Raw genomic sequence first — 230686 nt, forward strand, 5'->3', positions numbered from 1 at the left:
GTCAACAGTGGAAAACAAAAAATCCTGAACATCCTTGGGTGAAAGAATTGGCTGCATCAGCCGATACGGATAAACTACCCATCTTGATAGGGGACCAAATCCCCAATCTCCAATTTCCCATGAACGACGGGTCTAAAAGCATGTTTAAAGAAGTGGTTGATGGCAAAAAACTACTCCTTTTGGATGTTTGGGCCTCTTGGTGCGCTCCATGTCGACTTGAAAATCGCAATGTACTGGTACCCCTTTGGGAAAAATACCATGAAGACGGATTTCAGATTTTGGCCTATGGTCTGGAGAGCAGCCAACAAGCTTGGGAAAATGCCATAGACAAAGACGGAGCCTACAGATGGCTGCATGCCTCCCACGTGGAAGGGGACCAAAACCCATTGATGGATTCCCTCCGGATCATGACCATTCCGGCAAACTTTTTATTGGATGCCAATGGCATGGTATTGGCCAAAAACTTGCATGGGGACGATTTGGTTCACCTTGTTGATGACTATATGGCAAGACACTAAAAAATCCCCGAGGGGGGATTTTAGTCTACCAACAAAACCACAGGTTTGGTTGTTCTCCGGTTCATGTATACTATTATTTGTCTTCCTGAATCAATATAACCTCTTCGGGAATGGACAAAAACAAAATGCAGCCCTTTTTTGACTTGACAGCGTGTTTGCCTGTGGGTGGGGTATAGAGATAATCCCCTTGTGAAAGGGTTTCATGATGAATTTCACAACTTCCTTCCAGCACCAAGATTTCTTCCCCTGCTGGGTGCACATGATAAGGGTAGGAAGCCCCAGCCTCAAATTTCAATAAAATGGCTGTTGAGCGGTCTGTGGCCTTGTCAAAATGAAGGGATTTCACAAAAACACCGTGATAGTGGATTTCCTTTTCGATGAGAGGTTGCCAGGATATCTGCTCACTTTTGGTTATGTAGTCTCTAATGTTCATTGCTATGGATTTTACATTATGGGACAAATTTCGATAGTGCAGTTTGGTTAGAAAATGGAAAATCCTGTGTTTTGGATGTACAATTTATGTTTGGATGTTTTTTACATAATCAGTAGGGGACATCCCTGTGTGGTTCTTAAAGAATTTTGAAAAATAGTAAGGATCCTGAAACCCCAAGACAAATGCCACCTCCTTCATACGTTTGTCCTCGTACTGTAAAATCCGCTGGGCTTCGGAGATTAAAAGCCCATAGATAACGTTTTGTGCCGTTTTGCCCGCATGTTGTTTGGCCAATTCGTTGAGCTTTAGCTCGGTGGTCTGTAGTTGTGCCGCTATTTCTTTTAATGAATGGTTTTTGTTGAAGTTGTTGCGAACGAACTCCAAAAACCTCAGGAACAAGGCATCGGGTTTCCAGATTTCTCCACCGTTGGCAATTTTGGAACGATTGGTTTCAAAAAGCAGCAATTCTATCCGGGAATGAATCGATTCTAGGTATTGAAATGGTTTTTCAACAAGTTCCTGCTCAATTTTATGAAGTTCCCGTTCCATATCGGAAGGGTTGACAATGGAGATGATTTCATTATAGTCAAAATGACAAAACAGACTGTTCTGAAAAATCAGCTCGATATCCTTTTCCGTTTTGCACATATAGTCCAAAGTAAAACTGAGCACATAACCTTTGGCATTCTTAGTGCTCTTAAAACGGTGATACTGTCCGGAGGTGATGGTCAGAACTTGGTTTTTGGAAACCGTAAGGATTTTATCGTCCACTTCAATAACGATCTTTCCATGGTTGCACCATATGAATAGATATTTTTTGACCCGTTTCGGGTCAAAATCGATAACGGTTTCCAATCGCTGCAGTGCAACCATATAGAGAATTATATAGTTTGGAGTGGTTATTCCTCAAACTTATCAAATCAGCCCAATGTTTGGGCAATTCTCATGGATTATTTCACAGCAAATATTTTTGACCGCTAAAAATGAACAGACCATGGGAAGTAAAATTCTTAAAATACCTATCTGGCAAGTCTAGTTCATAGAATGGATTCCGAACATATTACCCTCGGTGTCGATGGCCAAAACAATAAAGCCATATTCACCTATGGAGGTCTTTGGTTTGAAGATGGAGCCGCCGGCTGCCTCGACCCTAGAGGCTTCCATGCCACAATCCTTACTCATAAAATAGACAAGGGTACTGTTGTTCCCTGGTGTCACGCCTTGCATTTTCACCAATGCCCCGGAGGCCCGGTTTTCTGAATGCATATCGCTCGGGAAGAAGTACATTTCCATATCCGCTGCGGATTCCGGCATGGGCAATTCTTTGAACTCATACTCAAAAACAGCTTCGTAGAACTTTTTGGCGCGGTTGATGTCATCTACATAAATTTCAAACCAAACCACGGGATTTTCATTTTTCATGGGTATAGAATTTAAGGGTTTTATTGATATTGTATACTTTGTTTCATGGTCAATCGGTTGTTGGATATAGATTATCACGGTTAGTCCATGATCAGTTCAACCTTAAGGTTTAGACTGGTCAGGAAATGCAAGATTTCCTTCAGCATGATGTTGCCGTCCATACTTTCTACCCGAAGGATGCGATCACAGTCTTCAAGGTCGAAATTGGCACTCACATTTTTAAAATTCTCATGCAGGGCATTGACCGTGCGATTCGCTGTGGATTCATCCTCCACATTTGTCTTGAAGATTTCTATCAGGTTAGGTTTGCTCGTATTTGAATTGTCTTGGACCATATGTGTGATACATTGCTGTTATTCCTCCAACAGATTTCGCCTCTTCTGGATGAACATTAAATAACTGATAGGCAAGGTATTGGTGTTTGTTGAATCTTTGACTGTGCCATTGCGACATTCCAAGGGGTTGATTGCGACACCTGCATTTCATATCTTTTCACTCTTTAATTTGGAATAGATGAAACATGTGTCCATATTGGTGCCCCAAGGCACCATCAGCGTGGTAAATGTTGCGGGAACATACCAAATGCTGTCCTGGGTAAACGAATTTTTGGAGCAATCGGGGAGTGAACATTTGTTCGATATCCATTTGGTTGGGTTGGACGATAGGGCAGGGACACACAAAGGTTTGTTCTCGGTTCACCATCAACTGACCATCGATGAAGTCCCAAAGACTGATTTGATCATTATTCCGGCCATCCACGAAAGCTATGCACAATCCTTGGAAGATAACCGGCCTTTTATTCCTTGGCTCCATGATCGTTACAACGAAGGAGCGGAAATAGCCAGTCTATGTATATCTTCTTTTTTCTTGGCCTCCACGGGACTATTGGATGGAAAACCATGTTCTACCCATTGGCAGTCGGCCCCCATGTTTAGGGAACTCTTCCCGGATGTGATCCTGACTGATGAGCGTATTGTAACCGACGCAGGGGGTATCTATACTAGCGGGGGAGCCTATGCATTCACCAATCTCATTATTTATTTGATCGAGAAGTTCGCAGGAAGGGAAGTTGCGATTTTGGCCGCCAAAGGTTTCATGATCGATATTGATCGTAACAGTCAATCCCCGTTCATGATTTTTAAGGGGCAAAAGGAGCATCAGGATGAATCCGTTCTAAAGGCCCAGGAATTGATCGAGCAAAACTACACGGACAAAATATCGGTGGAGGAGTTGAGCAACGCAGTGGCCCTGAACCGTAGGACTTTTGAACGTAGATTTAAAAAGGCTACTTCCAATACGGTGTTGGAATATCATCAACGAGTAAAGATAGAAGCGGCCAAAAAGGAATTTGAAAAAGGACGAAAGACGGTGAACGAAGTTATGTTCGATGCCGGTTATTCCGATCCCAAGGCCTTTAGGGAGGTCTTTAAAAAGTATACCGAAATGACGCCTTTTGATTACATGGTGAAATACAAGAGGGATGCCTATGGAGCATAATCAGGTAAGTGTGTGGTGCCATCTCAGAAAAGCAAAGCCCCTAATTTAGGGGCTTCATTATTTTATAGCTTTTGTACTAATGGGCAGCTGAAGCGGCCTTTAAATTGCCAGCGCCTTTCTTGATAAGTAAAACGAAGGGTATACAGAGAAGGAATAGCACACCGAGCCCAATAAAGATATCCATGTAAGAAAGTACCGTGGCCTGCTTGCCCACCGAAAGTTCAAGCATTTGGTAGGCCTTGTCCAGGGCTTCGTTGGCAGCAAATCCCTTGCTGATGAACATTTGTTGCAGGGCATGCACGCGTTGCTGCACCTGGGTGTCGATAGCACTGAGGTTGGGAATCAAATCTACACGGTGTTGCTGATGGAACCGTGCAATCATGGTGGTAATGATGGCAATTCCGAAAGATCCTCCCAATTGTCGTGTCATTCCTGTAAAAGCGGCACCGTCACCAATATCTTTTCCCATGAGTGTGGATAGCGATAAGGTAGTAATGGGCACGAACAACAAACCTAACCCGATACCACGGGCTACCAAGGGCCAAAAGAAATGTTCAACACCTGTGTCCGGCGTCATCACCAAATACATCCATAAACTGTACACAAAGAAGATGGCAAAACCAGCGGTCACCATATATTTCTGAGGTACCCCAGCCTGTATGGCCCTTCCGATTATGGGCATCATCAATCCTGTGGTGATGGAACTTGGAATCAGCAGTAACCCGGCATCCGTTGCGGTAAAGCCGAGTACCGATTGCGTGTAGATTGGGATGATAAAAGTGGACCCGTACAGACCAAATCCTAGAATGAAAGTCATGATGGTACCAATACGCAGGTTGCTGTCTTTCAATACACCGAGATTTACAATGGGGTGTTCGTAGGTCAGCTCCCTCCAGATAAACAGGATAAAGCCAAATACCGAGACCGCACTTAAAGTAGTGATGAGTGAATCGGCAAACCAGTCATCCTGTTGGCCATGTTCCAACACAAATTGCAAAGAACCAATAAAAACCGTCAGCAAAAAGATACCGATCCAATCCACTTGATTGGCTTTGAGCTTGTCGCCATATTTGGGACTTTTCACGAACATCACCGTCAAAAAGGCAGCTATGATCCCAATGGGAATGTTGATGTAAAAGATGTAGGGCCATGAGAAATTGTCCACAATGTATCCTCCCAATGGAGGCCCCAAAGTGGGTCCCACGATCACGCCCATACCGTAAATAGCCTGGGCCATTCCACGTTTGGCCATGGGATAACTTTCGGTAATGATGGTTTGTGCCGTTACCAACAAGGCACCACCACCTAAACCTTGTATAAACCTGAAGGCAACTAATTCCCAAATATTATCGGCATTTCCACATAAAAAGGAAGCCACGGTAAAGATGATAATGGAAGTGGCAAAATACCTTTGTCGGCCAAATTGCTTGGACAACCAACTGGTCATGGGGATAATGATCACGTTGGCAATGGCGTAGGCAGTGATTACCCAGGCCACATCCGTTAGTGTGGCCCCCAAGCTACCTTTCATGTCGTTGAGCGCCACGTTTACGATGGTGGTGTCCACAATTTCCAACAAGGCACATAAAATGGCCGTGATGGTAATGATGACCCTCCTAAAACCGTATTCTACTAAACTATCTTGGTCGCTCATGCGATTACTTTAAATGCACATCTACTTCAACGTTCATCCCTGCGCGTAGTTTGTGCAAGGCCTGTGCGTCGTTGTTATCTGTAAAATCAATTTTTACGGGAAGACGTTGAATGGTCTTCACAAAGTTTCCAGTGGCATTGTCCGGCGGCAATAGTGAAAAACGTGCACCAGTGGCAGGGGAGAAAGTGGTAACGATTCCTTCAAAGGACTCACTGGGGTAGGCATCTGCCTTAATGGTCACTTTTTGCCCCGGTTGCATTTTGGACAATTGGGTCTCCTTAAAATTGGCAACCACCCAAGTTTCATCCGTATTGACGATGTAGAACAACGATTGGCCGGGCTGGACAAATTGCCCCTCCTGAAGATCCACATTGGAGAGCTGGCCGTCAATGGCAGCCGTTACAATGGTATAGTCCACATTAAGTTGTGCAGCGTCCAATTTAGCCTGTGCGCTTTGTACGTTGGCTTCGGCAACCGAAACTTGTTTCTTTGAAATTTCCGTCTGCGAAGTGGCCGCATTCCGTTGGCTAGTGGTGGCTTGTTTCTGATTTTCCAACGCGCGCAAATTGTTTTCAGCTTCCTGTTTGGCGGCAAGGGCCTGTTCGTATTGCTGTGTGGTGATGGAATGGTTGGCGTACAGGTTCTCGTAACGTTTAAAGTCGTTTTCGGCTCTCCATAATTTGGTTTTGGCGCTTTCAAGGGTTTGGGTGGCCGAACCTACCTGGGCAGAAACCGCGGCTGCATTGGCTTGGTAAGAACCGATACTGGCCTGTGAAACGACCAATCCACTTTCGGCAGCGGCCAGTTGTGCTTTGGCCTGTTCCAATTCTACCAAATAGTCACGGTTGTCGATGATGAAAAGTGTATCTCCCTTTTTAACGATTTGATTATCCTTTACATTGACCATGCTCACGTAGCCGCCAACATGGGGAATCACGGGGCTCATATGGGCCTCCACTTGGGCATCGTCCGTATCCTCATGGGCCAAGGAATGGACAAATTTGTATACGCCGTACGTGCCACCCATCAAAATAAGGGCAGTGGTGATCACGACAAATCTTTTATTGGTTTTTTTCTTGGGTTCCATTTTATCTGACATGGGATTAGTTTTGTAATGTGTTCGTTAATTGTCCTTTTGCCGTTAACAACTCATAATAACTTTGGGTGATGTTGGCTTCGGCATATGCCAATTGGATGCGGGCCTGCAATTGCTGCACATCGGCGTCCAATAGGTCGTTGGTGTCGGCAAGACCATTATCATATTTATCCTTTACAATTCGGTAGTTTTCTTCGGCCTGCTCTTCGGATTTTAGGTACATGTTATGGGTTTTTAGCGCCAGTTCGTATTCCTGGTTGGCATTCTCCACCTGAACCTTGACTTTATCCGTAAAGGCATCTAGATTATAGCGAAGTTCCTCGGCTTTGTACTTTGCCAATTTGATATCGCTTTTGGCTTTAAACAGGTCCGAAAGATTATATGATACTCCCACGCCAACATTCATGGCATTGGTCACTGTGATGGCATTTTGAAGGTCCAGGGCTATGTATCCGCCGGATAGGGACAACGAGGGGTAGTATTTGCTTTGGGCCACTTTTACCTGGTCATCTGCGGCTTCTTTTTGATACTTTAACGCCTCTAGATCAAAACGGTCGGTCCCAATTGAAACAGTGGGGGAACTTACCAGCCCAAACTCGGTGGTTGCTGTTTCAATGTTCGTTTCTTCCGGCAATTTTAATAAAGTGGCCAGTTCGTAATTTAAGATACTGGCATTCTTTTTGGCTTCCTCCAAGGATACTTCCACATTGCTTTCCTGCAGTTGTGCCTTCAGGAGGTCGTTTCGAGCTAAAAGCCCATTTTGTTCCATAGCGGAAAAATCCTTGACTCGTTGTTGGGCACTTTTCAGGTTTTCCTCGATAAGGGTCACCGCTTGTCGCGATTTGTACAGGTTGATGTATTTCTGGATCACATTCAACGCAATGGTCTCATTATCGTTCTTGGCATTGAATGAGGCCGCTTGGTACAAATGCTCGGACGATTTAACGGTGTTCTTCAGCTTAAACCCAGAAAACAAGGGCATACTAGCACTCGCCTGTCCCAACAAAAGTTGGTTGACCTTGGGGGAAGAACCACTGTCTCCCTCGCCATCACTGGAACCTGTGGCCAATTTTAGGTTGACATCGGCATTGGTCAGGTACATATACTGCCCGGATAGTTTCAAGTCGGGATATTGCAGGTTTTTGGTAACGTTCAATTCGCTTTCGGCGACATTCAGCCTAGCTTCCGACGCCTTGGCCCCATCACTGTTTTGCAATGCCAGTTCCACGGCTTCTTGCAAGGTGAGTTGTTGGGTGTTTTGGGCTTGTGCATACACTATCGACATGAAGCACAATAGCACAAGGAGGGATACTTTATTTTTCATTTAGCAGCAATGATTTTATGGTTTGTTGAATGTGCTGGGTGAGGGAGGTGAGCATGTAGTTTTCAAAAGCCTCATCAGAATCCAACTCAAGGAGTTTTTTATAAAAGGGTTTGTTGTTGTAGACCTGAAAGTAGGTTCCAATGACCGTGGCCCCTAAAAGTTTGGTATGGACATCAGTCTTGAATACGCCTTTGTTCTGTCCATCTTTCACGAAAGCCTCGATTATGCCAAGGCTATCCCGTTTTTGTTCCACATAGGCATCAAAGTCGATTTGTCTACAAGTGTTCGTGTACTCGTAATTGATGATTTTATGCGTGCGACGGTTTCGGTGGATGCGGTTGACCATCAAGGAAACCAGTGCGTCCAGCTTTTCGACATGGGGCAGATTCTGGACCATTACGGTTTCCAGTTCCATTTTGAAGTCTGCTACGCGATACAACAAAAGGGCCTCGAGCAACTTTTCCTTGGAGCCAAAATAATAGGAGATCATGGCCACGTTTACGTCTGCCTCCTTGGCAATATGCCGAACCGAGGTGCCATCAAAACCTATTTCGGCAAAGAGCTTTTCGGCCACTTTTAGGATTTGAATCTGTTTCTCATTAAAGTCCATAAGTAATGGTCTAAGCTTAAAAACGGGACAAAACTAAACAATTGTTTAAATTAAACGTTTGTTTAAATTTAAAAACTTTAAAAGTTTAACACTACAGCGTTGTAGTATTAAGAGGGAATAGGGGAATTTGAACTGTAAATGTGGGGGAGGATGGGATGTGTATTAATTGAGATAATGAACAAGGCTGTAGGATTTTTGCCCAAGCAGCTTCAATGGATAGGGCAAAGGACAAACAGTTTACCATTACTTCAAGAACTTACATGCTCAAGCAGTCAGCGGTTTCGTAAATGAACAGTAGCAAATTGTATCCGCTTACTTGTGCCACCAAACATAAATCTGGCAAAAAGCAGAAACTTTCGTTTTGGCACATTCTCTGCGGGAATGGTTGCAATAGTTTTTACATCTGTCCGATCCTTTGGTAGATTTCCTTTTTGGAATTCTCAAATATTTCCCCACCAAACTCTTCATTGTCCAATGAGATTATGGAAACGTCCTTTATTCCCATGATCCCGAAAACGAATTTCAAGTAGGTCGTTTGGAAATTCATATGTTCGTTTTTTTCGTTTTCTCCATAACCCGTGTCACCACGACTTGACAGAATGAACATTTTTTTATTTTCAAGGATTCCAACATAATCTCCATCTGGCTTGCCCGAACGGAATTTCCAAGTTTCGTTTATTCTCATAAGTTGGTCAATGTATGATTTTAGTCCGCTCGGAATTGACCAATTGTACATTGGTGTCCCCAAAACATAAATATTATGTTCCTTGAACTCTTTGACCAATTCATTGCTAAACGCGACACCCGATTGGTTTTCTTTTGGTATAGGCAAAGGAGGCGATTTTGTGCTTCAAACGTATTAGGCCGTAATGATTTTGAAGTGGGCTACGACCCTTTGTTTGACCACTGCGCCTATTTCTATAAAAATGGTTATATGCTGTTCTTGTTCTTTAATATTTTGACAATTCGGCTATAAATGATCTCCGCTAAATTCCAGTCATACCCATCAAAATTAGTGGTATTATCGAATTGGATAACAACCATGTCCGTGTCCTTGTGGTATTTTGCAATGCTCTGGTAGCCGGGGAGTAGCCCTGTATGTTCATAAACATAAATTGAAGAATAAATGTCCCGTTCCCCTTCATTAAACACCGAACCATCGTTTAACGCCCGCAAGAATATACCCACATCTTCTGCGGTAGCCAACATTAAGCCTGTGTTTTCATACTTGAAATCGGTTTCAAGACCAACATAATAACCACTCATTACATCGTCCATGTTCACTTCATTAAGTGAACCGAAAGTGTGTTTCAGCCCAAGTGGGATCAATATTTTCTCCTTGATATATTGCTGGTGTGGATAGCCCAATGTTTTATCGATAAGGTCCTCTATCAACATATAATTGGTATTTGAATAACCATAATCTTCACCTGGTTCAAAGACGGCAGGCAGATCCAGGGCGTATTCAAGCGTTTCTTGTCTGTTTTTGGGAGGTTTTGTCCAATAATCAGGATGGTCTACAAAATTGGGAATGCCACTCTTGTGCTGTACCATCATTCTCAAGGTTATCTTGTCTGAATTTTCAATTCTTCCCGCAAGTTCCGGAAAGTATTCGGCAAGTGTTTTATCCAATGACAAACGTCCTTCTTTAACCAATTTTGTGGTAGCAACAGCGATATACAGCTTTGTGATACTTGCAATTTTGAACAGGGCTTGCGGGTAGGCAGGTATTTTCTTTTTTCGGTCATGCCAGCCTGCGGCATAAAACTCGGGTGGTTTTCCCGCTTCGTCCACATAAACGATCATCCCATCAAATCCATAATCAACTCCTTCATTGAGCTGCTCTTGGACCGTATCCGGCAACGGCATTATCCATGCTCTTACCAAAATCCATGGGACGAAATATAAGGAGCTTATGCTTGCCATAATAAATATGATCCTAAGTATTCGTTTTGTCTGTTTCATTTTCATAATGTCATTCTAATTATGTACGATACGCACTATCAAAATTGTGCATAACGTTCTAGTGTAAACGGCAATTTTAATGCTGTTTATACATTGTTGGCGGTAGTTTTATTTTACTTCTTCTATTGGAGTAATGGTATATCCTAGCTTCTCTAATTGGTTTATTAATCCGCATTCATACATTAAATGACTTAATCCAACAGCAATAAAGCAGTTATTTGATTCCAGTTTTTCCCTAATAACACTCATCCATCTATTGTTTCTGTCGGTCAACATAAGAGAGTTTCTGCAGGGCTCATTGTTTTTCAAGTCTATTTCCATATTGGAATACCAATCAATTTCTTCGCAGTAATTTGAATTTCCGGTACTAATTTTATCAATAATATTGGCAAGTCTCCTTTTATGGTTTCTTGGTGGCATTTCCTCAACATCCTTATTAATTAGCACTATTTGCTCTTCGATTGTTTCAAGCCCATAGAGTTCTATATGTTGTTCAGTTGCCCTGGAGCCTATATAGTCATCCAATGAAAGAGAGGTATCGCTGACGCCTTTGTTTAAGCATACCTGTTGTTTGAAATGTCTGTTTAGAAAAACATACATCTCGGTTGGCGACATCTTGTTGTAATCAGTAGGACTTGTAGCGAAAAGGTTTTTAATGAAACCCAGGTCATTTTTGCTTAAATATTTGCTCCAATTGGTTTTTGTTGTCCTTTGATTAATAATATCCTGAGCAGTTCTTCCTGGAATGTCCAGGTTTTCTTTTATCAATAGATCGCAGGACTCCAAAGCTTCGTTAGCGTTAGCCAGGGAGTCAAAAAATGATTTCCCAAAAGCGTGATGGGTTCCGAAAAGGAATGATGTCTTATTGGAGTTCTGGCCAGTTATTTTGAATAGGACTGTTTTAACTCTTTGATTATCACTCCCATTTTGACCTATTAGATAAGTTGAGGCCAATACTATAAATAGTACTACAATGATTTTTCTGGTTGTCATTTTTTTAATTACAGCCAACGGTCTCGGCTATGATTCCTCTTAGAAATCAGCCGTTGATTAATACTTTTATTTTGGTGTGGCACAAATCCACAATGAATTATGGGCAGTGTTGTAAATCGTTTTATTTTTCGACAACGAACTTCCTGACCATTTTCAAATCCATATCCGCTACTTTAGATTCCATAATGTAAAAGTCCTGTCCGGTTTCAATTATTTCGGAAATTAGAGTGAATTCCCCAATTGGAAAATTATTGGGGTTTTCAAGTATATCTTTTAAAGTGAGTTCAAGAGTACAATTATCGACCCATTTAACGTTTAATTCCACTTTCACTCCAAGGTCAGGCACATACTCAATTTGGGTTAAATCATTTCTTGAAATGTAATTTATTCCTGTTTTGGGGTCTTCCATGGTGAAAGACCCAGTTTTGAATTTATCACAATCCAAGTTCTGACCTGCTACCGAAATGTAGCCCGCGAGAAATACAGATAAGAAAATATATTTCATTTTAATGGTTTACAGCGACCCGAATAACCGTCAGTCATGGGTTAAATTAGCGATTAATTGCGGTTATACATTGTTGTACTTTCGTTATTTGTCATTTTACGCTTGGTTTAGTGGCTTCAATTATTTTATCGATGATTATGTCAGTTTCTTGACAGCGTTCCATAACTTGTTGATAGTACCAAAGATTATTATCTAAATAATTTTCGAACGTGATTTCTTGAAACAAAGGGTAGTAATCTGGTTTTACCTTAGAAATTCCAGCCCAAGGATAAGTACTTGCCATATCCATTTGTTTAAAGGATATTTTAGGCAACAGATAGGGTATCAGCTCGTTATTTGACCAATTATCCAATTTTGTCAATCTTGTTTTTCTAATTTCAGATAGCGTGTTCCATTTATATAGTAAGTCCGTTATTTTTTGATCTTTTAAAAGGTTTAACTTACCACTCTGTATAATATTTTCAATTGTATTATCGGCAAAAGCTATTTCGCTATATCCGAAAGAAACATAAAATATACTGTCTAAATTATGTTTGTACAGTTCTTCCTTTGAAGCTCCGATTAATTGCATTAAAGTTTCTTGTGCATTCATTTGATTATTGACTTCAACTAAAAAATCTTTCAAGATCTTTTTATTTTCTTTGAAGTCTTTGTGAAGTTTAGCAATTACCTCCTTTTCTTCCTTTTGTTCAATCCGGTTTTGATTCCAGTTGTTGACTTGAAGTGCCAATAGAATACCAATCATAACTAGGATGATTTCACCAAAAGCATATTTCAGGTACTTTCCGGTTTTGCCCTCTGAAAGCAGATCTAGTCTAATTTTTCTAAAGAATTTTATCATTGGTCAATGGTCGGTTATAATAAAGCACAAGGGTCTCGGTTATTGCTTTTGTACTTGCTATGGACTGTTTTTTATTTACCATCCGAAAGCAACAATTTGATCACTTTCATTGAATTGCAGGTCAAAACATGGGGTTAAATCAACAACTTTTCCATCTTTCGATTCCAAAACAATATCGTAGCTCATATCTCCATATTCTAAAATATGGTTCAGTCGATATCCCAAAAACTCTTTCTGCATGTCCTTCATCCACATTTTGAATCTTCGTTCTCTTTCTTTACTGGCGACATGTTTGTTGACGAAATCATCAATGTTCTCATCTTCGGTCAAAATTAGTTTTACAAACTGATGTATGATTTCAAGTTGTTTATTTGCAATATCGGTACTTGCATGTTTTATACTATTCATTTTGGGTACAATGGGTGTGTAGTCTTCACTAAAAAGGATTTGTTCTATTTCCCATGCTACAATTTGAGTGTCGTATCTTAATTCGTTGGTCATATATATGATTACCGTATTTTCTGCAGGTAGCTGCATGAAATCTGCATAAAAAACACCATTTGAGCCGTTGTGCGCAATCATTTTCGTATTTCTATCACTATTCATTATGGTCCATCCATATGCATAGTGTGAATCTCCTGATTCATTTTCTTTTACGTGTGGAAAAGTGAGTTGCTCAAATGATTTTTTGGAAATAATTTTATTTTCTTTTAAAGCAAGGTACCATTTATAAAGATCAGAAGGATTGGAAAGTATTCCCCCGTTTCCTTTTAAATGCCACGAGATTTGATTTGAATCTGCTTGCCATTTCATAAGGTGAGTTCCCCAATCTTCCCCACATTTATAACCGTGGGCCATTTGAGTGGTATCCCATTTGGGGGAAAGGTAACCTGTATGTTTCATCCCTGCTTTTTGAAAAAGATTTTCCTGCAAATAGGTTTCATAATCTGTTTGCGCAACTTTTTCAATTATCATAGCTAAAATACTGTAACCCACATTGGAATAACTAAATTGTTTTCCTGGTTTAAAATCTAATGGTGAATTATAGACTTCGCTTAAAAACTTCTCTTTTGAGATGGGAACGAAATCCACTCCGTAACCCAGATTTCCCACTATTCCTGATGTGTGGGTCAGTAGTTGATGAATCGTAATATTTTGTTTGTTTTTCGGCACATTTTCAAAAAATTTGGAAATAGAATCGTTTACCGATAATTTATCTTCTTCCTGTAATTTTAGAATAGCGGTTGCTGTAAACTGTTTTGTCAATGAACCTATTGTGAAAATGGTTTCTTCAGTTACAGGGAGTTTCTCAGTTTTGTTTCTTAGTCCAACGCCACCAGAGTAGAGTATCTCCCCATCTTTGGCGACTAAAACACTTGCTGAAAGTCCGTTTTTATTACACTCGACAATGTATGATTCAAGTCTGTTTTTCAAAGAGTTCTCTGTGCCGATTGAGTTGGTTTTGTTTTTGCAGGAAACACAAAGAGTTAGAATGATTACTACGATTGAAATGTATCTTTTCATGGGCAGTTTATACTGTGTTGTTTAAATGGTCTCGCATAACCGTCAGTTACGGTTTATTAGCGTTTATTTTCGGTTTAGCACAGACGTTAGCAATTCCGGGTGGATTCGGACGTAGTCGAATCCGCCGTAATTGCGGTTATACATTGTTGGCAAATCGTTTTTTAATCAATTCGTTTCTATTCCGATGTTTTTAAACAATTCTTTTGTTTCTTTAATATCAGATTCATTTTTCATTTCCATTAAGTCTCTCAATTTCCCGTTTTTCAATTTCAAGCTAAACCTTTTTCGACCAAAAACTTGCTTTTCGGTTAGTGAGCTTATGTCAGATAAATTCAGTTTTTCAGATGCAGTTTTTTTTAGTAATTGATAAATCAATATCACGATTGAAAATATTCCAAGAATTATCCATATAAATCCCATCCATTCCAATTGTTTTTTATCCAAAACAAATACAGGAAAAAGGACAGAGTTAATTAAGGTAAAAATCAATGATATATTCATTAATAAATACTGCGTTTTTAGTCCGTCTTTAATTTCAATTGATTTCTCGTTTTCGTTAAATTTAATTTTCATCGTTCAGTTTTGTCAAATGTTTGCCAACGTTCTGGCTATGATTTCGTTGTGGCTGGCGGCCGGTGAGCGACGGCGCGGGCCGGTGCTATTTTCCAGCGAGCCAGAGCCGCATTACGAAAGCATTCATTTCGATTATTTGTTTTCTTAAAAGTAGGGAATTTAGTTCAAGGCAGGAGGGGACAATGAATTATAGCCATTGTTGTAGCAAGTTTTTTCTTTTACTTTTTCCGTTATAAATTCAGCATATCTATTCAATTCAGATTCCTCAAGGTCAATAATTCCGAGAATATCTTTAGCAAATTTATTGGTTTCTGTTTTTGTCCCATTCAGCAATTGCCTGAAAAGAACTCAAGTCCATATGCTCAAGTCGATGCGTAATGGCTTTTCCGACGTGATTTTCAAGTTTAAATTCAAATTTTGGCATTCCGTTGTTTTTAATTTTTGGCATTTTTTCAGCAAGTGGATAGAGGTCGGCTTGAATTTTTTCTATAAGTGGTTGACGACTATTTTTTAATGTGTTAAAAATGCATTTTCATGCCTTGGTGTGTGGCCTTGAACCCAAGGGATTCATAAAAACTAATGGCATCGGGACGTTTTTTGTCAGTGGTCAACTGCAATAAATGGGCGTTACGTTCCTTTGCTCTCTGTATGGCCCATATAAATATGGTTTTTCCAATGCCAAGCCCTCGATGATCCTTACGTACACGAACTCCTTCAATTTGTGCTCGAATACCTCCTTGGTATGTTAAATATGGAATAAATGTCATTTGAAAAACAGCAATGATTTGTCCAGCTTCGTTTTCAACCAAAGTCAGTTCTTGGTTTTTGTCAGAATCAATTTGCTCAAAGGCGTCATAATAGGATTTGGGCAACGGAATGGTATAGTTTTCCCGTTTACTGCCCAAGGGGTCGTCCGCTATCATTTCAACAATGGCAGGCACGTCCTTGGCTCTTGCTTTTTTGAACTTCATAACTACAACAGGTGTTAGTCTTTGTTAATGTACTTCTTTATGCTTTCTTTTACGCACCTAAAATCAATCCAATAAATATTACCGTCATTTTCATCTCCTCTATGGAAAAACAAATACTTACCATCGGGCGACACACTTGCGGCCATTTCCGTTTGATCTGTATTTATTTTCGCCCCCAGATTATGAGGCTCTGTCCATACACCATTTTTATTAAAGCTGATATATAAATCACTTTCTCCATATCCTAAATTGCTCTTGAAATCATAAATCATGTAGCTTTCGTCCGGAGCAATGTATGAATGGGCTATCCATTTCCCAGAAGTATTAATTTCCTTTCCCATTCTTTTAATGCTTTTATATTGACCATCTTCCTTGACCGAGTTATAAATGACCCAATCTTCCGGTTTGTCTCCTTTATTTCCTGTAGTGAAGTATAAATTACCATTTTCTGAGGATGTCAGGTACATTGTTATGGGCCTATCCACAAATGGCTTCTCCAATGGTATTGGTGTACTCCAACCATTTGCTTCTTTTTTACTATACCATTGGTGTAATCCTGTTGACCCAATAGTGTCGTTCAGTGGTCTTATACTCCCAAAATATAGCCTATCTCCTTTGGGGCTGACATGAGGTTCGAAGTCCCATCCCTCAGTTGCCGTAAAGAATGCAGATTCTGGGTTTGACCATTTACCATCAATCAAATGCATCGTATAAATTTTATTATCCTCTCCCAATTTTCTTCGCGTAAAAAATATTTCATCCATTTCTGGACTGAATGTTATTGCGAACTCATAGCCATCAGTCGAAATAACCCCTTTCCCAAAAACCAATGGGGTATCCGAAGGAAGGTTGGCATCTAACAGCGCTAAATTGGATTGCGTTTCTTTGGTACAAGAAAAATAAAGAAAGATCAATAATAGTAATGGAATGTTAACCCTTTTCATTTTTTTAATTACTATTTAATTTTTAAGAACACAACATTTTTCGCCCTACTGCTGGATACCTCAAACCCTATGACGTCATTAAACGAGTTTCTTACGAAAACCACTTTTAGAAAAGATCCTTTATTGCCGATGAAATAGTCATTTTTAATAGCTTTTAATTTGAAATCACCCAGTCTTGTGTGTTTTGCTACCAACTTATTTTCTTTAATATAAAACGAGTAATAGGCATTTAATTCGGAACTGTAATATCTCCCAGTGAATTCTTCAAGTGTAGTTGCATTGTAATTTGCTGGGCTATATTTTTCAGAGTAAATCCGATAACCATCATCTAGTGTGATAATCATCTGGTTGTTTACAAAAGAGATACCAACATAGTTATCAATATTCATTTCAAAGGAATGTTCGCCAACGGGAACCAAAGCAGTATTGCCATTCTTTGTGATGAATCGTAACGTATCATTTTCTACTTTTATTTCTCTCGAATATCGATCACCTTCATCCCAATAATGGCCCTCATAAAGCATTAATTCAGCAGGTATTTTTGATATTGGTTTTTGATGTGTCAATTTCTTCACGGATGGGTTTTTGGTCGTTTCATCGGTAGTATATTGTTCTAAATAAATATCCATGATATCATAAACCATTTTAGCACCATTGATTTCGCCATTCGTATTTGTGAAAATCACACTGAAGTTCAATTCTGGAAAAGTTGCCAAATAGGCTTGGTAACTAGCATCTTGGCCACTGTGTTCTATACGTTTGAACCCCTTATAGGTATTGATGAACAAACCATTTGCATAACCATAGGTTTCTCCATTATTCAAATGCTGTAAGGTTTGCATTTTATTAAAGATAACTTCACTACCTACTTTTTTTGTGTCATAATTAATGGCCCATTTACTCAAATCTGTAATTGTCGTGTTAAGATTGGTAGCTCCAACACTGAAGTTATTAAATAAATCTTCAACATAAATTGAATCGACTTTATGATAGGAAAGACTCTTGTTTTTAATAACCTGTCCTTTTTGATCTACAAATTTAGAATCATACATCTGTAGAGGTTCAAAAATGCGCTTATGCGTAAATTCTGCAAAGGACATCTTCGATATTCTAGCTACGATCTCTGCCAATAGTGCATAGTTGGCATTGCTATACATATGTTTTTCGTTGGGTTTGAAATTTAAGGTCTCTTGATTAAAAATAATCTCCAAGACCTGTTCATTGGTAATGACATCATCTAGCGTCCAGCCGGAGAGGCGTAATAGGTTATACTTATCTTTCAGTCCACTTGTGTGATTTAGCAAATGGCTAATGGTTATTTTATGCTCAAATTTGTACATCTCAGGAAGATAGATTCTAATATCATTCTCCAAAGACAGTTTGCCTTCATCTTCTAGTAAAAGAATTGCAAATGCGGTAAACTGTTTTGAAACTGAAGCCACATGAAAAGAAGTCGCTTTATGAATAGGTATCCCATAGTCAAGATTGGCCAATCCAAAGTACTTTTCATATATCAATTGATTGTTCTTTATAAGACCAATAGCAACGCCAGGTTCCTTCTCACTATAATTACTTAAAAGGCTATCGATTTTATTTGCTATGTGATGGATGTTGATTTGTCCATCACTGTTTTGAGCAGATGTAGTTCCAACGTATAAAACAAGTAGTATAACTGCTATAAATTTAAAAGTTGTTCTCACTTTCTTTTTTATTAAAAAACAAACCATTGCAACCCAATGGTTCATAGTTATTTTAAATATTTTTCTATTATGTAGATACTTTGTTGTTATCACTTGAGCCATAAAAATGGACTATCACCAATAAAATAAAGCCCAGTCCAAATCCGACAATGCCTATATTTAGATTTAAAATTGTTTTTTCGCTTCCATCCAAATACTTCATGGAACCACCATACAAGTCCTGTAATAAATAAGCTATTAAAAATCCACCAATAACAAGCAGACTTAACAGCGTACTTAACTTGAATTCTTTTTTGACCCAGACCAACCATAGACACAGAATGCCAATAGCAGTATTGGTGCTCAGTTGCCATACTTCATGAATTCTGACATGAGGTGTCCAATTGGGATTAAACATATGGGTATTGCTGATTTCTAAAAGAGGAACTGCCCCGGCGTATAAGAGAATGACCAGGGATATCATTATTTTTTTAAGCATCATTTTAATTGCTTTTTTAGGTCTACTTCCAAATTCCGCTTGCTGCAGTTTCTAAAGCAAAACTTTCAAAATCTCTAGCAGGTCTACCTAATACTTTGGCAACATCATCAGAGATTTCTTGGTTGTCTGAATTTCCTAACACTTCTTGGAATAAATAACCAAATAACCATACATGCGAGTCTGGTAGTCCGGCCTTTCTCATTCCGTCCTTAAATTCGTCAATGGAAATAGGCACAAATTGAATCTGTTTATTGGAAGCCTCTGCCATAAGATCAACGACTTCTTTGAAGGTTCTTTTTTGAGGACCAGTAACGGTTATGGTTTGTCCATTATAAGTATCATCTACTATAACTTTAGAAACTACATCTGCGATATCGTCAACATCTACAAATGGAATTTTAGCCTCGGGCATAGGTAGCGCTACAGTGCCATTGAGTATAAACTCTAAAAAGGCACCTTCACTGAAATTTTGATTAAACCAAGAAGCTCTTACCAATGTGTAGTTTAGGCCTGAATTTGCTACGATGCCTTCACAAGCTTCGGCTTCAGTTTCACCTTTTCCGGAGAGCAATACCACTTTTTCTAATCCTGCCGCCAAAGCTTTTTCTGTGAGTGTTGTTATGGCATCTCTTGAGCCTGGAACAGCCAAATCAGGATAATAGACGATATATGCCCTATCCATGTCTTTTAAAGCAATATCGTAGGTACTAGGATTTTCCCAATCAAAAGCGGGGTTTGTTTTTCTGCCAACAATCCGCACGTTGTATCCAGATTGTGTTAAACTTTCTGCTACGCGGCGTCCGGTTTTTCCAGTTCCTCCGATGACCAAAATGTTTTCTGTTTTCATGTTTGTTCGTTTAAAGATTGATATTAACTATGTTCCAAAAAGTGAAGCCTTTTGAGTTTAATTTTTATAAATTTCTGTTGTGTTCCTTTTACCAAAAACGGAGGTGTACCAATACAAGGTTGCTGTTGTGACAATTTCTATTCCAATGAGCCAAAAACCTATTGTAGTGAAGAAACTGTGATACGTTCCTCCGTTGGGTACAATCAAAATGGGTACTGTAATTAATGCATCCAAAATTGTTGCGATTGAAAAGAAGGCTAATCCTATCCAATAACCTTTGGTGGTGCTATTTTTTCGGTAATATAGTTTTGACCCAAACCAAACTGGGGGTAGTATACCTATGGATAGGATAATATTGGCTTGTAACTCTGGATCTTTTAAAATTTGGATATAAGAGGATAACGTATACAGGCTCACCCCGATAATCCAGATAATTGTGCCAATACCAACGACTCTTAATTGTTTCATGATTGTTCGTTTTTTGATTTATGATTTTTGTTGTTCAAGACTTGAAATGCATTCTCTTTGGGATTTTTTATGGCGCTTCTGAATGCATGTACTTTAATTGGTTCGTTATTTGCGTCAATTGTTCATCCGCATCTGTTGAACCAACTAAAAGCCCAAGAAAATTATGTTTACAAGCGTTACTCCTGTTGTCATCATTATACCGATTTAATAGTATGACGATACAAAGGTGCTTAAGGACCAAATGAGATTTTTGACACTTGAAGTCAACATTTTGACATTTTACGCCAAAAAGAAATTTTAAATGCTTTTTCGGAATTCTGAAGGGGTAAGGTCAGTCCATTTTTTAAATGCACGATTAAAAGCGCTTTGCTCGGAAAATCCTGTTAAAAAAGCTATTTCACCTATACTCTCAGTGTTTTTACGTAGCATTTCTTTCGCGATGCTTTCTTGAGTTTTTTTGACCAGATCACGATAGGTAACACCAGCTTCAGAGAGTCTTCGTGTTAGTGTTCTATTGCTCATGGCCATAAGATCACTAATATGATGAATACTTGGAATCCCTGTTGGAAGAGCATCCGTTATGAGTACCTCAACATTATGAACGAACTTGTTCTCTGGAATTTTTATACCTTTTGTTTTCTCCTCAACTTGTTGAAGTAGATAATTGTTGATACTGGCATCGGCCTTGGCTGTACGTAAATTAAGATCTTCTGTTTTATAGCTTATCGAGTACCGTGATTGTTCAAAAAAGATAGGACACTTAAAAGCATTTTTATGGCTAGTAAGATCTTTCGGCTTTTTATGTTTGAAACTTACCTGAATGGGAGAAATCTCTTTTTCGGACATGGCTTGCAATACGACCACTGTTGCAGATAAACTGGCCTCGGTTGATAATTCCATACCTCTTCTATAAGTTTCCCTGTTGAGGATAATATGAGATACAGCTCCTTCTTTTTGGATTTGCCATAAAAATGTATTGGATAATAGTTTGAAGTAGCGTTTGCTACGTTCAAAAATCTCACCTATTCTAGAACAAGTGCGCCAAGAAAGTCCTAAAACACCATAATCTTCGATTATCATTTTTTGGCCTACTCTTACCGCAAAACCACGTCCAAGTTTATCAGCTAGTAATTCATGTAAGGATAAAAACTCTTCTGCAGAAACGACTTGCAAATCATCTAGAGCGTTAATTGGTGTTGATAAATCCATAAAATCTTTTTCGGACATACCTTCCGCTATGGCACAATTAAGCATTTTTATATATAGATTTACGGAGAAGTATTTCATGGATCAATAATGCTAAGATATTTGAGTGTAATTTTTACAAATCACTGTGATTGTTGTGAGGCGTTTTTTATTCATCCAATACGTCAAATCTGTCTCCATGTGTTGTCGGTTCCGAAATTACGATGAATTCCAAATTCTCTGATTGGTCATTCCGAATTCGATGTTTTGTTTTAGGCAGAATATGGATTCCGTTTCCAGTTTCCACTTCTATTATTTCATTTTCCATTTCGAAAGTTGCTTTTCCGCTTAAAATTCTGAAAAATTGTTGGGAGTTACTATGATAGTGCTTTTCTCTTGAGTTTATCGCGGCATCATTTCCTCAATTACGCTTAAACTTTTAGATTTCACCAAATGCCATCCACTACAATTCTCCCCCAATGATAATACTCACCATTTTCTTTGGATTTTTTCATTTGCTTGAAGTTTTTAAAATGACATACAACTTGTATTTAAAAACCTAAAATACACTTCGATACACCCAAAATAGGAATAAAACGGGGTTAACTCAAATCTGAAAGGGATGACCAAGTCAACAGGGGAGTAAGCCAAATTAAAAAAGCCCCTAAAAAAGGGGCTTTTCAATTGCTTTTGCGGAGGAAGAGGGATTCGAACCCCCGGAGGTGTGACCCTCAACAGTTTTCAAGACTGCCGCATTCGACCACTCTGCCATTCCTCCTAAGCGGGTGCAAATATATAAAGCTTTTTGTTATCCCAAAAGCAGTTTTTATAAAAAGAAAATCCGGTAAGCCTTAAGGCCTTACCGGATTGTATCTTTGATTAGGCTTATTCTAGTCGAAACCAAATTCCAAACCGATGGAAATTATATCCCAAGAACCTCCATTTTCTGAGATTCCACGGTAAGCCAATACCAGATCAACTTTATCACTTAACGAATAGGCTGCTCTTGGAGAGTAGTAGAACCCCCCATCATTACCATCGTTCACACCCAAGGCATAGCCGAGGTCCAGCCCAAGGGAAAATTCATCGGAAACATGGAAACGTCCAGCTCCACCGATTGGAATAAATTGAATATCATCAATTTCAATGGTACCAATACCCGTATCTATGTTATCTCCAAAAGAATGGGAATAACCAACCGTTGGTCCCGCTTGGAACTGGTCGGAAAGGTCAAATAGATACCCAAGATCCACTGCAATGGAAAAAGTCGCTAAATCCCCGGCATCCCCAATGGGAAGACCGGCATGGATTCCAGCTTTGAAATCTCCTTGCGCCTGGGCAAAGGATAATCCAAAAAATACGGCTAATGTGAATAATGTGATTTTTTTCATGTGATTGATTTTTGATTCAACCAAAAATAGTAAAATTATGATTATGATAATTTAATAACTATTTTTTTGATGAATATTCAATTAATATCTTTCAAAATCACATAAAATTGATAATTTAAAAACTTGTCAAAGTTTCCAAATTTCAAAGTGCGAGTTCAAGACATTGGTCATACTTTTGTTTTATGCTAGAATGGTACCATTATTTGCTCCTGGTTGCAGTAGGTTTTGCGGTGGGATTTATCAACACAGTGGCTGGTGGTGGCTCGTTGCTTTCACTACCTACGCTCATTTTTTTGGGACTTCCAGCTGCAGTGGCCAATGGAACCAATAGGGTGGCCATTGTCATCCAAACGGCCATGGCCACGGCCGGCTTTAAGAGCAAGGGCATTTCCACCTTTCCCTTTAATGTGTATTTGGGGATTTCTGCCTTTTTGGGGTCTATTCTTGGGGCTTGGATAGCGGTGGATATCAATGGGGAAACCTTTAATCGGATATTGGCGATGGTCATGTTGGCTGTGGTGCTCATCATCATTTTTAAGCCCAAGATGAGATTGGAGGATATGCAGGAACGCCTCACCGGGAAATATTTATGGATCAGCCTGATTGTTTTTTTTGGTTTTGGTATCTATGGAGGTTTTATCAATGCTGGCCTTGGATTTTTGATGATGCTGTTCACACATTACGTCAACCGGATGAACCTGGTAAGGTCCAATGCCACCAAGGTCACCGTAGTATTTATTTATATGTTGGCGGCATTGGCCGTATTTGCATTTCACGATAAGGTCAATTGGAAAATCGGTTTAATTTTGGCCATAGGCAATGGATCGGGTGCATGGGTGGCCAGTCGCTTCTCGGTAAAACGAGGAGATGGGTTCATCAAGACTTTTCTCGTTGTTGCCGTAGTGATTATGGCCATAAAGCTGTGGTTTTTTTAAGTTGAATTAAAATAGGAAAATAAAAGAATGCCAGGATTTGAACTTTTTGGGGATAAGGAACGGAAAGAAGTACAGGATGTATTGGATTCAGGGGTGTTGATGCGCTACGGATTCGATGGTATGCGCAACGGACATTGGAAGGCCAAGGAATTGGAGGCCGCCCTTGCCAAGCGTATGCAGGCCCAACATGTGCATTTGGTGAGCAGTGGTACCGCAGCTTTAACAGTGGCCTTGGCCAGCGCGGGAATTGGAGCAGGGGATGAGGTCATCATGCCCACTTTTACCTTTGTGGCCAGTTTCGAGTCTATTTTGGCGTTGGGAGCTGTCCCTGTGCTTGTGGATATTGATGATACCCTGACCCTTGATCCCGTTGCTGTGGAAAAAGCCATCGGTCCACGAACCAAAGTGATTATGCCCGTACATATGTGCGGTTCCATGGCCAATTTGAAAGCATTGAAGGAGATTTGTGATAGACACGACCTACTACTTTTGGAAGACGCTTGTCAGGCCATCGGGGGAAGCTATCAAGGGAAACCTTTGGGAAGCTATGGCGACCTCGGCTGTTTTTCTTTCGATTATGTGAAGACCATTACCTGTGGCGAGGGAGGTGCGATTATCACCAATAATGAAACGTATTACGAAAATGCCCATAAATATTCCGATCACGGCCATGACCATATAGGTAATGACAGGGGAGCGGAACAACATCCTTTCTTGGGGTACAATTTTAGGATATCTGAAATGAATGCAGCGGTGGGCTTGGCACAACTTTACCGTTTGGAGGAGTTTCTTTCCATCCAAAAAGGGAACTATACCATTTTGCGGGAAGCTTTGGCCCAAATTCCAGAAGTGGTTTTCAGGTCTGTTCCAGAAGGAGGGGAGGAGAACTATTCGTTCCTCAGTTTCTTTCTTCCAACGGAAGAATTGGCAAAAAAGGCACACAAAGCCCTCGGGGAAAATGGGGTGGATGGTTGCTTTTATTGGTACACCAACAATTGGCACTATTATAAAAAATGGGATCACTTGACCCAACTCAAATCTTTGGGCAGTTTACCAGAAGAGGTGAAAAAGGCACTTCCTTATTATAGCAATAGTGATTTTTCCGCCTCTGATCATTGGATGGGAAGGACCATCTCCTGTCTGATTAAATTAAGCTGGTCTGAAAAAGAAATGGAGGAGAGAGCTTTGAAAATGGTTTCTGTAGTTCAAGACACACTTTTCAATTGACAATAAGCGATTAACAATTTTCAATTTGGGTTGGTTTTGTCATGCTGAACAAAGTGAAGCATCCCAATGAATCCCTATTTTTAATCAAACGGAATTGCCTGTCATGCTGAGCGGAGCATCTCATCAATAATTCACATATTCCACAATTTCCAGACCATATCCCACCATACCCACACGGCGGGTGTGCGCAGAGTTGCTCAACAGACGAATCTTGGAAATGTTCAGGTCATGCAGTATCTGTGCCCCGATACCAAAATCCTTGCTGTCCATCTCAATTTTTGGTGCATTGGTTACACCCTCGGCCTGTAGTTTTTTAAATTCGGACAACCTATTCAACAGGTTCATGGATTGATTCCCTTGGTTGATAAAGATCATCGCACTTTTTTCCTCATTATTTAAAGCGTGGAACATGCGTTGCAAGGCTTCATCGGGATTGTTGGTCAACGTACCCAATATGTCGTTGTTGACCAAGGTTGAATTGATACGGGTCAAAACGGGCTCCCCACTTTTCCAGTTACCCTTTAAAAGGGCAATGTGAACCTGATCATTGGTGGTTTGTTGGTAGGCCCTTAATCTGAACTCGCCAAATCTGGTTTGGATGGTAAAGGTTTCCTTTAACTCAATAAGGCTATCGTGCTCCATGCGATAGGCAATCAAATCCTCGATGGAGATGATTTTTAGGTCAAATTTTTTGGCTACCTCCATCAATTGGGGCAAACGGGCCATGGTACCGTCTTCGTTCAAAATTTCCACCAAAATCCCAGCAGGCTCCAAACCGGCCAATCTGGCCAGGTCAATGGCGGCTTCGGTATGGCCTGTTCTTCGCAAAACACCGCCGTTCTTGGCGCGTAAGGGAAAAATATGTCCTGGTTTTCCCAGTTCATGGGGCTTGGTTTCCTTGTTCACCAAGGCTTGAATGGTCTTGGCCCGGTCATGTACCGAAATCCCGGTAGTACAACCATATCCCAATAAATCTACGGACACGGTAAACTGGGTCTGGTGCAGAACCGTATTGTTCTGGACCATCATGTTCAAACCGAGCTCTTCGCACCTGTCTTCTGTCAATGGGGCACATATAAGTCCACGGCCATGCATGGCCATAAAATTGATCATTTCTGGGGTGACCTTTTCTGCAGCGGCAATAAAGTCCCCTTCATTTTCCCGGTTTTCATCATCCACCACAATAATGACCTTGCCCTCACGAATATCGGCAATGGCTTCCTCTATGGCATTCAGTTGTATTTTTTTGTCTTTGATGGGCATCATTCCTCAGAATCTTTTTTCTTCCTTTTAAATATTGATGTTAAACGGTCTAAAATACTTCCAAACCCGAACAGTCCTTTATCGGCAGTGGCCCTTTTGGTCAACGATATGCCCAAGGGCATCATGATCAACGTGGAAAGCCAAGCGCCAAGGGCAGGGTGTATGTTCCCTTCCTTGGCATAATTGCCCGCAAAAACACCAATAAAATAATAGGTCAAAAATAAGACAATGGCTATTACCATAGGCAATCCAAGTCCGCCTTTTCGGATAATGGCCCCCAAAGGCGCTCCAACAAAGAACAGGATGATACAGGATAGTGCCAAGGCATATTTTTGGTGAAGGGACAATATATGGCTATTGTAGAATTTATATCTGGTCTGGAGTTCATCCTTTTTGGCAATTACGGTGCTTAGGATACCCGACACGTCATTTTTTGCTTTTTTGATTACCTGCAACTGTTCAAAAGTTTGCATGCTATTCAATAAATCATCGATGGTTCTGATGGAATCCTTTTTCACTTTTTTGTCCTTGCCCGAAATGATGAGTTCTGGTTCTGACTTTTCTTCAACACTGTCCTTTTTGACAATCACTGGGAAGGCTCCCATACGGTTCACAATGTTCTTGGAAAACGCTTCTACTTTTTCCAGGTTGTTCTCGCGCAGTGAGTCGATATCCTTGATCAACCGGCTCACATTCTTCATTTTGTTGGTGGTAATGTTCTGATCTTCTTCCAGATCTTGATCGTTTAGTTCGGAAATATCGATGTTGATGGTATACGTTTCGAAATCCGACTTGGCAAAGGGTTGTTTCCGACGTTCCTTGGCATCTTTCGGAGTCAGTTCTTCATAGTAATTCCCATCTTTGAGCACCAATTGGATAATGTCGGACTCTTCGCTGCTGATCAACTCCCCAGATTTGGCCTTGATTACTGTGGTATTGATATTTTGATTGTTTTTTTTGTGGATGATGACATTCTCCAAAAAACGATCCTGTTCCCCATGTTTTCGGTCCACTTTAATGTTCATACCTTGCCCAGTACCCTCAAAATCACTGAAAACCCCTTCGGTAATTGCGGCAGCAGGTTTTACCTTGGCAATGTTTCGCCTAAGGTTGAACATTTTCTGCTCCGATTTGGGAATCACATTGTTCGCGAAGAAAAAAGTGACCACGCCCAAAAAGAGCACAAATACGATAAGGCTACGCATGCCTCTCTGCAGTGAAATCCCCGAAGCCTTCATAGCGGCAAACTCGTAGTTTTCGGCAAAAGTTCCGAAAGTGAGGATGGAAGAAAGCAAAACCGTCAACGGTAATACCTTATCAATCAAGGTAGGTATAAAATAAAAAATGAACTTGGCGATGATTACAATACCCAGACCTTTCCCGGCCAAATCATCGATGAACAGCCATATTCCCTGAAAAATGAATATGACGATCAAGATGAAAAAGGAACTTAAGAAATTATAAAGGAATCTCCTTAATATATACTGGTCTAGTATTTTCAATGCCTAGTTTCTTGTAATATAATACCCTTTATCCTCGTATTTTTTCTCGTTAAAGGTAAACAGAGTGCTTGAAAGTGGTTGATTGGTTTTGAAAGAATTAACGGTAATGGTGGTCTTGGTGCCATTGTTGCCCGTTTGGATCAATTTGTAGATGTGTTTGGTTTCTGTATCGATACCGAGCAAAACGGATTTGATCTCTGAATTGGAATCGATGGGGGTGAGCTTCACATATTGGATTTTTCTGCCCCCCACATTTTGGAGGATGTCCCATTTGTAGTTGTGGCCTGTTTTGTAAAAAGTCAACATTTTTGAAGGGCTCACGTTGTCCTCTTCCTCGTTCACATCCTCGATGGTCACTTCCTCATTTTCAGGCACAATGGTGTACACTTTTTTACCATCATACAATTGTTCAGCGCCAAGGTAATTCAACACATATTTTTCCCCGCTCAAGGTTACATTGCCGTTGGTTTCCTGTTTTAGGTTGGCCTCGGTGTTTTCCAATGAGGACTGGAATTCAATATAAATATTGTCGTAGGACTTCACTTTGTTGTATACATCATCCAAAAGTGCCTTAGCCTTATCGGCATTCTGTCCGTATGAAAAAAGTCCGACGGTGGATAATGCGATAAAAAGAATATATTTTTTGATCATGGTCTTATTTTGTTTCATTTTCCAAATGTTGTTCCAAAGAATAAATGTCCGGGATCAATACCTGTCTTGCCTTGCTCCCTTCAAAGGGGCCCACAATTCCAGCGGCTTCCAACTGGTCGATGATCCTACCGGCCCTATTATAGCCTAATTTCAATTTGCGTTGGATCAGGGAGGCGGAACCTTGCTGTGCCGTTACAATGACTTCTGCGGCCTCGCGGAACATGGCATCCCTTTCCGAAATATCATAATCAATACTTGTGCCAGAATCTTCCCCAACATATTCGGGCAACATGTGGGCTTCGGGATACGCACGTTGCGACCCGATATAATCTGTAATCTTGGCCACTTCGGGGGTATCTACAAAGGCACACTGCAAACGTGTCATATCATTGCCCTGGGTGTACAACATATCTCCGCGCCCGATGAGCTGATCGGCTCCCTGGGCATCCAAAATGGTACGGGAATCAATTTTAGAGGTCACCCTAAAGGCAATTCGGGCAGGGAAGTTGGCCTTGATGATACCTGTGATCACATTGACCGAAGGTCGTTGTGTGGCAATGATCAAGTGGATGCCGATGGCCCTGGCCAACTGTGCCAATCTGGCAATGGGTGTTTCCACCTCCTTACCAGCTGTCATGATAAGGTCTGCAAACTCGTCAATGACCAAAACAATGTAAGGCAGGAATTTGTGTCCGTCGTTGGGATTCAATTTCCTGGCTTTGAACTTGGCATTATATTCTTTGATATTTCGTACCATGGCCACTTTCAGAAGCTCATAGCGATTGTCCATTTCAATACAGAGCGAGTTCAGGGTGTTGATTACCTTGGTAGTGTCGGTGATGATGGCCTCATCCGAATCCGGAAGTTTGGCCAAGAAATGGCGTTCAATCTTATTGTATAGCGTCAGTTCCACTTTCTTGGGGTCCACAAAGATGAACTTCACCTCTGCAGGGTGCTTTTTATAGAGCAAAGAAGTGATGACGGCGTTAAGACCAACGGATTTACCCTGACCAGTGGCCCCAGCCATGAGCAAGTGCGGCATTTTGGCCAGATCTACCACAAAGGTCTCGTTGCTGATGGTCTTGCCAAAGGCAACTGGAAGTTCCATTTCAGCTTTTTGAAATTTGTTGGAGGCAATCACGGACCGCATGGAAACGACGGTAGCGTTTTTATTTGGCACCTCGATACCCACCGTTCCTTTTCCGGGAATAGGGGCAATGATACGGATGCCCAATGCCGCCAACGAAAGGGCAATATCATCCTCCAGGTTTTTGATCTTGGAAATTCGGATACCTGCTTCAGGAACAATTTCGTAAAGGGTCACCGTCGGGCCAATGGTCGCCTTGATCTGGGCGATGCCAATTTTATAGTTTTTGAGGGTGCTGACGATACGGTTCTTGTTTTCCTCCAGTTCTTCTTGGTTGATGGTAATGCCTCCTGAGGCACCATGTGCATCCAACAAATCGATAGGAGGGAACTTGTAATTACCTAGCTCCAATTTGGGGTCGAACTCACCAAAATCCTTTACCAGTTTGGCGGCCTTTACCTCACTTTCCTCTTCTTCCTTCGTTTCTTCAACGGTCAAATCGATGTCTGATTCCTCTTCCTCTTCGGGCAGGTTTACATCCAAGCCAGCCTCACTTTTAAGCGGGGGAATGTCTTTTTTGTGGGTATAGGTATCGATTTTTTCCTGGGCTTTGTCATTCAAATTGAGCTCAATGCCGCTCTCTTCATCTTCTTCATTATCAACGTGATTGGCTATAGGCTCTTCAAAATCTGATTTAATCTTTTGTTTTTGGGAACGGAAGAAGTTGGCAAAGCCCTCTGGGGTGAAATTGAACAGGCGTACCAAAATGACCATCAACACAAAAATCAAGATGAGGAACACCCCGATCTTGCCAGTATAATCCTGAAGAAAATCATTGACCTCGTATCCGATCAATCCTCCTAAAAGGGGAAGGTCCGCAGCAAAAAAGCCCAAGGCAACCGAAATCCAAATAATCCCTGTAAGTCCCCAGACCCATTTTCCAACAAGTCCTTTGCCATCGAGTCCCAAGAAGAGATACAATCCTGTGATGGCCAAAAGGAAAGGGAAGGCAAACGATGCCAATCCAAACCCTTGATACATGAAAAAATGGCTGACACTGGCCCCGAATTTGTTCAAAAGGTTGCTGGCCTGTGCATTGCGGTTGGCAAATTCAGACAGCATGCTCTGGTCTTCCTGCCATGTAAAATAAAAGGACATGAAAGAGAAAAAAAGTGCGATGCTGAGAACGATCAAAAGACTACCAAAGATGATCTTGTTCTGCTTTGAGGGCTTAAAAGACACCTTCTTTTTGGCAGTAGTAGATTTTGATTTTGATTTTGTTCTTTTTTTTGCCATTAATCCTGTTTAATGCGGGGCTAAGTTACAAATTTACGATGCTACAATTGTCCTTGGATGCTGCTACATGAATTTGGGTACATAAATGATGAGCCCAATGATGCTTGCAATGATGGACACTATCATAACGGCCCCGGCAGAAATATCTTTTATAAATCCGATTTTAGGGTCTTTTTCGGGTTGAATGTAGTCGGATACCTTTTCAATGGCCGTGTTCAATGCCTCAATGCCCATGACCATGCCAATGGCGAGCAACTGAAATATCCATTCCGTATTTGAAATCTTAAAATAGAATCCTGCGACGGTCATGATAACAGCAATACAAAACTGGATCTGTATGCTGCTTTCGGTACGCAACAGCAGGAACATGCCCTTTAGGGCATATCCCACACCGCGAATTCTATTCATGAAGAGAGATTCCTTAGGCATTCTTCAGTGCGTCGAGTGCTGCTTGGTAATTGGGTTCGTCTGCAGTTTCGGCCACTTGTTCCGTATACACGACTTTTCCATTTTTGTCCAGCACCACTACGCAGCGGGACAACAAATTTTTGAATACGCTATCGGAAAATGTCAAACCGTAATCGTTACCGAATTTCCCTGTTTTGAAATCCGACAACATGACCACATTTTCAATCCCTTCGGCGCCACAAAATCTTTTTTGTGCAAAGGGAAGGTCTTTGGAAATACAAAGCACCTTGGTGTTTTCCAATTCGGATGCATCTTTGTTGAAATGACGAACCGATTGGGCACAAGTTCCCGTATCGACACTCGGGAAAATGTTCAAAACCAGTTTTTGTCCTTTAAAATCCGCTAGGGAAGCTTCGGATAGGTCTAATTTTGTCAAGGTGAAATCAGGTGCTATTGAACCAATTTCAGGGAGATTCCCAATAGTATTGGCGGGACTTCCGCCCAATGTGATTGAAGCCATTATAAAAGATTTTTATTTTGGTGTGAAGGTAAAAAGATTAATGCTGAAAGGGGCAACCCCTTCGCATGATTTTAGAAAAAATTAAAGAATGAAAGCCTTGTTACGAAACGCTGGTCGTAAGCTGCTTGATCTTTATTTTGAAAGCCGCGAACAATAGGGTCATGATGGGGCTCAACCAATTGAAAACGGCAAAAATGCCATATTCCGCAACGCTGACACCCAAAACCCCACTGTGATAAGCGCCACAAGTGTTCCAGGGCACCAAAACCGATGTCACGGTACCGGAATCTTCCAAAGAACGGCTAAGGTTCTCAGGGGCCAATCCACGTTCCTTATATGCTTTGGAAAACATTTTACCAGGAACCACAATGGCCAAATATTGGTCGGATGCCGTAACATTGAGGGCCAAACAGCTTCCAACGGTGCTCGCAAACAGGCCAAAAGTAGTCTTGGCCATTTTTAACAAGGATTCGGTGATGCGTTCCAAGGCCCCGATACCGTCCATGATGCCTCCAAAAACCATGGCGCACACAATGAGCCAAATGGTCCCTAGCATTCCTGACATGCCTCCTGAAGAAAATAGGTCGTTCAACGCGGGGTCATCCGTGGCAATATTGGTATCAACGGTGATGGCATTCAAAATGCCTTTATAAGCGGTTTCGAAAGTCAATTGGGTACTTCCGCCAATCTGGGCCACAATACCCGGTTGAAAGATAAGAGCAAAAAGTCCACCCAAGAGTGTACCGATCAACAAGGCCATCAAAGGAGGAGCCTTTTTCACAATCAAGATGATTACGGCGATAGGTACCAAAAACAGCCATCCATTAATGTTGAAGGTTTTGCTGATGTTCGTTAAAATGGAACCGGTATCCGCAACCCCAGAAGTATCAATGGTAAAGCCCATGATGATGAAGAATACCAAGGTAATGATGATGGTAGGGGTAGTGGTCAAGGTCATATAGCGAATGTGGGAGAACAAATCCCCTCCGGCCATGGCAGGGGCCAAATTGGTGGTGTCGCTCAAGGGAGACATCTTGTCTCCAAAATAAGCTCCGGAAAGCACGGCTCCAGCCGTCATTCCTAAAGGAATACCCAAGGCATCCCCAATACCCACCAAGGCAATACCTACCGTGGCAGAAGTGGTCCAACTACTTCCTGTGGCCACCGAAATAATGGAACAAATGATCACACAGGCCGCTAAAAATATGGTTGGGTTCAAAATCTGAAGTCCGTAATAGATCATGGCAGGAATGATACCACTCACCAACCAAGTTCCGGAAAGTGCTCCAACCATGAGAAGGATAAGCAGGGCTCCCGTGGTGGACCGCACATTTTCGGCGACTTCGTCGATCATTTGTTGATAGGAGACCTTGTTAAAGAAACCGACAATGGCCGCTACAGCACCTCCCATTAATAGGATAAACTGATTGGAGCCACTCAGGGCATCATCCCCAAAGACAAAAACATTGTAAGCCAACATGCCCACCAAGGCAAATACGGGGATGAGCGCTTCGGTAATGCTTAGATTCTTGTTCTCAACAATATGTTCGTCTTCCCTAAAATGTGGTTTTTCCTCTGGATTAGCCATGTGGTCTGAGTTTGTTAAGAGGTAATATTACAACTTTGCCCCTTGTTCTGCAAACGGGATCGTGATACGATTACACCAAAGCGGTATCTGGCGAAAGGATTCCCAAAGTTTCCATACAGTTGCGCATGGAAAGATAGGTTTTGTGGATATCGTTGTCCAGGCCGATAGAAAAACGGATAAGTCCTTGGGAAAGACCCAATTGCTTTTGTTCTTCTTCGGGGATTTCCGAAGAGGTAGATGTTCCCGAAGCACTGAAAAGTGTTTTATAAAAACCCAGACTTACCGCTAAATACCCCAGTTTTTCTTTTTGCATGAGTTCCATCAAGGCATTGGCTTGGTCCAACGAGCCAACATCCAGCGTCAACATGCCGCCAAAGCCGTATTCGTGGTTCATTTGTGTTTTCATCAATTCATGGCCGGGATGACTTTCCAGTCCGGGGTACACCACTTTTAAACCGTCCCTTTCGAATTGTTTCGCCAAATAGTGGGCATTTTCACTGTGTTTTTTGATGCGGATATGTAGGGTACGCATATTTTTTAGGATGGATGCCGCCCGAAGACTGTCCAAAGTACTTCCAAACAACATACCTGCACCATTATTCACATCCTTTAGGCCAAGACAAAAATCTTTTGTGCCGCATACGGCCCCGGCCACACAGTCGCTGCTTCCATTGATGAACTTGGTAAGACTGTGCACCACAATATCCGCACCCAACTGGGCCGCGCCAATGTTCAAAGGGGAAAAGGTATTATCCACTACCAAGGGGATGTTATGTTTTTTGGCCAATTTGGACAGGGAAGCAATGTCGGCCACTTCCAACAACGGATTACTGATGGCTTCACAATAGATCATTTTGGTTTTTGGAGTGATGGCGTTGGCAACGACATCCAAATCCGTAATGTCCAAAAATGAGGTGGTTATGTTGAACTTTTTCAAGAAATTCTTCAAGAAGGCATAAGTACCCCCGTATATGGTTCTGCTGCATACAATATGGTCTCCGCTATCACACAATTGCATGATCACGGCGCTGATAGCGCCCATGCCACTGGCAAATACATTGGCAGACTCGGTGCCTTCCAATTGGGCCATGGCCTCTCCCAAATATAGATTGGAAGGGGAGGAGTGCCTGCTGTACAGGTAGCATCCTTCTGTATTTCCCTCAAAGGTGTCGAACATCGTCTTCGCGGTCAAGAAGGTATAGGTGGATGAATCTGATATGGAAGGATTTACCCCGCCAAATTCACCAAAATATTGTAGGTCTTGAATACGTTCTGCAGCTTTATAGTCCATGATATACGATTTTTTGTAAATCTATTCAGATATAGAGTAAAAGTCAATTATTAATCCTCTTTATAGGAAATAGAACTATTATTTTATAAATAATAGAATATTGTTCTAATTTTGATGTTATATATTGGTTTCAATAGAAAAATCTTCATGATGGAATTGGATGCTTTGGACAAACAATTGGTGGCTTTGCTGCAGGAGGACTGCAAAAAGACCACAAAACAATATGCAGATGCACTGCAATTATCCAAAACCGCAGTGTACGAACGGATTCGTCGCTTGGAGAGAACCGGTGTCATTACCGGTTATGTTGCGCTGTTGGACAAGTCCAAGGTCAATCGGGACTTTACCGTGTTGTGCCATATTCGATTGGTACAGCATACCAAGGAGAACGTTTTACGCTTTGAACGCGAGATTCTAAAGCTGGAAGAAGTGTCGGAATGTTTCCACGTGGGTGGTGATTACGACTATATTCTGAAAATCAATGTGGAGGACATGAAGAGTTATCGCGAGTTCATGATCACCAAACTCACGGCCATCAATAATATTGGTAACACCCAGAGTTCCTTTGTGATCAATGAAGTGAAAAACACTCCTTCCGTTCATATTTAACAGGGGATTATGTATTTGTCATATCAGCGAAATTGATGTATTTCAGAATCAATTGATGGGACGATCCCGAAAAACATTCGTATTTTTACAACTGTTTTTTATGAACAGATCAGTTACAAAAATATCCTTACAAATCATTCAATATGAATCAATATGATGTAGCTATCATCGGCTCCGGACCTGGAGGCTATGTAGCGGCCATTCGATGTGCCCAATTGGGAATGAAAACTGCGATAATCGAAAAATACGCCACTTTGGGCGGAACATGTCTCAACGTGGGTTGTATTCCATCCAAAGCCCTTTTGGACTCATCCCACCATTACGAGGATGCCGTAAAACATTTTGAGGAGCACGGAATCGATATTCCTGGTGAGATCAAGGTGAATTTGGCACAAATGATTGCCCGCAAACAAGGAGTGGTGGATCAGACCACCAAGGGTATCGACTTTTTGATGGACAAGAACAAAATCGATGTATATCATGGCGTTGGTAGCTTTAAAGATGCCACGCACATCAACATAGCCAAAGAGGACGGGCAAGAGACCATTGAGGCGAAGCACATCATCATTGCCACGGGATCAAAACCATCTACCCTTCCTTTTATTAAAATTGATAAGGAACGGATCATCACTTCTACGGAGGCCTTGAAACTAAAAGAAGTACCCAAGCACCTGATCGTAATCGGGGGCGGGGTCATTGGTCTGGAGTTGGGCCAGGTGTACAAACGCCTTGGTGCCGAAGTTACGGTGGTTGAATACATGGACCGTATCATTCCCGGAATGGACGGTGCGCTTTCCAAAGAGCTTACCAAGGTGATGAAGAAGCAAAAGGTGCAGTTCAACCTTTCGCACAAAGTGAAATCAGTGGAGCGTAAAGGAGATGAGGTCATCGTAAAAGCTGATGATAAAAAAGGCAATGAAGTGACCATGACCGGTGATTATTGCTTGGTTTGTGTGGGAAGAAGACCTTACACGGATGGATTGAACCTTGAAGCGGCCGGTGTAAAAATGGACGACAGGGGTAGAGTGGAAGTGAACGCTCACTTGCAGACCAACGTTTCCAACATTTACGCTATTGGTGATGTAATCAAAGGTGCCATGTTGGCTCATAAAGCGGAAGAAGAAGGAACCTTGGTCGCCGAACTGTTGGCAGGTCAAAAACCACATATCGATTATAACCTGATTCCTGGAGTGGTCTATACTTGGCCGGAAGTTGCCGCCGTGGGTAAAACCGAAGAGCAATTGAAGGAAGAAGGAGTAGAGTACAAAGTGGGTCAATTCCCTATGCGTGCCTTGGGTAGATCCCGGGCCAGTATGGATTTGGATGGCTTCGTGAAAATCTTGGCGGACAAAAAGACCGATGAAGTATTGGGAGTCCACATGATCGGTGCTCGTTGTGCGGATTTGATCACTGAAGGTGTTACCGCCATGGAGTTTAGGGCTTCAGCCGAGGATATTTCACGGATGAGCCATGCCCACCCAACGTTTGCAGAAGCTGTAAAAGAAGCAGCATTGGCAGCAACGGATGATAGGGCGTTGCATATCTAAGATTTAAAAGAAATGAAATAATACGAAGCATTCAGTTTTCGGACTGGATGCTTTTTTTGTGGAATCTATCCGCGGACGGTACGCAAAAACCTTCTCAATACAAGCCTTCCCCTGATGGAAAGTTCGCGGATAACAGGGACGGAGGCTTCCTTGAAATCCATGAGTTGGGATACTGCAGTAGCAAACCCCAAACTGATCTGTGATTTGATTTTTGCTTCGTATTGGTTGTATTTCAATGCCAAAAAGGTACAGACCGTCATAAAGGCCAATGCTCCAGGGATAGCCACCTGAGGGGCCAGGGAATGGTTAAAGAAACGGTAAAGGCCCAAACCTGTGAAACTTCCATACAGGATGATAAAGTGGATCACGTAGATGGAAAGGGTACTGGCGCCAATATTCAAAACGGTTTTGTTGGTCATGAATTGGCGAAGTACCATAAACACCGCAAATACGATGAATACGTTCCCTAAACGAATGAAGAGATAATTGTTGGCCAAAATCATTTTGAACAATTCCAATCCTGTTGCATTGTAAAGGCCATCGAACATTCTGGAGGATTGGTAGATCAACAGATAACCTACTGTTATTGCTATGGAGATGGCGGCAGGAAACAAATATTTGGATTCCCTATATCTTGTGAACAAAACCGAGATAAAGGCTCCTAAGGCCGTATACCCAAACCAAGGAATGATGGTGAACACCGATCCATTGGCTTTGGTGAAATAGTTGGCGACCAAATCAGGTAAGAACGAGAACGTCCATTGTTTATAGATGGGCTCAAAAAGAAAAAGCAATAGGGTAATCCCTATCAGTACCGACGAAAAAACATACTTTTTTTTGTTGATAGTGAGCAGATATACACCAATGACGCCCAATATGGAAAGGCCGATGCAATGGAGCACATCAACTAAATAAAAGGAATTGTACAATTGCCCTTTGAACAAACCAAAAAGGTTCAATCGGAGCAAATACCCAATGAGCAATAGTTGTAAACCACGGCGCACACCTTTGGCAACCCTAGGGTTGTCCATGCCTTTTTGGGGTACCCTGATGAGCAAAAAAGTAAAAATAAAACCGGAAACGGTAAAGAAGACCGGAGCGGTTATTCCCCTGAAATACAGCCAAATATTGTATACGGGATTTGTAGTATCCCTAAAAATAGGGTCAAGTAGTCCATCGATGAAATGCCCTTGCAGCATCATCAAAATGGCCCATGCGCGCATGGCATCAATAAAAAATAACCTGTTGTTCTTGGCTGTCATTCGGTCAACTGTTACCCTATATACTTGTTTAGCAGTAGGTTTGGATGCTTCGCGGGTCAAAAATATGCAAAATACTCGCTTCTGATCCGCAATTGGGGTATTTTAGCGAAACAATCAACGATTTTCGGGTATGGCTGCAATATTGGCATTTGCTGGAAGCAATTCTTCCACTTCTATTAATTTTAGATTGGTAAAACTTACCATTTCCTTGGTGCAAGAACATGAGGTTCAGGTATTAAACATGGCCAATTACCCTTTTCCCATGTTCAGTGAGGACTTGGAAAAACAAAAAGGATATTCCAATGCATTGGTAGAATTGAAGAACGATATCCAAAAATGTGAAGGCCTGATTCTGTCCGTCAATGAACACAATGGGAATCCCTCGGCGTATTTTAAAAATGTATTGGATTGGTTGTCTCGCTTGGATCGGAATTTTTTGGAAGGCACCAAGGTTTTACTCATGTCCACCTCCGGAGGAAAAAGAGGTGCCAAAGGTTCACTGACCGTGATTGAAAATCTATTGCCACGTTTCGGCGGGGAAGTGATCACGACTTTTTCACTACCTTCTTTTTATGAGAATTTTTCAGATGATGGTATTTTGGATGCCACTTTAAAATCTGAACACCAAGCCGCATTGGAGACTTTTTTGGAATCCTTAAAATAGCTCGCCTTGCGGACCCATCGCGCTTTTCAGGTCAAATCTATTTCCGGGACCAAAAATGCTTTGCTGCAATGGTCCAAACCCTTTGAGCAGGTGGTTTGGTTGGACAGTAATGGGCATCACGATCAATATTCCTCTTTTGAAGCTTGTCTGGCCATTGGAGAGGAACGAAAGTGTACAACATTTGATATGGTCAGTTCTTATCTGGACACAACCAAGGATTGGCTATTTGGTTATTTTTCCTATGACCTGAAGAATGAATTGGAGGATTTGGCCTCTGAAAATGCGGATGGCCTGGGTTTTCCATCACTATATTTTTTCCAGCCCCAAAAAATCATCATTTTGAAGGATGATGAGCTTCATTTTAAATACTTGGACGATTACAGCAATGAAATTGAATCGGATTCTGAGCAAATTGTTGCTTCCATTCATTCAGATCAGTCTTCAAAACCCGATGGCCCGCCTGTGAAAATTAAAATGCGAATTCACAAAGACGCTTATTTTGATAAAGCGAACCGGTTTTTGGAGCACATCCACAGAGGGGACATTTATGAGGCCAATTTTTGTCAGGAATTTTATGCGGAAAATATTACCATCGACCCCATAATGGTCTATCAAAAACTAAACACCATCTCCGAGCCGCCGTTCGCAGTTTTCATGAAGTTAAAAGAACGGTATTTGATGTGCGCCTCCCCGGAACGTTATCTCAAAAAAATGGGGCAAAAGGTCATTTCCCAACCCATAAAGGGAACCGCTCCTCGCGGAAAGACCAAAACAGAAGACCTGAAACTTAAAAACGACTTGGCGCTGGATGAAAAAGAAAGGGCGGAAAACATCATGATTGCCGATTTGGTCCGTAATGATCTCTCCAAAAGTGCCATAAAGGGAAGTGTACAGGTGGAAGAACTCTGCAAAGTGTACGCTTACAAACAAGTGCATCAGATGATCTCAACCATCGTTTCAATGGTTTCCATGGATAAAAACCCAGTGGAATTGATCCAGGAAACCTTTCCCATGGGCAGTATGACAGGGGCGCCAAAGATATCTGCCATGCAGATCATCGAAAATTTGGAAGAGACAAAACGTGGACTCTACAGTGGGGCCGTAGGCTATTTTGCTCCCAATGGTGATTTTGATTTCAACGTGGTCATCCGAAGCATTTTGTACAATGAAGCGAACAAATATGTTTCCTTTTCCGTGGGCAGTGCCATCACCTCAAAATCGGAATCCGAAAAGGAATACCAAGAATGTTTGTTGAAAGCCAAGGCCATGCGCAAAGTATTGGAAAAAGGCTGAGGTTTATTCGTAATTTTGCGACATGTTGTCCAAATTCAAAAACCAAATCGATGCCAAATTCCCTTTCCTAAAAGGAAAAAAGCTGTTGCTGGCCTGTAGTGGCGGGGTGGACAGTGTGGTGTTGGCGCATTTGTGTAAGTCAGCAGGTTTGGACATCGCGTTGGTCCATTGCAATTTTAAATTGCGTGGAGCCGATAGCGATGGGGATGAGGTATTTGTACGAAACTTGGCTGAGACATTGGATGTGGAGGTACTGGTGGAAGCATTCAACACCTTGGAATATGTAAAGGATTATCGGGGGTCGATGCAGATGGCGGCCAGGGAGTTGCGTTATCAATGGTTTAACGACCTTTTGAGGGGAAAGGACTTTGCTTATTTGCTGACGGCCCATCACCTGGATGATGACTTGGAGACTTTTCTCATCAATCTTTCCCGGGGTACCGGTTTGGAAGGACTTTTGGGGATTCCGGAGCAGAACGAAAAAGTAGTGCGGCCTTTGTTGATTTTCACTCGAGAAGAGATTGCTGCCTATGCTGAAGAACAAAACATTCAATGGCGGGAAGATAGCAGTAATTCGGAATCCAAATACCTTCGGAATAAAATCAGGCATGGGATTGTTCCCAAGTTGAAGGAATTGCATCCAACATTTGTCCAGAATTTTATCCAGACCCAATCGTATCTGCATCAGACCAGTGACTTGGTCAACAATCATTTGGAAGAGGTCAAAAACAGATTGTTCCAAAAAGTTGATGGTACAATCAAGGTCAATGTGGCCGATTTGCAAAAGATACAGCCCTTGGAAGCCTATCTCTACGGTTTGTTCCATGGGTTCGGCTTTTCCGATTGGGAAGCGGTCCATGGACTATTGACCTCCATGAGCGGCAAGGAAGTGCTTTCCAATACCCATAGATTGGTCAAAGATCGCGATTGTTTGATTCTTTCCGAATTAAAAACTAGGGTAAATGACCATTTCCCTGTCTTTGATAAGGACACCATGCTCGAACAACCCATTAAATTGACCATGGAAAAGATGGACAGTGTGACGAAACCATTAACCAATGCCATATTTTTGGATAAGGATAAGTTAAACTTCCCCTTGGTGTTAAGAAATTGGGAGAAAGGCGACTATTTTTATCCCTTCGGGATGAAAGGCAAGAAAAAGTTGTCCAAGTTTTTCAAGGATGAGAAGATAGATGTCGTTTCCAAGGAAAAGCAATGGTTGTTGTGCTCGGACAATGAAATTGTTTGGGTAGTGGGCAAAAGGGCCGATGAACGATTTAGGGTTGATGATTCGACCCGACAAATAGTAAAGATTACATGGATTTCATGAGAGTATTGAAAGTTTTTTTAGGTTTATTCTTCATCAATCTAACCCTGTTTGCACAAACGGATGCCAATCCCGCAGTTTGGAGCCATGAAGTACACAAATTATCGGACACAGAATACGAATTGGTCTTTAAAGGCAAGATCATGGACGGTTGGCATGTATATTCGCAGTATACCGCCGAAGGTGGTTCCTTGCCTAGCGAATTCACCTTTGAAAAAGCGGGCGAGGACTATGAACTGGTAGGCAGCACTGAGGAAAGTGAAACGATAAAGGAGTATAGTGACGTGTTCGAGGTGGAAGAGACCTTCTTTAAAAAAGAGGCCATATTCACCCAAAAAATAAAGCTCCTAAAACCGGATGTGAGGCAGATTTCCGTCAATTTGTTTTATCAGATTTGCAAGGAAGTCTGTATTCCAAAAGATGAGGTTTTTGAGATTTCGTTGGATGGAAGTGCCTTTGTAGGCGACACCAAAACCTTAGATGACCGAAGTGTGGCCCTTGGCGAATCGCTCAAACTGGATTTGAAGAACAAAGAACTGCTCAATCAGGGTGGTTTGGTGGATTCTGAAGGCAAATCAAACCTTTGGATGATTTTCGGGCTTGGCTTTTTGGGAGGTTTGATTGCCTTGTTGACCCCTTGTGTATTCCCGATGATTCCATTGACGGTATCGTTTTTCACCAAACAGTCGCAGAACAAATCCAAGGGAATCGGTAATGCGGTTTTGTATGGATTTTTTATCGTTTTGATTTATTTCTTGCTGAGTTTGCCCTTTCACCTATTCAATTCGGTGGACTCGCAGATTTTGAACACCATCGCCACCAACATTTGGCTCAACGTGTTCTTCTTTGTCATTTTTGTGTTCTTTGCCTTTTCATTCTTTGGGTATTACGAACTCACCCTGCCAAGTTCCTGGGCCAATAAGATGGATTCCGCTTCATCCAAAGTAGGAGGGGGATTGGGCATCTTTTTTATGGCGTTGACCTTGGCTATTGTATCGTTTTCCTGCACGGGCCCCATTTTGGGGGGGCTTTTGGGCAGTACCACTTTGGCCGAAGGTAATGTGGCCACCAACTTGACCATGGGTATGGTCGGATTCGGGTTGGCCTTGGCCTTGCCTTTTGCACTGTTTGCCATGTTCCCTGCCTGGTTGCATTCCTTGCCAAAATCAGGCGGTTGGATGACCACCGTGAAAGTGGTGTTGGGCTTTTTGGAACTGGCCTTGGCCTTCAAATTTTTGTCCAATGCGGATTTGGTAGGCAATTGGGGCGTCTTCAAAAGGGAGATCTTTATTGGGGTTTGGGTAGTGTTGTTTATTTTGATGACCCTTTATCTCTTTGGGGTGTTCCGCTTCCCACATGATGGTCCCAGAAAAAACCTTTCACCTGCAAGAAAGATGGTAGGGCTTTTAAGTTTTGCCTTCTCTGTCTATTTGGTTCTTGGGCTGTTCCATGTCACCGATTTGAAATTGTTGAGCGGGTTCCCTCCACCAAGTTTTTACAGCGTGGTGGAAACCGAGAGCGATTGCCCGTTGGGATTGGATTGTTTCAAGGATTTTGAGGAAGGTGTAGCTTATGCCAAAGAGGTGAACAAGCCCATTCTACTCGATTTTACTGGTTGGGCCTGCGTCAATTGCAGAAAGATGGAAGAGAATGTTTGGAGCGATGCCAGCGTGTATCCCATCCTTAAGGATGAATACGTATTGATCTCGCTTTATGTAGATGATAGAAAGGAGCTTCCCGAAGGGGAAAAATTCGATTTCAAATTTGATTCCGGACGAATCAAATCCATTGAGAACATTGGGCAAAAATGGGGTACTTTCCAGACGGTGAATTTCAACGCCGCATCACAACCTTATTACGTGTTGATGACCCCAGATCTGGAAATCCTGAACGATGCGGTGCAATACGTGGATGTGGAAACCTATCAAAAATGGTTGAAATCCGGTTTGGAAAAGCATCAACTCTCCATTAACAAATAATGAATATTTTTCACGGGAGTTGGAAATTAGTTATACCTTAGAGTGACTAATTGACGTAACCACAACTTCGTGAAAAAGATTAAAAAAGTACTTCTGATCCTTGCGGGACTACTTCTGCTTTTGGTGATTGCCATTGCCATTTTTATTAATTCCCTTAAACCTGATTATAGCGGCAAAAAAACATTGGACGGCATTGAAGGTGAAGTCAATGTGTATTTCGACCCTTATGGAATCCCCCATATTTATGCAGAAAATGAAGTAGATGCACTAAAGGCATTGGGTTATGTGCATGCGCAGGACAGGCTTTGGCAAATGGAACTGTTGCGAAGGGTGGCCAAGGGTAGGATTGCAGAGGTTTTCGGAAAGGATTTTGTAAAGACGGATAAATTTTTTCTTTCCCTGGGCATTGATGACCAGTCTGCACAAACGGTTGCCAACTTGGACAAGAATAGTGAGACAGCAATAATGGCCCAAGCCTATCTGGATGGCATCAACGACTTTATCAAAAATGGCCCGACCCCTATAGAATTTTATCTGACAGGCATTGATAAGGAACCTTTTTCCATAGAAGATGTATACAATGCTGTAGGATATATGGCCTTTAGTTTTGCGATGGCCCACAAAACAGACCCTTTGCTCACCAGTATGCGGGATAAGTTGGGGGACGAATATATGAAAGACCTTGCCATCGATTCCGACACTTCGACCGTGTGGATAAAAAATTATCATGGGATAAAGACCGATTCCTTGGGAACCGATATCACAGCAAGTGTTACGGCGGCACTGGAGAATCTGCCTGTTCCTCTTTTTGAAGGAAGCAACAGTTGGGTAGTTTCCCCCGAGAAGACCAAGAATGGTAAGGTTATTTTTGCCAACGACCCGCATATCGGGTTTGCCCAACCTTCGGTTTGGTATGAAGCCCATGTGGTTACCCCGACCTACGAAAAGTATGGCTATCATTTGGCAGGGGTTCCCTTTCCTTTGTTAGGCCACGATAGAAATCTGGCCTATGGGTTGACCATGTTCGAGAACGATGATATCGATTTCTACTACGAAGAGGCCAATCCAGCAGATTCAACCCAATACAAAACAGTAGAGGGCTGGAAGCCATTCGAATATGTCACGAAGACCATCAAGGTAAAAGATGGGGAGGATGTCTCCTTTACCTTTAAAAAATCGCAACATGGGCCTATCATGAATGATATTGCCGACCAAATTTCAGGGGAACGGCCCATTGCCATGTCGTGGATATATACCAAGCCCAAGAACGAAGTTTTGGATGCCTTGTACGGGTTGAGCCATGCCACCAATTTGGAGGAATTCCAGAGTGCCCTTCCCAAGATTCATGCTCCCGGGCTCAATGTAATGTATGGTGATGCCAAAGGCAATGTGGGTTGGTGGGCCACCGCCAAATTATACCAGATGCCGGATAGTGTCTCCACCAAATTTATTTTGGATGGTACTTCGGGCAAGGATGAACCCATACGCTACCTCGACTTTTCAGAAAACCCAAGTGCCGTGAATCCGCCTTGGCATTATGTCTATTCCGCGAACAACCAACCTGATTCCATCGCAGGAATGTTGTATCCTGGTTATTATTTGCCAGAGAACAGGGCCAAAAGGATTGTACAGTTGTTGGATGCCAAAGATGATTGGGATAAGGAATCCTTTTCCGAAATGATCTTGGACGTTACCTCACCCGTAAATACCGATCTGGTAACCGAGTTGATCAAGCTGTTCGATGTATCCCATTTGTCCACGGAACAATTGGTTCTGGTCGATTCCCTTAAAAATTGGAATGGGGAGTACACCTTGAACAGTACAAGCCCTACGTTGTTTCATCGCTGTGAGTATTTTATGGTAAAAAATACGATGGAGGACGAATTGGGCACCGAGATGTTCAACGAGTTTTTGGGCACCCACCTTTTTAAACGGCAGATTGCTTGGGGAGCCAAAATGGAAAATGGAAAATGGTGGGACAACGTAAATACTAAAGATGTAGTGGAAACCCGAAAGGATATCGTCATGAAGTCCTTTGCGGATGCTTGGCAATCCTTGGTAAAAGATTTGGGACCAGATCCAAGCCAATGGACCTGGGACAAAGTACATACCTTGGAACACCAGCATCCTTTTGGAAAAGTGGAGTCGTTACGAAAATATTTCAATGTGGGCCCATTTCCTGTGGAAGGCACCCGCGAAGTCATCAACAACCTCTCCTTTCCGTATGATAGCACAGGCTATTACAAAGTAAGTTCAGGGCCATCCACACGCCGAATCGTGGATTTTTCAGATGTGGAAAACAGCATCAGCATTTTGCCCACGGGCCAATCGGGAAATCCGTTCAGCAAGCATTACAAAGATCAAGCTGAAATGTATGTGCAGGGTAAGTTCCGAAAGATGATGATGAACAAACAGGAAATTCAGGAAACGGCGGAATCCGTACTTACCTTTACCAAAAAGTAATCCCTCCACAAATTCGGAAAGCACTTGTGTCAATCCAAAATGGGGCATTCGTCAATCTGACCACCTAAACCAATCTGTAAAAGTTAATTTTTGGGGACGCAATCTTCAAGAATTTTCTGAATGCTTATAAAAGTGTATGGCAGTGCCGTTTTTGGCATTGAGGCGACCACTATTGTGGTAGAGGTCAACATAGATAAAGGGGTAGGGTATCATCTGGTCGGACTTCCGGACAACGCCATCAAAGAGAGTAATTTCCGCATAGCGGCAGCCTTGCAGAACAATGGGTACCGAATTCCCGGCAAAAAGATTACCATCAATATGGCGCCAGCCGATTTGAGAAAAGAAGGTTCTGCATATGACCTTACCTTGGCCTTGGGCATATTGGCCGCTTCAGAACAGATAAAGTCCGAGGACATACACAATTATCTCATTATGGGGGAACTTTCGCTGGATGGCAGTTTGCAGTCCATTAAGGGAGCGTTGCCCATTGCCATAAAGGCAGAGCATGAAGGATTCAAGGGATTCATCCTTCCAAAAGAAAATGCCAAAGAAGCGGCCATTGTGGACGGACTGCAAGTGTATGGTGTGGAAAACATCAAAGAAGTCATTGCCTTTTTTGATCAAGGTATTCCCTTGGAAGAAACCATCGTGAATACGCGCCAAGAATTTTATGATCACTTGGATTTACCCGAATTCGATTTTGCCGATGTAAAGGGGCAGGAAAGTATTAAACGCTGTATGGAGATTGCAGCGGCCGGAGGTCACAATATCATTTTGATAGGTCCACCGGGGGCGGGAAAGACCATGTTGGCCAAACGATTGCCTTCCATTTTACCTCCCATGACCTTGCATGAAGCTTTGGAAACCACCAAAATCCATAGTGTGGTGGGCAAGGTGAAGAACAAGGGATTGATGAGCCAAAGACCGTTCCGAAGTCCACACCATACCATCAGTAGCGCTGCCTTGGTAGGAGGGGGCGGCTATCCACAACCTGGTGAGATTTCCCTTTCACACAACGGTGTATTGTTTTTGGATGAACTCCCCGAATTTGAACGCAGGGTTTTGGAGGTGATGCGCCAACCCATGGAAGACCGGGAGGTGACCATTGCAAGGGCGCAATATACGGTGACCTATCCGAGCAGTTTCATGTTGGTGGCCAGTATGAATCCCAGTCCGGGAGGATATTTTAATGATCCAGATGCTCCGGTCACTTCTTCACCGGCCGAGATGCAACGGTATTTGGGGAAGATATCCGGGCCTTTGTTGGATCGTATCGACATCCATATTGAAGTGACCCCGGTTCCCTTTGAAAAACTATCCGATGATAGGAAAGGGGAAAGCAGTGTGGCAATTCGAAAGCGGGTAGAAGCCGCTCGGGATCTTCAGACCAAAAGGTTCGAAGACATCAAGGACCTGCATTACAATGCCCAGATGAATACCAAGCACATCAGGGAATTCTGTAAGCTGGATGCATCCTCAAAGGCGCTTTTAAAAAGTGCGATGCAACGCTTGAACCTTTCCGCAAGGGCCTATGATCGAATATTAAAGGTGGCCCGAACCATTGCCGATCTGGAAGGTCAAGGGCATTTAAATGAAAATCATATCTCCGAAGCCATCCAATACCGGAGCTTGGACAGGGAAGGTTGGCTGGGTTAAAGGCTCAATTGAATTTTTTGATCATTTGATATGAAAACTCGACCATCTCCCTGTAATTTTCCTTGCTGATTTTTTCATCAATGCCATGAAAACGGGAAAAACTCTCTGGACTGATGCGGATGGGATAAAAACGGTACACATCGTCAGAAACCCCATAAAAATAGCGGGCATCGGTGCCACCGCCAATCAAACCGGGCACGACTACCACATCTGGAAATACGGAACGAATGGTTTTTTCCAACGTTTTGAATGCTTCGGAATCTATTCCTGACACTGGTGAGGGATCTACGGCAAATCCTGCCAGTTCCACTTTTACTTTGTCCCCAACGGTTTTCTCAATATGTTCCTTCACAGAAGCTATGGTTTCCCCGGGCAAAATTCTAAAATTGATGGTGGCCTTGCCCACCGTCGGGATCACATTGTCCTTTACGCCTCCTTCCACAATGGTGGGGGCCGTTGTGGTATGCGCATTCAAAGCCTTTAGGACCGGTCCTTTAAAAAGCCAGGGATTGGCAAACGCCATTTTTTTGAAAAAAGGCATTTCGGCTCCCATATATTCAAATTGGTAATCAATGGGCTTGACCAGTTTATAGGGCAGTTGATTGTTCTCCAAATCCACGATGGCCTGTGCCAACATCCCCAAAGTGTTGTCCTTTGGAGGGGAGGAACTGTGACCACCCTTGGTTTCCACGATCAGGTTAAAGGAAGCATACCCTTTTTCCGCCAAATTCAGCATGGCAATGGTCTTATCGAACCCAGGGACCATGTTCTCGGCCAAAAGTCCACCTTCGTCCAAAGTCATGGCCGCATGGATTCCTTTTTCCTTAAGATAGGCGGCAATCTTTTGTGCTCCGTTAGAGCCACCAAGTTCCTCATCATGTCCGAAGGCCAAATAAATGGTCTGGGAAGGGGTGAAGGATTCCTTTAGCAATGTTTCAATGGATTCCATCAAGGCCATCAAGGAACTTTTATCATCCAAAGTGCCCCTGCCAATGATATGGGTATCGGTGATTTTCCCGGCAAATGGTGGGGCCTCCCAATCGGAAAGGGTTGGCTGGTCCACGGGGACCACATCTTGGTGGGACATGAGGATGATGGGCTTTTTTGATGTATCCGAACCTTCCCATTTAAAAAGTAAGCTGTAATCACTGATTTTTTCTAATGTAAGTTTTTCATGGATTAATGGATAGGTCTCCTGCAAAAACTGGTGGAAACCATTGAATGCCGTGGAATCGGGAATAGCATCTTCACTATAAGAAATGGTTTCGAACTGCACAGCTTTGGATAGATGCTGATATGCATTTGCAGGAAACTCCATTTTTTGCAAGGGGTCAGGTGCGACTTGTTTGGAGGTAAGGGAAAGGGTGTTAAAAGTTAAGACGGCGGCCAATACGATGATAAGGCTTAGGAGCACGAAAAGGAATTTTTTCATTCTTGAGATGGTTTAGTTGGATTCAAATTGAAAAGTGTGTCGAATTCTTCTGAAGATGATACACTTGGCGACAAATTAGATAAAAAAGTCAAACGGAAGCCCATATCTAGGTTTGTTTTTGAAAACCCCAAAATTTTAAGGCTTTCCTGTTCAAATTGGTAATTGAAACCCCTTTAAGGCTTACAAGTGTAAAAAATACGTTAAATGATTACACTGATCTGGTATTGAGATTGTTATGATATACATTTGCCGCTCTTTTTTGAAATTTTATTGGAATGCAATGTGTGGAATTGAACCCAGTGGGCAACTTTGACCCATGGGAACAGGAGAAGATCGATGAGTTGCTGCATCAAGAAATAACAGAGTCTTTAAGCAATAGACTGGTGTTTGAAAATGAAAGTGTTAAACTATGGGATCTGTATCTAGCTCCGGGAGAGCGGATTCCTTTTAGAAGACACAATACCAACTATGGTTGGGTATGCCCAACAGGAGGTTTGGTGATAACTCGCTATGGGAACGGGAAAATTGATATGTTCAAACTGAATCCAGGCGATACCGAATACTTTGAAAACAGGGGCAAAGACTATGTCAACGATTTGGAAAACATAGGGGAAGACCCGGTTAGTATCAGTATTTTGGAGTACAAGGAAACCAAAAAGAACAACAAGGTAGAATTCTGCAATTAGATGGCCTTGATGTTCGCTTTGAGTCCTGAGATGATGCCCAATATGTTCTGAACGGTTTCCTCTAAATAGTATTTGATGGCCAAATGGGGGATCCGGATCGTGGTGAACCCATTTTTGAACGAATGCATGGCATCTTCTAGGTCGTTGATGGCCTGTTCATGGGTAATCATGTTATAATCCTTGTCTATCTCAATATTGAGCTTTACACGGGAAATGGCGATGTCAACGGATCGTTTGCCGTCCCACCATTCCAACATGGGATGGGCTCCGGCTTCCTTCAAGGCGTAAAAGAGGTGGATGGCCTCCAATGGAGTGTTGTTATCTAGAATTACTTTTTTAATGAGCCGTGAATGACGGTCGCACAAGTGGATTCCCAAAGACTCCATAGAAGTCTTGTACTGATGGGAATCAATACTCTTATCACAATCCTTACATGTCATAAGTATTTGCCAAGTTTAAGGTCAAAGTTCGATTTGGGACTATTATAACTTCGCCATTTTTAAAATCGTATAAAAAGTCGATGTAAAACACCCCACTTTTAGACGAAATGCATTTTTTTGGATGAAATACATGGTTTGTCCTAATATCCTGTTAAATTCAACACCCTAAACCAACCCATTTATGTTGAAAAAAATAGGACCCGGGGTGCTGGTCGCAGCAGCCTTTGTAGGACCGGGAACCATAGCCATGTGTACGTTGGCCGGAGCACGATTCGGATACGCCCTGATCTGGGCCCTGTTGATATCCATTATTGCTACGATTGTACTACAGGGAATGGCAGGAAGAATAGGATTGGTGACCCAGAAAGGCTTGGTCGATGTGGTCCGAGAACAATTGCGGACACCATGGGTCCGTAATGCTGTCCTTGCCGTGGTATTGGGAGCCATTTTGATAGGTAATGCGGCATATGAAGGAGGAAACATTGGAGGGGCCACATTGGGTCTGGAACAGATTTTCCCCAACCCCCAAATGAGGCCTTTTTTTCCTGCCCTGATTGGTATTGCCATTTTCTGCTTGCTGTGGTTCAGCAATTATAAAGTATTGGAAAGAATTTTTGTGGGCTTGGTTGCTTTAATGGGAGTGAGCTTCATCATTTGTGCTTTGATGACCAAACCTTCCCTATCCCGTATTTTGGAAGGGATGTTTGTACCGTCATTCCCGCAAGACAGCCTGTTGACCGTGGTGGCCTTGGTAGGCACTACCGTGGTACCCTATAACTTGTTCTTGCATGCATCCTTAGTGCGTGAAAAATGGAAGTCACAAAGTGATCTGAAAGTCGTGAAATGGGACACCATCATTTCCATCGCTTTAGGTGGATTGGTGTCCATGGCCATTTTGATCACCGCTTCCGCCGCCCCAATTTCCGACATGAACAATGCCATGGATATGGCTAAAGGATTGGAGCCCCTTTTCGGTAAAATGGCACTCTATTTCATGGCCATCGGGCTTTTGGCGGCTGGAGTAACCTCTGCCATTACGGCTCCTTTGGCGGCCGCTTATGTGGCCAGTAGTTGTTTTGGATGGGAAGGGGGCATGCAGGATAAAAGATTCAAATTCACTTGGGCATTTGTCTTACTCTGTGGGATAATATTTTTGTCTTTTGACATCAAGCCCATCCAAGTCATCCAATTTGCTCAGGTGGCCAATGGTGTTTTGTTGCCGGTAATGGCACTTTTGTTATTGTGGGTAGTGAACAAAAAAGCGGTTATGGGAGAAAACAGAAACACCCTTTTACAGAATGTTTTGGGAATGGCCATAGTGGCTTTTGCCATCTTCTTGGGAACGAAAAGTATCTTAAAAGTCATGGGGACCCTTTAGATGAAACAATTTGCGATCGATATCAACTGTGATGTAGGGGAAGGAATCGGCAATGAAACCGAAATTTTTCCCTATATCAGTTCGTGTAATATTGCCTGTGGTGGTCATGCAGGAAACGAGGAGAGCATGTCCGAAGTGGTGGATTTAGCTCTTCAACATCGTGTTAAGATAGGAGCACATCCATCATATCCCGATAAAGAGAATTTTGGTAGGGAAGTCATGGATATTCCAAATGAGGTGCTGATACAAAGTATCAGAGATCAGCTCCAAACATTCGAAGGCATTCTGGGCCGAAAAAAAGCCATCCTTCACCATATAAAGGCACATGGGGCATTGTACAATCAAACCGCGAAAGATGGGGAGTTGGCAAAAATGTATTTGGAAGCCATTTCAGCATATAGGCAAAATGCAATTCTGTATGTGCCATGTGGTTCCTTGGTTGCGAATATGGCTGCGGAAATGGGTTTTAAGATATGGTATGAGGCTTTTGCCGATAGAAATTATAATGAAGACCTAAGTCTAGTGTCCAGAAAAAATAAAGATGCATTGATTCAAGAGCCGAAAGAAGTTCTGCTTCATGTGCTACCTGTTATAAAAGATGCAAAAGTGAAGACGGTTTCCGGCGAATTCCATAAAATTGAAGCGAACACCCTTTGCGTGCATGGCGATACCGCTTCGGCATTGGAAATATTAATGTATCTTTCACGGGAATTACCCAAACATCAGGTGCAAATACAAAAGTGAAAAGTTACCCCATCAGCATCAAACCCTTTGGAGAGCGGGCCGTTTTAGTAGAATGGCCCAGTGAGGTAAAAGAGTCTATCTTGGCCGATATCCTCGATTTTATGGAAGCCTTCAAGGCGCTCAAAATTCCAGGTTGGGAAATGTCCGTAGCCTATAATTCCTTGACCATGGTCTATAACAACGACCATCTGGATTTTGAGGAAACCCAAAAAATGATTCTGGACTGCCATGCCGAACAGGCTAAAAGCACTTCTAGTAGGGTACAACACCTTTGGACCATCCCGGTTTGTTACGATTTGGAATTTGGAATAGACATACAAGAAGTTTCCAAAACCTTAAACTTGTCCGTTGAGGAACTCATCCAACAACATACGTCTCACCAATATGTGGTATATGGCATAGGTTTTTTACCCGGGTTTATGTATTTGGGAGGTCTTCCAAAGTCTCTGGAAATCCCCAGACGATCGGAACCACGTTTGCAAGTTGCCAAGGGCTCGGTTGGTTTGGCAGGGAAACAAACGGGCATTTATCCCCAGGAATCCCCAGGGGGGTGGAATATCATCGGCAACTGCCCCGTTCCTTTGTTCAACCCCAGTTTAAAGGAACCTTGTTTTGTAAAAGTGGGGGACAAGATCCAATTCCATAAAATATCCAAAGCCGAATACGAACTCCATAAAATAGAGGCCGAAGTAGGTATTTATAAACCCGAAAAAGTGGTGCTACATGCTTAAGGTGCTCAAATCAGGATTTTTTGCGACCATTCAAGACCTTGGCAGATATGGTTATCGTGATATCGGTGTGCCCGTTTCTGGTGCCATGGATGTGGATTCTGTAAAAAAGGCCAATCTTTTGTTGGGGAACGACCCCAATGCAGCGGTTATGGAAATCACCATGACCGGGCCTACCTTGCAATTTGATGAGCCTACTTTTATCTGTCTTTCCGGAGCCCATATCTCTGCGACCTTGAATAACAAACCCATTGAAAACTATCAGGTAGTACAGGTGTCCAAAGGTGATATTTTGTCCTATGGAAAATTAGAGAACGGTTTTCGGGCGTATTTGGCCATCAAGAGCGGTTTTCAGACCGAGAAAGTCTTAGGTAGCCGTTCCCAGTTTGTGCCCGTGACCAAAACAAAAAGACTCAAGGATGGGGATGAAGTCCTATTCACCAAGAACATTTCTTTTAAACCCCTTATTTCCGAAGTAAAAATTGATGATCATTTTCTAAAGGATTATCTGGAAGTGTACAAAGGACCGGAATTTGAACTACTATCAGACGCCCAACTATCCGCAATATTCACCAAAACCTTCACGATATCCAAAGAAAACAACAGAATGGCCTATCAGTTATCCGAACTGATCGAGGGACATGCCCATTCCATGCTGACGTCCGGAACCTTGCCTGGAACCATACAATTGACACCGGCAGGACGTTTGATCATTCTGATGAAGGATGGCCAGACCACGGGAGGCTACCCCAGAATACTGCAACTTTCCGAAGAATCCATTTGTACTTTGGCCCAAAAGAAACACGGGGACAAGTTCACCTTTAAATTACTTTAGTTGTTTTTTCTGCTGGAATCCAACATATTTTTTTGTAACATTGAAGCATGAAAAGAAATAACCTGGTCAACGGCGTGGTCATCATTATTCCAAATCTGGAATGATACAGACTTGCTATTGACAAAAAAGGGCCTGTATCCATTTAGATACAGGCCCTTTTTCTTTATAAAGAAAATAATTGAATATTGGATTTTGAATTGATGTAAATAACTGAAAAACAGAGTTTTGTATATTTTATGTTTCAAATGGATTTAAATAGGCCGAAACTGTTAAAAATCTAAGGCTTTTTAAACATCTATCTTTGATTGACTGTATAAATTCAGCGGAATTCTGTATTTGAATGAAATTTGACAATGGAACTGAACAAGTTTAGTAAAAGTGTGACCCAAGACCCAACGCTACCGGCCGCCCAGGCCATGTTGCACGCGTTAGGGCTCAATGATGATGATCTAAAAAAACCATTTATTGGAATAGCCAGTACAGGTTATGAGGGAAACCCCTGTAACATGCACCTGAACGGATTGGCCAAGGAGGTTAAAAAAGGAGTGGAGTCTTCCAATATGGTGGGACTCATCTTTAATACCATTGGCGTGAGTGACGGGATTTCCAACGGAACCCCGGGAATGCGATACTCCTTGGCATCCAGGGATATTATCGCTGATTCCATCGAAACCGTGATGCAGGCCATGTACTATGATGGCTTGGTGACCGTGGTGGGCTGTGACAAGAATATGCCTGGTGCCCTTATGGCCCAATTAAGGCTCAACAGACCTTCTATTTTGGTATACGGTGGCACCATAGCCCCAGGTTGCCATAACAATAAGAAATTGGATATCATTTCCGCCTTTGAGGCCTACGGTCAAAAAGTGGCGGGAACCATTGATGAGACCGAATTCAAGGCGGTGATCCACAAGGCATGTCCCGGTGCGGGAGCTTGTGGAGGAATGTATACGGCCAATACCATGGCTTCTGCCATTGAGGCGATGGGAATGTCATTGCCCTTTAATTCATCCATTCCAGCGGTGAATTCTGCTAAAGGTGCTGATTGCGAATCTGCCGGGGAAGCCATTCTGAACCTATTGGAAATGGATTTAAAACCCAAGGACATCGTGACCAAAAAAGCGTTGGAAAATGCCTTTAGGTTGGTAACGGTTTTGGGAGGCTCTACAAACGCCGTATTGCATTTTATGGCCATTGCCCATGCCGCGGAAGTAGATTTTACTTTGGAAGACATTACACGTATTAGCGAATCGACACCATTGTTGGCCGATTTAAAGCCCAGTGGAAAATATTTGATGGAAGACCTTCATAAAATTGGAGGAGTGCCAGCCGTCTTGAAATACATGTTGAAGAAAGGCATGCTCCACGGAGATTGTATGACGGTTACCGGTAGAACTCTCGCAGAAAACCTATTGGATGTTCCCGATTTGGAAGAAGGCCAGGACATTATCAAGCCTTTGGAACAGCCTATCAAGGAAACAGGGCATATCCGGATTCTGTATGGCAATTTGGCAACCGAAGGTGCCGTAGCCAAGATTACGGGCAAGGAAGGATTGAGTTTCACGGGAACTGCAAGAGTTTTCAACGGTGAAATTGAAGTGAACGAAGGTATCCATACTGGAAAGGTCAAAAAAGGCGATGTGGTGGTCATTCGATATGAAGGACCCAAAGGTGCTCCCGGCATGCCCGAAATGTTAAAGCCTACATCGGCCATCATGGGTGCCGGATTGGGTAAAGATGTCGCCCTGATTACGGATGGACGATTCTCAGGCGGATCACACGGTTTCGTGGTAGGTCACGTTTCCCCAGAAGCTCAAGTGGGTGGTGGTATCGCCTTGGTGAAAGATGGTGATGAGATTACCATCGATGCGGTCAAGAACACCATCAACATCAATATTTCTGATGAAGAATTGGAACAGCGAAGAAAGGCTTGGGTGCAACCGGAGTTAAAGGTGAAATCGGGCAGTTTGTACAAATACGCCAAAATGGTTTCTTCGGCATCCAAAGGTTGTGTAACCGATACGTTCTAACCATTCAAATTGAATAAAAAGTAAAAGGGGATTTCCCCGAAAAATATAAGCTTATGGAAACATTGAAAGCGGAAAAGAAGGAGAAAAAGCAGGAAACCACCATGCGCATCACGGGTGCAGAGGCCCTCATCCATTGTTTGTTGGCCGAAGGGGTGGATTTGATCTATGGTTATCCCGGTGGGGCCATTATGCCTGTTTATGATGAATTGTATAAGTTTCAGGACAAGCTGACGCACATTCTTACCCGACATGAGCAAGGCGCCGCGCACGCTGCACAGGGCTATGCCAGGGTTACGGGTAAAGTAGGTGTGGCGATGGCCACTTCCGGGCCTGGAGCCACCAATTTGGTGACAGGGATTGCGGATGCTCAAATTGATTCAACCCCAATAGTATGCATCACTGGTCAGGTGACCAGAAGTCTTTTAGGGTCCGATGCGTTCCAAGAAACGGATATTGTGGGTATTTCCACCCCAGTGACCAAATGGAACTATCAGATTACCCGAGTTGAAGAAATCCCAGAGATCATGGCCAAGGCATTTTACATTGCAAGATCGGGAAGACCAGGTCCGGTTTTGGTAGATATCACCAAAAATGCCCAGTTTGATGAACTGGATTTCAAATACGAAAAATGCACCGGGGTTAGAAGTTACAAGCCGGTTCCGGAACCCGATTCTTCAGCCATTGAAAAAGCTGCTGAACTCATCAACAATGCGAAAAGACCTTACATTATTTTTGGTCAAGGGGTGATTTTGGGTGAAGCCGAGGCCGAATTGAAGGCCTTGGTTGAAAAAGGAGGAATTCCCGCTGCTTGGACTATTTTGGGTCTTTCCGCTATGGAAACGGACCATCCCTTGAACGTGGGAATGGTGGGGATGCACGGTAATTACGGACCCAATGTTTTGACCAACGAATGTGATGTGCTCATCGCTATCGGAATGCGATTTGACGATCGAGTTACAGGTAATTTGGCGACTTATGCTAAACAAGCAAAAATCATTCATTTTGAAATTGATCCCGCTGAGGTCAACAAGAATGTTAAGGTCGATGTTGCGGTTTTGGGCAACGCCAAGGAAACCTTGGGCATGTTATTGCCGTTGATCAATAAGAGCGAGCACAAGGAGTGGCTTGCTGAATTTGATAAAAAACATCAAATTGAATTTGAGACCGTTATCCAAAAAGATATCCACCCCACCAAGGAAGGATTGACCATGGGTGAGGTCATGGAACAAATCAACATGGCCACAGGCAACAATGCTGTAATTGTTTCCGATGTAGGCCAACACCAAATGATTGCCTGCAGATATGCCAAGTTCACACAATCCAAGAGTAACATCACTTCTGGTGGATTGGGGACCATGGGCTTCGGTCTTCCTGCAGCTATTGGGGCCAAAATGGGCGCCATGGACCGCGAAGTGGTTGCCATTATCGGGGATGGAGGGTACCAAATGACCATTCAAGAATTGGGTGTGATTTTCCAACACAACGTACCGGTTAAAATCGTGGTGCTCAACAACGATCACTTGGGAATGGTGCGCCAGTGGCAGGAACTGTTCTTCGAAAGTAGATATGCGTCCACCGTAATGACCAATCCTGATTTTGTAAAGATCGCAGAAGGATATCACATCAAATCCAGAAGGGTGGTAAAACGATCCGAATTGAAGGATGCAGTAGAAGAAATGATAGCTTCCAAAGACCCTTACTTTTTGGAGGTCAAAGTGGAAAAAGAGGACAATGTATTCCCTATGATTCCCACAGGTGCCTCAGTAGCAGACATCAGATTAAAGTAAATACAAGCAATAAGAAGATTTTGTCGAATTGCTTTAGTAATCTGCCGAAAAGGCGAATTCTATTATCGCAGTTTGATTAAGATACAATATAAACACTATGGAAAAACAATGGTATACCATATCGGTGTATTCCGAAAATAATGTGGGATTACTGAACAGAATATCAGGCATATTCCTAAAGAGACACATCAATATAGAAGGTTTAAATGTCTCTAAATCAGAAATAGAACATGTGTCAAAATTTACGATTGTCGTAAACACCACAGAGGATTGGACGCGTAAGATCGTTCAGCAAATTGAGAAACAGGTAGAAGTGATCAAAGCGTTCTATCATACCGATGACGATATTATTTATCAGGAATCTGCCTTGTTCAAGATTGCATCCCATTTGCTGTTCGATGAACGTCAGATCCAGAACATCATCAAAGAAAGCAACTCCCAAATTGTGACGGTGAGCCGTGAGTTCTTCGTGCTGGCCAAAACGGGACGCAGACACGAAATCGATGAGATGCACGATGCCCTGGAGCCTTACGGAATCATGCAGTTTGTCCGTTCGGGCCGTATCGCGGTGACCAAAGCGGCCATGCCGATTTCCGAACTATTGACAGAATTTCAAGAAAACTAAATAGCATAAAATCAAATAACAAAAATGGCAAATTACTTTAACACACTATCGCTTCGTGAGCAATTGACCCAACTGGGAAAATGTAGGTTTATGGACCCCAGCGAATTTGCTGATGGTGTTTCGGCTTTAAAAGGAAAGAAAATTGTGATCATAGGTTGTGGGGCCCAAGGGTTGAACCAAGGTCTCAACATGCGTGATTCCGGGTTGGATGTATCCTATACCCTCAGGGAAGCTGCTATAAAGGAAAAAAGGCAGTCGTATAAAAATGCAACAGAGAACAACTTTGTTGTGGGTACCTATGAGGAATTGATCCCAACGGCCGATTTGGTCATCAACCTTACTCCGGATAAGCAACACACCAAAGTGGTAGGTGCCGTAATGCCATTGATGAAAAAAGGATCGACCTTGTCCTATTCCCACGGATTCAACATTGTGGAAGAAGGCATGCAGGTGCGTGAAGATATTACCGTGATCATGGTGGCACCAAAAAGTCCGGGTTCCGAGGTTCGGGAGGAATACAAAAGAGGTTTCGGTGTACCTACCTTGATCGCCGTGCATCCTGAAAACGATCCAGAAGGAAAAGGGTTGGAGCAGGCCAAGGCCTATGCTGCCGCTACTGGTGGAGACAAGGCTGGGGTTTTGGAATCTTCCTTCGTGGCCGAAGTAAAATCGGATCTGATGGGTGAGCAGACCATTCTTTGTGGTTTGTTGCAGACCGGTTCCATTCTTTCCTTCAACAAAATGGTGGAAAAAGGAATAGATAAGGGATATGCTTCCAAGTTGATCCAGTACGGATGGGAAACCATTACCGAAGGTTTAAAGCAAGGGGGTATCACCAATATGATGGACCGTTTGTCCAACCCTGCCAAGATCAAGGCTTTTGATTTGGCCGAAGAATTGAAGGTGATCATGCGTCCGTTGTTCCAAAAACACATGGATGATATCATGAGCGGGCATTTCTCCAAAACCATGATGGAAGATTGGGCCAACGGCGATAAAAACCTTTTGGATTGGAGAGCCGAAACCGGAGAAACAGCCTTCGAAAAAACGCCTGCCGGAGATGTATCCATTTCTGAACAGGAATATTACGACAATGGTGTGTTGATGGTGGCCATGGTAAAATCCGGTGTGGAATTGGCTTTTGAGACCATGACCGAATCCGGAATCATCGGTGAGTCTGCCTACTACGAATCTTTGCATGAAACGCCGCTGATTGCCAATACCATCGCCAGAAAGAAATTGTTCGAGATGAACCGTGTTATTTCCGATACCGCTGAGTATGGTTGTTATTTGTTCGACCATGCCTGTAAACCACTTTTGACCGACTTCATGAAGAAAATTGATACCGATGTGATCGGAAAACATTTCGGTGAAGGCAAGGACAATGGCGTGGACAATATTAAATTGATCAAGGTCAACAAAGCTATCAGAACACACAATGTTGAAGTTGTGGGTGCCAGATTGCGTGCATCCATGACCGCAATGAAGCCAATATAATCCAAGCAAGCATATTGGCCCCATGAACAACGAAACCGTGGAGACATACTTTCCGCAATTGGCGGACATTCAACAAGCAGCAGAGACCATCTCCCAAGTAGTGGAGCAAACCCCTTTGCAGCAAAGTATCCGCTATTCCAAAAAATATGGGGCCAATATTCTTTTAAAGCGCGAAGACCTTCAGCGGGTCCGCAGCTATAAGATCAGAGGCGCTTTTAATAAAATCGCATCCCTTTCCAAAACCCAGTTAGAGCGAGGTGTGGTCTGTGCCAGTGCCGGCAACCATGCACAAGGTGTTGCTTTTGCCTGTAGCCATTTGGAGGTGAAGGGGACCATTTTTATGCCCGTAGTTACCCCAAAACAGAAAATAGACCAGACCAAAATGTTCGGTGGGGAATGGGTGGAAGTGATTTTGGAAGGTGATACGTTCGACGATGCCAATAAAGCGGCCCAATTGTACTGCAATCAATACAGCAAAACCTTTGTGCATCCTTTTGATGATGAGAAAATCATTGAAGGACAGGGTACCGTAGGATTGGAAATTCTACAACAATCGCAAGAACCCATTGATTATCTTTTTGTGCCAGTAGGAGGAGGTGGCCTGGCTTCCGGGTTGTGTGGCGCTTTCAAGGCCTTGTCACCATCCACAAAAATCATAGGGGTGGAGCCCTTGGGAGCTCCTTCCATGAAAAGTTCGATAGAAACGGGAGGGTTGACCGAACTGAAAGAAATCGATAAGTTTATCGATGGGGCAGCAGTACAGAAAGTGGGGAGGTTAACGCATCCTATTTGTAGTGATTGTTTAAGTGAAATGGTTTTGGTGGCAGAAGGCAAAGTATGCCAAACCATTTTGGATTTGTACAATCGTGATGCCATTGTGGTGGAACCTGCAGGTGCTTTAACCATTGCGGTGTTGGATGATTTTGCCGAGGAAATCAAAGGGAAAAATGTGGTCTGCATTGTGAGCGGTAGCAACAACGATATTACCAGAACGGCCGAAATCAAGGAGCGTGCTTTGCTCTTTGCCAACTTGAAACATTATTTCATCGTTCGCTTTCCACAAAGACCAGGCGCGCTTAAAGAATTTGTGGCTGAGATCTTGGGTCCCAACGACGATATCACCCATTTTGAATACTCCAAAAAGTCGAGCAGGGAAAATGCTCCGGCAGTCGTGGGGATTGAACTAAAATCTTCGGACGATCTGGAGCCCTTGATCCAACGGATGAAAACCAGACATTTTTTTGGGGACTACTTGAACGATAAGCCCGATCTTTTTCAGTATTTGGTCTGATTTTCACAACGATCCGGTATCTTGTTTTCTAAATCGATTTCGTTGTAAAACCAATGGAAATGAGCTGTTTTCCTTCAGTTTTTATGTTAGCTTTGTGAAGGATGGGCGACCATTTTCATGAACACTAATTCTATAAACAACAACACTATGTCAACAACTAAAAACGTGATTCCTGAAGCTTTTCAGATTACGGAAGAAATACACCAAAAAACCTATTTGGTAAATGGTGAACTTCGAAAATGGGACGGGGCAACCAGTCAGGTAATCTCTACCATTTCATCCACCAAAGAATATGCTCCTACACCTTTGGGAAGCATTCCCGACATGGGGGAGCCTGAGGCCATGGAGGCTTTGGATGCCGCATTGGCCGCTTATGACAGGGGGCAGGGCGTATGGCCCACTATGAAAGTCAAAGATCGCATCATGTGCATGGAGGCCTTTGTGAAGAAAATGGAGAAAAAGCGTGAGGAAGTAGTGAAACTCCTCATGTGGGAAATCGGTAAATCCAAACCGGACTCTTATAAGGAATTTGATCGTACCGTTGAGTATATTTATGACACTATTGAGGAGTACAAGCAATTGGATCGTGGTTGTGCCAAATTCGATAAGCACGATGGCGTTTACGCTCACATCCGAAGGGGTCCTTTGGGAGTAGTGCTGTGCTTGGGTCCTTACAACTATCCATTGAACGAGACCTTCGCTTTGTTGATTCCCGCCATCATCATGGGGAATACCACCATATTTAAGCCAGCAAAGCATGGCGTATTGCTCATCACACCTCTTTTGGAGGCTTTTCAGAGCAGTTTCCCGAAAGGAGTGGTCAATATTCTATTTGGTCGTGGAAGGGCCGTAGCAGCGCCAATAATGAAAACGGGCAAGGTAGATGTGTTGGCGTTGATCGGCAATAGTAAATCGGCAAATGCATTGCAGGACCAACACCCAAAAAGCAATAGGCTCAGATTAGTGTTGGGATTGGAAGCCAAAAACCCCGCCATCGTATTGCCGGATGCAGATTTGGACCTCACCATCAATGAGTGTATCACCGGAACCTTGTCTTTTAATGGACAGCGTTGTACTGCCCTTAAAGTGGTGTATGTGCATGAAGATATCAAGGATGAATTTTTAAAACGATTCTCGGAAAGGGTGGATGCCCTGAAATTTGGTAACCCATGGGATGATGGTGTCAACTTGACTCCGCTGCCAGAGCCAGATAAGCCGGCATATATCCAAGAATTGTTGGACGATGCGAAAGCGAAAGGTGCCAAAGTGCTGAACAAAAAAGGAGGGAAGCATTTCGATAATTACATATGGCCGGCTGTGGTATATCCCGTGACCAAGGACATGCGGGTATACGAAGAGGAGCAGTTCGGTCCGATAATTCCCGTGCTTTCTTTCAAGGACATTGAAGAGCCATTGGATGACATGGCAGAATCCAACTATGGTCAACAAGTCAGCTTGTTCGGGAAGGATGTGTATACACTTTCCCCATTGATCGATGCCTTGGCCAACTTGGTATGCAGGGTAAACCTGAACAGTTCCTGTCAACGTGGACCGGACGTGTATCCGTTCACCGGAAGAAAGGACTCTGCGCAATCCACATTGAGTGTGCATGATGCACTAAGGTCATTCTCCATTCGAACATTTGTGGCATTCAAGGATAATGAACTGAACAACCAAACCATTGAACAATTGTTGGAGGCGAAGGTGAGTAACTTCTTGAGTACTGATTATATTTTGTAAATACGATTAAGCTATAAATAAAAAAGCCCCGATTTGTCGGGGCTTTTTTTGGTCTTTCTGTTGGGTCGATTAAATATTTTTAGCCAACCAATCTCCCACTTCACTGGTTTTATAGGCTTTTCCACCATCGGCCAAATCCTCGGTAACAACACCTTCGGCCAATGACTTGTTGACCACCTCGCGGATTGCTTCGGCTTCATCCTTCAATCCAAACGCAGTCTCGAACATCATCGCCGCAGAAAGCACAGTCGCCAAGGGATTTGCGATGTCTTTTCCAGCGGCCTGTGGATAAGATCCGTGGATGGGCTCGAACAAGGATGTCTTTTCACCCAAAGAAGCGGATGGCATCAATCCCATGGAACCGGAAATAACAGAAGCCTCATCGGTCAAGATGTCGCCAAAAAGGTTTTCGGTGATCAAAACATCATAGGAACTTGGCCATTGCACCAATCGCATGGCAACGGCATCCACAAATTCATAGGAAACCTGGACTTCAGGATATTCCTTTTCCAATTTTTGCACCGTTTCCCTCCACAAACGGGAAGTTTCCAACACGTTTGCTTTATCCACACAACATAGTTTTTTGGAACGTTGCATGGCCATTTCAAAACCTTTGCGTGCTAAACGCTCTACTTCTTCACGGGTGTAGGTGCAGGTATCGTATGCGGTATTGTCATTATCTTCTCGACCTCTTTTTCCAAAGTAAATACCTCCGGTCAATTCGCGCAAAAACACCAAATCAGTACCCTCGATACGTTCCTTTTTCAATGGCGACTTATCAATCAAGGATGGAAAGGTGAAGGTGGGTCGCACATTGGCGAAAAGTCCTAATTTCTGGCGCATTTTCAACAAGCCTTGTTCGGGCCTTACTTTGGCGGATGGGTCGTTGTCGAACCGCGGGTGGCCAATAGCACCAAAAAGCACTGCATCGGCAGCTACGCAAATATTATGGGTGCTATCTGGGTAGGGTTCTCCAACGGCATCAATGGCCGCCGCCCCAGTTAAGGCAGGGGTCCACTCGATTTCATGTCCGAATTTTTTAGCTACGGCATCTGATACTTTTACGGCTTGGTCAATTACTTCCGGGCCAATTCCATCCCCGGCCAAAAGGGCTATGTTTAGTTTCATTTGTTCAATTATCGGTTTTCAATAAACAATTATCAATATTCTTAAACAAGGTTGAGCATTTTTTCGGTGGCCTTAATTGCCGATACCGTTTGGTCGGAATCCAATCCACGGGTCGTAAAATCTTTGTCCTTGGTCTGCCAAGTGATTATGGTTTCGCAAAGGGCATCGGAAGTACTGCCAGGGGGAATCCGAACGGCATAGTCCACCAACTTGGGCAATTCCCTGTTTTCTTTTTTGTAGACTTTTTTCAAAGCGTTGATGAAGGCATCAAACTGTCCATCACCTTGGGAACTTTCCTCGTACACTTTTCCTTCAATCTCGATGGAAAGGGTAGTGGAGGGTTTCAATCCCTTGGAGTGGGTGAGCACGTACGATTTCACGAATACCTTTTGTTGGTGTAGGTTGCTGTCCAGAACATCGGAAATGATATAGGGAAGGTCGTCTTTGGTGACGCGTTCTTTCTTGTCCCCAAGTTCGATGATGCGTTCGGTGACCTTTTTCAGTTCGTCATCGTTCAAGGTCAATCCAAGTTCCTGTAAATTCTTTTGTATGTTCGCTTTCCCAGAGGTTTTGCCTAAGGCATATTTACGCTTCCTGCCGAAACGTTCAGGCAATAAATCATTAAAGTAAAGATTCTTTTTGCTGTCTCCATCTGCGTGTATGCCAGCAGTTTGAGTAAAAACATTGTCACCCACAATCGGTTTATTGTCAGGAATGCCAAAACCGGTAAACGCGGATACCAATTTACTCACTTTGTAAAGTGAGGATTCTTTTACTCCAATGGTGATTTCAGGTAAAAAATCATTCACTACAGCAACCACACTTGCCAATGGAGCGTTTCCTGCACGTTCCCCCATTCCATTTACGGTAAGGTGTAAACCATTAGCTCCCGATTTTAAGGCTTCCATAACATTGGCCACACTCAGGTCGTAATCATTATGTCCGTGAAAATCAAAATGGGTGTTTGGATAGCGTTCAATGATTTCCTTGAAAAATGCCCCTGTTTCTGCCGGTGTCAACACACCAAGGGTATCGGGCAACAAAACACGTTTAATCGGTTGCTTCGTCAAAAAATCAAGGAATTGCATCACGTACTCCTTGGAGTTGCGCATGCCATTGCTCCAATCTTCTAAATACACATTAGTATCGATGCCCAATGCTTTTCCTTTAGAAATGACTTCCGCTATTTCGTTGAAATGTTGTTCCGGAGTTTTTTTGAGCTGGTGGGTTAAGTGGTTCAGGGATCCCTTGGTCAACAAGTTCTGTACCTTGGCGCCTGCTTCCTGCATCCACTTTAAAGACACACCACCATCCACAAACGTCAATACTTCCACTTTGGACAACAATCCTTCAGATTTGGCCCACTCCGTGATGCTCTGTACCGCTTTCATTTCTCCTTCAGATACGCGTGCAGAAGCTACTTCGATACGGTCAACCTTGAGTTCTTCCAAAAGGAGTTTGGCCAAGGTGAGCTTTTCCGAAGCGGAAAAGGATACCCCAGAGGTTTGTTCACCATCCCGAAGGGTGGTGTCCATGATTTCAACGGTGCGTGTTTTCATTCTCGTGCCTTGTTCTGAAGGTCAGATTAAAGTGGTGTGTTCTCGGCAAAGGTTTGGATACCTTCCTTGATGTTCAAAAGGTAATCGATGTCGTCGAACCCATTGAGCATATTGCCTTTTTTGTAATCGTTAATGTCGAAGCTTTCCTTTTCTCCAGTAGCCAAAATGGTAATGGTCTGTTCGGGCAGGTTCACTTCCAATTCGGTTTTGGGGTCCGCTTCGATGGCCTTGAAGATTTTGTCCAAAAATTCAGGACTTACCTGTACGGGCAATACCCCGATGTTCAAACAGTTATTCCTGAAGATATCGGCAAAAAAGCTGGAAACCACACATCGGAATCCGTAATCGTATACTGCCCAAGCGGCATGCTCGCGTGAAGACCCGGAACCGAAGTTTTTACCACCTACTAGAATTTTTCCACCGTAAATGGGGTTGTTCAATACAAAATGCTCCTTAGGAGAGCCATCGGAGTTGTAGCGCCAATCGCGAAACAGGTTGTCGCCAAAACCTTTTCTTTCCGTTGCTTTTAGGAAACGGGCCGGGATAATCTGATCGGTATCCACATTTTCTATCGGCATGGGTACCGCTGAACTTTTTAATATGCTGAATTTATCGTATGCCATTTTTCTTTCAATTATCAGTTATCAATTCTTCAATTAACAATTAGCAATGACCAATTATCAACTTCAAATGATCAAATTGTAAAATGTTAATTGATTATTGTTGATTGTACATTGTTTATTGTTACGCGTATACTTCTTCCATGAGTTCCCTTGGGTCGGTGACTTTTCCGGTTACAGCAGCAGCAGCAGCAACCAATGGACTGGCCAACAAAGTTCTAGCACCTGGTCCTTGTCTTCCCTCAAAGTTTCGGTTGGATGTACTCACCGCGTATTTTCCGGCAGGGATTTTATCGTCGTTCATGGCCAAACAGGCAGAACAACCCGGTTCACGTAGTTCAAAACCAGCATCTTGCAAAATATCCAAAATACCTTCTTCCTTGATGGCTTCTTCAACTTGATGTGATCCTGGAACCAACCAAGCCGTTACGTTATCCGCTTTTTTCCTTCCTTTTACTATGGAGGCAAAAGCCCTGAAATCTTCGATCCTACCATTGGTGCAACTTCCCAAAAATACAAAGTCGATAGGTTTGCCGATCATGGCATCCCCTTCATGGAATGCCATATATTCCAATGATTTTTTATAGGTGGCCACGCCGCCTTCAACGGCTTCAGCCAATGGAATGTCATTTTTGATGCCCATACCCATACCAGGGTTGGTACCATAGGTGATCATGGGTTCAATTTCGCTGGCAGCGAAGGTCAATTCCTTGTCAAATACAGCATCGCTGTCGGAGTATAGGGTTTTCCAGTATTCCATGGCCTTGTCCCAATCGGCACCTTTTGGGGTGTATTCACGGTCTTTGATGTAGTCAAAGGTTTTCTCATCCGGAGCGATCATACCGCCACGGGCACCCATTTCGATACTAAGATTACAAACCGTCATTCTACCTTCCATGGACATGTTCTTGAACACATCACCTGCATACTCCACAAAATAACCTGTTGCCCCAGAAGTGGTCAACTTGGAAATGATGAACAATGCTACATCTTTCGGGGTTACGGCCTTGTTCAGGCTCCCGTTGATGCTGATGCGCATTTTCTTGGGTTTTGGTTGCATGATGCATTGGGTAGACAATACCATTTCCACCTCGCTGGTCCCAATCCCAAAAGCGATTGCACCAAATGCACCGTGTGTTGAAGTGTGGGAATCTCCACATACAATCGTTGCTCCCGGAACGGTGATGCCATTCTCTGGACCGATCACGTGTACAATACCATTTTTCTTATGTCCAAGACCCCAATAAGGGATATTGTGTGCCGTTGCATTCTCCTCCAAAGCCTTCAATTGGTTGGCGGACAATGGATCTTGAACGGGCAAATGTTGGTTTCTGGTTGGCGTGTTGTGATCCGCAGTGGCAAAAGTGCGCTCTGGGTACAATACTTTAATGCCTCGGTTCTTCAACCCGAGAAAAGCCACGGGACTGGTAACCTCGTGGACCAAATGCCTGTCAATGAACAGTACATCCGGACCATTATCAATATGCTGAACTACATGGGAATCCCATACTTTATCAAAAAGTGTTTTGCTCATGGTAACAATCAAATTATGTAAGCTTACAAAGTTAAAATTTGAATGAAAATGTGTTTAACGGAACAGGGTAAAATTACGATGTTCAACATCAAATTTAAAGGACATTACCATAATCCAACAAATTAACCATGGAATGAAAGAATAACATAAAGTTTAAAATAACCCATTGAATTTTAAAAGCATAGGAAGTTTTTAACAAAGCTCTAACGCGGGAGTAGCCATAAGCTTTATACATTGGGAGGAAATATCAAAAAACTAGGAACAACTAAATCAAAAACGAACAATGATGAAAAATTACAACACACTGAAGACAACTCTTCTGGTCGTCTCGCTTTTGCTGTGCAAAACGACTTCAGCTCAATTCGATTTTTTACCACAAAGCAGTCAAAAAGCCCAAGTATCCCAAAGAATAGGAAATACTGATTTGACCCTGGAATACTCCCGACCCAGTGTGAATGGCAGAAAAGTATGGGGATCGCTTGTTCCCTTTGGAATGAACAATTTGGGTTTTGGAACGGCTACCGAATCTCCTTGGAGAGCCGGAGCCAATGAAAACACCATATTCAAAACCACGCACGATGTCAGTATTGAAGGCAAGAACCTTCCGGCTGGGGAATATGGTTTGCATATGATTGTTTATGAGGATGATAGAGCTACTATCATCTTTTCTAAAAACCATGGTGCTTGGGGAAGTTTCTTCTACGATCCTACAGAAGATGCCCTGCGTGTAGATGTCAAGACGCAGGAAATCCCATTTGTGGAACAGTTGACCTATTCATTTGATGATGTGCTGCCGAACTCCACCGTAGCTTCCTTAAAATGGGAGAAAAAACAGATTCCGTTCAGGATTGAAACTGATGTGGTCAACAATGTTTTGGCAGAAATCAGGCAACAATTACAGACTTCACCAGGATTCAATCGTGCGAGTTGGGAACAAGCGGCCAACTATTCGCTCAATAATGGAGGTGATTTAGATGAAGCTCTTGGATGGATCAACGCTGCCATTGAAGGACAGTTCTTTAGTGAAAAGAATTTCAGCAATCTGAGTATAAAATCCCGGATTTTGGAAAAACAGGGGAAATCCATGGAAGCAAAGGCAATCATGGATGAGGCCTTGCCCCTTGGAACTGTTTTTGAAGTGCATGCCTACGGGAGACAACTTATAGCCCAAGGCAGGAAGGATGCAGCACTTGAAGTTTTTAAATGGAATGCCAAAAAGCACAAGGGAACCTGGCCTGTGGACTTTGGGTTGGCAAGAGGGTATTCAGCGGTTGGTAATTATAAAACGGCTTTAAAGCATTTGAAAATTGCAGAAGGAAGGGCACCGGATCAGGCCAATCGGAATGCGATTGCTTCCTATCTTCCAAAACTGGAACAAGGCGAGGATATCAATTGAATTTAAAGGAAAGAAGGGAAGCCCAGTGAATCTGGGCTTTTTCAACTAATATAATTCCAGATGGTCTTGTTGGCCATCATCTTGGTAAATGCCCGAAGGACGGGAGCATTTTCCTCTTTTTCCAATCTGGGGTCGTTTTTCAGCAATTGCATGGCATGATACCGAGCGGTCTGTAAAATTTGGTTGTCCTTTACAATGTCGGCAATCTTCAAGGCCAACAATCCACTTTGTTGGGTACCCATCAAATCACCTGGTCCACGTAGTTTTAGGTCCACCTCGGCAATTTCAAACCCATCGTTGGTACTGGTCATCGTCTGCAAACGGGTTTTGGCATCTTCTGACAATTTGTGGCCCGTCATCAAAATACAAAAACTCTGCTCGGCACCGCGGCCTACACGTCCACGAAGCTGGTGCAATTGGGAAAGCCCAAAACGTTCGGCACTTTCAATGATCATTACCGAGGCATTGGGGACGTTCACCCCAACCTCTATTACCGTTGTGGCCACCATAATTTGGGTTTCACCTTTTACGAAGCGTTCCATTTCATAATCCTTGTCCGCTGGTTTCATCTGGCCGTGCACAATGGAAATCTGATACTCCGGTTGTGGAAAATCCCTGGCGATGCTCTCATATCCGTCCATCAAATCTTTGTAATCCATGGCTTCCGATTCTTGGATTAACGGATACACAATATACACCTGTCTTCCTTTTTTGATTTCATCCTTGAGAAACCCAAAAACTTTTAATCGATTGTTATCAAAGCGATGGACCGTGGTCACAGGCTTACGACCAGGTGGAAGCTCGTCGATCAGGGAAACATCCAAATCCCCATACAGACTCATGGCCAGTGTTCTTGGAATCGGTGTTGCCGTCATCACCAAAATGTGGGGAGGAGTATCATTTTTATGCCATAGCTTCGACCTTTGAGCCACACCAAACCGATGTTGTTCATCCACAATGGCCAACCCTAGGTTTTTGAACTGGACCTTATCCTCCAAAACGGCATGGGTACCCACTAAAATGTTCAGGTTCCCGTTTTCCAATTGGTTGTGCAATAAGGTCCGTTCCGATTTTTTAGTGGAACCCGTCAACAAGGCAATCTTGATATCCATATTCACCAAAAGTTCCTTGAGTCCATTGTAATGTTGGGTGGCCAAGATTTCCGTGGGTGCCATCAAGCAGGCTTGGAATCCGTTATCGATGGCCAAAAGCATACACATCAAGGCCACGATGGTCTTCCCGGACCCCACATCGCCCTGCAACAAGCGGTTCATCTGTGCATTGCTGCCCAAATCGTTTCGAATTTCCTTGATGACACGTTTTTGGGCTTCGGTAAGTTCAAACGGAAGGTGGTTTTCAAAAAACGTGGTGAAATTTTCGCCCACATTTTCAAAAGGGAGACCCTTGATCTTTTGTTTGCGCAGCATTTTCTTTGAAATCAATTGCATCTGCACAAAAAACAACTCCTCAAATTTTAATCGGAACTGTGCTCGCGCCAATAGCTCTTGATTTTTAGGAAAATGGATGTTCAACAAGGCTTCCGTTTTGGAAATCAACCGAAGTTCATCCAAAATATTGGGGGACAAGGACTCTGGGAACAATCCTCTCGACTCCAAAAAGAGTTGTTGCACCATTTTGGAAACGACCCGATTGGTGATGCCCTTCGCACTCAATTTTTCTGTGGAAGGGTAGATGGGCTGCATGGCAATTTTCAATCCTTGTTGATGCTGAACCAAGAGTTCCATTTCGGGGTGGGGCATGGAAAAAGTACTTCCGTATTGGGAAACCCGACCGAACACCACGTAAGGTTCATTGATTTTTATGCTATCCTTGATCCATTTGTGCCCGCGGAACCAAACCAGTTCCATTTGCCCCGTATCGTCCACAAAAGTGGCCACCAAACGTTTGCCCCGTTTTTGTTCCACCATTTTTAGATGGATGATCTTTCCAACCACCTGCACATCGGCACCGCTGGGCTGCAATTGGTTGATCTTGTAATAACTGGTGCGGTCCAAATAGCGATTGGGGAAGAGATGGAGCAGGTCCCGATAGGTTTCTATACCCAGTTCGGCCTTTAGGATATCGGCCCGGTTGGGACCGACTCCTTTGAGATAGGCAATGGGAGTTTGTAGAAAATTGGGATTCATCGAACTAAAATATGTAATTTGGAAGGACTTTTGATGGGATGATCGTATGAAGCTGAACCCGATTCTTATTTTTCTCCTATTTGTGCACCTCTTGAACGCCCAGGTTCAGGACAAGGTGGATTTTATCCATGCAGAAGTTTTTGTGGAGCCTATATTGGAAGATAAAATGATTCAAGGCTCGGTCATCTATGAATTTAAGGTTCTTGATAATGTTAACACCGTCTTTTTGGATGCACATGACATGGATTTTTCTACTGTGCTTCTCGATGGCAGAGATGTTCCTTTTGAGAACACAAATAAAAAAATCGTCCTGAAAAATAGTTTTAAAAAGGGAAGTACTCATTTAGTTAAATTGAGTTATAAGACAATTCCCAAGCAAACAGTATATTTCATTCAAGGAAAAAATATAGAGTCACCAACAATACCAATAATATCAAGTTTTCTTTCTGCTAAAGAAGCTGTTTTGGAGGGAGACTGGACAATAATTGATCAAGTTTGGACCCAAGGGCAAGGAAAATATACCAGTCATTGGTTGCCCAGTTTAGATGATATGACGGACAAAATTGAGTTTGATATTAGAATCATTGCTGATATGGGCTTTTCGGTTATTTCTAATGGGAAATTGAAATCAGTTGACTCGATAGCTGAATATTCAAGACAATGGAAGTTTGACATGCAAAAACCCATGAGCGGTTATCTAGTCGGTTTTGCCATTGGGGATTTTGATAAAAAAGAGCTCAAATCTTCATCCGGAGTGCCCATTGAACTGTATTACGAACCCAAGGACAGCTTAAAAGTAGAGCCCACCTATCGCTACACCAAACATATTTTTGATTTTTTGGAGAAGGAAATCGGGGTTCCTTATCCTTGGCAGAATTACAAACAAGTCCCTGTTCAGGATTTTCTGTATGCGGGTATGGAAAACACTACCTGCACCATTTTTTCCAACCAATATGTAATTGATTCAACAGCCTTTGTGGATAAAAACTACGTGAATGTGAATGCCCATGAACTGGCCCATCAATGGTTTGGGGACCTTGTTACCGAAACCAGCAGCGAGCACCATTGGTTGCATGAAGGTTTTGCCACGTTTTATGCCTATTTGGCGGAAAAGGACATTTTCGGAGATGATTATTTTTATTGGCATTTGTTGGAAACCGCCAACGCCTTGGAGAATTTTTCGGAGGATGATCAAGGAGAAGCTTTAAGGAATTCAGGCGCCGGAAGTTTGACCTTTTATGAGAAGGGAGCTTGGGCCTTGGTGATGCTTCAGGATATGTTGGGAGAAGTCAACTTTAAGAAAGGAATCCAGAATTACCTGAAAAAACACGCTTACCAAAATGTGACCATTCCCGATTTTATGGCCGAGATGGAGACTGTTTCCGGCATGGGACTTTCCGATTTTGAATCCACTTGGTTACACGATTCTGATTTTCCGTTTGAAAGTGTGCAAACCTTTTTGATGGAGAAAAATGCTTCCATCAAACGGTATTTTGAGATTAAAAACGAAATAGATAACAGTCCTACCGAAACTGAAACGATATTGACAAACGCTTGGGACTCCTTCACTTCATCCCAACTGAAACAAAACCTTATTTTGGATTATGGCAAGAACCTGTCGCCAGTATTTTTGGATAAGGTATTGAAGGAAGGTGATTTAAAAGTGCGGCAAGCTGTCATTTTATCGCTGGACAAAATCCCTAAAGAATTGCAAAGTTCAGCAGAAAAATTGTTGACCGATGCGAGCTACACCACGGTAGAATCAGCCTTGTACAAACTTTGGTCTGATTTTCCCGAGGGCAGGGGCCGTTATCTTGATAAAACGCAGTCTGTCATTGGGTTTCCCAACAAAAATATTCGATTGTTATGGTTAACGTTGGCCCTCGTGACCCCTGAATACCGTTCCGATTTAAAACCAGCCTATTTAGAGGAGTTGAGCAATTATACCGGGGCGGAATATCATTTTGAAACACGGTTAATGGCTTTTGAATATTTAAAGAGTATTGGCGGGTTCAATGATGAGTCGCTCAAAAATTTAATCGAGGCCTGTAGCCACCATGTTTGGCATTTTAAAAAATCGGCACGTAATATTTTGAATGAAATTTTAAAGCAAGAAGGCGGTTTGGCAAGGGTAAAGTCCATATATCCTTTGCTAAATCAAGAAGAAAAGCAATATTTGGACAAAACTTTGGGTGAATGAGGGCATTGGTCATTTCTGGTGGGGGCAGTAAAGGAGCTTTTGCAGGCGGGGTGGCCCAATTTCTGATCCAGGAGGCCAAACACAAGTATGATCTTTTTGTGGGTACCTCAACAGGAAGTCTTTTGATTTCCCATCTGGCACTGAACAAACTGGATAAGATCAAGGAAATTTATTCCTCGGTAGACCAGGACAGCATTTTTAACAATTGCCCCTTCATCATCAAGAAAAAGCATGGGGTCGAGATTATTGCCATCAACCACTGGAACGTGGTCAAAAACTTCATCCGAGGTAAAAAGACCTTCGGGGAAAGCGAGAATCTTAGAAAATTGATACGGGATTCCATCACCATGGAAGAATTTGAAGAATTGAAGGAAGGAGACATGGATGTAGTGGTCACGGTTTCCAACCTTTCCCTGAACCAGGTAGAGTATAAGTCCATCAACGATTGCACCTATGATGAGTTTTGCGATTGGATTTGGATTTCCTCCAATTACACACCCTTTATGAGCTTGGTCAAAAAAGATGGTTGCGAATATGCCGATGGGGGATTAGGTAGCTTGGTACCGATTGAGGAAGCTCTACAACGAGGTGCTACTGAAGTCGATGTAGTGGTGCTCCACACCGAAGTGAACCATTTGAACCGTATGTCCACCAAAAACCCTTTCGACTTGATCACCACCATCTTCAGTTTTATGTTGGACAGGATTGAAAATCAAAATGTCCGTATCGGGAAATTGGTGGCCAACCAAAAGGATGCCATCATCAATTTTTATTACACACCCACTGTATTGACGACCAATTCATTGATTTTCAATAAGGAACGAATGACCATGTGGTGGAAACGTGGTTATCTATATGCCAAAAATAAGAACGAGGAAACCAGCCCCATCAATCCTGAAGTACAGGAATAAACTAGTCCCAAAGTTCGCTCACCTCTTTTTTTACAAACGCCAATGCGGTCTGCGAAGGGGATTGTTTTTCCATGGTTTGGTTCAGGATATCTTCCCTCAACTTGTCAGGGGAATCGGTTTGGCTCATCCCGGCACTACGGATAATCTGGATGGTGGCATTTTTAGCCGTTTTGATGATGTTCCAGCATTCATCCGTCATATAGATCTGTTGGGACAGGTTGTGCTCAAATTCCGTTTCTATCTGTTTGATGAGCAGGTTTTCATAGTCGCTCTTGCTTTTGGTTTTCGGTGCGACCCTTACCACTAGACTGTTCAAGGCAATACGTTCCAGGAAAAGGGCCATACGCTCATAGGCTTGCAAACGAACGGGCAGCGTTTCCTTTTGGGAATCCTTGTGCAATAGAAAACGACGTCTGCCATCTTCATTACGGGTATGCAGTCTAAAAAAGTAAAAGGCAACCGCTCCGGTTACCACCGCAGGCATTAAATAGGCAAATAGCTGAAGGATTTGATCTCCATTCATAGGATAGTTTGGTTTTTGTTTTGATTTTACACTACCAAGAACGAACCAAAATCCTAAAAAGTATGTTTCACGGAGATGTTAATGTTATCGGGTCGCTTTGGCACTTTCCTTGGCCGTGGCATAAAAACCTTTGTAATCGGGCTGCAATTTTATATTGATACCTTCCTTAAAATTGCCATCCTTGGCAGAGATGCCGATGCGGTTTGCAGGAATCTCCAATATTCCGACCAGTTCTTTGGCCACGGCGGCAGCTTGATCAAAGGTAGGTCCGAATTCTCCTGTCATGTTCAACCCTTCCACTTCGGTTTTAAAATTGGGATTGGCCTTGATCACTTTCGCCACATTGGCCAACCAGGCTTTTCCTTCCTCGGTCAATTCAGAAGAGGTATCCGAACCAAAAAGGTTGTTCAAGCTGCTGGAAATGGAAATGGTTCCCTCGGCAACGCCCACATTGGCATTTTCGCCCAAGGTTTGTTTGATCCGCGTCAAAGAAACAATGGCGGTGGAATCGTTGGCAGAGATCATATCGTTGATGCCGCTCAACTGCTTTTCCTTTCTGGCCAGTGCAGCCATGGCTTTGTTCACGTTATCAGAATTCTGTTTCGAAAGTTCCGAGAAATTGCTCAAATTGCTCAATAGGGTGGCGTTGGCATCCCGAAGCCCTGCATTTTCCGTGTCCAAGGTTTCAGCCTTGGCATTGGCGGAAGATATTTCACGTTTGGCTTTGGCCAGTTCCTGTTCCACATCTGAAATCTTGGTTTTTAAGCTTTCAATTTCAGCAATGAGTTCGCTTTTCTTTTGTGCACTGGCAGTACCTGCAAGGACTAGGAACAATATAAAGGGTAAATATCTTTTCATAAGTAGTATTTGTTCGTTAAAAATATTAGGGGCTAAATTATAATGTTTTTTCCAAAGATGGTTGTCCACCCAAGTGAACGCAATCATAAAGTTTTTGCATAGAGTCAAAATCCACTTTCTCTTTTTGGTACTTGTAGACCGAACGCAAATTACTGCTAAGATAGTCATCATCCACATTCACTTGTATATCTTCCATATGAAATTGGCATGGATGCTCATACCCTGCGGCATGGGTAATCTCCAAAAATTCTTTACGGAAAGTCTTGAAATATTGTGCCAGCCTATCGGATTTCAAGGGAACGTTGATACCGTTCTGCAGCCACTTGTTCTGTGTAGCTACTCCAGAGGGGCATCTGTTCGTATGGCATACCTGGGCCTGTATACAACCGATGCTCATCATGGCCTCCCTGGCCACGTTGATACAATCCGCACCCATGGCAAAGGCCATGGCCGCTTTTGCGGGAAAACCTAATTTGCCACTTCCGATGAAGACAATACGTTCCGTTAATCCCCGATCTAAGAAGAGCTTGTATACTGACGAGAATCCATAGGTCCACGGAAGGGATACGTGGTCCGCAAAACTGGGTGGTGCCGCACCAGTGCCCCCTTCACCGCCATCAATGGTGATAAAATCCGGGCCCTTGCCTGTTTTGATCATTAAATCGGCCAGTTCCTCCCATTGATCTACCTTGCCAACTGCTCCCTTGATTCCTACGGGAAGCCCGGTTTCGTGCGCAATAGATTCGATGAGTTCCATGAGTTCAGGAATATTTTTGAAAGCTTTGTGAGTAGGAGGGGAGATGACATCCTTTCCTACTTCCACACCTCGTATCTCTGCCAGTTCATGGGTAATCTTTGACCCAGGGAGCACACCACCTTTACCAGGTTTGGCTCCTTGCGACAATTTGATTTCCACCGCTTTGATGCAGGGATTTTCATCCACCAAAATCTTCAATTTTTCCATGGAGAGATTTCCATCCTTGCTGCGTACACCAAAATATCCGGTCCCAAAATGAAAAATAACATCACCGCCTTGCTTGTGATAGGGCGACAGTCCGCCTTCACCCGTGTTGTGGTAGGCGTGGCATTTTTCCACCCCTTTGTTCAACGATTCAATGGCCGCAGCGGACAAGGACCCAAAACTCATGGCCGAAACATTGATCACCGAGGCAGGACGATAGGGCTTCTTCCGTTTGTTGTAAGCACCCATCACCTTGGCGCAAGGGATAAAATAAGGATCTTTGATGTTGGGATGGTTTTCGGGAACCTGATACCCGATCATCGCGTTTTTTACAAAAATGTGCTGGTGCTTGTAAATGTCACGATCGGTCCCGAATCCCTCATAGTTGTTTTCCTTTTTGGCAGAAGCGTAGATCCAACTTCGTTCAATTCGGTTAAAAGGAAGTTCCTCTCGGTTATTGGCCACAAAATACTGGCGCATTTCCGGGCCGATGCTTTCCAGCCAGTACCGCAAATGTCCCACAATGGGAAAATTATGACTGATGGTGTGCGCTTTTTGAAAAAAGATATCTCGGATGGCAACGATCAAAAGAAAGATGAGAATCCAGGTCCACCAAGGGATATCGCCCAAGAAATCAAGAAATGCTTCCATATTTTTAGTTTCAGGTGTGCTTACAAATATCAAACCCCGATGTCCAAATTCCAAATTATGGAGGACATCGGGGATTGATTTATAGGATTAGCAAAGATTATTTGCTTCTATCCAAATAATCCAAAGCAATTTCGGTCATGGCTTTTACACCGAGTAAGAGCCCGCTATCATCAATTTTGAAATCGGGGGTATGATGTGGAAAATACTCATCTGGCCCAGATTTAGGATCTTTTCCTCCCAAGATGAAAAAGAACCCAGGTATTTTTTCCTGATAGAATGAAAAATCCTCGGCTCCGGTGATGGCCTTGATCAAATGGACGTTTTCCGCCCCGGCCACTTGTTGCAGGCTTGGTAGGGATTTTTCGGTCAGGTCCACATCGTTGTAGGTGATCGGCACGCCTTTGGCGATTTCCACAGTTGCTTCGGCCCGGTAGGCTTTGGCAATGTCTGCTGCCATTTCCTTCATTCGATCATTCACCTGTTTTTGCATGTCATAGTCCAACGTTCGGATGGTCCCAATAAGTTCGGCACTTTCGGGGATGATATTGTTTCGGACACCACCACTGATCTTACCCACGGTAATGACGGCAGCTTCTTTGGTCAATTCCAACTCACGACTGATGATGGACTGGTAGCCATCCACAATTTTGGAAGCCACATAAATAGGGTCGATTCCACCCCAAGGAGCGGAACCATGGGTTTGTTTTCCTTTGATGGTCACTACAAAGCGCTGTGCAGCGGCCAAGGCGCCCCCTGGTTTATAGGCAATTTGCCCCACAGGAAGATAGGAACCGATATGTAGTCCGTAAATGGCATCCACTTTCGGGTTGTCCAGTACACCTTCTTTTACCATCAGCTCGGCACCACCTTCTTCCCCTGGAGGCGCACCTTCCTCAGCAGGTTGGAAGATGAACTTCACTGTCCCTCGTATTTTATCCGTGTTCTTGGCAAGCACTTCGGCCACCCCCATCAAAATGGCAATATGGGTGTCGTGTCCACAGGCATGCATTACCCCAACTTCCTGACCCAAGTATTCCGATGTAACATTGGACTTGAAGGGGAGGTCGTTACGCTCGGTAACGGGTAAAGCATCGATATCGGCACGAAGGGCGACCACTTTTCCTGGTTTCTTACCTTTCAACAACCCGACCACACCGGTATGGGCAACGCCGGTCTGGACCTCAATCCCAAGGGATTTTAAATGTTCTGCAATTTTCTCTGCTGTTTTAAATTCCCTGTTACTAAGTTCAGGATGTTCATGTATGTCACGTCTCCATTCAATCACTTTGGATTCAACGGCGGCAATGTCTTTTTCCAACCCGTGCTGGGCATAAATCGATAAGCTTGCAGAAAACAGAGCAAGCGTTAAAACGTACTTCATCATGTTGGTTATAATTTAATAGGACGGTATCCTTGGTTTTGCAATTGGATGTTGGCAGTCATAGCGGACAGGGCAATCTTTACCCCTGAAATCAAATCTTCCTTGGGGAAATTTCTTGCCATAGAGGACTGACCACAGTATATGATTTCCACTCCGGCATCTAGCAGGGCTTGGACCATGCCTGAATTTGGATTGGGCACTCCAAAACGGGTCTTGTAGGCTTCATCATGGGTAATGTCCTTGGAAGCCGCATTGTGCACGATGACGGCCACTTTAAGTTGTGAAACAGGAATGCCAGCTTGTGCATGTAAGTTAAGGAAACGGGCGGCCGTCTCCAGCTTTTTGTTGAGCTCGGTATGCGATTCTGGGCTGTCCATTACATCAAAAACAACCTTGAACTCCTGGGACATATCCGTTTTAAAATCGGGGTTTTCAATTTTGAAAACAGGGCCGTAATCGGCAATAACGGGACCCGTACTTTTTTCTTGTGAAATTCCTAAAAAACAAAAAAGAAATAAGAGGAATAGAGGAGAATGGTGAAAATTCATCAGCGATATAAGTTGAGGGCTTAAATATATTTAAAAATGTATTGATTTCCGATGCCAGTGTTTATAAAAATTGAAACTATGATTTTAGCAGGTCTCCATTATTGGCTAATTTCACCCCTACTTTTTAAAGAGCAGACCTTTTGAGTACTTTTTTGGATGAATTGAACGATGCGCAACGTGCCCCTGTACTGCACAAGGATGGTCCATTGATGGTAATTGCCGGAGCGGGCTCGGGCAAGACCCGGGTACTGACCTACCGTATTGCCCATTTGATGGAACAGGGAGTGGACTCCTTTAACATTCTGGCCCTGACCTTTACCAACAAGGCGGCGCGTGAAATGAAGAAGCGGATTGCCACGATTGTTGGGAACTCGGAAGCCAAAAACCTTTGGATGGGGACCTTTCACTCCGTATTTGCGAAATTGCTCCGTTTTGATGGGGACAAACTTGGTTTCCCTAGCAACTTCACCATTTACGACACCCAGGATTCCCAACGATTGATCGCTTCGATCATCAAGGAGATGGGGCTCGACAAGGACATCTACAAATACAAACAGATCCAGAGCCGTATCTCATCTTATAAAAACAGCTTGATCACGGTAAAGGCATACTTCCAGAATCCGGAATTGGTGGAGGCGGATGCTATGGCAAAGCGACCCCGAATGGGCGAGATCTATCAAAATTATGTGGACCGCTGTTTTAAGGCAGGTGCCATGGATTTTGATGATCTGTTATTGCGTACCAATGAACTTTTGACGCGTTTCCCAGAGGTTTTGATGAAGTATCAGGATAGATTCCGATACATTTTGGTGGATGAGTACCAAGATACCAACCATTCCCAGTATTTGATTGTAAAGGCGTTGAGCGACCGTTATCAGAACATCTGTGTTGTAGGGGACGATGCCCAGAGTATCTATTCCTTCCGTGGGGCGAACATCAGCAATATCCTCAATTTTCAAAGGGATTATGATGATGTGGCCGTGTATCGTTTGGAGCAGAACTATCGTTCGACCAAGAATATCGTGAACGCCGCAAATTCCATCATCGCTAACAATAAAAACCAGCTAGAGAAAAACGTCTGGACCTCCAATGACGATGGGGGTTTGATCAAAATACACCGCAGCCCGACCGATGCAGAGGAAGGCAGGTATGTGGCAGGTTCCATTTTTGAGAACAAGATGCAACACCAAATGCAGAATGGGGATTTTGCAGTCTTATACCGTACCAATTCCCAGTCCAGGGCCATTGAGGACGCTCTGCGCAAACGCGATATTCCCTATCGTATCTATGGCGGACTTTCCTTCTATCAAAGAAAGGAAATCAAGGATGTATTGGCCTATTTAAGAATGGTCATCAACCCAAAAGATGAGGAGGCGCTGAAGCGTATCATCAATTTTCCGGCACGGGGGATCGGGCAGAGCACTATTGACAAGTTGATTGTGGCCGCCAACCATTACGGTCGTTCCATTTTTGAGGTGATGGAACATCTGGACAAGCTCAACTTGAACATCAATGCAGGCACCAAACGAAAGTTGGAAGATTTTGTGACCATGATCAAGAGTTTCCAGATCATGAACGAAGGTTCCGATGCTTTCACGCTAGCGGAACATGTGGCCAAAAAGACCGGATTGTTGCTCGAGTTCAAAAAAGATGGTACCCCCGAAGGGATTGCCCGTATGGAGAACATCGAGGAACTTTTAAACGGAATCAAGGATTTTGTGGAAGGTCAGAAAGAATTGGCCGATGCCACAGGAAGTCTTACCGAGTTTTTGGAAGATGTGGCCTTGGCCACCGATATGGACAAAGAGGTAGGGGATGATGACCGTGTGGCCCTCATGACCATTCACCTGGCCAAGGGACTGGAGTTTCCATTCGTGTATGTAGTGGGCATGGAAGAAGATCTCTTTCCATCAGCCATGAGCATGAATACCCGCAGCGAACTGGAAGAAGAGCGCAGGTTGTTCTATGTAGCTTTGACCCGGGCAGAAAAGCAGGCCTATCTCACCTATACCCAAAATCGATATCGATGGGGAAAACTTATTGATGCCGAGCCTAGTAGATTTTTGGAGGAGATTGATGAAAAGTACGTGGACAACCTAGTGCCCGTCAATGACGGGTATCGATACAAGTCCATGATCAATGCCGATATCTTTGGAGAGGTGGACAAGAGCAAGCTACGCCAAATTAAACCCATTAATGGGACTCCCCCAAGTGTTCAAGGTCCCAATGAGAACCAGCTCAGAAAGCTGAGAAAGTTAAAACCAGATTTAGGTTCCCCTGTGGAAAACACCAATACAGTAGACCCAGGCTTGGTGGTGGGTGCCCTGGTAAACCATACCCGGTTTGGTAGGGGAAAGGTGCTCAGCATTGAAGGTGCCGGAAACGATAGAAAGGCAGAAATCCATTTTGATAATGGAGGCATCAAAAAACTGCTCCTGCGTTTCGCCAAATTGGAAGTGCTGGATAACGCATAAAATAAATATCAGGGTATTTCTACGTTTTTCTGTTGATCAACGCTCGGTTGTGTTGTCAATGTCCCAAAATGGTATTCGTTCTATCAGGAGGTGATAAAAATTGTTTAAATTCAAAGCTACTTTGTATTTAAACCAACTGACCAACCTCATGAAAAAACTGTTTGCCCAACCCTTATTTCTTTCCGTAGCCCTTTTGTTATTGCTTCTTTTCGGGATTTCCGGATATTATTTTGAAATCGGATATCCCGCTTGGGTCACCATGTTGATAGGGCTGCTCATTGGAACACTGCTCTTGTTCCTATTAAGGATTATTTTTTCCAAACTAATACCCTTTCTAGGGAAGATTCCAGCTTCGGTCTATGCTACACTTTTAACCGGCTTTGTAGCCCTGTACCTTATGCGGATGTATGCCTTTCGGTGGCCTGCTTCTTTATTTTATGCCCTTGCTGTTTTCGGATTGATCTGTTGCGGGTTGTTGATCTGGGGAATATGGAAAATCCTTGCGAAGACCAGTGTCAAGTGGGGTGCCGTAATGATAATTGGGGCTTTGGTTTTAGCTGCGGTCGGTGCATATGGCTTTTCAACGTTGGATGGGGATCCTTTCAGTAAAGAAACCGAAGGGCAAGAATCCGAAGTAGCAGTGACCACGTTGGCCGAAAAGGGATTGGACAATCCTTCCTCTACAGGTGCTTATGAGGTAGAAACCTTTACTTACGGCAGTGGAACGGACCAAAAACGGCCCGAATATGCCGAAGGGGTAAAAATAAAGACACCTTCTGTGGATGCTTCTTTGTTGCTTCCGGATTGGAAGGGGAAAAAGAAAAAGTGGCGCGAAAAGTTCTGGGGATTTGGGGTAAAAGAATTCCCTCTGAATGGAAGGGTTTACATGCCCATGGGTGAAGGACCCTTCCCTTTGGTACTGGTGGTGCATGGCAACCACAGCATGATCGATTATTCCGATGCAGGGTACGCTTATTTGGGTGAACTTTTGGCAAGTAGGGGTGCCATTGTGGTTTCTGTGGATGAAAACTTTGTCAACGCACACTGGTCAGGGGATTTTAGGGGAAAGGAAATGCCGGTACGTGGCTGGTTGTTGCTCAAACATTTGGAGCAGTGGGAACAATGGAACAAGGGAGGCAATGCCGAGCTGAAGGGTAAAGTAGATATGGACAACATTGTTTTGATCGGTCATTCCCGAGGTGGAGAAGCGGTTTCCATTGCTGCGGCTTTCAATAAACTGAGCCGATTTCCGGACGATGCCAAGGAAGAGTTTGATTTCGGTTTCGGGATAAAAGGGGTGGTCACCATTGCCCCTACGGATTACCGATATGATAGGGAAATGGACTTGGAGAACATCAACTATCTGTCCCTTCAAGGGGCTTGGGATTCCGATGAAACCAGTTTTTGGGGTATGCGACCCTACCATCGATTAAAATTCTCGGAAGGATTTAATGGCTTCAAAGCAGGTCTGTATATGAACCACGCCAATCATGGCCAGTTCAATTCCACATGGGGTCGATCTGACTTTGGGGCTCCCATGGAATGGTTGTTGAATTTGAAACCTTTGGTTACAGGCAAGGAACAACGGCAAGTGGCCAAGGTGTATGCAAGTGCCTTTGTAGAAGCTGTTTTGAAGGGGAACAAAGCCTATGTCCCCATTTTCAAGAATTCGGAACTGGCAAGGGAATGGTTGCCCAAAGAAGATTATTTATCCCAATATGAGGATACTTCCAAAAAGATATTGGTGGATTTTGAAGAGGATATGGATGTAGCCTCATCCAAAGATGGAATTCAGATCCAAGCTAAAAATTTCAAGGTTTGGAGAGAAGAGCAATTAAAGTCTCGGGATGGTGGAAGTCAGCAAAATAATGCTCTGGTGTTGGGTTGGCGTTATGGGAAGAAGTCCATTGCCGATTCCATAGCGAGCTACACTATCATTCTACCGGATTCGCTCAAGAATTTTGAGACTGCTGACACCCTGGCGCTTTCTTTGGCATTGGGCAATTTTGCCGAATTGAAGAACAAATCTGATAAGGAGAAAAAGGAAGAGGCTCCTGACCATGGTTTTAATTTTAGTGTTGTGCTTATTGATAGTTTGGAAAGGACTGCTACCGTAGATTTAGGTGCGACGAACAATCTGCCCAAAACCATTAAATCCAAGTTTACCAAGTTCAAGTTTTTGGACAAGGAGATGATAGGGCAGGATTCGGAAATCCAATTAAAAAGCTGTTACCTGCCCCTTTCATTGTTTAAGGCGCAGAATGACAGTCTTCATTTGGACAAGCTAAAGAGTATTAAACTTGTGTTTGATAAGGATTCGTTGGGGATTGTTGTTCTGGACGATTTGGGTTTTTATCTGAAACCGTAATATAAATTTGGTATTGGCCCAAATTCAGCGATGCTCTTTTTCCGGAACGTATTTTTTACCGTCGAATGCAAGGATGTTTTCAACATTGGAAGTATCCAACTGGTCATGGAACATAATCCTTAAACCGTTCATCTCTATTTTGAAATGGGAAGGTGGTCCCATTTTGGAAGAGTCTAACAAACTATTGATGGCAATGGAAGATTCATTGTTAGGGAATGCGGGGGTCTCTTCAAGATAGCCGTTCTTGAGGCGATAGGCATTCAAGCGATAAAACCTGTTTTGATAGATGCTATCATTTCCTTAGAGGAGGTAAATGGTTTCGCCATCGTAAGTTTCTATTTGGTTGATTTCACTGTAAATTATGGATGTGCATTATTCCGATTGGAACATATATCAATTGAATTGCCCCCGTTTGCTTAGATGTCATCTTATTCTTTAGTAACTTGGCTTGTTGGAAAGTATTTATCTATCCTTTGATCAAGAAGATGGCAGAGTTAATTAAACTTTATGAAGAGAACCCGAATCCCCGGCAGGTGGAGAAGGTGGTGAACGTGCTCAGAAAGGGTGGATTGGTTATTTACCCTACGGACACCGTATACGGTTTGGGGTGTGATATTACCAATACCAAGGCATTGGAACGTTTGGCCAGAATTAAGGGGGTTAAGTTGGAAAAGGCGAACTGGTCCTTTGTTTGCGCAGATTTGAGTAATTTATCGGATTATGTTCGGCAAATAGATTCATCCACTTTCAAGATATTGAAACGTACCCTTCCAGGCCCCTATACCTTTATCTTGCCGGGAAACAATAACCTTCCAAAGGATTTCAAGAAAAAGAAAACGGTGGGTATTAGGGTGCCCGACAACAATATTGCCAGAGCCTTGGTGGCAGAATTGGGCAACCCAATTGTTTCCACTTCCATTCGTGATGACGATGATATCCTGGAATACACCACGGACCCAGAACTCATTTATGAAAAATGGCAGAACTTGGTCGACGTGGTCATCGATGGGGGATATGGCGATAATGTGGCCTCCACGGTCATTGATCTGTCAGAAGGAGAACCTGTTGTGGTGCGGGAAGGAAAGGGGAGTCTTGATATTTTATAAAATAAAAAAAGCGGCCTAAACAGGCCGCTTCTTATTTTTCATTGAACCGATATTCTTATTTACCGGTACCGCCAATGGCAGGATCTTTCATGCCCTCTTCAATCATGTTATAAAACTGATCGATTTTTGGAAGCACCACGATACGGGTCCTTCTGTTTTTGGCCCTGTTGGCAGAAGTGTCGTTGCTCACAAGTGGTACGTAGTAGCTACGTCCGGCAGCGGTCATTCTGGCAGGATCTACACCAAAATCATTTTGTAGGATCCTCACAACAGCTGTTGCTCTTTTAGCACTCAAGTCCCAGTTATCCAAAAGCACTCCGCTTCTGTAAGGTACGTTGTCAGTATGTCCTTCCACCATAAATTCGAAGTCAGGTTTGTTGTTCACCACTTTGGCTACTTTGCCCAACACCTCTTTGGCAGCATTTGTTACGTTGTAGCTTCCACTTCTGAACAACAATTTGTCAGAGATGGAAACGAATACCACACCTTTTTCAACACTTACTTCGATGTCCTCGTCATCCAGGTTTCCAAGCACACCTTTCAAGCTTTGTACCAAAGCAAGGTTAACTGAATCCCTACGGGTAACGGCATCTTGAAGTTTTCTGATGGTAAGGTCTTTTTCACGAAGACTTTCCAAGGATTTTTCAAGGTTTTCAGCACCTTTGGTGGTAAGGGTGGTCAAATTGCCCATGTTGTTGATAAGCTCTTGGTTGTTGGCTTTCAAAAAGGCATTTTGGTCTTCGAGGGTTTTCAATTTGGAATCTGCAGTGGCTTTGTCTTCCAAACAATCGTTCAGTTTAACGGTTGCAGAGTTCAATAAATCTTGGGTTTCTTTTTGTTTGGCCTCCAGTTCTGCATATTTCTTCTGCGATACACAAGACGTTAAAAGAACTGACATTGCCAATGTTCCTAGAAAAACTTTTTTCATAGTTCAGAGTATAATTTAAGGATTGTTAGATTAATCAATGTAAAAAAACTACACCAAAATTATAGAAAAACCAAGGGTCCTATATTTCGGCTTCGTTAATCTTTTACTAAAATGTTAAAATTCTTTATATGATGTACGAAGTAAGACCAAACTATGGATGTCACCGGGTAGTACTTTAATAAAAAATTAGCTTTTTCCCGTTTTTTGTACATTTTGCTAAAGTTAGCATAAAAACTCAAATGTGCCTTGAGAATGGCAAAGCAATGGTCGAATTTCAATTGAAAAACGAAACGGAGTGCCGCAATGCCATCCAATAGCAATCGGATAAGGACAATGGGCCAAGCTTTTTTCCGGGGAAGATTTTTGGTGATGGAAAACAGGGAATTCCTAAAATTGAGGAAGGTTTTCTTGGGATTCATGTTCGATAGGGTGGAACCTCCCAAATGGTACACACTGCTTTGCCCCACATAAAACACCTTATGCCCGGCATTTTTGGCCCGCCAACAGAGATCGATTTCTTCCTGATGGGCAAAATAGTCCTCATCAAAACCGTTCAACGATCGAAACACCTCGCTTTTGATGAACATGCACGCCCCAGTAGCCCAAAATACTTCTTTGATGTCATCGTACTGCCCTTCGTCCTTTTCAATGGATTGAAAAATGCGCCCTCTGCAAAAAGGGTATCCCAACATATCAATAAAACCACCTGCTGCACCGGCATATTCAAAATGGTCCTTTTGTTTCAGGTCCAATATTTTGGGTTGTATGATGGCCGCTTCCGGAATTTCATCAAAGGCCTTGATGATAGGTCCCAGCCAATTTTCAGTCACTTCTACATCGGAGTTCAAAAGGCAGAACAGGTCGGCTTCAATGTGTTTTAATCCATCGTTGTAGCCTTTGGCAAAACCACCGTTGACATCATTTTGCACCACACCAATGGATGGATAGTGTTGTTTTAAAAAATCCAAGGAACCATCGGTGCTGGCATTGTCCACCACATAAATATCCGCTCCTTTGGAATGCTCCATGACCGAAGGGAGGAACCGCTCCAAAAGGGCTTCCCCATTCCAATTGAGTATGACTACGGCGATTTTCAAAACGGAGGCAAATTAACGGCTAAAATCAGGAATATCCTCCAAAAACCTATATTTTTCATGCTCATGATCCATTTCGCAACAATAATGTTCCAAACCGTTGGTCACCAAAAGATAATTGGCCTTCAGTTGGTAATTGTAGCGAGCAATCTGATCAAAGGTACTTTGGTCTATCTTGATTTCGGGTGCCTTGCATTCCACCAAGAGAAAAATGGATCCATCTGGATTGAAAACAACTACATCGTAGCGTTTTTTCAGGGAATTGACCGTTAATTGTTTTTCCACATTGACCATGCTTTTGGGGAAATTCTTAGTGAAAATCAAAAAATGAAGCAGGTGCTGCCGTACCCATTCTTCAGGTTGCAGTACCACAAATTTTTTACGGATACCATCAAAAATGTACTGTCTATTTTGGCTATTTTTGATTCGAAACGAATATTTGGGAAAGTTCAATGGCTGCATTGGACAAAATTGACGATTTTTTTTGGAATGGAAAGAGTAAAGGAAATTGTGGCGGAAATCAATAAGGGAAATCCCAAGCCTATTTATTTTTTAATGGGGGAAGAGCCCTATTACATTGATAAAATCTCCCAATATATTGCTGAAAACGTCCTTACCGAGGATGAAAAGGGGTTTAACCAAATGGTGCTCTATGGAAAGGATACCACTGTGGAAGATGTGGTGGCCAATGCCAAACGCTTTCCTATGATGGCGGAACACCAAGTGGTGATCGTGAAAGAAGCCCAACACCTTTCAAGAACCATAGAGAACCTAATCTCTTATGCTGAAAATCCCCAACCGACAACTATCTTGGTTATTTGCTATAAGTATAAAAAGCTGGACAAAAGGAAAAAGCTGTACAAGGCCATCCAAAAATCCGGGGAACTTTTTGAAAGCAACAAACTGTATGAAAACCAGGTAGCGGATTGGATCCGTAGGACTTTGAGTGGAAAGGGATATAAAATCTCCCCTAAATCCTGTGTGCTTTTGGTGGAGTTTTTGGGCACGGACCTCAGCAAAATAAGTAATGAGTTGGATAAGCTTTCGTTAGTAGTGCCTCAAAGCACTGAAATTACCGCAAGTATTATCGAAGAGCATATCGGAATAAGCAAGGACTTCAACAATTTTGAACTGAAGAAGGCCATTGGTGAACGCGATGTGAAGAAAGCCTCGCGTATTATCGATTACTTTGCGCAAAATCCAAAAGACAATCCTTTTGTGGTTACCATCACCCTATTGAATACTTTTTTTACACAGTTGCTACAATACCATGGATTGAGTGATCACTCCCCGGGCAACGTAGCTAAAGTGTTGGGAGTCAACCCGTATTTTGTAAGCGAGTTTACCGTGGCTGCGAAAAACTATCCCATGAAAAGAGTAAGCGGTATTATTTCCAATCTTAGGGACTTAGACCTTAAAAGCAAAGGGGTAGGGGCCAACAATATGGCTCAAGCTGATCTACTTAAGGAACTATTGGTGCAAATCGTGTGATTATTTTTTGTCCACACTGTATTTGCCGGGACCTAAAAGCATGATTACTACAAAAATAGCCAGATAAAGAAGGGCCATTTCCTTTCTGCCGAAAGGATCCGCTCCATGGATGATAAAACCGGCCACAAACATGGTGATGGCGGTCGGTATAGCTGCCCAACGGGTCTTAAACCCAATAATCATCAAAAGAGGACAGATAAATTCACCCACCACGGCCAAAAATAAGGTTGGTGCTTGGCCTATACCGAAAGGATTGGCAAATTCGGTATTGCCATTGATCAAGTTCATAAGTTTGGGATAACCGTGGGTCAGCATGAACGCGGAAGGAATAATTCTCAACAATGCCAGTCCAAGGTGTATAAGTGTGTTATTTTTCATTCATGGGGGATTTAGTTGACGTGAAAATATTAATAATGTTTCAAAAAATGCAACATTACTTCACGAAAAGAGCTTTTCGATTGATGCATCTCCACAAATTCATCTTAACGGAGGGAAGGATTTTGGGTCTACTTCATGCATGATTTCATAGATTTTCTCAAAAATGTCCTCGGCATTCGGTTTGGAAAAATAATCCCCATCTGTCGCATATGCGGGTCGATGTGCCTTGGAGGTCAACGTTTGGGGAGCGCTGTCCAAATATTTGTAACCTTCTTGTTTTTCCACTATTTCCTGTAACAAGTAAGCCGAACATCCTCCAGGAACATCCTCATCTATTACCAATAGTCTGTTCGTCTTTTGGAGGCTTTTGACCACATCGTGCTCCAAGTCAAAAGGTAACAGCGATTGGGCATCTATAACTTCGGCATCAATGCCTACTTCAAGAAGTTCTTGGGCCACTTTTTCAACAATCCGTAGTGTGGAACCATACGAAAGCAAGGTGATATCGGTACCTTCCTTCAGGGTCTCTACCTTACCAATGGGGGTGCAGAAATCGCCCAGATTGGAAGGTAATTTCTCTTTTAAACGATAACCATTAAGGCTTTCTATGATCAATGCAGGTTCATCGCTCTTCAACAGGGTATTGTAAAAACCGGCTGCCTGTGTCATGTTCCTAGGGGCAAGAATGTACATGCCCCGAAGCAGATGGATCAATCCACCCATGGGAGATCCTGAATGCCAAATGCCTTCCAGTCGATGCCCTCTAGTGCGTACGATCAATGGGGCCTTTTGTTTGCCTACGGTTCGGTACATCAAGGTAGCAAGATCATCGCTCAATGTTTGAATGGCATACAGGATGTAATCCAAATATTGGATCTCTGCAATAGGGCGGAGCCCGCGAAGTGCCATTCCAATCCCTTGGCCAATAATGGTAGTCTCCCGGATACCTGTGTCGGAAACTCTGAATTTGCCGAATTTTTTCTGTAGCCCTTCAAGCCCTTGGTTCACATCCCCGATATTACCAGTATCTTCCCCAAAAACCAAAGCTTCGGGATATTTTTCAAAGAGGGCATCAAAATTGTCCCGAAGGATGATGCGCCCGTCCACTTCTTCGGTATTGTTGGGGTAGGTGGGAGGCACGGCTGCAATATTAGTGGCCTTGTTGCCCAGTTCACTGTACAGGTGAGAACTGTATTTGGGTTCATTGGTGTCCAAAAAGTTGGCAACCCATTGTTGCAATTGGTTCTTTTCCGGGCCGTTTTCCCCCAGTAGATACCGAAGTGCATGTCTGGATTTGGATGCCAAATCCTTTTTCAGGGGCTCTTCAATGGCTATAAGGTCGTTCTTTATTTTGGTGATGAATGCCCTATTCGGACTTTTTGCAGCGACTTGATCCAATAACTGGACCAGTTGTTTTTTGGCTTCCAAGTGGGGTTGAAGGAACTCGGACCACGCTTCCTTTTTGGCCGTGCGGACTTTGTGCTTGATCTCGCGATCTAGCTTTTTCAGGTCCTCTTCGGAACAAATGCCATTTTCCAGAATCCATTCCCTAAATTGTTTGTTGCAATCGTGTTCCCTTTCCCATTCAAGTCTTTCCGCAGATTTATAGCGCTCATGGGAACCGGAGGTGGAGTGTCCTTGCGGCTGGGTAAGTTCCGTCACATGGATCATCACGGGAACATGTTCTTCCCGTGCAATATCTGAAGCATTCTCAAAAGCATGTATCAAAGCGGTATAGTCCCATCCCTTCACTTTCAGGATTTCATATCCCTTGTGTTCCTCATCGCGTTGCAAGCCACTCAACGCTTCGGAGATATTGCCCTTTGTGGTATGATACTCGGAAGGAACGGAAATACCGTAATCATCGTCCCAGATGCAAATAACCATAGGGATCTGCATGACCCCGGCAGCGTTTACGGCTTCAAAAAAATGACCTTCGCTGGTACTTGCGTTACCGATGGTGCCCCAAGCCACTTCATTTCCATTGTTGGAAAAATTGGTCTGGTCTATTTCCTTTACGTTTCGATATATTTTTGAGGCTTGTGCCAAGCCCACTAGGCGTGGCATTTGTCCTGCCGTGCAAGAAATATCCGCACTGCTATTTTTTTGTTTGGTGAGATCTTTCCACGTACCATCCTCGTTCAGACTGTGGGTCACAAAGTGACCTCCCATTTGTCTACCGGCACTCATGGGATCTTTATTGATATCGGTAGTGGCATAAAGTCCATGGAAAAACTCCTTGGGACTCAAATAACCCAAGGCCATCATAAAGGTCTGGTCCCGATAGTAACCACTTCTGAAATCCCCATCTTGGAATGCCCGGGCCATGGCCAGTTGTGGGAGTTCCTTGCCATCGCCAAAAATGCCAAATTTGGCCTTTCCGGAGAGTACTTCGCGCCTGCCCAACAAACTACATTCCCTACTGGTAACGGCTATTTCATAATCCTGAAGGATCTGCGATTTAAAATCGTCAAAGGAAATATCGTTGCTGGTACTCGGGTCGGGTTTCATGGGCTAATGTCGATTTCTGCGAAATTACTAAAATACAATCAAATCAGCAATAACACCACACGTTAATAAAATAACAATTTGATAATGTTACATGGTTTTTAAAACAAATTCATCAAAAAAACATCGTTTTAAAACTTTGGTTTTGTGAAATCATCAAATTAAAACCATTTTCGGGTAAATAGACCAATAAGGGTCTTGGGGCTTATAGTGACAATAAAACGAATGCGTTGGCCATAATCGTCCTGGCCAATTTCCCACCCCCGATTGGAATAGACAGGAAAGTACAGCTCAAAATAATCGGTTACCAAATTTAACCGTATCCCCGAATCATATACAAAACGGGCGTCGCTTCCCTTGCTTTTAAGAAAGCCGATATCCCCATAAGCTTCCACCCACCTCCAGATGTTGGCGCTTGCATTGGTAGTGGCGATCCAATCGTTGGCGAATGGGTTTTCCAATTTGGATTTGAAACCGCCTTCGGCGATAATGATCTGTTGGCTATACAATCCGGAACTTTCCGATCTTCCCAAATAGGCCAGGTCGAACATATAATCCGTGGGTCGGTCCAATGCAAAGCTGAAAAAGTCGGATGCCGTATTGTTCCTTAAAAATTTACCGGCGTAGAAGCGTAGGTTCAACTGTCTGTTGCTCTGAAAGAGTTTTCGATACTCCATTTCAAAGGCCAGCTTGGAAAAATCATTGGAATGTTGGGCATCCAAAGACCAAGAAAGGTAATTCAGGATATTGTTGTCCACGTCCGTGAAACGGGCATTCATCACCCCATAGTTGGGATCTGTGTCAATTTGGTTTTCAAGGGTAGGATCAACGTTTCGGAAGACATTTCGGTAACGGAACATCAAATATTGCCTTCTGTTGGACAATAGATCATTTGGCCGCCAGCCAAAAGTCACGGCGGGGGTTAAGGTAGAGAAACGGGAATTTTCCTGAAAATGCGATGTGGAACCGGAAAAAGAAAAATCAGTAACGTACAATCCCGTTTTCTTATGGTATTTCCGATACCTGAACCCCGCTTTTCCTACCAAGGTGTGCTCCAAAAAGGAGTAGGTTGGTGAAATATCATATAAAAACTGCCGCTCCAAGAACGTTTTGTTGTAGAGTCGCAAACCGGGGGTGATACCATCATAAATATTGAAGTTTACAATGGGCACATAGAAAATTTGATTGTAATAAGGATCTTCGGTGTCCTTGAAAAATTGGAATTTCAGCTTCTTGTTGCTGGATAGAAAACCGTTCAAGGTCTTCCAGTTATCCCGTTGGTTAAATTCCGGTATCTTTTGATCGTAATTGAGCACCATTCGGTCTTCGCCGTTCCTGGGGAGGGTCACGGTCTTGGTGGAATCAATGCCCGTGAACCAGTAGTGCGAAATGACGGAGTCTTTCTGCAGCCCAAAAAGGGATATGGGAACATTGGTGCCCCGTTTGTTCTTTATTGTTAAGGAAATAGAGTCATCGGTCTTTTCAATTTTTTTGATCTTGAAATCAATTTTCTTGTCCGTGGAGACATATTCATCAAAAAACCAATCGATGTCCTTTTTCGCATGCGCCTTGATCGTGCTTTCAAAATCCAGGGCAGAAACATGTTGCCTCAGCTTGAAGTTTTTATAAAAATCGATAATGCTGCTATCCACTTGGTGTTCCCCAAGATAGTTGGAGAGATAGGACATGCCCAATCCGGCCTTGTAACCGTTAGCAATTTTTTCGTTGAACTTGATCAAGGAATCATTACTGGTAGTCAGTGCCTGGTCGATGTTTTTTCGCACTGAAACCATACTGAAAAGGGCATACTGTTCATTAAAGTCCATTTGGGCGAAATGGAAATTCTTAATGCCCCATATTTTAGAGAGCTTACCGGCCAATTTTTGGTCGGGATAATAATCTTCCACATAGTGGATCATAAGGTAATATCCTATGGCATCGTTTACCCATCGCTCTTGGCGTGGATCCAGGTAAAGGGTTTCCTTTAAATAACTGCGAACGGCCGTTTTCAGGAATTTCATTTCAAACTGGAACTGCTCCTCATAGGGCCGTATGAAGGAAGGCAGCTGTCCGATTCCATACAATGGAGATTTGTTGTAATCAAACTCGCTGACCAATAAATTTTCATGCGGGTATTTCCCCAAATTTTCTTCTAAAAAGTCGGCCACCTTGTTGATGGAAATCCCTTGCGATATCTCATCATATTTGTTCGATTCTATATCCGTGGTGACCGTTAGTGCCTTGGTAACGTGCTTTGTGAAAGTTTTTTGGGGCGAAAGGATGATCTCACAGTTTTTTCTTTGGTTTCCAAACAATTGGGTATGCTGTCCCCCTGGGAAATTGGAAACAGTGGAATGCCTGAAATTGGAAGCTAAAAAGAGGTGTTCCGGAAATGTAAAATTGATAGAAGTTTCGGTAACATCGGTGTAAAGGTCATCAAGGCCTTTGTTGTCATAAAGGCGCCAATACCCATCAAAAACAGCAGGGGATAGGTACCAGTCCTTAAGGTTGTATCCGCCACCGTCCACGGCACCATATGCAGTAAACTTCGCATTGGGCAATTTGATCGTGTAGGTCAGGAACAGTTCCACCGATTCCCCAGGGCGCAAGATGTCGTTTAGGGTAATGGCAATTAAATCACGGTTGCCAACCCTTTCCCAATTCAACCCTGTATAGTTCTGGTCCACGATGGACATAATGGTTGTATGCCCCCTTTCACGGTCCTTGGCCAAATGGAGCCCGCGATTAAATTCTTCCGCAAAACGTTTGGCCAAAGCCGTATTCTTGTTGGAATAGGCATGGTTCCAATCGTTGAAATAAAGGGAAGAGAGTCCACTGGTGGAATGGTTCACATAGGTGAACTTCTGCCGGATCCTGATCTGATTACTCGGCCCATCAAGGGTTGCCACGATTTCATTTTTATGCTGCCCCCAAAGTGAGGCGCACAAAAGGGAAAGGAGCAAAGCAAACCGCAAATGGACTCGATGGCTCTTCAACATGGGAAGGATTAAAAGTTCGGACTTAGGGTTCGGCCCTTATAAAAGGCGTCTATGATTTCTACCACTTCATCTTCGGTATCCACCAGTTTAATCAGATCCAAATCCCTAGGACTGATATTCCCGGCCTCAAGCATGGTATTCTTGATCCAATCGATCAAGCCCTTCCAAAAATCCGTGCCCACCAAAATAATGGGAAACGTGTGGATTTTGTGGGTTTGGATCAAGGTAATCGCCTCAAAAAGTTCATCCAAGGTGCCAAAACCTCCCGGCATGACCACAAACCCTTGTGAATATTTCACGAACATGACTTTTCGGACAAAGAAATAGTCGAAGTCCAAGCTTTTGTCATCATCGATGTAGGGATTGTCGTGTTGCTCGAACGGAAGGTCGATGTTCAACCCCACTGATGTTCCTCCTGCGAGATTGGCACCCCGGTTCCCGGCTTCCATGATTCCGGGGCCACCGCCAGTGATGATTCCATACCCGGCTTCGGAAATCCGTTTAGAGATGTTTACCGCCAGGTCATAATACTTGTTGCCCGGTCTTACCCGCGCCGATCCAAATATGGAAACACATGGGCCGATGACGCTCATTTTTTCGAATCCATTTACGAATTCGCCCATAATCTTGAAAATGGCCCAGGAATCATTGGTCTTTATCTCGTTCCAGCCTTTGGAATGCTGCTCTTTTCGCATTTGCATAATGATATCTTTTTAAACTGCCCGTGCAATCTTTTGTTTAGTGTTCTCCAGTTCTTTTTTCAAAAACTTGGCCGTGTAGCTTTTTTTGTCCTTGGCCACTTCCTCTGGAGTGCCTGTGGCCACGACCATACCACCCCCTCGGCCTCCCTCGTATCCAATATCGATGATATGGTCCACCATTTTGATCACATCCATATTGTGTTCGATCACCAAAATGGTGTTGCCTTTGTCCACTAATTGGTCGAGCACTTCCATCAACACCCTGATATCTTCAAAGTGCAGCCCGGTAGTCGGTTCGTCGAGGATGTAAAATGTATTTCCGGTATCGCGCTTGGATAGCTCAGTGGCCAATTTTACCCGTTGCGCCTCGCCCCCGGAAAGGGTAGTGGACTGTTGCCCCAATGATATATAACCCAATCCCACATCTTTTATTGTTTTCAATTTACGGTGGATTTTGGGAATGTTTTCGAAGAAATCGACTGCTTCGTTGATGGTCATTTCCAGCACATCGGCAATGGATTTGCCCTTATATCGGATTTCCAAGGTTTCCCGGTTGAAACGCTTGCCGTTGCAAGTCTCGCATTCTACATACACATCCGGTAAAAAGTTCATCTCGATGACTTTAAGACCGCCTCCTTGGCAGGTTTCGCATCGTCCTCCGGCCACGTTGAAGCTAAACCGTCCCGGTTTATAGCCTCGAATGGTGGCTTCGGTAGTTTTGGCAAATAACGTGCGGATCTCACTAAAAACGCCTGTGTAGGTGGCTGGGTTGGATCGAGGTGTTCTTCCGATAGGGGATTGGTTGATGTCGATGACCTTGTCGATATGTTCCAATCCTTTTATTTTTTTATAAGGCATGGGTTTTTTGACCCCGTTGAAGTAGTGCGCGTTCATGATGGGGTAGAGGGTCTCGTTCACCAAAGTGGATTTGCCACTTCCCGATACACCCGTAACCCCGATAAGTTTTCCTAAAGGGAACTCCACCGTTACATCTTTCAAATTATTGCCTGTACATCCCGAAAGCACAATTTTTTTGCCGGTTCCTTTTCTTCTTTCACTTGGAACAGGGATTTCCAGTTCTCCGGTAATGTATTGCGCGGTCAAGGTATGATGGTCTTTTAATTCTTGCGGACTGCCTTCGGAAATGATTTCTCCACCATGTTTTCCCGCTCTTGGACCTATATCAATGACGTGGTCGGCACGTTCGATCATATCCCGATCGTGTTCCACCACAATTACGGAGTTGCCAATATCTCGAAGCGATTCCAAAGAGTGGATCAAGCGTTCATTGTCTCGCTGATGCAAACCAATACTCGGTTCATCCAAAATATAAAGTACCCCGACCAATTGTGAACCTATCTGGGTCGCTAATCGGATGCGCTGGGCCTCACCCCCGGATAGGGATTTGGAACTTCTGCCCAACGACAGATAATCCAATCCTACATCCAATAGAAACCCAATGCGTGCCTTAATTTCCTTAATGATTTCCTCGGCTATGATTTTTTGATCGCCTTCCAATGTGTCCTCTAATTTTTGGAAGAACTCGGCCAATTCGGTGATGTCCATATGGGCCAACTCGGCAATGTTCTTTTCCCCGATTTTAAAATAAAGGGACTCCTGCCTTAGTCTGGCACCATGGCAGCTTGGACAGTCCACTTTATCCATATAATCCTTGGCCCATCGTTTTATGGAAGTGGAATTGGCTTCTTCAAACTGGGTTCGGATGAAGTTGGAAATGCCCTCGTAATCAATTTTATATTGTCGTTTGACTCCCAAAGATTTGGAGTCGACCTCAAAGCTTTCCTTACCGCCGTTCAAAATAACGTCCATGGCTTCTGCAGGAATCTTTTCAATGGCATCCGAAAGGTCAAAATTATACCGCTGTGCAATGGTTTCGAGCTGCTTGAAGGCCCAAGATTTTTTGTATTCGCCCAATGGGGCCAATCCTCCGGCTTTTATGGATAGTTTTCTGTTGGGAATGATTTTTTGCTCGTTCACTTCGTACACATGCCCCAATCCGCTGCACTCGGGGCACATGCCTTTTGGGGAGTTGAATGAAAAAGTGTTCGGTTCTGGAGTAGGATAGGAGATGCCCGTGGAAGGACACATCAAATCCCTACTGAAATATCGTGGGACGGTTTCCCCTTCCTCCAAAACCATCAATACGTTTTCACCACTGTACATGGCCGTATTGATCGTTTCAGCCAGGCGTTTATGGAAATCCTCGGTATCGGAAACTTTTAAACGGTCGATGACAATTTCAATATCGTGGGTCTTGTAACGGTCCACTTTCATACCCTTGGTGATGTCCATGATCTCACCGTCGACCCTCACTTTCACAAAACCTTGCTTAGCAATTTGCTCAAAAAGCTCGCGATAATGCCCCTTTCTGGATTTGATCACCGGGGCCAATACATTGATTTTCTTATCCAGGTACGAGGAGATGATCAAATCCTTGATCTGCTCATCGCTATAACTTACCATCTTTTCTCCTGTGTTGTAGCTGTACGCGTCCCCAGCACGGGCAAATAACAGACGCAGAAAATCGTATACCTCTGTTATGGTGCCCACAGTGGATCGTGGAGATTTGGAGGTGGTTTTCTGTTCAATGGCAATCACGGGGGAGAGTCCATCGATCTTGTCCACATCGGGTCTTTCCAGTCCACCTAAAAATTGTCGGGCGTAGGCAGAAAAAGTTTCAATGTAGCGTCGTTGGCCTTCTGCATAGATGGTGTCGAACGCCAACGATGATTTTCCACTACCCGAAAGTCCGGTGATCACTACGAGTTTTTCACGCGGAATGGTGACATCGATATTTTTCAGGTTGTGGACCCGGGCCCCCTTGACCTCAATATGTTCTTCGTAGTTGACCATAAATCATAGCAAAGCTTCAAAAGTAGCGATTTGGCACGTAAAAAAGAAGGAGGTTTGCTTTTCGTTATTAGTTTATAGAAAGCGTCTAAATAGCTGCTTTTCCCATCAAATGATTAAACGTACGCCCCCCAGTTCCTGCAATGGATAGGGGAACTTATCGCTGGGACTTCCGATAAACATGAAATTGATGGGGATGTTCCATTCCACTGATAGTTTTTTGATCAATTGTGGTGTGAATTTCCCATGCAATTGGATGTATTCTATCTTGATTTCAGGGTATTCCCTGTCCAGCACATCAAGGTCGGACACAAAACTTTTGGTGGCCTCTTCCCCTTCGGGGAAAACGGACACGATCTTCAGTTTTCGGGTGTGCTCGTTGTTGCGGATGTACAATAACACCTTGTTCAACAAGGCCACATCATCTTTTTTTGTGAAATACACGAATTCCTGGTCGTTGATCCTGTTGATGGTCTGGTTGATGCCTTTGTAAGACCGTACCAGAAAGCGGTTGATGGGGTCCAAAAAATATCGGATCAGGCGCAGAAGCAATTTGAGCAGAGCTGTTCGGTTCAACATTACCATGACCACAGCAATGGTAGGGACAAAATATTCCATGAATACCGCCAGATAATCCGGGTTAAGGATAATGTTCCCTGCTAAAGCCACAATAACCGCTACAATGGCTACCAACAAAGACAACCATCCGGAACGTTCAGGACGTGGCAGATTCTTTCGCCTCACCTTCAACAAAATATTCCCGATACCGAATAAGGCCATTACGGACAAAAAGGCAATGGTGTAAACCCCGGCCAAGGCTTCTAGATTCCCTTCCGTGATCAATAATATGGAGACACACAGCAAGAAAAAGAAAATGGCAATCCGATAGGTGCTTCCTTTTTTGTTTCGTTTTAAAAGAAATGGGGGGAGAATGCGGTCCAAGGTAATCCGTTCCACAAGCCCCGAAACACCCACAAAGGAAGTAAGCACCGCACCACTGAGCACCAACACTGCATCCACGGAAACCAAAGTGGACAACCAGGATCCGCTAACTTGGTTCCCCATTATGGAGAGCAACGCTTCGCGGTTGTGTTCTATCTCAGAAATGGGTAACACCGCCAGGGCCAGGAACGCGATCAATGGGTTGAAAATGGTCACCACGATCCACATATTGCGCAAGGTCTTTGGGAAAACGCCTTTTTTCTGCTCCTCCACAAAGTTAGCAGAACTTTCGAACCCACTGATACCCAACATCGCAGCAGAAAAACCAAAGAATAGGGCCATGGGGAGCGCCCCATGTTTTACGGGCAAGGCATTGTTGTCCGTGAATACTTTTAGGCCGTGTTCAAAAAGGTACATTCCGGCAAATGAGGACAATAAGATCAACGACGACAAGTGGAAGATGAAAATAGCAATGGCTACTTTGGAGGATTCCCCAATCCCGATGATTACCAATCCCATAAAAATGGCCAATAGTCCAATGGTGGCCAAAATAATGGGCAGTTGGGGCACCAAGGTACCCAGATAAGCCATGGCTTCATTGGCGGAAATCACTGCGGTGGCCATATAGGACAACAACGTTAAAGAAGCGGCCAAGGACGCCATTCCTTTGCTTGTGGTGTTCAAGAGGGCGTTGTAGGCGCCACCGTTCATGGGAAGGGCACCTACCACTTCACCATAAATTTTTCTGAACAGAAATAGAACAACCCCTACGATCAATAGGGAAATCCAAGCATATTGACCGGCATGCAACACCGCCAATGCGGATACGTACAGACAAGAAGAACTGATGTCGTTACCACTGATGGATGTAGAGGCCAACTCTCCGAGTTTTACCCTTAATTTTTGTGGTTCCATGTAAGATGGCTTATAAAAGCATGAACGAATGTAGGGTAAAGTTGTAAAAATTCTAAATTTACGGGCGATAAAAACCAGATTTATGAAACTATTGGGCATCGGCTCCCGTATTGACCACCCCGAATATGGTAAAGGCGTGGTAACGAACGTATCATCAAAGCATTATTGGGTCACTTTTTTGGAAAACGGATTGGAGACCATTGATTTGGACTCCGAATTTGAAGTCATCGAAGGGGTAGAAGATGAGGTGGATTCCGTGAGCTTTTTTGATATTGAGCGTTCCTTGGTGCAGATTTTGGAAAAATGGAGCGATACCCACGAAAAAGTGGCGATTGCGGATAAATGGAAAGGCGGTAAACTGATTTTGGACCCCGGGGATGCCACCCAGAACAAGGAAATGCCCATAGAAACTTTTTTTCATAAGATCGTGATGGTGCGCGACCGTATCCGTGTGATGGAACAAAAAATCAACAGCAGCAATAATCTGGACGACCAGGAAAAAATTGACCTACAGCAATACATTACCCGTATTTATGGCAGCTTGACCAGTTTTAATGTACTTTTTAAAAGCAAGAGCGATTATTTTGTGGGGGAGAAAAGTAAGTAGCTAAGCGATTAACCTGTAGTTTGGCATTTGGTCATATGTTCGACCGTTAAGTAAACGACCACTTTTTTTCTTATTTGTGCCGCCCCATTGTTTGAAAAAGAAAGCAACATTTACTTTTTCACATTGGTTTTTTATGTCTTTTACCCATTCAACTTTAATGGGCCTGGGTTTCCTACCGCTTTCGCCTCCAACGATTACCCAGCTAATCTCTTTGAGATTTAAATTAGGAAGAGGTCCAATTAAGGGTTCTAGGGATAGAAATTTAACCTTCGCATTGGTTTTTCTGAGATAATCAATGCGATACTCAACTTCTTGATTTTCAACAGACACTCCCATCCATATATTTGGAGTCCAATTGAGTTTATCATGTAACTCCAACAATCGGTCATGTCTTTTAGTTAAAACTTGAAAAATGTGTTGTTGATTATCGTTCATGACTTCAAAAACCTTTTGGATAAAGAAAAAAGGAACTTCTGGGTGGAACAAATCGCTCATCGAGTTTACAAAAACCATTTTTGGTTTTTTCCATGAGTACGGAGTACTCAATTCCGATTCATGGATCCGCACTTTAAAATTATCCTTATATTTTTCTATTCCCATGGCTTGAAGCCTTTTGGACATTACTTCAGCATAGCAGAACTTACAACCCTGACTGATTTTAGTGCAACCAGTTGTTGGGTTCCATGTCATTTCTGTCCATTCGATACTTGATTGGGCCATATATTAATTATTGTACTTATTTATTATTTGATTTGCAATTTTCACTGCGTTTCTATTGTTTGAAACCATAAAGAAATGAAACATTATGGAATTCGAACTATTCTTCAACATATATGGTTCGGTTACATGTTTAAATAACTCATTTAACCTATTCTTATATATTTCCGCTGATTTCTCAACTGCCTTTTCTGTTTTCGTTGTAACTTTTTCTTCACCAAATAGGGTAATCACTTCACTTTGATTATAGAAATTACTCAAAATATCTGTCCTACTCATACCAAGAAAAGTTTCCAGTTTTTCAATCCAGGCCTCAGAAATTTTACCATCTTTTTTTAGCAGCCTATTAACACCCATTCCGGTCGGAACCAATATCCATGCATCCACATTTGATTCTTTTAAAGAAGTAAGAGAATTCCAATTTAATTGCATGCCACATGGATCAATATAGGCCAAAACTTTACGATTCTTTCCTTTCGAAGATTTTAAAAACTGACCCATGGAATGGATTTTAGCATTACAATCTTCATTAACAACATAAACTTTTTTATTTGTTGAAGAGATTGAACTTTTTAATTCTTGGGCATTATGGGTGTCCTTTTCCACGAAGTAGTATTCATCAAAGGAACGAGGTTCATCTATTTCTAAAATACGCTTTGCAGCGCCAAGAATTACTTTTTTATTCTCATCATTTCCTTTTGTTATGGATCCACTTCCCGCAAAACCATCAAAATAGAGAAGATTCCAGCCAAATCTATCAGCATATTTATTCATTATAGTTAAGTATGCTTTTGCATACTCAACCAATATTTCAATTTTTGCATCAGTCCAATTACCCCCAAATTCATTCATAATTAAATGGTTGTTGTAGTGTTATTTGGGGAATGCTCATTACAATAATAATAAAAATGCCTTTTTTCCTACAAAGAATGATTTGTGTTTTTTAATGCATATGGAATTTCTAAACCGCCTCCTTTTTCTCACTCAAATACTTCCAATAGCGTTTGGGTACATGTTGCGTATGCAATTTGGGGTTGATCCGGGATAGAATGCCCGTACTTTTAAAATAATCGTTCCACAAGGTCTGGTATTCGTATTCCCCATTGACAAAGGCATCGCTTTTATGGATCTTGTTGTGGTGGATGTCCTTTAGGTTGAGGGACACCATTTCCACATGATCCAGATTGTAATAGATGCCATATTTGCGCTTTACATCATAAATCAGCCATTGCTGGTCTGCGTAGCGATCCCGAAAATGCTTGGAAATAAGGGGCAGCACGTCAAAATCAGGTTCAATGTTGGCAAAATAGATGTTGTCCTTGGTCAACTGAAACCGCACAAAAGCTTCCATACGGTGTTTTTCACGCCCCACCTTTCGAGCCAATTGACTGATGTGCAAAACGGTACTATCCGAATAATCCAGATACTTGCCGTTTTGGGTCCGCATCAATTTTTGGATGTAATCAAAAAGCAGCATTTCCACACCTTCGGTCTCGCTCAAAAAAGCAAAGTACACATTGGAAATGGCGTTGTGGCTCTTGTTTCGGATGCCATTCCAAACGCGTTTGGCCTTTTCCACATGGGTAAAAATGGTCTCCGTTTCAGAAAAAAGCCCATTTTGGCAACGGCCATTCTTTTGGATGTCGGCCACAGAAATCTTTTCATCAAAAGCAACAAATACGGCCGTGAGAAAACCGTTGAAGCTGCTGTCGTAAATTAAGGTCGTTGAAGCATTCATAACGCTTGTGTTTTAGTTTTTGATGTCATTTCGAAGGAGTTCGCGACTGAGAAATCTAGATTTCTCACATTCGTTCGAAATGACACAGTTGTTCATTGCTAATTGTTCATTGAGCACTGTCAATTGAACAATGATAATTGCGTACTGTATTGGTTCCGAAACTGGCCGGACGAAGTCTGCAAGATCATCCCCTTGATTTTCTCCGCATCCAGGTCGCGACGCTCCCAATGACGGGAATCGCACACCATAAAATATTGGGCACGGTTGAGGGCCACCCCGATTTTCTTGAGATGGTCCCAGTTCAATCTTCTAAATTTTCGGGCGTCCATGATTTTTTGAACGGATTGCATTCCTATTCCCGGAATACGGGCCAAGAGGCGTTTGTCTGCTGTGTTCACATCCACCGGAAAATGGTGTAGGTTGCGCAATGCCCATGAAAGTTTGGGGTCCACCTCCATGTCCAGGTTGGGATGCTCATGGTTCAAGATTTCGTTTACGGCAAAACCATAAAAGCGCAACAACCAATCGGTCTGGTACAATCGGTTTTCCCGCAACATGGGCACCTGCGAGCCAATGGCTGGCAACCGCGCATCATCCGCAATGGGCACATAACCGGAATAATATACCCGTTTCATTTGATAGGTTTTGTAGTAATAGGTGGCTGAGTACATGATATCCTTGTCCGTTTCCCCAGAAGCCCCCACGATCATTTGCGTGCTTTGTCCGGCCGGGGCATATTTTGGCGTGCTCTTGATGATTTTTCGTTCCGCTTGATACCGAACAATTTCATTTTTCACCTTCAGCATGGGTTTGGTAAAATCTTCGTGCTTTTTGTCGGGGGCCAATAGTTTCAATCCAGATATGGTGGGTACCTCAATGTTCACCGAAAGTCGGTCTGCGTATAATCCGGCTTCGTACATGAGTTCATCACTCGCCCCTGGAATGGATTTTAAATGAATGTACCCATTGAAATTTTCCTCTTCACGCAACTTCTTGGCTACGGCCACCAAGCGCTCCATGGTGTAATCCGCATTTTTAAAAATGCCGGAACTCAAAAACAAACCTTCAATATAATTTCTGCGATAGAAGTTGATGGTCAAATCCACCACTTCCTGAATCTTAAAGGCGGCCCTTTGGATATCATTGCTCTTGCGGGTAACACAATACGCACAGTCATAAATGCAATGGTTGGTCAACAGGATTTTCAACAGGGAAATACAACGTCCATCCTCGGTGTAGCTATGGCAAATGCCCATTTTGGAAGCATTACCCAACCCCTTTGTTTTGTTGGTTCGGTCGCTTCCACTACTGGCGCAGGAAACATCATATTTGGCGGCATCGGCCAGTATGTTCAATTTTTCTCGTACTCTATCAAAGTCCATAACTTGGAAATATTCCAATCAAAAATATGGAAATAATCCAATAAATGGAAATAATCCATAAAAAGTTTTGGAAATAATCCAAATTGTATATATTTGGGTTGTGGAAAATGAACTGACACTAAAACGCTTTACAGATATCCGACGTGAGTTGGGCTATACCCAAACGGAATTTGCCGACTTGTTGGGTGTGAAGAATACCACCGCCGATATTGAACGGGGTAGGACCAAACTTTCCGGAAAAGTGGTCTCCGAACTTTTAAAACAATTCAAGATCAATCCGTTGTGGTTGTTCGGGGAAAGCGACCAAAAACATTTGGATACGTCCAAGACCAGTGTAATCCCTAAAGTGGTGACCATTGACAATTCCGATAATGACAACATGGTCCTCGTGAATGCCAAGGCTGCCGCGGGCTATCCCCAAAACATTTCCGATACCAGTTGGTACCGACAACTTCCTGCTTTTGATTTGCCCATTCCAGAATTCCGTAACGCAACGTATCGGGGATTTCAAGTGGAGGGGGATAGTATGTTGCCTAATTTAAGGCCCAATGATTGGGTGTTGGCCCGTGCCATTGAGCATATTGATCATGTAAGTCCCAACAAAATGTATGTGGTGGTTCTCCAAGATTCCGTTATGGTGAAAAAAATCGAAAGAAAACCCAACTCCAACAACATTACGTTGGTATCCTTGAATGAGATTTATCCGCCTTACGAAATCAAACCTTTCCAAATTCAGGAAATCTGGGAAGTGAGCAGCAAACTCACTTTCAATATTGATGCGACCACTGAAACCGGTTTGTTAAAGCAGTTGCAACAATCTATGGAGGAACTCAAACGACAGATTGCCAAATAAACTCCTTTATTACCCGAAGAATCGAGTTTTGATGGCCTTGGCCAAGGTATTGGCCGCTTCCGGATTGCGCCGAAACCAGAGTTCAGGTTCAAAGATTTCCAATTCCGCCAAGGCCCAATTCCCGTTATTATCCTTAAAAAGATCCACTCTAGCATACACCGGAATTTCCGGAGCGGCATTCACCACTTTTTGGGCAAACGCAATCTGATCTTCTGAAGGGTGGTATTCATGTACACTGCCCCCAAAATCATCCTGCACCCGAAAATCCCCTGGTTTGGCAATTTTAAGCACGGCATGGGTAAATTCCCCATTGAACAACATCATCGAAATTTCCCCTTCGGAAACAATGTTATCCTGAAACTCTTGCAACATCATGGCCTCTTCGGAAATCAATTGTTGAAAGACTGCTTCGTGATTGGAAATATCTTCCTTTTTGATTTTGTAGGTGTGTCGGGCTGCGCCTGAAACACAAGGTTTTACAACGAAAGTATCTTTACTAAATCCAAAACGGTCAATAGCTTCCGTAAAAGCCTCTTTTAAAGTTGCTTGTGTACCTTTTTCCACAAAAAAGGTCTTGGGAATGGTCACGCCTGCATCGGAAAGATCTTTCAGGTAATGCTTGTCAATGTTCCAATCAATCAATTTTTTAGAATTGACGAATTGGGTCTTTTGACTTGCGGATTGGAACCACTTTGAAAATTCTTCATATCGATCAAAATAATCCCATGTAGTTCGGAACAAGGCCAATTTGGTGCTGGACCAGTCAAAATTCACATCGTCCCAAGATTTTCGAATTACTTTCAATCCCTGTTCTTGCAAGGCTTCCAGCACTAATCGGTCTTCGAGGAGTAGGTTTTCCACATAAGGTGTACGTTTTTCTGGGGCCACATACCTGCGATCCGTCAGCACAACAACATCAAACTGCATCTAATAGAAACTAAAATCCAACCGCTTTGTCATCACCTCGCTTGTCTGCCCCACCTTCCAGTTTTCCACCAGGCAGCACTCGGATGGCATCCACTTTTCCGATGATGGGAGTACGTTCCTCGTTGATGATGTATCCCTTGGATTTTAACTCGTTGATCAATTCCTCGGAAAAACCTTCTGGCTCAAAAATGATCATGTCCGGCAACCATTGGTGATGGAACCTGGGCGCATTGACCGCCTCTTGCATGCTCAAATTGAATTCGTACACATTGAGGATGGTCTGGGCCACTGCGGTAATGATCGTGGAACCACCAGGGGTCCCGACAACCATGTACAGTTTGCCATCTTTTTCCACAATTGTGGGGGTCATGCTGCTCAACATCCGCTTTTCGGGAGCGATGCTGTTGGCCTCGGCACCAATCAATCCAAACATGTTGGGCACTCCTGGTTTTGAGCTAAAATCGTCCATTTCGTTGTTCAAAAAGAAGCCGAGCTCATCACAGTACAACTTGGAACCATAACCGCCATTGAGTGTGGTGGTGGCCGAGATGGCGTTGCCTTCACTGTCCACAATGGAGTAGTGGGTGGTTTCGGAACTTTCGATGATTTCCACTTCTCCATGACTTACCTCTGAAGACAGCGTGGCTTTATCAAAAGAGAAATTGGCCATCCGTTCCTTTAAATAATCATCGCTTAGAAGCATATCGTAGGGAATGTCGACAAAGTCGGGGTCTCCCAAAAAGTAATTCCGGTCGGCATAGGCACGACGGGAGGCTTCCGTGAACAATTGAATGGTCTTGGCCGAATTATGTCCAAATTTGGATACTTTGTAAGGCTCCATCATCTTGAAAATCTGGTTGATGGTGACGCCACCACTACTGGGAGGACTCATGGAAATTACGTGAATGTCCTTGTAGTCAAATTCAATGGGATCCCTCCATTTGGCCTCATATTTTGCAAGGTCTTCCTCGGTGATGAACCCTCCTTTTTCCTGTACGAAGGCGGCCAATTTTTGGGCCACTTCACCTTTGTAAAATCCATCACGGCCTTTTTCCATGATGACTTCCAAAGTTTTGGCAAGCTCAGGATATTTAATGGTATCACCCGCCTTGAAGGGTCCAGCAAATTTGGTGCTGTCGTTGTTTGCTTTAACAAAACTTTCCCGATAACCTTCCAGTCGCTTGGCCTGTTTTTCGGTGACCACAACGCCACGTTTGGCCAAGGCGATGATAGGTTTCATGATTTCGGATAATGGAAGTGTGCCAAATTTTTTGTGTACAGCCATCACACCGGCAACCGTTCCGGGTACTCCCGCGGAGGTGCCGCCAGTAGTGCTCATCCCGAGGATTACATTGCCGAGAGAGTCTAAGTACATATCCTTATGGGCCGCAAGAGGAGCTTTTTCACGATAATCGATACCTCCAACTTCGCCATTGTTTTTGCGATAGACCATGAATCCACCGCCACCCAGATTCCCCGCGAAGGGATAGGCAACGGCCAAGGCCAGTTCAGTGGCCACCATGGCATCAAAAACATTCCCTCCCTTTTCCATGATCTCCACCCCAATCTTGGAGGCTTCTTCACGGGCCGAGACCACCATCGCCTTTTCGGCGACTAGTCCTGTGGGGGTGGCAGGTTGTTGTTTGCAGTTGATGAAAAAGATAAGGGGAAGCAGGAGTATCAGTCTTCGCATAAGGAAATAAATTTTTGTCGGGAAAAGGTAATCAATTCTTCAAAAAAAGCGGTGAATTCGTTTTCAAAATCAGCGTAATGCTCTTCAAGGTCCAAAATGGCAAAATTCATCTTGGATTTGTTCTGGGTACGGCGGTTCATGCCATTCAGTACTCGGTCAATACCCGTTAAATTGGCATAGTTGAGCAACCAATTATCAGTAATCATATAAGGCATCATCCGCTTGGTGGCCAAGGGTAGCACTTCGTAATTGTCCTCCAAAAGGTCATAAAAGTTTTCTACATACTCGTCCAAGGGAACCTCGGAATAGTCGGTCCAATTCTTGGCCAGAAAGTGGTCGTAGAAAATATCCACGATCACCCGGCTGTAGTGGCTATAGTTTTTATGAAGTCGCTTACTGCTCTGTCTGGCAATGGGATGCGCATCGGTAAAGGTGTCTATTTCACGGTGGAGCAAAATACCTTTCTGGATTTTCTCCGGGAAATGTTTGTACTTGTTGCCTCGGATATGGTCGGCAAAAAAATTGCCCAAGGTAATTTCCTTGTCATCGAAAGACAAATAGATGTGGGCCAAGAAATTCATCGGGGCAAAAAACTTTTATGTCGAAATTTACAAATTCAAAACATGGGTTACGGCATAGCCATTTATATTTGCACAAACTTTTTTAACAATTATGACACTGATCAAATCAATTTCTGGAATACGAGGAACCATAGGAGGTAAGACCAATGACAACCTGACACCGTTGGATGCCGTTAAGTTTGCAGCCGCTTATGGCTCTTGGTTGAAGGATTATTCCAAAAAAGAGAAATTGACGGTCGTCATTGGACGGGATGCCCGACTTTCGGGTGAAATGATCCAAAATTTGGTGGTTTCTACCTTAGTTGGATTGGGTATCGATGTCATTGATTTGGGATTGTCCACCACCCCGACCGTTGAAATTGCCGTTCCTTTGGAAAAAGCGGATGGGGGTATCATTTTAACGGCCAGTCATAACCCCAAACAATGGAACGCCCTGAAGCTGTTGAACGAGCGCGGCGAGTTCTTGGATGCCGAACAAGGTGCCAAAATTTTGGAATTGGCTGAAAAAGAGGATTTTGAGTTTGCCGAAGTGGATGATTTGGGAGAAATTATCAAGAATGACTCTTATATTGATATCCATATTGATGAAGTATTGGAGTTACCCTTGGTAGATGCTGAAACCATCAAAAAAGCTGGTTTTAAGGTAGTTGTGGACGGAGTGAATTCTACGGGGGGCATTGCCATCCCGAAATTGCTTCAAGAATTGGGTGTGGAAGTGGTGAAATTGTATTGTGAACCCAATGGACATTTTCCACATAACCCAGAACCGTTGAAAGAACATTTGGGGGATATCTGTAAAAAAGTGGTAGAGGAAGAGGCCGATTTTGGAATCGTCGTCGATCCCGATGTAGACCGATTGGCTTTTATCAGTAATGATGGGGAAATGTTCGGGGAGGAATATACGTTGGTGGCCTGTGCCGATTATGTTTTGGGCAAGACCAAAGGAAATACCGTTTCCAATTTATCATCATCAAGGGCCTTGAGGGATATTACCCAAAAACATAGCGGAACGTATGAAGCCGCAGCTGTGGGAGAAGTCAATGTGGTGACCAAAATGAAGGCCAACAATGCCATCATCGGTGGCGAGGGCAATGGTGGAATCATTTATCCTGAAAGCCATTATGGTAGGGATGCTTTGGTGGGCACTGCCTTGTTTTTGATGTTGATGGCAGAAAGGGGAGGAACCGTTGCGGAACTACGGGCTAGCTATCCAAGCTATTTCATGAGTAAAAAGAAAATTGAACTCACCCCCGAATTGAATGTGGATGCCTTGCTAGAAGCCATGCACCATAAATATAAGGATGAGGAAGTTTCAACCATTGATGGGGTAAAAATCGACTTTCCTGAAAATTGGGTGCATTTGAGAAAATCCAATACGGAACCCATTATCCGCATTTACACTGAAGCAAAATCCCAAAAGGAAGCCGATGCCCTTGCGGATAGGATTATTTTGGAAATCAAGGAAGTAGCGGGATTGAGTTAAAGCTTATAAATAATTTCGCACTTGTTGAAATCATTTTCGGAAATGTCGGTGTGTTTATCGGAATCCATCCAGATTTTCCACGTGCCGTTTTCTTTTCGTAAGCCAACATTAAAATGTCCATATCCCCGTATGATGAGTGATGTGTCGCCTTCATTTTGGGAACTCAACTGGTAATAACCTGATTGGATGGCAACATCTTCCGTTTCGTTGATGGCCGTGTTCAGAATAGCAAAGACGATTCCCAATTTATTGCCCTGATCTTTTACAGATGCTAAAAAACCACCAAAATTTTCAAGGTAATCCCCCCCTGTTTCAATCTTATTTTGATTAACGATATGCCGAACAATATCCTTGGTGTGAATGGACTTAATTTTTTGGGAATCCAGTTGATCATATGCCTCCATGAACGGGACCCAAACATCATTTTTGATGGATTCCAAAACATCATCCGAGACTTTTATGGGACTTTCTTGTGCAAGGCAAATACTAAGACAAAAGAAAAACAGCAATACTAAGGAGTGTTTCATGACTTCATGGATTGATAAGCATCAATATTATAAAAGTCTTTGGAACGAACCATTTTGTTTAGGAAAGAATTGGGAGATCAATCCGCCAATCGCTCGATCATATCATTATTGAATACTCTTGGGGCTTTGTCCTTATGTTTCCAGCGTTTGTGTGTCCAGAAATAATACTCTGGTGCTTCTTGGATGGATTCTTCTACTTTTTTCAGGAAGGCCTTGGTAAGGTCAAATTCCTCCAATTCCTTAGGATGTTCTGTCAAAACAGAAAAAGTACCTTGGTAATGCCCCCTTTTCAACTTCGATACCTTCAGGTATACTGCAGGAAGGTCCAATTTTCTACAGAGCATTTCGGCTCCCGTGTGTGCAGGCACATTGATGCCCATGAACGGCGTCCACAACAATGCTTTTTTAACCATGGGAGACTGGTCACTCAAGATACCGTACATACTTAAGATGTCGTCCTTTTTGTTTTTGGCCACCAGTTCACGAGTTTCCTTGGTGGTGATCAACGTGGTACCATACTTTTGTCGGATGTCCCGAATCAATTTGTCGAAGTATTTGTTCCCGATTTTTTGATAGATGCCATATCCTTTAGATTGAATATGCCTGTCCAAGGCTATGGCCCATTCCCAACTGGCATAGTGTGGAAACATGAGCATAATACTTTTGTTCTGTGCTTCCAGTTGATGTAAAACTTCAAGATTGGTAAAGGTGAACCTTTTTTGCAATTCTTTTTCAGAAATACCCATGGTCTTGATCATTTCCATGAACATATCGCACATATGGCGATAGAATTTTTTCTCAATGATAAGTCTTTCTTCTTCTGATTTATTCGGAAAAACAAGGGCCAAGTTATTGCGAACCACTTTTTTACGATACCCCACCACACGGTACAACAATACATAGATGCCGTCCGACAAAAAATAGATGACTTTGAACGGAAGTCGGGACACCAACCAGAGCAGGGGATAAGCAAGGATATAAACTAGCAGTTGCATGCACTTTTCTTGTGTGCAAATATAGCTATATTTGAAACCAAACTTACGCAATGGTCAATTTGCACATAGCCACTATCGCCATCATGGCAGCCAACGTACTCGTATCCCTCAGAGGATTCAGTGATTCGGGATTTTTTGACAGATACAAGTTCCTCATCAATGGAATACAAGCCGGGCAAAAGGAACGCATGGTCACTTCGGGATTTTTGCACGTGGACATTTCCCACCTGTTTTTTAATATGTTCACCCTATACTTTTTTGCCGATGTGGTCATCAGTTGGTTTGGTCCAGTAAAATTCCTGATCATCTATTTCGTGAGCTTGATAGGGGGTAGCCTTTTAGCCCTTTTCTTCCATAAGGACGAACCCTATTACAGTGCCGTGGGGGCCAGTGGTGCCGTTACGGGAATTTTATATGCCGCTATTTTGCTGAACCCGGATATGCAATTGGGAATCATGTTCATTCCGATTCCCTTACCGGCCTATGTTTTGGGAATTGCGTATTTGCTCTATTCCATTTACGGAATGAAAAGCCGATTGGGAAATATTGGTCACACGGCCCACTTTGGCGGCGCCATTGGCGGATTCGCCACTACATTGCTGTTCAAACCGGAATTATTAGTGACAGATACATTGATTGTGGTATTATTGGCGATACCCATCATCATTTTGTTCGTGCTCGAAAAATTGGGTAAGATATAAATGAAAAAGCTCGGGACTTGCCCGAGCTTTTTTGTAAAATATGTTTTCTGTGCTTAGTTGAGCATCTGGGCTACTTTTTCTTCAAGTTCAGGTCCTCTAAGGTCACGAGCTACGATAACGCCTTTTTCATCCAACAAAAAAGCGGCCGGTATAGCGTTGATATTATACATTTGGGCAATCGGGTCGTTGAACCTCTGTAAGTTAGAAATATGGTTCCAGGCCAACCCGTCAGATTCGATGGCATCTTTCCAAGCCTCGGCTTGGGTGTCCAAAGAAACTCCTATGACATTGAAACCTTTATCATGGTATTTGTTGTAAACAGAGACAATATTAGGGTTCTCTTTACGGCAAGGTTGACACCAAGCGGCCCAAAAATCGACCAAGGTCAATTTGGATTTGCCCGTAACGTCGCTTAAGGCCAAAAGATCACCATTAGGAGTTGGGGCGGAAAAATCAGGGGCTACATCACCTACTTCGGTGGATTTCATTTTATCCAACTGCTCTTGAATCTTTTTTCCAGGCTCGGTGGCCTTTATTTCCGGCGTAAGGTTTTCGAATATTTCTTTTACCTCATTCACAGGAAGCGCCTTGGTTGTCAAAAGATTCCCTACGATCAATACGGAAATCAAAGCGTTTGGGTTGTTCTTTGCGTAATTTACATTGAAGTTTTTGGCTTCTTCCTGAAACTCAATGAACTCTTCACGAAGTGCAGTAACGGTGGCCGTATCCTGCTGTTGGGCAGCCGTGCGCATATCATTTTGCATGGACATGGCCCTTTCGGACAATTTTCTGGATTCCGTCAAGAAATCCATGAACATGTCATTTTGTTCGGTTCCCTTTATTTTGGCAAAGCCGATACTATCTTTTTGGAATTCCACTTCAATATCCCCGTTTTCCAAAACTACAGGGACATTACCGCGAACCTGATCTACAAAAATGTAATGCAATTTGGGTTCTGACTGGGTGCCTGCAAATGCGAAGACTCCATTTTCAACGGTGGTGGTGTCCACATCGATCAATTGATTAAGGGAATCTGTGGTCTTCAGGAAGACTTTAAGCCCATTATCCGGTTCACCGGATATGGTTCCACTGACCGTATATCCATCAGATTTTGAACTACATGATGCCAATACTAAAACGCCAAGTACTATGGCAAAGATTTTTTTCATTTCACATTATTTAAGGTGCTAAGGTATTCATTCCTTATGGCATAAAAAAACCCTTGGCCTACTAAGGACCAAGGGTTACCATCTTTTAGATCTTTATTTAGAATTGGTATCTGATGCCCAGGGCAATGTCAAAATCAAAATCATTATCGAAACCGTCATAGCCTATCAGACCTATTTCCGGTCTAAAATCCAACGATATCAACAAGGGGATATCAAAGTTGTATTCCACACCGATATCGCCTGCCGCGAACACGAATAGACCATCATTGTCATCGTTTACGGGTTCTGGGTAATCGAAATCAACACTTCCCAATCCACCACCTACGCCGTAGTACCAGTTAAAGTTTCCGTCCAAAGGACGCACCCATTGGTACACACCGGTCAATTTGAAGGCATCAAAATCGCGGCTATCGCGCCAGCCGAGATCAAACTCGGCACGATTGGAACTCCCTATGGATTTTTGGTATGAAATCTCTGCTCCAAAGCCATCACTGTCTCCCAATCGGAGACCAAGGGCATGTTCTGAAATTTCCTGTGCACTCAGGCTTGCTGTTACAAACAAAAAAAGCGCTGCAAATAATGTGGTAATCTTCATGTGTTTCTCTTTTAAGTTAAAAATTAGAGATAGTTTTGTCATAGATTTACGTTTCAAAAACCATTTTAGTTCCCAAAAAGTATTCCAAATTGAATAAAAATTTGTTAAACCACCTAGCGGAAAGTCTTGCGGGCGAGCTGCTGGTGGATGATCTGAGCAGGGCACTGTACGCCACCGATGCATCGGTATATCGCAAATTACCGTTGGGGGTATGCTATCCCAAGAATAAAGAAGACATCAAGAAACTGATCCACTTTGCCAACGAAAATAAAGTAGGGCTTATTCCAAGGACAGCGGGAACTTCCTTGGCAGGACAATGCGTTGGGGATGGACTGGTAGTGGATGTGAGCCGGGAGTTTACCAATATTCTAAGTCTGGACAAGGATAAAAAGCAAATCACGGTGCAGCCGGGTGTGGTGCGTGATGAGCTGAATCTATATTTAAAACCTTTCGGTTTATTTTTTGGACCTAACACTTCTACCTCGAATAGATGTATGATCGGAGGGATGGTCGGAAACAATTCCTCGGGAACCACTTCCATACAATATGGGGTTACGAGGGACAAGGTGGTTTCCATGAACTGTATTTTGGCAGATGGAAATGAAGCTTTCTTTACATCCATTTCCAAGGAAGAATTTGAACAAAAGAAACAAGGAGATTCACTTGAAGCTAAAATATACACTACACTCTTTGAAGAGCTTTCCAATCCGGAGACCCAGGAAACCATTCGAAAAGAGTTTCCAAAACCTAGTATTCACAGAAGAAACACGGGTTATGCGGTAGACGAGCTGCTCAATAACAACTTGTTCGGGGATTACGAGGCCGATTTTAACCTGTGTAAATTATTATCGGGCAGTGAGGGCACCTTGGCCTTTACTACAGAAATCACCCTACAATTGGATGATTTGCCCCCTGCGTTTTCTGCCATGGTGGCCACCCACTACAAAACGTTGGAGGACTGTTTGAGCGATGTGGCTCCTGTGATGCGGCACAGTCTGCATACTTGCGAGATGATGGACAAGGTAATCTTGGATTGCACCAAAAACAACAGGGCACAGCTGGTCAACCGTTTTTTTGTGGAAGGGGATCCCGCGGGAATTTTGATGCTTGAAGTAAAGGCACATTCCGAAGATGACCTGCAAATACAACTGAAAGGATTGCTAGAGACCATTGAACGTTCTGGTTTGAGCTATGCCAGTCCGGTTTTATATGGAGACGATATCAACAAGGCCGTGGAGTTGCGAAAAGCAGGATTGGGTCTACTCGGCAATATGGTCGGGGACCGGAAGGCCGTGGCCTGTATCGAAGATACCGCAGTGGCCCTGGAAGATTTGAAGGATTTTATCGGAGAGTTCTCCCAGATCATGAAGGAATATGAGCAGGATGCCGTGTACTACGCCCACGCAGGAGCCGGAGAGTTGCATTTAAGGCCCATTCTCAACCTGAAAAAGTCCGAGGATGTGGCATTGTTCCGTTCCATTACCACGGATGTGGCCAAATTGACCAAAAAATACCATGGTAGTTTCAGTGGGGAGCATGGTGATGGTATCGTGAGGGCCGAATTTATTCCCTTGATGATTGGGGACAGCAATTACGAATTGTTGAAACGGGTGAAATCCCTTTTCGACCCGAACCTGATTTTCAATCCGGGTAAAATTGTGGACGCTTTCCCCATGGACGAGTCCCTGAGGTATGAAATCGACCGAGAGGAACCGAAGATCAAGACCTTAATGGACTTTTCGGATAGTGAAGGAATTTTGAGAGCGACCGAAAAGTGCAATGGAAGCGGAGATTGCCGAAAAAGCCATAACATGAGCGGGGGCATGTGTCCGAGTTATCAGGCCACCAAAAATGAAAAGGATACTACTAGGGGAAGGGCCAATACATTGCGTGAGTTTTTAACGAATTCAGAAAAAACCAATCGGTTTGACCATAGTGAGGTGAAGGATGCTTTCGACCTGTGTCTGAGCTGTAAGGCCTGCGCCAGTGAATGTCCCAGCAATGTGGACATCGCTACGTTGAAAGCAGAGTTTCTATATCATTATCAAGAAGCGAACGGATATCCATTGCGCAGCAAATTGTTCGCCTACAATACCCAGTTGAATGCCTTGGGCAGTAAGTTTTCTTCGCTCACCAACGCCATTTATGAATCAAAATCCTTTGGTGGACTTCTAAAAAAGGCTTCAGGAGTGGCTCCGGAGCGCCATTTACCCCGTGTGCACCGTTTCAATTTTGAAAAGCATTTACAAGAGTATCGTGCTAAACGGACAGACCTTTCCAAAAAAAGGGTGGTGCTCTACTTGGACGAGTTCGTCAAATACCTGGATATAGAAGTGGGCAAGGATGCCATAGAATTGCTCTGTAGGTTGGGGTATGATGTACAACTTTTTTATGCGGAAAGTGGAAGGACCTATTTATCCAAAGGCTTTCTGAAACAAGCAAAGAAATTGGTATCCAAGAATATGGAAAAACTAAAGCCATTTCTTGATGATGATGTGGTGATTGTGGGACTGGAGCCTTCCGCCATCCTTTCCTTTAGGGATGAATACCAACGTTTGCATGATGATAAGGAACAGTTGGACAAGCTGACGGGCAAATCTTTCCTGATTGAAGAGTTTTTGGCTTCCGAGATTGCTTCCGGGCACATTACTTCAGATAGTTTTACGGATGAAGAACGAACCATCAAAATACATAATCACTGCCATCAAAAGGCGTTGAGCAACCAAAAAGTGACCTTTGATGTATTGAATCTGCCCAAAAACTACAAAGTTTCCATCATTGCATCAGGTTGTTGCGGAATGGCGGGCTCATTCGGGTACGAAAAGGAACATTATGAAACCAGTATGAAAGTGGGGAATCTAAAATTGTTTCCGGCCATCAACAAGAGTGGGCAAGAAGTGATCATTGCGGCCAATGGAACCAGTTGTAGACATCAGATTAAGGATGGCACCAAAAGGGAAGCCCAACATCCGGTCTCAATCCTGAGAAAGGCCTTGGTCATCTAGACTTTTGGGGTTTACCTTTTCATCTTCCTCATTGAACAAGTCTTCGGTCATGTCCTCGATTTCCACATCTTTGTCGGTAATGGAGGCAATGAGTTCGTTCATGTCCATTTCCTTCAGGTCTTCGTCCACAAAGAAGGGAGAAAGCCTGTCATGGTTGTAGTGGTATATTTTCCAGCGTTTAAAGGAATATTCCAAGGCAGTGAGGTTTTCTACCCAGTCCCCGGAATTTAGATAGATGCAACTACCGTTCTTGCTCTCATACACTTCTTTTTTGGGTTGGTGTATGTGTCCACAGATCACGTAGTCGTATTCATTTTCTATAGCCAGTTCGGCTGCGGTTTTTTCAAAGTTGTTGATGTACTTCACCGCACTTTTCACACTGTTCTTAATGCGCTTGGATAAGGAATATTTTTCTCGGCCCATTTTCACCAAACACCAGTTTACAAAACTGTTGATTACGATGAGCAGGTCATATCCGTATCCACCAAGTTTGGCCAACCATTTGGCATTTTGGATGGAAACATCGAACACATCACCATGAAAGATCCAGGCTTTTTTGCCATCCAGGTTCAACACCAACTTGTTCATGATCTTGAAATTACCCATTGAAGTATCACTGAACTTACGGAGCATTTCGTCGTGATTTCCAGTGATATAGTAGACTTCGGTACCTTTGGAGGCCATGCCAATGATCTTGCGCAACACCTTCAAGTGGGATGGAGGGAAATACCGTTTGCTGAATTGCCAAATATCAATGATATCCCCATTTAAAATCAGCTTTTTGGGCTGTATGCTATTCAGATAGGCAATCAGTTCGTCGGCGTGACAACCGTAAGTCCCAAGGTGGACATCGGAAATTACCGCCAATTCTATCTTCCTTTTTTTCAATCGTATAGGGTTTAATTGCAAAATAAACTGGTAGGAATAAATTGAAAATCAATTTCAAATCATTAATACATGACATTATTGTTAAATAATCATCATCCGCAATCTCAATATGTTACAATAACATTAAGTGGGTGAGGGGTTTTTCAATTCGATTTATAACATCTACCTTTGGGGGTATCTTTTATTTTTATACCGAATGGCAGGAAATTCTTTTGGACAGCTTTTTAGGCTCACCACCTTTGGTGAATCGCACGGGAAAGCCCTAGGGGGCGTCATCGATGGTTGTCCTGCCGGATTGGAACTGGACCTTGAACTGATCCAAAAGGATTTGGACCGAAGAAAACCGGGACAGTCTGCCATTGTTACCCAACGCAAGGAACCGGATACCGTGGAATTTTACTCGGGACTGTTTGAAGGTAAAACTACAGGAACACCGATTGGTTTTGCCATTCATAATACCAATCAGAAATCACACGATTACTCGCATATCAAGGACTCGTATCGGCCATCCCATGCCGATTATGTGTATGATCAAAAGTATGGGTTTCGGGATTATCGCGGAGGCGGGCGTAGTTCTGCCCGTGAAACGGCAAGTAGGGTAGTGGCGGGTGCCATTGCCAAACAGTTTTTGGGTAATGTGAAGATCAACGCCTTTGTTTCCCAAGTAGGGGAACTCAAATTGGATAAACCCTATCAAGAGCTCGATTTCTCCAATATCGAGTCCAATGCGGTCCGTTGCCCGGATACCGAAATGGCCCAAAAGATGGAAGACTACATCAAGGCCATTAAAAAAGAAGGGGATACCATTGGTGGGGTGGTCACCTGTGTGATCCAAAATGTACCAATCGGTCTAGGAGAACCGGTTTTTGATAAGCTCCATGCCCGTTTGGGCGAGGCCATGTTGTCCATCAATGCTGTAAAAGGTTTTGAATATGGCAGTGGCTTTGCCGGGGTGGCCATGAAGGGTAGTCAACACAACGATGCCTACAATTCCGATGGCACCACCCAGACCAACCGAAGTGGGGGAGTTCAGGGAGGAATCAGCAACGGCATGGACATCTACTTCAATGTGGCCTTCAAACCTGTGGCCACCGTTTTGCAGGCATATGACACCATCAACAAGGAAGGTGAAAAAGTGACCACCCAAGGTAAGGGAAGACATGATCCCTGTGTGGTGCCGAGAGCTGTCCCCATCGTGGAGGCCATGGCAGCACTGGTCTTGGCGGACTTTACCCTTTTGGCGCGCACCAATAAAATCTAAGAGGGCGTTAGGTGGTTTCCAAGCAAAAAAGTATCTTACTGCCATTAAAACCATCTTATGAAGAAATTGGAATTGCACTGGCGTATCCTTATTGGTATGGTCATGGGTGTATTGTTTGCGCTATTAATGGTTCAATTTGAATGGGGCCCCAAATTGGTGGCCGATTGGATCAAACCTTTTGGAAACATTTTCATCAATTCTCTAAAACTTATTGCCGTTCCCTTGATTTTGGCGTCCCTTATCAAAGGGGTTTCAGATTTAAAGGACATTTCTAAGCTATCCAAAATGGGGGGTAGGACCATAGGTATTTATATCATTACCACGGTAATTGCCGTATCCATTGGTTTGATGGTGGTGAACGTTGTGAAGCCAGGGAACTCCATCACTGAGGATACCCGAAACGAATTGGTGGAAAATTACAAGGGCGATGCGGATTCCATCAAATCCAAAGCAGATAAACAAAAAGAAGCCGGACCGTTACAGGCATTGGAGGATTTGGTTCCCAGCAATATTTTCAAGGCGGCGAGCGATAACGGCAACATGCTCCAAGTGATTTTCTTCGCCATATTTTTTGGCATCGGACTTATTTTGATACCTGAAGAACAGGCCACACCGGTCAAAAAATTCTTTGATGGGTTCAATGAAGTGATACTAAAGCTCATCGATATTATTATGTTGGCCGCACCCTATGGCGTTTTTGCTTTGTTGGCTGCTTTGGTGGTCGAATCACCAAGTATGGACCTTTTCAAGGCTTTGGCTTGGTATGCTTTCTGTGTGGTCCTTGGTTTGGTACTGATGATCGGTATATACCTTTTGATTGTTTGGATCTTTACCAAGAAAACCCCATCATTTTTCTTAAAAGGCATGTCGCCGGCCCAATTACTGGCTTTCTCGACCAGTTCCAGTGCAGCGACACTGCCCGTGACCATGGAAAGGGTAGAAGAGCATTTGGGAGTAGAGGAAGAAGTGACCAGTTTTGTGCTTCCGATTGGTGCCACAATTAATATGGATGGAACCAGTTTGTACCAAGCGGTTGCAGCGGTCTTTATTGCGCAGGCATTTGGTATGGATTTGAGTCTATCCGCCCAGTTGGGGATTATTGTGACGGCCACTTTGGCCTCCATAGGTAGTGCCGCGGTACCAGGTGCCGGAATGGTTATGTTGGTGATCGTTTTGGCACAAGCGGGGATTCCAGAAGCTGGATTGGCCCTTATTTTTGCTGTGGACAGGCCTTTGGATATGTGCCGTACGGTCGTGAACGTTACGGGAGATGCCACGGTCTCCATGGTAGTGGCCAAATCCGTAGGAAAATTGGGAGAACCCAAGGTGAAACACTGGGACGACAATTACCATAAGAACGAACCGAGCTAAAAACAAGAGCATCATGAACATCTGTTTTTTAATGTACCCATGGGATGAGATCAATCCGGAGAATGATACTTCTTTGGCTTTGATTCATGAATGTGTGAAAAGAAACCATGGGGTGGCCCTTTGTACCCCGGCCAATCTAACGATAAGAAACAGTGTTACCAGTGCCTTTTGTACTGTGATTAATCGGATGGATAAAGTGTCCAGCAGTCAAAAGACCTTTTACAAACAGGCCACAACCCGTGAAGAAATGCTTCCTTTGGCTGGCTTTGATGTCATCTTTATGCGTGCCAATCCTCCGTTGGACCCGTTGATGCTCAATTTTTTGGATTCCGTAAAAGATGATGTGTTCATTGTCAATTCGCTCCAAGGACTTCGCGAAGCAAATAACAAATTATATACGGCCGCTTTTGGGGATTCCCATAGCAATATTATTCCGGCCACCCATGTGTCCAAGAATAAGAAATATTTGATCCAACAGATCAGGAATTCTCCTGCAGATAAGATGATCTTGAAGCCTTTGAACGGGTACGGTGGTTCAGGTGTCATCTTGATCGAGAAGACGGCCATGTCCAACATCAATTCGTTGTTGGACTTTTATGTAACCAACTCAGATGGAACTTCCAACTACGTCATACTTCAAGAATACATTGAAGGTGCGGATCAAGGCGATGTGCGTATTTTGATATTGAATGGTGAACCTATTGGCGCCATGCGGCGCATCCCTGGAAACGATGACCACCGATCTAATGTTTCGGCTGGAGGCTCTGTGGCCAAACATACCATGACAAAACAGGAAAAGGCCCTGTGCAAGCAGATTGGACCTAAACTGGTAAAGGATGGTCTCTATTTTGTGGGTATAGACGTAATCGGCGGCAAGTTGGTAGAAGTGAATGTGATGTCTCCGGGTGGCATTACCTATATGAACAAAGTGTACAAGACCAAGATTCAGACTAAGGTCATCGATTTTATCGAAAGTAAGGTGTTGGACAAGTTAAAGGCATTTGACCGCAGGTCAAGATTGCGTAACGAAGTAGAAAATGCATAGATGTTCCATAGACGAAATACTCCTAAAGATCCAAAATGAGGAAAGTTTTGAAGCGGTAGCCGAAGATTATTCCTTTACCCTCAAAGTTGAGGATTACGTTCCCTATGTGTGCGGTGCCGTTCACGATGGTCACCAGTTTCGAAAATCCCTTTGGGACAATTGTACCCATACCCAATACGAACGTTGGTATGAGGAGGACCCATGTACCAAGGCCATGGTGCAATCCCATCCCATTGTCATTGCAGGTTGTGATAGCCGGTTCGAGTATGATCTTAACCGCCCACCAGAAACGGCCGTTTACAAAGATGCATGGGGCAAGGAGCTTTGGAAAGAACCGCTACTGGAAAAGGAAAAACAGATCAGTCTGAACAAACACCTTAATTTTTATAGAGTGGTGAAGGTCTTGATCGAAAAATTGGAATCCAAATACCCAAAGATCTTGGTTTTTGATATGCACAGTTATAATTGGAAACGATGGGATAGGGAAGTGCCCGTTTGGAATTTGGGTACCATCAACATCAATAATAACCGATTTGGAGCATTGGTAGAGCAGTGGCGGGAAAGATTGGAGAACATGGTTTTGCCCATTGAGATGCAGACTACGGCCAAGATCAATGATACCTTTCAGGGCAATGGATATTTTTTAAAATATATCACCAGGAATTTCGATAATACCTTAGTTTTGGCGACGGAAATTTCCAAGGTTTACTGCGATGAGCATACAGGCATCATCTTTCCGGAAGTGGTGCGTTCGGTAGAGGAGCAGTTTAAGATCATGGTTCCAAAAATGGTACGTGCATTCGAAATAGAAAATGTATGATCGGGGAAAAGGAAAAACAGGAATTGGCCAAGGAATATGCCGATTTGTTCGAAATTGATGCCAATCTAGACCGGTTGGTCAGTAAGATTGAATTGTTGAGTTACATCAACCCCATCAATATTGAAAAGGAGAAGCATCGTTTCTTTGCTTCAAAATATACTGCGGAGCCTGAGTTTAAATATCCCAAGCTAAAGTTTGATCCTTACAAGTTACATCGGTTGTTCTTTTCGCAACGGTTGGAACGCATTGATGATGAACGCATCCGAAAACTGTACCAAGAGGTCATCTATTACTATTCCAACATGGTGCAGTGTATCGAGACCATCGGCAAGGGTAAGAACTTTTATTACAATTCCCTTCGAGTATATGGGACCCCTACGGAAAAGGATGTTCAGAACGCACGGTTCATTCTTCATTTTGCGGACGAACCCGTGGCTTCGGATATGGAAAAAGTGTTTACTGCAGAAGAGGCACAGGCCTATTTTGTGGACTTTGTAAAACAGTACGATTTTCCGTTGAACATTAAGTTTTCCACACACATCGCAGCAGAGGCCATGGTGAGTAACAGCTCCCAATCCCTGTTGATCAAAAAGAACAACAAGTTCAGTAAGAACCAGTTGTTGACGCTTGCCAACCATGAGATCGGGGTGCACTTGGTGACCACTTATAACGGTTTGTTGCAACCTTTGAAGATTTTTTCCAACGGACTGCCCAAAAATGTGGAGACACAGGAAGGTTTGGCCGTGTTCAGTGAATATATGGGTGGAGCCCTTACGTTAAAGCGTTTGAAGGAACTGGCCTATCGTGTTTTGGCAGCGGACAGTTTGATCAAAGGCTATTCTTTTGCCGATACCTTTGATCTGATCCATGGGCAGTACAAGCTGAACCGGGATGAGGCGTTCACCATAACGCTCAGGGCACACCGGGGAGGTGGTTTCACTAAGGACCGATTGTATTTGAGCGGATTGCGCAAGATTTATAAGCGCTATCAAAAAGAGGAGAGCATGGACAACATGCTTACCGGAAAAGTGTCCTTGGATCATGAGGAAACCATCAAATACCTCAGAGGTATGGGATTGGCACAACCCATTACCCATCAAAGCTACTCGTTCAACACCAAATTGAACACCAACAAGACCTTGGATTTTATCCTGAACAATTTAAAATGAGAAAGGGCCGATGATTCGGCCCTTTCTCTTTGCTTTATAGGGAAATATACCTGCCTTTCGGATATTTTACCTGAAAGAAAAGCTTTCTTTCTGGGATTGCTGTGAGGTTAGCTCCAAATTCCAAGTCAACAATCCTTTTTTGTCATCGTAATCCGCATTGTTGGTGACAATATCGTCCACTTTGATTTCCTTGTTTTGGGAAACGGGAATTCGGTCCATGAGTTTTAGGCGGATCGGAACATTTTTGTTGTTCTTGATTTCCAAAGTGTAGGTGCGATCCAAAATCCTATTGCTTCCTGCGAAGGATTTGCTTTTGAAGTCACGTTCCTGTTGCCGAGTGACCGTCACATTATTGTCTATGCCCAAGGAAAGGATCATTTCTTTTTTGGTGGTATAGGGATCGATGACCGTTTTACCGGCATAGGTGCCCTCAAAATAAACGTTGGCTTCCCCAGGCAACAATTGGTGTTTCTCCCAATCGGTGAAACGGGCGGTCAAGAATACATTTTCGTTGAGGATGGGCGCTGCAAAATATTCGTAATCGGCATTCATTTTAAAGGTATTGATCTCTATGGCTGTAATATCCCCGTCGGAATTGATGGTGTAAGCCTTTTTGATGGCAAACTCTGTTTTGGTGGCCCCTTCCATAGTGTGGCTCTTTTTAGTGGTGATCACTACGACCCCATTTACACCCTTGCTACCATAAATGGCTGTTGCATTGGCTCCCTTCACTACTTCTATATCCTGAATCTCGTTTTCGTCCAGATCACCTTCAGAAAATCCATCCACTGGAATACCGTCGATGATGTATAAGGGTTCTTGTACTTCGGTGGGTATGGTAACAGAACCTGTTCTTCTTACTTGTACTCCGGCAACTCTACCCGATAATGCTTTTGATGTACTACCGTAACTCATGACCACCACTTCGTCCAATGTCTGTATATCTTCTTCCAAACTAACATTCATAATAGAGGAGTAGATGGGCAGTTCCTGTTGGTGCATGCCGATATAAGAGTAGACCAACTCTTGGCCCTGTGCCACATCGATGGTATAATTGCCGTCAAAATCGGATTGGGTTCCCTTATTGGTACCTTTAATGATGATGTCGACACCGGGAAGAGGCTGTCCACTTTCGTCGGTAATGGTGCCCACTACTTTTTTGACATTCGGGTTAAAGGCATATCCTTTTTTCTTCACGGAGGGTGCATATCGCTTTTGATAGGAGGATACAAAGTTGAGATACTTGGCCTCCAAGTTGGGCTTGGCAATATTGTAATTGGGGTTGCCTGTGGATAGCACCATATGCACGTTGTTCCAGTCCTGACCTGTTTTTTGGTACACATTGGCCTTATAGGCCAAATTCAAGGGTGCATTCAATCCGGTTGACTTGATATCGTAATTGGGCACCCATCCCGCGTCCCTGACCAAGTAGGTGAGCGTGGCGTTCAAGTTGGTGGCAATAGGGGCGTCAAAAGTGATGGTGATTTCGCCTTGGGGCACTTCCGGGGCGTTGTTCACTTCGGCGAGTTGGTGTTGTAGGTCGCCTACTTCCAATTTTAGTTTGTTGATGGTAAGGTTGGTCTTGAAGATCTCATTTTTGATGGCCGTGGTGCGTTCCCGGTAATAGGCCCCGATCTGTTTCATGCGGTCCAGGTCCAATACTTGTCGGTCCCCATTGACCAATCGGTTGGAGGTGATGACTTTTTCTTCTTCCTCGAGACCGGCAATGGTATTTTTCAACATGGCGATTTCATGTTCCAACCGGATGATTTCGTTTTCCCATTCCTTTACCTTGGGATTGCTTTCGGATTTCTCCAAATAGTTGATGTTGTACACTAGGGAAAGGATGGAAACGGGACCCAATCCTGAAATCTGGATGCTGCTCTCATCAATTTTGTGGGAAAGTCCAGTAAAAACTACCTCATTGGAGCCCTCTTGGAGTGAACAGGTAGCGGTTCGGGTAATTTGGGCACCGCTGAGGTATACCGTAACCTCTTTAATCTTGGAAGGTATTTTTGATTCGTTGGCAAAAAGGAAAAAAGGGGCCAATACAAAGAGAATAGCTGTATTTTTCATAGGATTGGATTTAAATGTTGCTCAAACCTATAACTGGACAGTCACCCAAAAAATCAGGAATAGTGTGAAATGGTCAGGCGGGTTAGGGAAGTGGGAGTTCCGGTGAGTCAGCCCAAAAACTTGGCCTTTAGTTCGGGGGTGGGAATCATGCACGATTCTTGTTTGCCAAACCATTTGTAGCGGTTACGGGCCACAAAATCATAAATGACATCCCTGATGGATTTTGGGATCCATTTAAAAATGGAGGTCAATTTCCACAAGCCACCCAATTCTCCTGCAATTTCCAGTGCGGCATCCGATTTGGTAAAATAGGCTACTCCCGGTTCAATCAGAATAATGGAATCGACCTGATTGGTATCAATATGGCGTTCAGTAATCAATTGCTCTCCCACCTCGCTCTGTATCGCCGCATAGCGAAAGACGTCTTTTTTGTCCCGTTTGATTACAAATTGTACACTGCCATTGCAGAGGTTACAGACCCCGTCGAAGAGGATAATTTTTTTGTTTTCTTCCATATCATTGTTCCCGCGAAAGCGCAGCATCTCATTTTATTGCAAAGATACTGCGCTTTGGATAGAAAGCTATTGAGTGGAAGGAAAGGTTTATTGCTGATGTCCTACTAGGTTCCATATCTCATCGGGAGTATTCTTGCTTAATTCAAGAACATTTTTACCTGAATTGGCCATGGCCTTTCTGATGATGTAATTTCCGGTTCGGTATCCTATGGATTGCCTTCCGTCCGGATGCTCGAACATCCAATGTTGATAGTTGGCATCTATAGGCAGCGCCAGGATTTCCTTCATCCATTGCTCTGCAACTGCGGCTTCTGGTGGGCTGTCCGCTTTCATGGACTGATGGGTATATTCTTCTGAAAACACCACGGCCAGTCCTTCGTTCACCGCGGCAATGGGTATACCGGGACCATACCTGTTATCCTGAATGGCCCAACCTCGGGATAAATGGTGGAACTCATGAAAAATAGTATGCTTCAATGCGGTTTGTGACGCTGCGGTAACACCACCTGGGTATTTCTCCGAAATTTGAATGGCCACGAAGGGAGGGGAATTGGTTTCGGTGCGCCCGGTAACCCCACCAACCACATCAAGGTTCCAATCCACAATTTCAACGGTCACCGTAATGCTGTCCGGAAGTTGGGGGAGTAGTGCCCTGATTTCAACTTCTGAGTTGGTGATGATCTCTTGGATCAACTCTTTCTGTTCTGAGGTGAATGAACTTTCTTCCTCTTTAAAGGTGATAGTGGCACCAAGTGGCTGCGGTTGATTTTTGCAACTGTTGATTAGTAAAAGTGTAGTGAAAAGTAATAGGATTTTGATTGATTTCATTTTGTATATGCTTTCCTTGGAGACTTCCCATAACCGAAAATGTTACAAGGGAACATAGAATATTGGGAAAAAGGACATTTCAAACTAACCAAAAAGGAAAAAGGAAATCTCTCATGAATTTGGTGGACAGAGAAATCAATTCTTCATCTGCTCCCTTTCAAGCTGCTTGTCCCCCCATTCTTTAAGGTGGGTGATAAAAGGAATAAGTTCCTCGCCGACCTCAGTTAGTGAATATTCCACTTTTGGCGGCACTTCGTGGTACACTTTTCGGTTGATCAAATTATCGATTTCCAATTCGCGTAGGGTCTGTGTCAACATTTTAGTTGTAATGTCGGGTAAGGTTCTTCCCAATTCCCCATAACGTAAAATGGAATGTTCATGCAAGTACCATAAAATTCGGCCTTTGTATTTCCCACCTATTCGCCTAAAAGCATAATCAACAGAACAAGTAGCAACTTCTGGACACTCTTTTCTTTTTTTCTGCATTTTAACATATTTTATTTAACTGATAATCAACAATACATACTTTTTAGTAGGTATATTACTAAAAAGTATATACTTGACACAAAGATATATACATTCTAGTTTTGCTCCTCATTAAAAAGCAAATAAAGATGGAATTGAAGTTGAAAAACAAAGTCGCTATTGTCACTGGCTCATCAAAAGGGATAGGGGCAGGAATTGCAAAAGCATTCGCAAAGGAAGGGGCAAAGGTTGTGGTCAATTACGCCTCAAGTAAGGAAAATGCTGATAATGTAGTCCGTGAGATTTCCCAAGATGGAGGTACGGCCATTGCCGTGCAAGCGGACATATCGAAATTTGAGGACATCAAAAGACTCTTTGAAGAGACAAAAAGTACTTTTGGGAAATTGGATGTTTTGGTCAATAACGCTGGGGTTTTCAGAACGGAGCTATTGGATGAAATTACGGAGAGCAGCTTTCACCTACAGGTGAACACACATCTTATGGGGCCTATATTGAGTATTCAAGAGGCAGTAAAAGCCTTCGGGGAAAGTGGTGGGAGTATTATCAACCTCAGTTCTACGGTAAGTCAAAACCCCGTACCAGGTTTTATGGTATATTCCGCAGCTAAAGCCGGTATAGATAATGCCACCAAAGTATTAGCAAAGGAGCTGGGATCTAAAAGAATACGAGTGAACGTTATTGCCCCCGGGATTACGAATACTGAAGGAAACCATGAAATGGGAATTATTGGCGGTGAGGTAGAAAAACAAATGGTTCCCCTTACACCATTGGGGCGTATTGGACAGCCAGAAGATATTGCTAAGGTAGCTGTTTTTCTAGCCTCGGAAGATGCAGGGTGGGTCACTGGAGAGAGAATTACCGTATCCGGTGGTTTGTTATAAGATTGGAAAACCACGGATGTACAAAACATCTGTGGTTTTTCTTTTTCAGAATGACGATTGCTTCAGGTTATTTTAATGCGTAATTGATGTAACCACCGTCGGCCAACAATTCTGTTCCTGTAATAAAACTTGCATTGTCGGAAGCCAGGAACAAGACCGCTTTTGCAATCTCCTCGGGTTTTCCCATTCGTTGCAAAGCTGTGGCTGCGGCAAAAAAGTCTTTGGCGCTGCCTTGTGTCGCCTTGTCAAATCCAGGTGTTTCTGTTGGTCCAGGACTGACAATGTTCACCCTGATCTGTCTTTCTGCCAATTCATTGGCGGCAATTTGGGCAATTTTGTTCAATGCCCCTTTGGTGGCAGAATAGATACTGGCGCCTGAGTTTGTGGCTGTTGCCACGGTTGACGAGGTGAACAGTACGGTTGAACCATCCGCCAAATGTGGAAGCAATTTTTGCAACGTAAAGAATGAACCTTTTACGTTTGTATTGAATTGCGCATCAAAGTCTTCTTCCGTTACTTGCCCGATGGGTGCAAATACTGCTATGCCCGCATTTAGGAAAAGCACGTCTATTTGGTGTCCACTTTCCGCCACTGCTTTTTCCAAAGCTGAAATGCCGGTTAAAGTTGAGGTGTCCGAAACTACGGTTTGTAGTTTTTGACTGTCGATTTCCTCCGCTGCTTTCGTAAGGTTGGCTGAACTTCTGCCCGTGATGAGCACATTCGCACCATTTTCTATAAAGGCTTTTGCTGTAGCCAATCCAATACCGGTACTTCCTCCAGTGATCACTACATTTTTGTCTGTAAAACTCATATTAATGATTATTTGTTTGAGCCGCAAAGGTAGAACCGATAGATTTATTTTAGTAACTTTGTTACAAAAAGTAACTGTAACTCCCGAGTAACGAAGTAACCTATTGGTAACAAGAAGTGGTATGGAATGTAAAGAAGTCCGTGCAGATATGCATAAAAAAGAAATGATGGCCGTTCAAGATGCCATGGATGTGCTGAGTGGCAAATGGAAAATATCCATTATCTCTTCCATCTGTTATTATAACAAGAGGAGATTTTCCGATATTTTGAATGATGTTAAGGGTATCTCCAACAAAATGTTGAGCAAGGAATTAAAAGAACTTGAAATAAACCAGTTGATCAAGCGGATTGTTCTGGATACACAACCCGTTACCGTACAATATCAACTTACAGAGCATGGGAAAACGTTGCAGACCATTATCAATAATTTGACGGACTGGGGTAAAGCGCACCGGAAAAAAATCATTGGACGATAAACACCAAAGGGAGTAATCCTTATGTAGTGTTTTAATACAGTGTTTTTGTTTCAAGAATCAACCTAAAAAAGGTCGGATAATATCACAGCGTATTCAGAAAACTGCCCAGGTCCATATCCTTGTCCAATCCCAGTTTCTTTTTCAATCGGTATTTGGATGCTAATGATAATGGAATAGATGATGGCACCACATGGAGTAGGGATACTTCAAATTTTGTGGATGTAAAAAATGATAAGACCTATACCGTTGGTCAATCGTATACTTTTAAACCCTACAGACCCAATATGGCAATAGACTATGTGGAATACTATGGTACCCTTTTCGATTACAATGGTCTGCTTGGAAATGCCAATTTGGGTTCCCATACCGGGACGGTAAAGTTGGATGATTTGAAGATGAACGATGAGGTGGAATACACCTTGAGTTTCAATGTGGGAATCACGGCACACTTTAAAATGGTACGCATCAAATAAGAATTTATCATGAACTATAATGAAGCAGTCGGCCGCTCAAGTGGGGTTCAACCATTTGATGCCGGCTGTTTTTATTCCCGGAAAGATGGGAATCTGAATCTTTGAACAAATTGGGGCTAACTTTTGCAGCACTTGTATTTATTGGACGCCCATTTCATTTATCTTATACCGTAAACTTTAAAATCATGCCAATGGCCAACCATATGTAGCAAACCAAGGCTGCCCATTTCAATATTTTTTCCAGTAACGGGCTTTTGGGTGCCATTTCCTTATGGTGCTTTACATTTTTCCATTTAAAAAAGCCGAAGTACAGCATCAGACCGGATAGGACAATAAAAGCCAGGTTCAGGAAAAAAGTGTAATTCACGGAAAAGTGTTCTTTTTCTGTAATTCCCTTGTCCGTTCCCTGTGGAATCAGATTGAAGAAATCAAAACCATAATGCAACAAAAGTGATGCGGCCACCAATGAAGTGAGCAGCAAGAAAAGGATAAAAAGAGACATTTTCCAGCCGTAATATTTGGCATTGATGCGCAATACGGGAAAAACGACCAGGTCACTGAAAATAAAGGCCATAACCCCAGCAAAACTTACTCCTTTGCCGTACAGCAAAGCGGCCAGCGGAATGTTGCCCATGGAACCAATGAAGGTTAAAAATGCAGCAACGGGACCAACGATAACATGTTCCAGCAGTGTGAAAAAACCAAACGACTGCTCACCTTGTCCGGTATTGATAAACAGGGTTTGAAAAAAGGAATCGGGTACAAAAGTGGCAACAATGCCCGCAATGGTAAACCCTACCGTAACATCTTTCCATACCATTTTCCATTCCATGCCATATTGCTTGCCCACCTTGGCCCATTGCTCATATGAAGTGATCTTTTCGCTGAACGACACTTTGTCCATATCCTCATCACCCGATGCATCAAGTCTTTTTTTTGCACTTTGGATCAATTTCTTTGGATTGATGATTCGGATGAGTGCCCAGCTGGATAGAATGAGCAAAATTCCGCCCACATATTCCCCGACCACAAACTGCCATCCCAAAAAGATGGAAATGATGATTCCAAGCTCAATGACCAGATTGGTGGATGCCAGTAAAAATGCAATGGAGGAAACAAAACTGGCCCCTTTTTTAAATAATGATTTTGAGGTGGCAAGTGCCGAAAAACTGCAGGAACTGCTTATGAAACCAAAAAAAGTGCCCAGCAAAATGCTTTTCCCCCCTTTGTCTCCTATTACCCGTTGCATCCTTTTTTCGGTGATGAACACTTGGATCATGGAGCTTACCAAATAGCCCAGTGCAAAAGCCCATATGGCCATCCAAAAGAAACCCAAACTCGTATAAGCCGCCTTGCCCCATTCTTGCAAAAATTGATTCATGGATACCTTTGATTTTATCGGTTCAAAAAAAATGTTGTCCCTATTATCGAGTGATTATAAGTTCAAGGATTTTTTTTGCAATTCAAAGGAATGCTGCAGTAATTATGAAGGTTTGTCAACATTAGGACCCTAAAACCGATAAAAAAAGCCGCTAAAAGCGGCTTTTTGTTTTTATGTTATGTGGTGTAAGGTTATACTTCCCAACCTTCTCGATAGGTACGGGTAACAAACTGGTTGGCATCTTCAAAGTTGGTGATCTTCATGTTGTCGCCATCCCAAATCAGTTTTCTTCTTCCATAAAATTCCATCTGACCTTCTGGGTTTTCTTTGCGTAACATATAACTACGGATGGCCAAGTTGCCCATCAAAACCGTTTCTGTCATAGGTCCTGCATAATCGAAAGAGGAGGTAAGCCCTAGGTGTTCCTCACTTCCAAATCCTGCTTTACAGGCATCCACCCATTTGCGCTGGTGCCCGTATTCCGGTTCAGGCATCTCTTCTACTTCGGGACCGAATTCAGTGGTACCATCGTTCAAATATAATTTGGGTGTCAACGGAGAACTGTCATTGATGTTGGTGGAAATGACACCGTTTTCACCATGGATCAATACCCCATTATAACTACCGGGGCCTCCTATATCACTGTCGGCGGGAATAATTTCGGGGTGAGAAGGACGTATACCACCATCGCTCCAAGTCATGATCAATGGAGATCCTGTTTTGTCCGTGGCTTCATAACTTAGGGTGATGAAGGAAGATGCAGGACAACCTTCTGGATGGTAATCCGGGGTCCACATTTGGGAGAACACCGTACCCACACTACATTCAGCAGAAGTAGGATAGCCCAATTTCAAGGTTCGATAAGGAATGTCCACCAAGTGACAACCTACATCTCCCAAGGCACCGGTACCGTAATCCCACCATCCTCTCCAGTTGAACGGGTGAAGGTTGGGCGTATAGGGCTTCATGGGTGCTGGCCCCAACCACAGGTTCCAATCCAGGTCCGCTGGTTTACTAGCCGGGTCTGGCTCGGGCATGGCATATCCTTGTGGCCAAACGGGCCTATTGGTCCAAATTTCCACTTTGGTGATTTTTCCCAATGATCCAGAGTCTACCCATTTTTGGACCATGCCCAGAAGTGGGTTAGATCCCCCTTGGTTCCCCATCTGGGTCACAACTTGTTTGTCTCTTGCCATTTGGGTCAAGATACGTGCTTCACGAATATTGTGGGTCAAAGGTTTTTGCACATATACGTGTTTGCCCAGTCCCATGGCATAGGCAGCAGCTGGACCGTGCACATGATCTGGTGTACTGATGGTGACGGCATCAATGCCTTTCATCTTATCCAGCATTTCACGATAATCATTGAACAGTTTGGCTTTTGGGAAACGTTCCACCGACCTTTTGGCAGAACCGGAAAAATCGACATCGCAAAGCGCCACTACGCGTTCACGGCCGTCCACCGAGGCATTTGCAATATCACTGGCACCTTTACCGCCCGCTCCAATGGCCGCCAAATGCAGGCGGTCACTAGGGGCCAAATAACCAGGGCCACCGAGTACATGGCGTGGCACAATAAAAATGCTAGAGGCCATTGCGGTGTTTTTAATGAAGTTTCGTCTAGTTGTGGAGGATGCTTTTTCTTTCATCTTTTTACGTGATTGTCATAGAAGTTTGGACAACAAGGTAAAAAAATAATAATGAGAATGTTGTTCATTTCACAAGGATAATGTGAAAATTCATGAATGATATGATCCGTTGGTCTTCGATGGGTTATAATTGGCAAAAAAATAGCACTAATCACAGGGAGATTTCGCATGGGTCATCGTACCCCTCATTTTGAAATGACGTTTGGGTTTATTTTTTGGCCTCCACCAGCTCCAATTGGTCCACACTCACATTGGTGGTGAACATACCATAATTGACCACAGCCTTCCCTTTTTCAAGGGTATCTATGCTGCCCACCGCTTTACCGTCCATCAAACGGACGCGGTCGCCAATTTTGAACACGGGACGGGGTTTGTTCTTTTCGGCTTGAACTTCCTTTTTCTTTTTGACGATTTTCTCTACTCGAACCTGTTTGATTTCCTGTTCCAGTTCTTGGGCCACTTGTTTTTGCTGATTCTGCTTTTCCTTGGCTTTTTTGGCCGAGGTCTTTTTGCGTTTACTGTTCTCGGTTTCCACGATTCGCAGCAATTCCGAAATCAGAGGGCGTTTTTTGTGGTCAATGAAATATTGTTCCGCAATCGTATTGACTTTATTGCCCAATTGGATCATCCGTTGGTTGTGGTCGTATAGTTCTTGGTAACTCTCCAATTTGGTCTTTATCTTGGAGTTGAGTTGTTCCAATCGATCTGCCTCTTCCCGGGCCTTGGTTTCCTCTTCCTGGAGTCGGGTTCCCGTTTGCACCATTTTGCTACGTTCTTTTTGCAGTTTGGCAATGGTGGCGTCGAAACGGACCTTACCCCGTTCAATCTTCTTTTTGGCTTTGTTGATTAAAGAGTAGGGGATGCCGTTTTTTTGGGCCACCTCAAATGTAAAGGAGCTCCCCGCTTCACCCAAAACCAATTGAAAAGTGGGTTCCAGGGTTTTGGAATTGAACAGCATATTGGCGTTTGTGGCGTGGGGCAATTCATTTGCCAGTGCCTTCAAATTGGCATAGTGGGTGGTGATGACACCGTAGGCTTCCCGTTCGTAGAAGACTTCCAAAAAAGCTTCGGCCAAGGCGCCTCCCAATTCAGGGTCACTACCCGTACCGAACTCATCGATCAAGAACAAGGTTTCGTTATTGCACTTCTTTAAGAAGTGGTTCATGTTCTTGAGTCGATAACTGTATGTACTTAAATGATTTTCAATGGATTGATTATCTCCAATATCCGTCAGGATTTTATCGAACAAACACACGGAACTACGCTCGTGCACGGGAATCAACATGCCACTTTGAAGCATCACCTGCAATAGGCCAATGGTCTTTAAAGTGATGCTTTTTCCCCCGGCATTAGGCCCGGAAATAACGATGATTCGGTTCTCCGGATGTAGTTTAATGGTCTGCGGCCAGGTCTTTTCCAGCTTTCGCTTGTTGGAAAGATAGAGCAGGGGATGATAGGCCTCTCGGAGATACAATTCCCTAGTCTCGTTGATTTCCGGAAGCACCCCGTTCATCTCATTGGCATATTTGGCCTTGGCAGCGGTGATATCAATATCCGTCAAATATGCCTGATATTCCTTGAGTAAAATGGCAAAGGGTCGGATTTGATCAGTGAGTTGGTTGAGGATACGTTGGATTTCCTCCTTTTCTTCAAATTCGAGGTTGTTGAGTTCCCGGGCATAGGCCAAGGTGGTTTCCGGCACAATGTACACGATGCTTCCTGTTTTGGAAGTGCCCATCACGGTACCCTTTACCTTTTTGCGGTGCATGGCCTTAACAGCCAGAACCCGACGGTTTTCTACCACGGACTCCCGAATCTCATCCAAAAAATCCAAGGATTGGTAACGCCCCAAGGCGGCCCCAAAACTTTGGTTGATCTTGCCCCGAACTTCGTTGATTTGGCTTCGGATGTGTCTTAGTTCGTCAGAAGCGTTGTCCTTGATTTCCCCAAATTTATCAATGACGATATCAATGGCTTCCGGAATCTCGGTGTTGTACTCCAGTACTTCAGACTTTTGGAACAGCAAGGGATAGTACTCCTTGAATTTTTTCAAAAACTTCTGGTGGATGGTGACCGTTTTGCAGATGCTTCCAATTTTTCGAAAACCAGTGATCTCCAGTGTGCTGTTCTCAATCTTTAAAAGCCCCAATTCGGGGTTGATTTGGTCGAATCCGTGATTGGGAATACGGTTGTCGTTGGAAAACGATGCCAAGTATTCGGAAGTTTGGCCCAAACGCTCCAATAAATCCTCCCTGTTTGGGATGGGGACAATATCCAAAGCCTGTTCCTTGCCCAGTTCGGTATTGCACCGGGCGGAAATCTGTTGTAATACCGTCGGAAACTCGAGGTCTTGAAGTGTTTTTGGGTGAATGTTATGCATCTTTTTTCACTAGCAGCGCAAAGATAGGATTTTGTATGAAGTGGTCATGCAAAACGGCAGGCAATGCTTACATTTGAGAATTCCTGTTTCGCTTCTAAAATAAATTATATGAAGAACGACCACACATTGATCTATGTGATTGCCGGTATTATTTTGCTCCACTTTGTGGCGGGGATTGCTTATCTGATCTACAAATTGACCAAAAAGAAGTAATCGGCTATGGACGTGAATATAGAACCTAGCTGGAAAGCACACTTAAAACCAGAGTTCGAAAAACCTTATTTTCAACAATTGGCCCAATTTGTAAAGCAGGAATATCAGCAAAGCACCTGTTACCCAAAGGGTAAGGATATTTTTTCCGCTTTTGATCATTGTCCTTTCCAAGAAACCAAAGTGGTCATCATCGGTCAAGATCCATATCATGGCCCTGGGCAGGCCAACGGCCTTTGTTTTTCGGTGAAGGACGGGATTCCGCACCCACCTTCCTTGGTCAATATTTTCAAGGAAATCAAAACGGATGTTGAAAAGCCCTATCCTGCCAGTGGTAATTTGGAACGTTGGGCCGATCAGGGCGTGCTATTGTTGAATGCCACCCTGACCGTACGGGCCCATCAAGCGGGAAGCCACCAGAACAAAGGCTGGGAAACTTTCACGGATGCTGTGATCAAAACAGTATCTGCCGAGTTGGAAGGGGTTGTTTTTCTTCTATGGGGCGGTTTTGCCAAAAAGAAGGCAGCTTTGATCGATAAATCGAAACACCATATCCTAACTTCAGGGCATCCATCACCCCTAAGTGCCAATAGGGGGCTTTGGTTCGGTAACAATCACTTTAGCAAGACCAATGCTTTATTGAACCGCATGGGGAAACAGCCCATTGACTGGTAGTTGGTTTGGATATTTGGATTGTTGGATTCTTTTGAAAAAGAAAACAAAGTTGGCTGAGCATAGTCGAAGCCACTTTAATCCCAAAGAAATTCTGATGCGTCCTTGATTTGTGCTATCAAATTAAGGTCGAACAGCCTTTTCTGGACTTCGTTCAGGGTTTCCGTGGCCAGTTGTTCTTGGCCCCAAGTAGTTTTCGAAAGCCATTCCTGAATGTCTTCCAATTTCTGTTCATATCGATTGGCCAAGGTTCTATCTATGCTCGGAATCTGTTTGAACTCTTCTGTGTAGGTATTGATGACCTCTAGAATATGTCGCAACAATCCTGAATGGGATTCGAGAAATGCATTGGTGGCGGCAATCACAAAACACGGCCATGGGGTAGGGCAATCGCCCACTCTTTTGAATATACCCTGGTCTACCAAAGGTTTGGTAGTGAAGTGTTCCCACATGAAATAGGCATTGGAACCCGAAGTCAAGTTTTCCACGGCACCATCTAGATTATTGATGATCTCAAACTGGAGTTTTTCAGTGCCCCAGCCTTGGTTTTGCGCATTGATATAGGCCATGAGGTGACTGCCACTCCCCAAGCGGCTTATCGCCACTTTGTCATTCTCAATATCCTTGATCGATTTTCTTGTGCTACTAGCGGCTACATGGATGCCCCAAAGCAAGGGGGAGGCTACAAAGACTTGCGCAATCTTACTGGGATTGCCCTGTGAAATGCTTTTGACCATACCCTCGGTCAAGATAATGGCTAGATCGGTTTCCCCGTTCTGAAGCATTTGGGCCATTTTTCCGGTGCCTTCGGGTACATCGGTCCAATCCAGTTGGATGCCACGGTCTTCAAAGGCGCCATCTTCCATGGCAAGGTGCCAAGGAAGGTTGAAATGTTCGGGAACTCCAATAATTTTTACTTTTTTCATGTAGGTGATACTAGGTGTTGTCTAAAATATGGATTCCAATCGGTATTTTTTATAAAATAACCTTTGAAAAATTATACCAGTTGACTTTGTGCTATTTTTTCCAGAGTGTACTGGATCAATGCATCTATGGACTGCCTACCTTGTTTGGAAAATTCCTTGTTAGGTCGGTTGGCCAATATCACGTTGAGGGAAATAGAGCGGTGTCCAAGCATTTTGGCAAGTCCGTACATGGCGGCTGTCTCCATTTCAAGGTTCGTAATACGTTGGTCTTGATAAGAAAACGATGCCAATTTTTCATTGAAATCGGGAATCTTGGTCTGCAAGCGAAGCGACCTTCCCTGAGGACCATAAAAACCTGAATTTGTTCCTGTTATACCAAATCGTATACGATTTGAAGAGAAAATATCAATCAAATCTGGGTCGGCATCCGCCACATAAGGGTGGATGTTATGCCTGTCCCAACCCAAATAATCATTGAGTGATTTTTCCAACGCATGGTTTCTTACGTGTCCAGACTCATAAAAGTGCAAAAGGCCATCAAATCCAATACCGGAACTGCTCATCAAAAAGGAGTCAACCGGGATATCGGTCTGGATAGATCCCGAAGTACCAATCCGTATAATATTCAATTGCGCTTTTTGGTCTTTTATCTTCCTGGTTTGAAAATCGATGTTGGCCAAGGCGTCCAACTCATTGAAAACAATATCGATATTGTCCGTTCCGATACCTGTGGAAAGCACGGTTATCCGTTTTCCACCATAATGCCCGGTATGGGTCACAAATTCCCTTTTGGTCTTTTGGATTTCGATGGAATCAAAGTGTTGGGACACCTGTGAAACGCGTCCAGGATCACCAACAGTAATGATGATAGGGGAAATATCCTGAGGTAGGAGGTTGAGATGGTAAATGCTGCCATCAGGGTTCAGAATAAGTTCTGAGCTGCCCAAAGAGGCCATTCACTAGAGTTTTAAGATGCGGTTTGTTTCCGTGTTGTATAGGAAGTTATACTTTAAGGAACCACCTAAATACATTTGATTATCACGTATTTGCGAATAGTAATTAGTTTCTTGTTTCAGTACTTCCATGCCCTTTTTTGTCAATTTGACAGGGCTGAAGGAATTGAAAAGAGGCTTCAGGGTAGTAACGATTCTTTCGTATTGTGTATCGCCAAAGCCGTAGTAGCCTTGATGGGTAATCAATTCACCCATCAATTCCGCTTTGGATTTTGGTTTCATTTCTGCGGCCACCTGCAGCACATGGTTTTCCAGGTCGTTTAAACCATTTTTGATGGTCGGGAAGCGTTTCAAATGTGTTTTGAGGGCATCGGATAGGTATTCAAACTGAAAATCGTTGTTGGCAATCTGGTTTTCCAATCGGATGGGGTTGTCACTGCAGTACAGTTGCCAAATATAATCGGCATATTCAATATCGTCTTGGGAAAGAATGGTCCTGTTTTCATAGAGTTGAAGCAATTTTTCATCGCTCAACTCATTAAGGCCATATAATTTCTCAGAATCATCTTCTTTGCCACTGCAAACCAAAGAAATTTCTGCATGTCTCCTGTGGGTCTTCAACCAACTGAGTACGGCAAGCATGTTGATCTGGCAAAAAAGATCGTATTCAAACCATAACACAATATGGTCTTGCTGCTTGTGATTGCAAAGGGAGCGATACTCTTTCAGTGTTTTTTCCACAAACCACGACTTGGTGATCTTGTAGTTTTTGTTTAGGAATTCGAACCGGGTCTTCCAGAATGACTCGCTTCCTACGGCACAAAGGGTCTTGCCTTCGCATAGCATTTCCCGCCAGGTAATAATGTCTCCTTTCACTTCTAGAGACTCTAGTCTAGACGTGAAGCTGTCCCCGTTGGTGATGTGCAACAGTGATTTCATTTTCAGCTTAGTTTTCGTTGGTTAGGAAGAATAAAAGTAAGACTTAAACGATGAACACAAAAATTTTTTCACAAAACATTGATAGTCAATAGTTCTTTTTTAACAAAGGGTAAGAAATGGTAACACCCTGTTCAAAATTCAGATTATCCACCGACCCTTTTTACGGAAAACCCATTTTCCTTTAGAAAGTCCATGATTTTGCCACGGTAATCGCCCTGGATAATGATGGTCTCCTTTTTAAAACTGCCACCCACGCCCAAATATGATTTTAGGTCTTTGGCCAGTTTCTTGAAGTCACTGTCAGCTCCATTGTACCCCTCCAAAATGGTTACTGGTTTCCCCTTTCGCTTTTCATATTTGCAAATAATGGGGTCGTCCTGCAGCCAATAGGAAGGTTTATTGCTTTCCTGTTCGGGGGTTTCCTCGGGCACATGATCTGGGAATAGATTCTTGAGTTGGTCCTTCAAGTCCATATCCTTATTTTTTTATCAAGCCCAGTTCGATCAATCGTTCGTGCAGGTATTCGCCTGCCGTGGTGTCCTCAAACCCTTTGGGGTGTTCGGCATCGATACAGTTTTCCAAACAGTTCAGGGGCATCTCGCTTATGGGGTGCATGAAGAACGGAATGGAATAGCGTGACGTACCCCACAACTCCCTAGGTGGATTCACTACCTGGTGTATGGTCGATTTCAATTTATTGTTGGACAATCGGGAAAGCATGTCTCCCACATTGATCATCAATTGGTCGGGTCTGGCAATGGCATCCACCCATTCCCCTTCGTGGTTCTGTACCTGCAATCCCTTGCCATGGGCGCCCATGAGCAGGGTGATCAGGTTAATATCGCCATGTGCTGCTGCACGAACGGCATTTTTGGGTTCCGTGGTGATGGGAGGGTAGTGGATGGGCCTTAAAATGGAGTTTCCGTTTTTGATGTACTCGTCAAAATAGGTTTCTTCCAGACCCAAATGAATGGCCAGGGCCCTTAACACGTATTTTGCGGTCTTTTCCAGCATTTTATAGGTTTCCTTTCCAACCTTGTTGAAATCTGGAAGTTCATCTACCATCACATTGGCCGGATATTCCTTTTCCAACCGTGGATTGTCCTCCACATATTGGCCGAAATGCCAAAACTCTTTCAGGTCACCTTCCTTTTTGCCCTTGGCATGTTCCTTCCCAAAAGAGGTGTAGCCTCTTTGGCCCCCAATACCCTCTATTTCATATTTGTCCTTCACCTCTTGCGGTAATTGGAAGAACGCTTTGATCTCTGCATAGAGGTTATCCACCAATTCGTCGGACAAAAAATGACCGCTCAGGGCCACGAATCCGATATCCTCGAAAGCGGCACCGATTTCTTTGACAAATTTTTCCTTTCTGGCTGGGTCCCCTGAGACAAAATCCTCAAGGTTTACACTAGGTATGGCACTCATGTCGTCATTTTTGGAATAATGTCAAAAGTAAGGAATAATGCCGAACGTTTTAGAAATTTGAAGGAAGATGGAACCCTTTTTACTACTTTTATCCTGTTGAATTTTTGTCTATGAGATATCATATTGGCGACCTAGAAGAGCAAAGGCTGCTGGATTTGTATACTGGGATGTTAAAGCCTAGGATGATAGAGGAAAAAATGCTGATCCTGCTACGGCAGGGCAAGATTTCCAAGTGGTTCAGTGGTATTGGACAGGAAGCCATTTCGGTTGGGGTCACCCAGGCTTTGAAGGAAAGTGAGTACATTTTGCCCATGCACCGAAATCTGGGTGTCTTCACTTCCCGTAACATTCCCCTAAACCGACTTTTTGCACAATGGCAAGGGAAACAGAGTGGTTTTACCCAGGGTAGGGACCGCAGTTTCCATTTTGGTACCCAGGAATACAAGATTGTGGGGATGATTTCCCATTTAGGTCCCCAGTTGGGGGTGGCCGATGGTATTGCCCTGGCGGACATGCTCCGAAGGAAAAAGCGTGTGACAGCAGTTTTTACCGGTGAAGGCGCTACTAGTGAAGGGGATTTCCACGAAGCCTTGAACGTGGCCTCTGTCTGGAACCTTCCTGTACTATTTTGTATTGAGAACAATGGTTATGGATTGTCAACGCCGACCAATGAACAGTACAATTGCGAAACCTTGGCCGATCGTGCCAAGGGGTATGGTATGGAATCCCGTGTGATCGATGGCAACAACATCTTGGAGGTCTATTCCAAAATCGATGAGCTTTGCAAAGCCATACGAAGGAGGCCGAGACCTGTTTTGGTGGAATTCAAGACGTTTCGCATGCGCGGCCACGAAGAAGCCAGTGGTACCAAATACGTTCCGGAAAAGTTGATGAAGGAGTGGGGCAAGAAAGACCCGATTGCCAATTACGAGGCTTTTTTGTTGGATAAGGGAGTGCTCACTTTCGAGAAAATTGAGCAATTGAAAGCCAGTATTTCTGAAGAAATCAATGTGAATTTGGAGTTGGCTTTTGAAGAATCCCCGGTTTCATTCAATGAAACCAAGGAATTAAATGAGGTATACCAAGAGTTTGATTATCAAGAAATAAATACTAATTCTGAAGTAAAGAACATTCGCTTTGTGGATGCCATATCCGAAGGATTGGAGCAATCCATGTACCGGCATAACGAGCTCATCATCATGGGGCAGGACATTGCGGATTATGGTGGGGTCTTCAAGATTACTGAAGGGTTCGTACCCAAGTTTGGCAAGAGCCGGGTTCGGAATACCCCCATTTGTGAATCGGGAATCGTTTCTGCGGCCATGGGTCTTTCCATCAACGGGATGAAAGCCGTGGTGGAAATGCAGTTTGCCGATTTTGTAAGCTCTGGATTCAACCCCATTGTGAACTATTTGGCCAAGGTGCATTACCGTTGGAATGAAAAAGCGGATGTTGTGGTACGCATGCCCTGCGGGGGCGGAGTAGGGGCCGGACCCTTTCATTCCCAGACCAATGAGGCCTGGTTTACCAAAACCCCTGGACTCAAAGTGGTGTACCCTTCCTCTCCTTATGATGCCAAAGGATTGTTGAACACGGCCATCAATGATCCCAATCCTGTTTTGTTTTTTGAACATAAGGGATTGTACCGAAGCGTCTATGGTGATGTGCCGACCGATTATTACACGCTGCCCTTTGGTAAGGCCAATGTGTTACGGGAAGGGAAGTCCATCACTGTTGTGACCTACGGTGCGGGGGTGCACTGGGCCTCGGAAATATTGGACAAAAATCCGGAAATTGAAGCCGATCTTTTAGATTTACGTACCCTTCAACCTCTGGATATCGAAGCGGTTTTTGCTTCGGTCAAGAAAACAGGAAAGCTCATTATTTTACAGGAAGACACCTTGTTCGGAGGCATCGCCAGCGATATTTCCGCTATGGTGATGGAGGAATGTTTCCCTTATCTGGACGCTCCTGTCAAACGGGTCGGAAGTTTGGAGACTCCGGTTCCCTTTGCCAAGGCTTTGGAAGAAAATTATCTTCCCAAAAAGCGTTTTGAACAAGTTTTGTTGGAACTTTACGCCTATTGAAAAAGAATGAATTCATCATTTTTTGATTTTTATAACAACTATATTTACGCCCCATTTCGTATCTTTTATTGAACATTAACTTAATTCTTATGATCAAAAAGTCATTTCTACTATTAGCAGTGATGGGAATTTTCCTCTCATCATGTTCCGTGTCCAAAAGCGCAAGGGACCAAAGAAACCTTCTTAGTGGTACCTGGAACCTGGACAACGTACACTACGAAAACAATTCCGGTAATTTCAAATCCGTCATTTTTAACGATGCAGAGGACATCTGCTTCGAGGACAGTGAGTGGTTCTTCAGGGACAACAACAGTACAGGTCGGTATACCATCCGCCAAAGTACCTTGTGTCAAGGAGGCGATCGCTTTTTCAGATGGTCGGTCGTGGAGCCATCGCAAAACTACAGCAGCCAATTGCAGTTTAAGTTCATCGATGAAAACCGCAAGGACATTTCCGGCGGTTATGGCTATCGTTTGAACATTGTGAGCCTAACGCCCCAAAACATGACCCTGAAGTCCAACGTTACGGTAGACGGGCAACCCGTTACCATTGTTTACGAATTCTCAAAAAAATAACTACATGAAAAAGATATTATTGAAAGGAACCACAGCCGTTTTGGCCTTGAGCCTGATCCTGAGCTGTGATGCGATCAAAAATGCCAACAACACCCAAAAAGGAGCTGCCATCGGTGCCGGTAGTGGCGCTGTCATTGGGGGAGTCATCGGTAACAATGTCGGAAAAGGGAACACTGCCCTTGGCGCTATTATTGGTGCTGTAGTGGGTGGCGCTGCCGGAGGCTATATCGGTAACCGTATGGACAGACAGGCCGAACGTATCGAGGAAGAAATCCCAGGTGCAGAAGTGCAGCGTGTAGGTGAAGGGATCAATGTGACCTTCAGCGGCGAGAACGGGGTGTATTTTGATACCAACAAATCCGATATCAAAGGAACCTCTGCCACTACTTTGGACAAATTGGCCGGTATCTTCAAAGAATACCCAAAAACCAATATTTTGGTGGAAGGCCATACCGATAGTGACGGAGCAGCGGAGTACAATTTGGGACTATCCCAGCGCAGGGCGCAGGCCGTTACCGCTTATTTGGTGGGCAAAGGAATCTCCAGTGGAAGGTTTACCACCAAATGGTATGGTGAAGATCAGCCCATCGCCAGTAACGAAACCGCGGCGGGCAAGGCCCAAAACAGACGTGTGGAGTTGGCCATCATCGCCAGTGATGAGTTGAAGCAGGAAGCTTACGAAAAGACCGAAAACTAGGTCTGGTTTACAATACCTTAATATTCGGGCCCGATGCCAAATGGCATCGGGCTTTTTTGTTGATCATTGTTAATTAAACCATTAAATGAAAGTTAATTAAGAAACAACTCTGTAGGATATTACCTAACTTAATGGTCGTTAAGTATCTAATCCCCAAAAACAGAGCAAAGTCATGGACCATATTGTAGAAGATAGTATCCACACCAAACAGGAACTATTGGTTCGCATGGAAAGGAACAATACTACCATACAACGACTTTCCAAAAAATTGTGCTCCTACACCTATGAGCCCAAATGTCCTTCGGACTTTGAAAAGTTCAACGCGCTCAAGAACGGTTTCAAGATATTTTCAAGACATCAAAAAGAAATCGTGGATCTTATCCAAAAACAGAAAGAAGGCGTTAGTGAAGTGTTGGAAATGGAAGTAAAGGAACAATTGGGAAGGTTTAAAAAACTGGAAAGCGATTTTGCGGCCTATCTCCTGAATATGGGCAAGACCTTTTAGTAGTTGACCACCCGTTACAGATTGCTTTTATTTTGTTGTAAAAGTAGCTGGTCATCTGTTTTGTACTCTTTTAAACATCCGTAATATTGCAGGGCAAACAACTTGTCTTGGAATGGGAAGATCCTCGAACTCCGCGCTGGTCATTTTAGCCTTTTTTGCCATCTACGTTATCTGGGGATCCACGTATCTACTGAACAAGATTGCGGTTCTGGAACTGGAACCTTTCATGTTGGCTTCCTGTCGGTTTACCACGGCCGGACTTTTGATCTTCATTTTGGCCAAGTTCATGAAGATTCCCCTCGCGATTTCCAAAAAGCAATTGCTCAACACCATATTGGCAGGTGTCTTTTTTCTCAGTTTTGGGAACGGGGTAGTGGTTTGGGCCCTTCGTTATGTGGACAGCGGGTTTGCTGCCCTCGAAATCTCCGCCCAGCCGCTCATCATTTTGTTGTTGATGCGGATACTGCAAGGCAAAAAGATTCAACCCATGTCCGTTATCGGGGTCATTTTGGGGATTATCGGGATTTATTTGTTGGTGAGCCAAAAACAGATCATAGCCCAGGAAGAATCCATCACGGGAATGATCATGATCTTCTTTTGTATGTTGAGTTGGGCCTACGGAAGCCTTTTTGTGGCCCGTGCCGATTTGCCAACGAACTATTTCGTGAACACTGGATATCAAATGTTCACGGCCGGACTTACGTTAGCTCTCATGAGCTTGGCTTTTGGCGAGGAATGGTCTTCTCCTTTGGATTGGAGCGGTAAAGTACAGTGGTCCATGATCCTCTTGGTGGTTTTTGGCAGTATCGTCGCCTTTACCTCCTTCAATTACTTGTTGAAAGCGGTTTCCCCTGAAAAAGTAGCGACTTCCACTTATGTGAACCCTATCGTGGCCTTGCTACTCGGTTGGTATTTTTTGGATGAACAGATTACGGTACAATCCATATTTGCGGCCACTGTTTTGTTGACAGGGGTCTATTTCATCAACACCAAGAAAACGTTGGCCATTTTTGAACGGTTCAAACGTTAACACGGCGTTATTTGTCTCGGTAATCAATTCAAGATTTTGTAATTTATAGGGTCAATTTTGAATCCTATGAAAACACTATTCAAATCCATAGCACTAGTGGCCATCGTGTTTGCTGCCGCATGCTCGTCCACGTACAAAGCAACCCCGGAGGAGTTGGCCGCGTTGGACCAAATGGTCACGGATAAGCATTTCGAAATAAGGGCCACTTGGGCACAACCTATGGCCAGTCAAAGTCTGAACAGTATTGCCAATGCGGGCCTATTGCCCCAGGGTAGTACCGCCAGCCGTATCGATATTGCGGGTACGGGCGGTTATCTGCGTATGGTAGGCGATAGCGTCAAGGCAGACCTTCCCTATTTTGGGGAACGCCGCATGGGAGGCTATTACGATCCCAAGCAAGTGGGGATAAAGTTCAAGGGTATTCCAAAGGAATATTCCATGGAACCGGCGACCAAGGGAACGGGATATGTCCTCAAATTCAAGGTGAACGAAGGTACGGAGGCCTATCAGGTAGTGGCCCAATTGTTTCCCAACCGTTCGGCACGGATCGCCATGTCCAGTAGCCACCGCACCAACATATGGTACCAGGGCAATCTGTCCCCCTACGAGGAAAAAGAGAAGGATAATCACAAAAGTACCCTCGCTTGTTTTCCACATTTCCACCATTTTGTTTTAGCTTTAGGGAATCAAAAACCAAAAGACCTAAAACTGCAACATGAAAATTTACGATTTGAACTTTAAGTCAATAACCATTTGTGCGCTTTCCCTAGCCGTACTTTCCTGCAATGGAAAAAAGGAAGAAGGGAAGGAAGAAAGCACCGAAGCTGAAGAAACGGTATCATCCGAAACCAGCTTGCCCCTAGATCGTTTACACTTGCCGGAAGGCTTTAAAATCGAGGTTTATGCCGAAGGTCTGGACGGCGCACGTTCTATGGCCATGGGCGATGATGGCACCCTGTTCGTAGGAACACGTAACGAGGGCGTGGTCTATGCCGTAAAGGATACCAATGGGGATTACAAGGCCGATAAGACTTACGTGATCGCCAAAGATCTGGAGCAGCCAAACGGGGTAGCCTTCAAAGATGGTGCCTTGTATGTGGCCGCGGTGAGCCGACTCTTCAAATACCAAAACATTGAGCAGCAATTGGACAACCCTCAGGAACCCGAATTGATCTATGACGATTATCCGGGCAATTTCCACCACGGTTGGAAATACATTGCCTTTGGACCGGACGACAAGTTATATGTACCTGTGGGAGCGCCCTGCAACATTTGCGATAGTACTTCGGTGGACCAACGCTTTGCGTCCATCACCCGTATGGATCCCGATGGCAGCAACCGTGAGATCATTGCCCATGGCATCCGAAACACCGTTGGGTTTACCTGGCATCCTGAAACAGGCGAACTATGGTTTACCGACAACAATAGGGATATGATGGGCGACGATACCCCTCCGGGCGAGCTTAACCGCTTGACCGAAGTGGGCCAGCATTTTGGTTTTCCATTCTGCCATGGGGGCACCGTTCCAGACCCTGATTTTGGGTCGCAGCGTCCCTGTTCAGATTTTGTGCCTCCGGTACAGCCTTTGGGTGCGCACGTGGCGGCCCTTGGCGTAAAGTTCGATACGGGCAATATGTTCCCCGAAAGTTATAAAAGCTATGCCTTTATTGCTGAACACGGTTCTTGGAACCGTTCCTCAAAAGTGGGGTACAGGGTTTCCTTGGTGAAGTTGGACGGTAACCAAGCCGTAGGCTATGAACCTTTTATCGATGGTTGGTTGGACGAAGAATCACAAGAAGCCTTTGGCAGGCCCGTGGACCTGTTGTTCCTTAAAGATGGATCATTGTTGATTTCCGACGATGTGGGCGACGCCATTTACCGCGTGACCTACAAGGGATAAAACGCCCTCATAAAAAATTACCTAAGTACTTGGGCAATGGCATTTCCTCCATTTTCCAGGTACTTTTTTTTTGCTCTTGGTCAGTGACCTCCAAAAAGATCAAGGGAAAGGCCATGGTGCCCGGAGGGACGATCTTTTCTAAGGAAAAGACCCAGCCCTTGTGCCTAAAAAGGTATTCCGTTTTGTCTTTTTTTCGGGAAACGTGGGTAGAACCACCAGTAACGATCAGGCTCGATTCTTCCAAGAGTGTTTTGGGCTTGTGCCAGCAGGCGTATTGCAGGGCACCGTTCCAGAGTTCACTCACGGCAATAATGTAGTGTTGGTTCTGGCAGAGGACCAGAATGCGTCTAATAAGGGGGTCTTGTGTAAAGATGGCTCAAGTAGGTTTTGGTTGGTTGGGACAAGATTGAAAACGCCCTGAGTGGTCCCGTATTGTGTTAGATCCGATTTCTTTTTCCCCAGTGGGCACCGTGTAGCCATCCGGCGAGGTAGAGGATAACGCCTGCGGCGACCAAACAAATTTTCTGTAAGAGGTTTATCGTTTCAAGTGTGGTCATTTTCTTTATTTTTTGACGAAGCTAACCCATACGTAATAATGTTGCATATGTAATTGACGAAAACAGGTTTTGGATTGAGGGATCATGGGTTTGCATTGATGTCATTTTGGTACGATAGGTCATTCATCTGAACCCATTTTTTGTCCCTAAAGGGAAAATTGTCCAAGAACAAGTGACATCTGTCCATTTTATCCCAACCACGGCCACCGCACCTTTGTAACGTCAATAATGACAATCATTTAAAAACAAAAACTATGACACGTTTACAAGCATTGGATCCCAAAGACGCAACCGGAAGATCCAAAGAACTTTTTGAGGGCATCCAAGGCAAATTGGGCATGGTGCCGAACATGATGCGTACCATGGGCAACTCATCTGCCGTATTGGAAGGCTATTTGAACTTGAGCGATGCCTTGGGCAAAGGAACCCTTGGTGGCCGTTTGGGCGAATTGATCGCCTTGGCCGTGGCCGAGTCCAACTCTTGCAACTATTGTTTGTCTGCCCATTCCTTTATCGGGGAAAAATTGGTAAGCATCGATACCGACACCCTGCATATGGCCCGCGAAGGTCGTAACAAAGATCCCAAGATTGCTGCCGCCCTTACGTTCGCCAAGACCTTGGTGGAAAAAAGGGGTAGGGTATCTGCAGACGACGTGGAGACCGTAAAAAATGCAGGCTATACCGATGGTGCCGTGGGTGAGATCGTGGCGAATGTGGCCTTGAACATTTTTACCAACTATTTCAACAACACCGCCAATACGGCCATCGATTTTCCGGTAGTGGAAGCCGAAACCGTTTAGTGTTCATTTTTTCTAATCATAAAATCCATAACAGATGAAAACCATGAAATCCATTTTTCTTTTAGGGGTAGCCTTGTTCACCATGATCGGTGCCCAGGCGCAGATAGACCCCGTTGACCAGAACGGACTTGCCATTGGCGGGTACGATGTAGTGGCCTATTTCTCCGGAGCGGCCCAAAAAGGAAACAAAAGTTATATGGCCAAGCACGATGGGGCCACCTATTACTTTGCCAGCAAGGCCAACCGCGATGCCTTCACCAAGGCGCCCAGCAACTATTTGCCCCAATTTGATGGCTATTGTGCATGGGGTGTGGCGGCCAAGGACACCAAATTTCCCATCAACCCGGAAACCTATACGGTGATCGACGGAAAATTGTACCTCTTCTTCAATGGGCCCTTCAATGGGGAGATCTTCAACACGTACGAAGATTGGGCACAACGCACCACGGAGCTTAAAAAGGCGGCGCATGCCAAATGGCCCAAGGTAAAAAACAGTAAGTAGTTTTAATTAGCCGGGGTGGGTCCTGCCATGGGGCCTGCCCTTTTTTCAACCTAAAAAATAGAAGCAAATGGCCATAGAGAAAAAATTTCCGTTACCTCCCTTTACCGAAGCAACGGCCCGCGAAAAAGTGCAATTGGCGGAAGATGCCTGGAACAGCCAAGACCCTGACAAGGTGAGCAAGGCCTACACCGTGGACACCGAATGGCGCAACCGTTCCCAGTTTGTGAACGGTAGGGAAGCCGTGGTTGCCTTTTTGACGGACAAATGGCAAAAGGAAAAAAACTATAAACTGCGTAAGGAACTTTGGGCCTTTACCGACCATCGTATAGCGGTACGTTTTGAATACGAGTACCAAAATGCCCAAGGGCAATGGTTCCGGGCGTATGGGAACGAGAACTGGGAGTTCAATGAGCACGGGTTGATGCAAAAGCGTTATGCCAGCATCAACGACCTGCCCATTGCGGCCAACGAACGCCGATTGTAGCAGTGGATTGTCCGTGATCAATTGGAGTAGCAGGAGTTGTCACTTCGAGCGCAGTCGAGAAGTGATTAAACTCAAATATGTAAAAAAGAGACCCGACTACACTTAAGACAAACTCAAGCCGAGACCTCATTTTAATTGCTGACCTTGATGACTTCTCGACTGCGCTCGAAGTGACATTTCGTTATGATTGACAACTGATCATTGATCATGGTTTATTGAACATTGCTAATTGCTAATTGAACATTGATATGGACCTCTACAACACCAACACCCTTATTGACGAACAAACGGGCAACCTGGCCTTTAAACTTTCCCATTTTGAGGACAGCTGCCAGTTTTGCGATACCAACCGCCACAACTACTACTCCCTGATCTGGATCAAAAAGGGGAGGGGCACCGCCCAGGTGGATTTTTCGAAATATGCCTTTACGCCCGATACCCTGTTCGCCATGACGCCCTACCAACCCTTCACGATCACCGAGGACGAACCGTTGGAAGGGGTGGTGTTGCATTTCCATCCCGATTTTTTCTGCATCCACAAGCACCACGAACAGGTGGCCTGCAACGGGGTGCTCTTCAACAACATTTATGCGCCGCCCATGCTCCGCGTAACGGACGACATCCGCAACGAGCTGGAGTTGGTGTTGCAACAGATGCGCCTAGAGGTGCAGAAGGCCGAAATGGCCCAGTACGAGCTGTTGGTCTCCTACCTCAAGATCTTTTTGATCACCACTTCCCGCGCCAAGACCAAGCAACAGCCCGAAGTGCTGGAAGGCCTATCCGATGAAAAGGAGCCCTTTATCCTCCAAAAACTGAAAAACCTGATCGAGACCCACTACCGCACCAAGCACTCCGCCGGGGAGTATGCGGACCTGCTGAACATAAGCCCCAAGGCGCTGGCCAAGATCACCAAGAACCATTTTAACAAGACCATGACCCACCTGATCAGCGAGCGGATCATTATAGAGGCCAAGCGCGAGCTGTACCTCACCAACAAAAGCGTAAAGGAGATTGCCTACGACCTGGGGTACGACGATGAGCATTACTTTAGCCGCTTTTTTAAGAACAACGCCGAAATCTCCCCCACTACCTACCGCGAAACTGTGGGCTTTGCCCGCTCCGCCATGGCCTAAACCCCTTGCCTATGAAAGTCCATGTGGAACACCGACTGCTACCGCTGCCCTTTGGGCAGGTGTACGACACCCTGAAACAACGGATCACCGACCACGGTTTTTTGCTGCTGCACGAGATCGATACCCAGGCCATTGTGGCCAAGCACGGGATCAGCATACCGCCCTTGCGGCAATTGCTCTTTTTTGAACCCCAATACATTGCCCAGATCATGGCGGGCGACCCTTTGGCGATCAACGACATTCCCTTAAAACTGGTACTGCAAGAGGTGGATGCTAATACCACCCAACTGAGCTTTAAAAACCCTGTGGACAGCTTACAGGATTACGGGTTGGACCCGGCCATGGCCAAAGAGTTGTTGGAGCGGGTGCAGGCCCTAGTGGCGTTGTAGGGAGCGAATATTTTTTGGAGGTATTGGATAGTATAAGAAAGCCCTTTAGGGCTTTTTGTTTTTAAATAATATTTGTTTCAAATACCTTACGGAATTCCGTAGTTATATTCTTATTAATTTGTTTACTTTTAGAAATCCCCTGAAAATTTTTGTAAAAACTAAGCGATTTTGTCACGCTTCATAGTATGTCAATTAGAAAGAGTCAAGTTTCTTTAGAAGTTAAGGGATTGGATAATATTAGTTTGCTTGAACGTATTTGTAATGAGAATTGCAATGAATCCTATAACGAATTTGTAAATAGATTTTATGATGATGTTTTTGATGAATGTCAAAAAAAATGTAAATCTAGAAACATAGACCTACACATTGGCCGGCAAATAGCCCATGAAGTTTTTGAGCGTGTCAAAAAGTATAAGTCTTTTGACAAAACAAAGCTTAAAAATGCCAAAGATGAAAGAAAGCCATTCTAGGTTGGCTATATAGATTCTTAATCAACCTTTTTTATGACCATCACAATTCACAAAAGAGCGAAGAAGTAGAGATAAATTCTTATTTTGATGATTTGATTGGAACAGCCAATGCAATTAATCCTGAAAAACTTGCAACCACAAGAGACCTTTCCATAAAAATTTTAGGAAAACTAAGTGCAAAAGAAAAAGAGGTTGTTTTAACCGATTTGGAGTATAAAAGAAGTCAAAAGTATTTACCTGATCATGTGAACGAAAAACTTGCACAACGACTTGGAGTTAAAAAAGCTACAATTCGAAAAATTAGAGAGAGAGCAGTAAATAAAATTAAACTTGCCTTAGATGAAATCAACCAATAAGAAAAAGAATTCTTTTACTATTGAGGATTTTGAAAAAGGACTCATGTTAGCGGGTTACCTAACTCCCCAAAATGAACAAGAGATTGAGGAAGTTGAAGCCTTGAAGGAACACGACAAGAATATTTCTAGACAAAAGTCAATTGTATATTTTAAAAGAGCTGTGTTAGCTGCCGAAATTGTAAACAAGCTAAAAGAAGAACCAACTTTTGGAAGAGTTAAATTTCAGAAATTGGTTTATCTATGTGAACATGCTTGTCATATGAATCTTCAAGATAGATATTTAAAATTCACTGCGGGTCCTTTCGATAATAAGTTTATGCATTCTATCAATCAAGAATTCAAGAAACAAAAATGGTATGAAATTGAATATAAACAAAGTGGGGGTTATGTCAAGCCAGTTTATTATCCATCGGATAATTTTGAAAAATATAAAGCTTATTACAAAAGGTATTTCGGAGAAATGAATGATGGTATAGAAACTATCATTGAGCTTTTTAGGAAGATGGCAACCCGAGAGGTTGAATTAAAAGCCACTATATATTATTGCTTACTTGAAATAAACGAAAATAATCAGTTAATAAACAATAAGACATTGATTGAAAATTTTTATAAGTTTTCTGAGTCCAAAATTCAATTTTCAGAAACTGAGATTCTGAATTCCTTGGATTGGATGAATATTAATGGGGTATTTCCTTCCATATAGTCCTACTCTTTCCAGATTTTTTCCATTGTCACGCTTTTAGGTATTAGGAGTGAGACTTTAAATTATTTTTTAATATTAAAACAGAAAATTATGGAAAAGAAAAAAGAAAAATTTAAGTACACAATTGATGGAGTGCATGGTGAAAGTGAAACTCCTATTGTGACTGAGGCAAAGTTAAGGGAAGTTGGAAAAGTGCCATCTGATTATTCGGTTTACTTGGAAGTGAAAGGCCCAGGAGATGATGAATTAATTGAGGGAGAGGTGGATTTGTCAAAACCTGGCCGTGAGAGGTTCTACTCAGCCAAGCCGAACACAAATAATGGATAGGATTTATAATGAATACTTTGAATAATTGTGTAGAGCAGGAATCATTTTTGCCACAAAAAGACAGAGAATATCTTGCGGAAAAGGGCTTCAAATATCGGGAAGTAATTGAAGGTAAAGTAAAATGCCTCATTATTGAGGAATATTCCTTACCGGAAGGCAAGTACAATGTTGAAACGGTAAACCTATTAGTCAAAATACCAAATGGGTACAATGACACTCCTCCAGACATGTTTTTTTGTTATCCGCATCTAAAATTTTCTAATACAAATGTTGACCCTCCTGCTACGGGTGGGAGGTTTAGTTTTGATGAAAAATCTTGGCAGCAATGGTCAAGGCACTCAAATGTGGGTAATGATTGGAGACCAGGTATAGATGGTATTAGTTCGCACTTACAAAAAGTAAACGCCGCATTGAAAAAAGGATGAAATATACACTTACATTATCTGAAAGACATTATGAAGAATTAAGAAGCCTAATAATTCAAAAGGATGGTTTAGAAAGACCTGCAATTGTCCTATGTGGTCGTTCTAGTGTCGAAAATGATTTGTGGGACGGAGGAGAAGAAGAAAGGTTTTTATCTTATAGGGTTGTTCCAATTCCTGAAAATGAAATCATTGGTCATTCTAAAACCCACGTATTTTGGGATACAAAAACATTTAGAAAGGCAATGAAAATCTGTAAAGAGGAAAACCTTGCAATTTGTGTTGTTCATAACCATCCAAATAATTGTTTGGAATACTCTGAGATTGACAATGATAATGAGCCTTCCTTGTTTAAGGGGATTTTTAACAGAAATGGTGAGGGCAGGCCTCATGCAAGTCTAGTGATAACTCCTGACGGGAATATTTTTGGGCGAGTGTGGACATATAACCTTAAGTCAGAAAAACTATCTTTGATAAGGGTTTTAGGTGAAAAATTTCAATTTCATTATCCCGATAAAAAGGTAATAGCTACCAAAGATATTTTCCATCGTCAAGAATTGGCATTTGGGAGTGGATTGTCAAAAGATTTGTCCAAATTGACAATTGGAGTAATAGGTTGTGGGGCAACTGGTTCATCAACAGCTCACTTGTTGTCAAGACTTGGGGTTGGGAAATTACTTTTAGTCGATGATGACATAGTTGAGAGGACAAATTTAAGCCGTCTTTATGGAGCTAGTGCCGCTGATGCAGATGCAGGAAGAGCGAAGGTTGAAATGTTGAAAAGCTTTATAACCGATGCGGGAATAGGAACACGGGTGAGGGCTATTAAGAATTGGGTTGGTTCTCAGGAGTGCAGGACTGCTATAAAAAGTTGTGACATCATTTTTGGTTGTACTGATGATCACAGTGGCAGAATGTTTCTCAATAGATTTGCTCATTTTTACTTAACTCCAGTTTTTGATATGGGCATAATGATTGATCCAGATGAATCTGATTTAGTAGGATTTAAAAGTATTCAAGGTAGAATGAATGTGGTGCAATGCGGTAATGTGTGCTTATTATGTCGCATGACGGTAGATCCAACTTTAGCAAGAGAAGAAGATTTAAAAAGATCTGATCCCAAAGGGTATTTTAAAGAGAAGGATCAAGGATATATTAAAGGTATAGACATTCCCAATCCTGCGGTCATTACATTTACTTCTGAGATAAGTAATGTATCCGTAAATGAGTTTCTAAATCGAATTATTGGGTTTAAAAAGGAAGGGGCACAATCTACGCTGACTAGATTTTTTGATAAAGGTATGGATAGAAAGCCCGGTGGTAAAAAACGTGAAGGCTGTCCAATTTGTGACTCAGAGAATTATTGGGGAAGAGGAGATATTAAACCCTTTATGGATAATGTTAATTGAGACCGATGCTTTTTAAAAAACCAAAATTTGCGAATAAGCTTTTATCAAAGGTTTTTAGGAGTGATTTCTATATTTATAAGTTATATCAAGCTAACAGACAATATCAATATAAGAAGGATGAGTTGACTATTATAGGAGGTAGAGGATATAATAAATGGGCTCACTTCAAGTGTCCTTGCGGATGTGATGAGGTAATTAACCTATCCTTGATGAAAAGCCACTCTCCATACTGGAAATTAAAAATTGATTTGTTTTCCAGACCTACTTTGTGGCCTTCAATTTGGAAAAAAGATGGTTGTGAAAGCCATTTTTGGATAAAGAAGGGGAGAATTATTTGGTGCGAGGAAGAACAAGACTTCGGATTTTAAATCAAATCCCCCCAATCACCTTTAAACTCAACCCCGTATACTTTTTAATGGTCTCATCATCTAGACCGTCCTTCTTCATCTTTTTGGCAATTTCAAGGGAGTTCTCTTTTTTCGCCCGCTTTTTCTCGGTATCGATTTTAAACTGTTCCAACTCCTGCTTTTCGGGACCCATGATCTCAAACAAGCCACTTTTTTTGAGTTGGTCCATTACCCCTTGGTCGGCAAAACTGGTGTAATGGGTTTCGGTGATCACCAAGTGGTCCAGTACTTCCACCTTGATCAGTTTTCCCACTTTTAGCATGTGGTCGGTAAAGGTAATGTCGGCATCGGTAACCTCGTGCGAGCCGCTGGGGTGGTTGTGCACCAAGATCAGCTTGCTGGCCAGTTTGTAGATCGCCATCCTAAACACGTCGGGCGGGTCGGCATTTACCCGGTTGCTGGCCCCCAGGCCAATAAGCTCCACGAACAGGATCTTGTTGTTGTGGTTAAGGCCCACCACCCAAAAATGCTCTTGGTTACGGCGTATCTTGTTTTCGCGCAGCAATACCTGCTGCATGATCGCATATATGTCCGTAGAGTTGAGCACTTTGATCTTCTGTTCTTTGGTAAGCCGTATGTTCATGGTAGGTGTTTGTAAATTTTGGGTCTGGGAAAGGTAATCCATGCTTTTGAGAAAAGCAAAAATGCCGTTGGTCCAAAATATGTGATCAATGTTTCATTTTTCCCACAAAAAGTGGTTTCTTTAAATCGCTAACCGTTCAATCTCAAAGTATGGGCTTACCCAAGTTCTCCCTTCGTGCGTGGTGTATTTTTGTGATGTTTATTGCCTTGGGTTGTTCCAAGGATGACGATCCCGCCGATCCCGATAATTTTTATTGGGGTGCCGTTGCCAATGCCAGTAGTGCCGATTTATTGGGCTACTGGGCCATTTTTGAGGCCGAGTACGAGGGCACCCGGGTGCCGATACCCATTAATTACACGGACTGCGGCCGCGATTTTTTTGTATACCGGGACAACGGGGCCTATCAGGAATACCTATACACCAATTCAGGTTGTGAAACCGTCAGTAACCAATTCCAATGGGAGTTGAACAAAGGGGTGGTTACCCTGCGCACGCTTTCGGGCAGTACGGATGATCTGGTAATCATCAAACTTTCGGCCAACGAACTGCAGTTCAAGGCCCGTGTGGACATTGACGAGGACGGAGCCCTCGATGTAGTGGTGCTCATTGCCAAACGCTATACGCCCAACGAAAACGACTTTTATACCCAATCCTTTAGGTATTATGATACCGATTACAATTACAAATTGATCGGGTATACGTGGCAGCCCTATGATGGGTTCCACACGTTTGAAAAATATGAGATCTACCGCAGCCAAGGCGACAACTGTTCCAAGGCCAATGCGGAACTGGTGGCCACCATTACCGATGTGGACAAAACAGAGTATTTTGATCTGACACCGCCCATAAGCAACAATCTGTGCTATTTCTTAAGGATATATACAGACCAAGGGTTACTGGGAGAAAGTTATTTAGAAACCTTTGATCCTTTTTACCTACGCATAGACCCCGTGAACTTAAATGAGCCCACGGTAGCGGGCAACACCATTTCATTGAGTTGGGCCGCTTCGGAATCCCCTTATTTTTCGCACTATGAGATTATTGTCCGCAATCATGAAGGAGGTAGTGGTTATGGGTATCAGGACATCCCGGTGGCCACCATCACGGACAGGGAGACCACTGAATGGGTGGACGACAATCCACCTTATTTTGAAAATCCGTTTTACCATATTAGGGTACACACCCTGTTCGGCAACTACTCTGAATATAGCACCGATGTGACCACTTTTTGGCAAGTCCCCTTTAAACGACCGCAAATTCTATCCTTAAAGCAGATAAAATTTTATGCCATTGATCCCTCGGAACCCGTGGTCTATTTCTGGGGGCAGGAGAGTGGGGAAGGGTTGCAACCCTATACGATGCTCCGTGTTAATTACGATACTCAGCAAACGGAAGCCGTAGCCGATATTAGTCCCCCATCGGACACGAATGTTCCCATTAAATTGATTGTTTCTCCCAATGGAAAAGAATTGGTGGTGCATCAAGGGGTGGAGCTCCATTTTTACGATGCTACCACCATGCAGTTTAAATATGCGGTGGATCCCGAAGGTGTTTTCAGTATACAAGATTTCAATTATGATTCTCTTCGGGATATCTGGGTGATTTCGGATGGAGACGACATTTTCACCTTGCAGCGGGACAATGCCAATATGTCCTTGATCGATACTACTCCGCATTTTGTGGAGCATCAAGGGAGTGGAAGATACGAGTTCATAATTCTAAAGAATGGACAGATTATTTTGGGGCACTACAACGAAGCTACCAGTTTTGTATTCGATCTGGATGCCAATGGAAACTTTATCGGAAGCCAGTCGGTCAATATCCAATTCAGGAACAACAACCAATATAAAACGGAGCAATTGTTGTACAATGCATCTATGGATTTATTGGTGGATACCGAACCGAACAGATTGTATTCCAGTACTACTTTCCAGAATCTCAGCTCTTTTGAAAAACCGAATTTTCCAACCGGCATGAGTGTTGACGGCACCAAAATTTTCGGAACGGACAACGATTACAATTGGAACATTGATGATGACAGCCCACATAAAAAAGAGGCCATTATTTTTGACCGAAATACATTGGGCATTACCAAAGCGGAAACCCTTGGTTATCCACAGATCCTTTTTGAAAATTTTAGGGGAGAGGTAATAAGCATTTCCAGTGGATTGAAAAAAGAGACGTTATACCGCAATGTAAATGATACTGCGGATATTTTTATAGAGAAGGTGCAGATGCCCTAAACAATCACCGCTTTGTAAAATGGATGTTTTGAGTGCCCTGCTTCATGGTCATACTGCCTTGGCTAGGGTCAAACTCCAAGGTTACCCCGGATTTATAATGTTTAAACTGGTCTTTGGCCACGGCATCCATGGGGTAGATCTGTTGCCCTTCGGGTTGGGCCAAGAGGTGGTTGCCTTCATGCGTCACCTTGATCACCAAACTGCTTTCCGTGCTGCCATACACTCCAAGATAGGGGGCAAGGTCTTCCTTGGTTACGGTATAGGTAGGTAAGGTGGGCAGATCAAAAGGCTCGCCAAAAGTATAGGCCAATACGGCTTGGTTCACTTGGCCCAAATCGTAGTTTTCGGCATTGGAGAGTAGGGCATAGGTCGTCTTTTCCTCAGGGAAATAATAATAGAATGCATTAAAACCATCGATCTTGCCATCATGGGTATAGGCCTTTTTATGAAAAAGTTCCGCTTCAAAAATACCCATGCCATAGCCATCCGTTTGCGTCAACATGGTTTCCAAGGAGGTTTTGGACAGCAGTTTTCCTTGAAAGAGTGCTTCTATAAATTTCACTAAATCCGGGGCGGACATCAAAATACCCCCAGCTCCCATGGGAATGGTGTAATGGGTATCGGCCACGGGCTGCCAACTTATTTGGTAGGTGTAGGAGCGGGTCTTTTTCTCCTCGGGAAGGGTTGTATCCCCAAATTGGGTGTGTTGCAGATGCAAAGGGGTCAAAATCTTTTCCTGTAAAATAAGAGCGTAGGGCTGTTGGTACACCTGTTGCAAAAGGTACGACAGCAATACGTAATTGGAATTGCTATAGGCGGCTTGGGTACCGGGTGCAAAATCGCTCCCTCCCGCCGCTATGATCTGTACCATTTCTTGCTCCGTCTTGGGTTGGGTGCGCCATTCCATAAAACCGGGGCCGTTCGTAAAATTATGGATACCACTGTGATGGTTCAGCATGTGCGCCACGGTAATCTTTTCCGCGTTCGGAATAGAGGGAAAATAGGCATCCAAGGCTTGGGACAGGGAGAGTTTGCCTTCTTCCATAGCTTTTAGTATAAGAACGGCGGTAAAGGTTTTGGATATGGAACCTACCCGGTATAAGGTGTTTTCCGTTGCCGGAACTTTGGTTTCCAAGTTGGCAAAACCGTACTGTGTGCCATAGATTTTTTGTCCGTTTCGGGATACTTGTAGGGTTCCCATAAACTTGTCCTGTTGGGCCAAGGTGTTCAAAAAAGTGTCCAATTGTTCTTGGGAAACCTGCTGGGCTTGCCCTAAACTGCAGAATAGGGCACAGAGAAGTATTTGAAAAAATTTTAGATGTGACATGGAAAGGGTTTACACCAAAGAGAACCATTCACTTTGATTGTTACAAAATTGCACAAAAAAGGGAGACCATATGGTCTCCCTTTACATATTTGCAGTTCCCTGGCCATGTTTACTCGGCGATCCCAATCAGTTTTTGTACTTCGGCATCAAAGCTCTTCAGGGTGGTGGCCAAAACCCCGATCTGTTCCTGTGCTTCTTTCCATTCTTTCTGTTCAATGGCCTCGCGCACGCCTGGAAGTGTTTTTACCCCATAGCCCGTGTAAAATCCGGGGGCATAGATCTGGTGCTTGAACCAGTCCCTTCGGGGCAGACCCTTATCCTGTAGCAATACCTGCTCCATACCCATCAACTCCTTGTTGAGCTGTGCCTTTTTGGCGGCGGGCAATTGGGTCAGGTCTACCTTGGAAAAGGTATCGATACTCGTTTTCAAATCTGCCATTGCGTTTTGCAGGGGCGAAAAGTCCAGATAGGGGATTTCGGCCTCCATTTTGGCAGGGGCAACCGGTTTTTTGGGATCCATCACCAATTGATAGGCATCCTTTTTTACCAGTTTGTTATGTTTTTCCACATCGGAGCGCATGTCTTCCAATGTCTTCATCACTTCTCCCAAATAACCGTTCACGGTGCTGTGCCATTGGGTCAGTTCAAACGGCAAGACCTCGGCGTTTGCCATACGGAGCACAATGCGACCGGCGGTATTGGCCAAAGCCACCCCATATTGGAAACCGGGGTCCTTAAAGCGGGTATAGTGGGTATAGGTATCGTAAATGGTATGGTATTCCCCACCGGAACCTTCGCCACCAAAGCCAAGGTTCAACGAGGCAATACCCGTATGTTGTATAAAGGGGGTGTAATCGGAACCCGAACCCAGGGCGGACAATTTAAATGAGCTGTCGCCACCCCGCATGGAGTTGGCGGCCATTCTGCGCTCCGCTACGGAAACCCCTTTCTGGGGATCGGTTACAGTATTGGCCACTTGGGTAACCATGGCCTGTAGGGAGTGGGATCCCCCAACACCCAAATACCCACGGCTGTTCCCATCGGTATTGACGTAGGCCACGGCCTTTTGTTTCAATTCGCCCATATGGTCCTCTACCCATTCCGTGGAGCCGATAAGTCCTGGTTCCTCGGCATCCCACGCACAGTACACGAGGGTACGTTTGGGCTTGTTGCCCTGCTTGGCCAATTTGGCCACTACGCGGGCCTCTTCCATCAAGGCGACCATACCACTTATGGGATCGCTGGCACCGTGCACCCAGGCATCGTGGTGGTTACCACGCACTACCCATTGATCGGGGAATTCGGAACCTTTTAGGGTAGCGATCAAGTTATGGGCAGGTTTCAACTGCCAGTCAAACTCCAGTTTCAAATGTACTTTGGCGGGGCCAGGGCCAATATGATAGGTAATGGGCAGTCCACCTCTCCATTTTTCGGGAGCCACGGGACCTTCCAATGCTTCCAACAACGGTTGTGCATCTTCATACGAAATAGGCAACACCGGAATCTTGGTGATGGTAGGGGCATCTTTTCTATCCAAACGCTTGGCATCCTTGGTGGCAGCATAACCTGGGGTCAATACGTCTCCGGGATAAAGCGGCATGTCCATCACGGAACCACGCTGTACACCGGTTTTGTTCTTGAAGGGACCTTTGGGGTACACATCGCCTTGGAAATAACCATCATCCATCGGGTCGGAGTAGATGATACAACCAATGGCGCCTTTTTCGGCGGCCAATTTCGGTTTGATACCCCTCCAGGAACCTTGGTATTTAGCGATGACGATTTTTCCTTTTACATCGATGCCCAATTTTTCCAGTTCCTCATAATCGCTGGGAATCCCATAGTTCACGAAAACCAGGTCGGCCTCCACATCGCCATCGGTGGAGAAGGCGTTGTAGCTGGGCAACAATTTATCGCCCTGCTCGGTATACGGGTCACCCTCCACAGGAATCGCCTTTAACGAAGCGGAATACCTAGTTGGGGCAGTAAGCTCCAATACGCGCACTTTAGGGTAGGGGAAAAGCACTTGGTAGGTATCGATACGGGTATCGTACCCCCACGATTTGAATTGCTTTTCCATCCACTTCACGTTCTGTTCGCCATAGGCGGTACCGACCCAGTGTGGCTCGGCGGCCATCAGCTTCATCCAGTCGTCCAAATTGGAGGCAGTAAGTTCTTTTTCGAATGCGGCCTCTAGTTTGAGTTCTTCATCGGAGGCCTTTTTGCTGAACCCAAGGACAGTTTCCTGGGCAGATACGGTAAGGGTACCCACTAACAGCAATAAGGGAAGTAATTTATTTTTCATTGTTTTGAATTAGCTCTTAAATTTAAGGGATCTGTTGTGTTTTGTGAAGCAAATCGACATTTAGAATTGCATTAAATTCAACATAATTCCATATTTCATAAAAATCCCATCTTTTTTGCTTAAAAATTGCGCAGTTACATGACTGCATGTATATTTGCAGTCAAATAGCTGCATAAAATGGAATTGCGTAGAGATGTTTTTCAAGCGATAGCGGATCCCACGAGAAGGGCGATCATCACCTTGGTGGCGGCAAACGCCATGACTCCTGGTGCCATAGCGGCAGAATTTGATTCTTCCCGACAAACGATTTCCAAACACATTCAAATTTTAACGGAATGTGAACTGTTGGGGCAAGAGCAGCAGGGGAGGGAGATCTATTATCATTTCAACCCACAAAAATTTAAAGAGATTGCCGATTTCATTGAACCGTTTCGCAATATGTGGGACGATAGGTTCAACACTTTGGAACAGGTGATGAAAAAAAGAATGAACAAGTAGTATTATGGAACGAAAGACAAAGATCAAGGCCGAGGACGGCAAACAAGAAATTTGGATCACAAGGGAATTTGACCTTCCTGTGGATATGCTCTTTATGGCCTATGAAGACCCCGAAATTGTATCGCAATGGATGGGCACCCAAGTCTTAAAACTGGAAAACCGCAACCATGGTAGTTATCTGTTCGAGACCACGGACCTCATGGGCAACAAACACCGTTTCAATGGAACCATACACGAAGTGGTGCCGAACCAACGGATCACACGGACCTTTGAGATGGAGAATACCCCATTTCCCATTCAGTTGGAGTATTTGGAGTTTGAGGCTTTGGACGATTACAAAAGTACATTGACGATGCATGTGGTCTATAAATCGGTGGACGATCGTGATAGCATGCTAAAATTGCCATTTGCCCAAGGCATCAATATGGCCCATAACCGCTTGCAGGATGTGGTTGGCCGTTTGAAATGAAAATCATCACTTTAAACAAATAGAAATGACAAAACGAAACAAAATCATGTATTGGGTGGCCACACTCTGGCTGGCCTTGGGCATGACTTCCACAGGAATTGTGCAATTGATGCATTTGGAAGAGGAAACCACCATGATGCAACATTTGGGATACCCGTTGTATTTCCTCACGCTAATTGGCATTTGGAAACTATTGGGCGTTGTTGCAGTGCTGATGCCCAGGCTCCCGATATTGAAGGAATGGGCCTATGCAGGATTTTTCTTTACCATGACGGGTGCACTATTTTCCCATGCGATGGTCGGGGATGAAGGTATAAGTTACTTTGGACCTGGTTTATTATTGGGATTGACACTAATTTCTTGGTATTTTAGACCATCGGATAGAAAAACGCAAAGCCATCCTATATGAATGCAAACCCAGCGGTAGACGAATATTTTGAAATAGGCTGCGGAAGATGCTCTTTGGTCGGCACCCCAGATTGTAAGGTACACCAATGGCAGGGCGAAATGAAATTACTCCGAACCCTTTTATTGGAATGCGGGGTTACCGAAGAACGGAAATGGGGCGTGCCCTGTTACACCTACAACGGGCGCAATTTTATGATGCTGGCCGCTTTTAAGGAGTATTGCTGGATCAGTTTTTTTAAGGGCGCCTTGTTGCAGGATCCCTACCAAATTTTGGAAAAGCCGGGAGAGAATACCCAATCCGGTCGGGTGGTGAAATTCACCCAAGTGGACCAGGTGAAGGAGAAGCTGGAGATTTTACGCCAATACATCTTTGAGGCCATGGAAGTGGAAAAAGCGGGGCTAAAGGTGAAGCGCAAGGATGTTTCGGAATATGAGGTGCCGGAAGAGTTCCAAGACAGATTGGATGCGGACCCTGAGCTGAAGGAAGCCTTTGAAAGCTTGACCCCGGGTAGACGAAAAGGATACTTGCTCCATTTTTCCGGTGCGAAACAATCCAAGACCCGTGAAGACCGTATCGAAAAATGTGTCCCGAAGATTTTGATGGGCATCGGGTTTCATGATCGGTAATCAATGAACAATGTGCAATGATCAATAAACAATTACTTTTACCCTAAACCACTAAATCCAACCAACATGTCTCAACGCAGAAAATTCTTGAAACAGGGGGCCGCGGCCATGATGTCCTTGCCCTTGTTGTCCTTCGATCCTAAAAAAGATTGGTCCATCGATTCCTTAAAGTATGTTGCCAACAAGGACGACGACTACTGGAAGATGGTCCGTAAACAATTTCCCTTGAAAGAAGGACAGACCTATTTCAATAATGGTACCATGGGCCCTACATCGGGTTATGTGCTGGACAAAATGTTCGACCACATGATGCACTGGAATGTGGAAGCCGCAACGGTGGATTATAAGGATGGTTCAGGGCCTGAACTGTTGACAGGGTATTTCCCATATGAAGAACTGCGCACCAAATTGGCGAAAATAGTCAACTGTGATTTTAAGGAAATCTCCTTGACCCAAAATGCCACCTTTGGTATGAACTACGTGGGCATGGGCCTCGTTCTGAAAAAAGGGGATGAGCTTCTCAACACCAATCAGGAACACGGCGGTGGATTTGGGGCTTGGCAATTGCTGGCCAAACGCAAAGGCTGTGTGTACAAACAGGCCACCATGCCCGAACCCGCCAATGACCCACAGGCCATTGTGGATGCCATTTTTAAAGAGGTGACCCCAAAAACGAAAGTCATTGCCGTACCGCACATCATATCCGGATTTGGAACGGTGATGCCCGTAAAACAAATCTGTGCCGAGGCCAAAAAACATGGTATTTTCACCATTTTGGACGGAGCGCAGTGCGTGGGACACGTGAAGGTGGATGTGAAGGATATCGGTTGTGATGCCTATTATTCCAGTTTGCACAAATGGTTATTGGCCCCAGCGGGCAGCGGTTTGTTGTATATCAATAAAGATGTGGTGGGCGGCATCTGGTCCACTATTGCCAGCTACAATTGGGACAATCAGGACGATCACGGTTTCCGTTTGATGCAAAACGGAACGGGCAATGCTGGGCTTATGGCGGGCTACGATGCCGCCGTGGACTTCTTCAACACCATTGGCCACGATGTTTGGATCGGTAGGATCAAGGAATTGGGCATGCACCTTCGTGATGGCCTCAAGGAAATGAAACACGTGACCATCTATTCGTCCACCAATGAAGAACTGGCTGCGGGAATCACTACATACGGGGTAGAAGGCATGTCGGGACCCGACCTTCAAAAGTATCTTTGGGAGAAGGAACGATTGCAACCCCGTTCCGTAGGGGCTAAAATGCTTCGACATTCCGTGCATATTTACAATTCCAAGGATGAAATCGACCGTGCCTTGAACCTGATTTCGGGCTTGGCATAAATGATTTCATATTGAGGCTGAAAAATATAAACCGGAGAGTCTAACCTGGATCCTTCGGTTTTTTTTTAATTCTTTTTTAAGATTTCGGTGGGAATCATGGGTTTCATTAATCGGTATATTCGTAGAAATAACCCAACCGATGAAAAAAATGTTACCCCTGGCCATTTTGGCCATTGCCTTCACCTCCTGTAAGAAGGAAGAAAAACCAACGGAATCCCCTAAAATAGCCTATACGGGCATTACCGAATCCATCAAACCCGGCGATAATTTCTTTATGCGCGTGAACAAGGTTTGGTACGATTCCATTCCAATTGCCGAGGATCAGGTAGGAGTGGGATCCTATAGTTTTTTGAACATCCCACAGAAGAAATTGCTTCAAAATATATTGGAAGAAGTTTCCGCTACCGAGCACGAAGCCGGAACGGTGGAGCAGAAGGTAGGCGATTTTTACGCTTCGGGAATGGATACGGCCCAGATCAACCAAAGGGGATATGAGCCTTTAAAGCCTATTCTGGAGCGCATCAATGCCATTACGGATGCAAAAGGAGTGATGGATTTTGTGACCGAGGCAATGGAAACGGGCAATAATTCCATCATTGCACTTCGTGTAGCGCCCGACAATAAAAACAGTAGCATCAATATTTTGCATGTGAGCCAATCCGGATTGGGACTTCCTGACAGGGATTATTATTTTAAAACGGATTCGGCAACCGTAGGTATTCAAAATGCTTACAAAAAGTACATCGCTACCTTGTTTGAGCTTACCGACCATAAGAACGGTACCGAAAAGGCAGAGACTGTCTACGAAATGGAAAAACAGTTGGCCGAATCGCATAAGACCCGAATCGAAAGAAGGAACATCAAGGCCAATTACAATAAGTTTTCCGTGGCGGATATGTCCACTGACAATGCCCATATTGGGTGGGCCGATATGTTGACCACCCTAAAGTTGGAAGCCGATTCCGTGGATGTACAACAACCCGCTTATTACGCCAAATTGGACGAGATGTTGGCTTCAACCGCGTTGGATGACTGGAAGACCTACCTTATGGCCCATACGTTGGACAATTATGCCAATTTTTTGAGTACCCCTTTTGAAAAAGCGGTGTTTGAATACAACAAGGTGCTTTTGGGCCAATCGGAACAACAGCCGCGTGCCCAGTTGATGGTACAACAGGTGGATCGTATGTTGGGCTTTGCTCTAGGCCAGTTGTACGTGAAGCGTTATTTTGACGAGGAGGACAAAAAACGGGTCTCTGATTTGGTGAACAATCTGCAAAAAGCTTTTGAGAACCGTATGTCGCAGCTCGATTGGATGAGCGACAGCACCAAGGCCAAGGCCAAGGAAAAACTATATGCCATCACCAAAAAGGTAGGCTATCCCGATGTTTGGAGGGAGTATGATGTGACCATTGACCGGGACACCTATTTTGAGAATGTGGTGACCCTACAAAAAAACGCCTACGAATACCGCATGAAGGACCTGAACAAGGCCCCGAACAAAGAAGAGTGGGGGACTACACCTTCTACCGTTACGGCCTATTACCGGGCATCTTCCAATGAGATCGTGTTCCCTGCGGGAATCCTACAGTTTCCCTATTTTGATAAGGAGGCGGACGACGCTGTGAACTATGGTGGCATCGGGATGGTGATCGGGCACGAATTGACCCATGCTTTTGACGATAACGGTTCACAGTATGATAAGGATGGCAACCTGAAAAACTGGTGGACCGAGGATGATTTGGCCAAATTCAAGGCAAAGACCCAACAATTGATCGATCGCTACAGCACGTTTACCGTTTTGGATAGTGTACATGTGAAGGGCGCCCTGACTATTGGCGAAAATACAGCGGATAATGGGGGTATTGCCATCGCCTATGATGCTTTCAAATTGACCCAACAAGGCCAGGATACGGTAAGAATAGGTGGCTACACCCCTGATGAACGCTTCTTTATGTCCATCGCCAGGATTTGGAGGGTAAAGGTCCGGGATGAGTTTATGCGCAATTATGTGAACACCAATCCCCATTCCCCAGCTATTTGGAGGGTGAACGGCCCGTTGATGAACTTCACACCATTCTATGAAACCTTTAACCTGCAACCAGGGGATCAAAATTTTAAATCAGAAGAGGAACGTATCAAGATTTGGTAGTAAAAAAGACATATCTAACCCTCACGGTACTGTTCATGTGCATGTTCTGTCATGCGCAGGATAAGAGCGTTTTTCAGGATGCCAATGAGTTGACCAAGGAAACACAGCGTGTAATCTCCGTTGTACCGGGACAGAAAATCGATACCGCCTATTTTAGGACCTTGTTTCTTCCCACGGCACACTTTACTGTTGTGGGTGAAGAAGATGGTAGTTTCATGCATGAGACCATGGACTTGAATGATTTTCTGGTTACCCTTACCGATGAATATTATACGCTCGGATATCATGAAGAGGCCACGGGGGAAATTATGGAAGAATACAATGGCATTGCCCAAATCATCCAGAGTTTTGAAGGGGTTGATTCCGAAAATGAAAAAGGAAAAGGGGTGGGGAGCTATCAATTGGTTTATTCCGATGGTAGATGGTGGATAGCCAATATGATCTGGACCATGAGTTCGGACGATGGCAAGGATATCCCTAAAAAGTACCTTTACCAGAACCATTGACTCTTTGTATGGTCCCAAGGCAATTCTCAAAACAGTTTTAAAACGTGAAGCATGGGAAATAGGGGCTTTTTTGCCCCTCAAATTTTTCAAAAAGAATTTCTGATGACGTGTCAAAAATAGCGATACCTTCGGGAAAAAATTTTTGACATTAGAGCAGAAGGTCCGTATGGTTGAGAACCTCTTCGGACAATTGGAAAAAGAGAGTGCCCAATTTCAGAAAGCATCCGGATTGGGCTGTGTTTCAGGCTGTGGAAAATGTTGTAACTATCCCCATATAGAAGCCTCCCCCTTGGAATTTTTACCCTGGGCCTTTCACTTGTTTTTGGCAGGTGAGGCGGAAACCACTTTGGATACGTTGAACGGCAACCCGAACCCCAATTGCTTTTTGTTCAAGCCGCTTTCCGCTTTGGATCAAGGCCATTGTGGCAGCTATGCGTACCGGGGTCTCATCTGCCGATTGTTCGGTTTTGGGGCTACCCGCGATAAATATGGCAGTTTACGCCTGGCCACCTGTAAGATCATCCGCGAAGGACAGGCCGAGCAATACAAAACGGTTTCCGAAGCCATTACCAAAGGGTTGTACGTTCCCGTCTTCACGGAGTATTACATGCAACTGAACCAGATAGATTATCAACTGGGCACCAAAATGATACCTGTGAACAAGGCGTTGAAAATGGCCTTGGAGGAAGTGCTGCAATACTACACCTACAGACCGTTGCCTGATGCGGGTATCCAATGTGTTTAGGGTCACTTCAAATGTAATCTTATTGTTTCCTTGTGTTGGATAATGCAATGCTGCCGATCACTATACCAACCATCCTCATTTTATAAAACCCCGTTCTTGTGGCTGGGGAGTGAAAAATCGTATCAAATTGTGGTAAAACCCTAAAAACTAGGTAGTTTTTACCCAATGGAAATCCAATAGGAATGCCTACATTTAAGGGTTGGACGTGTTTTTATTTCTTCCCCCAAACAGTCCAGAGAAAACTCCCCGATATATCAAGACCCCCTGGATAGTTCGAAAAACTTTTCTAAAACAATCGATATGGCCACTTACAACATTACATCCGACTTGCAGGAGCAATTGGATGACATTAACCAGAAACTTGAAAAAGCACAATCCGAAGGGCCCTTGACCCTTGCGGCCCAGACATCAGGGAATGCCTTTTGGGATTATCTAAAGTCTTGTGAACAATATGCGCATTCAGGAAACCTTCAAAATCAGGAGTATGACCATGACATGGAAAATGTACTGGCGTTGTATCACTTGAACCATCTTATTGATGAGGGACATCTTACCCCTTTGTTGCGGACCGCATTTCATTTACCTCCATCTACCATCACTCCCGAGATGTTGGAAGCAAACGCCAATCTGGCGGGCTGGGTATCAGGTGATGGGACCTTATATGCCGTTTCACGATTTTGTCAGTTGGATTTCCGTTGGATGCTCGTCATGGTCTATTACTTTTACTACAAAATATTTCCGCACAAGAAACACGGTTTTGTTCCACCACCGCAACCGGCCCAGCATCCAGAGATACCTTCCACGGCCACTGTGGCCATCATCGGAGATTGGGGGACCGGGGTTTGGCAGGACGGGGGAAAGGGCAAGTGTCCGGCCCAGTTGGTGATCGATGGAGTGCTTTCACGGAACCCCGATTATATCATTCATTTGGGTGATGTGTACTACGCCGGCACTTCCAAAGAAGAAAGGAAACACCTTTTGGACCTGCTTCCCAATAGTTATAAGGGTAGGGTCTACACCATGAACAGCAATCACGAGATGTATGATGGTGCCAACGGATTACTGGGAACAAGCCTGCAAGACCCCATGTTCCACCAACAACAGGGTAGCAGTTGTTTTCAATTGGCCATTGGGGGTTGGATATTTGTGGGGCTGGACTCCGCCTATTATGACGATAGCATGCTGTACATGAAGGGGTCCCTGTGCAATTCCGAAGGTGGGGAAGAGCAGTTGGGTTATTTGGGTTCAGCATATAGGACCGGCAAAAAAATATTTCTGTTGACCCACCACAATGGAATAGAAGTGGCCAAAGACGGTCCAACTCCCAATGAAACCCTGTGGAACCAAGTGGTGGGGGCCATGGACCAACACTTGCCCGATGCTTGGTACTGGGGCCATGTGCACAACGGTATCGTGTATAGGGACAATCTATCGTTCTATAACGTTGGGAGCCATACGGCCACCCATAAAATGCGATGTTGCGGGCATGCTTCCATACCCTTTGGTGACGGGTCCTATCTGAAGAAGGCCAGCCACGGAACAGATTGTACGGTTGACTATTATGCCTGCACACAAATGCCCTACCCAACGGATGAAGTACAAAAGCTAAGGGTACTCAATGGTTTTGCCATGGTCACCATAACCGGGGATACGTTGACGGAAGCTTTTTATGAAGTCTCCAATGACTATACGAAACCTAAGCAGGTATGGCCACATCCTTAATTTGTTGTCGGAGCCTGTCCTGAGCGAGGTAGAAGGGGAGTGGAGGAGGTAATGGGTGTGGAATGGGTATTAAGCACAATTATGTTGCTCAACATGGATTTTTAAAACAGCTTCTTTTAATTCCATGAGCACATGACAAACATTTTGACGATCCGTTTCTGAAAAAGTATCTGTTGGGAGGTAGTGGAACATATAAATGGCCTTGTCCAACCATTGGGTAAAGGAAAGTAAATTTCCCTCATGGCATTCTTCAAAGTAGGAGAGTAGGGGATGTAGGTTAATTTCGTTGGGAGTCATTGAGCTACTATATAAAGTTATCAACAATTAAGGATAAACTTTGTCTTTTATTTATATAAATAAAACTTAAACAAAGTTAAGATAAACTTACATGAAAATATTTAAAGAACAAAGTCTTTATTATATAAATGAAAGTTCAAGTTATATTTTAACAAGTTTGGATTATATCTTGTAGTATCTAAATAGTATTATGACTGATAGAATTAACAGGATAAAAGAAGTATTGGTAATTCAAGGAAAATCTCAGGTTTGGCTTGCAGAGGAACTTGGAAAAAGTACAACTTCTATAACAGCTATCTGCAATAACAAATCCCAGCCACATTTAAAAGATTTAAAGAAGATTGCTGAAATCTTGGACGTGGATATAAGGGAGTTATTAGTTTCTACAAAATGATTGCCTCGAGTTTTTGAAATCAGAATTTAGAATTAATTGCCAAAACTAACCGGAAGGAAGGAGTTGATTATAGCCTTAATTTCAATAATATATTAGATTGAGGATTTCCGTAAAAAATTATTGTCCTATATATCTAACTTTAATTTCTGAACAAAAACTTAATAAAAAAATGGCAAAATTAGCAAACTATTTCATATCAGGTGTGTGGAAAGATAGTAATGATAATATTACTCACGTGTTATTGCATATGGTTAATGATGATAATTCATTTCAGTATGGTGTCAAAACTACTGAGTCAGTAGCTATCAACTTAATAAAACAAAGAAATACTATTAAAACAATTACTTGGGGATATCCTAATTGGCAAATAGGAGCCTCAGTTACTTATGTAAATAGTAATAATCGTGAATATTTACGAACCGTTGCAAACGCTACACAAAAAGACAATTTAGATAATGCCATTAATATGAGCTCAATTAGAAGAGATTAAAATGTAAAATAGATATTTATTTTTTATCGGATGAAGCGTTGGCGAAATGGCCTCAGAAAACTTTGGCTAAAACAATAGGAGAAATGAGCGGCGATATTTTAGAGGGTTAGAAATACATATTCTTAATAATAAAAATTTTTAAAGTTAGTTCGAAGTAATCTTGATGGGTTAAGATGTTTTCTAAAATATAGCGATTGAGCCGTACATTGTTTCCAAAGTTTTCTGCAGCCTTGATTTTTTGTTTCTTTTTTATCAAGAAAAAAGATAAAAAGGAATTAACATAAAATTCTAAGACATGAGTGATGCAATTTGGGCTTTAATAGGAGTGGTTGTTGGAGGACTGTTAACGGGCTGGATAAATTATGGTCTTCAAAAGAGACAATTCCAACATAATTTTGAAATGTTCCGATTAGAAAATCAAAGTAAGGAAACTGTCAAATCAATATTAACTGATTTACTTTGGCACAAAAAGTTCATAGATCGTTCTATGAAAGCTCTTAAACAAAATATTGGTGGTTACACTGAGGACGAAATAAGACAACTTCTTCACGAGGTTGGTGCTGTAAAAATAACTAGAAAGAAAGATAATACTGAATGGTGGTACTTAAAGGAAAGAGAGGAAGAAAGAATAGAGCACTTAAAGAGTAAAAGCTAGCGAAGTTCCTTTTTAGCAGGATGTTAGCAAGTGCTTAGAAATTTATGCTCCGCTAAATTTTAAGCTTTTGCGACAAGCTGACGAGATTCCCCTGAAATTTTTCTTTTCCAAATTCGTAATTAAAACCAAAGGTTTCAACAAATACGAAAAGCTGAGCTTTTAATAGCGCTGGCCAAGTGGCTGAGAATTGCGTATAAAAATAAATGCTTGGGCATTTACTTTTTATGAAAGCAATGTGCTGTTGGCCGAGTGGCTATTTTACATAGCGACAAATTATAGGTGCAAATACGTAGTAAAATAAATTAGCCAGTGGCTGATTTGTTTTGACGGCGAAATGGTGAACTGGAAATAAAGAGACGAATGTTTAAAGCAAATTGCTTTGACATAAAATCGTTGTCGTTATGACGCTAAAGCATCAGAACTGATTTTATATCAAATAGCACAGCTATACGCAATTTACTGAACGATAGCGTTTGCACTATAATCTACGAAGGGTACAGGAGAATGACAGGTAAGTGATTACGAATATAATCTTTTCTTTCCAAAAAGAATTTTATAATAGCAAAATTTAAATTTACAATTACAACATTTCCATTTTATAAAATAAACATTATGCATGGCTTTAATCAATGGACTGTAAAAGATAGATACCCTGACAAGGAATTAGAGGAAATTAATCCAATATCCTTGCGAATTTATTCACTAGTAGCTAGAAACAAGACTGATTTCGAAGAAAATAAAAATGCAGTTGAAATTCTTGGAGCACTCAAAATGATTGAAGCACTTGACTATCACTATCAAAATTATATTGATTGTAGTGAGGATAAGTTTTTAACTAATAGAATACATGAAACTGTAGCATATCTTAATAGATTAAGGCAATTTTACTATTTCCTTATTTCCAAATTCCTCAAAACTACTTTTGGTATAGAACCCGAGAAAATGACACCAAAAATATTAGAGTTAATAAAAATTGGAATGGTAGAAACTGCTCACAGAGCATTAGATTATAAAAAATCACATATTTCAAAAGAACGAAAGTATACAAGCGCATTAACATTTATTGGTATTCAAGTTGAATATGACCATTTACATCGACAAAAATTTACTTTGAGACATAATGATGATCCGACAAAATGGCTAATATTTACTCCTGAAGAAGACCATGAAACAATAATGGTTGAATGTTACTCAACATTTCAAACAATGGTTAAAAAATTAAAAAACCAATAATTGACTTTAGTATTTTATTCACTTTTATTTCAATTAACCCCTTTTTTTTCTTTTAATTGCACTCCCAAAATCTTAAAACCCAAATCTTATGACTTTAGCAATGATCGGCCCCTGGCAATTTATTCTCATTTTACTTCCTGTTTTAGGAATCTTTTTCCTTGGCTATTTTATTGGCAAAAATGCAGGTTATATCAAACGAGTAAGAGAAACAGAAAACAAATGATAGCTGCAATGGTGTAAATTTAATCTACATCATATAGCATCACCTCAATTTTCCATACGTTCCCATCATAGAGAAAATCTGCTGGAACAATGTTTAATTCCTTAATTGGGTCGGCTCCATTTAACCCTAAGAAAATGGTTTCATGCACTTCGTCAATTAAGGAAAAACCTGCTTTGGCAAAATCGAACGGCATTTTGTAGCCATTAGAAATCATCTCAAAACTTTCCATATAAGGAGAGTTATAAAGCATAAGCAAATGCCCATCAACTGATGGCCCATAACTTTCATGGGGAACAAAGTTTATAATCAAACTACTTTCAAGTAAAGCGTTTTTCAATGTTACCTCGTAACCTTGGAAAAAATCATATGCAGGATTGATAACCTTATTAAAGAGAATGTAATCTGCTTGCCCTACCTCATTGCCATTATAAAGCACTAATTGCCCATCCTTTGGATTGGAAAACTTACCATAATATACTGTTTCCAGTTTGTTCGCAAAGGAATCATTTATTGGTTTTAAAATCGGTTTTATAGAAATCACTTCATTATCTGAATATAAATCCTTAACCGCCTTATTTACTTCACAACAAGAAAAATCTATCATGATCAGACCTTTTTAATTTTTTCATATGTTCTATAACCACTCATCCCCAGCATGGCGAGTAGAATGCTAATCAATTGCCCCAATTCAATTGAGGGTAGGGGAGCCACATTTAATCCGGCCACATCAAAAATCCAAGTGATAAAATCCCTAAAAATGAAATGGTAGGCTAGTGCGGAACCACACACCCAACCAATGAAAGGACGCCATCCACTAACAAACAAATTCTTATTGCTTGCCTCAATTTTATTGAGTTCAATCTGATGAATATTTGCCCTTTGCATTTCCTGAATCAATGCAATTTCAAACTCCCTTAATTTGGCTTCTTTCCCTTTGAACAAATCAATAAAATCCTTGTTCCCAAGAAGCCCCCTAAAAATGGATAGTATATCTCCAATCATTTCTTTTTATCTAAAAATTTCTTCACATTCAATGCAATTGTGGTAACCAACAAGACTACCGTTAAGCCCTTTTCCAAATGGACCATCAAACTTCCCAAGGAAAACAATGAAATAATGTTTACTTCCCAAAGCTTCATTCCACAAACATTAAAGAGTTACCTGTTTTTAGGTTGTAAGCATCCAAAGCCCCATATTTAGCAGAAAATGGAAAATAGATTTTTAACCATTTGTTAAATGGCCTATTGCCATAGACTTCGACCATCATTTTTAATTCTTCATGCGCAAGTTTATGCCACATGCTCAAAAAATAATCCTCATCAAAAAATGGTAAGGACAAATAAATAAACCACCTACGGGCATTCTTTACATCCTCTTTCGTATGTTCAACCTTAGTTGCTTTGATGTTCAAAACTTCAAATAAAATACCCAAGGAGTAGACCAATAAACCAATAAGGCTTGGTATGAACAATATCCATTTAACTAATTGGTAGCCAAGGAGCCGAGTTTTTGATTTTTTCTTTATCATTACTACTTAGAGTTTGATTTAATACTTGGGTTAAATTGCTATCCGTACCAGTTAAGGAATCAAAATTGTCAAAGGTGGAAGAGTAGGGGTGAATACCAAATGCAGCCTGTACCTTATAATAATCTGAAAGCGTCAAATCCCTAATAAGTTCAACGATTTTATCCTCGTCGGTCATAATGCTATTTACTTCTGCAAAAATGGTAGCAGAAATAGATTTTGCTTCATCCGAACTTAAGGTAGAGGCCACTCCCTTAACAGAATCAACCGCATAAGAAATCCCCTTTTTAATCCACCCCCAAACGAACATTAGCACTACTAGAAACACAGCAACACTAACCAAAACCATTGTTGGGTTCTTTAGCCATACCTCTTTGACCTTTGCTAACATCCGCAGACATTTTCTTTAGTTCCTTTGTTGAGCAGCATTGCCTTCATAGTGTCTAAAATTTCCCCATTACCTGTACTGGCTATTCTATTGGATTTAGACTGCAAAGAACTTTGCACATCCATACAAGAACAGGGCTTTTTTTCCTTTTTGGAAAACCATAAAGCAACACCAACCAAGGTAGTCACCACTATTCCAATCACTATCATCCACTTATTTTTCATACCTTAAAAAATGGTTCAGGGTTCAACAATTCATCTTTAGCATACAGTTCAAAATGAACATGATTTGTCATGGTCGAGCTGTATCTTTTTGTAATGTCATCAGCAATGCACAATTTTTGACCTTCTTTAAAAGTTTCCCCAACAGAGGGTAAATCCTTCACGTACATAATTTTGGCCTTATAATCAGAGTAGTTGCCAGTACCTTGGATTTCAACAAGCCGATAACTTGTATCATCGGAGTAGGGGAAACCCAACCGAACAACCTTACAGGGAAAAGGAGCATAAACAACACTGCCAAAAGGAATATCAAAATCAATCCCTTTATGTTTGTGGTCGCCCCTTGGAGCGTTGAAATGTCCACAGCCCCAAGCATCACAGAGCCTTATTTTTCCAGTACCGTTTAGAGCAAAAAACTTCATAATTCTAAAAATTGCCAGGATCATAAAAACCAATACACCAAGTATCAGTTTTTCTTTGGTTCGAGTATGTCCGGAAAGATGAACCATATTACAAATGGGAGGCACATGAAAGCCATCACAAGCCAAAACCCTTTATTTTCTTTATTGAACATCCTTTAATCGTTTTCCTTTTTAGAGGCAGAAGCCACGCCCTCACCATCCACTGAAACAGTTAATTCTGCTTCCCAAATCTCGCTAAGACCATCATGCATTTGCTTTAAGGCCTTTGCAACAACTTGGATTGAAAGAGCGTATTTTTCTATTTTCTTCCCATAGGAAAGAGCCTTTAGAATCTTACTAATCATTACCTAGTGAATTTTCCGAAATAGCCTGTTACCCTTTTTCCACCAGAGGTTACTCCATGGCCATTTGGGGTAATGGTCATTCCAATATCACTAAGCACAATCACTTTGGTGTCTTTGTTCATACTACAAGGAATGAGCATCTTTTGACCTGAATTGTGATAAAACACTTCCGCAATCATGGTGATGAATACATTGCCAGTAGATTTGGCGGTATACTCTTTAGAATCCTTATAAGGAGCAACTTTAGCAGTTATCAAGCCTTTACCTTTCGATTTGTTCCAAGCGTTTACAATGGTGGCACCCTTAAACTTTCCTGTTTTAATAGTTGAATACTTTGCACCACTTCTTTTAGGTGGTGGTTGCATGTTCCCTCCATTGCCGTTCCAATTTCCACCACGGTTTCCATTCCAGTTACCACCACGATTTCCATTCCAATTTCCGCCTCGATTTCCGTTCCAGTTATTGTTGTTGTTCCAACCCATGATCTAACTATTTAGAGAATTTTTTGACATAGATTACACTCACAGTAATGCCAAGCGCCATAATGACCAAATGACCTACTGTAATGCCCCAAAAAAGAGGCTTCATAAAGATTTCTTTTACCTTTTCCATTACCTATAAAGTTTTCTAGATTTTGATTTACTATATGAATTACCAGTTTTCATGAACAAGCCAACGAGAGCAGCCAAACCAAGACCAATACCACCCATTACTTGTAAAGTTTTTGTATCTGAAGTTTTTGAAGTTGTAGTACCGAAAGGATTAGCACCCCCAAATGGGTTAGATGTGGTTTTTGTAGAAGTTGTTGCGCCTGAAGAACTTCCCACAGTACCCCCAAGAGTTTCTTTTACAGTCTCTACGACGTCAGGGCGAACAGTAACCTTAATTTGAGGAACACTTTTGGTATAAGGCACTTTAACAGCTTTTCCCCCTGCTTCTGTTCGATATAGGGTAATGGTTTTCTTGGAAATGGTAACATCACAGTTTACTTCATTGCAAATCTGTTTTGTTGTACTCTCCAATTCTGTCAAATAGGCATCAATACCCTTTTCAAGAACAATTAACCCTTTAAGCGTACAATCTTTGGCCGAATCATAACGCCATCCAATCCAGTTTTCCAAAGTTTTTTTGGCATCATAATCAGATGCCACTTTGCCCCAAAATGTCCTAAAGAATGTGTTTATTGAATTTTCAAGCCCACTCCTTTGAACATTCAAAGAGGATTTAAATAATTCAGCCACTTTGGAAATCCATGTTGGCAACTCCTCTTCGGCTCTAGATGGTGTCCAAGTCGCACCCCAACAGTTAAAGCCGTCTTTTAAAGCTTGCCCAATGGTTTTACTGATTACTTTTCCATCCAAAATTTTACCAACTAAACTGGTAACGGAAGTAATCGCACCAACCATCCCCACCATACTGCCACCACTTGTTGTTGTGGTAGTTCCTGTAGGTGATTTAGTAGGTTGGGTAGAACCCCCCAAAATGGGCAACAATGTTGTTGTAAGTGGCAATATTCCTATCATAATCTCACTTGATTTTTTAAAAGCCCCTGTAATCCCTTAACGATACAAGGGCTTTCCATTAAATGCTCAACCAACTCAATTTTTTATCTGAAATCCACCGTTAGGTAAGTCATATCCTCATTTAAAGACGTGTCATGGTGGAGTGTAATGGTTTCAAGCTGTTCCAAAGGATAACCAACTTTTACGACCCCATTACTATATTCTTCGGCTACTGTTTCAAATTGGCTCATTTCAAATGCCTGCCTAAAAGCTTCCATTTGCTCCAATGAGATTTCCACTTTCCTAAACTTGGGTTTTCCATCCGTACCCATACCATCGGAAACCAAATGCGTGATTTTGGTTGGGACGTGGCCACCGTTGAACAAAAGGAAATCAATGTCTCCATAGTTTTCGGATTTTTCGGCCTGTGTTGCTTTTACCTCTGCCTTTTTAATGATTACAGGAATCCCAAGACGAGAGTTGTCCAAATTGAACACATCAAAGGTTGCACCACCCAAATTGCTTAGGGTTACCTTGTATTTTGTATCATCATCGAATACAAGCACACCACTTGCGGAAAAGATGACCAAAGGAGAGTTTTTGTACACCGAATTGGTAGCATCATAAGAAATGACATTATCCCAACCCAAGTACCTATTAAGGTCGAAAAGGTCTGCAATATTCATTTCAGGAATACGGTTTACATCATTGGAATTGGTCGTAACCAAATCCACTTTGATTTTTGTGCCAAGAGGAAGACCATTCCCAAAAATGAGCCCTTGACTTGGTTCAGTAACCTCAAACGTCAAGGTATTTGCTGCGACTGCACTTGCTAACTTCATGTTTGTATTGTTTTAAAATTTTTGTTTGCAACGAATTACAACACAAACATATAGAGTAGGGGAGTATAGGATTTTGAAACGGTAATTTTTGGTATAAAAAGGAAGAAATAAAAACAAGAAAGGGATTAAACCGTTATTTTTATAATAGTTAAACGAACCCAAGATTTAATGCCAAATTCCACAATAAGAACCATTAAGGATTATCTTCCTGTAATTTACATATTCCTTGTATGCTTTGGATATTTCAGTGAAAACATATATTATCAAAAATTCGATATTGACATTTTAGATTATCTCTCAGTACAAGAACTAATTTTCATATTTATACCATCAGGGGCAGCACTAACAATAGGGCTGTTGATTTACTTCATAATGATTATGCCGCAAATAATGCTTGGTTTTGAATTTGGACCTTTTAAATTCATCAATTATGTTGTCAAATTCCGTGAACATTTAAATTCAAAAAATAAAAAAATATTGCTATTTATCTATGAATTAATAGAAACTATTGTAGCTATAGTTGTCATATTGGGACCAATTGCAGGTTTTTTTTATTTGGCATTTGTAAATGATTTCAAGACAGGAATAGCAAAGAATAGCTTTGTATATTACCTACTACTAATATGGGTCCCCTTATTTGTAGTGAAATCCTTAATCGAAATATCCAAAAACACAAATAAGATAAATAAATCACTATTGTTGGTCTTTAGTATAATTATGATAATGGAATTACTTGACTCATATCAAAAGCTTGACAAAGCTAATAATGTACTGGAAGGCTATGGTAAATATGCAGTTTATGTTGAACTGAAGAAAGAACATGACCCCATTGTAACAGATGAAAATCTAATATTCATAGGACAAACAAAAGACTACATATTTTTCAGAAGATTAAAAGACAGTGTAAACTGTATCTACAACAAAAATGATATAAACGAAATATTGATAAAATGACTATGATTTAAGTTTAGGTATAAAATCACAATTACAAGACAGTTTAACTCCCATAATTTCAGAAACATACCTTATTGTAACACCATCTAACCGAGCAACATCCGAAATCAATAAATAATTTCTTTTTAGCCCTAAATCCTTAACATAATCATCATAATAAGGCTTTATTTTACTTGGATTAATGCCCAAATAAACCGAAAACATTTTCTTAGTAACCTTCATAACTTAACATTCAAGGTTAAAATCCAATTCATAACGATAAAGGTCTATCAGCTTTATCTTTTCCTTGTCCCGAAATTCAGCCACGTATAGACTAAATTTGGAGTTGTACCATTCCAGGAGGTCGAAATCATCCAGAATCCTTCTTATGGGAAGCAGAAAACGAATATCATGGTTAGAGGAGAAGTAGGAGCGGAGCAACCCTTTTACCATACGTTGTTGCCCTATAAAAGTCTCTTTGATAGTACGTTTTATTTTTCCAATGATTCCGGTAATCAAACCTATTGCGCGGCCAACTTTTTCAAAATCGATAAATTGATGGGTTCGTTCTTTGTTCACCTCGGATTTACCGGTATTTTCTTTTACTTCAAAATGGTTTGCCCTTGCTTTTTCCAACAGGTTAAAAATGAAGTTTTTGCTAAAGAGAACATCTAAGGAAAGATTATCCTGTTCAGATAAGTATTTGTTACTTAACTGATATTCATAACGCCAAATTTCACCTGATAGCCCCAAGGCATCCCAATGGGTCGTTATATAAGGCTTTAAAGACCCTGTTTGCAATTCACGGGATTTATTGTAAATCCTGCAAAAACGGCTAGAGGAACGTTTGCCAATTTGGACACCAGTAAACTCAATCAATCCCTTTTTGGTCTTGGTGTACACGTTCACATCCTTTTCACGGCCAGAGATTAAAAACTCCCCATTGAAAACACCCCTCAACAAATTTGGAATGTCGTGTTGTTCCTGACTGAAATCGAGGGCTATATCGAGCCGATTTATGCCTGAAAAGTCAAGCCCCAAAATATCAATGACTTCTGAGACCTTTTGGCGTAATTGGGAAGGGGTAGAGGTGTAGAACAAATGGTTTTCGAGCTGCATTTGCACCAAATTCTCATCGATTACGGTACTCCTTGGTTTAAATGTCATGGTGGCAAAGGCTTCACCTTGATAGGTAAGTTTTGCACGCTTTTCAAAGACTTTGGTGCCGTAGTCGGCAACATCTATAGTTAAACCGTTTTGGGTGTCAGTAACTGGATTGCCCGAGAGGTTCAAAATCAGATAATCAATGTTGAGCGCATAACTCGTGTCGAGTAAGTCCCCGTTATACCTATCGGGGACGTTAACAGACTGGTTTTTAATTGTTTTCATAGTGTTATTGGTTAAAATTTTGGGTTTAAAAACTTGTTTTTGCATCGCTACGCTGTTAAACGCGGGTGGTTCGCATTCGCTTTCGGCAGTAGTTAAAATATCGTGGTGGTCAGGATTCCATCTTTATCCCAATGGATGTAGCCAATTTGTTCAATAGGGTAGCCCTTTCTTTTTCCTAATCGCTTATAGGAATAAACTTTAGCGTAATAGAAATTGGAGAGAGAACCATAATATCGTTCAAGTGATGACCATTTGCGCCTAGAAATCCTATGCCAAACAAAGTGTGTAGCACCATTTTCTTTGCTGCCAAAAACTACTTTTACAAGGCCTTGGGAAATTGTCATGATCAGAAAGCCCCGTTGGTTCGTTCAACATGTCTTTGGTGTGATTCCAAACCTTGTTTAAATTCTCCAGGATCCAAACGACATTTTAAAACTTCGGTAAAATCATCTTTGAACATTCGCCGATACTTTACACGGACGTAAGGATTGAGGGATTGATAAAAGGAATCTTGCTCATTTTCATAAGCAATACAGGAATGAAGTTTATGTACAACTTCAAGCCAAAAGGAGCAGTAAATATATTTCGGGTCGGACATGGTTTGTCCGTGCATGCACTTAGCGCAAGCCTCACCAATTCGCTTTTCCATAAGATTTTACAGTAGGTTGTGTTTAAAAAGCTTCCTGTATAAATCCTTATGCGTTTTGGCTTTTAAGGCATAGCAAAATCCTTCGGTATTTCCGTATGAATTTTCTTTTGAAGGCTTAAACGGCCGTACATGTACATAACCATCCTTTACGAAAGTTGAAAAATCCAGTACAACTGTTTTGATGTACCGACCATTTGAATCTGTGTAAGGATGGCGTAACGTTAAAGAATTGCCCAAAAGCTGGGTAACATAAAATTTTCTTGCGTGTCGTTGGAATGTGCCTAAAACTAATGGCGTATCACGCATAGTTTTTACATGGTCCAAAGTCAATAATTGCTTTAGCTCATGTTTCTTTTTAATCTTTGTAAGTGTGCGAGGTTGATTTGCTTCAATTTGTTTAAATTGGCGAATCATTTTACAAGAATAAAATAGAACGCAGTCATAAAACCTTTCAATTGATACAATTGCGTTCTTGGTTAATAAATCAAGGTTTTTACTTAAAAACCTCCCTTTACTTACCAGTCATATCTTGTACTATAATCTACATTATGTAAAATAGAATATTTCAAACTCCTTCCCGCCAATACTCATTTAAAACAAATGTTTGATACGTTTGGCCCATCGTAATGGAATCTTATACGGTGCATAACGAATCGGGACATCCAACCAGGTACCTCGCTTTACAATGGATTTTTTGTGCGAGAACAAATCAAAACTGAATCTTCCGTGATACCCACCGATCCCGGAACTGCCCACACCGCCAAACGGTAATTTTTTGTTACTGATATGGATGACCGTATCGTTAATGGTTCCACCGCCAAATGGATATTGTGCCATCATCCGTTTCTGGAAGTTATTGTTATTGCTAAACACATAAAACGCCAAGGGTTTTCCATAACGTGTGATGATGTCATGCATTTCGTTCTCTGTTGTATAAGGAATAATCGGTAAAATGGGTCCAAAAATCTCTCCGGCCATCAAGGCACTGTCCATACCCGGATTCTCTACCAATGTGGGTGCTATGTATTGGGTGTCATCGGTCCAATGTCCTCCAAAAAGAATGTTTTGCCCTTCAAGCTTTGCTTTAAGTCCAGAATAATGCTTTGCCGTGGTAATCCTTGCAAAATCAGGCGATTCCTCAATTTTTTCACCATAAAATTCAGTGATTTTATCCTTCAAGGCCTGCACCAAGGCTTCTTTCTTGGACTCATGCACCAAGATATAATCCGGGGCGATACAAGTCTGCCCTGCGTTCAGGAATTTCCCCCAGGTAATTCGCTTTGCGGCCAGTTTTATCTGGGCCGTTTCATCTACTACACAGGGATTCTTGCCACTAAGTTCCAAGGTCACGGGCGTCAAATGTTCCGCTGCACTTTTATACACGATCTTGCCTACCTGCGTACTTCCCGTAAAGAAGATGTAGTCCCATTTTTCTGCCAAAAGTTCGGTGGATACCTCCACTCCCCCTTCCACAACGGCCACATATTCGGGTGGGAATACTTTTTTTATGATTTCCGCAATAATCTTTGAAGTATTGGGACTCAGTTCCGAAGGCTTTATTACGGCTGTATTGCCCGCCGCCAAGGCCCCTATCAATGGGGAGATCACCAGCATGAACGGATAGTTCCACGGGGCGATGATCAATACCTTACCAAAAGGCTCGGATTGGATCCACTCCCTCGATGGAAAATTGGTCAAGGACGAGGTTACCCGCTTCGGTTGGCTCCAATGTTTCACGTGTTTGATGGCATATTTCAATTCGGCCAGGGCAAATTGGGTCTCGGTGGCCAGACTTTCAAAGCGGGGTTTCCTAAAATCGGCATAAAGGGCATCGCAAATGGCATCCTCCCTATCTGTAATTTCTTGGTACAGAAGCTTTAGGTAGTGCTTTCGGAACGAAACCTCGTGGGTTTTTCGTGTTGCAAAAAAATCATTCTGGTCCTGTACCAACTGCTTGATCATATTCCAATTGTTTCCCTAAATATAGCCAAACCTTCCCAAGGAGATAGCATAAAAAAAAGCACCGATAAACTCGGTGCCTTTTTCATATCTTTCCAAAAATGATTATAAGGATATTTCTTCGCTCGCTCCGTTAGGATAGATCAATGTGGCTACATCATCGCACTCCCCGTCGCCAAAATCAATGGTTACGGCCAGTCCGTTTTTGGAGACCACCATCACCCCTGAGGTCAAATAGTCACAGGCGGCACTGCCTTGAAGGTCTTCCAAGGTTTCCACAGCATATACATTGCCATCGGCTTCCACGGTCCAGTGACCGGACAAGCTGAACACGGTGCTCGCAAGGTCTTCACCAAAGGTGATACCAAATGTTTTTTCACCCGCTTCGCTGATCACGCTGCCATCTTCCATTTCGATGGACATGTCGCTGGTCACGGTAAAGGAAACGGTGGACTGCTCCACACTGGTATTCACTACATAGGTACGGGTACCGTTTATTTTGATGGTGCCCACATAAAAGTCCACATAAGTAGCGGTGAACGATGCAGTTTCCGTTCCGGCTTCGTAGGTTACCGTCACGGTTCCGTTGATATTGTCGGTACCATTGAGCACACAATTGTTAAAAGTGGCCACAAAACCGGTTTCGGTGAATTCAGCGGTATAGCAATCACTGATCTTTGCTGTGGATATCTTTGCGGTACTTCCGGCATAAATTTCTGCCAAGGCGTTATCGGCAACCCCGGCCACCTCATCGGTGGTCAAAATGGTCTGTAGTTCTGCTTGGGACAGTTTTTCGTCTTCGCTTGGCATGCCATCTTCGCTACAGGATTGAAAACCCAAAAGGGCCATTCCCAAAAGGGCGACAGCATAAAATTTTTGTGTAAGTCTGTTCATGTTACTTCAGTTAAGTGTGTATGGTGGTTAAACGGAGGTTGGGCGGGTTTAGTGTGCCCAGAATCCATAGATCGATAAAATGCCGTGCCCCTCAATCCAATTTTCGGCGAATAGTGGTATCTTTCCCAATCATTTAAAATCGATTTCCCCATGAAGGCCCATAAAATTTTCTTCCTGCTCACAGTTTTCATTTCCCTTTTTCTTTCCTGTAGTGATGACGACGGTGGTTCAACAACTACGGAGGTGGATATTTATGGAACATACGATTTGCAAGAAGTAAATGTAAGTGCCGCTGTGGATGTGGATGGAGATGGGTCCTCCTCTACCAATTTGATGGATGAGGCCGATTGCATTTCGGGTACGTTGATCATCCGTGAAAACATGACCTGGCAGTTTGAACAGACCAATTTTACGGTGACCAGCATTACCAACAACCAATATTATGTCGATTGTGAAGGAAGCAGTTTGGGCACCGGTGCCTGGGCCAGTGACGGGGTGCAAATAGCGTTTCAGGGAAGTACCCTACTGGGCACTCTACAGTTTAGCAATGACCGCATCACCAAAACTGAAGGGGAAGATCTGCCGGGGATCAAATCCTACGTCTATGTTAAAAGACAATAGTTTTAATTTGGACGTCCGAGGTCTTCCAATAGTTGTTTGAACCCAAGGGCCACGCCATTGGTCCAACCGAAACCATCCTGTGTGGGGTACTCCCCTCCTCCCGAAAGTAGGGAAAGGTCTTCCACATTGTATTTTTCCATCATTTTTCCGGTATTGGCATACACCTTTTCGTTTAAGGTGAGCCACCTTGTCATGATTTCCTTGGCCTCGTCCACATAACCGTAGTTCAACAGTCCGTTAACAGCCAACCATTGTAACGGTGCCCAGCCATTTGGGGCATCCCATTGCTGACCGGAGTGGTCCAGCGTAGTGACCAATCCCCCATCCTTTAAAAAAGTGGACATGAGCACATCTTTCACGTTTTCTGCCTGTTCATCCGTGGCAATACCAAAAAACAAGGGGGACACTCCTGCCAAAGTTGGCGAAGGAGTCATGGCTCCTTTCTCAAAATTGAAATCGTGGAAATAGCCATCTTCCGCGTTCCAGAAATATTCCTGAATTGCTTTTTTTCTGGTTTCAGCAAGCTCTTGAAAATGATTTTGGGCGGATTTATCCCCTTTCAATCCATTGGCCTTGGCCAGGGTCTTTTCCATGAAATAAAGCAGGGAGTTTAAATCCACGGGCAAGATGGAAAGGATTTCGGTAGAGCCGAGCCCTCCTTCCTCGCCAAACCAACGGGAGCTAAAATCCCACCCCGATGCCGCAGCGGACCGAAGGTTTTTGTACAATAATTGTTTCAACGAATCTGATGGCAAGGAACTGGCCAGTAAAAAATCCTCTTTGTAGGATTCCGGTCTTGGCGTGTTGCCGGCATCCCAATAACGGTTAAGGGTGATGCCACCGTTCAGGTTGACTACCCTTTTTTCTGGGTCAATGCTGTCCCCTGCCCTTGCGCCTTCCATCCAATAGTTGTATTCCTTGGTCATTTCCGGAAGGTATTTTACAAGGAGTTGTTGGTCCTTTCTCGCAATGGCATCGACCATTAACGCAAAATAAGGCGGTTGGGAACGGGTTTTATAGTAATCCCTCGTACCGTTTGGTATAAATCCTATGGAATCGATCAAAAAAGCAAAATTGTCCACCATGCTTTGGGCCACTTCCTGCTGTTCGTCCACCAATAGTCCTTCCATGGTGAAGTAACTGTCCCAATAATAGATTTCCTGAAAACGTCCACCGGGAACAATGTAGTTATAGGGCAAAGCAATTCGGGTGGAATGGGAGATGACACTGTCCGGACTTCTTTTCAGCTTGTCCCACATATGCGAAATGTGGGTGTACATGTTTTGGGTGGTATCCAGTTCAAATTGAAGCCCCCTCATGGACTTGTCCTCAAAGTTTTCCAGTACAAAATCCTTAAGGCTAAATCCTTGATTATCTTTGTTTTGAAGGTATTCTTCTTCAAGTGCTGCTATATCCTTTTTGGGTACCAGGTCCACAAAGGTTTTGGAGTCTTCAAAAATGGCGGACATCTGCACGTCCTTAAACAGTTGGGTATCATAAAAGCTGACCGGCTCGGTCTTGATCGGGGCATCTGTCTTGCAACTTATGAAGAAGACTACAATCAGGGTGCCGAATAACCATTTTTTCATTGCATTGGTATTAAACTATGTTTAAATATAGGATAATAACGGCAATTTGATTCCGTTAAATCGTATACGATTTGTAATTTAAGGGCATGGCCAATAATTCAGCACTCAGGGACAAGATCAAGGAACATCTTCTTCTTCAAATACGGGAAGGACGCCTGGGGATTGGCAAGACCATCAATTTGGCGGCCCTTTCACGGGCCACAGGAATCAGCGTTACCCCTATTCGAGAAGCTTTGAGCCAATTGGAACATGCCAGGGTCATCAAGGCGATACCCAACCGCGGTTTTGTAGTGGCCTCGTTAAGCAAGGAAGAAGCCAAGGATATCATTGGAACCATTGCCCAATTGGAGGTCATGGCCTTGGAAGCGTCACCATTCAAAAAGGAAACCGTGGAAATCCTAAAAAAGGTTCAGCAGACCATGGAAGACACCACGAATCCTGAGGATGGACTCCAATTACATCTACAATTCCATAGCTTATTGGTGCAAGGTTGCCAAAATATGGTATTGCTGCAGGTTTTGGAAGATCTTAAGCTCCGACTATCATTTTACGAGCATCACCTAATCAAAGAACCTTATTTTATTCAAAATTTGGTACGTCAGACGCGGTCTATTGTTGAAGCAATTGAGGAAGACAATGTTCCCACCGCCGCACTGATCTTAAAAATGAACTGGATGGCCATCTTGGAGTTAATGGAGGCCCAAATGGACGTTAAAAAAGGTTAATCTGTTGACAATCAAAATAAAATAAGTGTAATTTCGTTTTCGGTTAAAATACTTTGCCATGCAATTCTTGAACAAGGAAATCGAAGCCCTTTCGAAACGCAAAAAATCCCAATCGTTGGTCAAAAAACAAGTTTCCTGTGGTATTTTCCAAGATTTGGAAGTTTTGGACTTGGATTCCAAAAAGACCATGACCAAAAAATAAGCCTACTCCCCTTTTGAGTTTAACTTTTGCTTGACCCATTCAAAATCGGTCTGGTTGTTGGCATTGTACAAGATGATGTCATCTTCTGGATGGACCAATTTGATATCCGATTCCATTAAAAAATCGCGTGGGGAACTTTTCTGGGTTCTTTTTACATATGCTTTTACCGATTCAAGGCTCATCGGTTCCCAAATGGCGAACAAGGGTTCCGGAACGTGTCCGTTATGGTGGGCATATGCCGTGGCGATTTTGCTCGTATCCCTTTCATTGACCAATTTTTCAAGGGCCGAAAGGTCCACGAAGGGAAGATCACAGGCAAGTACCAGCCAAGCTACATTCGGGTATTGATGGTGGGCACTTAAAATACTGTTGAGGGGTCCCTGGTATTGATCCTCATCCTCAATGACAGAAAAATTCCTTGCTTCCAAGACCTGTGCTTTGCGGATACCGAGAAAAACCGCATCGCAAACCTGCTCCAAAAGTTGCATCACATAATCCCGTTGCGGTTGGCCATGGTACATGATCTGACCTTTCTCGAAACCCATGCGGGAACTTTTGCCCCCATCAAGGACCAAGCCGTATAAAGTATTTGGAACCTGTGCTCCCATTCCTTAAAGATAAGTACAGGAAGCCGATTATTACGAAAGGATTACATCCATACCCGCTCCGGAGGAGGAATCAAGGCCACCTCATCGTAGGAGTTGATGATTTCGTGGTCCTTCGCATAATTGTGGTTCACGGCCACGGCCATTGCGGTCAGTTTTTTAAGTTCAGGATAGGTATTGGCCAAAAAAGCCTTCAATTCCCCAACGGTATTGGGTAATTTCTTTCCGGTTATGCTGGATGTGGGAACGGACAACGTGGGGCTGCCCACGATTTCTTTGGCGGTTCCGTACAAAAGTATCGTCATAATATCAACCTAATTAAAATAAAAGTCTGTCTTTGATTTTGGTCAGCTAGGTTGGTATGTAGTTTGGACAGGGAACGCATCCCCTTGGCGGGTGAAATTATTAAAAATTGCACAGACGGTTACTATTTTAACAACGACCGTATTTTTTTAACTTTTCTTTAAATCAATTCCAGCGGCCCAAAATACTTTTCGGGCAATTTGTGCGTTTTGCATGCAGAACCTTAACTTTTTTTGAAAATGAAAAACGTATTTCGATATTTCTTCCTAGTTTCTTTGACCCTTGTTATTTTCTCGTGTGGCAATTCGGATGATGATGTCCGTTTCGACATCAACAACAGCGAATTGGGGCTTGGTGAAGAACCGGATGATTGCCTTGGTTTTGGTGAAAATGAGTTGTTACTCTCCATACAGGACGAATTCACTACCCTACCCGGAAAGGTCTCCATTCTTTTTAAGGTTTCCGATCTTTTGGGGAATCCCATTTCGGGTCTCACTGCTGATGAGTTCACCATTTATGAACAAGGAAGGAATGACGATTGCTTTAATTTGATATCCCCTTCCGAATCCCAAGCAAGGATTTCACCAAATTCACAGGTGTTCAATAACAATACCTTATTGGTGTTGGATTTGAGCAACAGTGTTCTGGAAAGCAGTTTGGATGAATTGAAGGCAGCTTCCACCAGTTTCATCAACAACGTAATGCCCTCCCCGGAAACCCCATCGTTTAAAATGGCCATTTATTGGTTTGATGGAGAGGACGAACTGCATTTGCTCAACGCCCTATCCTCTTCGGCTACCGAGCTAACGGCTGCCGTGGACGGGATTACGGCGGATATCAGCAACGACCCCAGTACAGATCTGTATGGCGCGGTGATCAAATCCACCAAAATAGCTGAAGATTTGTTGAAGGCCAACTCCAACGCAATCGGTGCCTCTTCCGTGGTCCTATTTACGGATGGTACCGATCAGGCAAGCCGTTACAAAGAATCCGATGCGCTGAAGGCCGTGGATGAAGCCAGTAGGAACATTTCTTATTTCACCATCGGACTTGGGGCGGAAATAGATACCGAAGTATTGTCCGAAATCGGTAAGACGGCCAGTGTCTTTGCGGCCAATAAGGAAGAATTGGAGCTCACCTTCAATGAAATTTCGGAACGGGTTGCCGAGCAGGCCAACAGTTTTTACCTGTTCGAGTATTGCACACCCAAACGCGATGGCAGTGGCGAGAGCAATCTGGTCATTCGGTTGAGCCATGGTGGTCTTAAGGGTGCTGTACAGACCAAATTCAACGCCAAAGGTTTTACGGGCGGATGTGAGTAAAATTGAATACGTAAATGCAGGGATGTTTTTTGGATAAATCCTTATCTTGGACTTCAATAAAACTGAACAAACATGACATTCCGAAAAAAATCTTTTCGCATTCTCTTTTTGTGCTTCATTTTTGGGGCCGCATTCAATACCTATGCACAGCATATCAGTCCTTTGGAAGGAAGATGGGACTTGGAAATGGACTTTATGGGCAAAACCTCCCCATCGTGGCTGGAAATCAGACATTCCGGTACGGCAACATTATTGGGTCGCTTTGTATTCGCCTTTGGTAGTGCCAGGCCCATTTCAGAAGTGAAGACATACGGCGATAATAAATTCACTTTTAGCATTCCCAACCAATGGGAGCCCAAGGGAAGTGACATGATCTTTCATGGTGAACTGACCGATGGCAAACTGAAAGGTACCATGATCTTCACCGATGGCTCCGTTATGCATTGGACCGGTGTGAAGGCACCTGAATTGGCCTATACCGAAAACCCCAAATGGGACAAGCCCATCAATGTTTTTAATGGAAAGGATTTGACCGGTTGGCATGTGGATGGAGAAAAGAACCAATGGGTGATCAATGATGGCGTGTTGACCAGTCCAGAGTCTGGATCCAACTTGGTTACCGATCAAAAGTTCAAGGATTTTAAATTGCATGTGGAGTTCCGCTACCCACAGGGAAGCAACAGTGGTATCTACCTTCGTGGTCGTTATGAGGTGCAGATTGTGGATAGTGAAGGCCTGGAACCAATGGATATTTACCTCGGTGGGGTTTACGGATTTTTGGAGCCCAATGAGAATGCCTCCAAACCAGCTGGTGAATGGCAGACGTATGACATTACCTTGATCGGGAGAAGGGTAACCGTAACCCTTAATGGTAAAACAGTGATTTGCGATGCAACCATTCCGGGTATTACTGGAGGGGCCATAGATAGCAAAGAAGGTGAACCGGGGCCATTTATGATCCAGGGGGATCACGGTCCCATTGAATACAGAAGCTTTGTGGTGACCCCACGTAAAGAATAGTTTACAACAACAAACAAGCATAAAAAAGCCCGATAAAATCGGGCTTTTATTTTTACTGCACCTCGGCAGGTTTGATCTTAATGTTTCTCCATTTTACCTTGATGCCGCCACCGTCATGTATCTGAAGGGCAATGGCACCTACACCTTCCCCAATTTTCTCATCGGTAAGGTGTACCATTTCAACTCCATTGAGCCAAGTGATTACGTCAGGTCCGTTCACCCGAATCTTCATGGTGTTCCACTCTCCCATTTTAAGCACTTTTTCCTTTTCAGGTTCAGGCAGGATCAACCAGCCACGGCCATAGGATTCATAAATACCCCCTGTATGTAATCCCGGTGGGGCAACCTCAACTTGCCAACCGCTAACGATGTTGCCTTCAAAGGTGGAACGGATGAAAACCCCGCTATTTCCATTGGCTTCCTGCTTGAATTCAAGGGTCAACTCAAAATTCTTGTAAAAATCCTTGGTGGACAAATACCCGTACTCGGCTTTGGGTCCGCTCTCACAGATAAGCTCACCGTTTTCAACATACCATTTTTCTTCCCCATGAACTACCCATCCGGTCAAATCCTTTCCATTGAAAAGATCTGTGGTTTCTTGGGCCGATACCGTTTTAGTTACCAAAACGGATAAAAAAGCAAATACAATAAGTTTCTTCATTGTGTAGTCAATTTGATAAAGAAAGATATACAATTCTCTTCCAAAACGGTCAAAAAAATAGGGTTTTTGGCCCAATAGTTGTTTTACTTATACAAACAACTACTGACATCCTACCAATAACTGAAGTTCAACCTCAAAAAGATTCGCTATGGATGTGGTAAAGGAAATTATTCAAAACAGTGCCATTGGACCTCTTTCTTATGGTTATAAAAGTGCCGTACTGATTCTATTCGGGGTTATCGTTGGCATTTTGTTGATCATGTTGGCCCTTTTGTTGAGCCATGGTTCCGACTTGACCTTTCATTATGGCTATTAACGATAAATGAGTCCGTTTCCGGTTTCTTGATTCTCTAAAGGTTTATTCAGGTCGATTAGGAAACCGTTGATCACGGCATGGGTCAACTTTCCGTTTTTTTCCAAAAAGAAGGTTGGGTTCACTCCGGGCTGCAGATTAAAATCTCCTAGCTCAAAAGCTTCACTGACTTTGAATAGAGGCATCTCTACATAGGCCCCTTCTTCAGGCAATTTGCCCTTAACATAGGCAATGCCTTGACGCAAAAGCTCCAAAGGACTTGAAGCAGTTTCCATGGACACCACCTTTGGTGGTATGATTTTGTATCCAGTTGCATCAAAGGTCTCGTATGCGTAATAAGTGCTCAAATCTCCCTGGTCGCTTACCGAACTTCGGTAGTAAAAATCATTATGACCTTTTTTGTCTATTTCATATTGCATGATGCCCAAGTCCAGGATATAATCCTTGCCCAAAAGCCCATAGGTGGCATTGGTAATCTTTAGGTCGAACAACATGCGGTCGTTCTTTGGTATTTTCTCATAATCCTCCGTTGGAATGTTCTCATAACTTTTTGTGGCAATCGTATAAAGTGCAGACAGGATGGAAACGTAGTTCAATTTTCGTATTTCCTGCTTTTCACGATCATCGGGATATCCTCCGGATTCAATCAAAATAAGACTTGTCCCCCATTTGGCGATATTGTCCCCAAAAGCACGCGGTTCAAAATCATCACTATAGCGACCCACTTGACCGGGAGCATAATTTTGGATGATTTTGTTCATGAAAACAATGACTTTCATGGCCTTTGCCCTAACGTCGTTAATATCCTTTTCGTAATTGAAGGCGGTAGCCAAATACGAAATGGTAGCAGGTTTCTCGGTGCGTTCCGCATTGTAGTATCTACTTTGGTCGTGTAAGTTGAAACCAAAGGAAGCATCCAAGCTGTCGCGAAGTCTCTTTAAGGTCTGTCCTTCAGGAGATTGCAATCTCAGCGCATCCCTATTGATGTCTACACCCAAGGCATTCCTTCGTTGGAACACCTCTGCCCCATCAGGATTCAACATGGGCAAAAAGTGTAGTTTTAATTTAGAAAGGATGACTTCTTTCTCCTCCTTGAAATCCGGGGAGTCCAAAAAGTGGAAAATATCAAAAATGGCTTGGGTCGCCGTTGGCTCATCCCCATGCATCTGTGACCAAAGAAAAATATTCTCGCTACCCGAACCAATACTGATCAAATTCAGGTCACGACCTTCAATAGATTCGCCCACCTTTTGCACCTCAAATTTAGGATTGGACTTCAGTTGTTCAATCAGAGGCTTTAGGTCGTTATGTTTGATACGCCTTTTCTCCAAAGAAGGCTCCTTGTACTTTTCATAGGTTTCATACAATTTGGAAGTTAGGGCATCTTGGGCCGTGATGGTAAGGGACAATAATGAAATTGCCAAAGGCAAAAGTTTCTTGATCATCATGTTATTTTGTTGGAACGGGTTTAAAATTCAATTTTTTGGTCGCTCTGCGGACTTTTTCCACGAAATCCATCCCTGGATCTGTTTTGGTAGTCCGGTATCCATCGTCCACCTCCAGCCAAAGAGGGTGTCCTTCGAATAAAGTGTATTCTTGATGGCCGATGACATATTCGATATCATATTTTGACGCCAAATATTTGACCAGAAAAATATTGGCCTTCAATTGCTTCTTGGTCAATGGAAGTCCTTCGGTTCCCCCTACGTTTTCGATGCCAATGGCACAATGGTTCAAACCGATGGTGTGGCGGGCCATAGTGGTTTCGGGCATCAAGCGGTAAATGGTCCCGTCCTGGTCCACCAAAAAATGGGAAGATACATTGAGTCCACTTACGTTTACCAAATCAGGCCTCCAATTGGGCAGGGTGGATCGGTTAAAGGCCGCAAAAGATTTTTTTAAAGATGGGATGGACGTCCAGTGGAGTACGACCATTTTAGGAATAATCTGTGTAGAGTCATTTTCAAGACCATAGCGTTGGGCCATATATTCCTTGGTCAGCTCTATACGCTGATCATCAAAGATGATGGGGATGTCCACAATCTTTTTTTGGGTGGAGCAGGCCATCATAAAGGCCAGTATTGCAATAATTCCAAACTTTTTCATTCAATAGTACTTAATGTGGTATCCAAGGGAACGGCATAACAGATCATGATTTTTTTTCTGCCCCATTCCCTGGCCTTTTTAATATCTTTCCCCATGTAAATGTCTATCCGATTGCGCCATTTGTAGTGCATCTTGTCCAAAACATAGAAAGTATCCGGAAAGGTATCGATTTTCACCATGGTATTGTGTGCCAATCCCAATTTTATCAGGTCCCGGGAAACCGCTATGCTTTTCATGCCCGGTTTAAGGGTGTCTCCCCATGCTGCTATGGAAGGACTGATGCTATCCGTTTGCCAATGCACCGAATTGTAGGCCGAGGCCGTGACCTCATGCCCTATCCAATCATATTTTTTGGTAGGTTTGACTTCCTCTTTTTTAGAGCAAGATGCCAAAAAAACAATAATGAGTAGTAGTTTCTTCAATACAGGTATCGATTTGACCTTAACAACATACATTCATTTATTTAACCCGGTAAGGGTACATAGGTTTGGTCATTTTCCATCATGGGGAATAATTTTTCGGCCCATGCTTTTTTGGCCCATTCCAGTTTCTCTTGGTCCGAGGAAACAAAATTCCAATAAATATAACGTTCCTCAGGAAACGGCTCACCTCCGAACAACAATAAATGGGTATTGGGTTTCAAATTGATGTTGCAGGTATCCTCCACTTTGGAGACCAATATATTTCCCTTTTCCACCGTTTCCCCGCAGGCTTCAATACCGCCTTCCACGATACAGATGCCGATTTCCCCCTTCAACATTCCATTTACATTGAGGGCATAAGCTTCCTGATTGATAACTTCTACTATGAATAACGAGGAATGAACCGGTACGGGTGACTTTTTCCCGTATCCCTCCCCTGCCACCAGTTTGAACTGGGTATTGCCATCTTCCCATTGAGGAAGGTCTTTTCCGTCAATATGGTGAAATTCGGGGTCCATATCCTCGAGTGCTTTGGGCAATGCTACCCAAATCTGATACCCATGGGCTGTAAAAACTTTTCCGTTGCGTAGGTCTTTCGGGGTGCGCTCGGAATGGGTAACCCCTTTTCCTGCGGTCATCCAATTGACCGAACCGGGACTGATTCTTTGGTGGGTACCCAAACTATCTTCATGGATGATTTCACCTTCCAACATAAAGGTCAAGGTAGAAAGTCCCGTATGGGGGTGTTGGTCTACATCCATGTATTTGGAAGGCCCTAATTGGGTTGGCCCCATATGATCGATAAAAATGAAAGGGCCTATCATTCTTTTTTTACGGAACGGGATAAGGCGGCCGACTAAAAAATCGCCAATATCCCTGCTTCGTTCCTCTATGATCAATCCGATGTTTGACATGGGCTAAATGCTTATCTTTAAAAGCAGAAAGTTACAAATACATACCATAACCATGAAACTACTTAAGCGTGTTTTACTACTCCTTGTCATCGTCATAGGAGTGGTAGTCTACCTGAATTACCCCAAATTGAACATTATTTCTGGCTATGCGGCCAAAAATGTGGCCTCCGGAGTTTTTGTGGCCCATCGGTCAGCAGCCTCCATGAACCAAATCGACAACAATGTCCCTTTGGTGGAACTGGCCGTTACCGAAGTGGATGAAAGTGAACAATCCGCATCTTCCACCGTGTATGGGTTGATGAAAAGAACAGCAGTGTACCGGGATGGTTTGGGTGCCGTGCTCATCAATGATGAATATGACCCTTCCAAACTTACCATCCGACCTCAACGCAATCAACCTTCGGATACCATTCCTTATCCCTATGGTCAGGCAGCTCCGTTGGATTCCATTTTTCCAGATGTGGACATGGATCAGATCAACAAAGCCCTTGCCATAGCGTTTGCCAATCCGGAAACCCAAAAGACCCGAACCTTTTTGATATTGTATAAAGGGCAGATTTTAGCGGAGAAATATGTGGATGGATTTGACCAGAACACCCCTATATTAGGATGGTCGATGACCAAGAGTGTCCTGGCCACCTGTTTTGGGGTTTTACAGCATCAAGGTAAATTGAATGTGGATTGGCCCGCACCCATTGCGGAATGGAAAGATGATGAACGGAAGGACATCACGTTGAACCATCTGCTCCGTATGCAAAGTGGGCTTGCTTGGGATGAAGATTATTCGGGTATCTCGGATGTCACCCGGATGCTTTTTTTGGATAGCGACATGACCGTGGCCCAGAAAGGAAAAGAAGCCATTGCAAAACCTACTGAAATTTGGAACTATTCCTCCGGGACCACCAACCTATTGTCAGGAATTCTTCGGCAACAGTTCAGAAGCCATCAGGAATATTTGGACTTCCCCTACGCTGCATTGGTCGATAAAATCGGCATGTACTCCATGGTTTTGGAGGCTGATATCGCCGGCAACTATGTAGGTTCTTCTTATGCTTGGGCCAGTACCCGAGACTGGGCCCGTTTTGGACAATTGTACCTAAACAAGGGAAACTGGAAAGGGGAACAACTCTTTGATCCTGAATGGGTGGATTACATCACCACTCCCACAGTTCATTCCGATGGTACCTATGGGGCCCATTTTTGGCTCAATGCCGAAGGTAAGTATCCCGATGTACCCAAAGATCTGTTTTCCTGTAATGGTTATCAAGGACAATATGTGTTCATGATTCCGTCCAAGGATTTGGTGGTGGTACGTACCGGATTGGCCGAAGAACCCGATTTTGATGTGAACAGTGTATTGTCGAACATCGTAAAAGCGCTACCGTAAATCGAGTAGATACCTTAAAATTGGGACCAAACCACAACAAAGGGACACTTCACAACAATAATTTCATTTACGGGAACACTGGTGGTACATTTACCATGTAATTAATTAGAAAAGTAATTTTTTCATTTTCATATAGTGTTCTCGTAAAAGAGTCTTGACCCAAGTGGCAAGGCTCTTTTTGGTTTTATACGTTTCTGTTGGACACGAATTTCACGAATGACAGCAATTATTGATACTTCTGGTCATTCTGAGTGAAGGGAAGAATCCCATCCTTCCACAGTACATTTCTGTTGGACACGAATTTCACGAATGACATTAATCATGGATACTTCTGGTCATTCTGAGTGAAAGGAAGAATCCCATCCTTCCACAGTACATTTCTGTTGGACACGAATTTCACGAATGACACCAATTATTACCGCTGTCATTCTGAGCGATGTGAAGAACCTCTTAAGGATGGATTTTATGGGAAAAAGAGGGGTGGATTTCACAAAAGCATGGGATTACCACAACTACCGGTTACTTCACAACAATAATTTCATTTACGGGAACACGCAAACTACTTTTACCATGTAATTAATTAAGAAAGTAATTTTTTCATTTTCATATAGTGTTCTCGTAAAAGAGTCTTGACCCAAGTGGCAGGGCTCTTTTTGGTTTTATACCTTTCTGTTGGACACGAATTTCGCGAATGACATCGATTATTACCGCTGTCATTCTGAGCGAAGTGAAGAATCTTTATTCAATAAGCAGTTGACAATAAACAATGTACAATTATTACTTTTAATTGATTGCTGACCACTGCTCATTGGAAATTGTACTACGGAATCCACTTGTCCTTACCAAAATCAGGCTTGCGCTTTTCCAAAAATGCATTCCTACCTTCAATGGCTTCGTCCGTCATGTAGGCCAAACGGGTAGCTTCCCCTGCAAACACCTGCTGACCCACCATGCCATCGTCGGTGAGGTTCATGGCAAATTTCAGCATTTTGATGGAAGTTGGTGACTTGGCTAATATTTCCTGGGCCCATTGGTAAGCGGTATCCTCCAATTCATCGTGGGGTATCACGGCATTTACCATGCCCATGTCAAACGCTTCCTGTGCGGAGTAGTTTCGTCCTAAAAAGAAGATTTCACGGGCCTTTTTCTGTCCCACCATTTTGGCGAGGTATGCCGATCCATATCCCCCATCAAAACTGGTGACATCGGCATCGGTCTGTTTAAAAATGGCATGTTCCTTACTGGCCAACGTCATATCACAGACCACATGCAGACTGTGCCCTCCCCCAACAGCCCAACCGGGAACCACGGCAATCACTACTTTGGGCATAAAACGGATAAGACGTTGCACCTCCAAAATATTTAATCGATGATAACCATCCTCACCTACATAGCCCTTATGACCACGAGCCTTTTGGTCCCCTCCACTGCAGAACGCCCATTTGCCATCTTTGGAGGAAGGGCCTTCCCCGGAGAGTAACACCACACCAATGGATGTGTCTTCCTGCGCATCATAAAAAGCTTTATACAGTTCGCTGGTGGTTTTAGGTCGAAACGCATTGCGCACATCAGGACGGTTAAAGGCGATGCGGGCAACCCCGTTACATTTTTTATAAGTGATATCCTCAAATTCCATGGCGGTCTGCCAGTTGGGTGATTCCATAGGTATTGTATTGTTGGACTACAAAATAACGGAAAATCTGTATCATAGAGTTTTTGTATTATGAGTAAAAGGTAACGGATTGATACAGAAATTGATATTGTTGAAAAATAGGTTGAAAAGGTGATGGTGTATGTCTGTTGACAAGTGATTTTTTCGACGAACTTAGAGATATACAAGTCAAACCTCAAAAGAGTCCTTAGTAATGAGGTACTTGTTGACCAACCTTACAACCATGATAAAATTCTTCAGAAGAATAAGGCAGAATCTGCTTTTTGAAAACAAGACAGGAAAGTATCTGAAATATGCCATCGGCGAAATTGTTCTTGTGGTCATCGGGATTTTGATCGCCCTTCAGATCAACAATTGGAACGATATCAAGAAAAACAAAGCAATTGAGCATCAATTGTTGAAGGCCCTTTTGGAGGAGTTCGAATCAAACCTAAAAATTTTGGACAGTACCCGTTTGGCTAATCAAAGAATTTATGAAACTGCCATTAAAATTGGAGATTTTACAGGACCATCATTGCCAACATTAAATGAAAAGGACCTATCCATGCACATGGTCGGCGCATTTAAATTTGAACCGAGATTTGTCCCGAATCTAGGGACCATGAATGAAATCAACAATTCAGGGAAATTGTCCTTGATTACGGATCAGGATTTGAGAAAGTCCATCTCCGAGTGGCTTTCACAATTGGAACTGGTTCACAATCAAGAGAAATACGTGGTGGAAAGAAGGGACATTAGTCAGGAATATTTTATCAAGTATGCCAATTTTAGGAGGCATTTGGACATCATTGATGATGCTCTCCTCGATGCCACCCCAAGCAGATTCCCGAACAATGATTTCAATTTCTTGACCAACCCCGAATTCGAGAGCAATCTTTTTCTCTTTATCGTTGCTTCCATTAATCTGAACAGGGCTTTTTATGAACCCATGGAAAAGCAAACTGAAATTTTGATAAGAAAAATTAAACAACAAATAGAATGACCTGGAATGCTTCCATTTTAATCTGAAGGTATTCTAATTGCTGCCATCCACAAGATCATGGTTACTATCCATCAATTGCATTTAAAACTGCGCAATATTTAGAAGTATCTTTCCCAAATGTCACGCTTCAAAAAAATGTGGATTGCTTTTGGGATTATAATGGTTTTGGGCCTGCTTTTCTATTTGGTGCTTTCGCGTAAAATTAACCCGGACAGGTATTTTTTGATCAAAACCGACAAGATTCCCTTTAGGGAAATCAGGATCAGCGTATCCAAATATGCTATGGAATTTGAGCCACAATTCAAGAGGGGCAGCTACAAACTGGGTTTGGTCAGAAGCGTCGATATAGACAAACTTTATTGTACACTCTACCGTTCGGAATATGGATTCCAGATTGATTCTTCCGACCAGTTCATTTTGAGAAATTTAGACACTGATAAGCTCTTTGTTGTTGGGAAAGTGTTGGGCAAGGAAATGTTCGAAGAATATCGCACCGTACAATACCGCATCGAAATCCCAAAGGATTTTCAGGCATATCATCAAGAAAAAGAGGGAATGTTTCCCTACTATCAAATGCATTGGTCCATGATGAGCAGCACAGGTGGCGGTTTTGGGTACAGTTGGGAAGCGAACACACTAATTCGTTCCCCTAAAGGGGATTCATTGCAGTTTTACAGGGCAAAGGGAGCCATTGGAAAGCAAGATAGATCGGGAATCTTCCCTAAATAATATCACGCTAAGAAATTCAACACATCTTTATTTTTTTAGGCTGTTGTTTTTGTTGCACCGATCTTCGAACTTAGTTACCGCAGATTAAAAAGTATAGCCATGCCAGACCATAAGGAAGAACTGGAAGCATATCTCGCTCCCCATTACATTAACAGAAGTAATTGGCTCAGAGCCGCCGTGCTTGGTGCCAATGATGGTATTTTGTCCACTGCGAGTCTTGCTATTGGGGTGGCCACCGCCAGTGATGGTAGACCTCCTATCATTTTGGCCACTGTGGCAGGTTTGGTCGCGGGCGCCCTGTCCATGGCAGCTGGGGAATATGTTTCGGTAAGTTCCCAGACCGATATTGAACATGCCGATATTGAAAGGGAAAAGCAGGAACTGGAAGATATGCCCGAGATTGAATTGCAACGATTGACCCAAATTTATGAAAGCCGTGGTTTGAAAAAGGAAACCGCACTTTTGGTGGCTAAGGAATTGACCGAGAAAGATGCCTTGGGAGCACATGTTCGGGATGAATTGGGCCTGAATGAGATCAGTCATGCCAAACCGATACAGGCAGCCTTGGCATCTGGCGCAGCTTTTAGTCTGGGTGGTTTTCTTCCGCTTCTGGTCACTATATTGGCACCTTTGCCGGCCATGGAATATTCCCTTTATGGTTTTGCGCTTTTGTTCTTGATATTATTGGGTGTGGTCGCAGCCAAAACAGGGGGTTCAAACATAATGAAGGCCATACTCCGGATAAGTTTTTGGGGAACCGTTGCCATGGGACTTACGGCATTCGTGGGCTATTTGTTCCATGTAAATCTCGCCTAAATAAGGGAGATTGTTCCGTGTAACATATTGGTTTTTAAGAATTATCATTATTTTTAAAATCTAAACATCATCAATCATGAATACCACACTCATTTTTATTGTTGGATTTTTTCTGGGCTTTTTATTGCTAAAACTGATTTTTGGCAAGAAGAAATCCTAATGTGTTTTTCACGAAGACGCGTATTGGTTTACGGATAAACGTTTCACCTTTCCATTTGTCCACTTGAGGCAATTTTAAAGCCACTCTGCAGATATTAATGACATTGTTTTTTGGTCAAAGTCAGATTTTTACTGACATAACGGTCAAAAAATGAACAAAAACGGACAATTGCTTAGAACTGCCCTGAGTACTTATTCTTCCCTGGAAAATGAGGTCTGGGAAGAATTTGAACATTTTTTCATAGAAAAGAGTATCGCTAAAAATGAGATGATATGGGAAAATGGAGAGGTGTGTAAACATTTGGTCTTTATTATTAATGGAGCGGTTCGGAGTTTTTCCATGGCCCATGGTAACGAGTTGACGAACAACTTCTATTTCGATTCCGATCTGTTCTACGACGACTACAGCTTTATTTCCCAAAAACCGTGTTTTAACAACTATCAGGCCTTGGAGGATACAGACCTGTTATTGATTCCCAGGAGTGCCCTGTACCTCATGTTCAACAAATACAAATCCTTTGAGAGATTAGGCAGGATCGTTGTGGAATGCCGCTATATTGAACTTTACGAGTCCATGACAAGGAAGAGCAACCAATCCGCTGGGGAAAACTATCGGTACCTCATGGAGCACGCCAAGAAGGTCATTCAACGCGTGCCTTTAAAAATGGTGGCTTCTTACCTCAACATCACCCCGGAACATTTGAGCCGGATTCGAAAATCTTACGCAAGCCCGAGGGCTAAAATTGCCTAGCTTTTTTCAAAATAGTTGATTTCACATCAAGTGCTTTTAAAAGGTCTTTGATGAGCTTTGCCTAAACATAAAGACATTTTACATGAAAAGACAGACTTTTTTGACCATAGCCTCAATGATTGCCCTCATGGTCGGGGTAACGGCCACTTTTTTCCCATCCCTACTGCTGGTAAGCAAAGGAGTGTTTCCTGACGATGGGGTCAAGGTCTGGATGACCGAAGTGGGCATTTTGCTCATTGTGTTGGGAGTCATTAATTTCTTGATTCGAAAACACCCGTCCTCGCCTACTTTGTTTGTGTTGTTCTTGGGCAATGTCCTTATTCAATTGGGATTGTTGACCGTTGAGGTCCTGGCCTTTGCAAAAGGTACTATCACCGAGATTTCAGGGATTATCCCCAATAGTATCGTCCATGTTGTGTTGGCCATGGGATTCACGTATTATATTTTTAGAATGGTCCCCAACAAGAATCCACAGAGTGTAAGTTTATAGGTCGATCACTGACCCAGTCCATGGAAACTTTGCCCGACCGGTGAAGGAGGCCCAAAAGGATTAATATTGATTTGATGAAGAAAAAATTATCGGTTCTCGCTTTCCTTTTCATTTTGATGCATGGGAAAGCACAGTTTTCAGTTTGTGAAGACCACAACAATACACCCGAATTGCAAAATTCGCTTTGCGCCACACTCAATGTGCCATTGGCATATGGAACGGATATGGATGAAACCATTGAATTGTTCGTTCGAAAATTCCCGGCACAAAAAGAGAGGAAAGGTTCTATTTGGTTGGTGGCTGGCGGTCCTGGGGAATCAGGTGCCAGCCTTTACCCACTCGTGTATCAGTTTGCGGAACTGTTTCCCGATTTTGACATTTTTGTGCCCGATCACAGGGGAACAGGACTTTCTGGAAAAATCTGCCCAAAAGAAGAATCGGTGGAATCTGTTGGTGGAGTTGCACTGGTTGGCGAGGAATGGGGTTCATGTTTTGGGTATATGTTCAGTCATCAAGAATACGTGAAGGCGTTTTCCATAACCAATGCGGCCAAAGACTTGGATTATTTGATCAATGAATTAAGTGGTGAAGGCAAGCGTTACGTTTATGGGGTTTCGTATGGTACACAATTGGTGCTACGGTTGTTGCAATTGGGTCCTTTGGAACTCGATGGGGTATTCTTGGATTCCCTTGTCCCCCTTCAAGATGACATGGAATATGATTTGAGCCATCGTTCGTTTGTGACCCATAGTGTTGGGCAAGAAGTATTGGAATATTACGATAGAAAAACAGGAAAGGACTCCCCTTCCCTATCCGAACAGTTGAAAACGATTATCAATCGCTCCAAAGCAGATGACGCTTTTGCCCAAAACCTACCAAAGCAGGACATATCAATTTTGTTTGGGATGATGCTGGACTTACCAACGGTCAGAAGAAAAATTCCAGAAATCATACAATCACTTTCCAAAGATGAAGTTGGTCCGTTGAACAGTGCCATAGCAGAAATTACAGCATTTTATAGGGATTATGGGGAAAAGTATAGTACTTCTTCCAATTCCATCCCTCTTGCCCAAGTGATCACCGCATCTGAGAATAATCCAAGACCTCAATTAAAAAAGAGTGAAGTGGTAGAGGAATCCAAAGGCCTACTTTTTACGAGCCCTTTGCCCAAGTTGATAGCCGAAAACACAATGCCTACCTATGATCACGATGCCTATTTTGCAGGTGTTCCCGAGAAAATGCCTCCGACATTGATCATTGATGGTTCCTTGGATCCCAAAACACATTGGGAAGGAGCCAAAAGACACGTAGAAAAATTATCGGACAAAGGTTCCATTGAGTTTGTAACCGTAAGGAATGCCCCCCATTTTATTGCTTTGTTCGCTCCAGATGCCTTTAAGGAAGCGGTGATGGCTTTTTTAGAAGGGAAATCCATAGCCGGCAACGAAGTTGAAGATACCAATGTCACACTGGATTGATTTTGCAACCACATGTTCGAGGGTATCTCCGTAAATTTACGTATCAAAAATTTAGGATTATGGAGAGCGATTGGCTTAAAAAATGGGACACAAGATTTGGAAAAGAAGAATATGCCTATGGCACCCGACCCAATGAATATCTAAAGGAAAAATTAGTAGGACTTACCCCAGGAAATATTCTATTTCCCGCAGAAGGAGAAGGACGTAATGCCGTTTATGCAGCGAAGTTGGGTTGGAACGTTTCCGCTTTCGATATTAGCATCGAAGGCCGAAAAAAGGCACTGAAACTGGCCGATCAAAACCAGGTTGGCATCGATTATCAAATTGGAGAACTGCAAACGCTCGGGTATCAAGAGGAACAATTTGATGCCATCGCTTTGATCTATGCCCATTTTCCACCACAAATAAGAAAGGGGTATCACCAACTTTTGAGCACCTATTTAAAAAAGGGAGGGATTCTCATTTTTGAAGCCTTCAGCAAGACCCATGTGGAGTATCAACTTAAAAATGAAAGTGTAGGTGGACCAAGGGATTTGGGTTCTTTGTTCTCTACCGAAGAGATTCTTTCCGAATTTGAGGGGTATGAGATTTTGGAACTAAAGGAAACGGTCATTGAACTTAACGAAGGGTATGGACACATCGGTAAAGGTTCCGTGGTCCGCTTTTTGGGAAAAAAGAAATAGACAGTAACAAATTTGAACCTGAATCTTCTAATCGATAGCTAACACTGGTTTTCTATGAAACAGCCCAACCAATACCAAGATTTCAAAGTTAATGTGAAGATCAAACTGGCATTGCTCTGGTCCGCTGTGATGTTCTGCTATATCTATGGGGATTACTTTCAACTTTATGTGCCTGGAAAAGTGGAGGGTTTGATCGGAGGGAATAATATGTTGGACAATCCCTTTAAATTGTTGATGGCCTCCCTCCTTTTGGCCATTCCCGCATTGATGGTCTGTTTGTCTGTTTTTTTGAAACCTGCTGCCAATCGATTTTTGAACCTATTATTAGGAACATTTTACACGGCACTCATGTTGCTCATTGCCTTAACTTCCTATTCGGATTGGCACATGTTCTATGTTTTCTTGGCCATTTTGGAAAGCATTCTGACCGCTATAATTGTTATAAACGCCTATAAATGGCCAAAGAACAAGGAATGAAACAAGAGCGGTTCCCTCTTTTTTAAAAGTTAGAGAGAAAGCAATAAGTTTATTTTGTACCCCTTTCCAATCTGGATTGGGTTATTTCCCCCATATTTTTATTGGCCCATTGCACTAGGTTGAGAAGTAAGGGCAATAGACTTTTTCCACGCTCAGTCAAACTATATTCAACACGTGGGGGAATTTCGGGGAACATGGTCCTATTTATGAGATTATCCGCTTCCAGTTTCTTTAAAGTTACCGCTAGCATTTTCTGCGAAATGGAATCAATGTATTTATGGAGTTCGTTAAATCGAAGAACCTCCATATCACCTAAAAGCATGATGACCAACATGGACCATTTATCGCCAAATCTGTCCAGAACATTCCTCACAGGACAATTTTCTTCATCTGCATAGTTTTTAACAACAATTTTCTCCATAATAAATTGATTTTCAGTTAAGGTTACCCTTAGGTAAGTGGGTTACTGAAATGTACGCTCTAGTTTGTGCTGCACTTACTCTTTATCTTTGACTTACCAAAAGTAAGTAAATAACTATTATAAATTAATAAGATGAAAAAAATATTGATTACTGGGGCCACAGGCGGCTTGGGAGGCACCACAGCTTCTTTTTTAAAAGGTAAGGTACCTGCCGGTGATATTGCGGTATTGGTCAGGAACGTAGAAAGTGATAAGGCCAAAGAATTAGAAACACAAGGTTTTGAGCTCCGATCGGGAGATTATGACAATTACGAAAGCCTTGAAAAAGCCTTCAAGGGCATTGATGTCCTATATTTTGTATCTGCAAGTGATATAAACAAGCGAGTACCCCAACATAAAAATGTTGTGGATGCTGCCCAGAAAGCTGGAGTAAAACATATCCTCTATACCAGCACGGTTCGCAAAGATGTGTCCAAAGATGCACCTTTACACGTAGTGGTGGACGCACATGTGAAAACAGAGAATTGGATATTGGAATCCGGGTTGAAATACACGATCCTGAGACACAATCTATATGGGGAAGTAATCCCGATGTTCTTGGGAGAACGGTCACAATTATTGCAATCCAAGACCATCTATCTGCCGACTTCCAACGGGAAGACCAATTTTGTTCCAAGAGCGGATTTTGCCGAAGCCGAAGCCAATATTTTGGCAAATGCCGCTGAATACGAAAATAGAATCCTCGAGTTTAACGGTAGTGAGGAGACAAGTTTTGAAGATGTTTCCAAAATTTTGTCTGAAATAGTTAAGGAGCCCATTGCCTATGTTTCCCCGGAAATTAACGAGTTCAAACAAACCATGGCTTCTTATCAACTGCCAACGGAAATCATTGAATTGCTTTCTATGTTCAGTCTGGGAATTGCCAATGGAGAGTTTGCACAGCAAACCCAAGACCTAGAAATAGTGTTGGGTCGGCCAACAAAGTCCATAAAGGCATTTTTAGAGGAAGTGTATGGATGATCATCCTCACTCATGAAAAGCTGAGGCGGTCCCAAGGACTGCCTTAATCTTTTTATGATTTATTGACCTAATCGATGTAACATTTTTAGGAGAAGTTCTTCAAACCATAAATAAACAGATATAGATGAAAGAAGAAGTTCGTATTGCACGCATTGCAGGTCTTATTTATTTGATTGTAGTGGTAACAGGCATATTCAATTTGGGTATACTGCCTTCCAATTTTTTAGTAAAACAAGATGCTGTTGCTACCTTTCAGAATATTACGGACAACTTGATGCTCTTCAAGTATTGGATACTCACAGGAATCGTTTGTTATATTGCCTTTTTGCTCTTGCTCTAAGTGCTCTATCGATTGCTGAATTCCGTAAATAAAAACTATGCCCTGGCCATGGTTGCCTTGGTGGTGGTAAGCGTTCCCATTTCCTTGACGAATATTATTGACCAATTTACTATTCTAACGCTCGTTGAAAAAGCTAAAGGACCAAATGGAATGGATTTGGCTCAAGTGCAGGAGCAAGTCATGTATCTCTTTTATTCGTACAATAGTGGCCTAAGGGTAGTATCCATATTCTGGGGATTGTGGTTGTTCCCATTCGGATATTTGGTATATAGATCAGGTTTCCTTCCTAAAATATTGGGAGGTCTGCTCATGTTCGGTTGCTTTGGCTATCTCGTGAATTTTTTGGGAAATTTTCTTTTCGAGGGATACAGAGGGAGCCTTCTATCCAAATTTATTACAAGACCCGGTAGTATTGGGGAAATAGGAATTTGCTTGTGGTTGTTGGTTGTGGGTGTTCGTCCAGGACAAGAAAGGCAAAAGACCTCTGATTAACATGGGTTTCCCGAATCAGGGATTTACTTTTTGCGTCAACATTTTTAGGATTTGAATCAAGCTGCCCCGTTCTCCTCTTCTAATTTCGTCACAGATTTAAACCCTAAATTTTAACGTGATGAAAAAAAGTATTTTAATTATAGCAATTCTATTTATCGGGGCGACCAGTTTTGCCCAGAATTCCAACAATGTACAATTGGGTGTTAGAGGAGGTGCCAACTTTGCCACAGTGGCCGGCGATGACTACGACAGCCCTGACTCCAGGACTTCCTTTTATTTAGGTTTGTTGGCGGAAGCACCCTTGTCCGATCATGTATCGTTGCAACCAGAGGTATATTATTCCGGTCAGGGATTTGATGTTGATAATGCACAATTCAAGGTGGATTACATTCAAGTTCCACTGTTGCTGAAATTTTACATTGCCGATGGTTTGAACATTCATGCCGGACCACAGTTTGGTTTTAAGGTAAATGAAGAATTTGATTTTGATCCCAATGAGGATTCGGGGAGTTTCGATACCGATTCCGTGAACGACTTTGATTTTCAAGGAGCGGCAGGCGTTGAGTACAAATTTCCATCTGGATTCTTCATTCAGGGTAGATATTCCTACGGATTCTCGGAAATGGTCGAGGATGTGGACGTCCATAATTCCGTGTTTTCTGCGGGACTTGGATTTATGTTCTAAAGAAATCACATAAGCAGAAATATAAGAGCTCCATCAACTAAAATTGATGGAGTTTTTTTGTTTTTATAAAATTGGGATGAGGTTTTTCTCTTCAATCTAGGTATTGTGACAATATAATCCTAAGTTCATGGTCACATTCGTGTTTTGAATTGAAATATGCTTCAAACTATTGATTTTACTGGTATTGACATAAAGGTGACATCCAAATGTCGTGTTCTTGACAAGGTTCCCGAGATACATTTGTCCTAGAATCAAAACAAAAAAATCATGAACAACACATCAATTGGAGAGCGTCTTAGGTATCAGAGGAAAATCAAAGGATATTCCCAAGAAGAGCTTTCCGGACGGACCAATGTAACCGTACGCACCATTCAACGCATCGAGAATGAAGAAGTTTCCCCCCATCTGAACACGGTTAAACTTTTGGCGGCCGCTTTGGAAGTCGAGGTTAGCGATTTACTGCCTTTGGATGACCCAAGGGAAGAGACCCTGAAGAAAAAATGGTTACTGCTTATTCATGCTACTCCCCTTTTGGGCATTTTTATTCCATTACTCAATGTGCTTGCACCCCTTTTTCTCTGGATCCACAAAAAGGACGACAACCCTATCTATAATGAGCACGGCATTAAGGTGATCAACTTTCAGATCACGGCATTGCTGTTAGCGGTCCTGTCCTTCATAAGCTTAATGACCGTGGACCTTTTTGGGTTCATCCTCTTTATTTCCATTGTACCCATTTGTGTGGGCATTGTCATTTTCAACATCATTTATGTACTGCAAAAGGACAAGTGCTATTATCCTTTGTCCATTCCCTTTTTAAAATTGAAGAAGAAAAATGTGCCCAAGGCATTGTGCTTTCTTATCGGAATCTCGCTTTTGGCAAGCTGTACAGGACAAAAGGTAGAAACTATTGAAAGGTTGGATGGCTCTTTGATTACCAAGGATTCTGTCAGCCATAAAATAGACCAACTGATGGCCGATGCCAAGATTACCGGAATGGCCGTTTCTATTTTCAATGATAATGAACCCATTTACCAACATACTTTTGGATATAAGGATTTTCCGAAAAAATACCCGTTGACAGATTCCACCAATATTTATGGAGCCTCGTTCAGTAAAGCAGTTTTTGGGGTCTTGGTGATGAAATTGGTAGAAGATGGAATTATTGACTTAGATACACCTCTGGAATCCTATCTGCCCAAAAAAATATACGAATATGAGCCTAAGACCCGCTGGCATGATGATTTTTCCAGTTTAAAGGAAGACTCTCTTTACCATAAGATTACGGCTCGTATGTGCTTGGATCATACCACTGGTTTCAAAAATTACAGATGGTTCGAACCCGATTACAAACTGAGGGTCCATGGTACCCCGGGTGCTCAATTTGGCTATAGTGGTGAAGGGTTTATTTACCTGCAGGTAGTTTTGGAAAAGTTGACAGGTAAAGGATTGGATCAATTGGCAAAGGAAATTGTTTTTGACCCACTCGGCATGAAAAATTCTGCTTACGAATGGAAACCCAGATTTGATAAGGATTATGCAGTGGGCCATAATGAAAAGGGCGAAGCGTTGAAAAAGGACAAGGATAATGAACCGCGCGCTGGTGGTACTTTGGAAACCACTGCCGAGGATTACACCAAATTTTTGACCGCAGTGCTCCATGAAAAAATCATCAGCGAGGCATCTTATAACGAGATTTTCACCCCCCATATCAGTATTCGTACCGAAAAACAATTCAGTGAAGGGGCCATAATTGTTACCGAAAAATACGATTCCATCCATCTAGGATATGGTTTGGGCTGGGGTTATTTTGAAACACCATACGGAAAGGCAGTATTCAAGGAAGGGCACGGCAGTGGTTTTGTACATCACTCCGTATTGTTTCCAGAAGCGGGGAAAGGCATCATGATCATGACCAACTCTGAAAATGGCAACAGCATTTTCAAGGAACTCCTAGAAGTGGCCATGGCCGACATTTATACCCCTTGGGAATGGGAGAATTATATCCCATATGACAAAAAATGACCCTTTTTGAAAACAATACAATTATCTTTACCTTGATTTTTGAGAACAGTTGATCATTACACATGGGAAAAAATAAATATACCGTTTCGGTAATCCAATTAAACCTGAACAATACCCCTGAAAACAATTTAAAAAAATGTGTGGAGTGGGTTAAAAAGGCAGCAGCCAAAGGCGCGGAGATCATTTCGTTGCCAGAGTTGTACAGTAGCCACTATTTCTGTCAAAGTGAGGATACGGAGAATTTCGCTTTTGCGGAACCGCTGTACAGCACCTCTTTTGAAGCGTTCAGTGCTTTGGCCAAGGAACTCGGTGTGGTGATCATTGTTCCCTTTTTTGAAAAACGCATGGCGGGTGTGTATCACAACAGCGCCTACATTATAGATTCTGATGGTTCCGAAGCGGGATTGTACCGTAAGATGCACATTCCGGACGACCCCCACTTCTATGAAAAATTTTATTTCACCCCTGGGGATCTTGGCTTCAAGACTATCCCAACCAAAAAGGGAAAGGTGGGTACCTTGATCTGTTGGGACCAATGGTATCCTGAAGCAGCCCGATTGACTGCCCTGCAAGGTGCCGAGGTACTCTTCTACCCTACTGCCATTGGATGGCATCCACAGGAGAAAGAAGAATACGGTGAAAAGCAACACGGTGCTTGGATGAATGTCATGAAAGGTCATGCCGTGGCCAATGGAGTTTATGTGGCCGCTGCCAACCGTATCGGATTGGAAAAGTACCTGCCAGATACCGCTGGAATCGAATTTTGGGGCTCCTCCTTTATTTGTGGGCCGCAAGGGGAAATTCTGGCACAAGCTTCCCATGACCAAGAAGAAATATTGATGGCCGAAGTGGATCTGGACCTTCAGGAAAATGTGCGCCAAAACTGGCCTTTCCTTCGTGATAGAAGGATTGATATGTACGGAGAAATAACCAAAAGGGCAATCGACTGATATGGCTAAAACTGCGTGGCGATTTCCCGCGGAATGGGAAAAACAACAGGGCATTTTACTGTGTTTCCCCCACAATGGAAACGACTGGCCCGGTAAATACGGTGCCATTCAATGGGCTTTTGTAGAGTTCATTAAAAAGGTAGCCACTTTTGAAGAGGTGTTTTTGGTAGTGGCTTCCGAGGAACTCAAAAACAAAGTGCTCGATCTCCTTCAAACCGCCCATGTAAATGTAGATAAGGTTTCCTTCATCATTCACAAGACCAACCGAAGCTGGATGCGCGACTCTGGCCCTATCATTGTGAAAAATGGTAAGGAAAGAAAGGCCCTCAACTTCAATTTTAATGGATGGGCCAAATATTCCAATTATAAATTGGATCGGCACGTTCCCGAAAAAGTGTCACAATCGCTAAAAATTCCTTTGGAACAAGTCAAATACAAGGGCAAACCCGTGGTATTGGAAGGAGGAGCCATTGACGTGAACGGTAAGGGCACCTTGATTACTTCGGAAGAATGCCTGTTGGACCCAAAGATACAAGTGCGCAATCCTGGTTTTAGTAAGGCCGATTATGAAGCCATTTTTAAAGAATACCTTGGGGTTACCCATACCATCTGGTTGGGAGATGGCATCAAAGGCGACGATACGCATGGACATATTGATGATTTGGCACGATTTGTCAATGAAAACACCATTGTTACGGTTGTGGAATCCGATAAGAAGGATGCCAATTATGCGGTCCTACAAGAGAATTTGAAACGTTTGGAAAGTGCGGTTTTAGAAGATGGTGCCAAGCCAAAAATTGTTACCCTTCCCATGCCCAAGCGAATCGATTTTGATGGAGTGGTACTCCCTGCCAGTTACGCCAATTTCCTCATTTTGAACAAAGCTGTTCTGGTTCCTACTTTTAACGACTCAAGGGATCGGGAGGCCTTGAACATGCTAGTGGATGTGTTCCCTGATAGGGAAGTGATCGGGATCAGTGCCATCGACCTCATTTGGGGATTTGGCACCTTGCACTGCTTGAGTCAGCAGATACCATTGTAGCGTTTTCGCCCTAATTGGTTACATTGTACCATTGTAAAAATCCTTAGATGAGAATCTGTATTACCCGTTCCGAAAAGCATGCCTACTCCGAAACCTTTATTCGTGACCAAATCGCTGGATTTTCCAAATTGGCAGAGGTGTTCACGGTGTATGGTGGAAGATATCCTGAACGGGAAGAAAGCGGGAAATTACTGAGTCCTAAACCCTTTTGGGTGGCCCATAAAGCGGTTAAACTTTTGGTTGGTCGAAATAATTTCTTCAGTAATTACGGTATGAAGAAGTTCCTGAAAAAGAATCAAATTAATGTGGTCTTGGCCAATTATGGTATGTGTGCTGCCCATATGGTTCCTGTTTGCAAGGCTTTGGACATTCCGCTGCTGGTCATTTTTCATGGTCATGACGCCACGGACCAAAAACTTCTTGGAAAATATAGAGGGAAGTATCAAAAGCTGTTCGGCTATGCCGCGTCCATTATAGTGGTGTCAAATGACATGGCGGCCAAATTGACTGAACTTGGTGCCCCTGCCGAAAAAATACAGGTGGTACCTTGTGGAGTGGATACGGATAAATTCAAACCCACTGAACAACCGGCACAAGAGCAAAAATTCTTGGCCGTAGGAAGATTTGCAGCTAAAAAGGGGCCATTGTATACCATTGATGCCTTTAGCAAGGTCTACCAGAAATTCCCAGATGCCACTCTTACCATGGTGGGTAAAAAAACGGGCTTATTTGATGAATGTGAAGCAAAAGTAGCCGAATTAGGTCTTGAAAATGCTGTGACTTTCACTGGAATTTTGGACCAATCCCAAATTGCCGAACTCATGGGTGAAGCATTGGCTTTTGTGCAACATTCCATTACCGCCCCAAATGGTGATATGGAAGGAACTCCGGTCAGTATTATGGAAGCTGGAGCATCGGGATTGCCCATTGTGAGCACGGAACACGGAGGCATTAAAGATGCAGTGGTGCATGGGCGGACAGGATTTTTAGTGAAGGAAACCGATGCAGATGCCATGGCCAATTTTATGATGCAACTTTGCGAGGATCCCATTCAGGCCAAGGCTATGGGACTTGAAGGAAGGGAACACATCCAGAAAAACTATCTTCAAAAGGAACAGATCAAAAAACTGTACGACCTGAGTGTAGCAGCATGTAAATAAAAATCTTGATTTCCTATGGATATAAAGAGGGTTTGTATTGGATTGATTGTCTTGCTGTGGCTTGGTTGCAATACTCCTACTAAAAAATCAAAACTGGAGACTTGGAAACAAGAAATCCGGGATACGGAAAAAGCTTTTTCCAATATGGCACAAAAAGAAGGTGTTGCAAAAGCTTTTGAAACCTATTGTGCCAATGATGTGGTCATGATGCGCAACAACAAATTGGTGAAAGGGAAAGATGGTCTGAAGACTTATTTTTCCCATCAAACTTCTTCATCAAACTTTAAGCTTTCATGGGCGCCCGATTTTGTGGATGTTTCCTCGTCCGGGGATTTGGGTTATACGTATGGAAAATATCAATTGACCTACAAAGATTCCACGGGTGCCGAAATGCAAAACACAGGAGTTTTTCATACCGTTTGGAAGCGCCAACCAGATCAAACCTGGAAATTTGTTTGGGACTAACTGGACGCATCGTTGCTTGAACGAACAGAAATCTTAATAAAATGGCTTACTACCTGTAACAAGTCGTGGTTTTTTTTATCTTTTGTGGGTAACACCATAAAATGAGACGATTAGTAGTACTTTCTATTTTAGTATTGGTCCAGACTAGCCTGGTTTTAGCGCAGACTTCTTTAAAGAAAATTGATTTAGAAAGTGGAGACTTCCACGTAGGATTTAAACACTACCTAACCTCCGACAGTACCAGAACATATAAGAGAATTTATGACTGGAACAACAAAAGTATTCCAAGGCCCATCCCAATAAGTATTTGGTATCCATCAGGTAAAGCTTTGGATTACACTGAGCCAATGAACGTATTGGATTACATGGAAATCCTTAAAGAAGAAGAGGAATGGGAATACTTGCCAAATGACCAAATATTGAATTGGTTTTATTATCCAAATAATTTCGCGAATCAAAGCCATTTAAAAGAACAGACAACTGCGCAATATGGGATAAAGCCGGCTGAGGGTACATTTCCAGTGGTCGTTTATGCCCCGAGTTATCAAGCGTCATCCATAGAAAATTTTGCTTTGTGCGAATATCTGGCCAGTCACGGCTATGTGGTGATTTCTAGTCCAAGTAGAGGTACTGAGAATCGATTTTTTGAGGGAGGCACCCCAAAAGACTTGGAAACACAGGCTAGGGATATTGAGTTTCTGATCAAAGAAGTCCAAAAATTGCCTTATGTGGAAACGGACCATATGGCTACCATGGGTTTTAGCTTTGGAGGGCTGTCCAACGTTTTGTCACAAATGAGAAATGAGAACATCATGGCCATTGTCAGTTTGGATGGAAGTATAAAATATCAATATGACACGTTGAAAAAATCCCCTTTCTTTAATATGGATAAGGTGGATGTTCCTTTCATCCATATGGCCCAAAAGAACATTCCAGAGCAGGTTATGGCTGAAGATAAGATAGACCCGGAACTCAACACCAAGTTTGAATTTTACGATAGTCTCACCAATAGCAAGGCCTATCAATTGAAGTTCCACAACATGACGCATTCCTATTTCAGTACCTTGGGGGTCTTGTTTCAATCAAGGGATGAAAGACAGGATAAAAGTGATCCCGAGATCATGGAATCCTATAGGTTGGTATCCCAGTATTCGTTGAATTTTTTGGATGCATTTTTGAAAAATGACCCGAAAGCCCTTAAATTTTTAAACAACGATCCTTCCCAAAATGGAATAGCAAAGGATATACTGGATTATCAAGCCAAAGAACCAAAAGAAAAAGGATTTGGTTTCAATGATTTTAATGAATTGGCTGCGGAACAAAACTATGGCAATCTGAACGCGCTTTACGAATCGCTATTGAAAGAACATCCCACCTTGGAATTGCCAGAAGGGAAACTCAACAATCTTGGGTTACAGTTGGTGTTCAACCCAAAAACATCTGCCCACGGAATCAATGTGTTTTTATTGGCAACGGCCCTTTATCCAAATTCAAGCAACCTTTATGATAGTTTGGCAGAGGCCTATTTATTTTTGGGAGAGAAAGACAAGGCGGTCACTAGCTTTAAAAAGTCCCTGGATTTAAATCCGCAGAACCAAAATGCCATTGACCGATTGGAACAGCTGAGGAAATAAAATGGTCACTTGCCCTTAAACAAAAAAGGATTAACTTGGTTATCTCTCACCAAATAACCGAGTTATGAAACCAACACTGACCACTTTCCTTCTTGCCATGCTTCTTATGGGTAGTTGTAGCAAACCCCAAAATTTTGATGTACTTATAAAAAACGGCCGCATCGTGGATGGTTCCGGTGGATCTTCTTTTATGGGCGATGTGGGTATCAATGCCGACACCATTGCAGCCATTGGCAACCTGGAAAAAGCTACCGGTAATGTTGAAGTGGATGCCTCTGGCCTAGTGGTCGCCCCAGGCTTCATCAATATGCTGAGTTGGGCCACAGAATCCCTTATAGAGGATGGAAGGTCCATGGGTGATATTAAACAAGGCGTAACCCTTGAAGTTTTTGGCGAAGGGTGGTCCATGGGTCCCCTTAACGAAAAGATGAAGAAACAAGAACAGGAAAGCCAAGGCGACATCAAATTTGATATCACTTGGAACACCCTGAACGAATATCTGGAATATTTGACCCATAAAGGGGTTACACCCAACGTGGCTTCTTTTGTGGGTGCAACAACATTAAGGATCAACAAGGTAGGTTATGAAGACCGGGCCCCTACTCCACAGGAACTGGATTCCATGAAATTGATGGTAAAACAGGCCATGGAAGAAGGTGCCTTGGGTGTGGGATCTTCACTGATCTATGCACCGGCCTTTTATTCCAGCACCGAGGAACTCATAGAACTTTGTAAAGTGGTAGCAGAGTATGACGGCATGTACATCAGTCATATGCGGAGTGAAGGGTCGCGGTTATTGGAAAGTTTGGATGAACTGATTCGTATTGCCCATGAAGCGGGTATACGAGCAGAAATCTATCATTTAAAAGAGAGCGGGAAGGATAATTGGGATAAATATGACGATGTGGTGGCCAAGGTAGATTCAGCCCGGGCGGCTGGGCTTCACATTACGGCCGATATGTACAATTACGTGGCTGGGGCAACAGGCTTGGATGCCGCCATGCCCCCGTGGGTTCAGGAAGGTGGATATGACCAATGGGCGGAGCGTTTGCAGGACCCCGCTATTCGAAAGAAAGTCAAGGAAGAAATGATGACCCCCACGGATGAGTGGGAAAGCTTGATGCAAGCGGCTGGAGACCCCAGCAAAATATTGCTGGTCGGATTCAAAAATGATACGCTTAAACAGTATACAGGTAAAACCTTGAAGGAAGTGGCCGAATTACGGGGGACTTCCCCAGAAGAAACGGCCATGGACCTTGTGGTACAGGATGGCAGTCGTGTGGGCACGATTTATTTTCTAATGTCCGAGGACAATGTGAAAAAACAGATTGCCCTCCCATGGATGAGTTTTGGCTCCGATGCGGGTTCTCTAGCCACGGAAGGGGTTTTTCTCAAATCCAGTACCCACCCAAGAAGCTATGGCAATGTGGCCCGTCTGTTGGGTAAATATGTGCGTGAGGAAAAGGTGATTTCCTTGGAGGAGGCGGTCCATAAGCTTTCACAATTACCGGCGACCAACTTGAAAATCAAAAAACGGGGAAGTTTGGCCACGGGCAATTATGCTGATGTGGTGTTGTTCGATCCGGAAACCATCATCGACAAGGCAACTTTTGAAAACCCCCATCAATATGCCGAAGGGATGGTCCATGTATTTGTCAACGGTACCCAAGTATTGAAAGATGGCGAGCATACCGGGGAATTTCCAGGGCAAGTGGTGCGTGGACCGGGATACACAAAAGATTGATAACATGAAGAGGCTCGTTTTAGTGGTAACTTTTTTATCACCGATGCTATTCTGGTCGCAGTCGCCACAAAATCAATTTGTACTTTTTGATGTAGAGTACACCTATACCAAGCATGACGCAGACACTTCCACACCAAGTAAATCACATTATTATGTAACTGGGGATAAGTTAAACCCGGATATTCCCACGGATTGGACATCTCCTGTGGATTTTAGGAACGGGACAGTGCACATCCGTATCCATGTTTTGGAAAAACCACCGGGCAAGGAACCAACAAAATGGACACTTTGCTATATTCCCAACCATGGCCAGGGTAATGGGTATGGCTGTACTTCCACGGATCTTTATTTGGATGAAGGGGTTTATGAAAAAGATGTCCCGATGACGGAATTCTGGGAAAATGAATCCATTATTTGGTCGGAAGGCATCAAACAGATGGATTTGGTCATCAAGGATGACAGTGGCGGGCAAGGGCATGCCCACAAGCGGGAAGATTTTGAAAAGTTCTTTCCTACCAAGGTACGGATTACCATGGTTCAGGTGGCCAAGGGAGCAACCTATGACCCTTCTCTGGTGCCGAATCTTGATCAGTGAAATGAACAATAACCAATGTACAATGAGCAGTTGGTAATTGTCAACATGATCATTCTGAGTCTGGTGAAGAATCTTTACAAACACATTAATAAATAGATTAAAAAAGAATCCAATAGTAAACAGTCCCCATATCGTGAAAGAGAATCAAAAAATATTGATGGAACGTAAGAGTCAAAAAAAGAATTTCGCTCAATATTAATAGTTAACAAATGATTGCAAATCTTAAGGAATTCATCAAGAATAAAGAAACGGACAAAATCCTGAACTTGATCAAAGAAACCCCCGAGGTTTTGGGTCAACAGGATGAAAGCGGGACATCAGGACTGCTGATGATTGCTTATAGTGGTATGCCAGATGTTTTTGAAACGGCAAAAACCCTCAAGAAAACATTTGCGTTTCATGAAGCCATTGTCTGTGGGAAAGTGGAACGGGTTAAAGAATTGCTCCATAATACCCCAAGCTTTATAAACCAATATTCCAACGATGGTTTTACACCGGTCTCCTTGGCTGCCTTTTTTGATCAAATAGAAATTGCCAAATGGTTGCTTGAACAAGGTGCGGACCCAAATCTTCATGCGACCAATCCTTCCAAGGTAAATGCGTTACATGCCGCTGTGGCCAAGGAAAATGTTGAGTTGTGTCAATTGCTGATTGCAAAAGGTGCAGACATCAATGCCCCGCAAATGCAAAATGTTACGGCCTTGCACTCTGCGGCGCATCGGGGGAATTTGGAACTCGTAAAATTATTGGTGCAACAGGGTGCCGATATCGACCTGAAAATGGATAATGGCGATACGGCCCTTAGCATTGTGAAACGGGATGGGCATAAGGAAGTTGCCGCCTATCTGGAAGAAAGGTAGCCAGGAATCAGCCTTGATGCCCGTTTTTGGCCTCGATCCATTTGGCCATGTATTTGGTACTGTTCAAGGTTTGGTGCTGCAATAGCCTCCCTATAAAGTTTTGCTCCCGATGTGCATCCAAATTTTCACCTATTTTCACTATTGATCGAGCTAGACGATCATGAAGTTTTTCCTTATCAAAATATGTGTGGAGTAAGTTGATTCCATTGTGCTGAGCTTGTTCCCAAAGTTTCCTTTGCTGATAGAGCTCCACGACTGCATGGGCAAAAGTGTCCCATTCATCTGAAATGGCGCCGTTCCAAGGCAAATCCCCATGCATTCCTTCTGCACCAATAGATGTGGTAACACTGGGGGTTCCATTTTTCATGGCTTCCAGTAATTTTCCTTTGATACCGGCACCAAACTGTATGGGGGCTAATAAAACTCTGGAGTTCTGCAAGGCTTCATCAAGGTTTTCCACCCAATCTTTAATATGGAACCCTTGTTTCGGTGCATGCATTTCCTGTATCATTTGAGGCAAGTAAGCCCCATAGATATGGATTTCGGCATTGGGTAACTGGTTTCGGATGAGGGGCCAGATTTCTTTTTTCAAGATTTTGATAGCGTCTACATTTGGGGCATGTTTACCATTGCCCACTGTGATAAAATGCTGTCTTTCATCAAAACTGGGCCATTCTTTTATGTTTTTGGCCGTTGGTACTTCCAGCATCAGTGGTAAATGTAACAGCAAGCCTTGGGGTACTTGAAGTTGCTCCTGCAAAATTCCCATCTCAAAAGTGGAAACCATCAACGATACATCGCAACGATAGATACTGGCAACTTCCCTCAAGGTCAAAGGATGGGTTTTCCATTGCCCTATATTGAATTCCACTTCATCTTTTATTGCCTCTTCCCTAGCCTTTCGCAAGGAATGCAAATCCTCTGTGTTCAATATCCGAATGGCTTGAGGGGCAAATTCGACCACCCGCCAACCAAATTGTTCTTCCACCATAAAACGGTCAAAAAGAACCAAATCCGGATTCAAATTTTCAATAAAAGCATCGAAACTGGGATGATTGAGTTGAATGAATTCCTCCTTTACTCCTATCTCAGAAAGGCTCTTGCTATACTCAGTTTTGCTTGCAGTGCAAGCGAAGGATACTTGGTAACCAAAGCTCAAAAAAGCTTCCAACAGTTGGAGCATTCTCCCTCCGGCGGCTGTGGTGTTGGGTTCTGGCCACACATGGCCGATCACTAAAAGCTTTTTGGTCATATTCAAGTCAACTTAGGGGAATCAAGACTCAGGAAACAAAATCCAACCATTAACAATCAACAGTGAACAATCCCGTGATCTAATAATCCAACCAGCCAGCAATTCAAATTACATCCGCATGGCAAATTTCTTGGAAATACTGGAGCGCAGCTTACGTTCGTAATCCTCTTCCAACCACTCTTTGTAGTTTTTGGTGTTGTTCATGATGCAATAGGAATATTGCTTAACCCTATAGGCAATCTCTTCTTTGAGTTCCTTGGCCAAGATCCGGGCATCAAACACATCCTCACTGTTTTCCACACAAATCTGGGCATGTTGTTCTATGCTAAGTTCCAAGACCAGCTTGGATTTTTTTCCTTCGGCGAATATCTTTTTGTACTCTTCCTTGACATCAAAGGTAATGTTGTCCGATTTGCTGAACTTGGCTTTGAGTTCTTCGGGCATTTCATACACAAAGTCTCGTTCAATTTCCTCATCATTTTTGATGTTCTCCAAATAAAAATCTGGGAAATGGAAAATCTCCTGCCAATCCACGGCAGCATCCCAAGGGCCAAAACGGGCAAGGTTGTTTCCCATATCGATGACGTTGAATTCATCTTTTCCGGGAATGATCCTAGAGCCCCGGCCGATCATTTGAAAATATAGGGTAAGCGATCTGGTCGCTCGATTCAGGATAATGGATTTTACAGAAGGTTCGTCAAAACCAGTGGTCAGGATACTTACCGAGGTAAGAATAGCGTCGGGTGTCTCGGCGAACCAATCCAAGATATCCCTTCGTTCGGTGGCCGTGTTCTTATTGTCCAAGTGCCGGATATTGTACCCGGCCTTTTTGAAGGTTTCATACACGTACAAAGACGTATTGATACCATTGTTGAAGATCAACGTTTTGGTTCCCCTCGCAATTTCCTCATAAGCGGACAATAGTTTGCCCAACATGCTGTGGTTGCCATAAAACTCATCCGAAGATTTTACCGTGTAGTCCCCATGGATTCCCAATTTTAGGGTCTTGAGGCTAACATCATAGTTATACAGGTTGGCCTTGGCCAAAAACTGTTTATCTATCAACGATTTTATGGACTCCCCAATGATCAGGTGCTTATAATGATCCTTCATGGGAAGTTTAATGTTGGAACTCAATGGCGTGGCCGTTACTCCCAGGATAGTGGCGTGTTCAAAATATTTGAACAACTTACGGAACGAGTTGTAATGGGCCTCATCGATAATGACCAGCCCTATGTTCTTTATGCTTACCTTTTCTTCCTGCAATCGGTTGTTCAAGGTTTCCACCATGGCCACAAAACACATATAGTCATCTTGGTCGTACAGTTCTTTCACCTCACTGTTGATGACTTTGTTGGGCACCCCGAATCCGTGAAGCATATCCGAGGTCTGTTTGCTCAGCTCTATGCGGTGCGTCAGGACCATAACCTTTTTCCCTGTCTGGTTGATGAACCTACGGGTAATCTCGGAAAACACGACGGTTTTTCCCCCTCCTGTCGGCAATTGGTACAAGATATTGGTACCCTGTGGTAGGTCGTCCAAATGCTTAAAGATCTTTCTAAGATCTTCTTGCTGGTAATCGTATAGGGTTTTCTTGTGATTTTTTCTGTTTACCTCCAAAAGAAAATGGTTATGGGTTTCAAATTAAAAAACCCTACAAAATTAGGAGTTTTTTGGGCTTGTGGGAAGAGGTGCGCATGGTTTTCTATCAAGATACTATCAACAATTGGAGTTTAACAGAATTTTTTATGGATTATGCATTTTGACTCATAACATTTTGATAAGAATAACATTTTCCACTTGGAATTCTACCCGTAAAAACGTATAATGAAAGCTTGTAACACCATGAAACCATTTATCGAATGAGGCAGTTAAAAATCATCAAGCAGGTCACCAATCGCGAATCCAAATCCCTTGACAAGTATCTTCAGGACATCAGTAAAATTGATTTGATCACGGCTCAGGAGGAAGTGGAACTCGCGCAAAAGATCAGGGCCGGTGACCAAGCTGCTTTGGAAAAGCTCACTAATGCCAACCTTAGGTTTGTGGTCTCGGTGGCCAAGCAGTACCAGAACCAAGGGCTTAAACTGCCCGATTTGATCAATGAGGGCAATGTAGGTCTGGTAAAAGCGGCCAAACGTTTTGATGAGACCAGGGGATTCAAGTTCATCTCCTATGCGGTGTGGTGGATCAGGCAATCCATTCTTCAAGCATTGGCGGAACAATCAAGGGTTGTTCGTCTACCCTTGAACAAAATAGGGTCCATCAACAAAATAAAAAAGACCTTTTCCTATTTGGAACAAGCGCATGAGCGGCCACCATCCCCAGAGGAAATCGCCAAAGAATTGGACATGACGGTCACCGAGGTTAAACAATCGCTTCGGAACACGGGAAGACATGTTTCCATGGATGCACCTTTAAAAGAAGGAGAAACCTCTAATTTATATGACGTGCTCAGAGCTGGGGACTCCCCAAAACCCGATAAAGGACTGATGCACCAATCCCTCTACACGGAAATCAACCGGGCCTTGGATACTTTGTCCCCAAGGGAAGCCGATGTGGTAAGACTGTATTATGGTATCGGCAACCAGCCCTCCATGACCTTGGAAGAGATTGGAAGCACTTTTGACCTTACGCGGGAACGTGTACGGCAGATCAGGGAGAAGGCCATCAGAAAGTTGCGCCATACCTCAAAAAGCAAGATCCTGAAATCCTATTTGGGATAAATACTGAAAATGGAAAAGGGGATGTTTTTACATCCCCTTTTCCATGATATTCACTTAAACACTAATTATGGGTGACTCAACAGGTTGATATCAAAATCTGTAAGCATTTCGTTCAAATCTTGAATAAAGTTTAAGTACGCTGTGTTTTCTTGGTTAAAATTTTTCATCGAAACAAAATTTGGGGTTTTGGTCAACTATAGGTAATCAAGTTCGGCAAGTTCATTCAAGCTTAGGATTTCGTTCAGTTCCTGTAGAAATGCCAAATATTCTTCTCCGTAGGTGTCGTATAACATTGTAATTTCGGGGTTTTGTTGTTTGGGTATTTCCTATAACGTGAATCTATTCGAAAGATTATGTCAATACAATTTTTTGTGGTGAAATTCTTACCATAAGTTGTGAAATGAGCATGTCAATCAGTATCCAAAATATCCAAGGCCACCTCAAAGTCCAGATCAGGATCTTTCTTGCTCGGTCTTATGTTGAATTCATCATAAATGAAACATAGTTTCATCGGCAACCTACTCCTTTCGCTTGGCGTTATTACTCCAAGTTTGTTTTGCAAGGCTGTTTTGATCTCGAACGCCTTGTTGCTGATTTTAGGGTTCTCGTGTGTCTCCAATTCCGCCAAGAAAGGAATCTCTTTCTTGTCCCCTACCTCCAACATTTGGTCCAACAGCATCAATCTGCATTCCAAGTCCTTGGCATGTTGAAACAAAGGATAAAATATGCTCTGTAGGTATGCTGGTAGTTCGGCGTTTGTCACGGTATTGGTTTTTTACATCGTTCTGAAAAGTTCCATTTCAAAATCCACCTGCTCTTGCACCACAGGGTATTCGGTCACAAATTGTTCGTAAAGAAAGGCCAGGTGTTTGGCATCGTTATCGGTTTTGCTCAACAGGGCCATCTGCTGTACGGTTTCCAGCAGATCAAAGGTTTTCATCATCTTAAGGTTGGGGCCTATTTTTTGGCAGGCCAATTCTAAGGCAGTGAAATCCTCGTTCATCAGGTGTACTTTGGCACTTCCAATGAATTCCAGTACATTTTGCTTGAACATCCGTACCATTTCCTCCAAGAGTTCCATGCGACCCATACAGTCCTCAAGGACCGGTTTCAGGTTGATCTTGTGTTCAGAATAGCCTGATACAAGGCTTTTCTCAATATATTGAAAGTTCGTAGGCATAGTTTCGGAGGTATGTTTTTTTGGATGGATCAGTTCTTGGATCGCTATTCTCAACGTATCCGTCAGATCCTGTTGTTTTTTGTTCAGAGGGGTATTCTCCAAAGCATCCAACAATTGTAAAAGATGATTATTGGGTTTTGTGGCATCGGATTTTTTTCCAGTGGGTTCCAAGATGCCCACTCTTTTGTAGATGTTCTCCAGTTGCTTCAGTTCCGATACACCAAATACTTTGTCTTCGAGTCCGTGCTTGAAGACCTCGAACGATTTTTTAAGTTCCCCTGCCTCTACAACGCCCAGTTCCTCATAAGAGAAGGAACTTAGTCCTATTTCCAGTTTTTCAAGATAGTTGAGTAATTCCCGTGTTCCCAATTTTAGTATGCAATAATTGTTAATTCACTAAAAATGTCCAATAAAAAGAGGGATTACAATTTATTGTTCCGTAGGATTCGGTTTTTGTTGTCAAATTGCTTTATTTGTATGTATAAAAACCGACCAATGAAACATATTTACCTCATCTGTAGCATTCTCCTATTTATTTCTTGCGGAGAAAAAGAACCCAAAAAGACCGAAACTTTGGAAGAATTGGCACACAGGATCCATGATTCTGTCATCACTATTGATACCCATGACGACATCAACGTGACCAATTTTACCGACAGTATCAACTACACCCAAAACTTGGATACACAAGTAAACCTGCCCAAAATGAAAGAAGGCGGTTTGGATGTCGCCTGGTTTATTGTGTATACCGGACAGGATACCCTCACTACCGAGGGTTATGCCAAGGCGTCGGAAAATGCCATGGCCAAATTTGATGCCATCCATAGACTTTGCGAGGAGATTGCGCCCGATCAGATCGGGTTGGCCCTTACCTCGGATGATGTAAGGAAAATAGCCGCATCAGGAAGAAAAGTTGCTATGATCGGTGTGGAAAACGCCTATCCCATCGGCGAGGATCTCTCCAAAATAGAGGAATACCAAAAAATGGGTGCCCGTTACATGTCCTTGGCCCATAATGGACACAGCCAGTTCAGTGACTCCAATACAGGGGAAAGGGACAGTGTTTGGCTGTACCATGGTCTAAGTGATTTGGGCAAACAGGCCATTGCAGAATTGAACCGTGTGGGGATCATGATCGATATTTCCCACCCATCAAGGGAAGCCATGGTACAAATGATAGAGCTTTCCAAAGCTCCCATCATCGCATCACACTCCTCGGCAAGAGCATTGTGTGATCATAGTCGTAACTTGGATGATGAGCAACTGTTGATGATGATGAAGAATGGTGGTGTGGTACAGGCCGTTGCCTTGGGTTCCTATGTAAACGCGGAAAAAAGCGAGGCCCGTTCCGAATATCTTAATGGAATCAATAAAAAGGTGGCCGATTCTTTGGGTATTGAATGGTACGAAAGGTCCCAATTCAGAAGTTTGACCCCTGAACAACGTGAAACCTTTTTTGAAAACTATCAAAAAGTTATGGGCATTGCCGAAGAGCTTGCCAAAAAAGACCCCAATGCCCCACCAGCGGTGAATGTTTCCGATTTCGTGGATCACATAGACCATATGGTGAAAATAATGGGAATAGACCATGTAGGCATCAGCTCCGATTTTGATGGAGGTGGTGGCATTGAAGGCTGGTCGGATGCTTCCGAAACCTTTAACGTAACCTTGGAACTGGTAAAACGTGGCTATACCGAAGAAGAAATCGCCAAAATTTGGGGAGGCAATCTTCTAAGGGTATTGGATGAAGTCCAGGCTATTGCCAAAACGTTGAACTAGGCGTTTTCCTCCTTTTCCTTTTTGGCCAAACGGTCCTTAACGTACTCAATTTTTGTTTTACCGTGGGCCTTGGGATTGCCCTTATCATCAAGGTTGACCATGATGATATTGTCCACGGTAACAATACTTTCGTGGGTCATCTTATTTCTTACCTCACAATTGAGGGAAATGGAGGTGACCCCGAATTTGATGACATCTATACCAATTTCGATGATATCGCCTTCAATGGCGGTGCTCATAAAATTGATTTCGGACATATATTTTGTAACAACTTTCTTGTTCTCCAACTGAATGATGCTGTACAGGACAGCCTCCTCATCGATCCAGGCAAGGACCTTTCCGCCAAACAGTGTTCCATTGGCGTTCAAATCTTCTGGTTTTACCCATTTTCGTGTATGAAATCGCATATTGAAACTTTTTAAAATACAGGGCAAAGTTACTTCAATACCCAGTAGATTGTTTCACTACTACCCTACTAATTTTGTGTAATTATCAATTTCAAACAATTCATTACCAAGCACTACGGACTCTGTAATTTTGAAGTAGAAGGATTTTTAAATCCATGAAAATTTGGGCTTTAATCGAAAAGACCCTTCTGTGGTCCGTTCAAAGTTGCCGGAATGTGAAGATCGGAACCCAAGGCAGGGTTCAATTGCTTGATCAAATGGGCGGACAACAAAGGTGATTCCAGTTCAAGATTCTGGTGCACAAAAAAATGGATGTTTCCTAATCCCTGTGTTGTCCATGTAGACAATCGGTTTACCCAATCCTGCAGTCGCGGATAATCGGATGGGTGGTTGGCACCCACATATCGGACAAAAGCCTCGTTATTGGTCAACCGCATGTGCATAAGGTCCCTTCTGCCTGCCGTATCCACCAGTACATTGGCGATTTGATTTTCTTCCAGCAAATGATACAGCTCTTGGGCAACGGTTTCATCATTGAACCAATCCGTATGGCGAAATTCCATGGCCAAGGGAAACTCCTTGGGCCAATATTCCACAAACCGCACCACCCTATCCCAATTTTTAGGGTCAAAGTTGTTGTGCATCTGCAAAAAGATGGTCCCCAATTTTTCTTTGAGGAGTGAGGTCACTTCCAAATAACGGTCGACTACGGGATATACCTGTTCGTTCAATCGACGAAGGTGGCTCACCTCGTTTGTCATTTTTGGGAAAAACTTAAAACCTTCCGGGGTTTTGTCGTACCATTTTTCATAGGTATCCGAAGGAAAGATGCGATAAAATGTGGCATTGAGTTCTATGCAATTGAACTGGGATGAGTAGTATTGCAATTCATCCTTTGTTAAACTTGTTGTTGGTAAAGTCCATTTAGGGAGTCCTACCCTGACATCCAGCGGACTATTGTTTGAAGCTTTTATCAATAATGGATGTGTATCGGGGTGGTCTGGTGGTAGTGTGAAGTCAATAAGTTCTGGTCTATCAACCTTTCCGAATTTCATAATGTTGAATTATACACTTAAAATAAAACAAATATTCCGTAATCAAAGATTTACCATTGGTCGTAGTTTGTTCCAATAATAATAAGTGCGGTACGTTAAATGAAATATTAAATTGCCCCAAACAAAATGATGGGGACTGAAAAAATTAGGATCATGAATTTGGCAAAAAGAATACCGTTGACGGACGTACAAAAAATTGAGATTGACAATGAAGCCCATAAAAGGGTCAACTTTTTCTTGAAACACCCAGAGGTTCAAGTTTTGATCAAAGACCATACGGACGACCAGATTATAGAGACAATTGGATGCACAAAGGAATACCTTCTAACTTGGAGGGAATGGGCTGAACCAATTTATAGTTTCTCTGGGGAAAAACCTGAAATTGTAGGTTGGTTGATTCCTGATTTCAAAAAAATTGTCACAGACCTTAGACTTGAAAAAAGAACATTGATTTTTAACCAATCGACTTAAAATTGAACACTAGCTGGCCACGTCGATGTTCCAGAACAATTTTGAAGAGTGTCCGCAAGAACTCCTGTTATCCAATCAATCTCATAATAAACGGTATGTGTCATTATACCATTAAATGATCCATTTCCATCTAGTTCACCAGTAAATCTATAGGTATATGAACTAAAAGTATTATAATTCTCATAAGTGTTGGATATAGTATAAGTCAAATTGAATTGTAATGAATTACCGTTTTTTGTGTAACCTGATTCAGTAGTAGTGAAATTTGGATTATTCATGATGACTTTTCCGTCTTCGGTAAAAAGCCAATACCTGTAACATGAATTAGTGCGATATCCATTATCTATCACATAGTACTCAGAATTACCCACACATGAAACTCTATCTGGATTGGCATAGTCCAGAGGACAATATTCTGGGGTTCCCGACAGAATATCTGCATTAGCCGTACCATCCCCACTAAGCGATATGACCAAATTCTGCACTGCATCGGTGATTATAGGAATGGTTTCATTATAAGTGATATCCTCAGTAGGGTAGAAAGTAATTACTACCTGCTCAGTAGCTTCTGGCTGAATTGTAAAGTTAGACCGATCCACTTCAAATACATTTGTATCACCTATCTCTGTGATGATTACAGGTTCGGTTGAACGGTTAGTAATGGATAAGACCTTTGTTGTGGTCGTATTGACCTCTACTTGTCCAAAATCATAACTGTCGCCTTCAATGAAAAGATCTAGCACGGAACCTATTCCAGTTCCAATTAACTCTATGTTGGTATTCTCCTGTGTAGATTCATTATTCAAAACAATGGAAGTGTCATAAATCTTGGAGGATACGGGATTAAAGGTAAAGTCCAAAGTAACATCTCCCATGGATGGAATGGATAAATCACTCCAAGAATAGGAGAAACCTTCCGCTGGAGTTTCAGAGGCATATAAATCAACTGAATAATCAGAAACATTACTAATCGTTAAGCTCTTTGATTCTGCAGTATTCAAAACCGTATTCCCAAAAACTAACTCACTTTCAAATTCAAGAGGGTTGATAACTTCTCCAGAGACAGGAAACTGAAAGGTGCCCTCAGTTGGCAGACTTGTTTCAATACTCAAGTTGCCAGTAAGCTGTTCAGCTAAAACAGTGGGATTATAACGCACTTCAACTTCAATAGATTCACCTGATTTTATTTCCAAATTCGAGAGGTTTGGAGATACCGAGAAAGATTGATTGGGGAAGTTGATGTTCGTAATAGAAATATCTTCAGTACTTCTGTTCTGTAAAGTCAAAATGCTTTGTACCCCAATGCCCAATGGTATTTTCCCGTAAGAAAGTTCACCAGTAACTCTAAATGGCTTGCACTTTTGAAAGACCCCATTGATTTTATCGGTACAGAACTCAATTTCTGATTCATTTAATACCCAGTCTTTTACCAAAACCCCAGTATCAAAAGCTCCGACAGCTATATTAAGTCTGTTAAAAAATGTAAGCAATTTTTGAACATTCAGGCTTTTAATAGAGATTAACTCACCAGCACAGTTCTTTAAAACGTTAATCGTTCCTTCAGAATTCACTCTTAAAACATCAATTAATCCCGTGACTAATTCTGAGGTTGATGCGCTAGATAAAACTTCTCCCGAAATATTAATAACATAACCTCCAAGAGCTTGATAACAATCGTCTTCCTCGGATATTAGTTCCCCAATTCCAGATATTGTCCCGAGGATATTTAAGGTTAGTTTAGCTACATTCCTGCTTTTTACAGCCTCTCCCGCAGAAGACCCTTGAAAACTAAGACCATTACCAGCATTTATTTCATAAAATCCGTCATCTAAATTAGATTCAGAAACTTTTGGAAGTTCTACCGCTTCATTTCCTGTTGCCGCTGAATAAAGTAATCCTGAAGCGATTGTAAATAGTCGTTTGTCGACCCCATCTAAGGTTTTTGTGCTACCATTATTAATTTTGACTCCATAGGCCATTGAACTACTATTCACAACTGTAATTGTACTGTTCTCTGCAGAAAGGGATAATGGGTCAATCTGCTCATCATACTTTGATTCTTTCTTACTTTCTAAATCAGCAAAAAGCTTTTCAACCAATACATTTAGACTTCCAATCACGGAGGTATTTTGCAATAGATTTGCATCACTTTTCAATGAATTTTCTATAGCATTTTCTAAAGCGGCGAATTCAGGCATCGTTTTTATCAGAGTAATTAATTCTGCCTTCGCAATAGGTGTTAAATCTGCGACCCAAGGTTGTAGCATTAAAAGGGAAACAGCGGTGGTATTAGCGTTTAACTCAGTATTGGTAGTGTTAGAAGAATCAAAATAATTGAGAAGTACGATATTCCCAGAGCTATCCTCGGCAAATGACAACTCGTAAACATTACCTTCCAAAACCTCAATCTTAGATTCACCATTCACAACAATTTGTCCATCATCAAACAAAGAGGAGACCAATAAATCCTCCTCAGATACAGCTGAGCTTTCAGGAAGAGTTACATTTAGAGTAACCTCAATTAGTCCTTGAGGTATAATATTATCGTTGTTACCGCCAGAATTATCGCCGTCTGTATTATCAGGATTCTGTTGAGTGGGATTATCAGGCTCAGTTGATGATTTATTGTCTTTGCTACAACTAAATGTGATGATTAAAAGAAGAAAAATAAAAATGGCTCTACCCATCGTTTGAAGAATTTGGTTGGTTTTTATTATTTCATTCCACACTTATCGTGTGATTGAGATGGGGGAGAGCTCTTGAAAATAACAAAAATCTTATCAAATACCAATACCTTGGAAAGAGCTGCAAGGATTACTTTTCTCAATTTTAGCCTTGGAAGCCTTTAAGAGCTTATCTTAGCGTGTATTTTTGGTCATTTAATATCGCCCTCTTATGTGACTAGGTACTATTATATTTGACCCCAACCTGAACTCGCATTGCAGTTGAAAATGTTCTTGACTTCTCCGTTAACGATTTCGATTAAATAGGCAAATCTGGGAGTTGATTTTGTTCCGTAAAACTCATACGTTGAGCAACCCCTCAAGCACAGCTCGCAGTATCCATTTTTAACGACCATCTTTTTAAGCCCCTTTTTCCTTGCGGAGTCGAATTGAGCTTTTAGAAAGGCTAAAAATCGATATTTATCCTTGTCGTCAAAAAGCTGGTCTTCATTGACCATTGGTTCCAATATCTTTGAATTTAACTCAATGCAGGACATTATAAAGCTATCAACTATTCTTTTTGCCTGTTCACCAGTGGAGGACTCTTCTTTAACCTTTAATTTTATCAATTGTTCCATGCTATAATATTTTACCGCAATAATAGATTTTGAAAGATGTGATCCAAACAATTGGAACTTATTTCGATCAAAGGATTGATTACTGGGATTA

229 protein-coding genes, 1 tRNA gene and 1 pseudogene (1 of these 231 running past the window's edge) are annotated in these 230686 nt (G+C 43.0%); 110 read left to right on the forward strand and 121 right to left on the reverse strand.

Annotation, left to right across the window (positions count from 1 at the left end):
- Positions 1–518 carry the 3' end of a TlpA family protein disulfide reductase gene (locus tag D2U88_RS15265; RefSeq protein WP_119641403.1) on the forward strand. It extends 670 nt beyond the left edge of the window, so the window shows 518 of its 1188 coding nt (coding positions 671–1188); the start codon falls outside the window, past its left edge; its stop codon occupies positions 516–518.
- Between the two features lie 73 nt (positions 519–591).
- On the opposite strand, the gene D2U88_RS15270 is transcribed toward D2U88_RS15265, so the two are convergent.
- The 4 genes from D2U88_RS15270 to D2U88_RS15285 all read right to left on the reverse strand — a co-directional run bounded on the left by D2U88_RS15270 (position 592) and on the right by D2U88_RS15285 (position 2708).
- Positions 592–951 carry a cupin domain-containing protein gene (locus tag D2U88_RS15270; RefSeq protein ID WP_235855801.1) on the reverse strand — a complete coding sequence of 120 codons (360 nt, stop codon included), beginning with the start codon at positions 949–951 and terminating at the stop codon, positions 592–594.
- Positions 952–1035: 84 nt separating this feature from the next.
- Complete coding sequence (locus tag D2U88_RS15275; protein ID WP_119641404.1) at positions 1036–1824, reverse strand: helix-turn-helix domain-containing protein; 789 nt, start codon at positions 1822–1824, stop codon at positions 1036–1038.
- Between the two features lie 159 nt (positions 1825–1983).
- Positions 1984–2373 carry a VOC family protein gene (locus D2U88_RS15280; RefSeq protein ID WP_119641405.1) on the reverse strand — a complete coding sequence of 130 codons (390 nt, stop codon included), beginning with the start codon at positions 2371–2373 and terminating at the stop codon, positions 1984–1986.
- An 80-nt stretch (positions 2374–2453) separates the two neighbouring features.
- Entirely contained in the window at positions 2454–2708 is a 255-nt protein-coding gene (locus tag D2U88_RS15285) for a hypothetical protein (RefSeq protein ID WP_119641406.1), read from the reverse strand.
- Between the two features lie 178 nt (positions 2709–2886).
- Here D2U88_RS15285 and D2U88_RS15290 point away from each other — a divergent pair, with 178 nt between their 5' ends.
- Positions 2887–3870, forward strand: a complete 984-nt coding sequence (locus D2U88_RS15290; RefSeq protein WP_119641407.1) for a GlxA family transcriptional regulator — start codon at positions 2887–2889, stop codon at positions 3868–3870.
- A 76-nt stretch (positions 3871–3946) separates the two neighbouring features.
- On the opposite strand, the gene D2U88_RS15295 is transcribed toward D2U88_RS15290, so the two are convergent.
- From D2U88_RS15295 to D2U88_RS15395, 21 genes are all read right to left on the reverse strand, one after another.
- Positions 3947–5524 (reverse strand): DHA2 family efflux MFS transporter permease subunit, encoded by a 1578-nt coding sequence (locus D2U88_RS15295; protein ID WP_119641408.1) that lies wholly within the window; start codon positions 5522–5524, stop codon positions 3947–3949.
- A 4-nt stretch (positions 5525–5528) separates the two neighbouring features.
- Positions 5529–6623 carry an HlyD family secretion protein gene (locus D2U88_RS15300; RefSeq protein WP_417935311.1) on the reverse strand — a complete coding sequence of 365 codons (1095 nt, stop codon included), beginning with the start codon at positions 6621–6623 and terminating at the stop codon, positions 5529–5531.
- A gap of 4 nt (positions 6624–6627) precedes the next feature.
- Positions 6628–7944, reverse strand: a complete 1317-nt coding sequence (locus D2U88_RS15305) for a TolC family protein (protein ID WP_119641409.1) — start codon at positions 7942–7944, stop codon at positions 6628–6630.
- Positions 7934–8554 (reverse strand): TetR/AcrR family transcriptional regulator, encoded by a 621-nt coding sequence (locus tag D2U88_RS15310; RefSeq protein ID WP_119641410.1) that lies wholly within the window; start codon positions 8552–8554, stop codon positions 7934–7936. Before D2U88_RS15310 ends, D2U88_RS15305 begins: the two co-directional genes overlap by 11 nt.
- 397 nt (positions 8555–8951) lie before the next feature.
- The gene (locus D2U88_RS15315; RefSeq protein WP_220473507.1) at positions 8952–9386 is read right to left on the reverse strand and encodes an FMN-dependent NADH-azoreductase; all 435 of its coding nucleotides are present in this window, start codon (positions 9384–9386) and stop codon (positions 8952–8954) included.
- Between the two features lie 98 nt (positions 9387–9484).
- On the reverse strand, positions 9485–10525 hold the full coding sequence (locus D2U88_RS15320; protein WP_119641411.1) for a serine hydrolase domain-containing protein: 1041 nt from the start codon (positions 10523–10525) through the stop codon (positions 9485–9487).
- Positions 10526–10627: 102 nt separating this feature from the next.
- The gene (locus D2U88_RS15325; RefSeq protein WP_182859193.1) at positions 10628–11512 is read right to left on the reverse strand and encodes a TraB/GumN family protein; all 885 of its coding nucleotides are present in this window, start codon (positions 11510–11512) and stop codon (positions 10628–10630) included.
- A gap of 121 nt (positions 11513–11633) precedes the next feature.
- Complete coding sequence (locus tag D2U88_RS15330) at positions 11634–12017, reverse strand: hypothetical protein (RefSeq protein ID WP_119641412.1); 384 nt, start codon at positions 12015–12017, stop codon at positions 11634–11636.
- 91 nt (positions 12018–12108) lie between these two features.
- Entirely contained in the window at positions 12109–12858 is a 750-nt protein-coding gene (locus tag D2U88_RS15335; protein WP_119641413.1) for a hypothetical protein, read from the reverse strand.
- A 75-nt stretch (positions 12859–12933) separates the two neighbouring features.
- Complete coding sequence (locus D2U88_RS15340) at positions 12934–14382, reverse strand: serine hydrolase domain-containing protein (RefSeq protein WP_119641414.1); 1449 nt, start codon at positions 14380–14382, stop codon at positions 12934–12936.
- A gap of 165 nt (positions 14383–14547) precedes the next feature.
- Entirely contained in the window at positions 14548–14955 is a 408-nt protein-coding gene (locus tag D2U88_RS15345) for a hypothetical protein (RefSeq protein WP_119641415.1), read from the reverse strand.
- Positions 14956–15473: 518 nt separating this feature from the next.
- Positions 15474–15926 (reverse strand): GNAT family N-acetyltransferase, encoded by a 453-nt coding sequence (locus tag D2U88_RS15350; RefSeq protein ID WP_119641416.1) that lies wholly within the window; start codon positions 15924–15926, stop codon positions 15474–15476.
- Positions 15927–15940: 14 nt separating this feature from the next.
- Entirely contained in the window at positions 15941–16870 is a 930-nt protein-coding gene (locus D2U88_RS15355) for a TolB family protein (protein ID WP_119641417.1), read from the reverse strand.
- Between the two features lie 11 nt (positions 16871–16881).
- A complete protein-coding gene (locus D2U88_RS15360) occupies positions 16882–18615 on the reverse strand; it encodes a serine hydrolase domain-containing protein (protein ID WP_182859194.1) in 1734 nt (577 codons plus the stop codon).
- A 22-nt stretch (positions 18616–18637) separates the two neighbouring features.
- Positions 18638–19051, reverse strand: coding sequence for a hypothetical protein (locus D2U88_RS15365; protein ID WP_220473508.1), 414 nt, complete (start codon positions 19049–19051; stop codon positions 18638–18640).
- 19 nt (positions 19052–19070) lie between these two features.
- Positions 19071–19895, reverse strand: coding sequence for an NmrA family NAD(P)-binding protein (locus D2U88_RS15370; RefSeq protein ID WP_119641419.1), 825 nt, complete (start codon positions 19893–19895; stop codon positions 19071–19073).
- 57 nt (positions 19896–19952) lie between these two features.
- Positions 19953–20363 carry a DUF5367 family protein gene (locus tag D2U88_RS15375; RefSeq protein WP_119641420.1) on the reverse strand — a complete coding sequence of 137 codons (411 nt, stop codon included), beginning with the start codon at positions 20361–20363 and terminating at the stop codon, positions 19953–19955.
- Positions 20364–20660: 297 nt separating this feature from the next.
- On the reverse strand, positions 20661–21590 hold the full coding sequence (locus D2U88_RS15380) for an AraC family transcriptional regulator (protein ID WP_182859195.1): 930 nt from the start codon (positions 21588–21590) through the stop codon (positions 20661–20663).
- Positions 21591–21717: 127 nt separating this feature from the next.
- Positions 21718–21954 carry a cupin domain-containing protein gene (locus D2U88_RS19885; protein WP_220473515.1) on the reverse strand — a complete coding sequence of 79 codons (237 nt, stop codon included), beginning with the start codon at positions 21952–21954 and terminating at the stop codon, positions 21718–21720.
- Positions 21955–22241: 287 nt separating this feature from the next.
- A tRNA-Ser gene (locus D2U88_RS15390) sits at positions 22242–22326 on the reverse strand.
- A gap of 112 nt (positions 22327–22438) precedes the next feature.
- Positions 22439–22939 (reverse strand): outer membrane beta-barrel protein, encoded by a 501-nt coding sequence (locus tag D2U88_RS15395; RefSeq protein ID WP_182859196.1) that lies wholly within the window; start codon positions 22937–22939, stop codon positions 22439–22441.
- Positions 22940–23121: 182 nt separating this feature from the next.
- Between D2U88_RS15395 and D2U88_RS15400 the strand changes: the two genes are divergently transcribed.
- Together D2U88_RS15400 and D2U88_RS15405 are read left to right on the forward strand one after the other, a co-directional pair.
- Positions 23122–23874: a sulfite exporter TauE/SafE family protein gene (locus tag D2U88_RS15400; protein WP_119641422.1), complete on the forward strand. Its 753-nt coding sequence runs from the start codon at positions 23122–23124 to the stop codon at positions 23872–23874.
- A 27-nt stretch (positions 23875–23901) separates the two neighbouring features.
- Complete coding sequence (locus tag D2U88_RS15405) at positions 23902–25101, forward strand: DegT/DnrJ/EryC1/StrS family aminotransferase (protein ID WP_119641423.1); 1200 nt, start codon at positions 23902–23904, stop codon at positions 25099–25101.
- Between the two features lie 123 nt (positions 25102–25224).
- On the opposite strand, the gene ribB is transcribed toward D2U88_RS15405, so the two are convergent.
- The 8 genes from ribB to D2U88_RS15445 all read right to left on the reverse strand — a co-directional run bounded on the left by ribB (position 25225) and on the right by D2U88_RS15445 (position 34707).
- Positions 25225–26364 (reverse strand): 3,4-dihydroxy-2-butanone-4-phosphate synthase, encoded by a 1140-nt coding sequence (ribB, locus tag D2U88_RS15410; protein ID WP_119641847.1) that lies wholly within the window; start codon positions 26362–26364, stop codon positions 25225–25227.
- On the reverse strand, positions 26364–27797 hold the full coding sequence (locus D2U88_RS15415) for an LptF/LptG family permease (protein ID WP_235855819.1): 1434 nt from the start codon (positions 27795–27797) through the stop codon (positions 26364–26366). Before D2U88_RS15415 ends, ribB begins: the two co-directional genes overlap by 1 nt.
- Before the next feature lie 72 nt (positions 27798–27869).
- Positions 27870–28517, reverse strand: a complete 648-nt coding sequence (lolA1, locus tag D2U88_RS15420; protein ID WP_119641848.1) for an outer membrane lipoprotein periplasmic chaperone LolA1 — start codon at positions 28515–28517, stop codon at positions 27870–27872.
- A 4-nt stretch (positions 28518–28521) separates the two neighbouring features.
- Complete coding sequence (locus tag D2U88_RS15425; RefSeq protein WP_119641425.1) at positions 28522–30900, reverse strand: DNA translocase FtsK; 2379 nt, start codon at positions 30898–30900, stop codon at positions 28522–28524.
- Between the two features lie 63 nt (positions 30901–30963).
- The gene (locus D2U88_RS15430; protein ID WP_119641426.1) at positions 30964–31329 is read right to left on the reverse strand and encodes a diacylglycerol kinase family protein; all 366 of its coding nucleotides are present in this window, start codon (positions 31327–31329) and stop codon (positions 30964–30966) included.
- Positions 31322–31828: a thiol peroxidase gene (gene tpx / locus D2U88_RS15435; protein ID WP_119641427.1), complete on the reverse strand. Its 507-nt coding sequence runs from the start codon at positions 31826–31828 to the stop codon at positions 31322–31324. The genes D2U88_RS15430 and tpx overlap by 8 nt, the downstream gene beginning before the upstream one ends.
- A gap of 100 nt (positions 31829–31928) precedes the next feature.
- A complete protein-coding gene (gene nhaC, locus D2U88_RS15440) occupies positions 31929–33416 on the reverse strand; it encodes a Na+/H+ antiporter NhaC (protein WP_119641428.1) in 1488 nt (495 codons plus the stop codon).
- Positions 33417–33486: 70 nt separating this feature from the next.
- Complete coding sequence (locus tag D2U88_RS15445) at positions 33487–34707, reverse strand: aminotransferase class I/II-fold pyridoxal phosphate-dependent enzyme (RefSeq protein WP_119641429.1); 1221 nt, start codon at positions 34705–34707, stop codon at positions 33487–33489.
- Between the two features lie 150 nt (positions 34708–34857).
- Between D2U88_RS15445 and D2U88_RS15450 the strand changes: the two genes are divergently transcribed.
- Both D2U88_RS15450 and lpdA read left to right on the forward strand, forming a co-directional pair.
- Positions 34858–35316 carry an Lrp/AsnC family transcriptional regulator gene (locus D2U88_RS15450; RefSeq protein ID WP_119641849.1) on the forward strand — a complete coding sequence of 153 codons (459 nt, stop codon included), beginning with the start codon at positions 34858–34860 and terminating at the stop codon, positions 35314–35316.
- 143 nt (positions 35317–35459) lie between these two features.
- The gene (lpdA, locus tag D2U88_RS15455) at positions 35460–36863 is read left to right on the forward strand and encodes a dihydrolipoyl dehydrogenase (protein ID WP_119641430.1); all 1404 of its coding nucleotides are present in this window, start codon (positions 35460–35462) and stop codon (positions 36861–36863) included.
- A 65-nt stretch (positions 36864–36928) separates the two neighbouring features.
- On the opposite strand, the gene D2U88_RS15460 is transcribed toward lpdA, so the two are convergent.
- On the reverse strand, positions 36929–38125 hold the full coding sequence (locus D2U88_RS15460) for a heparan-alpha-glucosaminide N-acetyltransferase domain-containing protein (RefSeq protein ID WP_119641850.1): 1197 nt from the start codon (positions 38123–38125) through the stop codon (positions 36929–36931).
- A gap of 130 nt (positions 38126–38255) precedes the next feature.
- Here D2U88_RS15460 and D2U88_RS15465 point away from each other — a divergent pair, with 130 nt between their 5' ends.
- From D2U88_RS15465 to D2U88_RS15490, 6 genes are all read left to right on the forward strand, one after another.
- Positions 38256–38789: an NADPH-dependent FMN reductase gene (locus D2U88_RS15465; protein ID WP_119641431.1), complete on the forward strand. Its 534-nt coding sequence runs from the start codon at positions 38256–38258 to the stop codon at positions 38787–38789.
- Between the two features lie 6 nt (positions 38790–38795).
- Complete coding sequence (locus tag D2U88_RS15470) at positions 38796–40082, forward strand: anthranilate synthase component I family protein (RefSeq protein WP_119641432.1); 1287 nt, start codon at positions 38796–38798, stop codon at positions 40080–40082.
- Between the two features lie 22 nt (positions 40083–40104).
- Positions 40105–41412: a tRNA lysidine(34) synthetase TilS gene (gene tilS / locus D2U88_RS15475; protein WP_119641433.1), complete on the forward strand. Its 1308-nt coding sequence runs from the start codon at positions 40105–40107 to the stop codon at positions 41410–41412.
- Positions 41409–43388 carry a protein-disulfide reductase DsbD family protein gene (locus tag D2U88_RS15480; RefSeq protein WP_119641851.1) on the forward strand — a complete coding sequence of 660 codons (1980 nt, stop codon included), beginning with the start codon at positions 41409–41411 and terminating at the stop codon, positions 43386–43388. Before tilS ends, D2U88_RS15480 begins: the two co-directional genes overlap by 4 nt.
- Before the next feature lie 69 nt (positions 43389–43457).
- Positions 43458–45851 carry a penicillin acylase family protein gene (locus D2U88_RS15485; protein ID WP_119641434.1) on the forward strand — a complete coding sequence of 798 codons (2394 nt, stop codon included), beginning with the start codon at positions 43458–43460 and terminating at the stop codon, positions 45849–45851.
- Between the two features lie 120 nt (positions 45852–45971).
- Positions 45972–47507: a YifB family Mg chelatase-like AAA ATPase gene (locus D2U88_RS15490; RefSeq protein WP_119641435.1), complete on the forward strand. Its 1536-nt coding sequence runs from the start codon at positions 45972–45974 to the stop codon at positions 47505–47507.
- Between the two features lie 4 nt (positions 47508–47511).
- Here D2U88_RS15490 and D2U88_RS15495 read toward each other — a convergent pair whose 3' ends face one another.
- The gene (locus D2U88_RS15495) at positions 47512–48939 is read right to left on the reverse strand and encodes a M20 family peptidase (protein ID WP_119641436.1); all 1428 of its coding nucleotides are present in this window, start codon (positions 48937–48939) and stop codon (positions 47512–47514) included.
- Between the two features lie 275 nt (positions 48940–49214).
- On the opposite strand from D2U88_RS15495, the gene D2U88_RS15500 reads away from it, so the two are divergent.
- Positions 49215–49625 (forward strand): hypothetical protein, encoded by a 411-nt coding sequence (locus tag D2U88_RS15500; RefSeq protein ID WP_119641437.1) that lies wholly within the window; start codon positions 49215–49217, stop codon positions 49623–49625.
- On the opposite strand, the gene D2U88_RS15505 is transcribed toward D2U88_RS15500, so the two are convergent.
- Positions 49622–50065 carry a hypothetical protein gene (locus D2U88_RS15505; protein WP_119641438.1) on the reverse strand — a complete coding sequence of 148 codons (444 nt, stop codon included), beginning with the start codon at positions 50063–50065 and terminating at the stop codon, positions 49622–49624. The genes D2U88_RS15500 and D2U88_RS15505 overlap by 4 nt on opposite strands.
- Before the next feature lie 181 nt (positions 50066–50246).
- Between D2U88_RS15505 and D2U88_RS15510 the strand changes: the two genes are divergently transcribed.
- The 10 genes from D2U88_RS15510 to D2U88_RS15560 all read left to right on the forward strand — a co-directional run bounded on the left by D2U88_RS15510 (position 50247) and on the right by D2U88_RS15560 (position 62720).
- The gene (locus D2U88_RS15510; protein WP_119641439.1) at positions 50247–51443 is read left to right on the forward strand and encodes an Nramp family divalent metal transporter; all 1197 of its coding nucleotides are present in this window, start codon (positions 50247–50249) and stop codon (positions 51441–51443) included.
- Entirely contained in the window at positions 51444–52187 is a 744-nt protein-coding gene (gene pxpA / locus D2U88_RS15515) for a 5-oxoprolinase subunit PxpA (protein ID WP_119641440.1), read from the forward strand. It abuts the gene before it with no gap.
- Positions 52184–52918 carry a 5-oxoprolinase subunit PxpB gene (gene pxpB, locus D2U88_RS15520; RefSeq protein ID WP_119641441.1) on the forward strand — a complete coding sequence of 245 codons (735 nt, stop codon included), beginning with the start codon at positions 52184–52186 and terminating at the stop codon, positions 52916–52918. The genes pxpA and pxpB overlap by 4 nt, the downstream gene beginning before the upstream one ends.
- Entirely contained in the window at positions 52911–53750 is an 840-nt protein-coding gene (locus D2U88_RS15525) for a 5-oxoprolinase subunit C family protein (RefSeq protein WP_119641442.1), read from the forward strand. Before pxpB ends, D2U88_RS15525 begins: the two co-directional genes overlap by 8 nt.
- Before the next feature lie 353 nt (positions 53751–54103).
- Positions 54104–55780, forward strand: a complete 1677-nt coding sequence (gene ilvD / locus D2U88_RS15535; RefSeq protein WP_119641444.1) for a dihydroxy-acid dehydratase — start codon at positions 54104–54106, stop codon at positions 55778–55780.
- A 53-nt stretch (positions 55781–55833) separates the two neighbouring features.
- Positions 55834–57567: a biosynthetic-type acetolactate synthase large subunit gene (gene ilvB / locus D2U88_RS15540; protein WP_119641445.1), complete on the forward strand. Its 1734-nt coding sequence runs from the start codon at positions 55834–55836 to the stop codon at positions 57565–57567.
- Between the two features lie 97 nt (positions 57568–57664).
- A complete protein-coding gene (gene ilvN / locus D2U88_RS15545) occupies positions 57665–58192 on the forward strand; it encodes an acetolactate synthase small subunit (protein ID WP_119641446.1) in 528 nt (175 codons plus the stop codon).
- Between the two features lie 24 nt (positions 58193–58216).
- Positions 58217–59689 carry a ketol-acid reductoisomerase gene (gene ilvC / locus D2U88_RS15550; protein ID WP_119641447.1) on the forward strand — a complete coding sequence of 491 codons (1473 nt, stop codon included), beginning with the start codon at positions 58217–58219 and terminating at the stop codon, positions 59687–59689.
- Between the two features lie 22 nt (positions 59690–59711).
- The gene (gene ilvA / locus D2U88_RS15555) at positions 59712–60980 is read left to right on the forward strand and encodes a threonine ammonia-lyase IlvA (protein WP_119641448.1); all 1269 of its coding nucleotides are present in this window, start codon (positions 59712–59714) and stop codon (positions 60978–60980) included.
- Between the two features lie 147 nt (positions 60981–61127).
- Positions 61128–62720 (forward strand): NADP-dependent glyceraldehyde-3-phosphate dehydrogenase, encoded by a 1593-nt coding sequence (locus tag D2U88_RS15560; RefSeq protein WP_119641449.1) that lies wholly within the window; start codon positions 61128–61130, stop codon positions 62718–62720.
- 69 nt (positions 62721–62789) lie between these two features.
- Here the strand turns inward: D2U88_RS15560 and leuB are convergent, their stop codons facing one another.
- The 4 genes from leuB to leuC all read right to left on the reverse strand — a co-directional run bounded on the left by leuB (position 62790) and on the right by leuC (position 67561).
- Positions 62790–63848 carry a 3-isopropylmalate dehydrogenase gene (gene leuB, locus D2U88_RS15565; protein ID WP_119641450.1) on the reverse strand — a complete coding sequence of 353 codons (1059 nt, stop codon included), beginning with the start codon at positions 63846–63848 and terminating at the stop codon, positions 62790–62792.
- Between the two features lie 41 nt (positions 63849–63889).
- A complete protein-coding gene (locus D2U88_RS15570; protein WP_119641451.1) occupies positions 63890–65407 on the reverse strand; it encodes an alpha-isopropylmalate synthase regulatory domain-containing protein in 1518 nt (505 codons plus the stop codon).
- A gap of 26 nt (positions 65408–65433) precedes the next feature.
- Positions 65434–66030 carry a 3-isopropylmalate dehydratase small subunit gene (leuD, locus tag D2U88_RS15575; protein ID WP_119641452.1) on the reverse strand — a complete coding sequence of 199 codons (597 nt, stop codon included), beginning with the start codon at positions 66028–66030 and terminating at the stop codon, positions 65434–65436.
- 121 nt (positions 66031–66151) lie between these two features.
- Positions 66152–67561 carry a 3-isopropylmalate dehydratase large subunit gene (gene leuC, locus D2U88_RS15580; protein ID WP_119641453.1) on the reverse strand — a complete coding sequence of 470 codons (1410 nt, stop codon included), beginning with the start codon at positions 67559–67561 and terminating at the stop codon, positions 66152–66154.
- Positions 67562–67847: 286 nt separating this feature from the next.
- Between leuC and D2U88_RS15585 the strand changes: the two genes are divergently transcribed.
- A complete protein-coding gene (locus D2U88_RS15585; protein WP_235855802.1) occupies positions 67848–68957 on the forward strand; it encodes a DUF2911 domain-containing protein in 1110 nt (369 codons plus the stop codon).
- 41 nt (positions 68958–68998) lie between these two features.
- Here the strand turns inward: D2U88_RS15585 and recG are convergent, their stop codons facing one another.
- Positions 68999–71104: an ATP-dependent DNA helicase RecG gene (recG, locus tag D2U88_RS15590; protein WP_119641455.1), complete on the reverse strand. Its 2106-nt coding sequence runs from the start codon at positions 71102–71104 to the stop codon at positions 68999–69001.
- Between the two features lie 166 nt (positions 71105–71270).
- Between recG and D2U88_RS15595 the strand changes: the two genes are divergently transcribed.
- Positions 71271–73304 carry a M1 family metallopeptidase gene (locus D2U88_RS15595; RefSeq protein ID WP_235855820.1) on the forward strand — a complete coding sequence of 678 codons (2034 nt, stop codon included), beginning with the start codon at positions 71271–71273 and terminating at the stop codon, positions 73302–73304.
- Entirely contained in the window at positions 73301–74215 is a 915-nt protein-coding gene (locus D2U88_RS15600) for a patatin-like phospholipase family protein (RefSeq protein WP_119641457.1), read from the forward strand. Before D2U88_RS15595 ends, D2U88_RS15600 begins: the two co-directional genes overlap by 4 nt.
- 1 nt (position 74216) lies before the next feature.
- Here the strand turns inward: D2U88_RS15600 and D2U88_RS15605 are convergent, their stop codons facing one another.
- From D2U88_RS15605 to D2U88_RS15625, 5 genes are all read right to left on the reverse strand, one after another.
- Positions 74217–74738, reverse strand: a complete 522-nt coding sequence (locus D2U88_RS15605) for a DUF7935 family protein (RefSeq protein ID WP_119641458.1) — start codon at positions 74736–74738, stop codon at positions 74217–74219.
- Between the two features lie 84 nt (positions 74739–74822).
- Entirely contained in the window at positions 74823–75596 is a 774-nt protein-coding gene (locus D2U88_RS15610; RefSeq protein ID WP_119641852.1) for a coiled-coil domain-containing protein, read from the reverse strand.
- A gap of 37 nt (positions 75597–75633) precedes the next feature.
- Entirely contained in the window at positions 75634–77208 is a 1575-nt protein-coding gene (locus D2U88_RS15615) for an FMN-binding glutamate synthase family protein (protein ID WP_119641459.1), read from the reverse strand.
- Positions 77209–77305: 97 nt separating this feature from the next.
- Positions 77306–78589, reverse strand: coding sequence for an amidohydrolase (locus D2U88_RS15620; RefSeq protein ID WP_119641460.1), 1284 nt, complete (start codon positions 78587–78589; stop codon positions 77306–77308).
- 8 nt (positions 78590–78597) lie between these two features.
- On the reverse strand, positions 78598–79137 hold the full coding sequence (locus D2U88_RS15625) for a DsrE family protein (protein ID WP_119641461.1): 540 nt from the start codon (positions 79135–79137) through the stop codon (positions 78598–78600).
- Positions 79138–79277: 140 nt separating this feature from the next.
- Here D2U88_RS15625 and D2U88_RS15630 point away from each other — a divergent pair, with 140 nt between their 5' ends.
- Together D2U88_RS15630 and D2U88_RS15635 are read left to right on the forward strand one after the other, a co-directional pair.
- The gene (locus D2U88_RS15630) at positions 79278–81611 is read left to right on the forward strand and encodes an ATP-dependent helicase (RefSeq protein ID WP_119641462.1); all 2334 of its coding nucleotides are present in this window, start codon (positions 79278–79280) and stop codon (positions 81609–81611) included.
- Between the two features lie 148 nt (positions 81612–81759).
- On the forward strand, positions 81760–83979 hold the full coding sequence (locus D2U88_RS15635) for an alpha/beta hydrolase (RefSeq protein ID WP_119641463.1): 2220 nt from the start codon (positions 81760–81762) through the stop codon (positions 83977–83979).
- A gap of 24 nt (positions 83980–84003) precedes the next feature.
- Here the strand turns inward: D2U88_RS15635 and D2U88_RS15640 are convergent, their stop codons facing one another.
- Entirely contained in the window at positions 84004–84243 is a 240-nt protein-coding gene (locus tag D2U88_RS15640) for a hypothetical protein (protein ID WP_119641464.1), read from the reverse strand.
- A gap of 221 nt (positions 84244–84464) precedes the next feature.
- On the opposite strand from D2U88_RS15640, the gene D2U88_RS15645 reads away from it, so the two are divergent.
- Entirely contained in the window at positions 84465–85085 is a 621-nt protein-coding gene (locus tag D2U88_RS15645) for an L-threonylcarbamoyladenylate synthase (RefSeq protein WP_119641853.1), read from the forward strand.
- 55 nt (positions 85086–85140) lie between these two features.
- Here the strand turns inward: D2U88_RS15645 and D2U88_RS15650 are convergent, their stop codons facing one another.
- The 3 genes from D2U88_RS15650 to D2U88_RS15660 form a co-directional block, all read right to left on the reverse strand.
- On the reverse strand, positions 85141–86013 hold the full coding sequence (locus D2U88_RS15650) for an OmpA/MotB family protein (protein WP_119641465.1): 873 nt from the start codon (positions 86011–86013) through the stop codon (positions 85141–85143).
- A gap of 95 nt (positions 86014–86108) precedes the next feature.
- On the reverse strand, positions 86109–87110 hold the full coding sequence (locus D2U88_RS15655; RefSeq protein ID WP_119641466.1) for a glycosyltransferase family 2 protein: 1002 nt from the start codon (positions 87108–87110) through the stop codon (positions 86109–86111).
- Between the two features lie 12 nt (positions 87111–87122).
- Positions 87123–87569: a type I restriction enzyme HsdR N-terminal domain-containing protein gene (locus tag D2U88_RS15660; protein ID WP_119641467.1), complete on the reverse strand. Its 447-nt coding sequence runs from the start codon at positions 87567–87569 to the stop codon at positions 87123–87125.
- Between the two features lie 27 nt (positions 87570–87596).
- Between D2U88_RS15660 and holA the strand changes: the two genes are divergently transcribed.
- Positions 87597–88598, forward strand: coding sequence for a DNA polymerase III subunit delta (gene holA / locus D2U88_RS15665; protein WP_119641468.1), 1002 nt, complete (start codon positions 87597–87599; stop codon positions 88596–88598).
- Here the strand turns inward: holA and D2U88_RS15670 are convergent, their stop codons facing one another.
- The 6 genes from D2U88_RS15670 to D2U88_RS15695 form a co-directional block, all read right to left on the reverse strand.
- Positions 88599–88976 (reverse strand): DoxX family protein, encoded by a 378-nt coding sequence (locus tag D2U88_RS15670; protein WP_119641469.1) that lies wholly within the window; start codon positions 88974–88976, stop codon positions 88599–88601.
- 99 nt (positions 88977–89075) lie between these two features.
- Positions 89076–91487, reverse strand: coding sequence for an alpha-ketoacid dehydrogenase subunit alpha/beta (locus D2U88_RS15675; RefSeq protein WP_119641470.1), 2412 nt, complete (start codon positions 91485–91487; stop codon positions 89076–89078).
- A 158-nt stretch (positions 91488–91645) separates the two neighbouring features.
- Positions 91646–94393 (reverse strand): gluzincin family metallopeptidase, encoded by a 2748-nt coding sequence (locus D2U88_RS15680; protein WP_313782377.1) that lies wholly within the window; start codon positions 94391–94393, stop codon positions 91646–91648.
- 98 nt (positions 94394–94491) lie between these two features.
- Positions 94492–95178 (reverse strand): LOG family protein, encoded by a 687-nt coding sequence (locus tag D2U88_RS15685; protein WP_119641471.1) that lies wholly within the window; start codon positions 95176–95178, stop codon positions 94492–94494.
- Positions 95179–95196: 18 nt separating this feature from the next.
- Positions 95197–98058, reverse strand: a complete 2862-nt coding sequence (gene uvrA / locus D2U88_RS15690; protein ID WP_119641472.1) for an excinuclease ABC subunit UvrA — start codon at positions 98056–98058, stop codon at positions 95197–95199.
- Between the two features lie 105 nt (positions 98059–98163).
- A complete protein-coding gene (locus D2U88_RS15695) occupies positions 98164–99912 on the reverse strand; it encodes an APC family permease (RefSeq protein WP_119641473.1) in 1749 nt (582 codons plus the stop codon).
- Positions 99913–99994: 82 nt separating this feature from the next.
- Here D2U88_RS15695 and D2U88_RS15700 point away from each other — a divergent pair, with 82 nt between their 5' ends.
- Positions 99995–100519, forward strand: coding sequence for a hypothetical protein (locus tag D2U88_RS15700; protein ID WP_119641474.1), 525 nt, complete (start codon positions 99995–99997; stop codon positions 100517–100519).
- On the opposite strand, the gene D2U88_RS15705 is transcribed toward D2U88_RS15700, so the two are convergent.
- The 4 genes from D2U88_RS15705 to D2U88_RS15720 all read right to left on the reverse strand — a co-directional run bounded on the left by D2U88_RS15705 (position 100520) and on the right by D2U88_RS15720 (position 104356).
- A complete protein-coding gene (locus D2U88_RS15705; RefSeq protein ID WP_119641475.1) occupies positions 100520–101239 on the reverse strand; it encodes a DUF5131 family protein in 720 nt (239 codons plus the stop codon). It abuts the gene before it with no gap.
- A 3-nt stretch (positions 101240–101242) separates the two neighbouring features.
- On the reverse strand, positions 101243–102088 hold the full coding sequence (gene tcmP / locus D2U88_RS15710; protein ID WP_119641476.1) for a three-Cys-motif partner protein TcmP: 846 nt from the start codon (positions 102086–102088) through the stop codon (positions 101243–101245).
- Positions 102089–102197: 109 nt separating this feature from the next.
- Positions 102198–102974, reverse strand: coding sequence for a TIGR03915 family putative DNA repair protein (locus D2U88_RS15715; RefSeq protein WP_119641477.1), 777 nt, complete (start codon positions 102972–102974; stop codon positions 102198–102200).
- Between the two features lie 119 nt (positions 102975–103093).
- Positions 103094–104356 carry a putative DNA modification/repair radical SAM protein gene (locus tag D2U88_RS15720; protein WP_119641478.1) on the reverse strand — a complete coding sequence of 421 codons (1263 nt, stop codon included), beginning with the start codon at positions 104354–104356 and terminating at the stop codon, positions 103094–103096.
- Positions 104357–104456: 100 nt separating this feature from the next.
- Between D2U88_RS15720 and D2U88_RS15725 the strand changes: the two genes are divergently transcribed.
- Positions 104457–105209: an XRE family transcriptional regulator gene (locus D2U88_RS15725; RefSeq protein WP_119641479.1), complete on the forward strand. Its 753-nt coding sequence runs from the start codon at positions 104457–104459 to the stop codon at positions 105207–105209.
- A 9-nt stretch (positions 105210–105218) separates the two neighbouring features.
- On the opposite strand, the gene D2U88_RS15730 is transcribed toward D2U88_RS15725, so the two are convergent.
- The 3 genes from D2U88_RS15730 to D2U88_RS15740 are packed head-to-tail and all read right to left on the reverse strand — an operon-like array spanning position 105219 to position 108410.
- Positions 105219–106136, reverse strand: a complete 918-nt coding sequence (locus tag D2U88_RS15730) for an ATP-grasp domain-containing protein (protein WP_119641480.1) — start codon at positions 106134–106136, stop codon at positions 105219–105221.
- 10 nt (positions 106137–106146) lie between these two features.
- Positions 106147–107829: a gamma-glutamyltransferase gene (gene ggt / locus D2U88_RS15735; RefSeq protein WP_119641481.1), complete on the reverse strand. Its 1683-nt coding sequence runs from the start codon at positions 107827–107829 to the stop codon at positions 106147–106149.
- Positions 107817–108410: an acyl carrier protein phosphodiesterase gene (locus tag D2U88_RS15740; RefSeq protein WP_119641482.1), complete on the reverse strand. Its 594-nt coding sequence runs from the start codon at positions 108408–108410 to the stop codon at positions 107817–107819. Before D2U88_RS15740 ends, ggt begins: the two co-directional genes overlap by 13 nt.
- Before the next feature lie 91 nt (positions 108411–108501).
- Here D2U88_RS15740 and glmM point away from each other — a divergent pair, with 91 nt between their 5' ends.
- Positions 108502–109893 carry a phosphoglucosamine mutase gene (gene glmM, locus D2U88_RS15745; protein ID WP_119641483.1) on the forward strand — a complete coding sequence of 464 codons (1392 nt, stop codon included), beginning with the start codon at positions 108502–108504 and terminating at the stop codon, positions 109891–109893.
- Here glmM and D2U88_RS15750 read toward each other — a convergent pair.
- Positions 109890–110420, reverse strand: a complete 531-nt coding sequence (locus tag D2U88_RS15750) for a YybH family protein (protein ID WP_119641484.1) — start codon at positions 110418–110420, stop codon at positions 109890–109892. The genes glmM and D2U88_RS15750 overlap by 4 nt on opposite strands.
- Before the next feature lie 77 nt (positions 110421–110497).
- Entirely contained in the window at positions 110498–111415 is a 918-nt protein-coding gene (locus D2U88_RS15755) for a lysophospholipid acyltransferase family protein (RefSeq protein ID WP_119641485.1), read from the reverse strand.
- A gap of 50 nt (positions 111416–111465) precedes the next feature.
- On the opposite strand from D2U88_RS15755, the gene D2U88_RS15760 reads away from it, so the two are divergent.
- A complete protein-coding gene (locus D2U88_RS15760) occupies positions 111466–112116 on the forward strand; it encodes a rhomboid family intramembrane serine protease (RefSeq protein WP_119641486.1) in 651 nt (216 codons plus the stop codon).
- A gap of 53 nt (positions 112117–112169) precedes the next feature.
- Here D2U88_RS15760 and D2U88_RS15765 read toward each other — a convergent pair whose 3' ends face one another.
- On the reverse strand, positions 112170–113285 hold the full coding sequence (locus D2U88_RS15765; RefSeq protein ID WP_119641487.1) for a TlpA disulfide reductase family protein: 1116 nt from the start codon (positions 113283–113285) through the stop codon (positions 112170–112172).
- 97 nt (positions 113286–113382) lie between these two features.
- Positions 113383–113880, reverse strand: a complete 498-nt coding sequence (locus D2U88_RS15770; protein WP_119641488.1) for a hypothetical protein — start codon at positions 113878–113880, stop codon at positions 113383–113385.
- Positions 113881–113969: 89 nt separating this feature from the next.
- Here D2U88_RS15770 and D2U88_RS15775 point away from each other — a divergent pair, with 89 nt between their 5' ends.
- Complete coding sequence (locus tag D2U88_RS15775; RefSeq protein WP_119641489.1) at positions 113970–116885, forward strand: FAD-binding and (Fe-S)-binding domain-containing protein; 2916 nt, start codon at positions 113970–113972, stop codon at positions 116883–116885.
- Here the strand turns inward: D2U88_RS15775 and D2U88_RS15780 are convergent.
- On the reverse strand, positions 116856–117773 hold the full coding sequence (locus tag D2U88_RS15780) for a UDP-2,3-diacylglucosamine diphosphatase (RefSeq protein WP_119641490.1): 918 nt from the start codon (positions 117771–117773) through the stop codon (positions 116856–116858). The two genes, D2U88_RS15775 and D2U88_RS15780, sit on opposite strands and share 30 nt — an antisense overlap.
- A 196-nt stretch (positions 117774–117969) precedes the next feature.
- On the opposite strand from D2U88_RS15780, the gene aroC reads away from it, so the two are divergent.
- From aroC to D2U88_RS15805, 5 genes are read left to right on the forward strand one after another with little or no spacing between them, the layout of a single operon-like run.
- Positions 117970–119034, forward strand: a complete 1065-nt coding sequence (aroC, locus tag D2U88_RS15785) for a chorismate synthase (protein WP_119641491.1) — start codon at positions 117970–117972, stop codon at positions 119032–119034.
- Between the two features lie 57 nt (positions 119035–119091).
- Positions 119092–120405 (forward strand): dicarboxylate/amino acid:cation symporter, encoded by a 1314-nt coding sequence (locus D2U88_RS15790; RefSeq protein WP_119641492.1) that lies wholly within the window; start codon positions 119092–119094, stop codon positions 120403–120405.
- Between the two features lie 13 nt (positions 120406–120418).
- Positions 120419–121450 (forward strand): glutathione synthase, encoded by a 1032-nt coding sequence (gene gshB, locus D2U88_RS15795; RefSeq protein ID WP_119641493.1) that lies wholly within the window; start codon positions 120419–120421, stop codon positions 121448–121450.
- A complete protein-coding gene (locus D2U88_RS15800) occupies positions 121443–122270 on the forward strand; it encodes an N-formylglutamate amidohydrolase (protein WP_119641494.1) in 828 nt (275 codons plus the stop codon). Before gshB ends, D2U88_RS15800 begins: the two co-directional genes overlap by 8 nt.
- On the forward strand, positions 122267–123439 hold the full coding sequence (locus tag D2U88_RS15805) for a flavohemoglobin expression-modulating QEGLA motif protein (protein WP_119641495.1): 1173 nt from the start codon (positions 122267–122269) through the stop codon (positions 123437–123439). The genes D2U88_RS15800 and D2U88_RS15805 overlap by 4 nt, the downstream gene beginning before the upstream one ends.
- A 66-nt stretch (positions 123440–123505) precedes the next feature.
- Here the strand turns inward: D2U88_RS15805 and D2U88_RS15810 are convergent, their stop codons facing one another.
- The 4 genes from D2U88_RS15810 to D2U88_RS15825 all read right to left on the reverse strand — a co-directional run bounded on the left by D2U88_RS15810 (position 123506) and on the right by D2U88_RS15825 (position 127344).
- Positions 123506–125515, reverse strand: coding sequence for a mucoidy inhibitor MuiA family protein (locus tag D2U88_RS15810; protein ID WP_235855804.1), 2010 nt, complete (start codon positions 125513–125515; stop codon positions 123506–123508).
- 107 nt (positions 125516–125622) lie between these two features.
- Positions 125623–126057, reverse strand: a complete 435-nt coding sequence (locus D2U88_RS15815; protein WP_235855805.1) for a thiol-disulfide oxidoreductase DCC family protein — start codon at positions 126055–126057, stop codon at positions 125623–125625.
- A gap of 60 nt (positions 126058–126117) precedes the next feature.
- The gene (locus D2U88_RS15820; RefSeq protein ID WP_119641496.1) at positions 126118–126858 is read right to left on the reverse strand and encodes a DUF2268 domain-containing putative Zn-dependent protease; all 741 of its coding nucleotides are present in this window, start codon (positions 126856–126858) and stop codon (positions 126118–126120) included.
- Between the two features lie 135 nt (positions 126859–126993).
- On the reverse strand, positions 126994–127344 hold the full coding sequence (locus D2U88_RS15825) for a winged helix-turn-helix transcriptional regulator (RefSeq protein WP_119641497.1): 351 nt from the start codon (positions 127342–127344) through the stop codon (positions 126994–126996).
- A gap of 128 nt (positions 127345–127472) precedes the next feature.
- Here D2U88_RS15825 and D2U88_RS15830 point away from each other — a divergent pair, with 128 nt between their 5' ends.
- Positions 127473–128225 carry an SDR family NAD(P)-dependent oxidoreductase gene (locus D2U88_RS15830; protein ID WP_119641498.1) on the forward strand — a complete coding sequence of 251 codons (753 nt, stop codon included), beginning with the start codon at positions 127473–127475 and terminating at the stop codon, positions 128223–128225.
- Between the two features lie 67 nt (positions 128226–128292).
- Here the strand turns inward: D2U88_RS15830 and D2U88_RS15835 are convergent, their stop codons facing one another.
- Positions 128293–129036 carry an SDR family oxidoreductase gene (locus tag D2U88_RS15835; protein WP_119641499.1) on the reverse strand — a complete coding sequence of 248 codons (744 nt, stop codon included), beginning with the start codon at positions 129034–129036 and terminating at the stop codon, positions 128293–128295.
- Between the two features lie 121 nt (positions 129037–129157).
- Here D2U88_RS15835 and D2U88_RS15840 point away from each other — a divergent pair, with 121 nt between their 5' ends.
- Complete coding sequence (locus tag D2U88_RS15840) at positions 129158–129511, forward strand: winged helix-turn-helix transcriptional regulator (protein WP_119641500.1); 354 nt, start codon at positions 129158–129160, stop codon at positions 129509–129511.
- 119 nt (positions 129512–129630) lie between these two features.
- Complete coding sequence (locus tag D2U88_RS15845) at positions 129631–129984, forward strand: hypothetical protein (RefSeq protein WP_119641501.1); 354 nt, start codon at positions 129631–129633, stop codon at positions 129982–129984.
- Between the two features lie 163 nt (positions 129985–130147).
- Here the strand turns inward: D2U88_RS15845 and D2U88_RS15850 are convergent, their stop codons facing one another.
- The 3 genes from D2U88_RS15850 to D2U88_RS15860 form a co-directional block, all read right to left on the reverse strand.
- Positions 130148–131365 carry a permease gene (locus D2U88_RS15850; protein ID WP_119641502.1) on the reverse strand — a complete coding sequence of 406 codons (1218 nt, stop codon included), beginning with the start codon at positions 131363–131365 and terminating at the stop codon, positions 130148–130150.
- Positions 131366–131556: 191 nt separating this feature from the next.
- Positions 131557–132960, reverse strand: a complete 1404-nt coding sequence (locus D2U88_RS15855) for a Gfo/Idh/MocA family protein (RefSeq protein WP_417935312.1) — start codon at positions 132958–132960, stop codon at positions 131557–131559.
- Positions 132961–133222: 262 nt separating this feature from the next.
- Positions 133223–135394, reverse strand: a complete 2172-nt coding sequence (locus tag D2U88_RS15860; RefSeq protein WP_119641504.1) for an endonuclease MutS2 — start codon at positions 135392–135394, stop codon at positions 133223–133225.
- Positions 135395–135613: 219 nt separating this feature from the next.
- Here D2U88_RS15860 and D2U88_RS15865 point away from each other — a divergent pair, with 219 nt between their 5' ends.
- Positions 135614–136279, forward strand: a complete 666-nt coding sequence (locus D2U88_RS15865; RefSeq protein ID WP_119641505.1) for a uracil-DNA glycosylase — start codon at positions 135614–135616, stop codon at positions 136277–136279.
- Between the two features lie 74 nt (positions 136280–136353).
- On the opposite strand, the gene D2U88_RS15870 is transcribed toward D2U88_RS15865, so the two are convergent.
- The 5 genes from D2U88_RS15870 to D2U88_RS15890 all read right to left on the reverse strand — a co-directional run bounded on the left by D2U88_RS15870 (position 136354) and on the right by D2U88_RS15890 (position 140522).
- Positions 136354–137202 carry a substrate-binding domain-containing protein gene (locus tag D2U88_RS15870; protein ID WP_119641506.1) on the reverse strand — a complete coding sequence of 283 codons (849 nt, stop codon included), beginning with the start codon at positions 137200–137202 and terminating at the stop codon, positions 136354–136356.
- A 71-nt stretch (positions 137203–137273) separates the two neighbouring features.
- Positions 137274–138158, reverse strand: a complete 885-nt coding sequence (locus D2U88_RS15875) for a nucleoside phosphorylase (protein WP_119641507.1) — start codon at positions 138156–138158, stop codon at positions 137274–137276.
- Positions 138159–138161: 3 nt separating this feature from the next.
- Entirely contained in the window at positions 138162–139094 is a 933-nt protein-coding gene (locus tag D2U88_RS15880) for a DUF1835 domain-containing protein (RefSeq protein WP_119641508.1), read from the reverse strand.
- Positions 139095–139237: 143 nt separating this feature from the next.
- Positions 139238–139567, reverse strand: coding sequence for a translation initiation factor (locus tag D2U88_RS15885; protein WP_119641509.1), 330 nt, complete (start codon positions 139565–139567; stop codon positions 139238–139240).
- A gap of 4 nt (positions 139568–139571) precedes the next feature.
- A complete protein-coding gene (locus D2U88_RS15890; protein WP_119641510.1) occupies positions 139572–140522 on the reverse strand; it encodes an isopenicillin N synthase family dioxygenase in 951 nt (316 codons plus the stop codon).
- A gap of 110 nt (positions 140523–140632) precedes the next feature.
- Here D2U88_RS15890 and D2U88_RS15895 point away from each other — a divergent pair, with 110 nt between their 5' ends.
- The 7 genes from D2U88_RS15895 to D2U88_RS15925 all read left to right on the forward strand — a co-directional run bounded on the left by D2U88_RS15895 (position 140633) and on the right by D2U88_RS15925 (position 147316).
- Positions 140633–142609: an alpha-ketoacid dehydrogenase subunit alpha/beta gene (locus D2U88_RS15895; protein ID WP_119641511.1), complete on the forward strand. Its 1977-nt coding sequence runs from the start codon at positions 140633–140635 to the stop codon at positions 142607–142609.
- Positions 142610–142698: 89 nt separating this feature from the next.
- Positions 142699–143184 (forward strand): lipocalin-like domain-containing protein, encoded by a 486-nt coding sequence (locus tag D2U88_RS15900; protein WP_119641512.1) that lies wholly within the window; start codon positions 142699–142701, stop codon positions 143182–143184.
- A gap of 4 nt (positions 143185–143188) precedes the next feature.
- Positions 143189–143881, forward strand: a complete 693-nt coding sequence (locus D2U88_RS15905) for a YiaD family glycine zipper/OmpA-like lipoprotein (RefSeq protein ID WP_119641513.1) — start codon at positions 143189–143191, stop codon at positions 143879–143881.
- Between the two features lie 172 nt (positions 143882–144053).
- Entirely contained in the window at positions 144054–144386 is a 333-nt protein-coding gene (locus D2U88_RS15910; protein WP_119641514.1) for a hypothetical protein, read from the forward strand.
- A 112-nt stretch (positions 144387–144498) separates the two neighbouring features.
- Positions 144499–145416, forward strand: a complete 918-nt coding sequence (locus D2U88_RS15915; RefSeq protein WP_119641515.1) for an EamA family transporter — start codon at positions 144499–144501, stop codon at positions 145414–145416.
- A 66-nt stretch (positions 145417–145482) separates the two neighbouring features.
- A complete protein-coding gene (locus tag D2U88_RS15920) occupies positions 145483–146157 on the forward strand; it encodes a DUF4251 domain-containing protein (protein ID WP_119641516.1) in 675 nt (224 codons plus the stop codon).
- Positions 146132–147316, forward strand: a complete 1185-nt coding sequence (locus D2U88_RS15925; RefSeq protein WP_119641517.1) for a PQQ-dependent sugar dehydrogenase — start codon at positions 146132–146134, stop codon at positions 147314–147316. Before D2U88_RS15920 ends, D2U88_RS15925 begins: the two co-directional genes overlap by 26 nt.
- A 7-nt stretch (positions 147317–147323) precedes the next feature.
- On the opposite strand, the gene D2U88_RS15930 is transcribed toward D2U88_RS15925, so the two are convergent.
- Entirely contained in the window at positions 147324–147620 is a 297-nt protein-coding gene (locus D2U88_RS15930; protein ID WP_119641518.1) for a hypothetical protein, read from the reverse strand.
- A gap of 507 nt (positions 147621–148127) precedes the next feature.
- Here D2U88_RS15930 and D2U88_RS15935 point away from each other — a divergent pair.
- From D2U88_RS15935 to D2U88_RS19890, 12 genes are all read left to right on the forward strand, one after another.
- Positions 148128–148673, forward strand: coding sequence for a carboxymuconolactone decarboxylase family protein (locus D2U88_RS15935; protein WP_119641519.1), 546 nt, complete (start codon positions 148128–148130; stop codon positions 148671–148673).
- 34 nt (positions 148674–148707) lie between these two features.
- The gene (locus D2U88_RS15940; RefSeq protein WP_220473509.1) at positions 148708–149175 is read left to right on the forward strand and encodes a YHS domain-containing (seleno)protein; all 468 of its coding nucleotides are present in this window, start codon (positions 148708–148710) and stop codon (positions 149173–149175) included.
- Between the two features lie 67 nt (positions 149176–149242).
- Complete coding sequence (locus tag D2U88_RS15945) at positions 149243–149659, forward strand: nuclear transport factor 2 family protein (protein WP_220473510.1); 417 nt, start codon at positions 149243–149245, stop codon at positions 149657–149659.
- Between the two features lie 248 nt (positions 149660–149907).
- Entirely contained in the window at positions 149908–150792 is an 885-nt protein-coding gene (locus D2U88_RS15950) for a helix-turn-helix domain-containing protein (protein ID WP_119641858.1), read from the forward strand.
- A gap of 11 nt (positions 150793–150803) precedes the next feature.
- Entirely contained in the window at positions 150804–151181 is a 378-nt protein-coding gene (locus D2U88_RS15955; RefSeq protein WP_119641520.1) for a DUF302 domain-containing protein, read from the forward strand.
- Between the two features lie 185 nt (positions 151182–151366).
- Positions 151367–151651 (forward strand): hypothetical protein, encoded by a 285-nt coding sequence (locus D2U88_RS15960; protein WP_119641521.1) that lies wholly within the window; start codon positions 151367–151369, stop codon positions 151649–151651.
- Positions 151652–151743: 92 nt separating this feature from the next.
- A complete protein-coding gene (locus D2U88_RS15965; RefSeq protein ID WP_119641522.1) occupies positions 151744–152007 on the forward strand; it encodes a hypothetical protein in 264 nt (87 codons plus the stop codon).
- Complete coding sequence (locus D2U88_RS15970; protein WP_119641523.1) at positions 151991–152710, forward strand: hypothetical protein; 720 nt, start codon at positions 151991–151993, stop codon at positions 152708–152710. The genes D2U88_RS15965 and D2U88_RS15970 overlap by 17 nt, the downstream gene beginning before the upstream one ends.
- 90 nt (positions 152711–152800) lie before the next feature.
- Positions 152801–153037 (forward strand): multiubiquitin domain-containing protein, encoded by a 237-nt coding sequence (locus tag D2U88_RS15975; RefSeq protein WP_119641524.1) that lies wholly within the window; start codon positions 152801–152803, stop codon positions 153035–153037.
- Between the two features lie 8 nt (positions 153038–153045).
- Complete coding sequence (locus tag D2U88_RS15980; protein WP_119641525.1) at positions 153046–153462, forward strand: E2/UBC family protein; 417 nt, start codon at positions 153046–153048, stop codon at positions 153460–153462.
- The gene (locus tag D2U88_RS15985) at positions 153459–154868 is read left to right on the forward strand and encodes a ThiF family adenylyltransferase (protein WP_119641526.1); all 1410 of its coding nucleotides are present in this window, start codon (positions 153459–153461) and stop codon (positions 154866–154868) included. The genes D2U88_RS15980 and D2U88_RS15985 overlap by 4 nt, the downstream gene beginning before the upstream one ends.
- A gap of 5 nt (positions 154869–154873) precedes the next feature.
- On the forward strand, positions 154874–155236 hold the full coding sequence (locus tag D2U88_RS19890) for a ubiquitination-like system serine protease family protein (protein WP_119641527.1): 363 nt from the start codon (positions 154874–154876) through the stop codon (positions 155234–155236).
- A gap of 1 nt (position 155237) precedes the next feature.
- On the opposite strand, the gene D2U88_RS15995 is transcribed toward D2U88_RS19890, so the two are convergent.
- A complete protein-coding gene (locus tag D2U88_RS15995; RefSeq protein WP_119641859.1) occupies positions 155238–155858 on the reverse strand; it encodes a JAB domain-containing protein in 621 nt (206 codons plus the stop codon).
- A 149-nt stretch (positions 155859–156007) separates the two neighbouring features.
- Here D2U88_RS15995 and D2U88_RS16000 point away from each other — a divergent pair, with 149 nt between their 5' ends.
- Positions 156008–158101, forward strand: coding sequence for a lipocalin-like domain-containing protein (locus D2U88_RS16000; RefSeq protein WP_119641528.1), 2094 nt, complete (start codon positions 156008–156010; stop codon positions 158099–158101).
- Positions 158102–158105: 4 nt separating this feature from the next.
- On the opposite strand, the gene D2U88_RS16005 is transcribed toward D2U88_RS16000, so the two are convergent.
- Together D2U88_RS16005 and D2U88_RS16010 are read right to left on the reverse strand one after the other, a co-directional pair.
- Complete coding sequence (locus D2U88_RS16005; protein ID WP_119641529.1) at positions 158106–159428, reverse strand: serine hydrolase domain-containing protein; 1323 nt, start codon at positions 159426–159428, stop codon at positions 158106–158108.
- A gap of 109 nt (positions 159429–159537) precedes the next feature.
- Positions 159538–161733, reverse strand: coding sequence for a transferrin receptor-like dimerization domain-containing protein (locus D2U88_RS16010; RefSeq protein ID WP_119641530.1), 2196 nt, complete (start codon positions 161731–161733; stop codon positions 159538–159540).
- Positions 161734–161910: 177 nt separating this feature from the next.
- Here D2U88_RS16010 and D2U88_RS16015 point away from each other — a divergent pair, with 177 nt between their 5' ends.
- The 9 genes from D2U88_RS16015 (at position 161911) to D2U88_RS16055 (ending at position 170204) form a co-directional block, all read left to right on the forward strand.
- Complete coding sequence (locus D2U88_RS16015; protein WP_119641531.1) at positions 161911–162231, forward strand: ArsR/SmtB family transcription factor; 321 nt, start codon at positions 161911–161913, stop codon at positions 162229–162231.
- Between the two features lie 4 nt (positions 162232–162235).
- Complete coding sequence (locus D2U88_RS16020) at positions 162236–162700, forward strand: SRPBCC domain-containing protein (RefSeq protein WP_119641532.1); 465 nt, start codon at positions 162236–162238, stop codon at positions 162698–162700.
- 25 nt (positions 162701–162725) lie between these two features.
- Positions 162726–163109, forward strand: a complete 384-nt coding sequence (locus tag D2U88_RS16025; protein WP_119641533.1) for a DoxX family protein — start codon at positions 162726–162728, stop codon at positions 163107–163109.
- Positions 163106–163735: a YdeI/OmpD-associated family protein gene (locus D2U88_RS16030; RefSeq protein WP_119641534.1), complete on the forward strand. Its 630-nt coding sequence runs from the start codon at positions 163106–163108 to the stop codon at positions 163733–163735. Before D2U88_RS16025 ends, D2U88_RS16030 begins: the two co-directional genes overlap by 4 nt.
- Before the next feature lie 66 nt (positions 163736–163801).
- Entirely contained in the window at positions 163802–165079 is a 1278-nt protein-coding gene (locus D2U88_RS16035; protein WP_119641535.1) for an aminotransferase class V-fold PLP-dependent enzyme, read from the forward strand.
- 139 nt (positions 165080–165218) lie between these two features.
- The gene (locus D2U88_RS16040) at positions 165219–167231 is read left to right on the forward strand and encodes a M13 family metallopeptidase (RefSeq protein ID WP_119641536.1); all 2013 of its coding nucleotides are present in this window, start codon (positions 165219–165221) and stop codon (positions 167229–167231) included.
- Positions 167225–167737: a hypothetical protein gene (locus tag D2U88_RS16045; RefSeq protein ID WP_119641537.1), complete on the forward strand. Its 513-nt coding sequence runs from the start codon at positions 167225–167227 to the stop codon at positions 167735–167737. Before D2U88_RS16040 ends, D2U88_RS16045 begins: the two co-directional genes overlap by 7 nt.
- 166 nt (positions 167738–167903) lie before the next feature.
- Positions 167904–168482 (forward strand): YkgJ family cysteine cluster protein, encoded by a 579-nt coding sequence (locus D2U88_RS16050; protein WP_313782410.1) that lies wholly within the window; start codon positions 167904–167906, stop codon positions 168480–168482.
- A 300-nt stretch (positions 168483–168782) separates the two neighbouring features.
- A complete protein-coding gene (locus D2U88_RS16055) occupies positions 168783–170204 on the forward strand; it encodes a metallophosphoesterase family protein (protein WP_119641539.1) in 1422 nt (473 codons plus the stop codon).
- 69 nt (positions 170205–170273) lie between these two features.
- On the opposite strand, the gene D2U88_RS16060 is transcribed toward D2U88_RS16055, so the two are convergent.
- On the reverse strand, positions 170274–170501 hold the full coding sequence (locus D2U88_RS16060) for a hypothetical protein (protein WP_119641540.1): 228 nt from the start codon (positions 170499–170501) through the stop codon (positions 170274–170276).
- Between the two features lie 190 nt (positions 170502–170691).
- Here D2U88_RS16060 and D2U88_RS16065 point away from each other — a divergent pair, with 190 nt between their 5' ends.
- The 5 genes from D2U88_RS16065 to D2U88_RS19785 all read left to right on the forward strand — a co-directional run bounded on the left by D2U88_RS16065 (position 170692) and on the right by D2U88_RS19785 (position 173496).
- Positions 170692–170895 (forward strand): helix-turn-helix transcriptional regulator, encoded by a 204-nt coding sequence (locus D2U88_RS16065; RefSeq protein ID WP_119641541.1) that lies wholly within the window; start codon positions 170692–170694, stop codon positions 170893–170895.
- A 169-nt stretch (positions 170896–171064) separates the two neighbouring features.
- Positions 171065–171385, forward strand: a complete 321-nt coding sequence (locus tag D2U88_RS16070; RefSeq protein ID WP_119641542.1) for a DUF3892 domain-containing protein — start codon at positions 171065–171067, stop codon at positions 171383–171385.
- 295 nt (positions 171386–171680) lie between these two features.
- Positions 171681–172040 carry a hypothetical protein gene (locus tag D2U88_RS16075; protein WP_119641543.1) on the forward strand — a complete coding sequence of 120 codons (360 nt, stop codon included), beginning with the start codon at positions 171681–171683 and terminating at the stop codon, positions 172038–172040.
- Between the two features lie 612 nt (positions 172041–172652).
- The gene (locus tag D2U88_RS16080; RefSeq protein WP_119641544.1) at positions 172653–173273 is read left to right on the forward strand and encodes a hypothetical protein; all 621 of its coding nucleotides are present in this window, start codon (positions 172653–172655) and stop codon (positions 173271–173273) included.
- Between the two features lie 88 nt (positions 173274–173361).
- Positions 173362–173496: a hypothetical protein gene (locus D2U88_RS19785; RefSeq protein WP_262696603.1), complete on the forward strand. Its 135-nt coding sequence runs from the start codon at positions 173362–173364 to the stop codon at positions 173494–173496.
- Between the two features lie 19 nt (positions 173497–173515).
- On the opposite strand, the gene D2U88_RS16085 is transcribed toward D2U88_RS19785, so the two are convergent.
- The 11 genes from D2U88_RS16085 to D2U88_RS16130 all read right to left on the reverse strand — a co-directional run bounded on the left by D2U88_RS16085 (position 173516) and on the right by D2U88_RS16130 (position 178740).
- Complete coding sequence (locus D2U88_RS16085) at positions 173516–174100, reverse strand: hypothetical protein (RefSeq protein WP_119641545.1); 585 nt, start codon at positions 174098–174100, stop codon at positions 173516–173518.
- 2 nt (positions 174101–174102) lie between these two features.
- Positions 174103–174498, reverse strand: coding sequence for a 3TM-type holin (locus D2U88_RS16090; protein ID WP_119641546.1), 396 nt, complete (start codon positions 174496–174498; stop codon positions 174103–174105).
- 133 nt (positions 174499–174631) lie between these two features.
- Positions 174632–175024, reverse strand: a complete 393-nt coding sequence (locus tag D2U88_RS16095; protein ID WP_147378598.1) for a hypothetical protein — start codon at positions 175022–175024, stop codon at positions 174632–174634.
- Positions 174975–175412, reverse strand: a complete 438-nt coding sequence (locus D2U88_RS16100; protein ID WP_119641548.1) for a hypothetical protein — start codon at positions 175410–175412, stop codon at positions 174975–174977. Before D2U88_RS16100 ends, D2U88_RS16095 begins: the two co-directional genes overlap by 50 nt.
- On the reverse strand, positions 175406–175633 hold the full coding sequence (locus tag D2U88_RS16105) for a hypothetical protein (RefSeq protein WP_119641549.1): 228 nt from the start codon (positions 175631–175633) through the stop codon (positions 175406–175408). Before D2U88_RS16105 ends, D2U88_RS16100 begins: the two co-directional genes overlap by 7 nt.
- Positions 175630–176178, reverse strand: coding sequence for a M23 family metallopeptidase (locus D2U88_RS16110; protein WP_147378599.1), 549 nt, complete (start codon positions 176176–176178; stop codon positions 175630–175632). The genes D2U88_RS16105 and D2U88_RS16110 overlap by 4 nt, the downstream gene beginning before the upstream one ends.
- Positions 176179–176207: 29 nt before the next feature.
- A complete protein-coding gene (locus tag D2U88_RS16115; RefSeq protein WP_119641551.1) occupies positions 176208–176396 on the reverse strand; it encodes a hypothetical protein in 189 nt (62 codons plus the stop codon).
- Positions 176396–176878, reverse strand: coding sequence for a hypothetical protein (locus D2U88_RS16120; RefSeq protein WP_119641552.1), 483 nt, complete (start codon positions 176876–176878; stop codon positions 176396–176398). Before D2U88_RS16120 ends, D2U88_RS16115 begins: the two co-directional genes overlap by 1 nt.
- Positions 176879–176885: 7 nt before the next feature.
- The gene (locus D2U88_RS19790) at positions 176886–177008 is read right to left on the reverse strand and encodes a hypothetical protein (RefSeq protein WP_262696604.1); all 123 of its coding nucleotides are present in this window, start codon (positions 177006–177008) and stop codon (positions 176886–176888) included.
- Positions 177008–177919, reverse strand: coding sequence for a hypothetical protein (locus D2U88_RS16125; protein WP_119641553.1), 912 nt, complete (start codon positions 177917–177919; stop codon positions 177008–177010). The genes D2U88_RS19790 and D2U88_RS16125 overlap by 1 nt, the downstream gene beginning before the upstream one ends.
- Positions 177920–178002: 83 nt before the next feature.
- The gene (locus tag D2U88_RS16130) at positions 178003–178740 is read right to left on the reverse strand and encodes a hypothetical protein (protein ID WP_119641554.1); all 738 of its coding nucleotides are present in this window, start codon (positions 178738–178740) and stop codon (positions 178003–178005) included.
- Positions 178741–178908: 168 nt separating this feature from the next.
- Between D2U88_RS16130 and D2U88_RS16135 the strand changes: the two genes are divergently transcribed.
- Complete coding sequence (locus D2U88_RS16135; protein WP_119641555.1) at positions 178909–179694, forward strand: hypothetical protein; 786 nt, start codon at positions 178909–178911, stop codon at positions 179692–179694.
- Here D2U88_RS16135 and D2U88_RS19675 read toward each other — a convergent pair whose 3' ends face one another.
- The 6 genes from D2U88_RS19675 to D2U88_RS16170 all read right to left on the reverse strand — a co-directional run bounded on the left by D2U88_RS19675 (position 179695) and on the right by D2U88_RS16170 (position 184564).
- Positions 179695–179916, reverse strand: coding sequence for a hypothetical protein (locus tag D2U88_RS19675; RefSeq protein WP_119641556.1), 222 nt, complete (start codon positions 179914–179916; stop codon positions 179695–179697).
- 3 nt (positions 179917–179919) lie between these two features.
- Positions 179920–181062 (reverse strand): replication initiation factor domain-containing protein, encoded by a 1143-nt coding sequence (locus D2U88_RS16145; protein WP_182859198.1) that lies wholly within the window; start codon positions 181060–181062, stop codon positions 179920–179922.
- A gap of 346 nt (positions 181063–181408) precedes the next feature.
- The gene (locus D2U88_RS16155) at positions 181409–181711 is read right to left on the reverse strand and encodes a hypothetical protein (protein ID WP_147378600.1); all 303 of its coding nucleotides are present in this window, start codon (positions 181709–181711) and stop codon (positions 181409–181411) included.
- 6 nt (positions 181712–181717) lie between these two features.
- A complete protein-coding gene (locus D2U88_RS16160) occupies positions 181718–182125 on the reverse strand; it encodes a hypothetical protein (protein ID WP_119641560.1) in 408 nt (135 codons plus the stop codon).
- A gap of 177 nt (positions 182126–182302) precedes the next feature.
- Positions 182303–183673, reverse strand: coding sequence for an aldehyde dehydrogenase (locus D2U88_RS16165; RefSeq protein WP_119641561.1), 1371 nt, complete (start codon positions 183671–183673; stop codon positions 182303–182305).
- A gap of 102 nt (positions 183674–183775) precedes the next feature.
- Complete coding sequence (locus tag D2U88_RS16170) at positions 183776–184564, reverse strand: hypothetical protein (protein ID WP_147378601.1); 789 nt, start codon at positions 184562–184564, stop codon at positions 183776–183778.
- A gap of 150 nt (positions 184565–184714) precedes the next feature.
- On the opposite strand from D2U88_RS16170, the gene D2U88_RS16175 reads away from it, so the two are divergent.
- Positions 184715–185185 (forward strand): hypothetical protein, encoded by a 471-nt coding sequence (locus D2U88_RS16175; protein ID WP_119641563.1) that lies wholly within the window; start codon positions 184715–184717, stop codon positions 185183–185185.
- Between the two features lie 2 nt (positions 185186–185187).
- Here D2U88_RS16175 and D2U88_RS16180 read toward each other — a convergent pair whose 3' ends face one another.
- Positions 185188–186774: a trehalase family glycosidase gene (locus D2U88_RS16180; protein ID WP_235855806.1), complete on the reverse strand. Its 1587-nt coding sequence runs from the start codon at positions 186772–186774 to the stop codon at positions 185188–185190.
- An 86-nt stretch (positions 186775–186860) separates the two neighbouring features.
- On the opposite strand from D2U88_RS16180, the gene D2U88_RS16185 reads away from it, so the two are divergent.
- Together D2U88_RS16185 and D2U88_RS19580 are read left to right on the forward strand one after the other, a co-directional pair.
- Positions 186861–187499, forward strand: a complete 639-nt coding sequence (locus tag D2U88_RS16185) for a GntR family transcriptional regulator (RefSeq protein WP_119641564.1) — start codon at positions 186861–186863, stop codon at positions 187497–187499.
- A 58-nt stretch (positions 187500–187557) separates the two neighbouring features.
- On the forward strand, positions 187558–187701 hold the full coding sequence (locus D2U88_RS19580) for a hypothetical protein (RefSeq protein WP_182859199.1): 144 nt from the start codon (positions 187558–187560) through the stop codon (positions 187699–187701).
- A gap of 2 nt (positions 187702–187703) precedes the next feature.
- Here the strand turns inward: D2U88_RS19580 and mobA are convergent, their stop codons facing one another.
- Together mobA and D2U88_RS16195 are read right to left on the reverse strand one after the other, a co-directional pair.
- Positions 187704–188309 (reverse strand): molybdenum cofactor guanylyltransferase, encoded by a 606-nt coding sequence (gene mobA, locus D2U88_RS16190; protein WP_119641565.1) that lies wholly within the window; start codon positions 188307–188309, stop codon positions 187704–187706.
- A gap of 41 nt (positions 188310–188350) precedes the next feature.
- Positions 188351–188611, reverse strand: a complete 261-nt coding sequence (locus D2U88_RS16195) for a MoaD/ThiS family protein (RefSeq protein WP_119641566.1) — start codon at positions 188609–188611, stop codon at positions 188351–188353.
- Positions 188612–188848: 237 nt separating this feature from the next.
- Here D2U88_RS16195 and D2U88_RS16200 point away from each other — a divergent pair, with 237 nt between their 5' ends.
- Both D2U88_RS16200 and D2U88_RS16205 read left to right on the forward strand, forming a co-directional pair.
- Positions 188849–189931: a vWA domain-containing protein gene (locus tag D2U88_RS16200; protein ID WP_119641567.1), complete on the forward strand. Its 1083-nt coding sequence runs from the start codon at positions 188849–188851 to the stop codon at positions 189929–189931.
- A gap of 72 nt (positions 189932–190003) precedes the next feature.
- A complete protein-coding gene (locus D2U88_RS16205; protein WP_119641568.1) occupies positions 190004–190951 on the forward strand; it encodes a 3-keto-disaccharide hydrolase in 948 nt (315 codons plus the stop codon).
- A gap of 52 nt (positions 190952–191003) precedes the next feature.
- On the opposite strand, the gene D2U88_RS16210 is transcribed toward D2U88_RS16205, so the two are convergent.
- On the reverse strand, positions 191004–191612 hold the full coding sequence (locus D2U88_RS16210) for a 3-keto-disaccharide hydrolase (protein ID WP_119641861.1): 609 nt from the start codon (positions 191610–191612) through the stop codon (positions 191004–191006).
- Between the two features lie 148 nt (positions 191613–191760).
- On the opposite strand from D2U88_RS16210, the gene D2U88_RS19585 reads away from it, so the two are divergent.
- Positions 191761–191928 (forward strand): hypothetical protein, encoded by a 168-nt coding sequence (locus D2U88_RS19585; protein ID WP_182859200.1) that lies wholly within the window; start codon positions 191761–191763, stop codon positions 191926–191928.
- Here D2U88_RS19585 and D2U88_RS16215 read toward each other — a convergent pair.
- From D2U88_RS16215 to D2U88_RS16230, 4 genes are read right to left on the reverse strand one after another with little or no spacing between them, the layout of a single operon-like run.
- On the reverse strand, positions 191925–193370 hold the full coding sequence (locus tag D2U88_RS16215) for a M14 family zinc carboxypeptidase (RefSeq protein ID WP_119641862.1): 1446 nt from the start codon (positions 193368–193370) through the stop codon (positions 191925–191927). The two genes, D2U88_RS19585 and D2U88_RS16215, sit on opposite strands and share 4 nt — an antisense overlap.
- 4 nt (positions 193371–193374) lie before the next feature.
- Positions 193375–194031: a peptidoglycan recognition protein family protein gene (locus D2U88_RS16220; protein WP_119641569.1), complete on the reverse strand. Its 657-nt coding sequence runs from the start codon at positions 194029–194031 to the stop codon at positions 193375–193377.
- On the reverse strand, positions 194028–194453 hold the full coding sequence (locus D2U88_RS16225; protein WP_235855808.1) for a 3D domain-containing protein: 426 nt from the start codon (positions 194451–194453) through the stop codon (positions 194028–194030). Before D2U88_RS16225 ends, D2U88_RS16220 begins: the two co-directional genes overlap by 4 nt.
- Positions 194454–194494: 41 nt before the next feature.
- Positions 194495–195367: a pirin family protein gene (locus D2U88_RS16230; RefSeq protein ID WP_119641570.1), complete on the reverse strand. Its 873-nt coding sequence runs from the start codon at positions 195365–195367 to the stop codon at positions 194495–194497.
- A 52-nt stretch (positions 195368–195419) separates the two neighbouring features.
- Between D2U88_RS16230 and D2U88_RS16235 the strand changes: the two genes are divergently transcribed.
- Together D2U88_RS16235 and D2U88_RS19590 are read left to right on the forward strand one after the other, a co-directional pair.
- A complete protein-coding gene (locus D2U88_RS16235; RefSeq protein WP_119641571.1) occupies positions 195420–196754 on the forward strand; it encodes a serine hydrolase domain-containing protein in 1335 nt (444 codons plus the stop codon).
- Between the two features lie 402 nt (positions 196755–197156).
- The gene (locus D2U88_RS19590) at positions 197157–197330 is read left to right on the forward strand and encodes a hypothetical protein (RefSeq protein WP_182859202.1); all 174 of its coding nucleotides are present in this window, start codon (positions 197157–197159) and stop codon (positions 197328–197330) included.
- A 244-nt stretch (positions 197331–197574) separates the two neighbouring features.
- Here the strand turns inward: D2U88_RS19590 and D2U88_RS16240 are convergent, their stop codons facing one another.
- Complete coding sequence (locus D2U88_RS16240; protein WP_119641572.1) at positions 197575–198417, reverse strand: 1,4-dihydroxy-2-naphthoyl-CoA synthase; 843 nt, start codon at positions 198415–198417, stop codon at positions 197575–197577.
- A gap of 232 nt (positions 198418–198649) precedes the next feature.
- Here D2U88_RS16240 and D2U88_RS16245 point away from each other — a divergent pair, with 232 nt between their 5' ends.
- The 8 genes from D2U88_RS16245 (at position 198650) to D2U88_RS16280 (ending at position 204991) form a co-directional block, all read left to right on the forward strand.
- Positions 198650–199408, forward strand: coding sequence for a DUF6090 family protein (locus D2U88_RS16245; protein WP_147378602.1), 759 nt, complete (start codon positions 198650–198652; stop codon positions 199406–199408).
- Between the two features lie 117 nt (positions 199409–199525).
- Positions 199526–200137, forward strand: a complete 612-nt coding sequence (locus tag D2U88_RS16250) for a hypothetical protein (protein ID WP_220473511.1) — start codon at positions 199526–199528, stop codon at positions 200135–200137.
- Positions 200138–200236: 99 nt separating this feature from the next.
- Complete coding sequence (locus D2U88_RS16255; RefSeq protein ID WP_119641575.1) at positions 200237–200953, forward strand: VIT1/CCC1 transporter family protein; 717 nt, start codon at positions 200237–200239, stop codon at positions 200951–200953.
- Positions 200954–201263: 310 nt separating this feature from the next.
- Positions 201264–201863, forward strand: a complete 600-nt coding sequence (locus D2U88_RS16260) for a Crp/Fnr family transcriptional regulator (RefSeq protein WP_119641576.1) — start codon at positions 201264–201266, stop codon at positions 201861–201863.
- An 82-nt stretch (positions 201864–201945) separates the two neighbouring features.
- Positions 201946–202353: a hypothetical protein gene (locus tag D2U88_RS16265; RefSeq protein ID WP_119641577.1), complete on the forward strand. Its 408-nt coding sequence runs from the start codon at positions 201946–201948 to the stop codon at positions 202351–202353.
- Between the two features lie 74 nt (positions 202354–202427).
- On the forward strand, positions 202428–203831 hold the full coding sequence (locus tag D2U88_RS16270) for an alpha/beta fold hydrolase (RefSeq protein ID WP_119641578.1): 1404 nt from the start codon (positions 202428–202430) through the stop codon (positions 203829–203831).
- A gap of 59 nt (positions 203832–203890) precedes the next feature.
- On the forward strand, positions 203891–204514 hold the full coding sequence (locus tag D2U88_RS16275; protein ID WP_119641579.1) for a class I SAM-dependent methyltransferase: 624 nt from the start codon (positions 203891–203893) through the stop codon (positions 204512–204514).
- A 54-nt stretch (positions 204515–204568) separates the two neighbouring features.
- Positions 204569–204991 carry a DUF6326 family protein gene (locus D2U88_RS16280; protein ID WP_119641580.1) on the forward strand — a complete coding sequence of 141 codons (423 nt, stop codon included), beginning with the start codon at positions 204569–204571 and terminating at the stop codon, positions 204989–204991.
- Positions 204992–205040: 49 nt separating this feature from the next.
- Here D2U88_RS16280 and D2U88_RS16285 read toward each other — a convergent pair whose 3' ends face one another.
- The gene (locus D2U88_RS16285) at positions 205041–205412 is read right to left on the reverse strand and encodes a winged helix-turn-helix transcriptional regulator (RefSeq protein ID WP_119641581.1); all 372 of its coding nucleotides are present in this window, start codon (positions 205410–205412) and stop codon (positions 205041–205043) included.
- Positions 205413–205544: 132 nt separating this feature from the next.
- Here D2U88_RS16285 and D2U88_RS16290 point away from each other — a divergent pair, with 132 nt between their 5' ends.
- The 12 genes and pseudogenes from D2U88_RS16290 to D2U88_RS16345 all read left to right on the forward strand — a co-directional run bounded on the left by D2U88_RS16290 (position 205545) and on the right by D2U88_RS16345 (position 218424).
- Positions 205545–206432, forward strand: a complete 888-nt coding sequence (locus D2U88_RS16290) for an SDR family oxidoreductase (protein ID WP_119641582.1) — start codon at positions 205545–205547, stop codon at positions 206430–206432.
- 124 nt (positions 206433–206556) lie between these two features.
- Positions 206557–207264, forward strand: a pseudogene (locus D2U88_RS16295) (DUF4386 domain-containing protein).
- Between the two features lie 118 nt (positions 207265–207382).
- Positions 207383–207949, forward strand: coding sequence for a porin family protein (locus D2U88_RS16300; protein WP_119641583.1), 567 nt, complete (start codon positions 207383–207385; stop codon positions 207947–207949).
- Positions 207950–208216: 267 nt separating this feature from the next.
- Positions 208217–209974: a serine hydrolase gene (locus D2U88_RS16305; RefSeq protein ID WP_119641584.1), complete on the forward strand. Its 1758-nt coding sequence runs from the start codon at positions 208217–208219 to the stop codon at positions 209972–209974.
- A 62-nt stretch (positions 209975–210036) separates the two neighbouring features.
- Positions 210037–210924 carry a carbon-nitrogen hydrolase gene (locus tag D2U88_RS16310; protein ID WP_119641585.1) on the forward strand — a complete coding sequence of 296 codons (888 nt, stop codon included), beginning with the start codon at positions 210037–210039 and terminating at the stop codon, positions 210922–210924.
- 1 nt (position 210925) lies between these two features.
- Positions 210926–211966, forward strand: coding sequence for an agmatine deiminase family protein (locus D2U88_RS16315; protein WP_119641586.1), 1041 nt, complete (start codon positions 210926–210928; stop codon positions 211964–211966).
- Positions 211967–212013: 47 nt separating this feature from the next.
- Positions 212014–213126 (forward strand): glycosyltransferase, encoded by a 1113-nt coding sequence (locus D2U88_RS16320; protein WP_119641587.1) that lies wholly within the window; start codon positions 212014–212016, stop codon positions 213124–213126.
- A gap of 15 nt (positions 213127–213141) precedes the next feature.
- Positions 213142–213591: a YybH family protein gene (locus D2U88_RS16325; RefSeq protein ID WP_119641588.1), complete on the forward strand. Its 450-nt coding sequence runs from the start codon at positions 213142–213144 to the stop codon at positions 213589–213591.
- 101 nt (positions 213592–213692) lie between these two features.
- A complete protein-coding gene (locus D2U88_RS16330; RefSeq protein WP_119641589.1) occupies positions 213693–215225 on the forward strand; it encodes a prolyl oligopeptidase family serine peptidase in 1533 nt (510 codons plus the stop codon).
- Positions 215226–215289: 64 nt separating this feature from the next.
- Positions 215290–216969, forward strand: coding sequence for an N-acyl-D-amino-acid deacylase family protein (locus D2U88_RS16335; RefSeq protein ID WP_119641590.1), 1680 nt, complete (start codon positions 215290–215292; stop codon positions 216967–216969).
- Positions 216970–216973: 4 nt separating this feature from the next.
- The gene (locus D2U88_RS16340) at positions 216974–217564 is read left to right on the forward strand and encodes a hypothetical protein (RefSeq protein ID WP_119641864.1); all 591 of its coding nucleotides are present in this window, start codon (positions 216974–216976) and stop codon (positions 217562–217564) included.
- Positions 217565–217773: 209 nt separating this feature from the next.
- A complete protein-coding gene (locus tag D2U88_RS16345; RefSeq protein WP_119641591.1) occupies positions 217774–218424 on the forward strand; it encodes an ankyrin repeat domain-containing protein in 651 nt (216 codons plus the stop codon).
- A gap of 7 nt (positions 218425–218431) precedes the next feature.
- Here the strand turns inward: D2U88_RS16345 and D2U88_RS16350 are convergent, their stop codons facing one another.
- Both D2U88_RS16350 and D2U88_RS16355 read right to left on the reverse strand, forming a co-directional pair.
- Positions 218432–219676 (reverse strand): glycosyltransferase, encoded by a 1245-nt coding sequence (locus tag D2U88_RS16350; protein WP_119641865.1) that lies wholly within the window; start codon positions 219674–219676, stop codon positions 218432–218434.
- A gap of 108 nt (positions 219677–219784) precedes the next feature.
- The gene (locus D2U88_RS16355; protein WP_119641592.1) at positions 219785–221296 is read right to left on the reverse strand and encodes a DEAD/DEAH box helicase; all 1512 of its coding nucleotides are present in this window, start codon (positions 221294–221296) and stop codon (positions 219785–219787) included.
- Positions 221297–221538: 242 nt separating this feature from the next.
- Here D2U88_RS16355 and D2U88_RS16360 point away from each other — a divergent pair, with 242 nt between their 5' ends.
- Positions 221539–222402, forward strand: a complete 864-nt coding sequence (locus D2U88_RS16360; RefSeq protein WP_119641593.1) for a sigma-70 family RNA polymerase sigma factor — start codon at positions 221539–221541, stop codon at positions 222400–222402.
- Between the two features lie 409 nt (positions 222403–222811).
- On the opposite strand, the gene D2U88_RS16365 is transcribed toward D2U88_RS16360, so the two are convergent.
- Positions 222812–223165, reverse strand: coding sequence for a hypothetical protein (locus D2U88_RS16365; RefSeq protein WP_119641594.1), 354 nt, complete (start codon positions 223163–223165; stop codon positions 222812–222814).
- A gap of 12 nt (positions 223166–223177) precedes the next feature.
- Entirely contained in the window at positions 223178–223951 is a 774-nt protein-coding gene (locus D2U88_RS16370) for a hypothetical protein (protein ID WP_119641595.1), read from the reverse strand.
- A gap of 126 nt (positions 223952–224077) precedes the next feature.
- On the opposite strand from D2U88_RS16370, the gene D2U88_RS16375 reads away from it, so the two are divergent.
- Positions 224078–225361: a dipeptidase gene (locus D2U88_RS16375; protein WP_119641866.1), complete on the forward strand. Its 1284-nt coding sequence runs from the start codon at positions 224078–224080 to the stop codon at positions 225359–225361.
- Here D2U88_RS16375 and D2U88_RS16380 read toward each other — a convergent pair.
- Entirely contained in the window at positions 225358–225768 is a 411-nt protein-coding gene (locus tag D2U88_RS16380; RefSeq protein ID WP_119641596.1) for an acyl-CoA thioesterase, read from the reverse strand. The genes D2U88_RS16375 and D2U88_RS16380 overlap by 4 nt on opposite strands.
- Positions 225769–225938: 170 nt before the next feature.
- Positions 225939–226823, reverse strand: coding sequence for a DUF72 domain-containing protein (locus D2U88_RS16385; RefSeq protein ID WP_119641597.1), 885 nt, complete (start codon positions 226821–226823; stop codon positions 225939–225941).
- A gap of 153 nt (positions 226824–226976) precedes the next feature.
- On the opposite strand from D2U88_RS16385, the gene D2U88_RS16390 reads away from it, so the two are divergent.
- Positions 226977–227294 (forward strand): hypothetical protein, encoded by a 318-nt coding sequence (locus tag D2U88_RS16390; RefSeq protein ID WP_147378603.1) that lies wholly within the window; start codon positions 226977–226979, stop codon positions 227292–227294.
- On the opposite strand, the gene D2U88_RS16395 is transcribed toward D2U88_RS16390, so the two are convergent.
- Both D2U88_RS16395 and D2U88_RS16400 read right to left on the reverse strand, forming a co-directional pair.
- The gene (locus D2U88_RS16395; RefSeq protein ID WP_147378604.1) at positions 227291–229981 is read right to left on the reverse strand and encodes an Ig-like domain-containing protein; all 2691 of its coding nucleotides are present in this window, start codon (positions 229979–229981) and stop codon (positions 227291–227293) included. The two genes, D2U88_RS16390 and D2U88_RS16395, sit on opposite strands and share 4 nt — an antisense overlap.
- Positions 229982–230205: 224 nt before the next feature.
- Complete coding sequence (locus D2U88_RS16400) at positions 230206–230595, reverse strand: hypothetical protein (protein ID WP_119641600.1); 390 nt, start codon at positions 230593–230595, stop codon at positions 230206–230208.
- Positions 230596–230686: the final 91 nt, after the last annotated feature.

The organism is Flagellimonas aequoris (assembly GCF_003584165.1).
Classification (GTDB): domain Bacteria; phylum Bacteroidota; class Bacteroidia; order Flavobacteriales; family Flavobacteriaceae; genus Flagellimonas; species Flagellimonas aequoris.

Coding starts and splice junctions, on each gene's coding strand:
- D2U88_RS15270 (WP_235855801.1), bottom strand. CDS start 951: ATGAACATTAGAGACTACATAACCAAAAGTGAGCAGATATCCTGGCAA.
- D2U88_RS15275 (WP_119641404.1), bottom strand. CDS start 1,824: ATGGTTGCACTGCAGCGATTGGAAACCGTTATCGATTTTGACCCGAAA.
- D2U88_RS15280 (WP_119641405.1), bottom strand. CDS start 2,373: ATGAAAAATGAAAATCCCGTGGTTTGGTTTGAAATTTATGTAGATGAC.
- D2U88_RS15285 (WP_119641406.1), bottom strand. CDS start 2,708: ATGGTCCAAGACAATTCAAATACGAGCAAACCTAACCTGATAGAAATC.
- D2U88_RS15290 (WP_119641407.1), top strand. CDS start 2,887: ATGAAACATGTGTCCATATTGGTGCCCCAAGGCACCATCAGCGTGGTA.
- D2U88_RS15295 (WP_119641408.1), bottom strand. CDS start 5,524: ATGAGCGACCAAGATAGTTTAGTAGAATACGGTTTTAGGAGGGTCATC.
- D2U88_RS15300 (WP_417935311.1), bottom strand. CDS start 6,623: ATGTCAGATAAAATGGAACCCAAGAAAAAAACCAATAAAAGATTTGTC.
- D2U88_RS15305 (WP_119641409.1), bottom strand. CDS start 7,944: ATGAAAAATAAAGTATCCCTCCTTGTGCTATTGTGCTTCATGTCGATA.
- D2U88_RS15310 (WP_119641410.1), bottom strand. CDS start 8,554: ATGGACTTTAATGAGAAACAGATTCAAATCCTAAAAGTGGCCGAAAAG.
- D2U88_RS15320 (WP_119641411.1), bottom strand. CDS start 10,525: ATGAAAATGAAACAGACAAAACGAATACTTAGGATCATATTTATTATG.
- D2U88_RS15325 (WP_182859193.1), bottom strand. CDS start 11,512: ATGACAACCAGAAAAATCATTGTAGTACTATTTATAGTATTGGCCTCA.
- D2U88_RS15330 (WP_119641412.1), bottom strand. CDS start 12,017: ATGAAATATATTTTCTTATCTGTATTTCTCGCGGGCTACATTTCGGTA.
- D2U88_RS15335 (WP_119641413.1), bottom strand. CDS start 12,858: ATGATAAAATTCTTTAGAAAAATTAGACTAGATCTGCTTTCAGAGGGC.
- D2U88_RS15340 (WP_119641414.1), bottom strand. CDS start 14,382: ATGAAAAGATACATTTCAATCGTAGTAATCATTCTAACTCTTTGTGTT.
- D2U88_RS15345 (WP_119641415.1), bottom strand. CDS start 14,955: ATGAAAATTAAATTTAACGAAAACGAGAAATCAATTGAAATTAAAGAC.
- D2U88_RS15350 (WP_119641416.1), bottom strand. CDS start 15,926: ATGAAGTTCAAAAAAGCAAGAGCCAAGGACGTGCCTGCCATTGTTGAA.
- D2U88_RS15355 (WP_119641417.1), bottom strand. CDS start 16,870: ATGAAAAGGGTTAACATTCCATTACTATTATTGATCTTTCTTTATTTT.
- D2U88_RS15360 (WP_182859194.1), bottom strand. CDS start 18,615: ATGAACCATTGGGTTGCAATGGTTTGTTTTTTAATAAAAAAGAAAGTG.
- D2U88_RS15365 (WP_220473508.1), bottom strand. CDS start 19,051: ATGATGCTTAAAAAAATAATGATATCCCTGGTCATTCTCTTATACGCC.
- D2U88_RS15370 (WP_119641419.1), bottom strand. CDS start 19,895: ATGAAAACAGAAAACATTTTGGTCATCGGAGGAACTGGAAAAACCGGA.
- D2U88_RS15375 (WP_119641420.1), bottom strand. CDS start 20,363: ATGAAACAATTAAGAGTCGTTGGTATTGGCACAATTATCTGGATTATC.
- D2U88_RS15380 (WP_182859195.1), bottom strand. CDS start 21,590: ATGTCCGAAAAAGATTTTATGGATTTATCAACACCAATTAACGCTCTA.
- D2U88_RS15395 (WP_182859196.1), bottom strand. CDS start 22,939: ATGAAAAAAATCACATTATTCACATTAGCCGTATTTTTTGGATTATCC.
- D2U88_RS15400 (WP_119641422.1), top strand. CDS start 23,122: ATGCTAGAATGGTACCATTATTTGCTCCTGGTTGCAGTAGGTTTTGCG.
- D2U88_RS15405 (WP_119641423.1), top strand. CDS start 23,902: ATGCCAGGATTTGAACTTTTTGGGGATAAGGAACGGAAAGAAGTACAG.
- ribB (WP_119641847.1), bottom strand. CDS start 26,364: ATGCCCATCAAAGACAAAAAAATACAACTGAATGCCATAGAGGAAGCC.
- lolA1 (WP_119641848.1), bottom strand. CDS start 28,517: ATGATCAAAAAATATATTCTTTTTATCGCATTATCCACCGTCGGACTT.
- D2U88_RS15425 (WP_119641425.1), bottom strand. CDS start 30,900: ATGGCAAAAAAAAGAACAAAATCAAAATCAAAATCTACTACTGCCAAA.
- D2U88_RS15430 (WP_119641426.1), bottom strand. CDS start 31,329: ATGCCTAAGGAATCTCTCTTCATGAATAGAATTCGCGGTGTGGGATAT.
- tpx (WP_119641427.1), bottom strand. CDS start 31,828: ATGGCTTCAATCACATTGGGCGGAAGTCCCGCCAATACTATTGGGAAT.
- nhaC (WP_119641428.1), bottom strand. CDS start 33,416: ATGGCTAATCCAGAGGAAAAACCACATTTTAGGGAAGACGAACATATT.
- D2U88_RS15445 (WP_119641429.1), bottom strand. CDS start 34,707: ATGGACTATAAAGCTGCAGAACGTATTCAAGACCTACAATATTTTGGT.
- D2U88_RS15450 (WP_119641849.1), top strand. CDS start 34,858: ATGGAATTGGATGCTTTGGACAAACAATTGGTGGCTTTGCTGCAGGAG.
- lpdA (WP_119641430.1), top strand. CDS start 35,460: ATGAATCAATATGATGTAGCTATCATCGGCTCCGGACCTGGAGGCTAT.
- D2U88_RS15460 (WP_119641850.1), bottom strand. CDS start 38,125: ATGACAGCCAAGAACAACAGGTTATTTTTTATTGATGCCATGCGCGCA.
- D2U88_RS15465 (WP_119641431.1), top strand. CDS start 38,256: ATGGCTGCAATATTGGCATTTGCTGGAAGCAATTCTTCCACTTCTATT.
- tilS (WP_119641433.1), top strand. CDS start 40,105: ATGTTGTCCAAATTCAAAAACCAAATCGATGCCAAATTCCCTTTCCTA.
- D2U88_RS15480 (WP_119641851.1), top strand. CDS start 41,409: ATGAGAGTATTGAAAGTTTTTTTAGGTTTATTCTTCATCAATCTAACC.
- D2U88_RS15490 (WP_119641435.1), top strand. CDS start 45,972: ATGCTTATAAAAGTGTATGGCAGTGCCGTTTTTGGCATTGAGGCGACC.
- D2U88_RS15495 (WP_119641436.1), bottom strand. CDS start 48,939: ATGAAAAAATTCCTTTTCGTGCTCCTAAGCCTTATCATCGTATTGGCC.
- D2U88_RS15500 (WP_119641437.1), top strand. CDS start 49,215: ATGCAATGTGTGGAATTGAACCCAGTGGGCAACTTTGACCCATGGGAA.
- D2U88_RS15505 (WP_119641438.1), bottom strand. CDS start 50,065: ATGACATGTAAGGATTGTGATAAGAGTATTGATTCCCATCAGTACAAG.
- D2U88_RS15510 (WP_119641439.1), top strand. CDS start 50,247: ATGTTGAAAAAAATAGGACCCGGGGTGCTGGTCGCAGCAGCCTTTGTA.
- pxpA (WP_119641440.1), top strand. CDS start 51,444: ATGAAACAATTTGCGATCGATATCAACTGTGATGTAGGGGAAGGAATC.
- D2U88_RS15525 (WP_119641442.1), top strand. CDS start 52,911: ATGCTTAAGGTGCTCAAATCAGGATTTTTTGCGACCATTCAAGACCTT.
- ilvD (WP_119641444.1), top strand. CDS start 54,104: ATGGAACTGAACAAGTTTAGTAAAAGTGTGACCCAAGACCCAACGCTA.
- ilvB (WP_119641445.1), top strand. CDS start 55,834: ATGGAAACATTGAAAGCGGAAAAGAAGGAGAAAAAGCAGGAAACCACC.
- ilvN (WP_119641446.1), top strand. CDS start 57,665: ATGGAAAAACAATGGTATACCATATCGGTGTATTCCGAAAATAATGTG.
- ilvC (WP_119641447.1), top strand. CDS start 58,217: ATGGCAAATTACTTTAACACACTATCGCTTCGTGAGCAATTGACCCAA.
- ilvA (WP_119641448.1), top strand. CDS start 59,712: ATGAACAACGAAACCGTGGAGACATACTTTCCGCAATTGGCGGACATT.
- D2U88_RS15560 (WP_119641449.1), top strand. CDS start 61,128: ATGTCAACAACTAAAAACGTGATTCCTGAAGCTTTTCAGATTACGGAA.
- leuB (WP_119641450.1), bottom strand. CDS start 63,848: ATGAAACTAAACATAGCCCTTTTGGCCGGGGATGGAATTGGCCCGGAA.
- D2U88_RS15570 (WP_119641451.1), bottom strand. CDS start 65,407: ATGAAAACACGCACCGTTGAAATCATGGACACCACCCTTCGGGATGGT.
- leuD (WP_119641452.1), bottom strand. CDS start 66,030: ATGGCATACGATAAATTCAGCATATTAAAAAGTTCAGCGGTACCCATG.
- leuC (WP_119641453.1), bottom strand. CDS start 67,561: ATGAGCAAAACACTTTTTGATAAAGTATGGGATTCCCATGTAGTTCAG.
- D2U88_RS15585 (WP_235855802.1), top strand. CDS start 67,848: ATGAAAAATTACAACACACTGAAGACAACTCTTCTGGTCGTCTCGCTT.
- recG (WP_119641455.1), bottom strand. CDS start 71,104: ATGAATCCCAATTTTCTACAAACTCCCATTGCCTATCTCAAAGGAGTC.
- D2U88_RS15595 (WP_235855820.1), top strand. CDS start 71,271: ATGATTCAAGGCTCGGTCATCTATGAATTTAAGGTTCTTGATAATGTT.
- D2U88_RS15600 (WP_119641457.1), top strand. CDS start 73,301: ATGAGGGCATTGGTCATTTCTGGTGGGGGCAGTAAAGGAGCTTTTGCA.
- D2U88_RS15605 (WP_119641458.1), bottom strand. CDS start 74,738: ATGAATGGAGATCAAATCCTTCAGCTATTTGCCTATTTAATGCCTGCG.
- D2U88_RS15610 (WP_119641852.1), bottom strand. CDS start 75,596: ATGAAAAGATATTTACCCTTTATATTGTTCCTAGTCCTTGCAGGTACT.
- D2U88_RS15615 (WP_119641459.1), bottom strand. CDS start 77,208: ATGGAAGCATTTCTTGATTTCTTGGGCGATATCCCTTGGTGGACCTGG.
- D2U88_RS15620 (WP_119641460.1), bottom strand. CDS start 78,589: ATGAAGTACGTTTTAACGCTTGCTCTGTTTTCTGCAAGCTTATCGATT.
- D2U88_RS15625 (WP_119641461.1), bottom strand. CDS start 79,137: ATGAATTTTCACCATTCTCCTCTATTCCTCTTATTTCTTTTTTGTTTT.
- D2U88_RS15635 (WP_119641463.1), top strand. CDS start 81,760: ATGAAAAAACTGTTTGCCCAACCCTTATTTCTTTCCGTAGCCCTTTTG.
- D2U88_RS15645 (WP_119641853.1), top strand. CDS start 84,465: ATGGCAGAGTTAATTAAACTTTATGAAGAGAACCCGAATCCCCGGCAG.
- D2U88_RS15650 (WP_119641465.1), bottom strand. CDS start 86,013: ATGAAAAAAGTTTTTCTAGGAACATTGGCAATGTCAGTTCTTTTAACG.
- D2U88_RS15660 (WP_119641467.1), bottom strand. CDS start 87,569: ATGCAGCCATTGAACTTTCCCAAATATTCGTTTCGAATCAAAAATAGC.
- holA (WP_119641468.1), top strand. CDS start 87,597: ATGGAAAGAGTAAAGGAAATTGTGGCGGAAATCAATAAGGGAAATCCC.
- D2U88_RS15670 (WP_119641469.1), bottom strand. CDS start 88,976: ATGAAAAATAACACACTTATACACCTTGGACTGGCATTGTTGAGAATT.
- D2U88_RS15675 (WP_119641470.1), bottom strand. CDS start 91,487: ATGAAACCCGACCCGAGTACCAGCAACGATATTTCCTTTGACGATTTT.
- D2U88_RS15685 (WP_119641471.1), bottom strand. CDS start 95,178: ATGCGAAAAGAGCAGCATTCCAAAGGCTGGAACGAGATAAAGACCAAT.
- uvrA (WP_119641472.1), bottom strand. CDS start 98,058: ATGGTCAACTACGAAGAACATATTGAGGTCAAGGGGGCCCGGGTCCAC.
- D2U88_RS15695 (WP_119641473.1), bottom strand. CDS start 99,912: ATGGAACCACAAAAATTAAGGGTAAAACTCGGAGAGTTGGCCTCTACA.
- D2U88_RS15700 (WP_119641474.1), top strand. CDS start 99,995: ATGAAACTATTGGGCATCGGCTCCCGTATTGACCACCCCGAATATGGT.
- D2U88_RS15705 (WP_119641475.1), bottom strand. CDS start 101,239: ATGGCCCAATCAAGTATCGAATGGACAGAAATGACATGGAACCCAACA.
- tcmP (WP_119641476.1), bottom strand. CDS start 102,088: ATGAATGAATTTGGGGGTAATTGGACTGATGCAAAAATTGAAATATTG.
- D2U88_RS15715 (WP_119641477.1), bottom strand. CDS start 102,974: ATGAATGCTTCAACGACCTTAATTTACGACAGCAGCTTCAACGGTTTT.
- D2U88_RS15720 (WP_119641478.1), bottom strand. CDS start 104,356: ATGGACTTTGATAGAGTACGAGAAAAATTGAACATACTGGCCGATGCC.
- D2U88_RS15730 (WP_119641480.1), bottom strand. CDS start 106,136: ATGCAGTTTGATGTTGTTGTGCTGACGGATCGCAGGTATGTGGCCCCA.
- ggt (WP_119641481.1), bottom strand. CDS start 107,829: ATGCGAAGACTGATACTCCTGCTTCCCCTTATCTTTTTCATCAACTGC.
- D2U88_RS15740 (WP_119641482.1), bottom strand. CDS start 108,410: ATGAATTTCTTGGCCCACATCTATTTGTCTTTCGATGACAAGGAAATT.
- glmM (WP_119641483.1), top strand. CDS start 108,502: ATGACACTGATCAAATCAATTTCTGGAATACGAGGAACCATAGGAGGT.
- D2U88_RS15750 (WP_119641484.1), bottom strand. CDS start 110,420: ATGAAACACTCCTTAGTATTGCTGTTTTTCTTTTGTCTTAGTATTTGC.
- D2U88_RS15755 (WP_119641485.1), bottom strand. CDS start 111,415: ATGCAACTGCTAGTTTATATCCTTGCTTATCCCCTGCTCTGGTTGGTG.
- D2U88_RS15760 (WP_119641486.1), top strand. CDS start 111,466: ATGGTCAATTTGCACATAGCCACTATCGCCATCATGGCAGCCAACGTA.
- D2U88_RS15765 (WP_119641487.1), bottom strand. CDS start 113,285: ATGAAAAAAATCTTTGCCATAGTACTTGGCGTTTTAGTATTGGCATCA.
- D2U88_RS15770 (WP_119641488.1), bottom strand. CDS start 113,880: ATGAAGATTACCACATTATTTGCAGCGCTTTTTTTGTTTGTAACAGCA.
- aroC (WP_119641491.1), top strand. CDS start 117,970: ATGGCAGGAAATTCTTTTGGACAGCTTTTTAGGCTCACCACCTTTGGT.
- D2U88_RS15790 (WP_119641492.1), top strand. CDS start 119,092: ATGAAGAAATTGGAATTGCACTGGCGTATCCTTATTGGTATGGTCATG.
- gshB (WP_119641493.1), top strand. CDS start 120,419: ATGAACATCTGTTTTTTAATGTACCCATGGGATGAGATCAATCCGGAG.
- D2U88_RS15800 (WP_119641494.1), top strand. CDS start 121,443: ATGCATAGATGTTCCATAGACGAAATACTCCTAAAGATCCAAAATGAG.
- D2U88_RS15805 (WP_119641495.1), top strand. CDS start 122,267: ATGATCGGGGAAAAGGAAAAACAGGAATTGGCCAAGGAATATGCCGAT.
- D2U88_RS15810 (WP_235855804.1), bottom strand. CDS start 125,515: ATGAAAAATACAGCTATTCTCTTTGTATTGGCCCCTTTTTTCCTTTTT.
- D2U88_RS15815 (WP_235855805.1), bottom strand. CDS start 126,057: ATGCTGCGCTTTCGCGGGAACAATGATATGGAAGAAAACAAAAAAATT.
- D2U88_RS15820 (WP_119641496.1), bottom strand. CDS start 126,858: ATGAAATCAATCAAAATCCTATTACTTTTCACTACACTTTTACTAATC.
- D2U88_RS15825 (WP_119641497.1), bottom strand. CDS start 127,344: ATGCAGAAAAAAAGAAAAGAGTGTCCAGAAGTTGCTACTTGTTCTGTT.
- D2U88_RS15830 (WP_119641498.1), top strand. CDS start 127,473: ATGGAATTGAAGTTGAAAAACAAAGTCGCTATTGTCACTGGCTCATCA.
- D2U88_RS15835 (WP_119641499.1), bottom strand. CDS start 129,036: ATGAGTTTTACAGACAAAAATGTAGTGATCACTGGAGGAAGTACCGGT.
- D2U88_RS15840 (WP_119641500.1), top strand. CDS start 129,158: ATGGAATGTAAAGAAGTCCGTGCAGATATGCATAAAAAAGAAATGATG.
- D2U88_RS15850 (WP_119641502.1), bottom strand. CDS start 131,365: ATGAATCAATTTTTGCAAGAATGGGGCAAGGCGGCTTATACGAGTTTG.
- D2U88_RS15855 (WP_417935312.1), bottom strand. CDS start 132,960: ATGGCCTCTAGCATTTTTATTGTGCCACGCCATGTACTCGGTGGCCCT.
- D2U88_RS15860 (WP_119641504.1), bottom strand. CDS start 135,394: ATGCATAACATTCACCCAAAAACACTTCAAGACCTCGAGTTTCCGACG.
- D2U88_RS15865 (WP_119641505.1), top strand. CDS start 135,614: ATGGACGTGAATATAGAACCTAGCTGGAAAGCACACTTAAAACCAGAG.
- D2U88_RS15870 (WP_119641506.1), bottom strand. CDS start 137,202: ATGAAAAAAGTAAAAATTATTGGAGTTCCCGAACATTTCAACCTTCCT.
- D2U88_RS15875 (WP_119641507.1), bottom strand. CDS start 138,158: ATGGCCTCTTTGGGCAGCTCAGAACTTATTCTGAACCCTGATGGCAGC.
- D2U88_RS15880 (WP_119641508.1), bottom strand. CDS start 139,094: ATGAAATCACTGTTGCACATCACCAACGGGGACAGCTTCACGTCTAGA.
- D2U88_RS15885 (WP_119641509.1), bottom strand. CDS start 139,567: ATGGACTTGAAGGACCAACTCAAGAATCTATTCCCAGATCATGTGCCC.
- D2U88_RS15890 (WP_119641510.1), bottom strand. CDS start 140,522: ATGAGTGCCATACCTAGTGTAAACCTTGAGGATTTTGTCTCAGGGGAC.
- D2U88_RS15895 (WP_119641511.1), top strand. CDS start 140,633: ATGAGATATCATATTGGCGACCTAGAAGAGCAAAGGCTGCTGGATTTG.
- D2U88_RS15900 (WP_119641512.1), top strand. CDS start 142,699: ATGATCAAAAAGTCATTTCTACTATTAGCAGTGATGGGAATTTTCCTC.
- D2U88_RS15905 (WP_119641513.1), top strand. CDS start 143,189: ATGAAAAAGATATTATTGAAAGGAACCACAGCCGTTTTGGCCTTGAGC.
- D2U88_RS15910 (WP_119641514.1), top strand. CDS start 144,054: ATGGACCATATTGTAGAAGATAGTATCCACACCAAACAGGAACTATTG.
- D2U88_RS15915 (WP_119641515.1), top strand. CDS start 144,499: ATGGGAAGATCCTCGAACTCCGCGCTGGTCATTTTAGCCTTTTTTGCC.
- D2U88_RS15920 (WP_119641516.1), top strand. CDS start 145,483: ATGAAAACACTATTCAAATCCATAGCACTAGTGGCCATCGTGTTTGCT.
- D2U88_RS15925 (WP_119641517.1), top strand. CDS start 146,132: ATGAAAATTTACGATTTGAACTTTAAGTCAATAACCATTTGTGCGCTT.
- D2U88_RS15935 (WP_119641519.1), top strand. CDS start 148,128: ATGACACGTTTACAAGCATTGGATCCCAAAGACGCAACCGGAAGATCC.
- D2U88_RS15940 (WP_220473509.1), top strand. CDS start 148,708: ATGAAAACCATGAAATCCATTTTTCTTTTAGGGGTAGCCTTGTTCACC.
- D2U88_RS15945 (WP_220473510.1), top strand. CDS start 149,243: ATGGCCATAGAGAAAAAATTTCCGTTACCTCCCTTTACCGAAGCAACG.
- D2U88_RS15950 (WP_119641858.1), top strand. CDS start 149,908: ATGGACCTCTACAACACCAACACCCTTATTGACGAACAAACGGGCAAC.
- D2U88_RS15955 (WP_119641520.1), top strand. CDS start 150,804: ATGAAAGTCCATGTGGAACACCGACTGCTACCGCTGCCCTTTGGGCAG.
- D2U88_RS15960 (WP_119641521.1), top strand. CDS start 151,367: ATGTCAATTAGAAAGAGTCAAGTTTCTTTAGAAGTTAAGGGATTGGAT.
- D2U88_RS15970 (WP_119641523.1), top strand. CDS start 151,991: ATGAAATCAACCAATAAGAAAAAGAATTCTTTTACTATTGAGGATTTT.
- D2U88_RS15975 (WP_119641524.1), top strand. CDS start 152,801: ATGGAAAAGAAAAAAGAAAAATTTAAGTACACAATTGATGGAGTGCAT.
- D2U88_RS15980 (WP_119641525.1), top strand. CDS start 153,046: ATGAATACTTTGAATAATTGTGTAGAGCAGGAATCATTTTTGCCACAA.
- D2U88_RS15985 (WP_119641526.1), top strand. CDS start 153,459: ATGAAATATACACTTACATTATCTGAAAGACATTATGAAGAATTAAGA.
- D2U88_RS19890 (WP_119641527.1), top strand. CDS start 154,874: ATGCTTTTTAAAAAACCAAAATTTGCGAATAAGCTTTTATCAAAGGTT.
- D2U88_RS15995 (WP_119641859.1), bottom strand. CDS start 155,858: ATGAACATACGGCTTACCAAAGAACAGAAGATCAAAGTGCTCAACTCT.
- D2U88_RS16000 (WP_119641528.1), top strand. CDS start 156,008: ATGGGCTTACCCAAGTTCTCCCTTCGTGCGTGGTGTATTTTTGTGATG.
- D2U88_RS16005 (WP_119641529.1), bottom strand. CDS start 159,428: ATGTCACATCTAAAATTTTTTCAAATACTTCTCTGTGCCCTATTCTGC.
- D2U88_RS16010 (WP_119641530.1), bottom strand. CDS start 161,733: ATGAAAAATAAATTACTTCCCTTATTGCTGTTAGTGGGTACCCTTACC.
- D2U88_RS16015 (WP_119641531.1), top strand. CDS start 161,911: ATGGAATTGCGTAGAGATGTTTTTCAAGCGATAGCGGATCCCACGAGA.
- D2U88_RS16020 (WP_119641532.1), top strand. CDS start 162,236: ATGGAACGAAAGACAAAGATCAAGGCCGAGGACGGCAAACAAGAAATT.
- D2U88_RS16025 (WP_119641533.1), top strand. CDS start 162,726: ATGACAAAACGAAACAAAATCATGTATTGGGTGGCCACACTCTGGCTG.
- D2U88_RS16030 (WP_119641534.1), top strand. CDS start 163,106: ATGAATGCAAACCCAGCGGTAGACGAATATTTTGAAATAGGCTGCGGA.
- D2U88_RS16035 (WP_119641535.1), top strand. CDS start 163,802: ATGTCTCAACGCAGAAAATTCTTGAAACAGGGGGCCGCGGCCATGATG.
- D2U88_RS16040 (WP_119641536.1), top strand. CDS start 165,219: ATGAAAAAAATGTTACCCCTGGCCATTTTGGCCATTGCCTTCACCTCC.
- D2U88_RS16050 (WP_313782410.1), top strand. CDS start 167,904: ATGGTTGAGAACCTCTTCGGACAATTGGAAAAAGAGAGTGCCCAATTT.
- D2U88_RS16055 (WP_119641539.1), top strand. CDS start 168,783: ATGGCCACTTACAACATTACATCCGACTTGCAGGAGCAATTGGATGAC.
- D2U88_RS16060 (WP_119641540.1), bottom strand. CDS start 170,501: ATGACTCCCAACGAAATTAACCTACATCCCCTACTCTCCTACTTTGAA.
- D2U88_RS16065 (WP_119641541.1), top strand. CDS start 170,692: ATGACTGATAGAATTAACAGGATAAAAGAAGTATTGGTAATTCAAGGA.
- D2U88_RS16070 (WP_119641542.1), top strand. CDS start 171,065: ATGGCAAAATTAGCAAACTATTTCATATCAGGTGTGTGGAAAGATAGT.
- D2U88_RS16075 (WP_119641543.1), top strand. CDS start 171,681: ATGAGTGATGCAATTTGGGCTTTAATAGGAGTGGTTGTTGGAGGACTG.
- D2U88_RS16080 (WP_119641544.1), top strand. CDS start 172,653: ATGCATGGCTTTAATCAATGGACTGTAAAAGATAGATACCCTGACAAG.
- D2U88_RS19785 (WP_262696603.1), top strand. CDS start 173,362: ATGACTTTAGCAATGATCGGCCCCTGGCAATTTATTCTCATTTTACTT.
- D2U88_RS16085 (WP_119641545.1), bottom strand. CDS start 174,100: ATGATAGATTTTTCTTGTTGTGAAGTAAATAAGGCGGTTAAGGATTTA.
- D2U88_RS16090 (WP_119641546.1), bottom strand. CDS start 174,498: ATGATTGGAGATATACTATCCATTTTTAGGGGGCTTCTTGGGAACAAG.
- D2U88_RS16095 (WP_147378598.1), bottom strand. CDS start 175,024: ATGATAAAGAAAAAATCAAAAACTCGGCTCCTTGGCTACCAATTAGTT.
- D2U88_RS16100 (WP_119641548.1), bottom strand. CDS start 175,412: ATGTTAGCAAAGGTCAAAGAGGTATGGCTAAAGAACCCAACAATGGTT.
- D2U88_RS16105 (WP_119641549.1), bottom strand. CDS start 175,633: ATGAAAAATAAGTGGATGATAGTGATTGGAATAGTGGTGACTACCTTG.
- D2U88_RS16115 (WP_119641551.1), bottom strand. CDS start 176,396: ATGATTAGTAAGATTCTAAAGGCTCTTTCCTATGGGAAGAAAATAGAA.
- D2U88_RS16120 (WP_119641552.1), bottom strand. CDS start 176,878: ATGGGTTGGAACAACAACAATAACTGGAACGGAAATCGAGGCGGAAAT.
- D2U88_RS19790 (WP_262696604.1), bottom strand. CDS start 177,008: ATGGAAAAGGTAAAAGAAATCTTTATGAAGCCTCTTTTTTGGGGCATT.
- D2U88_RS16125 (WP_119641553.1), bottom strand. CDS start 177,919: ATGATAGGAATATTGCCACTTACAACAACATTGTTGCCCATTTTGGGG.
- D2U88_RS16130 (WP_119641554.1), bottom strand. CDS start 178,740: ATGAAGTTAGCAAGTGCAGTCGCAGCAAATACCTTGACGTTTGAGGTT.
- D2U88_RS16135 (WP_119641555.1), top strand. CDS start 178,909: ATGCCAAATTCCACAATAAGAACCATTAAGGATTATCTTCCTGTAATT.
- D2U88_RS19675 (WP_119641556.1), bottom strand. CDS start 179,916: ATGAAGGTTACTAAGAAAATGTTTTCGGTTTATTTGGGCATTAATCCA.
- D2U88_RS16145 (WP_182859198.1), bottom strand. CDS start 181,062: ATGAAAACAATTAAAAACCAGTCTGTTAACGTCCCCGATAGGTATAAC.
- D2U88_RS16155 (WP_147378600.1), bottom strand. CDS start 181,711: ATGGAAAAGCGAATTGGTGAGGCTTGCGCTAAGTGCATGCACGGACAA.
- D2U88_RS16160 (WP_119641560.1), bottom strand. CDS start 182,125: ATGATTCGCCAATTTAAACAAATTGAAGCAAATCAACCTCGCACACTT.
- D2U88_RS16165 (WP_119641561.1), bottom strand. CDS start 183,673: ATGATCAAGCAGTTGGTACAGGACCAGAATGATTTTTTTGCAACACGA.
- D2U88_RS16170 (WP_147378601.1), bottom strand. CDS start 184,564: ATGAACAGACTTACACAAAAATTTTATGCTGTCGCCCTTTTGGGAATG.
- D2U88_RS16175 (WP_119641563.1), top strand. CDS start 184,715: ATGAAGGCCCATAAAATTTTCTTCCTGCTCACAGTTTTCATTTCCCTT.
- D2U88_RS16180 (WP_235855806.1), bottom strand. CDS start 186,774: ATGAAAAAATGGTTATTCGGCACCCTGATTGTAGTCTTCTTCATAAGT.
- D2U88_RS16185 (WP_119641564.1), top strand. CDS start 186,861: ATGGCCAATAATTCAGCACTCAGGGACAAGATCAAGGAACATCTTCTT.
- D2U88_RS19580 (WP_182859199.1), top strand. CDS start 187,558: ATGCAATTCTTGAACAAGGAAATCGAAGCCCTTTCGAAACGCAAAAAA.
- mobA (WP_119641565.1), bottom strand. CDS start 188,309: ATGGGAGCACAGGTTCCAAATACTTTATACGGCTTGGTCCTTGATGGG.
- D2U88_RS16195 (WP_119641566.1), bottom strand. CDS start 188,611: ATGACGATACTTTTGTACGGAACCGCCAAAGAAATCGTGGGCAGCCCC.
- D2U88_RS16200 (WP_119641567.1), top strand. CDS start 188,849: ATGAAAAACGTATTTCGATATTTCTTCCTAGTTTCTTTGACCCTTGTT.
- D2U88_RS16205 (WP_119641568.1), top strand. CDS start 190,004: ATGACATTCCGAAAAAAATCTTTTCGCATTCTCTTTTTGTGCTTCATT.
- D2U88_RS16210 (WP_119641861.1), bottom strand. CDS start 191,612: ATGAAGAAACTTATTGTATTTGCTTTTTTATCCGTTTTGGTAACTAAA.
- D2U88_RS19585 (WP_182859200.1), top strand. CDS start 191,761: ATGGATGTGGTAAAGGAAATTATTCAAAACAGTGCCATTGGACCTCTT.
- D2U88_RS16215 (WP_119641862.1), bottom strand. CDS start 193,370: ATGATCAAGAAACTTTTGCCTTTGGCAATTTCATTATTGTCCCTTACC.
- D2U88_RS16220 (WP_119641569.1), bottom strand. CDS start 194,031: ATGAAAAAGTTTGGAATTATTGCAATACTGGCCTTTATGATGGCCTGC.
- D2U88_RS16230 (WP_119641570.1), bottom strand. CDS start 195,367: ATGTCAAACATCGGATTGATCATAGAGGAACGAAGCAGGGATATTGGC.
- D2U88_RS16235 (WP_119641571.1), top strand. CDS start 195,420: ATGAAACTACTTAAGCGTGTTTTACTACTCCTTGTCATCGTCATAGGA.
- D2U88_RS19590 (WP_182859202.1), top strand. CDS start 197,157: ATGACACCAATTATTACCGCTGTCATTCTGAGCGATGTGAAGAACCTC.
- D2U88_RS16240 (WP_119641572.1), bottom strand. CDS start 198,417: ATGGAATCACCCAACTGGCAGACCGCCATGGAATTTGAGGATATCACT.
- D2U88_RS16245 (WP_147378602.1), top strand. CDS start 198,650: ATGATAAAATTCTTCAGAAGAATAAGGCAGAATCTGCTTTTTGAAAAC.
- D2U88_RS16250 (WP_220473511.1), top strand. CDS start 199,526: ATGTCACGCTTCAAAAAAATGTGGATTGCTTTTGGGATTATAATGGTT.
- D2U88_RS16255 (WP_119641575.1), top strand. CDS start 200,237: ATGCCAGACCATAAGGAAGAACTGGAAGCATATCTCGCTCCCCATTAC.
- D2U88_RS16260 (WP_119641576.1), top strand. CDS start 201,264: ATGAACAAAAACGGACAATTGCTTAGAACTGCCCTGAGTACTTATTCT.
- D2U88_RS16265 (WP_119641577.1), top strand. CDS start 201,946: ATGAAAAGACAGACTTTTTTGACCATAGCCTCAATGATTGCCCTCATG.
- D2U88_RS16270 (WP_119641578.1), top strand. CDS start 202,428: ATGAAGAAAAAATTATCGGTTCTCGCTTTCCTTTTCATTTTGATGCAT.
- D2U88_RS16275 (WP_119641579.1), top strand. CDS start 203,891: ATGGAGAGCGATTGGCTTAAAAAATGGGACACAAGATTTGGAAAAGAA.
- D2U88_RS16280 (WP_119641580.1), top strand. CDS start 204,569: ATGAAACAGCCCAACCAATACCAAGATTTCAAAGTTAATGTGAAGATC.
- D2U88_RS16285 (WP_119641581.1), bottom strand. CDS start 205,412: ATGGAGAAAATTGTTGTTAAAAACTATGCAGATGAAGAAAATTGTCCT.
- D2U88_RS16290 (WP_119641582.1), top strand. CDS start 205,545: ATGAAAAAAATATTGATTACTGGGGCCACAGGCGGCTTGGGAGGCACC.
- D2U88_RS16300 (WP_119641583.1), top strand. CDS start 207,383: ATGAAAAAAAGTATTTTAATTATAGCAATTCTATTTATCGGGGCGACC.
- D2U88_RS16305 (WP_119641584.1), top strand. CDS start 208,217: ATGAACAACACATCAATTGGAGAGCGTCTTAGGTATCAGAGGAAAATC.
- D2U88_RS16310 (WP_119641585.1), top strand. CDS start 210,037: ATGGGAAAAAATAAATATACCGTTTCGGTAATCCAATTAAACCTGAAC.
- D2U88_RS16315 (WP_119641586.1), top strand. CDS start 210,926: ATGGCTAAAACTGCGTGGCGATTTCCCGCGGAATGGGAAAAACAACAG.
- D2U88_RS16320 (WP_119641587.1), top strand. CDS start 212,014: ATGAGAATCTGTATTACCCGTTCCGAAAAGCATGCCTACTCCGAAACC.
- D2U88_RS16325 (WP_119641588.1), top strand. CDS start 213,142: ATGGATATAAAGAGGGTTTGTATTGGATTGATTGTCTTGCTGTGGCTT.
- D2U88_RS16330 (WP_119641589.1), top strand. CDS start 213,693: ATGAGACGATTAGTAGTACTTTCTATTTTAGTATTGGTCCAGACTAGC.
- D2U88_RS16335 (WP_119641590.1), top strand. CDS start 215,290: ATGAAACCAACACTGACCACTTTCCTTCTTGCCATGCTTCTTATGGGT.
- D2U88_RS16340 (WP_119641864.1), top strand. CDS start 216,974: ATGAAGAGGCTCGTTTTAGTGGTAACTTTTTTATCACCGATGCTATTC.
- D2U88_RS16345 (WP_119641591.1), top strand. CDS start 217,774: ATGATTGCAAATCTTAAGGAATTCATCAAGAATAAAGAAACGGACAAA.
- D2U88_RS16350 (WP_119641865.1), bottom strand. CDS start 219,676: ATGACCAAAAAGCTTTTAGTGATCGGCCATGTGTGGCCAGAACCCAAC.
- D2U88_RS16360 (WP_119641593.1), top strand. CDS start 221,539: ATGAGGCAGTTAAAAATCATCAAGCAGGTCACCAATCGCGAATCCAAA.
- D2U88_RS16375 (WP_119641866.1), top strand. CDS start 224,078: ATGAAACATATTTACCTCATCTGTAGCATTCTCCTATTTATTTCTTGC.
- D2U88_RS16380 (WP_119641596.1), bottom strand. CDS start 225,768: ATGCGATTTCATACACGAAAATGGGTAAAACCAGAAGATTTGAACGCC.
- D2U88_RS16385 (WP_119641597.1), bottom strand. CDS start 226,823: ATGAAATTCGGAAAGGTTGATAGACCAGAACTTATTGACTTCACACTA.
- D2U88_RS16390 (WP_147378603.1), top strand. CDS start 226,977: ATGAATTTGGCAAAAAGAATACCGTTGACGGACGTACAAAAAATTGAG.
- D2U88_RS16395 (WP_147378604.1), bottom strand. CDS start 229,981: ATGGGTAGAGCCATTTTTATTTTTCTTCTTTTAATCATCACATTTAGT.
- D2U88_RS16400 (WP_119641600.1), bottom strand. CDS start 230,595: ATGGAACAATTGATAAAATTAAAGGTTAAAGAAGAGTCCTCCACTGGT.